Annotated in this window: 199 protein-coding genes, 2 tRNA genes and 5 pseudogenes (2 of these 206 running past the window's edge); 87 read left to right on the top strand and 119 right to left on the bottom strand. The window is 63.9% G+C overall.

The annotated features are described in order from the left end of the window. The 3 genes in view from IM784_RS11290 to IM784_RS11280 are tightly spaced (each overlapping or abutting the next) and all read left to right on the top strand, a layout consistent with a single transcriptional unit that may run on beyond the window. A protein-coding gene (locus IM784_RS11290) for a choice-of-anchor D domain-containing protein (protein ID WP_199555423.1) crosses the window boundary here: on the top strand, positions 1 to 2,555 show its 3' portion. 2,227 nt of this gene lie to the left of the window's left edge; only the last 2,555 of its 4,782 coding nucleotides appear in the window; the start codon falls outside the window, past its left edge; it ends in the stop codon at positions 2,553 to 2,555. Beyond that, positions 2,548 to 2,871, top strand: a complete 324-nt coding sequence (locus tag IM784_RS11285; protein WP_199555422.1) for a hypothetical protein — start codon at positions 2,548 to 2,550, stop codon at positions 2,869 to 2,871. Before IM784_RS11290 ends, IM784_RS11285 begins: the two co-directional genes overlap by 8 nt. Next, a complete protein-coding gene (locus IM784_RS11280) occupies positions 2,868 to 3,209 on the top strand; it encodes a hypothetical protein (RefSeq protein ID WP_199555421.1) in 342 nt (113 codons plus the stop codon). The genes IM784_RS11285 and IM784_RS11280 overlap by 4 nt, the downstream gene beginning before the upstream one ends. Here IM784_RS11280 and IM784_RS11275 read toward each other — a convergent pair. The 6 genes and pseudogenes from IM784_RS11275 to IM784_RS11250 all read right to left on the bottom strand — a co-directional run bounded on the left by IM784_RS11275 (position 3,172) and on the right by IM784_RS11250 (position 12,315). Next, a complete protein-coding gene (locus IM784_RS11275; protein WP_199555420.1) occupies positions 3,172 to 3,384 on the bottom strand; it encodes a hypothetical protein in 213 nt (70 codons plus the stop codon). The genes IM784_RS11280 and IM784_RS11275 overlap by 38 nt on opposite strands. 72 nt (positions 3,385 to 3,456) lie before the next feature. Beyond that, positions 3,457 to 8,946: an AAA family ATPase gene (locus tag IM784_RS11270; RefSeq protein WP_199555419.1), complete on the bottom strand. Its 5,490-nt coding sequence runs from the start codon at positions 8,944 to 8,946 to the stop codon at positions 3,457 to 3,459. An 80-nt stretch (positions 8,947 to 9,026) separates the two neighbouring features. Then, positions 9,027 to 10,253, bottom strand: coding sequence for a hypothetical protein (locus IM784_RS11265; protein ID WP_199555418.1), 1,227 nt, complete (start codon positions 10,251 to 10,253; stop codon positions 9,027 to 9,029). A gap of 182 nt (positions 10,254 to 10,435) precedes the next feature. Next, positions 10,436 to 10,642, bottom strand: a pseudogene (locus IM784_RS17235) (IS5 family transposase); the annotation flags it as partial. Between the two features lie 236 nt (positions 10,643 to 10,878). Continuing rightward, a complete protein-coding gene (locus IM784_RS11255; protein WP_199555416.1) occupies positions 10,879 to 12,069 on the bottom strand; it encodes a tyrosine-type recombinase/integrase in 1,191 nt (396 codons plus the stop codon). Positions 12,070 to 12,225: 156 nt separating this feature from the next. Then, a tRNA-Ser gene (locus tag IM784_RS11250) sits at positions 12,226 to 12,315 on the bottom strand. A gap of 189 nt (positions 12,316 to 12,504) precedes the next feature. Between IM784_RS11250 and hspQ the strand changes: the two genes are divergently transcribed. Beyond that, positions 12,505 to 12,918 (top strand): heat shock protein HspQ, encoded by a 414-nt coding sequence (gene hspQ, locus IM784_RS11245; RefSeq protein ID WP_199555415.1) that lies wholly within the window; start codon positions 12,505 to 12,507, stop codon positions 12,916 to 12,918. 146 nt (positions 12,919 to 13,064) lie between these two features. On the opposite strand, the gene IM784_RS11240 is transcribed toward hspQ, so the two are convergent. The 3 genes from IM784_RS11240 to hemE all read right to left on the bottom strand — a co-directional run bounded on the left by IM784_RS11240 (position 13,065) and on the right by hemE (position 15,116). After that, entirely contained in the window at positions 13,065 to 13,385 is a 321-nt protein-coding gene (locus tag IM784_RS11240) for a SadB/YajI family lipoprotein (protein ID WP_199555414.1), read from the bottom strand. A gap of 240 nt (positions 13,386 to 13,625) precedes the next feature. Next, on the bottom strand, positions 13,626 to 14,078 hold the full coding sequence (locus IM784_RS11235; protein WP_199555413.1) for a CopD family protein: 453 nt from the start codon (positions 14,076 to 14,078) through the stop codon (positions 13,626 to 13,628). A 3-nt stretch (positions 14,079 to 14,081) separates the two neighbouring features. Next, positions 14,082 to 15,116, bottom strand: a complete 1,035-nt coding sequence (gene hemE, locus IM784_RS11230; protein WP_408015292.1) for a uroporphyrinogen decarboxylase — start codon at positions 15,114 to 15,116, stop codon at positions 14,082 to 14,084. A gap of 370 nt (positions 15,117 to 15,486) precedes the next feature. Between hemE and IM784_RS11225 the strand changes: the two genes are divergently transcribed. The 5 genes from IM784_RS11225 to coaE all read left to right on the top strand — a co-directional run bounded on the left by IM784_RS11225 (position 15,487) and on the right by coaE (position 19,778). Continuing rightward, entirely contained in the window at positions 15,487 to 16,302 is an 816-nt protein-coding gene (locus tag IM784_RS11225; RefSeq protein ID WP_199555411.1) for a pyruvate, water dikinase regulatory protein, read from the top strand. Positions 16,303 to 16,665: 363 nt separating this feature from the next. Continuing rightward, entirely contained in the window at positions 16,666 to 17,421 is a 756-nt protein-coding gene (locus IM784_RS11220; protein WP_207791733.1) for a 2'-5' RNA ligase family protein, read from the top strand. Between the two features lie 292 nt (positions 17,422 to 17,713). After that, positions 17,714 to 18,301 carry a Maf family protein gene (locus tag IM784_RS11215; RefSeq protein WP_199555409.1) on the top strand — a complete coding sequence of 196 codons (588 nt, stop codon included), beginning with the start codon at positions 17,714 to 17,716 and terminating at the stop codon, positions 18,299 to 18,301. Then, complete coding sequence (locus IM784_RS11210) at positions 18,298 to 19,188, top strand: shikimate dehydrogenase family protein (protein ID WP_199555408.1); 891 nt, start codon at positions 18,298 to 18,300, stop codon at positions 19,186 to 19,188. The genes IM784_RS11215 and IM784_RS11210 overlap by 4 nt, the downstream gene beginning before the upstream one ends. Then, positions 19,185 to 19,778 carry a dephospho-CoA kinase gene (gene coaE / locus IM784_RS11205; RefSeq protein ID WP_199555407.1) on the top strand — a complete coding sequence of 198 codons (594 nt, stop codon included), beginning with the start codon at positions 19,185 to 19,187 and terminating at the stop codon, positions 19,776 to 19,778. Before IM784_RS11210 ends, coaE begins: the two co-directional genes overlap by 4 nt. A gap of 137 nt (positions 19,779 to 19,915) precedes the next feature. Here the strand turns inward: coaE and IM784_RS11200 are convergent, their stop codons facing one another. Further along, entirely contained in the window at positions 19,916 to 20,125 is a 210-nt protein-coding gene (locus tag IM784_RS11200; protein ID WP_199555406.1) for a hypothetical protein, read from the bottom strand. Between the two features lie 257 nt (positions 20,126 to 20,382). On the opposite strand from IM784_RS11200, the gene dnaQ reads away from it, so the two are divergent. The 6 genes from dnaQ to IM784_RS11170 all read left to right on the top strand — a co-directional run bounded on the left by dnaQ (position 20,383) and on the right by IM784_RS11170 (position 23,836). Continuing rightward, positions 20,383 to 21,060, top strand: a complete 678-nt coding sequence (gene dnaQ, locus IM784_RS11195; RefSeq protein WP_199555405.1) for a DNA polymerase III subunit epsilon — start codon at positions 20,383 to 20,385, stop codon at positions 21,058 to 21,060. 14 nt (positions 21,061 to 21,074) lie between these two features. After that, positions 21,075 to 21,653: a ribosome hibernation-promoting factor, HPF/YfiA family gene (gene hpf / locus IM784_RS11190; RefSeq protein ID WP_199555404.1), complete on the top strand. Its 579-nt coding sequence runs from the start codon at positions 21,075 to 21,077 to the stop codon at positions 21,651 to 21,653. A gap of 104 nt (positions 21,654 to 21,757) precedes the next feature. Further along, on the top strand, positions 21,758 to 22,219 hold the full coding sequence (locus IM784_RS11185; RefSeq protein ID WP_199555403.1) for a PTS sugar transporter subunit IIA: 462 nt from the start codon (positions 21,758 to 21,760) through the stop codon (positions 22,217 to 22,219). Further along, positions 22,216 to 22,665 (top strand): PaaI family thioesterase, encoded by a 450-nt coding sequence (locus tag IM784_RS11180; protein WP_199555402.1) that lies wholly within the window; start codon positions 22,216 to 22,218, stop codon positions 22,663 to 22,665. The genes IM784_RS11185 and IM784_RS11180 overlap by 4 nt, the downstream gene beginning before the upstream one ends. After that, entirely contained in the window at positions 22,652 to 22,987 is a 336-nt protein-coding gene (locus IM784_RS11175) for a DUF1491 family protein (RefSeq protein ID WP_199555401.1), read from the top strand. Before IM784_RS11180 ends, IM784_RS11175 begins: the two co-directional genes overlap by 14 nt. Positions 22,988 to 23,218: 231 nt before the next feature. Further along, entirely contained in the window at positions 23,219 to 23,836 is a 618-nt protein-coding gene (locus IM784_RS11170) for a cell wall hydrolase (RefSeq protein WP_199555400.1), read from the top strand. A gap of 420 nt (positions 23,837 to 24,256) precedes the next feature. Here IM784_RS11170 and IM784_RS11165 read toward each other — a convergent pair whose 3' ends face one another. Beyond that, positions 24,257 to 25,423 carry a 3-hydroxyacyl-CoA dehydrogenase gene (locus IM784_RS11165; RefSeq protein WP_199555399.1) on the bottom strand — a complete coding sequence of 389 codons (1,167 nt, stop codon included), beginning with the start codon at positions 25,421 to 25,423 and terminating at the stop codon, positions 24,257 to 24,259. A gap of 52 nt (positions 25,424 to 25,475) precedes the next feature. Between IM784_RS11165 and nadA the strand changes: the two genes are divergently transcribed. The 5 genes from nadA to nadC all read left to right on the top strand — a co-directional run bounded on the left by nadA (position 25,476) and on the right by nadC (position 31,055). Then, positions 25,476 to 26,486: a quinolinate synthase NadA gene (gene nadA / locus IM784_RS11160; protein ID WP_199555398.1), complete on the top strand. Its 1,011-nt coding sequence runs from the start codon at positions 25,476 to 25,478 to the stop codon at positions 26,484 to 26,486. Between the two features lie 144 nt (positions 26,487 to 26,630). Further along, complete coding sequence (locus IM784_RS11155) at positions 26,631 to 27,365, top strand: CPBP family intramembrane glutamic endopeptidase (protein ID WP_199555397.1); 735 nt, start codon at positions 26,631 to 26,633, stop codon at positions 27,363 to 27,365. Next, positions 27,362 to 28,033 carry a hypothetical protein gene (locus tag IM784_RS11150; protein ID WP_199555396.1) on the top strand — a complete coding sequence of 224 codons (672 nt, stop codon included), beginning with the start codon at positions 27,362 to 27,364 and terminating at the stop codon, positions 28,031 to 28,033. The genes IM784_RS11155 and IM784_RS11150 overlap by 4 nt, the downstream gene beginning before the upstream one ends. Before the next feature lie 56 nt (positions 28,034 to 28,089). After that, positions 28,090 to 30,204, top strand: a complete 2,115-nt coding sequence (locus tag IM784_RS11145; protein WP_199555395.1) for a prolyl oligopeptidase family serine peptidase — start codon at positions 28,090 to 28,092, stop codon at positions 30,202 to 30,204. Beyond that, positions 30,201 to 31,055, top strand: a complete 855-nt coding sequence (gene nadC / locus IM784_RS11140) for a carboxylating nicotinate-nucleotide diphosphorylase (protein WP_199555394.1) — start codon at positions 30,201 to 30,203, stop codon at positions 31,053 to 31,055. Before IM784_RS11145 ends, nadC begins: the two co-directional genes overlap by 4 nt. On the opposite strand, the gene IM784_RS11135 is transcribed toward nadC, so the two are convergent. Then, a complete protein-coding gene (locus IM784_RS11135) occupies positions 31,052 to 33,346 on the bottom strand; it encodes a serine/threonine-protein kinase (RefSeq protein WP_199555393.1) in 2,295 nt (764 codons plus the stop codon). The two genes, nadC and IM784_RS11135, sit on opposite strands and share 4 nt — an antisense overlap. Next, positions 33,339 to 33,896 (bottom strand): ECF-type sigma factor, encoded by a 558-nt coding sequence (locus IM784_RS11130; protein WP_199555392.1) that lies wholly within the window; start codon positions 33,894 to 33,896, stop codon positions 33,339 to 33,341. Before IM784_RS11130 ends, IM784_RS11135 begins: the two co-directional genes overlap by 8 nt. A 155-nt stretch (positions 33,897 to 34,051) precedes the next feature. Here IM784_RS11130 and IM784_RS11125 point away from each other — a divergent pair, with 155 nt between their 5' ends. Next, positions 34,052 to 34,816, top strand: a complete 765-nt coding sequence (locus IM784_RS11125) for a PEPxxWA-CTERM sorting domain-containing protein (protein WP_199555391.1) — start codon at positions 34,052 to 34,054, stop codon at positions 34,814 to 34,816. 203 nt (positions 34,817 to 35,019) lie between these two features. Here the strand turns inward: IM784_RS11125 and IM784_RS11120 are convergent, their stop codons facing one another. Both IM784_RS11120 and IM784_RS11115 read right to left on the bottom strand, forming a co-directional pair. Then, positions 35,020 to 35,259 (bottom strand): DUF6489 family protein, encoded by a 240-nt coding sequence (locus IM784_RS11120; protein WP_199555390.1) that lies wholly within the window; start codon positions 35,257 to 35,259, stop codon positions 35,020 to 35,022. Further along, on the bottom strand, positions 35,256 to 35,789 hold the full coding sequence (locus IM784_RS11115; protein WP_199555389.1) for a DUF2721 domain-containing protein: 534 nt from the start codon (positions 35,787 to 35,789) through the stop codon (positions 35,256 to 35,258). The genes IM784_RS11120 and IM784_RS11115 overlap by 4 nt, the downstream gene beginning before the upstream one ends. A gap of 233 nt (positions 35,790 to 36,022) precedes the next feature. Here IM784_RS11115 and IM784_RS11110 point away from each other — a divergent pair, with 233 nt between their 5' ends. The 5 genes and pseudogenes from IM784_RS11110 to IM784_RS11090 all read left to right on the top strand — a co-directional run bounded on the left by IM784_RS11110 (position 36,023) and on the right by IM784_RS11090 (position 40,177). Continuing rightward, positions 36,023 to 36,349: a UrcA family protein gene (locus IM784_RS11110; protein WP_199555388.1), complete on the top strand. Its 327-nt coding sequence runs from the start codon at positions 36,023 to 36,025 to the stop codon at positions 36,347 to 36,349. Between the two features lie 183 nt (positions 36,350 to 36,532). Continuing rightward, positions 36,533 to 36,829, top strand: a complete 297-nt coding sequence (locus tag IM784_RS11105; RefSeq protein WP_199555387.1) for a GNAT family N-acetyltransferase — start codon at positions 36,533 to 36,535, stop codon at positions 36,827 to 36,829. 574 nt (positions 36,830 to 37,403) lie between these two features. Then, positions 37,404 to 37,502 (top strand): annotated as a pseudogene (locus IM784_RS17755) (PEPxxWA-CTERM sorting domain-containing protein); the annotation flags it as partial. Positions 37,503 to 37,605: 103 nt separating this feature from the next. Next, entirely contained in the window at positions 37,606 to 38,526 is a 921-nt protein-coding gene (locus IM784_RS11095) for an HAD family hydrolase (RefSeq protein WP_199555385.1), read from the top strand. A gap of 817 nt (positions 38,527 to 39,343) precedes the next feature. After that, positions 39,344 to 40,177, top strand: a complete 834-nt coding sequence (locus IM784_RS11090; protein WP_199555384.1) for a DUF3800 domain-containing protein — start codon at positions 39,344 to 39,346, stop codon at positions 40,175 to 40,177. Here the strand turns inward: IM784_RS11090 and IM784_RS17750 are convergent. Both IM784_RS17750 and IM784_RS11085 read right to left on the bottom strand, forming a co-directional pair. Then, positions 40,125 to 40,334 (bottom strand): annotated as a pseudogene (locus IM784_RS17750) (hypothetical protein); the annotation flags it as partial. The gene IM784_RS11090 and the pseudogene IM784_RS17750 overlap by 53 nt on opposite strands. 29 nt (positions 40,335 to 40,363) lie before the next feature. After that, positions 40,364 to 40,558, bottom strand: coding sequence for a hypothetical protein (locus IM784_RS11085; protein WP_235977093.1), 195 nt, complete (start codon positions 40,556 to 40,558; stop codon positions 40,364 to 40,366). A 160-nt stretch (positions 40,559 to 40,718) separates the two neighbouring features. Between IM784_RS11085 and IM784_RS11080 the strand changes: the two genes are divergently transcribed. Continuing rightward, entirely contained in the window at positions 40,719 to 41,024 is a 306-nt protein-coding gene (locus IM784_RS11080) for a GIY-YIG nuclease family protein (protein WP_199555383.1), read from the top strand. A gap of 72 nt (positions 41,025 to 41,096) precedes the next feature. Here the strand turns inward: IM784_RS11080 and uvrA are convergent, their stop codons facing one another. Both uvrA and IM784_RS11070 read right to left on the bottom strand, forming a co-directional pair. Next, complete coding sequence (uvrA, locus tag IM784_RS11075) at positions 41,097 to 43,973, bottom strand: excinuclease ABC subunit UvrA (RefSeq protein WP_199555382.1); 2,877 nt, start codon at positions 43,971 to 43,973, stop codon at positions 41,097 to 41,099. 1,344 nt (positions 43,974 to 45,317) lie between these two features. After that, complete coding sequence (locus IM784_RS11070; RefSeq protein ID WP_199555381.1) at positions 45,318 to 45,581, bottom strand: transposase; 264 nt, start codon at positions 45,579 to 45,581, stop codon at positions 45,318 to 45,320. A 97-nt stretch (positions 45,582 to 45,678) separates the two neighbouring features. Here IM784_RS11070 and IM784_RS11065 point away from each other — a divergent pair, with 97 nt between their 5' ends. After that, entirely contained in the window at positions 45,679 to 46,023 is a 345-nt protein-coding gene (locus IM784_RS11065; protein ID WP_199555380.1) for a hypothetical protein, read from the top strand. 320 nt (positions 46,024 to 46,343) lie between these two features. Here the strand turns inward: IM784_RS11065 and IM784_RS11060 are convergent, their stop codons facing one another. Together IM784_RS11060 and amaB are read right to left on the bottom strand one after the other, a co-directional pair. Next, positions 46,344 to 46,838: a GAF domain-containing protein gene (locus IM784_RS11060; RefSeq protein ID WP_199555379.1), complete on the bottom strand. Its 495-nt coding sequence runs from the start codon at positions 46,836 to 46,838 to the stop codon at positions 46,344 to 46,346. 6 nt (positions 46,839 to 46,844) lie between these two features. Beyond that, entirely contained in the window at positions 46,845 to 48,341 is a 1,497-nt protein-coding gene (amaB, locus tag IM784_RS11055; RefSeq protein WP_199555378.1) for an L-piperidine-6-carboxylate dehydrogenase, read from the bottom strand. A 77-nt stretch (positions 48,342 to 48,418) separates the two neighbouring features. Here amaB and IM784_RS11050 point away from each other — a divergent pair, with 77 nt between their 5' ends. After that, complete coding sequence (locus tag IM784_RS11050; protein WP_199555377.1) at positions 48,419 to 49,723, top strand: alpha/beta hydrolase; 1,305 nt, start codon at positions 48,419 to 48,421, stop codon at positions 49,721 to 49,723. Here the strand turns inward: IM784_RS11050 and IM784_RS11045 are convergent. After that, positions 49,720 to 50,373, bottom strand: coding sequence for an alpha/beta fold hydrolase (locus IM784_RS11045; RefSeq protein ID WP_268920836.1), 654 nt, complete (start codon positions 50,371 to 50,373; stop codon positions 49,720 to 49,722). The genes IM784_RS11050 and IM784_RS11045 overlap by 4 nt on opposite strands. A 196-nt stretch (positions 50,374 to 50,569) precedes the next feature. Between IM784_RS11045 and IM784_RS11040 the strand changes: the two genes are divergently transcribed. Continuing rightward, on the top strand, positions 50,570 to 51,556 hold the full coding sequence (locus IM784_RS11040; protein WP_199555375.1) for a TerC family protein: 987 nt from the start codon (positions 50,570 to 50,572) through the stop codon (positions 51,554 to 51,556). 75 nt (positions 51,557 to 51,631) lie between these two features. On the opposite strand, the gene IM784_RS11035 is transcribed toward IM784_RS11040, so the two are convergent. Together IM784_RS11035 and IM784_RS11030 are read right to left on the bottom strand one after the other, a co-directional pair. Continuing rightward, positions 51,632 to 51,904: a hypothetical protein gene (locus IM784_RS11035; RefSeq protein WP_199555374.1), complete on the bottom strand. Its 273-nt coding sequence runs from the start codon at positions 51,902 to 51,904 to the stop codon at positions 51,632 to 51,634. Between the two features lie 72 nt (positions 51,905 to 51,976). Then, positions 51,977 to 52,201, bottom strand: coding sequence for a DUF2188 domain-containing protein (locus tag IM784_RS11030; RefSeq protein ID WP_199555373.1), 225 nt, complete (start codon positions 52,199 to 52,201; stop codon positions 51,977 to 51,979). 98 nt (positions 52,202 to 52,299) lie between these two features. On the opposite strand from IM784_RS11030, the gene IM784_RS11025 reads away from it, so the two are divergent. Together IM784_RS11025 and IM784_RS11020 are read left to right on the top strand one after the other, a co-directional pair. Beyond that, positions 52,300 to 52,650, top strand: a complete 351-nt coding sequence (locus IM784_RS11025; protein WP_199555372.1) for a helix-turn-helix domain-containing protein — start codon at positions 52,300 to 52,302, stop codon at positions 52,648 to 52,650. Next, the gene (locus tag IM784_RS11020) at positions 52,628 to 53,209 is read left to right on the top strand and encodes an ImmA/IrrE family metallo-endopeptidase (RefSeq protein ID WP_199555371.1); all 582 of its coding nucleotides are present in this window, start codon (positions 52,628 to 52,630) and stop codon (positions 53,207 to 53,209) included. The genes IM784_RS11025 and IM784_RS11020 overlap by 23 nt, the downstream gene beginning before the upstream one ends. Before the next feature lie 276 nt (positions 53,210 to 53,485). On the opposite strand, the gene IM784_RS11015 is transcribed toward IM784_RS11020, so the two are convergent. The 6 genes from IM784_RS11015 to IM784_RS10990 all read right to left on the bottom strand — a co-directional run bounded on the left by IM784_RS11015 (position 53,486) and on the right by IM784_RS10990 (position 59,993). Further along, complete coding sequence (locus IM784_RS11015) at positions 53,486 to 54,892, bottom strand: M20/M25/M40 family metallo-hydrolase (RefSeq protein WP_199555370.1); 1,407 nt, start codon at positions 54,890 to 54,892, stop codon at positions 53,486 to 53,488. Between the two features lie 94 nt (positions 54,893 to 54,986). Next, the gene (locus IM784_RS11010) at positions 54,987 to 55,775 is read right to left on the bottom strand and encodes a hypothetical protein (RefSeq protein ID WP_199555369.1); all 789 of its coding nucleotides are present in this window, start codon (positions 55,773 to 55,775) and stop codon (positions 54,987 to 54,989) included. Positions 55,776 to 55,865: 90 nt separating this feature from the next. Continuing rightward, entirely contained in the window at positions 55,866 to 57,587 is a 1,722-nt protein-coding gene (locus tag IM784_RS11005) for an amidohydrolase (RefSeq protein ID WP_199555368.1), read from the bottom strand. Between the two features lie 402 nt (positions 57,588 to 57,989). Further along, complete coding sequence (locus IM784_RS11000; protein ID WP_199555367.1) at positions 57,990 to 58,610, bottom strand: DUF6515 family protein; 621 nt, start codon at positions 58,608 to 58,610, stop codon at positions 57,990 to 57,992. A gap of 15 nt (positions 58,611 to 58,625) precedes the next feature. Next, the gene (locus tag IM784_RS10995; protein ID WP_199555366.1) at positions 58,626 to 59,423 is read right to left on the bottom strand and encodes a DUF2092 domain-containing protein; all 798 of its coding nucleotides are present in this window, start codon (positions 59,421 to 59,423) and stop codon (positions 58,626 to 58,628) included. A 144-nt stretch (positions 59,424 to 59,567) separates the two neighbouring features. Next, positions 59,568 to 59,993, bottom strand: coding sequence for a hypothetical protein (locus IM784_RS10990; protein ID WP_199555365.1), 426 nt, complete (start codon positions 59,991 to 59,993; stop codon positions 59,568 to 59,570). A 228-nt stretch (positions 59,994 to 60,221) separates the two neighbouring features. Here IM784_RS10990 and IM784_RS10985 point away from each other — a divergent pair, with 228 nt between their 5' ends. Both IM784_RS10985 and IM784_RS10980 read left to right on the top strand, forming a co-directional pair. Continuing rightward, positions 60,222 to 60,569, top strand: coding sequence for a hypothetical protein (locus IM784_RS10985; protein ID WP_199555364.1), 348 nt, complete (start codon positions 60,222 to 60,224; stop codon positions 60,567 to 60,569). 20 nt (positions 60,570 to 60,589) lie between these two features. Continuing rightward, positions 60,590 to 62,032, top strand: a complete 1,443-nt coding sequence (locus IM784_RS10980; protein ID WP_199555363.1) for a nucleoside phosphorylase-I family protein — start codon at positions 60,590 to 60,592, stop codon at positions 62,030 to 62,032. A 13-nt stretch (positions 62,033 to 62,045) separates the two neighbouring features. Here the strand turns inward: IM784_RS10980 and rho are convergent, their stop codons facing one another. Both rho and IM784_RS10970 read right to left on the bottom strand, forming a co-directional pair. Further along, a complete protein-coding gene (rho, locus tag IM784_RS10975) occupies positions 62,046 to 63,302 on the bottom strand; it encodes a transcription termination factor Rho (protein ID WP_199555362.1) in 1,257 nt (418 codons plus the stop codon). Between the two features lie 124 nt (positions 63,303 to 63,426). Beyond that, complete coding sequence (locus IM784_RS10970) at positions 63,427 to 64,293, bottom strand: hypothetical protein (RefSeq protein WP_199555361.1); 867 nt, start codon at positions 64,291 to 64,293, stop codon at positions 63,427 to 63,429. A gap of 278 nt (positions 64,294 to 64,571) precedes the next feature. Between IM784_RS10970 and IM784_RS10965 the strand changes: the two genes are divergently transcribed. After that, positions 64,572 to 65,096 carry a hypothetical protein gene (locus tag IM784_RS10965; protein ID WP_199555360.1) on the top strand — a complete coding sequence of 175 codons (525 nt, stop codon included), beginning with the start codon at positions 64,572 to 64,574 and terminating at the stop codon, positions 65,094 to 65,096. A gap of 110 nt (positions 65,097 to 65,206) precedes the next feature. Here the strand turns inward: IM784_RS10965 and IM784_RS10960 are convergent, their stop codons facing one another. Continuing rightward, complete coding sequence (locus IM784_RS10960; RefSeq protein ID WP_199555359.1) at positions 65,207 to 67,858, bottom strand: TonB-dependent receptor plug domain-containing protein; 2,652 nt, start codon at positions 67,856 to 67,858, stop codon at positions 65,207 to 65,209. A 309-nt stretch (positions 67,859 to 68,167) separates the two neighbouring features. Here IM784_RS10960 and maiA point away from each other — a divergent pair, with 309 nt between their 5' ends. From maiA to IM784_RS10945, 3 genes are read left to right on the top strand one after another with little or no spacing between them, the layout of a single operon-like run. Beyond that, positions 68,168 to 68,797, top strand: coding sequence for a maleylacetoacetate isomerase (gene maiA / locus IM784_RS10955; protein WP_199555358.1), 630 nt, complete (start codon positions 68,168 to 68,170; stop codon positions 68,795 to 68,797). Positions 68,798 to 68,848: 51 nt separating this feature from the next. Then, a complete protein-coding gene (locus tag IM784_RS10950; protein ID WP_199555357.1) occupies positions 68,849 to 69,091 on the top strand; it encodes a type II toxin-antitoxin system Phd/YefM family antitoxin in 243 nt (80 codons plus the stop codon). Beyond that, positions 69,088 to 69,474, top strand: coding sequence for a type II toxin-antitoxin system VapC family toxin (locus IM784_RS10945; RefSeq protein WP_328799517.1), 387 nt, complete (start codon positions 69,088 to 69,090; stop codon positions 69,472 to 69,474). The genes IM784_RS10950 and IM784_RS10945 overlap by 4 nt, the downstream gene beginning before the upstream one ends. A 57-nt stretch (positions 69,475 to 69,531) precedes the next feature. On the opposite strand, the gene ybaL is transcribed toward IM784_RS10945, so the two are convergent. After that, positions 69,532 to 71,259: a YbaL family putative K(+) efflux transporter gene (ybaL, locus tag IM784_RS10940; protein WP_199555356.1), complete on the bottom strand. Its 1,728-nt coding sequence runs from the start codon at positions 71,257 to 71,259 to the stop codon at positions 69,532 to 69,534. 104 nt (positions 71,260 to 71,363) lie between these two features. On the opposite strand from ybaL, the gene mnmE reads away from it, so the two are divergent. The 5 genes from mnmE to IM784_RS10915 all read left to right on the top strand — a co-directional run bounded on the left by mnmE (position 71,364) and on the right by IM784_RS10915 (position 77,498). Further along, the gene (gene mnmE, locus IM784_RS10935; protein WP_199555355.1) at positions 71,364 to 72,629 is read left to right on the top strand and encodes a tRNA uridine-5-carboxymethylaminomethyl(34) synthesis GTPase MnmE; all 1,266 of its coding nucleotides are present in this window, start codon (positions 71,364 to 71,366) and stop codon (positions 72,627 to 72,629) included. Between the two features lie 725 nt (positions 72,630 to 73,354). Continuing rightward, positions 73,355 to 75,190, top strand: a complete 1,836-nt coding sequence (mnmG, locus tag IM784_RS10930) for a tRNA uridine-5-carboxymethylaminomethyl(34) synthesis enzyme MnmG (RefSeq protein WP_199555354.1) — start codon at positions 73,355 to 73,357, stop codon at positions 75,188 to 75,190. A 67-nt stretch (positions 75,191 to 75,257) separates the two neighbouring features. Further along, on the top strand, positions 75,258 to 75,860 hold the full coding sequence (gene rsmG / locus IM784_RS10925) for a 16S rRNA (guanine(527)-N(7))-methyltransferase RsmG (protein WP_207791732.1): 603 nt from the start codon (positions 75,258 to 75,260) through the stop codon (positions 75,858 to 75,860). After that, positions 75,861 to 76,628 carry a ParA family protein gene (locus IM784_RS10920; protein WP_199555352.1) on the top strand — a complete coding sequence of 256 codons (768 nt, stop codon included), beginning with the start codon at positions 75,861 to 75,863 and terminating at the stop codon, positions 76,626 to 76,628. A gap of 9 nt (positions 76,629 to 76,637) precedes the next feature. Continuing rightward, entirely contained in the window at positions 76,638 to 77,498 is an 861-nt protein-coding gene (locus tag IM784_RS10915; protein WP_199555351.1) for a ParB/RepB/Spo0J family partition protein, read from the top strand. A gap of 24 nt (positions 77,499 to 77,522) precedes the next feature. Here the strand turns inward: IM784_RS10915 and IM784_RS10910 are convergent, their stop codons facing one another. Beyond that, positions 77,523 to 78,419, bottom strand: coding sequence for an SGNH/GDSL hydrolase family protein (locus IM784_RS10910; protein ID WP_199555350.1), 897 nt, complete (start codon positions 78,417 to 78,419; stop codon positions 77,523 to 77,525). Between the two features lie 222 nt (positions 78,420 to 78,641). Between IM784_RS10910 and IM784_RS10905 the strand changes: the two genes are divergently transcribed. Beyond that, entirely contained in the window at positions 78,642 to 81,533 is a 2,892-nt protein-coding gene (locus IM784_RS10905) for an ATP-binding protein (RefSeq protein ID WP_199555349.1), read from the top strand. On the opposite strand, the gene IM784_RS10900 is transcribed toward IM784_RS10905, so the two are convergent. Further along, entirely contained in the window at positions 81,520 to 85,074 is a 3,555-nt protein-coding gene (locus IM784_RS10900; protein ID WP_199555348.1) for a Dyp-type peroxidase, read from the bottom strand. The genes IM784_RS10905 and IM784_RS10900 overlap by 14 nt on opposite strands. Before the next feature lie 207 nt (positions 85,075 to 85,281). Continuing rightward, complete coding sequence (locus IM784_RS10895; protein WP_268920835.1) at positions 85,282 to 86,073, bottom strand: Crp/Fnr family transcriptional regulator; 792 nt, start codon at positions 86,071 to 86,073, stop codon at positions 85,282 to 85,284. A gap of 190 nt (positions 86,074 to 86,263) precedes the next feature. Between IM784_RS10895 and IM784_RS10890 the strand changes: the two genes are divergently transcribed. Genes IM784_RS10890 through IM784_RS10880 form a run of 3 tightly spaced genes read left to right on the top strand, consistent with a single transcriptional unit; the run spans position 86,264 to position 89,593 of the window. After that, positions 86,264 to 88,126, top strand: coding sequence for a hypothetical protein (locus tag IM784_RS10890; RefSeq protein WP_199555346.1), 1,863 nt, complete (start codon positions 86,264 to 86,266; stop codon positions 88,124 to 88,126). Position 88,127: 1 nt separating this feature from the next. Beyond that, positions 88,128 to 89,093 carry a PASTA domain-containing protein gene (locus tag IM784_RS10885; protein ID WP_199555345.1) on the top strand — a complete coding sequence of 322 codons (966 nt, stop codon included), beginning with the start codon at positions 88,128 to 88,130 and terminating at the stop codon, positions 89,091 to 89,093. Beyond that, the gene (locus IM784_RS10880) at positions 89,090 to 89,593 is read left to right on the top strand and encodes a hypothetical protein (protein ID WP_199555344.1); all 504 of its coding nucleotides are present in this window, start codon (positions 89,090 to 89,092) and stop codon (positions 89,591 to 89,593) included. The genes IM784_RS10885 and IM784_RS10880 overlap by 4 nt, the downstream gene beginning before the upstream one ends. A 9-nt stretch (positions 89,594 to 89,602) precedes the next feature. Here IM784_RS10880 and IM784_RS10875 read toward each other — a convergent pair whose 3' ends face one another. The 5 genes and pseudogenes from IM784_RS10875 to IM784_RS10860 form a co-directional block, all read right to left on the bottom strand. Further along, complete coding sequence (locus IM784_RS10875; RefSeq protein ID WP_199555343.1) at positions 89,603 to 90,331, bottom strand: class I SAM-dependent methyltransferase; 729 nt, start codon at positions 90,329 to 90,331, stop codon at positions 89,603 to 89,605. 274 nt (positions 90,332 to 90,605) lie between these two features. Beyond that, positions 90,606 to 91,847, bottom strand: a complete 1,242-nt coding sequence (locus IM784_RS10870; RefSeq protein WP_199555342.1) for a dipeptidase — start codon at positions 91,845 to 91,847, stop codon at positions 90,606 to 90,608. Between the two features lie 9 nt (positions 91,848 to 91,856). Continuing rightward, positions 91,857 to 91,952, bottom strand: a pseudogene (locus IM784_RS17745) (hypothetical protein); the annotation flags it as partial. Between the two features lie 9 nt (positions 91,953 to 91,961). After that, positions 91,962 to 92,351, bottom strand: coding sequence for a PEPxxWA-CTERM sorting domain-containing protein (locus tag IM784_RS10865; RefSeq protein ID WP_235976981.1), 390 nt, complete (start codon positions 92,349 to 92,351; stop codon positions 91,962 to 91,964). A gap of 164 nt (positions 92,352 to 92,515) precedes the next feature. Next, entirely contained in the window at positions 92,516 to 93,916 is a 1,401-nt protein-coding gene (locus IM784_RS10860; RefSeq protein WP_199555340.1) for a M24 family metallopeptidase, read from the bottom strand. 126 nt (positions 93,917 to 94,042) lie between these two features. Here IM784_RS10860 and IM784_RS10855 point away from each other — a divergent pair, with 126 nt between their 5' ends. The 3 genes and pseudogenes from IM784_RS10855 to IM784_RS17800 all read left to right on the top strand — a co-directional run. After that, a complete protein-coding gene (locus tag IM784_RS10855) occupies positions 94,043 to 95,596 on the top strand; it encodes a M28 family metallopeptidase (RefSeq protein WP_199555339.1) in 1,554 nt (517 codons plus the stop codon). Positions 95,597 to 95,739: 143 nt separating this feature from the next. Further along, the gene (locus tag IM784_RS10850; protein WP_328799511.1) at positions 95,740 to 96,141 is read left to right on the top strand and encodes a Dabb family protein; all 402 of its coding nucleotides are present in this window, start codon (positions 95,740 to 95,742) and stop codon (positions 96,139 to 96,141) included. Positions 96,142 to 96,338: 197 nt separating this feature from the next. Further along, positions 96,339 to 96,470: pseudogene (locus tag IM784_RS17800) on the top strand (DUF7684 family protein); the annotation flags it as partial. Between the two features lie 27 nt (positions 96,471 to 96,497). Here IM784_RS17800 and IM784_RS10845 read toward each other — a convergent pair. Continuing rightward, positions 96,498 to 97,298 carry a glycosyltransferase family 2 protein gene (locus IM784_RS10845; RefSeq protein WP_199555338.1) on the bottom strand — a complete coding sequence of 267 codons (801 nt, stop codon included), beginning with the start codon at positions 97,296 to 97,298 and terminating at the stop codon, positions 96,498 to 96,500. Positions 97,299 to 97,357: 59 nt separating this feature from the next. On the opposite strand from IM784_RS10845, the gene IM784_RS10840 reads away from it, so the two are divergent. Then, entirely contained in the window at positions 97,358 to 97,651 is a 294-nt protein-coding gene (locus IM784_RS10840; RefSeq protein WP_199555337.1) for a DUF952 domain-containing protein, read from the top strand. Between the two features lie 21 nt (positions 97,652 to 97,672). On the opposite strand, the gene IM784_RS10835 is transcribed toward IM784_RS10840, so the two are convergent. Then, positions 97,673 to 98,965: a right-handed parallel beta-helix repeat-containing protein gene (locus tag IM784_RS10835; protein ID WP_199555336.1), complete on the bottom strand. Its 1,293-nt coding sequence runs from the start codon at positions 98,963 to 98,965 to the stop codon at positions 97,673 to 97,675. Positions 98,966 to 99,171: 206 nt separating this feature from the next. Beyond that, positions 99,172 to 99,807, bottom strand: a complete 636-nt coding sequence (locus IM784_RS10830; RefSeq protein WP_207791731.1) for a glutathione S-transferase family protein — start codon at positions 99,805 to 99,807, stop codon at positions 99,172 to 99,174. Between the two features lie 75 nt (positions 99,808 to 99,882). Here IM784_RS10830 and murA point away from each other — a divergent pair, with 75 nt between their 5' ends. After that, positions 99,883 to 101,166, top strand: coding sequence for a UDP-N-acetylglucosamine 1-carboxyvinyltransferase (gene murA / locus IM784_RS10825; RefSeq protein WP_199555335.1), 1,284 nt, complete (start codon positions 99,883 to 99,885; stop codon positions 101,164 to 101,166). After that, positions 101,156 to 101,590 (top strand): DUF2948 family protein, encoded by a 435-nt coding sequence (locus IM784_RS10820; RefSeq protein ID WP_199555334.1) that lies wholly within the window; start codon positions 101,156 to 101,158, stop codon positions 101,588 to 101,590. The genes murA and IM784_RS10820 overlap by 11 nt, the downstream gene beginning before the upstream one ends. Before the next feature lie 363 nt (positions 101,591 to 101,953). Here IM784_RS10820 and IM784_RS10815 read toward each other — a convergent pair whose 3' ends face one another. After that, complete coding sequence (locus IM784_RS10815) at positions 101,954 to 102,415, bottom strand: hypothetical protein (protein WP_199555333.1); 462 nt, start codon at positions 102,413 to 102,415, stop codon at positions 101,954 to 101,956. Between the two features lie 268 nt (positions 102,416 to 102,683). On the opposite strand from IM784_RS10815, the gene IM784_RS17640 reads away from it, so the two are divergent. After that, positions 102,684 to 104,369 (top strand): right-handed parallel beta-helix repeat-containing protein, encoded by a 1,686-nt coding sequence (locus IM784_RS17640; RefSeq protein ID WP_199555332.1) that lies wholly within the window; start codon positions 102,684 to 102,686, stop codon positions 104,367 to 104,369. Positions 104,370 to 104,564: 195 nt separating this feature from the next. After that, positions 104,565 to 105,902, top strand: coding sequence for a right-handed parallel beta-helix repeat-containing protein (locus tag IM784_RS10805; RefSeq protein ID WP_199555331.1), 1,338 nt, complete (start codon positions 104,565 to 104,567; stop codon positions 105,900 to 105,902). Here IM784_RS10805 and IM784_RS10800 read toward each other — a convergent pair. Continuing rightward, positions 105,899 to 106,456: a VanZ family protein gene (locus tag IM784_RS10800; protein ID WP_199555330.1), complete on the bottom strand. Its 558-nt coding sequence runs from the start codon at positions 106,454 to 106,456 to the stop codon at positions 105,899 to 105,901. The two genes, IM784_RS10805 and IM784_RS10800, sit on opposite strands and share 4 nt — an antisense overlap. 9 nt (positions 106,457 to 106,465) lie before the next feature. Then, on the bottom strand, positions 106,466 to 107,524 hold the full coding sequence (locus IM784_RS10795; RefSeq protein WP_199555329.1) for a glycosyltransferase family 2 protein: 1,059 nt from the start codon (positions 107,522 to 107,524) through the stop codon (positions 106,466 to 106,468). A gap of 144 nt (positions 107,525 to 107,668) precedes the next feature. On the opposite strand from IM784_RS10795, the gene IM784_RS10790 reads away from it, so the two are divergent. Further along, the gene (locus IM784_RS10790; protein ID WP_199555328.1) at positions 107,669 to 109,258 is read left to right on the top strand and encodes an O-antigen ligase family protein; all 1,590 of its coding nucleotides are present in this window, start codon (positions 107,669 to 107,671) and stop codon (positions 109,256 to 109,258) included. A gap of 10 nt (positions 109,259 to 109,268) precedes the next feature. On the opposite strand, the gene IM784_RS10785 is transcribed toward IM784_RS10790, so the two are convergent. Both IM784_RS10785 and IM784_RS10780 read right to left on the bottom strand, forming a co-directional pair. Further along, positions 109,269 to 110,177, bottom strand: a complete 909-nt coding sequence (locus IM784_RS10785; RefSeq protein ID WP_199555327.1) for a glycosyltransferase family 2 protein — start codon at positions 110,175 to 110,177, stop codon at positions 109,269 to 109,271. Continuing rightward, on the bottom strand, positions 110,177 to 111,163 hold the full coding sequence (locus IM784_RS10780) for an NAD-dependent epimerase/dehydratase family protein (protein ID WP_199555326.1): 987 nt from the start codon (positions 111,161 to 111,163) through the stop codon (positions 110,177 to 110,179). Before IM784_RS10780 ends, IM784_RS10785 begins: the two co-directional genes overlap by 1 nt. Before the next feature lie 63 nt (positions 111,164 to 111,226). Here IM784_RS10780 and IM784_RS10775 point away from each other — a divergent pair, with 63 nt between their 5' ends. Together IM784_RS10775 and IM784_RS10770 are read left to right on the top strand one after the other, a co-directional pair. Next, positions 111,227 to 113,812 (top strand): AMP-binding protein, encoded by a 2,586-nt coding sequence (locus IM784_RS10775; RefSeq protein WP_199555325.1) that lies wholly within the window; start codon positions 111,227 to 111,229, stop codon positions 113,810 to 113,812. A 30-nt stretch (positions 113,813 to 113,842) separates the two neighbouring features. After that, positions 113,843 to 115,279 (top strand): SLC13 family permease, encoded by a 1,437-nt coding sequence (locus IM784_RS10770; RefSeq protein WP_199555324.1) that lies wholly within the window; start codon positions 113,843 to 113,845, stop codon positions 115,277 to 115,279. A 6-nt stretch (positions 115,280 to 115,285) separates the two neighbouring features. Here IM784_RS10770 and IM784_RS10765 read toward each other — a convergent pair whose 3' ends face one another. From IM784_RS10765 to IM784_RS10745, 5 genes are all read right to left on the bottom strand, one after another. Further along, complete coding sequence (locus tag IM784_RS10765; RefSeq protein WP_199555323.1) at positions 115,286 to 116,686, bottom strand: Coenzyme F420 hydrogenase/dehydrogenase, beta subunit C-terminal domain; 1,401 nt, start codon at positions 116,684 to 116,686, stop codon at positions 115,286 to 115,288. A gap of 9 nt (positions 116,687 to 116,695) precedes the next feature. Next, positions 116,696 to 117,946, bottom strand: coding sequence for a polysaccharide pyruvyl transferase family protein (locus IM784_RS10760; protein WP_199555322.1), 1,251 nt, complete (start codon positions 117,944 to 117,946; stop codon positions 116,696 to 116,698). A gap of 96 nt (positions 117,947 to 118,042) precedes the next feature. Beyond that, positions 118,043 to 119,503, bottom strand: a complete 1,461-nt coding sequence (locus IM784_RS10755) for a lipopolysaccharide biosynthesis protein (RefSeq protein WP_199555321.1) — start codon at positions 119,501 to 119,503, stop codon at positions 118,043 to 118,045. Between the two features lie 106 nt (positions 119,504 to 119,609). Then, the gene (locus IM784_RS10750; protein WP_199555320.1) at positions 119,610 to 120,782 is read right to left on the bottom strand and encodes a glycosyltransferase family 4 protein; all 1,173 of its coding nucleotides are present in this window, start codon (positions 120,780 to 120,782) and stop codon (positions 119,610 to 119,612) included. A 68-nt stretch (positions 120,783 to 120,850) separates the two neighbouring features. Then, positions 120,851 to 121,807 carry a glycosyltransferase gene (locus IM784_RS10745; protein ID WP_199555319.1) on the bottom strand — a complete coding sequence of 319 codons (957 nt, stop codon included), beginning with the start codon at positions 121,805 to 121,807 and terminating at the stop codon, positions 120,851 to 120,853. Between the two features lie 113 nt (positions 121,808 to 121,920). Here IM784_RS10745 and IM784_RS10740 point away from each other — a divergent pair, with 113 nt between their 5' ends. Then, on the top strand, positions 121,921 to 122,862 hold the full coding sequence (locus IM784_RS10740; protein ID WP_199555318.1) for a ribose-phosphate pyrophosphokinase: 942 nt from the start codon (positions 121,921 to 121,923) through the stop codon (positions 122,860 to 122,862). A gap of 45 nt (positions 122,863 to 122,907) precedes the next feature. On the opposite strand, the gene IM784_RS10735 is transcribed toward IM784_RS10740, so the two are convergent. The 9 genes from IM784_RS10735 to IM784_RS10695 all read right to left on the bottom strand — a co-directional run bounded on the left by IM784_RS10735 (position 122,908) and on the right by IM784_RS10695 (position 134,984). Beyond that, positions 122,908 to 123,921 (bottom strand): inorganic phosphate transporter, encoded by a 1,014-nt coding sequence (locus IM784_RS10735; RefSeq protein ID WP_199555317.1) that lies wholly within the window; start codon positions 123,919 to 123,921, stop codon positions 122,908 to 122,910. A 6-nt stretch (positions 123,922 to 123,927) separates the two neighbouring features. Then, complete coding sequence (locus IM784_RS10730; protein ID WP_207791743.1) at positions 123,928 to 125,028, bottom strand: DUF47 family protein; 1,101 nt, start codon at positions 125,026 to 125,028, stop codon at positions 123,928 to 123,930. 103 nt (positions 125,029 to 125,131) lie between these two features. After that, the gene (locus tag IM784_RS10725; RefSeq protein ID WP_199555316.1) at positions 125,132 to 125,860 is read right to left on the bottom strand and encodes a transporter; all 729 of its coding nucleotides are present in this window, start codon (positions 125,858 to 125,860) and stop codon (positions 125,132 to 125,134) included. Positions 125,861 to 125,986: 126 nt separating this feature from the next. Further along, positions 125,987 to 126,343 (bottom strand): MmcQ/YjbR family DNA-binding protein, encoded by a 357-nt coding sequence (locus tag IM784_RS10720; protein WP_199555315.1) that lies wholly within the window; start codon positions 126,341 to 126,343, stop codon positions 125,987 to 125,989. A 16-nt stretch (positions 126,344 to 126,359) separates the two neighbouring features. Next, entirely contained in the window at positions 126,360 to 130,931 is a 4,572-nt protein-coding gene (gene gltB, locus IM784_RS10715) for a glutamate synthase large subunit (RefSeq protein WP_199555314.1), read from the bottom strand. 21 nt (positions 130,932 to 130,952) lie between these two features. Then, complete coding sequence (locus IM784_RS10710; RefSeq protein ID WP_199555313.1) at positions 130,953 to 131,525, bottom strand: DUF2059 domain-containing protein; 573 nt, start codon at positions 131,523 to 131,525, stop codon at positions 130,953 to 130,955. Then, positions 131,525 to 133,039 (bottom strand): NAD(P)-dependent oxidoreductase, encoded by a 1,515-nt coding sequence (locus tag IM784_RS10705; RefSeq protein WP_328799510.1) that lies wholly within the window; start codon positions 133,037 to 133,039, stop codon positions 131,525 to 131,527. The genes IM784_RS10710 and IM784_RS10705 overlap by 1 nt, the downstream gene beginning before the upstream one ends. A 154-nt stretch (positions 133,040 to 133,193) precedes the next feature. Next, a complete protein-coding gene (locus IM784_RS10700; RefSeq protein ID WP_199555312.1) occupies positions 133,194 to 134,000 on the bottom strand; it encodes an undecaprenyl-diphosphate phosphatase in 807 nt (268 codons plus the stop codon). A gap of 3 nt (positions 134,001 to 134,003) precedes the next feature. Beyond that, a complete protein-coding gene (locus IM784_RS10695) occupies positions 134,004 to 134,984 on the bottom strand; it encodes a complex I NDUFA9 subunit family protein (protein WP_199555311.1) in 981 nt (326 codons plus the stop codon). Between the two features lie 135 nt (positions 134,985 to 135,119). Between IM784_RS10695 and IM784_RS10690 the strand changes: the two genes are divergently transcribed. Both IM784_RS10690 and IM784_RS10685 read left to right on the top strand, forming a co-directional pair. Next, a tRNA-Leu gene (locus IM784_RS10690) sits at positions 135,120 to 135,206 on the top strand. Positions 135,207 to 135,369: 163 nt separating this feature from the next. Beyond that, on the top strand, positions 135,370 to 136,587 hold the full coding sequence (locus tag IM784_RS10685) for a tyrosine-type recombinase/integrase (RefSeq protein WP_199555310.1): 1,218 nt from the start codon (positions 135,370 to 135,372) through the stop codon (positions 136,585 to 136,587). A gap of 75 nt (positions 136,588 to 136,662) precedes the next feature. On the opposite strand, the gene IM784_RS10680 is transcribed toward IM784_RS10685, so the two are convergent. The 4 genes from IM784_RS10680 to IM784_RS10665 form a co-directional block, all read right to left on the bottom strand. Beyond that, positions 136,663 to 136,872, bottom strand: coding sequence for a helix-turn-helix transcriptional regulator (locus tag IM784_RS10680; RefSeq protein ID WP_199555309.1), 210 nt, complete (start codon positions 136,870 to 136,872; stop codon positions 136,663 to 136,665). 375 nt (positions 136,873 to 137,247) lie between these two features. Further along, the gene (locus tag IM784_RS10675) at positions 137,248 to 138,519 is read right to left on the bottom strand and encodes a hypothetical protein (RefSeq protein WP_199555308.1); all 1,272 of its coding nucleotides are present in this window, start codon (positions 138,517 to 138,519) and stop codon (positions 137,248 to 137,250) included. Further along, on the bottom strand, positions 138,516 to 140,117 hold the full coding sequence (locus IM784_RS10670) for an AAA family ATPase (protein WP_199555307.1): 1,602 nt from the start codon (positions 140,115 to 140,117) through the stop codon (positions 138,516 to 138,518). The genes IM784_RS10675 and IM784_RS10670 overlap by 4 nt, the downstream gene beginning before the upstream one ends. Positions 140,118 to 140,231: 114 nt before the next feature. Beyond that, positions 140,232 to 141,575, bottom strand: coding sequence for a DNA cytosine methyltransferase (locus tag IM784_RS10665; protein WP_199555306.1), 1,344 nt, complete (start codon positions 141,573 to 141,575; stop codon positions 140,232 to 140,234). Between the two features lie 378 nt (positions 141,576 to 141,953). Here IM784_RS10665 and istA point away from each other — a divergent pair, with 378 nt between their 5' ends. After that, complete coding sequence (gene istA / locus IM784_RS10655) at positions 141,954 to 143,480, top strand: IS21 family transposase (protein ID WP_199555444.1); 1,527 nt, start codon at positions 141,954 to 141,956, stop codon at positions 143,478 to 143,480. Further along, on the top strand, positions 143,470 to 144,249 hold the full coding sequence (istB, locus tag IM784_RS10650) for an IS21-like element helper ATPase IstB (RefSeq protein WP_199555304.1): 780 nt from the start codon (positions 143,470 to 143,472) through the stop codon (positions 144,247 to 144,249). The genes istA and istB overlap by 11 nt, the downstream gene beginning before the upstream one ends. 300 nt (positions 144,250 to 144,549) lie before the next feature. Here istB and IM784_RS10645 read toward each other — a convergent pair whose 3' ends face one another. The 15 genes from IM784_RS10645 to IM784_RS10575 form a co-directional block, all read right to left on the bottom strand. Further along, complete coding sequence (locus tag IM784_RS10645; protein WP_199555303.1) at positions 144,550 to 144,768, bottom strand: DUF2274 domain-containing protein; 219 nt, start codon at positions 144,766 to 144,768, stop codon at positions 144,550 to 144,552. Beyond that, positions 144,756 to 146,000: a TrbI/VirB10 family protein gene (locus tag IM784_RS10640; protein ID WP_199555302.1), complete on the bottom strand. Its 1,245-nt coding sequence runs from the start codon at positions 145,998 to 146,000 to the stop codon at positions 144,756 to 144,758. Before IM784_RS10640 ends, IM784_RS10645 begins: the two co-directional genes overlap by 13 nt. After that, the gene (gene trbG, locus IM784_RS10635) at positions 145,997 to 146,848 is read right to left on the bottom strand and encodes a P-type conjugative transfer protein TrbG (protein WP_199555301.1); all 852 of its coding nucleotides are present in this window, start codon (positions 146,846 to 146,848) and stop codon (positions 145,997 to 145,999) included. Before trbG ends, IM784_RS10640 begins: the two co-directional genes overlap by 4 nt. Further along, a complete protein-coding gene (gene trbF, locus IM784_RS10630; protein ID WP_199555300.1) occupies positions 146,845 to 147,603 on the bottom strand; it encodes a conjugal transfer protein TrbF in 759 nt (252 codons plus the stop codon). The genes trbG and trbF overlap by 4 nt, the downstream gene beginning before the upstream one ends. Before the next feature lie 2 nt (positions 147,604 to 147,605). Further along, positions 147,606 to 148,907, bottom strand: coding sequence for a P-type conjugative transfer protein TrbL (trbL, locus tag IM784_RS10625; RefSeq protein WP_199555299.1), 1,302 nt, complete (start codon positions 148,905 to 148,907; stop codon positions 147,606 to 147,608). Between the two features lie 31 nt (positions 148,908 to 148,938). After that, positions 148,939 to 149,652 (bottom strand): P-type conjugative transfer protein TrbJ, encoded by a 714-nt coding sequence (gene trbJ, locus IM784_RS10620; protein WP_199555298.1) that lies wholly within the window; start codon positions 149,650 to 149,652, stop codon positions 148,939 to 148,941. 5 nt (positions 149,653 to 149,657) lie between these two features. Further along, positions 149,658 to 152,081 carry a conjugal transfer protein TrbE gene (gene trbE, locus IM784_RS10615; RefSeq protein WP_199555297.1) on the bottom strand — a complete coding sequence of 808 codons (2,424 nt, stop codon included), beginning with the start codon at positions 152,079 to 152,081 and terminating at the stop codon, positions 149,658 to 149,660. Further along, a complete protein-coding gene (locus IM784_RS10610) occupies positions 152,075 to 152,335 on the bottom strand; it encodes a VirB3 family type IV secretion system protein (RefSeq protein ID WP_199555296.1) in 261 nt (86 codons plus the stop codon). The genes trbE and IM784_RS10610 overlap by 7 nt, the downstream gene beginning before the upstream one ends. Continuing rightward, positions 152,335 to 152,661: a TrbC/VirB2 family protein gene (locus tag IM784_RS10605; protein ID WP_199555295.1), complete on the bottom strand. Its 327-nt coding sequence runs from the start codon at positions 152,659 to 152,661 to the stop codon at positions 152,335 to 152,337. The genes IM784_RS10610 and IM784_RS10605 overlap by 1 nt, the downstream gene beginning before the upstream one ends. Before the next feature lie 2 nt (positions 152,662 to 152,663). Continuing rightward, positions 152,664 to 153,617, bottom strand: coding sequence for a P-type conjugative transfer ATPase TrbB (gene trbB / locus IM784_RS10600; protein ID WP_199555443.1), 954 nt, complete (start codon positions 153,615 to 153,617; stop codon positions 152,664 to 152,666). Positions 153,618 to 153,661: 44 nt separating this feature from the next. Next, the gene (locus tag IM784_RS10595; protein ID WP_199555294.1) at positions 153,662 to 154,057 is read right to left on the bottom strand and encodes a CopG family transcriptional regulator; all 396 of its coding nucleotides are present in this window, start codon (positions 154,055 to 154,057) and stop codon (positions 153,662 to 153,664) included. Positions 154,058 to 154,061: 4 nt separating this feature from the next. Continuing rightward, the gene (locus IM784_RS10590; protein WP_199555293.1) at positions 154,062 to 156,077 is read right to left on the bottom strand and encodes a conjugal transfer protein TraG; all 2,016 of its coding nucleotides are present in this window, start codon (positions 156,075 to 156,077) and stop codon (positions 154,062 to 154,064) included. 117 nt (positions 156,078 to 156,194) lie between these two features. Further along, complete coding sequence (locus tag IM784_RS10585) at positions 156,195 to 157,061, bottom strand: HEPN domain-containing protein (protein ID WP_328799509.1); 867 nt, start codon at positions 157,059 to 157,061, stop codon at positions 156,195 to 156,197. A 457-nt stretch (positions 157,062 to 157,518) separates the two neighbouring features. Continuing rightward, on the bottom strand, positions 157,519 to 157,818 hold the full coding sequence (locus IM784_RS10580) for a hypothetical protein (protein ID WP_199555291.1): 300 nt from the start codon (positions 157,816 to 157,818) through the stop codon (positions 157,519 to 157,521). Then, a complete protein-coding gene (locus IM784_RS10575) occupies positions 157,815 to 158,012 on the bottom strand; it encodes a hypothetical protein (protein WP_199555290.1) in 198 nt (65 codons plus the stop codon). The genes IM784_RS10580 and IM784_RS10575 overlap by 4 nt, the downstream gene beginning before the upstream one ends. A gap of 126 nt (positions 158,013 to 158,138) precedes the next feature. On the opposite strand from IM784_RS10575, the gene IM784_RS10570 reads away from it, so the two are divergent. The 3 genes from IM784_RS10570 (at position 158,139) to IM784_RS10560 (ending at position 160,557) form a co-directional block, all read left to right on the top strand. Further along, on the top strand, positions 158,139 to 158,816 hold the full coding sequence (locus IM784_RS10570) for an SOS response-associated peptidase family protein (RefSeq protein ID WP_199555289.1): 678 nt from the start codon (positions 158,139 to 158,141) through the stop codon (positions 158,814 to 158,816). Positions 158,817 to 158,828: 12 nt separating this feature from the next. Continuing rightward, positions 158,829 to 159,446, top strand: a complete 618-nt coding sequence (locus tag IM784_RS10565; RefSeq protein WP_199555288.1) for an SOS response-associated peptidase — start codon at positions 158,829 to 158,831, stop codon at positions 159,444 to 159,446. Positions 159,447 to 159,540: 94 nt separating this feature from the next. After that, entirely contained in the window at positions 159,541 to 160,557 is a 1,017-nt protein-coding gene (locus tag IM784_RS10560) for an IS110 family RNA-guided transposase (protein ID WP_199555287.1), read from the top strand. A 111-nt stretch (positions 160,558 to 160,668) separates the two neighbouring features. Here IM784_RS10560 and IM784_RS10555 read toward each other — a convergent pair whose 3' ends face one another. Both IM784_RS10555 and IM784_RS10550 read right to left on the bottom strand, forming a co-directional pair. Continuing rightward, positions 160,669 to 161,025 carry a hypothetical protein gene (locus tag IM784_RS10555; RefSeq protein WP_199555286.1) on the bottom strand — a complete coding sequence of 119 codons (357 nt, stop codon included), beginning with the start codon at positions 161,023 to 161,025 and terminating at the stop codon, positions 160,669 to 160,671. 57 nt (positions 161,026 to 161,082) lie between these two features. Continuing rightward, a complete protein-coding gene (locus IM784_RS10550; RefSeq protein ID WP_199555285.1) occupies positions 161,083 to 161,991 on the bottom strand; it encodes a LysR family transcriptional regulator in 909 nt (302 codons plus the stop codon). 141 nt (positions 161,992 to 162,132) lie between these two features. On the opposite strand from IM784_RS10550, the gene IM784_RS10545 reads away from it, so the two are divergent. The 7 genes from IM784_RS10545 (at position 162,133) to IM784_RS10515 (ending at position 167,090) form a co-directional block, all read left to right on the top strand. Then, positions 162,133 to 162,618: a (R)-mandelonitrile lyase gene (locus IM784_RS10545; RefSeq protein ID WP_235976969.1), complete on the top strand. Its 486-nt coding sequence runs from the start codon at positions 162,133 to 162,135 to the stop codon at positions 162,616 to 162,618. A gap of 3 nt (positions 162,619 to 162,621) precedes the next feature. Continuing rightward, positions 162,622 to 162,861 carry a tautomerase family protein gene (locus IM784_RS10540; RefSeq protein ID WP_199555284.1) on the top strand — a complete coding sequence of 80 codons (240 nt, stop codon included), beginning with the start codon at positions 162,622 to 162,624 and terminating at the stop codon, positions 162,859 to 162,861. Between the two features lie 19 nt (positions 162,862 to 162,880). Continuing rightward, positions 162,881 to 163,021, top strand: a complete 141-nt coding sequence (locus IM784_RS10535; RefSeq protein WP_199555283.1) for a hypothetical protein — start codon at positions 162,881 to 162,883, stop codon at positions 163,019 to 163,021. A gap of 58 nt (positions 163,022 to 163,079) precedes the next feature. After that, on the top strand, positions 163,080 to 164,123 hold the full coding sequence (locus tag IM784_RS10530; RefSeq protein WP_235976967.1) for an alpha/beta hydrolase: 1,044 nt from the start codon (positions 163,080 to 163,082) through the stop codon (positions 164,121 to 164,123). A gap of 76 nt (positions 164,124 to 164,199) precedes the next feature. Further along, complete coding sequence (locus IM784_RS10525) at positions 164,200 to 165,099, top strand: aldo/keto reductase (protein ID WP_199555281.1); 900 nt, start codon at positions 164,200 to 164,202, stop codon at positions 165,097 to 165,099. 3 nt (positions 165,100 to 165,102) lie between these two features. Continuing rightward, entirely contained in the window at positions 165,103 to 165,870 is a 768-nt protein-coding gene (locus tag IM784_RS10520; protein ID WP_199555280.1) for an SDR family NAD(P)-dependent oxidoreductase, read from the top strand. Beyond that, positions 165,867 to 167,090 (top strand): arabinose transporter, encoded by a 1,224-nt coding sequence (locus tag IM784_RS10515; protein ID WP_207791730.1) that lies wholly within the window; start codon positions 165,867 to 165,869, stop codon positions 167,088 to 167,090. Before IM784_RS10520 ends, IM784_RS10515 begins: the two co-directional genes overlap by 4 nt. A 158-nt stretch (positions 167,091 to 167,248) precedes the next feature. Here IM784_RS10515 and IM784_RS10510 read toward each other — a convergent pair whose 3' ends face one another. From IM784_RS10510 to IM784_RS10445, 14 genes are all read right to left on the bottom strand, one after another. Continuing rightward, positions 167,249 to 167,881: a tyrosine-type recombinase/integrase gene (locus IM784_RS10510; RefSeq protein ID WP_199555278.1), complete on the bottom strand. Its 633-nt coding sequence runs from the start codon at positions 167,879 to 167,881 to the stop codon at positions 167,249 to 167,251. 470 nt (positions 167,882 to 168,351) lie between these two features. After that, positions 168,352 to 169,524 carry a heme-binding protein gene (locus IM784_RS10505; RefSeq protein ID WP_199555277.1) on the bottom strand — a complete coding sequence of 391 codons (1,173 nt, stop codon included), beginning with the start codon at positions 169,522 to 169,524 and terminating at the stop codon, positions 168,352 to 168,354. A gap of 304 nt (positions 169,525 to 169,828) precedes the next feature. Next, the gene (locus tag IM784_RS10500) at positions 169,829 to 172,105 is read right to left on the bottom strand and encodes an ABC transporter substrate-binding protein (RefSeq protein ID WP_199555276.1); all 2,277 of its coding nucleotides are present in this window, start codon (positions 172,103 to 172,105) and stop codon (positions 169,829 to 169,831) included. Between the two features lie 33 nt (positions 172,106 to 172,138). Then, on the bottom strand, positions 172,139 to 173,722 hold the full coding sequence (locus IM784_RS10495) for a flavin monoamine oxidase family protein (RefSeq protein WP_268920833.1): 1,584 nt from the start codon (positions 173,720 to 173,722) through the stop codon (positions 172,139 to 172,141). Between the two features lie 41 nt (positions 173,723 to 173,763). Then, entirely contained in the window at positions 173,764 to 176,055 is a 2,292-nt protein-coding gene (locus IM784_RS10490; RefSeq protein WP_199555274.1) for a tyrosinase family protein, read from the bottom strand. 9 nt (positions 176,056 to 176,064) lie between these two features. Continuing rightward, on the bottom strand, positions 176,065 to 176,883 hold the full coding sequence (locus IM784_RS10485; RefSeq protein WP_199555273.1) for a hypothetical protein: 819 nt from the start codon (positions 176,881 to 176,883) through the stop codon (positions 176,065 to 176,067). A 635-nt stretch (positions 176,884 to 177,518) separates the two neighbouring features. After that, the gene (locus IM784_RS10480) at positions 177,519 to 178,838 is read right to left on the bottom strand and encodes an MvaI/BcnI family restriction endonuclease (protein WP_199555272.1); all 1,320 of its coding nucleotides are present in this window, start codon (positions 178,836 to 178,838) and stop codon (positions 177,519 to 177,521) included. Further along, entirely contained in the window at positions 178,839 to 179,291 is a 453-nt protein-coding gene (locus IM784_RS10475; protein WP_199555271.1) for a very short patch repair endonuclease, read from the bottom strand. A gap of 3 nt (positions 179,292 to 179,294) precedes the next feature. Continuing rightward, a complete protein-coding gene (dcm, locus tag IM784_RS10470; RefSeq protein ID WP_199555270.1) occupies positions 179,295 to 180,515 on the bottom strand; it encodes a DNA (cytosine-5-)-methyltransferase in 1,221 nt (406 codons plus the stop codon). Between the two features lie 223 nt (positions 180,516 to 180,738). Then, positions 180,739 to 182,724 (bottom strand): relaxase/mobilization nuclease RlxS, encoded by a 1,986-nt coding sequence (gene rlxS, locus IM784_RS10465; RefSeq protein ID WP_199555269.1) that lies wholly within the window; start codon positions 182,722 to 182,724, stop codon positions 180,739 to 180,741. A 345-nt stretch (positions 182,725 to 183,069) separates the two neighbouring features. Then, positions 183,070 to 183,702 (bottom strand): lytic transglycosylase domain-containing protein, encoded by a 633-nt coding sequence (locus IM784_RS10460; protein WP_199555268.1) that lies wholly within the window; start codon positions 183,700 to 183,702, stop codon positions 183,070 to 183,072. After that, positions 183,690 to 184,262 (bottom strand): S26 family signal peptidase, encoded by a 573-nt coding sequence (locus IM784_RS10455; RefSeq protein WP_199555267.1) that lies wholly within the window; start codon positions 184,260 to 184,262, stop codon positions 183,690 to 183,692. The genes IM784_RS10460 and IM784_RS10455 overlap by 13 nt, the downstream gene beginning before the upstream one ends. Next, positions 184,255 to 184,479, bottom strand: coding sequence for a helix-turn-helix transcriptional regulator (locus IM784_RS10450; protein ID WP_199555266.1), 225 nt, complete (start codon positions 184,477 to 184,479; stop codon positions 184,255 to 184,257). The genes IM784_RS10455 and IM784_RS10450 overlap by 8 nt, the downstream gene beginning before the upstream one ends. Positions 184,480 to 184,652: 173 nt before the next feature. Beyond that, positions 184,653 to 184,970: a DUF736 domain-containing protein gene (locus tag IM784_RS10445; protein ID WP_199555265.1), complete on the bottom strand. Its 318-nt coding sequence runs from the start codon at positions 184,968 to 184,970 to the stop codon at positions 184,653 to 184,655. 813 nt (positions 184,971 to 185,783) lie between these two features. Between IM784_RS10445 and IM784_RS10440 the strand changes: the two genes are divergently transcribed. Beyond that, complete coding sequence (locus IM784_RS10440; RefSeq protein WP_199555264.1) at positions 185,784 to 186,137, top strand: hypothetical protein; 354 nt, start codon at positions 185,784 to 185,786, stop codon at positions 186,135 to 186,137. Positions 186,138 to 186,356: 219 nt separating this feature from the next. Here the strand turns inward: IM784_RS10440 and IM784_RS10435 are convergent, their stop codons facing one another. The 4 genes from IM784_RS10435 to IM784_RS17735 all read right to left on the bottom strand — a co-directional run bounded on the left by IM784_RS10435 (position 186,357) and on the right by IM784_RS17735 (position 189,347). Continuing rightward, complete coding sequence (locus IM784_RS10435) at positions 186,357 to 187,106, bottom strand: hypothetical protein (RefSeq protein ID WP_199555263.1); 750 nt, start codon at positions 187,104 to 187,106, stop codon at positions 186,357 to 186,359. A 328-nt stretch (positions 187,107 to 187,434) separates the two neighbouring features. Then, positions 187,435 to 188,331 carry an ArdC family protein gene (locus IM784_RS10430; RefSeq protein ID WP_199555262.1) on the bottom strand — a complete coding sequence of 299 codons (897 nt, stop codon included), beginning with the start codon at positions 188,329 to 188,331 and terminating at the stop codon, positions 187,435 to 187,437. Between the two features lie 232 nt (positions 188,332 to 188,563). After that, positions 188,564 to 188,854, bottom strand: coding sequence for a DUF2285 domain-containing protein (locus IM784_RS17740; RefSeq protein WP_140927477.1), 291 nt, complete (start codon positions 188,852 to 188,854; stop codon positions 188,564 to 188,566). A gap of 268 nt (positions 188,855 to 189,122) precedes the next feature. Beyond that, a complete protein-coding gene (locus tag IM784_RS17735; RefSeq protein ID WP_408015290.1) occupies positions 189,123 to 189,347 on the bottom strand; it encodes a transcriptional regulator domain-containing protein in 225 nt (74 codons plus the stop codon). Positions 189,348 to 189,592: 245 nt separating this feature from the next. Here IM784_RS17735 and IM784_RS10420 point away from each other — a divergent pair, with 245 nt between their 5' ends. The 7 genes from IM784_RS10420 (at position 189,593) to IM784_RS10390 (ending at position 195,260) form a co-directional block, all read left to right on the top strand. Beyond that, entirely contained in the window at positions 189,593 to 190,345 is a 753-nt protein-coding gene (locus IM784_RS10420; protein ID WP_235976965.1) for a LuxR family transcriptional regulator, read from the top strand. Between the two features lie 77 nt (positions 190,346 to 190,422). Further along, positions 190,423 to 191,037, top strand: a complete 615-nt coding sequence (locus tag IM784_RS10415; protein ID WP_199555261.1) for an acyl-homoserine-lactone synthase — start codon at positions 190,423 to 190,425, stop codon at positions 191,035 to 191,037. 19 nt (positions 191,038 to 191,056) lie between these two features. Next, a complete protein-coding gene (locus IM784_RS10410) occupies positions 191,057 to 191,938 on the top strand; it encodes a phytanoyl-CoA dioxygenase family protein (RefSeq protein WP_199555260.1) in 882 nt (293 codons plus the stop codon). Beyond that, a complete protein-coding gene (locus tag IM784_RS10405; RefSeq protein ID WP_199555259.1) occupies positions 191,935 to 192,552 on the top strand; it encodes a GntR family transcriptional regulator in 618 nt (205 codons plus the stop codon). The genes IM784_RS10410 and IM784_RS10405 overlap by 4 nt, the downstream gene beginning before the upstream one ends. A 116-nt stretch (positions 192,553 to 192,668) precedes the next feature. After that, positions 192,669 to 192,788, top strand: coding sequence for a benenodin family lasso peptide (locus tag IM784_RS10400; RefSeq protein ID WP_140927373.1), 120 nt, complete (start codon positions 192,669 to 192,671; stop codon positions 192,786 to 192,788). A gap of 103 nt (positions 192,789 to 192,891) precedes the next feature. Then, a complete protein-coding gene (locus IM784_RS10395; RefSeq protein ID WP_235977056.1) occupies positions 192,892 to 193,503 on the top strand; it encodes a lasso peptide biosynthesis B2 protein in 612 nt (203 codons plus the stop codon). After that, positions 193,500 to 195,260, top strand: a complete 1,761-nt coding sequence (locus IM784_RS10390; protein WP_199555257.1) for an asparagine synthase-related protein — start codon at positions 193,500 to 193,502, stop codon at positions 195,258 to 195,260. Before IM784_RS10395 ends, IM784_RS10390 begins: the two co-directional genes overlap by 4 nt. A gap of 16 nt (positions 195,261 to 195,276) precedes the next feature. Here IM784_RS10390 and IM784_RS10385 read toward each other — a convergent pair whose 3' ends face one another. The 10 genes from IM784_RS10385 to IM784_RS10340 all read right to left on the bottom strand — a co-directional run bounded on the left by IM784_RS10385 (position 195,277) and on the right by IM784_RS10340 (position 212,736). Next, complete coding sequence (locus IM784_RS10385; RefSeq protein ID WP_199555440.1) at positions 195,277 to 195,966, bottom strand: RES family NAD+ phosphorylase; 690 nt, start codon at positions 195,964 to 195,966, stop codon at positions 195,277 to 195,279. A 2-nt stretch (positions 195,967 to 195,968) separates the two neighbouring features. Next, positions 195,969 to 196,355 (bottom strand): antitoxin Xre-like helix-turn-helix domain-containing protein, encoded by a 387-nt coding sequence (locus tag IM784_RS10380; RefSeq protein ID WP_199555256.1) that lies wholly within the window; start codon positions 196,353 to 196,355, stop codon positions 195,969 to 195,971. An 81-nt stretch (positions 196,356 to 196,436) separates the two neighbouring features. Then, positions 196,437 to 198,587, bottom strand: a complete 2,151-nt coding sequence (locus tag IM784_RS10375; protein ID WP_199555255.1) for an Atxe2 family lasso peptide isopeptidase — start codon at positions 198,585 to 198,587, stop codon at positions 196,437 to 196,439. Further along, positions 198,581 to 201,145 carry a TonB-dependent receptor gene (locus IM784_RS10370; protein ID WP_199555254.1) on the bottom strand — a complete coding sequence of 855 codons (2,565 nt, stop codon included), beginning with the start codon at positions 201,143 to 201,145 and terminating at the stop codon, positions 198,581 to 198,583. The genes IM784_RS10375 and IM784_RS10370 overlap by 7 nt, the downstream gene beginning before the upstream one ends. 75 nt (positions 201,146 to 201,220) lie before the next feature. Continuing rightward, positions 201,221 to 202,225 (bottom strand): FecR family protein, encoded by a 1,005-nt coding sequence (locus IM784_RS10365; protein ID WP_199555253.1) that lies wholly within the window; start codon positions 202,223 to 202,225, stop codon positions 201,221 to 201,223. Further along, positions 202,225 to 202,812: an RNA polymerase sigma factor gene (locus IM784_RS10360; RefSeq protein WP_199555252.1), complete on the bottom strand. Its 588-nt coding sequence runs from the start codon at positions 202,810 to 202,812 to the stop codon at positions 202,225 to 202,227. Before IM784_RS10360 ends, IM784_RS10365 begins: the two co-directional genes overlap by 1 nt. A gap of 564 nt (positions 202,813 to 203,376) precedes the next feature. After that, positions 203,377 to 205,047: an NERD domain-containing protein gene (locus tag IM784_RS10355; RefSeq protein ID WP_199555251.1), complete on the bottom strand. Its 1,671-nt coding sequence runs from the start codon at positions 205,045 to 205,047 to the stop codon at positions 203,377 to 203,379. Positions 205,048 to 205,050: 3 nt separating this feature from the next. Next, the gene (drmB, locus tag IM784_RS10350) at positions 205,051 to 206,916 is read right to left on the bottom strand and encodes a DUF1998 domain-containing protein (protein WP_199555250.1); all 1,866 of its coding nucleotides are present in this window, start codon (positions 206,914 to 206,916) and stop codon (positions 205,051 to 205,053) included. After that, positions 206,916 to 210,071, bottom strand: coding sequence for a helicase-related protein (locus tag IM784_RS17635; RefSeq protein ID WP_199555249.1), 3,156 nt, complete (start codon positions 210,069 to 210,071; stop codon positions 206,916 to 206,918). Before IM784_RS17635 ends, drmB begins: the two co-directional genes overlap by 1 nt. Next, positions 210,058 to 212,736 (bottom strand): UvrD-helicase domain-containing protein, encoded by a 2,679-nt coding sequence (locus IM784_RS10340; protein WP_199555248.1) that lies wholly within the window; start codon positions 212,734 to 212,736, stop codon positions 210,058 to 210,060. Before IM784_RS10340 ends, IM784_RS17635 begins: the two co-directional genes overlap by 14 nt. Before the next feature lie 92 nt (positions 212,737 to 212,828). Between IM784_RS10340 and IM784_RS10335 the strand changes: the two genes are divergently transcribed. The 5 genes from IM784_RS10335 to IM784_RS10315 all read left to right on the top strand — a co-directional run bounded on the left by IM784_RS10335 (position 212,829) and on the right by IM784_RS10315 (position 222,272). Beyond that, the gene (locus tag IM784_RS10335) at positions 212,829 to 215,942 is read left to right on the top strand and encodes a hypothetical protein (RefSeq protein WP_199555247.1); all 3,114 of its coding nucleotides are present in this window, start codon (positions 212,829 to 212,831) and stop codon (positions 215,940 to 215,942) included. Then, positions 215,939 to 218,887, top strand: a complete 2,949-nt coding sequence (locus tag IM784_RS10330; protein ID WP_199555246.1) for an SNF2-related protein — start codon at positions 215,939 to 215,941, stop codon at positions 218,885 to 218,887. Before IM784_RS10335 ends, IM784_RS10330 begins: the two co-directional genes overlap by 4 nt. Positions 218,888 to 219,066: 179 nt before the next feature. Further along, the gene (locus IM784_RS10325; protein WP_199555245.1) at positions 219,067 to 220,203 is read left to right on the top strand and encodes a DUF262 domain-containing protein; all 1,137 of its coding nucleotides are present in this window, start codon (positions 219,067 to 219,069) and stop codon (positions 220,201 to 220,203) included. Next, positions 220,200 to 221,309, top strand: a complete 1,110-nt coding sequence (locus tag IM784_RS10320; RefSeq protein ID WP_199555244.1) for an AAA family ATPase — start codon at positions 220,200 to 220,202, stop codon at positions 221,307 to 221,309. Before IM784_RS10325 ends, IM784_RS10320 begins: the two co-directional genes overlap by 4 nt. A 219-nt stretch (positions 221,310 to 221,528) precedes the next feature. Further along, positions 221,529 to 222,272 (top strand): hypothetical protein, encoded by a 744-nt coding sequence (locus IM784_RS10315; protein ID WP_199555243.1) that lies wholly within the window; start codon positions 221,529 to 221,531, stop codon positions 222,270 to 222,272. A 662-nt stretch (positions 222,273 to 222,934) separates the two neighbouring features. On the opposite strand, the gene IM784_RS10310 is transcribed toward IM784_RS10315, so the two are convergent. After that, on the bottom strand, positions 222,935 to 223,291 hold the full coding sequence (locus IM784_RS10310) for a TA system antitoxin ParD family protein (protein ID WP_199555242.1): 357 nt from the start codon (positions 223,289 to 223,291) through the stop codon (positions 222,935 to 222,937). Between the two features lie 571 nt (positions 223,292 to 223,862). Between IM784_RS10310 and IM784_RS10305 the strand changes: the two genes are divergently transcribed. Continuing rightward, entirely contained in the window at positions 223,863 to 225,011 is a 1,149-nt protein-coding gene (locus tag IM784_RS10305; protein WP_199555241.1) for an acyltransferase family protein, read from the top strand. Positions 225,012 to 225,261: 250 nt separating this feature from the next. Here the strand turns inward: IM784_RS10305 and mnmH are convergent, their stop codons facing one another. The 5 genes from mnmH to IM784_RS10280 form a co-directional block, all read right to left on the bottom strand. Next, positions 225,262 to 226,332 (bottom strand): tRNA 2-selenouridine(34) synthase MnmH, encoded by a 1,071-nt coding sequence (mnmH, locus tag IM784_RS10300; RefSeq protein WP_199555240.1) that lies wholly within the window; start codon positions 226,330 to 226,332, stop codon positions 225,262 to 225,264. After that, positions 226,329 to 227,372: a selenide, water dikinase SelD gene (selD, locus tag IM784_RS10295; protein WP_199555239.1), complete on the bottom strand. Its 1,044-nt coding sequence runs from the start codon at positions 227,370 to 227,372 to the stop codon at positions 226,329 to 226,331. The genes mnmH and selD overlap by 4 nt, the downstream gene beginning before the upstream one ends. Then, positions 227,369 to 228,670, bottom strand: a complete 1,302-nt coding sequence (locus IM784_RS10290; protein WP_199555238.1) for a M20/M25/M40 family metallo-hydrolase — start codon at positions 228,668 to 228,670, stop codon at positions 227,369 to 227,371. Before IM784_RS10290 ends, selD begins: the two co-directional genes overlap by 4 nt. Positions 228,671 to 228,769: 99 nt before the next feature. Next, positions 228,770 to 230,074, bottom strand: coding sequence for an OmpP1/FadL family transporter (locus tag IM784_RS10285; RefSeq protein WP_199555237.1), 1,305 nt, complete (start codon positions 230,072 to 230,074; stop codon positions 228,770 to 228,772). Positions 230,075 to 230,150: 76 nt separating this feature from the next. After that, a protein-coding gene (locus IM784_RS10280) for a cytochrome d ubiquinol oxidase subunit II (protein WP_199555236.1) crosses the window boundary here: on the bottom strand, positions 230,151 to 230,686 show its 3' portion. The gene runs 472 nt beyond the window's last position; 536 of the gene's 1,008 nt are visible here — the last part of the coding sequence; the start codon falls outside the window, past its right edge; its stop codon occupies positions 230,151 to 230,153.

Genomic DNA, 230,686 nt, shown 5'->3' with positions numbered 1-230,686 from the left:
ACGACGGCTTCAGCGAAGGACTGCGAGTGATGGGCGCCACCGCTTCCGGCGCAGCGACTGCTGGCAGCCACAGCGTCGGCGTGATTGCGGCAGGCGCCGCCGGTAACGCCACGGTCGGCCTTTCCACTACGCAGGCGGGCGCGAAATCCGGCTCGGTCAGCTTTGCCCTTGCAACCGATGGAGAGGGAACCAGCGGCCTCGGCCAACAGGCGCTCTCCAGTCAGAGCGTAACGATTCAGGGCAGCGTGTTTGCGGCTGCCAACCCCACGCTGCCCGCAAGCATCCATGTCGGCAACCACCGGATCGGCGATGTGGTCTCCACCAGCATCCAGCTGACCAACAGTCTCGTCGGCGGCGTGCCGGCGGGTTATCAGGAAGGACTGGACGCGGCGGCCGCGATTTCCGGAAACTTTGGCGGCAGCGGCGCGGTCAGCAATCTCGCGGCGGGCAGCAGTTCCATGATCGTGGCGACGCTGAACACCGCAACAGCCGGTGCCAAGAGCGGAACCGCGAGCTTCAGCTTCGCCACCAATGGCAGCGGCACATCAGGGCTCGCGACGGAATCGCTGGGCAACGGTAGCGTCACCCTGACGGGTGGCGTCTTTGCACTGGCCAATCCAACCCTTCTGGCCGATCTCGATTTCGGCAATGTTCAGCAGGGAACGGTCCAGACGCGGACGATTTCGGTCTCCAACCTGCTGATCGGCGGGGTTTCGGCAGCCTTTCAGGAAGGGTTGAACGCCAGCTTCGGAACCGTCTCAGGCGGGTTCAGCGGATCCGGGTCCGTCACCAATCTCGCAGCGGGTGGCGTCAACAGCTATTCGCTCATCGTAACGCTCGATACCACGCTGGCCGGAGCGAAGGCCGGGCAGGTTCAGGTGGTGCTTGCCTCAAACGGCGCCACCACGTCCGGGCTGGGCATCGTAGATCTGACACCGCAGTTTCTTGAAGCCACCGCCTCCGTTCAGGGCGGGGTCTACCGTCTTGCGGAAGCGACGGTCGTGCCGATGACAATCGATATGGGCAACCGCCGCGTCGGCGATGCCGCCCCTGCGGCCGTCACGATCACCGTCAGCAACAGCGCCATAGACGATGGCTATTCGGAAAAGCTCAACGGGAGCATTGGGTCTACCAGCGGCCGTGCCACTGCAAGCGGCAGCTTCACCTTGCTTGATGCGCAAGCCTCCAGCACCGCGATCCAGGTCGGGATCAATACCAGCACAGCCGGTGCAAACGGCAGTGTGACCATCGCGCTCGCCTCGAACGGCGAAGGCACAAGCGGTGCCGGCCTCACGCCCCTGTCATCCAAGACTGTTGCTCTGGGCGGTGGTGTCTACCGGCTCGCCGACCATGATGTTGACGGGCCGACTTCCACCATCGTTGCACGTGTTGGAGACGCGACATCCACATCGGTTACCGTGCGCAATACAGCGATTGCAGACGGTTACTCGGAAGGCCTTGGAATCACCAGCAGCACGGAAACCGCCGGAGTAAGTTTTGGCAGCGTCGATGGTCTGCTCGCTGCCGGTGGAACAAGGGTCGTCACCGCCACGATCGACACGACCAGCGCTGGCACGAAGAGCGGAACGATCGGTTTCGAATTCACCTCGGATGGAACAGGCACGTCCGGCTTTGCAGCGCTTGGAATCGGCAGCGAATCCGTGACAGTTCAGGCACAGGTCTATGCGGCAGCTCAGGCCGCCGTGACGCCGACAACGCTGGATTTCGGGACTGTCCGGGTCGGGGAAGCGGTTTCGTCCAAGGTGATCGCCATATCTAACGTCGCCAGCGGCGCATTCGCCGATTCGCTGGTGACGGGGGTTGGCACTGCGCCTGAAGGCTTTTCGGTCGGCTCGGGGCCGGACGCGCTCGCGGCTGGCGCATCCGGGGAGGTTGTAGTGTCGCTTGACAGCTCGGCTGCCGGACAGTGGTCCGGCGTAGTCGACCTCGGCTTCGTATCTCGCAACCCGGTGCTGGCCGATCTCGCACTGGATGGGCAGAGCGTGGCCGTGACGGCGACCGTCAACAACCATGCTGCCCCGGTCTTCACCTACAGCGGCACGGCACTCACCTATGATGCCGGCCTTGGCGGTTATGTCTATGATTTCGGGACGCTCAGTGAAGGTTCGTCCGTATCGCTCGCAGGCTTTGGCCTGGGCAATCTGGTATTCGGGCCAGCCGATGATCTGTCCGGCCTGGTGGGCGATGGTTTGGGGGGTGTTTTCTCGCTCGGCAGCGCCTTTGATATCGGCCTGCTGCAGGCTGGGGACGTCTCGGACCCGTTCACCATTTTCGTCCGAACCTCAACGGAAGGTTTTTTCAGCGGGCAACTGACATTCGCTGGGCTGGGAACGAATGCCAGCGACCACATCGGAGAGGCGCGAACGGCCAAGCTGTTCCTGAGTGCGAAAGTTGTTGGCGGGACACCGCCTCCGCCGCCGGGCGCAATTCCTGAACCTTCGAGCTGGCTGATGATGATCATGGGCTTTGGCGCAGTCGGGGTGGGCATTCGTGTTCGTCGCAGAAAAATGGAAAGGGACAGGCTCGATGCATGAAGGCCGGCATCCGTTTGAAATTGCCGCGTTCAGCCTCGCGGTAGTCGCTCTCCTGTCCTTCGGAGCCCGCGTCTATCTAGCCAACGATGTAGGAAAGAGCCGGGCGCTGGCGGCTGAACAGCAGCAGCGGATCGCCTCAGCCAACGTGCTGGGACAGGTGAACAACCGCCTGATCCAGATGCTGGCGAGCTCTGCTGCGACGACAGGCGACACACAGATTTCAACGCTGCTTGCCCGAAACGGGGTCCAGTTTTCGATTAGCCCCAACGAGGGCGGGACCTCAGGTGGGCCCCAAACGCAGGGAGCCGCTCAATGAAACTGGATACGGAGTACCGGGCGGTGGCAGTGACGGATAGGCCCAGTCGTCTGCTGTATTACACTATCCTGATAGCCCTCACCGTAGTGGCGGCGGATCAGATTGCCGGGGTTGTCGAACTCTGGAAAAACAAGGGCGAAATTGCCCGACTTCTGGACTCTCAAGCGACATCGTTAGAGCAGGCTGGCAGAGTTGAACAACAGCTTGATTCTCTGGCAACAGGCGTTGCGCACTTGGCGGCGACCGGGAATAAACACGCACAGGGGATTGTGTCCCAGATGCAGGCCCAAGGAGTCGCAATCAAAGCGCCTTCCGGATCCCTTCAGCAAAAGGACTGATCGCGTGTTCAAGCTTTGCTGGGTTGAACTCTACCAACGGGTCAGGCTGCGCCGGATCGAGGACGACATAAACGACATGGGTTGCACCGTCGGCCTGCCGATCGGCGTACTCTGCCATATCCTCGATGATCGTATGAAATCCGGGCCTCGTGTGTTTCCTGCGCATTCCGGCCATGGTGAGCCTCCTTCCGACTGATGTTGATCAGCCGCGAAGCTCCCTCTCTCCTCTCGGCCTGCTGGTAGGCCGCTAGCGCCCGATATCCCGCTCAATCGTTCGGGCAGCTGCGGGTTCGAGCGTTATATCACGCTCTGGTGGTTTCCGGACGACAGAGCTGTTGGCCACCTCGATTGCCGAAGTCTTGTCACCAGCGTTGCCGGCCACCGATCGCTCCAGCCCTCTGGCACTGTCGACCACCAGCGTCGCATGTTCGGCGATCCGGGTGATAGCAACGAGGAACGAGCGGGTGGAGTTCAGCATCTTCTCCCGTTCGCTCATCAGGATGATGCCGTTGGTGGCGGTCATGCCCTGTGCGACGTGGACGTTCACCGCATAGGCCAGATCAAGCCGCTCCAGCATGGGGTCGGTGCTGGCAAGAGTATGGCGGTCGCCATTGGCGGTGCGAATGGACGCCATGTTCCGGTCCAGCTTCTCGATGTTCGCGATATCGCCGTTCAGCAATCCACGCTCGCGGTCATTGTCGGTCCAGCGGATACGGTCGCCCTCGAACAGGGTGATGGCCTTCGGCTCGAAGATCGAGACCGCATCATGGGCAAGGTTGCGCGGCAGCCGGTCGGGCTGGAACGGGCGAACGGTTCCATCGGCCATGCGGAGCTGGACCTTGCCATCGTCCGCCCCACGCACCTCGCCGCGATCCCCGCGCGCGAACCTTTGGCTCGGCAGGCTGGTGCGGAACTCGACGATCCGGCCCGGCTGATAGCCCTTCATCTGCCGGGCTCCCTCCTTCGTGATGGTCACGCGGTCGAGCGTGTCGAACCGCTGGCCTTGCCCCGTCAGTTCCCCACGCGCGATGCGTTCTTGCTGGACCGCCACATTGGCTGCCGTTCGCATAGCCCGGCCAGACGCGAGCAACAGTGTTCCGGCCCGCTCATCTGTCGACAGACCCGCCCACAGCCTCGCGGCTGTCTCCGGCCCCTTGGTGAACGGTACTTCACGGGTGTCGGGTTTCAGCACCTCGAACGCCCGCGCCATATCCGCGTTCTCCAGCGCGGCGTTTAGCGCCTGCATCTGCGGCGAGCGGGCACGCAGGTTCTCGGTGATGGTAGAGGTGGATACTGCATGCGTCTGCAACAGCTCGAACGGCTTGCCCGCCTCAATGGCTGGCAACTGCTTCACGTCGCCGGCCAGGATCAACCGTGCAACCCCCATCCGGTTGGACAGATCGATCAGCCGGGCAAGGCGCTCGCTGCCGATCTGCGAGGCCTCGTCGACCATGATGACCGAACCGGACAGCGTATCGCGAGCTCTGGCCATCTGCTCGGTGCTTGCAGAGCCATCGAGCACGCGTCCGAACCGGCCAAGGAAGCTATCCACCGTGGAGGCTGGAGCATCCAACCTCGCACCAAAATCCCGCGCGGTGCGACCGGCATGGGCCAGTGCGAACACGCTTCGCCCTTCCGCCTTCAGCAGATGCGCGACCGGCATCAGTGCGGCGGATTTTCCGACGCCAGCACCTCCCTGCACCAATATCACGCGGTCGGTGGACTGCAGGATATCCACCCCCGCCTGCTCCTGCCCCGGGTTGAGCCGACGTAGGGCCAGATCGCGCGCCGCCTGCTGCAGGCGCGGCGCGGTCTCAACACCCATCGCCAGCGGTGAAACAGCATCGCGCCCGTCGTGCGCCAGCGCGACTACCCGGTGTTCCAGCGCCAGCGCGGACTCGGTAGTCATGAGCCGCTCACCGCCCAACAGCAGCCCGCGCCCGGCCAGGTGCGCAATGCGTGCTTCTACATCCGCCACGGTCACTGGCCCGCCACGTTCGAGGGCAGCTCGGATGAGATCACTCCGATCGAACGCCGCTTCCCGCTCGCCCAGGTCGCGCGCGGCGGCTGCGACCGCCTGCGCTGCGGCAAAGGCGCGAGGGTCAAGCCGGCCCAACCGTTCCGGCACCAACGGATCGCCGTCGCGCGGGGTCAGGCCCATGGCGGAAGCGATCGCCAAGCCTCGCTCTCCGATCCCGCGCGCACTTTCCAATGCCTTCGACCAGATGGTTTGCTGCTGTGCATTTCGGGCAATGGCGCTGGCGATCAGATCGCGGCCGTCGAACCCGACGCGCTCCGCCGTCTCCAGCCATTGCGCCTGCCGCTGCTCCGGGCTGAACTCCGGATTCTTGGCCTGCCGGGTCGCGAGGGCCGCCAGTTCCCGTTCGCGCGGGCTTCCGCGGTCGCCCTTCGCAAGAGCCTCGAGGATTTCCGTGCGCCGGGTGGAGACGCGAGCAACAATCGCTTCCCCCTCCTTGCGGTTGTCGCGCTTGCCGCCCTTATCGTAGACGCCCGCGACCTGCGTGAAGCAGAGGCCGAACTCCGGGTCGGCTTGGAGCGGCGATGGCGGCAGGATCAGGCCGTCGTCGTAGAATTCGCGGTTCGAAACCTTGATCAGCGAAGGATCGCGGGAGCGATAATGCCACTCAAGCATGCGGGAGCCGAGACCGCGCGCCTCGCATAGCGTCAGCACACTCTCCATGGCGGCCACCTTTGCGGCGCCCGCCAGCAGCTCGGGCTCATCTTCGTCGGCATCGTCATTGGCCGCGAGTCTGTCGAAGAAGGAGGACGGCGGCAACTGCTTCTGGTCGCCCACCACGACGATTTGGTTGGCACGAGCAATGGCGCCCAAGGCGTCTTCGGGCCGCACTTGGCTGGCCTCGTCGATGACAAGCAGGTCGAAGGACAGGGCGTTTGGTGGAAGGTATTGGGCGACCGATATCGGGCTCATCAGAAGCACCGGCTTGATTCGCTGGATCGCCGTTCCGGCCCGCTCAAACAGGCGACGGATTGCGAGATGCCGCGCCTTCTTGCCAATTTCGCTTCGGATTACCCCCATCTCGCCTTGGGCGCCTTGCGGGACCTGGGCCAGATGACCTGCAAGAATTTCTGTGACGTTGTCTTTCAGGCGTTCGCGCTCAAGTTGGCCGAATGTGGTGACGAGTTCGTGGCGCTTTTCCATCGGCAACTCGCGGAGGACAGGCGATTGCTCGAGCGCGTGACGCCATAGTCCCTCGGCGCGCGCGAACCGTAGCTCAACGATGGCGTCAGGACCAGAGACGGAGCCATTGCGCATCCGTTCCGCAAGGTCTGTGAGCCCAGCGGCGGTCATCCGGTCGTACATCCTCGCCAACTGAACCCATCCCGCGTAGCGATCCGTCGCCACGGCCATGTTCTCGATACGAAGGACGAGGGACCAAACCTCGGCTTGCTCGAACTTCTCGACCTTCACCGCGGCCGGATCGAGGTGCAGGAAATCCGTAGCAGCGTCGAGCTTTGCTCGCGCGATTCCCGTCGCCTCGATCAGCCGGCGAAGCATGGGTGTTATCTGGCTCGAGGCGGCCATATCGCACGCGGCCAACGGCGCTACCTTAAGCGTCGCGTGGCTAAGCTTGTCGCACCAGCCAGCGATCGAGATCAGCAATGGGAAATCGCTGCGCTCGCCCCGCCAGACATCGCCGAGGATGCGCTCGCCATAGGCCTGATCGGTCTCCCAAATAGTGCGTTTGCTTCTGACGTTGCTGAGGGCATCGACAAGCGCGAGCCTATCCAGAGCCGCCTTTGGCAGCGGGCTGCGGAGCAGGCCGGCAAGCTCGCGCGATGCGCTGCGGTAGGCGCCGCCTAGTCTGGCGAAGAACGAGTTGCAGCCCGCAACCAGGGGCCCGCGCAGGCCTGCGACCGGGTGTGTAAAGGCCGCGTCGGTGAAGTTCGGCGCCTGCGCGTCGAATTCGGTGCGCCATTCCGAGCCCGCATGGAGAAGCTCGCGCAGCCTAGCAGGATCCGACGCGTCAAGCATGCACACAGCGATGGAACCAGTGCCCTGCGGCAGGCCTTCGAGCCTCGACAGCAGATCGACCAGCGAATCGCCCATCTCGAGCGTGACGGGAAGGGATAAGCCTAAGGCGGCCATTGGCTGTTCCACGGCTGCGGCCAGTTCTTCCAGTGCCGACTTGGCATTCGTCAGCACCGTGGCCAGACGAGCCAGTTCGACTGGCTGGAGATCAAGGTTTTTCGCTCCCTCGAATGGGTGCGGGGCGTCGACGCCTTCGTCAGCGAGCAATTCCCCATAGCGCTCGATCGTATCGACCAGCGCGACCTCCTCAGTCCGCGTCAATTTGAGAAGAGCACCAGCATCTATCACCGGCGGTGTAGCATTCATTCCGATGTAGCGGACCTGTCGGCCGAGGACTGAGAATGCGGTTTCGCCGGTCGATCCGATCGGCTCGTGCAGCGCCTCCGCAATGCTGTTCAGCCGATCGCGAATGCTGGTAAGGGAATGTGGGGAATCGGGCATCTGCGGGATCGCCGCGGCCTGCGAGATCGTGCGGGCCAACTCGGCGAGGACAAGCTTTTTATTGGCCGTGCGCGAATGGAGTTCGAGGCAGATATCGCGCAGCCCGACCTTGACGAGGCGGTCATGCACGACGGATAGGGCCGCCATCTTCTCAGCGACGAAAAGTACGCGCTTTCCGTCCTTCGCCGCGGCCGCAATGATGTTTGTAATCGTCTGTGACTTGCCGGTTCCGGGCGGGCCCTGCACCACTAGATTGCGGCCAGACCGCACCTCCTCAACAACTTTCGCCTGCGAGGCGTCTGCGTCAACAACATGGAATATCCGCTCCGGCGGAAGCAAGTCGTCGAGTCTATCTTCTGGGCCAAACATGGGCTGTTCGCGGGCGAAGCCCTCATAGAGCAGACCTCGCGTAAGAGGATGGTCGGCCAATGCCTCGTCGGGCCAGGATTCGATATCGAGATCCCGGTACATCAGTAGCTTGCTGAAGCTGAAGAAGCCGAGCTGGATCGCGTCTCGGTCGACCTGCCAGCGATCATGTGACGAGATGACAGCCTCGACGCGCTCGAAATAGCTCGAGGGCTTCCAATCCTCCTCACCGTCAATCTCAGGCAGATCGATACCAAAGTCTTCCTTGAGCCGTTGCTGTAGTGGCAAGTTGGTCAGGATATCTTCGTCACGCGCGCGGATGTCGTATGTTGAGGTCCGAGGGTTGCGCACCAGTTCGACGGGCAGGAGCACCAGCGGGGCCTCACGCTTGATCCCCGAGTTCCGATCCTCGAACCAGGTCAGGAACCCTAGGGCCAAGTAGAGAATGTTGACGCCGCTCTCCTCCTCCGCTGTCTGGGCCTCGCGGGCAATCTTCAGCAGTTTCTTTTGGAGAGCATCGGGGCCGAGCCGGGTCTCGAGGTGTACGTCTGTATATCGGTCGGCAGCTGGCTCATCCGCCGCCGTCACGAGATGGACCTCGTCGTCGTCCGACTCGTCACGACCAAGGGCGAGGAACCGCATCGCCTTCGAGCCTCTCAGGATCTCATGAATTTCATCCGAACGCTCGTTGACAACGTTGATCACATTGCCGCGCGTATTGGCGCGGTTCACGTGGACGAGACGGTTCCTGGTTCCAGTCTCGACGAGGCGGCGGCGGGTTTCGTCAAAAAGTCTCGCGACCTCCCCGCGCCTTGCCTGTGAGAGATCCGTTCCGACATTTTGCACTGTAGTCATCATCAACCCCGAGGCCGCCTTGGTGACGGCGATTTCTTGTTAAAAAATAGCGCCAATACGGCGCGCTCTTGCCGGCTAGGAGATTAACCGGCGCGTTCCAACGCCTCGCGCTCGGCCTCGTCGCGCAAAGCCTCAGTGCTCACCGATTCCGGTTCGAGCTTACCCTCTGCGATCTTAGCCGGCTTCGGCTGCCATGCCGTTAGCCGTCCCCCTACGCTGGCGTGGAAATGGCTGGCGGACTTAACCAGCTCAGCGACGATGATCTTGCGCTGGGTGAACTTCGCGCCGAGCTCACGCACCAGCAGGACCTCGAAGGACGAGACGACCATACCCGACCGATCATCGCTTGCGATCTCAGGTCTGTCAGTCAAGGTCGCCAAAGAGTACTGCGTCTCCTTGGCCCGACCGGGCCAGAATAGCCTGACGTGTAGGTCCTTAGGCTCTGTGCCGGCGAGCTGCTTCAACAACCAACTCACCCGCGCCTTCGTGGACTTTCGATCGGCCGGTGCGCGCAGTCGCATTGAGACGCTCACCACTCGCTTCCTGAAATCGACGCTGATGTGCATCGGAGCAGCGGCGTTGGGCACGACAATGTCGGCGGCGAGCAGCGCATTGGCGGCAAGCGCGACCGAAGCATTCTTGAGCCGTTCCATTGGATCGGTCGCCTCTGCGCGGCCCATTGCGATCTGGACATGGTTGTTGACTTGACGGCTCATAACCGTGGTGATGCGGTCTAGCAGTTGGTGCCAAGAGCCCACGACGTCCTGGCATTGTTGATTCTTGGGGTTAACGACGCCGCCCGTCGCAACGCTCTCGCATAGTTCCGACCATGCCGCAGGCATCTGATCGAATTCCTTCACCCCGGAGCTGGGATGAAGAAGAAACCGACGCAGTTCCGCCAGCAGGATCACCTGCTCGCGATCGTAAACTTCGCCGAGTTCCTGCAGCAGGTGCGCTTGTGTGATCACGTTCCCCCAAGACCAGTGGAAAAGTTTTACTTTGCGAGTGAGCGCTGGGCTAACAGTAAGCGGATGGTGAGTTGGCAACGGTGTGAACTGGTTCGAGAGAGTAATAACGGCGTCGATGCCGTTGAGCTTTGCAAGGTTTAGGTAGCCCTCGATCTGAACGTTCGTAAGTTCGGCCGCGCCGACCTTTGCCTCAACGAGAGCCTTCCAGATGGTCCTACCGGTGTTGACCACGATCAGACCGTCGGGACGGTGCTTGGCATCGCCGGCACTCTTTGCGAGGACGACCTCAGTGAAGGTGTCGATGCGCCCGCGCGCGCCAATTTTTAGGCCGAGCCCGCTCAATAGCGCGCGACCAAAGCCTCCGACACTCTCTACGCAGGCTAGAAAGATCGAAAGAGTCCGCCCTTCCTTCGAAGTGTCGGCCAGTACAGGGAATAGTCGTGCCGGCTCACCCGATTTAATACAATCTGGAAGTTGCGCCATGATTCCATCCCCCGCTTTTCCAGAGAAGTCGCACGCCAATGCTTTTGGGGCAATACGTCGCTGAACCAGTCGGCATCGTAGCCCCGGTCGCCGAACAGCCATTGGGCGTTGGGTACCCCGTTCAGAAGCACGGCAACACCGATGTAATCACTGAACTGGTCGGCGGTCATCAGGAAGCTCAAGGTGCGGCGGTTGGCATCGGTTACGACGTAGAACGTGGAATTCATGCCGCCTTTGGTGCGGACGATAGGCTGAATGGTAAGGATGGATCGCTCGTGTTCGAAGCGATCCTCCCGAAGAACATCCGCTCTCGCCTAAAGCGAGCCTAGAAGCTGCTTGTCGGGACCATCCGACATGGACGCGGCCATAGCGATGCCTAACTGAACCGAGGGCAGTTTCGCTTCATGGCCGCCCGTAAGCGGACCTTCCGGATCGTCCCCCAGGAGCCACCCTTCGAGCATGACGGCTGAGCCCAAACCCACACCTACGCCGCCATCGGAACCTGCTCATGCTTCGGCATCGGAACACGCCCCGCCAGAGTGTTCGCCCAATGCTCCATCATCTCGCGGCGAAGCGCCAGTTGGCCGTCGCGGCCATAGGCCTTTCGCGTCTCGTTCTCATCGATATGCGCCAGCTGAAACTCGCTCAGCATGTCCGGATATTGCGCCGCCCTCGACCAGTCCTTGAACGTCGAACGAAAGCCGTGCGCAGTCGCTTTGTACCCCATGTCGCGGATCGCCTGGCACAAGGTGTTCTCAGACATCGGCTGCTGCGGCTTGTCGCCCGGAAAAACCCAGTCTGCGTCCGGAGAGCGGAACGCCTTCATCGCGCGTAGAATCTTGACTGCCCGCGGCGGCAACGGAACCGGATGGCTCTCGTCCATCTTCATCTTCTCCGCCGACACGTTCCAGACCGCCTCCTCGATAAACACATCCGACCATTCCATAAAGCGGATGTTGCCCGGCCGCGCGGAAGTCAGGATCATGAACTCGAGCGCGCTTCGGACAACCGGCCCGGCCTTGGCAAACGCAAGGGCATCCATGAACGCCCGGGCGTCGGTGAAGTGAACCGCAGCCATATGTTTGACCTTACGGCGCTGGCGGGGAAGCGTTTGGCGGACAAGTTCGAAGTCGATACCATGTTGGCGGATATTCTTCGCCTCCGCCCGCCTAATCACCGTCCGCATCCGTTGCAGCACGCGCCGCGCCGTTTCTTGATGCAACAGCCAGATGGGGTCGAGAACCTTTACCATATCCGCCCGGGTGAGCGCAGCAACCGGCTCGTCGCCGATCAGGGGGAATGCGTGGTTCTCCAGCGTCGCCAGCCATTGCTCGCAATGCTTCCCGTTCCTCCAGCCTTTTCTCAGGCTGGCGTGAACCTCCCGGGCCAGCTCGGCGAAGGTGATTGCCGAAGTGATCACAGCCTTACGCTTCGCTATGGGATCAATGCCTTTGCGGATATCGGCCCGGGCATCGCTCGCTGCCTCTCTGGCTTCGCGGAGTGACATCGTGCGCTCCGGCCCCAGCGACAGATCGCGCCGCTTGTCGTCGAATCGATATCGCAGTTCCCAGTATCGCCGGCCCTGCGCGTCCACGCGCAGCATCAGTCCATCGCCGTCGGTGTAACGCCCGGGCTCCGTCAGGCCTTCAACCTGCTTTGCGGTCAGTTTTCCCACCAGCCGATCCTTTCCCACCATACTGCCCACCAAAAGCCCGAGGCTTGGCAAGACATGCGTGGACAGGATGAGGCAGCAATCGGACAAGAAACTCAAGCCCCGCCAATGGGTTCGAGGCGATGTGAGGCGGCGTGAGACGGGACGAGACATGCCCGGTGGCGGAGAGGGAGGGATTCGAACCCTCGATGAGCTTACACCCATAACGGTTTTCGAGACCGCCGCATTCGACCACTCTGCCACCTCTCCGTTTCGGTGCCCAAGCTGATGGTCGCAGCAAGGCGCGGGCCATAGCCGCCACACCCGCCAAACACAAGGCCCGGGCAAGCACGCAACGCGGCTTTTTCCCGCCCGGGCGCCCCACACTTCGGCCAGCTGCCGCCCGATGCCCCTTTGCACCGGCGCACATGCTCCTATATCCTTCCTGTGAAAGAGGTCATGCCACAGATGAGCCGCACCGAACCCCCGCCACAGGCCAGGGAGTCGCTGCCCCCGCAGCCGGAAACGCCGCGCCCGGAATCGCCGCGCTATGCCGAAGCCCGCTTTGGCATCGGCGACGTCGTGCGCCACCGCGTCTTCCCCTTCCGCGGCGTCATCTTCGATGTCGACCCCGAATTCGCCAACACCGAAGAATGGTGGGAAGCCATCCCCGAGGAAATCCGCCCGCGCAAGGACCAACCCTTCTACCACCTCCTCGCCGAAAACGAGGAATCCGCCTACGTCGCCTATGTCAGCCAGCAAAACCTGCTGCTCGACGACGAAGACGAACCCGTGCGACACCCGGCGGTAAGCCAGATCTTCGACGGCTACGCCGACGGGCGGTATATCCTGAAACCCGCCAGCCGGAATTAGGGGGGTGATTTGCCTCCGGCGGCCGGGCTCTGCCCGGACCCGGCAGGGAAATGATTTCCCTGCACCCTCAACGTTGGAACGCTGTCGCCGAGCCTTGGGGATGTGTTAAGATTGAATGCCTGCGGCGCTTGTCAGCTTTTGGGTGGCTAGCGCACCTTGGAGTATCCAAACTTCAGGATCATCCCGGCAACGAAACCCAATGTGCTTGGGGGCACACCCATCAGGAACAATGGCAAGACTACGTCCTGAATCGACAGTAGGCTACCGACGCCAAACTCATACTTGATCAGGTTGATTGCCGCGATACTGAGCCACGGCCCAATCAGTGCAGTAAATATTGCGAGCGGCCAAGCTGACCGCCCTTTAAAGAATGACAAAAGCGCAGACGGGAGGATCGTGGAAGCTGCTATTGCGAGCAACGCCAGATCATGGTCGGGCGAGCTGACTGTATATGTCGAAATCGTCACCTTTGCATACTACCCTCGCAGCTAATGTCCGCAAGTGAGGCGGAGACCGACCAAGCGCCGCAGGCAATCAAACCTCTGTTGCGTTGCCGAGCTGGCCTGCAATTCTCCAACTTTGAGGGTGCAGGGAAATCATTTCCCTGCCGGGTTTGTAAGGGCAGAGCCCTTACGCTCTTGTTTCCCATCGCCTGACGGCGCTGGGCGCAGAGCCCTGCCCGCCGGAGGCGAAAACGCTCACCCCTCTCAAAACGGCCTCAGTACCGCCAGCAGCACAATGCCCACCACAAACAGCGCGGGCACCTCGTTCCACATCCGAAACGCCCGTTCCGCCATAGGCCGTTCGCCGCGGGCCATCCGCTTCGACAGCGACACCATCCAGCCATGATATCCCGTCAGCAGCAGCACCAGCGCCAGCTTCGCGTGCAGCCAGCCCGAACCCGCAAATCCCACGTTGAATGCCAGCGCCAGCCCCAGCACCCACGTCACCACCAGGCTCGGCGTCAGGATCATCCGCCGCAGCCGGGCAATGCGCTCGATCCACTTGGCGTCTTCCGCGTTGCCCGGCGGTTCGCCGGCCTGGTGCACCAGATAGCGCGGCAGGATGAACAGCCCCGCCATCCAGAAGATGACGAAGATGATGTGGAGCGCCTTCACCAGCGGATAGGCCGGCCCCAGCCAGCCCAGCAGATCGTCCATCGCCTACCTCCTGTGCAGTTCCAGCAGCCGCTCGACATGCGAAATCGGCGTGAAGCGGTCGATACCGTGGCCCAGGTTCAGGATATGCGGCCGCCCGGCCATCGCCTCGCGGATTCGCGCAAGGCCGGCCTCCAGCGCCGCACCGCCCGCCTTCAACGCCATCGGGTCCAGGTTGCCCTGCAGCGGCAGCGTATCGGGGGTATTCGCCACCACAAACTCCAGATCCGCCGCTTCATCGAGCGCCAGTGCCGAAACCTGCGTCTCGCGCGCATAGGCGGGCGCCTTCGATCCGGCCCCGCGCGGAAAGCCGATGATCGGCGTTGCCGGATGCCGCGCCCGCAGCTCGGCCACCAGCCAGGCGGTGGGCGCGATCACCCAGCGCTCGAACTCGCTGACCGAGAGACTGCCCGACCAGCTGTCGAACAGCATCAGCGCATCCGCCCCCGCCGCCACCTGCCCGGAGAGATATTCCAGCGTATCGGCGGAAATCGCCCGGATCAGTTCCTCGAAACGGCCCGGATCGGCATAGGCCATCAGCCGCGCCGCGGCCTGCTCCTTCGAGCCTTCGCCAGCCACCATATAGGTCGCAACCGTATAGGGAGAGCCGGCAAAGCCGAACAACGCCTTTTCCGGCGCCAGCTGCGCCCGCACCCGCCGCACGGTTTCCCAGATCGGCGCATAATGCTGCCGCGCCGGGGTCAGCTCCTCCAGCCGGGCGGCTTCCAGCGGCGGCTTCAGCCGTGGCCCCTCACCCTCGGTAAAGGTCAGATCCTGCCCCATCGCGTGCGGCACGATCAGGATATCGGAGAACAGGATTGCCACGTCGAAGCCGAAGCGCCGGATCGGCTGCAGCGTGATCTCGGCGGCGGCCTCCGGATCATAGGCCAGCCCCAGGAAGCTGCCCTTTTCCGCCCGCAGCGCCCGATATTCCGGCAGATACCGCCCCGCCTGGCGCATCAGCCACACCGGAGCCGGCGAAACGGTCTGGCCCGAAAGCACTCTTATCGCATCGATCATGAAAACCGGCATATCGGCCAGCGGTCGCGCACGCAAACCGTCGGGCCAATACAGTTTCTTTTCATTTCTATTTCCGGATAGTTTCAGTTGTGGGGCGGTGAATCATGGGGATGGAATCTTTTCCACAGGGCAATTCACAGCCCGCCCACCGTGCAAAAGCCTGTGGCAGCTAACGGAATCGAAATTGCCCAGAGGCTGTGGAAAGCCGCAACCTGCTTCTCCACAAGCGGATAATTCGCCCTGAACCCCGCGAACCGACTCCCCGATTTTCCCCACACCCCCGTTCCAACCCCCCCGTTCGTCGATTCGTGCAGCGGAATCCGGGACTTTTCCGGTGGATTGTCCACAGGCGCACGGGCAAGAAGCAATTGCCGCCTTTCGAGGAGCTTTTGTGACACGCCTGCACCTGCACCTCGTCTCGGATTCCACCGGCGAAACGCTCGACAGCCTCGTCAAGGCCGGCCTCGCCCAGTTCGAAGCCGTCGACGCGGTCAAACATTATTGGCCCATGGTCCGCTCCGAAGGCCACCTCGACCGCGTCCTCGAAGAAGTCGCCAAGGTCCCCGGCCTCATCCTCTACACCCTCGTCGCCCGCAACATCCGCGCCCGCCTCGAACTCAAATGCACCGCCCTCGGCCTCCCCGTCATCGCCGTGATGGACCCGATGATCGCCGCGCTTGAACGGATGATCGGCACCGAAGCCGGCGCCCGCCCCGGCAACCAGCACCGCATGGACGCCGCCTATTTCGGCCGTATCGAAGCCATAGACTGGACCATGGACCATGACGACGGCCTGCTCCCCCAGGAATGGGACCAGGCCGACATGGTCCTCGTCGGAGTCTCCCGCACCTCCAAAACCCCCACCTCCATCTACCTCGCCAACCGCGGCTACCGCGTCGCCAACATGCCCTTCGTCCCCAGCCGACCCCTGCCACCCCAACTCTTCGAACTGAAATCCCCGCTGGTGGTGGGCCTGACGGTCAGCGCCGAACGCCTCACCGCCGTCCGCCGGGCACGCATCATGGCGCAGGACGCATCCGGCGTGGCGGCGAGCTACGCCGACCCGACCGAAGTCGCCGCCGAACTCGCCGCCGCCCGAAGACTGTTCGCCGATCGCGGCTGGCCGGTGATCGACGTTACACGGCGCAGCATCGAGGAAACGGCGGCCGAGCTGATGAACCTGCTGAACAAGCGGAAGGAAGAGTAGGTTTTGCCTCCGGCGGGCAGGGTTTCACCCTGCACCCAGCAGGGAAATGATTTCCCTGCACCCTCTGTGTTTGGTGGCAGATCGGATGGGTTGGGGCGAGGGGAATTTTATTGCCTGCGGCGCTGAGCCCGCTTCGCGCGACCTTTCAGCCATCAACGCCGACCAAACCCCAGCTCAACGCCCGCTCAGGCTGAGCTTGTCGAAGCCCCACCCAGGTCAAGAATACTGCCCCCCGAACTACCAGAGCTCCTGCCATTCCATAGCTGTTGGCGTTTCCCATTTGGCACATCTCCTGTAAGAATAAACACTATGCTGACTGCGCTACTATTGGCGCAACAAGGCAGTTCCAGCAGGAGTTGCACGATGAGGGCAATGCACGTGATCCGGCGCCTGCTCCTGGGCATTGCTGTGGCGATCGCAGCGGCGACGGTTGCCGGATATGGAACCGCCAACGCGCAGGTTCGCGTTGAAGATCAAACACGGAATGCAGTGACTGCAATCGACATTCTGCTTGAGCCCGACGCCGTCATGCTCAAACGCGCAGAAGCCGACAATGCGCGTCTTTTGAAGGCGTTCCCGCAAGGCTTCGCGCTGGATGCGGCGCACCGGCCGCACATCACCCTGTTGCAGACCTTTGTGCGCACGGCGGACCTCGACAAGGTTGAGGCCGCGGCGCGGCAGGTGATTGCGCGCAGCAACATCCACGCGATGCAGCTGGAGGCTTACAAGCGGTACTATATTGCGATGAACGACACCGGCGTCGCCGGCATCGTTGCCAGACCCACCCCTGAGCTGGTGAAGCTGCAAGCCGATATCATCGCCGCAGTTGCACCTTATGCAGTGGCGACTGGCGGATCGAACGCCTTCGTCACCACATCGGACGATCCGATCATCGATCCGGCTTTGATCGACTATGTTTCGAAATTCACAACCCAGTCCGCGGGCGCCAAATTCAATCCGCATGTCTCCACCGGTGTCGCGCCCCGGACATATCTGGACCCCATGGTTGCCGAGGCTTTTGAGCCCTTTACCTTCTCGCCTGCCGGGGCGGCTATCTATCAGCTGGGCCAGTTCGGGACCGCAGCAAAGCAGCTCAGCAGGCTGGACAACGTGCAATAGCATCCTGAATCTGCAACGTCCCGGGACAGTATACTTGACCTGGGCGGGGCTTCGACAAGCTCAGCCTGAGCGGGCGTTGAGCTGGGGTTTGGTCGGCGTTGATGGCTGAAAGGTCGCGCGAAGCGGGCTCAGCGCCGCAGGCAATCCAAGATTCCCCCTCGCCCCAACCGATCCGATCTGCCACCAAACATAGAGGGTGCAGGGAAATCATTTCCCTGCCGGGTTTGTAAGGGCAGAGCCCTTACATTCTTGTTTTCCGTCACCTAACGGTGTCGGGCGGAGGCAGAAACCGTTGATAATCCTCGCATCCCAAAGCGCATCCCGCCAATCCATGTTGAAGGCGGCGGGGGTCGGCTTCGAAGCCCACCCGGCCCGGATAGACGAGGAAGCGGTCACCGACTCGCTGCGCGGCGCCCCGGTGCGCGACGTGGCCGACAAGCTGGCCGAGCTGAAGGCGATCAAGGTCAGCCTCGGCCACCGCGACGCCTATGTCCTTGGCAGCGATTCCATGCTGGAGATCGAGCGCGGCGAGTGGCTGGAGAAGCCCGGCTCGCTCGACGGTCTCAGGGTCCAGCTGAAGCAGCTGCGCGGCAAAACCCACAGCCTCATCTCCGCCGCCGTCATCGCCAGAAACGGCCAGCCCCTCTGGCGCCATGTCGAGACGGCGAAGCTGACGGTGCGCCAGTTCAGCGACGCATGGCTGGAGCAATATGTCGCCGCCTGCGGCCATGAGGTGCTCTCCAGCGTCGGGGGCTATCATGTGGAGGGGCTGGGCGCGCAGCTGTTCACGCGGATAGAGGGCGATCAGTTCGTGGTAAGGGGCCTGCCGTTGCTGGCGGTTCTGGGCTGGCTGCGGGAGGCCGGGGAGTTGACGGTTTGAGCTATGCGGAGGTGATCGGCGACCCGATTTCGCATTCGAAATCGCCGTTGATCCACAATTTCTGGGCGTCTGCGCTTGGCCTCAAGGTCGAATACCGCGCCGCGCATGTCACGGCAGACGGCCTCGCCGACTATGTCGCCGCACGCCGCGCAGACCCGGATTGGGCCGGCTGCAACGTCACCATGCCGCACAAGGAGGCCGTGCTGGCGCATGTGGACGAGGTGGACGCGCTGGCGGCGAAGCTGAACGCGGCGAACACGATTGTGCGGCGGGCAGATGGCACGCTGGTGGCGGGCAACACCGATGTCGACGGCGTGGCGGAGCCTTTGCGCCGGCATGCGATCGGCGGTTATCCCGCGCATGTCGCCACCTATGTGCAGATCGTGGGCGCGGGCGGCGCGGCGCGGGCGGCTGTGCTGGGGGCAGTCGCTGCGGGTTTTTCCGATTTCGACATTTTCAACCGATCGCCGGGGCGGGCGGATGCGCTGGCAGAGCTGGCGGGTCTGCCGTTCGGAACCGGGAATCCGCTGGATGCGCTGGGGCCGATCCGCAATCCAAGAGAGGGCCGCAATCCCAACGAGCCCGGCGCAGTCCAGCGCTATAGCCATATCCTCATCAACGCGACCAGCATGGGCATGCACGGCGAAAACCCGGTGCAGGTCGATCTCGGCCAATATTACCCCGACACCATCGTCTTCGACATGGTCTACGCCCCGCTCGAAACGCCGCTGCTCGCGCAGGCCCGTGGCGCGGGCCTGCGCACGATAGACGGCCTCGAAATGCTCGTGGGCCAGGCCGCAACCGCCTTCGAGCGCTTCTTCGGCGTCAAACCGCCCCGCGAACGGGACGCGGACTTGCGAAACCTGCTGCTGGAGGCGTCGACGTGAAGCATGCCCGCCCGTTCGTGATCGGCCTCACCGGCTCCATCGGCATGGGAAAATCCAAGGTCGCGTCCAAGTTTCGCTACCTGCACGCGCCGGTGTTCGATGCAGACGCAGCCGTCCGCGAAGTGCAGGGGCCCAATGGCGTCGCGCTGGCCGAGATAGAAAAGGCCTTCCCCGGCACCACCGGCCCGAACGGCGTCGACCGCCCGAAGCTCGGCGCCGCCGTCTTCGGCAAGCCCGCCGAGCTGAAGAAGCTCGAACGCATCGTCCACCCCGCAGTCGGCAAGCTGCAGCAGCGTTTCCGCCAGAAATACCGCAGCCGCCGCGTGATCGTGCTGGATATCCCGCTGCTGCTGGAGGGTCAGGGCTGGAAGGGCGTCGACATGGTGATGGTGGTCAGCGCCCCCTATCATGTCCAGCGCGCCCGCGTGCTGGCGCGGCCCGGAATGACGCCGGAAAAGTTTGCCGCGGTCCTGAAACACCAGATGCCGGATGCAACGAAACGGGCGCTCGCCGATATCGTGGTTGAGACGGGGCGGGGTCGCCTGCTCACCTTCCGCACGGTGCGATCGGTGATGAGGGTGGTGAGCTAGCCTCCGGCGGGCAGGGCTCTGCCCTGCACCCGGCAGGGAAATGATTTCCCTGCACCCTCGGGGTTGGATCTTTATCGGCATGCTCCGGGCAGGTTCCAGGAACTGACTGCCTGCGGCGCTTGTCTGCTTTTAGGTGGCTAGCGACCGTTCCGGCCACGGCTGAAAATACCAATTTCAATGAGCACCATAACCCAATAAGCCACGATCACAATGAAGAGCAGTTTGCGATAGTCTGGTTCACAAAGGCCAAATGCTTCCCCCACCATTGCGCCCATTCCCATCCAAACTGCAATCAGCAGAACGGAAACGTGATTCCAGCTCACAAGAGCATCCACGAGCCTCTTCATCGTTGCGTTCTATCAGATTGTCGAACGTCCGCTATTGCGGCGAAACCTGACAAGCGTCGCAGGCAATCAAACTCGTTGCTTCCCCAATCTAGTCAGCAGAGTTCCAACTTTGAGGGTGCAGGGAAATCATTTCCCTGCCGGGTTCCAAGGGCAGAGCCCTTGGCCGCCGGAGGCACGAACCGCGCGGAATGTGGGCAGCAACGTCGGTGCCTTCAAGCCTTGCGGGACTCGTTTTTCGGGCGGATAGTAACCTCGATATGCGCGAGATCGTGTTTGATACCGAGACGACCGGGTTCGACCCAAAGGACGGCCACCGCCTCGTCGAATTCGCCGGTGTCGAGCTCTACGAACGGGTGCCGACGGGGCGCCATCTGCACTTCCACGTAAACCCCGGCCGCCCGATGCCGGCAGAGGCAGAGGCGATCCACGGCCTTTCCGACGCCTTCCTGGCAGACAAGCCGCCGTTCGCCGAAAAGGCTGCCGAGCTCACCGCCTTCCTGGCGGATGCGGTGATCATCGCCCACAACGCCGCCTTTGACATGCGCTTCCTCAACTACGAGCTGGAGCGCTGCGGTTATCCCCGGCTGGACGATGGCCGCGTCGTCGATACGCTGGAGCTCGCCCGCAAGCGCTTTCCCGGCGCCAAGCACACGCTCGACGCGCTCTGCACCCGCTTCGGCATCGATCGCTCCGCCCGCGTCCTGCACGGCGCCCTGATCGACAGCCAGCTGCTCGCCGACGTCTATGTGGAGCTGACGGGAGGCCGGCAGATCGGCTTCGATCTCACCGTTGCCGCCGCCATCGAAGCAACCGGGGAAAAAACCGTCTGGCCGGTCCGCAGCTTTCCGATACCGGAGCAGGATCTCGCCGCTCACCAGCAGTTCACCGCAGGCATGAAGGAGTCGATCTGGGCGCGACTTGCCCAGCCGGCATAAGAAGGAGAAGGAATATGGACATCCGGGTAGCTGGCCACCAGGTCGAGACAGGTCAGGCGTTCCGGGTTCATGTCGACGATCGGCTGAAGCAGATCGCCGAAACCTATTTCAAGCGCGTGATCGGCGCGACGGTGACCCTGGGGCCGGGCCCGCACGACAGTTTCCAGTGCGATATCGTGATGCATGTGATGCAGGGCGTGGTGCTGAAGGGTTCCAACCGCGCGGGCATCGCCAACACCGCTTTCGATGGCGCGGCAGACAAGATCGAAAAGCAGCTGCGCCGCTATATGCGCCGCCTGAAGGACAAGTCCGGCGGTGCCACACTGAACGGCCTGCCGCTGGCGGAAATCCCCGACAATGCCGAATACCGCATCTTCGAAGCCGACATGGATTCAGAGGAAGCGGCAGACGCCCCCCTCACCATCGCCGAAACCCGCGTCGACATCCCCGAGGCGAGCGTATCCGACGCGGTGATGATGCTGGATCTGCGAAACACCACCGCCCTGCTGTTCAAGAATAGCGGGACAGGCGCCCTCAACATGGTCTATCGGCGCGAGGATGGAAATATCGGCTGGGTGGAACCCCGTGCCTGATACGTTCCGGCCCGTTCGCAGTTGAGGGACTGCGGCACGGGCCAGGCTCCGGAAGCAGGGTTCCGTGCCGCATCTTCCCACTGTTTCCCCGTTGGACTTTTGTAATGGATTTGAATGACCTGCTTGAACCTTCGGTGGTGGCCTTCGATTCAACGGCCACCAGCCCGAAGGCTGTGCTCGAACGTGCCGCCGAACTGCTTGCCCCCATCTGCGGCGTTTCCGCGGAAGAGATCGTCGAGGCGCTGGACGCCCGCGAGCGCGACGGGACGACCGGATTCGGCAATGGCACCGCGATCCCGCACGGCCGGCTGCCGGGCGTGGATACCCTGCATGGCGCTGTCCTGCGGCTGGCGCACCCTATCGAGTGGAACGCCGTGGATGGCCTGCCTGTCGATATCTTCTTCGTGCTCGTGGGGCCCGAAGCCGGCAGCGCCCAGCATCTGAAGACGCTTGCCCGCGTCAGCCGGGTGCTGCGCGATACGGCCTTTGTGGAAAAGCTGCGTGGGGCCGGCGATGCCGGCGCCCTGTGGGCCTTGCTGTCGGCGGACTGGCGCAAGGCAGCATGAGCGGCGATCCCCACCTGCAGGGCCTCGAACGCCTCTATGCCCAGGCGCCGGTAAACGGCGTCTTCGCCTCCCGCCTCGTCCTTCCGGCGCGCGGCCGCGCCGAAATCCGCTTCGAAGTGAAGCCCGACATGTTCCACGCCGCCGGCGCCGCCCACGGCACCATCTATTTCAAGATGCTGGACGACGCCGCCTTCTATGCCGCCAACTCGATGGTGGAGGATAATTTCGTCCTCACCACCCAGTTCAACCTCTTCCTCACCCGCCCGGTAAAGTCCGAACGCCTGCTCGCCATCGGCCAGTGGGTGTCGGGCGCCCGCCGCGTCCTCATCGCCGAAAGCCGCCTGCTGGACGAAGCCGGCGAGGAAGTCGCCCGCGGCCAGGGCACTTTCATGCGCTCGCGCATCCGCCTCGCGGATCTGCCCGGATACAGCGATGGATCTGCCTGAACACGTCCTTCCGGCCAGCACCCAGGTGGCCGCTCTCAGCCGCCAGGTGCAGTCCGCAGGCGGCTTCGCCACTGTTCTGCACAAAGGGAACAATTGGGGCTCTGCCTTGCTGTTGGTGCACCGGTCGGGGCCGAATCTGAAGGCTTATGAAAAGGTTCCGTCCTTCGATGGTCAGGCACAATGGCGGCTGGCAGCGGAAGGCGATTCGGCGGTGGAGAAGTTTGTTGCAGCGCAGCAAAGGTTCGATACGGACCTTTGGGTGCTGGAACTGGATATCGCTGATGTGGCACGCTTCGTCCCGGGATTGAGCGCCCAAGCTTGACCCTTTCCGCCGGATGAACAATTGGCCGGCCGTGCATTGTGTCGGACATATGACACCCACCATGAAGGGTTCGTCCGTCAGGAGCTGGAAACGGTTCCCCAGTGCACCGGCTGTTCTGGGCGGAACAGCTGGAGCTGAAGGCGCGGTTCGCGCGTGATGCAGCCCCGGTGGCAATTTCCCGCCGCCGGCCCTGCATCCGCAGCCCCAGGAACCGCGAGTGATGAGTTTTCGATGCGAAATCCTGTGCGGCTTGCGGCCATTCTGGCAGCGGCGATTGTGCTGCTGGCAGCCGGTAAAGCCCCCAACGGCGACCTCGAGTTCCTGAACGAGATCGCCGCTGCTCCCACCGAAGAGCAGATTGCCCCCATCTACGATGACGGAGCCAGCGCTCCCGTAGTGGCCGAGCCCGATCTCGGCCTGGTCCTGCCCGAAGCCGGCTCCCTGACCCAACTGGTGCAGGAAGTGCGCAGCTCCGAGCCGCAAACCCTCGATCCCGAGATGAAGTGCCTCGCCTCGGCCGTCTATTATGAATCCAAGGGCGAACCGCTCGACGGCCAGCTCGCCGTCGCCCAGGTCATCCTGAACCGCGTCGAAAAAGGCCGCTTCGGCCGCGACGTCTGCGCCGTGGTCACCGCGCCGAAGCAATTCAGCTTCGTCTCCGGCGGTCAGATCCGCACCCCCGCCCAATCCGCAAACTGGGAAACGGCCAAGGCCGTAGCCCTGATCGCCATCGGCGGCGGCTGGCGCGAAATCGTCCCCGACGCGACGCACTTCCACGCCACCCGCGTGAACCCGGGCTGGAAACTCACCCGCGTCGCAACCGTCGGGCAGCACGTCTTCTATCGCTGATCGGCGCTGAGCCTCCGGCGGCCGGGCTCTGCCCGGACCCGGCAGGGAAATGATTTCCCTGCACCCTCAAAGCTGGAACTTCGTCGGCAGGCCTTGCGCGCGTGACATTGATTTGATTGCGCCTTCGGCACGGGTTCGCTCGCGCCGAAGGCGCAATCAATCATCTGGAGCAACCTGAACGACTTGAACCCTAATAAAGGGGTGAAGGGGTCAAAACCCCTTCCGGGGTGCAGGGGCAGAGCCCCTGCGTTCCAAAAGAAATGATCGCGACAAAGAGCGGGAAACGGCCTTTCGGCATACACACGGCGTGCACGGACGTTCCCAGATCAGAAAAAGCTCGCCCGGCGTATCAGTACATCGCTGGACAGCGGCAGATGCAAGGCGCCGTATTCCTTGCCCCATAAACGAGTCCAGAACCGATCACCGCACCCCCGCCCACCACATCACCCCCCCGGTCGCCCGCGGCCAGCCATAGCCATTCACCCAAACCGCATCGATGTCCCCCGGCCGCTGCGCAATCCCTTCGGCGAGGATCTTCTTTCCTTCCTCCACCATAGGCTCCAGCAGCCGTTGCAATATCTCGTCCTGCGTATGCTCGCGCGGTGTCCCGCCCTTCTCCGCCACATAGTCGCGGATCATCTTTTCCACGATCGGGCTCGGCGTCCGGCTGCGATCCGGCCCATAATCATAGAACCCCGCCGACGTCTTCTGCCCCCGCCGGTCCATCTCGCACAGCCGGTCGCGCAGCGTTTCCCCCTTCGACGTCTCCTTCGACCAGCCGATATCCAGCCCGGCCAGATCGCTCATCTGGAACGGCCCCATCGGGAAGCCGAAATCGGTCAGCGCCCGGTCCACTTCCCACGGCATCGCCCCTTCCAGCAGCAGCGCGTTCGCCGCCTGCTGCCGGCGGGACAGCATCCGGTTGCCGATAAAGCCGTCGCAGACGCCGGAAACCACCGGCACCTTGCCGATCTTCACGCCCACTTCCATCGCCGTCTTCAGCACATCGGGCGCGGTCTGGCGCCCTCGCACCACTTCCAGCAGCTTCATCACGTTCGCCGGCGAGAAGAAGTGCATCCCCAGCACATCGGCCGGCCGCGACGTGGCCGAAGCAATCTCGTCCACATTCAGATAGCTGGTATTGCTGGCCAATATCGCCCCGGGCCTGGCAATCGCATCCAGCTTCGCAAACGTCTCCTTCTTCACGGCCATATTCTCGAAGATCGCCTCGATCACCAGATCGGCGTCCTTCAGATCTGGGAGCTCCAGGCTCCCCGTCAGCAGTGCCATCCGCTGCTCGACCTGCTCCGCCGTCAGCTTCCCCCGCTGTGCCGAGCGGTCGTAATTCCCCCGGATCACCTTCAGCCCCCGATCCAGCGCCGCCTGCTCGCGCTCGACGATGGTCACCGGAATGCCGACATTGGCAAAGTTCATGGCAATGCCGCCGCCCATCGTCCCCGCCCCGATCACGCCGACCCTGTTAACCGGCCGCACCGCCACCTCCGCTCCGATGCCTTCCACCTCGGCCGCCTTCTTCTCGGCAGCTGCGATATGCGCCAGTGCGTCCGCCTGTTGGTCGACACTCATCTTTCACTCCCCGTCGCTATTCCCTACATGACGCAGTCTAGGAGACCGGACGATGGACGCAAGAATTCGTGAGACGCTGGCGGGGCTGGACATCCGCGCCGAGATCGAACGCCTCCGCAAGGAGCGGAATGCCGTCATCCTCGCCCATTATTACCAGACGCCCGAGCTGCAGGATCTCGCCGATTTCGTCGGCGATTCGCTGGAGTTGAGCCGCAAGGCCGCCGAAACCGACGCCGATGTGATCGCCTTCTGCGGCGTCCGCTTCATGGCCGAGGTCGCCAAGATCCTGTCCCCGCAGAAAACCGTGATCCTGCCCGACATGGACGCCGGCTGCTCGCTGGAAGACAGCTGCCCCCCCGACGAGTTCGGCGCCTTCCGTGCGGCACACCCCGATCATATCAGCCTCACCTACATCAACTGCTCGGCAGCGGTGAAGGCGCACTCCGACATCATCGTCACCTCCAGCAGCGCCGAAAAGATCATCAACGCGCTGCCGAAAGACCAGAAGATCCTCTTCGCACCAGACAAGCATCTGGGCGCCTGGCTGAACAAGAAGACCGGCCGCGACATGCTGCTGTGGGACGGCACCTGCATCGTCCACGAAGCCTTTTCGGAAACCGAGCTGCTGAAGCTGAAGGCGCTGCACCCCGATGCCCCGGTCGCAGCCCACCCGGAATGCCCGGCCTATATCCTGGACCACGCCCACATGATCGGCAGCACCAGCGCCATCCTGAAGTTCGCGCTGGAAAGCCCGGCCAGCACGATCATCGTCGCCACGGAACCGCACATCATCCACCAGATGGAAAAGGCTGCGCCCAACAAGATATTCATCGGCGCGCCGGGCGCAGACGGCAACTGCAGCTGCAACATGTGCCCCTACATGGCCCTCAACACGCTGGAAAAACTCTACCTCTCCCTGCGCGACCTGCAGCCGAGGATCGAAGTTCCCGAACCGCTCCGCCTGCGCGCCCTGCTGCCGCTGAACCGGATGCTGGCGATCGCCAGCGGCGCTGCGACCGACCTCACCCCGGCGCAAACCTTTCCGGCAGTAACGGGGGACTGATCCGGCAGGCAGCGATGTCGGCAGCGCACCGAAACAGACCGGTTTCCATCGACTTTCCCGACGACAAATGCTCAAAAAGCCTGCGCAGACAGGAGGCCGCTATTGGAACGGGGCGAACGACCTTTCAGGATCCAGCCGAACTGGTTGCCTGCCCTGCTCGTCTATATCGTCTATAACGGCATCATCTTCACGACCTGGTGGCTTTCGGGCGCGCGATATGGCGATATGGTTTCCGAGAAGGTCGCCTTTACCAGCCTCGTCCTGCCGCTTGGTCTGGGCGCCCTATTCTGCCTGGGCGCCGTCACCTGGCTCGGCTGGTGGAGGCCGGCAACGCAAGAGGCAGGCCGCGCCGGGCCCTGGTGGGCAGCGGCGCTGGTCCTCATCGGCATGGTCGGCATGGTCGTCGTCAACGGTGCCGCGGTAAGCTGGTCGGCCTTTTCTCCGGCGCATCTGGCCATGCTTGTCGCCGCCGGCATCCTCGTCGGCTTCAACGAGGAGCTGGTTACGCGCGGGGTGCTGGTAACGGGGCTGCGCGGATCGACCCGAAGCGAGGTTCATGTCTGGTTCTGGTCTTCGGCGCTGTTCGGGGCGATGCATATTCCCAATGCGCTGTTCGGCATCCCGCTGTACGCCAGCCTGATTCAGGCGGTTTTCGCCTTTCTGATGGGCGGCGCTTTCTATGTGCTTCGGCGTGTCAGCGGCGGGATCTGGCCGGCGATGCTGCTGCACGGCGCCTGGGATTTCACATCCTTCAGCGCCCAGGCCTCGGGCGTGCATCCGCCCCTTTCCCCGCTGTTCCAGTTCGGCACCTACGCGCTCGCCATCATCGCCCTGGCGGCGCTGTTTGCACACGGGCGCGCACGGAATCCTCTGCCATGAACATCATGCTGTTCCTGCGCTCGTTGAGCGAGCTGCTGTACGAGGTGATGAGCTGGTTCATCTTCTGGCCGATCAGCCTGTGGCGGGCGATCGTGCATCCGGTCCGCACCATGCACCAGACCGAGGCGCAGCTGCAGCTGCCCGACGACGAGCAGTTTGTCGAGACGGTGAGCCCGCCGGTATTCCTGATCCTGGCGCTGCTGGTGGCGCAGGGCATTTCCACCGATGTCCTGGGTGTCGACTCCATCGTCGCCAGCCAGAGGGGCCTTGCGGCCCTCGTGTCAGACAACACCACCCTGCTGATCCTGCATGTGGTGGTATTCGGACTGTTCCCCGCGCTGCTGGCAACGCGCAGCGTGCGGCTCTCCGGGGAAACGCTTACCCGCAAGAACCTGCGTCCGTTCTTCTTTGCGCAATGCTGCCCGGCCACGCCGTTCGCGCTTGCGCTGAGCCTTGGCGGCACGGCTTCCCGGCATCCCGACACCCGGGTGCAGACGGTCGGGCAAGTGCTGATGTCCCTGGCGCTGCTCTATTATCTGGTGGTGCAAACGCAGTGGTTTGCCGGGCGGTTCGCGCGGTCGATCCCCCGGGCGTTCGGCGATGCCTGCCTGTGCCTGGTGTCCAGCTTCTCGTCCCTCATCGTGGCCGGCCTGCTGTTTTCGATCTAAGGCACAGCTGGCAAATTTTCTTGCCGTCAGGCGGCCGTCCCCGCTAGCAACAGGGGATGAAACAGATTGCCATTGCCGCCGTGCTTGCCGCCGCCACCCCCGCCCTCGCCCAGACTGCTGCTCCGGCCCCCGCCGATCCGCACCAGTGGCTGGAGGACATCACCGGCACGAAGCAGCTGGAATGGGTCCGCGCCCACAACGCGAAATATCTGCCCGAACTGGAATCGACGCCGGGCTTTGCGGAATGGCGGGCGAAGGCCGAAACCATCCTCCAGGATCCGCGCCGGATCGCCTACCCGACGGGCGCCAACCCCTCGGGCGTGACGAAAACGCAGGTCTTCAACTTCTGGCGCGACAAGGACCATGTCCGCGGCATCTGGCGTGTAAGCCCGCGCGCCGCCTTCGACGCCGGCAAGCCGGAATGGACGACCCTCCTCGACATGGATGCGCTGGAGGCATCCGAGAAGAAGAACTTCCAGTTCGGCGGCGCCACCTGCCTTGCGCCGGATTACAGCCGCTGCCTCGTCGGCCTCTCCGTAGGCGGCAAGGACGCCGAGGAAGTGCGCGAGTTCGACACCGTCGCCCGGCGCTTCATCCCCGCGTCGGAAGGCGGCTTCTTCAGCCCCGATGCCAAGCAGACGCTGGCCTGGCTCGACAAGGATCGCCTCCTCGTCACCACCGCGTCCGGCCCCGTGACCACCTCGGGCTATGGCCGCGAAGCCCGCCTCTGGCAGCGCGGCACGCCCTTCTCCGCCTCGAAGCTGCTGCTCACCGCCGGCGAAACCGAAATGGCGACCTTCCCCGCCAGCTTCGGCGAGGGCGAAGGCCGCCGCGCCACCATCACCCGCGCGCTCACCTTCTGGACCGGCAAGGTCAACCACCTGATGGCCGACGGCACGCTCGTCGCCAGCCCGCTGCCGGATGATGCCGATTTCCGCTTCATCGCCAACATCGGCGGCGACGGAAACAGGGGCGGCCCGCGCGCCTATGCCCTGCTCCGCACCGACTTCAACGGTATCCCCGCCGGCAGCCTCGTCTCCTACGCCGTGCCCAATGTCGGCAAGCTCGGCCCGGTCGAGCGCGTCTTCACCCCCGGCCCGACGCAGGCGATCAACAATGTCGATGCCTCGGGCAAGGCGGTCTATGTCTCGCTGCTGGACAATGTCTCTGCCAAGCTGCTGCGCTTCTCCGCCGGCCCGGAAACCCGCAATGGCCCCGGCCTGCTGGTCGCCGAAGTCGCCATTCCAGCCAACTCGGCGCTCGGCCTTGTCGCCACCGACGACGCCGACACCCTCTACGCGAATGTCGTCGGCTTCACCGAGCCGTCGCGGCTGATGAAGTCGGAAAACGGCGGCGCGGCGGTCACCCTCGCCTCGGCGCCCGCCTTCTTCGACGGCTCCAGGTTCGAAGTCTCGCAGCGCTTCGCCACCTCGAAGGACGGCACGAAGGTTCCCTATTTCATCGTCCGCCCCAAGGGCGCCAAGGGCCCGCTGAAGACGCTCTACTGGAGCTATGGCGGCTTCGAGATCGCGCTCACGCCCGCCTATCTGTCGCCGGAAAACCAGATGTGGGTGGAGGCCGGTAACCAGTATGTCGTCGGCAACATCCGCGGCGGCGGCGAATATGGCCCGCGCTGGCACCAGGCGGCGCTGCTGGAAAAGCGCCAGAACAGCTACGACGATCTGCACGCCGTCGCCGAGACGCTGAAGAAGGAAGGCCTCGCCTCGAAGATCGCCGTGCACGGCCGCTCCAACGGCGGGCTGATGTCGTCGGTCGCCTACACCCAGCGCCCCGACCTCTATGACGCGGCGCTGGTGGGTGTGCCGCTCGCCGACATGAAGCGCTATCACCTGCTGCTGGCAGGCGCCTCGTGGATGGCCGAATATGGCAATCCCGACACCAGCGACTGGGAGTTCATCCGCAAGTACAGCCCGTATCAAAACATCCGCAAGGACGCCAAATACCCCCGCGTCTTCTTCTACACCTCCACCAAGGACGATCGCGTCCACCCCGCCCACGCCCGCAAGATGGCGGCCGAAATGGAGGCGCAGGGCCACCCGATCTATTACTACGAGAATATCGACGGCGGCCACGCCGGCGTCGCCAACCTGAAGGAAAGCGCCTACCGCTCCGCGCTGATGCTTGCCTATCTGAACCGCGAACTGAAATGAGCGATTTCGATCTGGCCGCCTTCGTCGAGGCGACGCTGGCCGAAGATCTCGGGATTGAGGGCGGCGGCGTCCCCGACGCCGCCCGCGATATCACCGCCACCGCCTGCCTGCCGGCAGACGCACGCCTGAAGGCCGTGCTCGACAGCCGCGATGCCGTCACCGTCGCCGGCCTCGAAATCGCTGCCGCCTTCTTCCGCCGCCTCGATCCCGGCTGCCGGATCGAGCTTCTGGCAAAGGACGGCGACAGCGTCCCCGCCGGCACCGACCTGCTGCTGGTGGAGGGCAACGCCCGCGCGCTGCTCGCCGCCGAACGCTCGGCGCTCAACACGCTGCAGCACCTCACCGGCATTGCCACCCTCACCCGCAGCTATGTCGACGCCATCGCCGGCACCACCGCCACCCTGCTCGACACCCGCAAGACCCTGCCGGGCCTGCGCAGGCTCGAGAAATACGCCGTCACCCAGGGCGGCGGCAGCAACCACCGCATGGGCCTGTGGGACGCGCCGATGGTAAAGGACAACCACATCGCCGCCGCCGGAGGCGTCACCGAAGCCGTGCAGGCCTGCAAGGCCGCCGGCCTCTCCAACATCACCGTCGAAGTCGATCATATCGACCAGATCGAACCGGCCCTCGCCGCCGGCGCGGACCGCCTGCTGCTGGACAACTTCACCGTTCCGGACCTGCACGCAGCCGTCGCCCTCGTCGCCGGCCGCGTCCCCACCGAGGCCTCGGGCGGAGTCAACCTGACCACGATCCGCGCCATCGCGCAGACCGGCGTCGACTATATCAGCGTCGGCCGCATAACCCAGTCCGCCCCCGCCGCCGACGTCGGCATGGACTATCGCGACTAAAGCTCAGCCGGCCATGCCGCCCGGGGCTTGCCGCCCTCGCACACGTCGCGCACCAGCCCCTGCGTCTCCGGCAGCCCGTTCTCGCGGTCGAACGCGCTCAGCTCGCCGCTCGCCTGCAGCGCCGCATAGGCCCCCAGCAGCTCGCGCCAGCTCGCGCAGGCAGCCGGAATGTCGCGCAGATTATACAGAATCCCGCCCTGCGTGCGCAGCGCCGAGTTGCGCGACCGGCGCGCCCCCGGCGCCTCTCCCGCCAGCAGCACCAGCCGGTCGTGCGCGCGCATCACCCGCGCCATCGCCGCCTTGCTCGCCGCCACATCGCCCCGGTCTGCCATCACCTGCGCCTGCACTTCGCCGGCAATCGCCTGCATCTGCAGCGCGCCGGCATCGTCCGGGTCCAGCGCCGCCATCCGGTCGGCGAGCCGCACACTCTCCTCGATCGCAGCCTTCGCCTCCGGGTCACGCTCGTTGGTGCGGTGAACCACGGCCGCATACCAGAGCGACACCGCAAGCTTGCGCATAGCCGCCGGATCGTCCGGCGTTTCCGCCAGCAGCCCCCGATTGATCTCCACCGCCCGGTCCAGCGTCGCCCGCGCCTCGGCCGTCTTCTTCAGCTTGTGCTGCGCTTCCCCCAGCAAGCGCAGGTTCGCGCTCCGCGCAGCCCGTATCTCCTTCGCTCCCCTCAACGAAGTCGGCAGCCCGGCGAGGAACTCTTCCGCCTTCCGGTGCAGCGGCTCCGCCCCCGCATAGTCGTTGTTCCAGCCGAAACTGTCGCCTTGCGTCTGCAACGCCGTCGCCATCAGCCGCGCGGCGTCCGCATCGCGCGCGGCAAACGGCGCAAGGGCCTTCTCCGCCGCCTCCGCCTGCGCCCGCGCCGCATCGGCGTCATTGTTGTTATAGAGATTGGTCCCCGCCTGCTCCAGCCGCAGCGCCGCAAAGGCCCGCGCCACTGCCTCGTCGCCGGGATTGCGCGCAAAGGCGGGCGCCAGCAACGCATCCGCCTTCGCCAGCAGTGCATTGGCATCGGCATATCGCCCCAGCGACTGCTGCTGCCCGCCGCCGGTCACCTCCGCCAGCCGCACAAAGCCCCGTCCCGCCTCGGCCCGCACATCGGCCGGCGCATCCTCCATCGCCGCCAGCGCCTCCAGATAGGCAAGCGCCGTCTTCGCCAATGTCTCCCGCGCCCTGGTGGCGCCGGGCACCCGGCTCACCTCGTCATACACATCGAACAACAGCGCCCCGGCGATGCTGCGTGTCTGCTCAAAGCGCGCCTCCGCCTCCGCCTCCGCCTGCCGCGCCCGGGCATTGGCAATGCTGACGGCGATCAGCCCCCCCACCAGCGCCGCCAGCGCCAGCCCGGCCGCCGCCACCGCCACCCGGTTCCGCCCGGCAAACTTCCGCAGCCGATACAGTTCGCCGCCGTGCACCGCGGCCACCGGCTGCCCCGACCGCAGCGCCGCGATATCCGCCGCCAGCGCATCCGCACTCGGATAGCCCGGCGGCTCGGCCGTCGCCGCCCCGATCACGGCCGCCAGCTCCACGCCCGGCTCCGGCACCAGCCGCTTCAGCAGCCGCCCCAGCGCCGCGATATCCGTCGCCGTGCTCACCCCCTCGACATCGGTCGCCCGGGCAATGCCGAAGTCGATCAGCTTCAGCGTCCCATCGCCCTGCACCAGCACGTTCAGCGGCGTGATGTCCCGGTGCACCACCAGCCGCTGGTGCGCATAGGCCACCGCCCGCGCCGCCGTCTCCACCAGCGCCAGCCGGCCGTCCTCGCCCATCCCGCGCGCGTTTGCCCAGCGGTCGATCGGCTCGCCCTCGATCAGCTCCATCACGATATAGGGCGAACCGTCGGCCGTCTCGCCCCCATCATAGAGCCGCGCGATATTCGGGTGCTGCAGCCCCGCCAGCGTCTGCCGTTCCGCCCGGAACCGCTCCGCCAGCACATCCGACAGCAGCCCCGGCTTGATCAGCTTGATCGCCGCCTCGTGCGCGAAGTCGCCTGCATCGCGCACCCCGCGATAGACGGCGCCCATCCCGCCCCGCCCGATCAGCGCCGTGATCCGATACTGGCCGATCCGCTCCGGCAACGGCGCCGGCCCCGACAGCCCCAGCGCCGCCGCCCCCGTCCGCAGCGAGGCGATGCGATCCGCCTCCAGCATCGCTTCCAGCCGCGCCTTCACGGCGCTGTCCTGCGTCCGCTCGGCAATCCAGCGCGCACGGCTCGTCTCCGGCACATCCAGCAGATCGTCGAACAGCGCCAGGGCGACGCGTTCGGTCTCCAGATCAGCCATCGATGCGGTTTTCGATTGCATCCTGCAGCCAGGCGCGCGCCGTCCGCCAGCGCCGCTTCAGCGTCGCCTCCGACAAGCCCGTCACCTCGGCGATATCCCCCATCGCCATGCCCCCGAAATACCGCATCTCCACCAGCTCCGCGAGTTGGGCGTCGATCGCCCCCAACCGTGTCAGCGCGCTTTCCAGCGAAATCAGGTCAATCCGTTGCCCGCCGTCGATATCGGCGTTCAGCTCCACCTTGTGGTGGTGCCGCTTGTCGGTGCCTTTCTGTCGGGCATGGTCCACCAATATGTTCCGCATCAGCCGCGCCGCCAGCGCGATCACATGGTTGCGGTCGGCGATATCGATCCGCCCCATCCGCACCAGCTTCAGGATCGCATCGTTGATAAGGTCGCCCGACGAGAACGACACATGCCGTTCCCGCCGCATCTGTGCCGAGGCGATGGTGCGCAGCTCCGGATAGAGCAGCTCCACCAGCCGGTCGCGCGCGGCATCGTCCCCGCCCCGCCAGCGAAGGATCAGTTCATCAATGCGCAGCGATGCGTTCATGCCGGCCCCCGATGGCAAGGCTAGGTGATGGGTTCGCGACACGCAAGAAAAGTACGGCTGCGCCAAATGTCGCTGACCCGAAATGCCGCAAAACCCCGCTTGATGGGATGAGGGGCGCGATGGTGGGCATCGCTCCCCGCAACAGGGAGCTCATCATGCTTACATCAGGGTTGAAACTGTCCGCCGCACTTCTGCTGGCGGCGCCGGCCATCGCAGCGCCGGTCGATCTGTCGGGTTGGACGGCCGAGGGCACGTCGAAAAACTGGGTGGTGCAGCCCGGGAACAACAGCGTGCTGCAAACGGTGAATGGCAATCCGACCGTATTCTATGGAACGTCGAACGCCATCGGCAACAAGCTTTCGGGCACCATCCGCGTCGGCGCCGATGGCGACGACGATTATATCGGCTTCGTGCTCGGCTTTGATCCGGGCGAGCTGTCCGCCGCCACGCCCGACTATATGCTGATCGACTGGAAGCAGAACAACCAGGATGTCGCCAAGCGCGGCCTCTCCATCTCCCGCGTGACCGGCGCCATCCAGAACGGCCAGAACAACGCCCCCTGGGCGCACACCGGCGTCGTGCAGGAGCTGCAGCGCGGCGCGACGCTGGGCGATACCGGCTGGGTCGATAACGTCACCTACAGCTTCGACCTCTACTTCTACGCCAGCAACATCCAGGTCTGGGTGGATGGCGTGAAGCAGATCGACCTCGACGGCAGCTTCAGCGATGGCCGCTTCGGCTTCTACAACTATTCGCAGTCGAGCGCGCTCTACGCCGGCATCATGGAAGACGTGCTGCCCCCGATCGACCCGCCGGTCGGCGGTATCCCCGAACCCACCACCTGGGCGATGCTGATCGCCGGCTTCGGCCTGGTCGGCGGAGCGGCTCGGCGGCGGCGGGGCAATCTTGTAGCAGCCTAAGCGGCTGCCACGCGGCGGAAAGGGCGGCGGGGGGGGAAGGGCCCCGCCGCCTTTTTTGATTGGGATGCTCTGCATCCTGTTCCGCGCAATAAGCGCGGGCGGCCGTTTTTGTTGGCGCTTCGCGCTGGTTCCGCGCACTTGCGCGGGCGCGCATTCGCGCTTGCGGCCTTTGGCCGTTGTGTTGTGCTTTGGGGGCGCTGCCGTCAGTCCTTCTTCGCCCCACCCGTCATCGCGCTGGTCATCAGCTTCTGCCACGCCTCAAAGCCCGGCACGCCGTTCGTCCAGGTCGACATCAGCTTCTGCCAGTCGTCCGGGGTCGGCCCGTCCATCGTGAAATGCTTCATCCGCTCCACCCACGCCTCGTGCAGCGGCGTCAGGTCGGGCAGCCCCAGGAACGCCCGCGCTTCCGCCGGGGTCGCCTCTATCTCGAACTCGAATTTCATGGCTCATTCTCCTCGAAAGACGGGAAGCGGCGCGGAAACCTGATGTCCCCGGGCGCCCGCGGGGCATTCTGGATCAGCTCGGCCCGCACCCGTACCGTACGGATCGAAATACGGACCTCGATCGAAAAGGCGATCAGCGCTGCCATCAGCAGCAGCAGCGCCAGCATGAACAGCGCCGGCACCAGCTTGTCGGGGTGCAGTGGCGACACCGCGGAAATGAACAGCAGCGTGATCAGCACGCAGACGATGATGGCAGACGCCACCGCCAGCCCCACCGCCCGGTTCGCCAGCAGCATCCGCCGGTCCAGCGTCGCCAGCTCCTGCCGCGCAATCGCCTGCCGCGTCAGGTCCAGCTCCGGCCCATCCAGCAGCGTCGCCTCCAGCTTCCGCGCCCGGTCGATCACCCGCCCCAGCCGCGTTGTGATCACCGAAAGAAAGGCCCCGATCGCTGTCAGCAGGAACACCGGGGCAATGGCCAGCTGGATGGTCTGCGCCAGCAGCGAGATCTCCGGATTGGACAATGGAACCATGGGCAACAGGGGTAGTTGGCACGGGCTGCAAGTCAAGCCGCAGGGCGTTGCGCGGAATTTCCCAACCCTTGGGAAAATTAACGGAGGATTTGCATTACATTCATCCTGCGGCAAGCTGATGGTCGCCACGCTATGGCTTAACTATTTGAAAATAAACAAAACATAAAATCATGCCAAGGTTGGCACGCTACCTGCAATGCATATGGCATCAACCCGATAACAGGAGCGGAACGATGACCACGATGACGAACAACCCGATGTTTAGCCTGGTTCTGGCAGTTGTGGCGAGCGCCACGATGCTGAGCTTCACCGCAGTCCCGGCCGAAGCCAAGAGCGTGAAGGTGGAAGTGTCGAGCTACGATCTCAACACCCCCGCCGGCCGCGCCACCGTCGAACGCCGTGTCCACACCGCTGCCAGGAGCGCCTGCTCGGCCGGTGGTGTCGACTTCAAGAGCTTCACCGAGCGCAAGAGCTACACCGACTGTGTCGACGCCGCCGTCGCCAATGCCCGGCTGCAGATGGCCCAGTTCGCCAGCAAGACCCAGCTGGCCTCGCGCTGATTGATCGGTCGAGCGGCGGATACCCCTCTCTCCCGCCGCAAGATCTTCCCGGTGGCCGGCCCCAACTGGTCACCGGGAGCTGAATAGCGAGTTTCGGCGGGGATTATCCCCTCTCTCTCCCCGCCGAAAGAAAAGGATGGCCCGGTGGATCCCCTCATCCGCCGGGCCGTCTGATTCCGCGGCATGGGAACCGGCGGCGATCTGTGCCATGAAAGCCGCATGGCCACCACCGTCACCAACAACGAAGCCCGCAGCCGCTACGAACTGGAAGCCGATGGCGTGCTGTCCATCTGCGAATACCTGCTCGATGGGAACCGCATCATCTTCCACCACACGCTGGTGCCGTCCGAACTGGAAGGCCGCGGCATCGGCGCCAGACTGGTGACGGCGGCGCTCGACGACGCGGAGTCAAAGGGCCTCGAAATCGTGCCGCAATGCTGGTTCGTCGCCAAGGTGCTGGAGCGTCGGGCCGCCAGATAACGGCCAACTGCGCCCTGCCTGAATCTGTTAACTATTTATCCACAGGCGCCGAGAGTTGAATTCCGGCGCATTTTGCTGCATTGCACACTTCAATCAGGGTCAACAGGAGTTGGGCATGCGTTTGCGTCATCTTGCAGCCTTTGCGGCTGCATCGCTGCTTTCCGTCGCCGCTCAGGCCGGCGTCTTCATCACTGCCGGCAACACCTCGGGCGAACCGACCTGGAATCGCACAACCGCCGGCAACCCGCCGACGACACTGTCTCCCGTCGGCACCGCCGTTCCCTATGAAGTGACGGCCATCACCGTCGATTTCACCGGCATCTACGGCTTCTCGTCGGTCGCCCTTTATGATAATTTCCTGCATCTCTATGTGGGCAGCTTCGATCCGTCGAACCAGTTCGCCAATCTGCTGGTCGCCAACGACGACGCGCCGGTCATCGGCACTTCGGGCTTCTTTCAGTCGCTGACCGCCGGCCTCACCTATTATGTCGTCGCCTCCGGCTTCGCCAACTACGATGCCGGCGGCTATCTGCTGACGGTGGCCGGCCGCGGCAACATCAGCGAAGTGGTCCCGGGCGTGGTGCCGGAACCCGCCGCCTGGGCGATGCTGATCGTCGGCTTCGGCGCCGTGGGCTTGGCTGCCCGCCGCCGGCGCGAGGCTGCCACCGCCTGAGGCGAAGACTTGCAAGGATCCGAGGGCCGGCGGCCGACCGGGGAAGCACTTCCCCGCCGGCCGATCCGGCCCTAACCTTGTCTCCCACCCAGGAGACACAGGCATGACGGACGCGCTTCCCAGCTGGAACGAAACCGCGGTAAAGGCGGCGATTGTCGCCTTTGTGGAGAAGGTGACGCGGGACGGATCGCCCGATTATCTGCCGCCGGCCGAACGCATCGCCACCTTTGACAATGACGGCACGCTCTGGTGCGAGCAGCCGGTGCAGGTGCAGGTGCTGTTCGCGGGTGACCGGCTGCAGCAGCTGGCGGAGCAGCGGCCGGAACTGAAGGCGCAGGAGCCCTATCGGTCCTATCTGGCGCGCGACATTGCGAGCATGAAGGCGCTGGGGAAGAAGGGGTTGATGGAGATCGCCGCCGCCACCCACGCCGGGCTGAGCGCGTCGGAGATGCGGGCGGCGGTGCGCGCGTGGCTGAAGACGGCGGTGCATCCGGTGCTGAAGCGGCCGCACACGGAGGTTGTCTATCAGCCGATGCTGGAGCTGCTGGACTATCTGCGCGCCAACGGGTTCCTGGTGTTCATCGTGACGGGCGGCGGGGCGGATGTGGTGCGGACGCTTTCCGAGCAGGTCTATGGCGTGCCGCGCCACATGGTCGTCGGATCGGCGATGAAGGTGCAGATGGAGGAGCGCGACGGGCGGATGGAGATCCAGAAGCTGCCCGAGCTGCTGACCTTCGACGACCGCGAGGTGAAGCCGGAGAATATCGAGATCCACATCGGCCGGCGGCCGGTGCTGGCGTTCGGCAACAGCGACGGCGACCTGGCGATGCTGCGCTATACGCTGACGGGCGAGGGGCCACGGCTGGGGCTGCTGCTGCACCATGACGATGCGGAGCGGGAGTTTGCCTATGACCGGGATTTCAAGCTGAGCCCGTTGGCGGAGGCGTTGGATCAGGCGGGGGCGTATGGGATCAGCCTTGTCAGCATGGCGCGGGATTGGCGGAAGGTATTTCCCCAAGCATAGGCGGCCGCGATTAGCGCGCAGCGCTAACTCGCGGACTCGCCGCCGCGCCCGGCCGGCGGGGCGTGGGCGACCGCCCACGAACCCGTCCGACGAGCGGGCGTTCCGCCGGAGGCGGACAAACAAGATTCCCGCAACCTTTCTTCTCTTCCGTCCAACCAAACGGACTCGGCGGCTGCGCCGCCGGCCGTGCACCGCCGCACACCCCTGTTGGGGATTTACCCAGGCAAAGTTCCCAAACTTCACACCTGCTCCTGCACACGCGCGCCGGCGCCTGCGAGCGCGCGCGTAGCGAAACGGACCTGTGTAGGACAGAAGAAGTTTTCGCCTTCAAGCACCGGTGCATTGGCTCGTTTTGGCAGGAATGCCGCTTGTAGGACAGAGCTGGTCAGCGCGGATTGAAGCGGAAGATGCCGATCTTGTTAATGGTAGGATCGGGCAGTTCGGTCTGACCATATCAATGAGAATATGGATGGCCGTGCCCATGCGTCCAGCTTGACAACCTGAATGTTATCCACAGAAATCTGTCAGCACAAACTGACGTCGTTATCACGAGGCGCTTTCATTCGGGGACATGTCGAGGGCTGCTAATAGTCCCGTATATGATTGTTATTAATGAAAAATATAGAGTCCATGTGGCATTGCGGAGAACTGTTGATCCGCCCACGGACTCGATTCCGATCGGGAGTCAAGCCCTTTGCTGCTTGCAAATGTGGAAAAGTTTCCCTAGATATTGATTCGGCCACGCAGAAGCGCGTGTCCAGTTCCGGAGCCCGCACAAGTCCTTGTGCGGGCTTCCGCGTTTCTATACTGTATTTAGATGCAAATCGCGTTCCTGGACGAATTCGGCCATATCGGCCCGTATGTGAGTCGCAAGGATCCAAAATACAACAGCAGTCCGGTTTTCGGATTGGCGGGTTACGTGATTCCACATGATCGCGCCCGCGATTTTTCTACATTCTTTCTCAAGCTGAAACAAAACTTGCTTGAAAACGAGATAAAATCAAGCGGTTCCCATCCTGCAACGTGGGAGAAAAAAGGCTCAGAGTTGATAACAACTCGAAATATTGTACGTTATCCTGCAGTCAGAGATGCACTATTTAGATTGCTGAGAGAGCTGCAACGCAGGCAGGGGCACATTATATATTACGGTAGAGTAAAATATTTAGCACCCGATGAGTGCAAATCGCACGGCCTATACACCACAGTTCTTAGTCATACCATAAGATCTGTGGATTCCTACTGTTGTCGCAGGAAAGAATTGTTCATGATGATTCTCGATCAGCATTCTGATCGGATTAGACTCCTCGAAGCAGCTACAAAAACGATGTTTGGAGCAGAGTCGCCGGCGCGCTGCCTGATAGAGCCTCCATTTCAAGTCGAATCTCACCTGTATCAAACAATACAGGCTGCCGATTGGATCGCTACGCTCGTAGGGCGAATTCAAGCATTCCGAGCAAAACCAGAAGAGTATGCAGCTTGGGAATGGGCAGAAAAATACTATGGTGAAGCCGTCGATAGACTGGCAACTGATTCACGAATGTGGCGACCTAAAGAGGTCCAAGCAAGCTTGCCGCTCGAGAAGCCACCAATCAAAATATTCACTCCGCCGCATTTGCCTGTTGCAAAAGCGGCCCCAAATACCCCCCAGTAAACCCCTTGCCCGACGCCACAACATCCTCAGGCGTCCCGGCCACCACCACGCTTCCACCACCAGGCCCACCCTCAGGCCCCATATCAATCACCCACTCGGCGGTCTGGATGACCTCCAGATTGTGCTCGATCACCACCACGGTATTACCCTGATCGACTGCGCCTGCAATCCGGTCGCCCGGCGCGGCTACCAGCGTCCGCCGGCAGCCTCGATTGCCCGAAGCAGGGCCCGCTTCGAATCCGTGCGACGAGTTCCGCTGTTGCGGGGTAGGATGGGTTCACCGGCTTCGGCCCGGCGCTGCAGCAGCCAGGCACCGAACGCGGCGAGATCGGTTCGTTGCATCCCGGTATCGGGATCAGCCGTCCAGGGCGGCGGCACCATATTCACCCGAGGTCTCCTCGCCTATTCTGCGGTTCAGATACAGGGAAACGTGAGATTTGCCTATCGCTGTGCGTTTGGTGCTTGGGCCCCGGCTCAAGGCCGGGGTGACGGGTAGGGGGGCGGGTGTACGGCGTGTGTTTGCCAGCAGTGGGAGTTGCGTATGACCAAGGGTGGCTGGGTTTACTTGATGGCGAACCGGCCGCGTGGGGTTTTGTATGTTGGGGTGACCGCTGATCTGGCGGCTCGGGTGCTGGCGCATCGGGAGGGGCGGGGGTCTGCGTTTGCTGCGAAGTGGCGGTGCCGGACGTTGGTTTGGGTTGAGTGGCACGACGAGATTGTCGTCGCGATTGCGCGGGAGAAGACGGTGAAGCGCTGGCGTCGGGATTGGAAGATTGCTTTGGTGGAGGTGGGGAATTTGGAGTGGGTAGATTTGCTGGACGTGTCTTGCGGGTCGGTTCGGGGATAGGTCCCGGGTCAAGCCCGGGATGACGGGGGGGTGGGTGTTGGCGTTGAGAGGTTTGGCGGGGCGTGCGGTTGATTACTCCGCCGCCTTGGCCTGCTGCAGCAGGGGGCCGAGATAACCGCCCGTGAAGCCCTTGCCGCTGGCGACTACCTGTTCAGGCGTCCCGGCCACCACAACCCGCCCGCCGCCGGCCCCACCCTCAGGCCCCATGTCGATCACCCAATCCGCGGTCTTGATGACCTCCAGATTATGTTCGATCACCACCACCGTATTCCCCTGATCGACGAGGGCTTGCAGCACTTCCAGCAGCTTGCGGACATCCTCGAAGTGCAGGCCCGTTGTCGGCTCGTCCAGGATGTACAGGGTCTGGCCGGTGGCTCGGCGGCTGAGTTCCTTGGCGAGTTTCACGCGCTGGGCTTCGCCGCCGGACAGCGTTGTCGCCTGCTGGCCTACATGGACATAGCCGAGGCCCACTTCCTCCAGCATGCGCAGCCGGTCGCGGATGGGGGGCACCGCTTCGAACAGCTTCACCGCGTCGCTGACGGTCATGTCCAGCACGTCGGCGATGCTGTGGCCCTTGTGCAGCACCTCCAGCGTCTCGCGGTTGTAGCGTTTGCCGTGGCAGACGTCGCACTGGACATAGACGTCGGGCAGGAAGTGCATTTCGATCTTCAGCACGCCGTCGCCCTGGCAGGCCTCGCAGCGGCCGCCCTTCACGTTGAAGCTGAAGCGGCCGGGCTTGTAGCCGCGGGCGAGGCTTTCGGGGAGGCCGGCGAACCAGTCGCGGATGTGGGTGAAGGCGCCGGTATAGGTGGCGGGGTTCGACCTTGGCGTGCGGCCGATGGGCGACTGGTCGATGTCGATCACCTTGTCGAGGAATTCGAGGCCGGTGATGCTGTCGTGCGGGGCGGTGTGCATGCGCGCGCCGTTGAGGGCGCGGGCGGCCGCCGGATAGAGCGTGTCGATGACGAAGCTGGACTTGCCGCTGCCGGAGACTCCGGTGACGCAGGTGAAGGTGCCGAGCGGGATCGAGGCGCTGACATCGTGCAGGTTGTTGGCGCGGGCGCCCGTCACCGTCAGCATCTTGCCATTGCCCTTGCGGCGCTGGGCCGGCACGGGGACGTTGCGGCGGCCGGAGAGGTAATCGCCGGTCAGGCTGTCCGGCGCGTTCAATATGTCCTGCAGCTTGCCCTCGGCGATGACCTTGCCGCCCAGCTTGCCGGCGCCGGGGCCCATGTCCACGATATGGTCGGCGGTGCGGATGGCGTCCTCGTCATGCTCCACCACCAGCACCGTGTTGCCCAGATCGCGGAGGCGCTTCAGCGTTTCCAGCAGGCGGTCGTTGTCGCGCTGGTGCAGGCCGATGCTTGGCTCGTCGAGGACGTAGAGCACGCCGGAGAGGCCGGAGCCGATCTGCGAGGCGAGGCGGATGCGCTGGCTTTCGCCGCCGGACAGCGTGCCGGAGGCGCGATCGAGGCTGAGATAGCCAAGGCCGACATTGACGAGGAAGCCCAGCCGCTCGTTGATTTCCTTGAGGATGCGGGTGGCGATTTCCTGCTGCTTCGGGCCCAGATGCCGGGGCAGGTCGAGGAACCAGTTGGCCGCATCGGTGACGGAGCGGGCGGTGGACTGGCTGATATTCTCGCCGGCGATCTTCACGCTGAGCGCCTCGGGCTTGAGCCGGGCGCCGCCGCAGGCCTCGCACGGGGCGCTCGCCTGATAGCGGCCCAGCTCTTCGCGCATCCAGGCGCTTTCGGTTTCGCGGAAGCGCTTGTCGAGGTTGGCGATGACGCCTTCGAAGGGCTTCTGCACTTCATAGCGCTTGCGGCCGTCCTCGAAGACGAGGGGGATGGGCTTGCCCTTTGTGCCGCTGAGGATGGCGCTGCGGGTTTCCTCGGGAAGCTTCGCCCAGGGCTGATCCAGCGTGCCGCCCAGCGCGCGGACGACCGAGCCGAGCACCTGCATGTAATAGGGGCTGGGGGGAGAGGATTTCGCCCACGGCACCACGGCGCCTTCCTTCAGCGAGAGATTCTCGTTGGGAACGATGAGGTCGGGCGAGAAAAACAGCTTTTCGCCCAGCCCGTTGCAGGTGGGGCAGGCGCCCTGCGGGGCGTTGAAGGAGAACAGGCGGGGTTCGATTTCGGGCAGGGTGAAGCCGCTGACGGGGCAGGCGAATTTCTCGGAGAAGGTGATGGTCTCAGGAGTCTTCTCTTTGTCGGCATCCGCCGACGGGCCGTCCACCAGCTCCACCGTCGCCAGCCCCTCCGCCAGCTTCAGCGCGGTCTCGAAGCTCTCCGCCAGCCGCCCGGCAATGTCCGCGCGGACGACGAGCCGGTCCACGACGACGTCGATGTCGTGCTTGTACTTCTTGTCGAGCGCCGGGGCTTCCTCGATGTCATGGACTTCGCCGTTCACCCGCAGCCGCTGGAAACCGGACTTTTTCCACTCGGCGATTTCCTTGCGATATTCGCCCTTGCGGCCGCGTACCACGGGGGCGAGCAGCATCAGGCGGGTGCCCTCGGGCAGGGCCAGCACGCGGTCGACCATCTGGCTGACGGTCTGCGCGGTGATGGGGAGGCCGGTGGCGGGGCTGTAGGGGACGCCGACGCGCGCCCACAGCAGGCGCATGTAATCATAGATTTCGGTGACGGTGCCGACGGTGGAGCGCGGGTTGCGGCTGGTGGTCTTCTGCTCGATGCTGATCGCCGGCGACAGGCCCTCGATATGGTCGACGTCGGGCTTCTGCATCAGCTCCAGAAACTGGCGGGCATAGGCAGAGAGGCTCTCCACATAGCGGCGCTGGCCCTCGGCATAGATGGTATCGAAGGCGAGGCTGGATTTACCGGAGCCGGAGAGGCCGGTGATCACGATCAGCTGATCGCGCGGCAGGTCGATATCGACCGACTTCAGGTTGTGCTCTCTGGCGCCGCGGACGCTGATGTGTGTAAGCATGCTTTGTTCTATCTCTGTTCCGGGCTGAAGGGAAGCGCACAGACGGAGGGAAAATGGGGCCTGTGCGGGTGGATTCCAAGCGGCGCCGGCCTCACTGTCGGCAGAGTTTACAGATTCGATTGTCGCGAACTGGGCGATAATGGTTAACGGTCGGTAATCTTTGACTCCGCCCGAATGGGACGGAGCTTGCTCCACATACCTTACCACCGTCCAACGGTGACAAAACTTCAGCGACCATCCTCGGGTTTTCAGCCTCGGTTGAAACGTGAAACAACATCTTCGGTACACTCCTTGCGAGTTGTGTACCCCTCTCGGCGACGGCCTCCAGCGAGCGACGGAGCGAGAGGACTTGGATGGATTCGACGGAAGTGAATCGCGGTTCAGGTTGTGGTCTTTGGTGAGCAGTTTGAGGGAGCCTCCGGCGGGCAGGGCTTTGCCCTGCACCCAGCATGGAAATGATTTCCCTGCACCCTCGAAGTTGGAGCTTGGTCAGGAAGGGTTGGTTTTTCCGTGGGGTCGATTGCCTGCGGCGCTGGGTCGAGTCTGCGCTACCTTTCAGCCATAAACGCTGACCAAACCCCACCTCAGAACCCGCTCAGGCTGAGCTTGTCGAAGCCCGACCCTAGTTAAGTATACTGTCCCCGGAATTCCTGTCCCCGGAATTCAAGTATAATGTCCCCGGAATTCCCGAGGGCAGTATTCCGGGATTAGCGATAGCAGGAGCAGGCGTTCGCGCGTATCAGAGCGCCGAACTTGTTACATTTATCGGGTACGCGTTAATGTATGCGTCGGGTGATCAATCAGGATGGGCGGGGATGGCGCAAGCTGTTCCTGACATAGTTCTAGGCTCCCTAGCGGACTTGTCGATTTTGGGCTCCGGCGCCACACCAATGATATCAGATATCGTAATAAATAGAACGACGACTAATGGGGTGAAAAAGAGAAGAATTCAAACTCATCCAATGACAGTAAAATAATGGATCGGCTTGTTAATATGCAAGGTATTAGATTTTCTATTAATGGAATCTTTTTTTCAAACATCATTAGTGCGATTTTTATCGTATTTTCAAATGCATACAGAGCATCGCTAATCCTATCTTCAATGATGTGGATTGTATTGTTCATTTTGTATATTTATTCTAAATTCTTGAAAATCTCTTCGGGGAAGTTTACTACCTTTTATTTATTTGTGTCGATACTTTATTGGCTAATTTTAAACTACACTTTCTATTTTAAACTTGGTAAAGTTGACGATATTTTGCAATATGTCCTTATATTTTCAACTATTATTTTTTTAACCGTAACCTTGGTCGCAACTATATATAGAATTATTAGTGTCAGAGACTATTTTAAATAGTATGGGGAATTCCTGTCCCCGGAATTCCCTGTCCTGTCCCCGGAATTCCCCGGCGGAAGATCCTTGGGCAGCATGCGCCAGCCTCCGCCCGAGCGAGCCAGATACCGCAAAGCGTTCAATACCTCGCGCAGGTCCGTCGTGGGATTGCGCCCGCGCTTCGGCGGCGTGGGCAAGAACGGACGGACGATCTCCCACTCCGCATCCGTCAGATCGGTCGGGTAGCGCTTGGCTCGCTTCTCATGTTCAGCCATCCTGTCACGGCTCGCTCGGGTCCACATCCCAAGCTTGAATCACGTCAGCAGCGGCCACTCAACCCATTATCAAACGGGCTCTCAGGAGGGGCCGATTATGCAATTACATACCCTTAAAATTTGCGCTTTGGTTGCAATTGCCCTCATGCCTCTTATGCAGGGTTGCGCCTCACGTAATGCAGTTATTCTCAGTCAGCAGGCAGGTATTACCGCTTCCGATGAAAAAATTAGAGTGATGCCGAAAGAATTCGGCGATTATACAGTTTATCTTATTCGAATCCGAAATGAGAACGATGAAGTCGTCAAATCACTATTTAAGGCTTCGCAAGGGGAATGTGAAAAAATGATTCCTCGGACCGGAGAGTGTTTTTATGTTTATCGAGGAGGGCACCCTGTGTATGCAAAGCTAAGTCGTGATTCATTGGAGATAAAAATCCAATAGATCATAAACTTCTGCATAGTAGTCAAAGGAAAGTCGACTGGGAATTCCGGGGACAGGGGAATTCCGGGGACAGTATACTTAATTCGGGTCGGGCTTCGACAAGCTCAGCCTGAGCGGGTTTTGAGGTGGGGTTTGGTCGGCGTTTATGGCTGAAATTTCGCGCAAATCCGACTCAGCGCCGCAGGCCATCAAGCTTTCCGTTCGCTCCATTCCACCCGATCTGCCACCAATATTGAGGGTGCAGGGAAATCATTGGATGCCTGCCCCGGACTCGATCCGGGGGCCGGGGTGCAGGGGCAGAGCCCCTGCGTTGTTGTTTGCTAAAAGTCGCTGGACGACAGCAACATGTCCAGCAGGCGTTCGAGGCCGGCTTGGTCTTCGGGGGTGAAGCGCGACGGTAGTGGGCTGTCGAGATCGAGGACTCCGATGACCGTGCCGTCGCGCATCAGTGGGATGACCAGTTCGGAGCGGGAGGCGGCGTCGCAGGCTATGTGGCCGGGGAAGGCGTGGACGTCGGGGACCAGTTGGGCTCGGTTTTCGCTGAGGGCTGTGCCGCAGACGCCGCGGCCTGGGGCTATGCGGGCGCAGGCGGGTTTGCCCTGGAAGGGGCCTACTACGAGGTCTCCGGTGGCGGGTTCCACGAGGTAGAAGCCGGCCCAGTTGAGGTCCGGCATCTGGTCCCACAGCAGCGCGGCGAAGTTGGCGCTGTTGGCCAGCCAGTTGCGTTCGCCGAACAGCAGCCCTTCGAGTTGCTGGGCGAGTTCCGCGTAGAATTCGGTGGGGTTGGCGGCGGAGAGTTTGGGGGCCTGATACATGTCGGTTCAGCCTTCGATATCGAAGCGGACGCCCTGGGCGAGGGGCAGGGCGTTGGAGTAGTTCAGCGTGTTGGTGGTGCGGCGCATATAGGCGCGCCAGCTGTCTGAGCCGGATTCGCGGCCGCCGCCGGTTTCCTTTTCGCCGCCGAAGGCGCCGCCGATTTCCGCGCCGGAGGTGGCGATGTTGACGTTGGCGATGCCGCAGTCGGAGCCGGTGGCGGAGACGAAGAGTTCGGCTTCCTGCATGTCGCGGGTGAAGATGGCGGAGGAGAGGCCGGCGCTGACGTCGTTGTTGAGGGCGATGGCGTCTTCGAGGGTGACGTAAGGCACGATGTAGAGGATGGGGGCGAAGGTTTCGCGGAGCATCGGGCCGGTTTGCGCGGGCATTTCGACGAGGGCGGGGCGGCGGTAGCTGCCGGCGCGGTTTACCGGTTCGCCGCCATGGACGGTGCCGCCGGCCTCCCCGGCGGCAGCGAGCGCGGCGGTCATGGCTTCGCTCGCGGCTTCGTCGATCAGCGGTCCGACGAGGGTGCCCGGTTCGCGCGGATCGCCGACTACGGCGCTGGCCCATACGGCTTTCAGGCGCGGCACCAGCGTTTCCATCAGGCTTTCGTGGACGATCAGGCGGCGCAGCGTGGTGCAGCGCTGGCCGGCGGTGCCCATGGCGGCGAAGGCGATGGCGGGGATGGCGAGCGTGAGGTCTGCCGAGGGGGCGACGATGAGGGCGTTGTTGCCGCCCAGCTCCAGGATGGCGCGGGCGAAGCGTTCGGCCAGTTTCGGCGCCACCTTGCGGCCCATGGCGGTGGAGCCGGTGGCCGAGACAAGGGCGATGCGCCTGTCCTCGACAAGGGCGTTGCCGGCCTCGGGCCCGCCGATGATTACCTGCGAGAGATCGGGAATGGCGCCTGCGAACTTGGCGTGGGCGCGGTCGAACAAGGCCTGCACGGCCAGCGCGGTTAGCGGCGTTTTCTCGGACGGTTTCCAGATCACCGGATTGCCGCAGACGAGGGCGAGGGCGGCGTTCCAGCACCAGACGGCGACCGGGAAATTGAAGGCGGAGATGACGGCGACGGGGCCCAGCGGGTGCCATTGTTCCATCATGCGGTGGCCGGGGCGTTCGCTGGCGATGGTGAGGCCGTAGAGCTGGCGGGAGAGGCCGACGGCGAAATCGCAGATGTCGATCATCTCCTGCACCTCGCCCTCGCCTTCGGAGAGGATCTTGCCGCATTCGATGGTGACAAGGCGGCCCAGCGCGGATTTCTCGCGGCGCAGTTCCTCGCCCAGCAGGCGGACGAGCTCGCCGCGCTGGGGGGCGGGGACGCTGCGCCAGCGCCGGAAGGCGATTTCGGCGCGGGCGATGGCGGCGCCCACATCCGCCGTGGGGGCGACGTGGCCGATCAGCCCGCCGTCGATGGGCGAGCTGGCGGCAAGTCCGGTGGCGGCCAGCGGCACGCCGAAGCCGGAGAGAAGGGTTAGCGCTTCGGTGGAGGCTGTTTCAGGCATCCGCCGCCCATGCCGCTTTCGCGCGCCTTTTGCCACAGGCTTGCGGCGCTGCCGAACCTGCGGCTAGGGTCTGGCACATGGGGCGCCGCATTGGAAGATGGCTGGGTTTTCTGGCGCTTGTCGGCGTCATCGTCACCATCCTGCTGTCGTTCCACCAGCCGCCGATGCGGCTGATGCCGACGCCGCTGGCGTTCCGGAAATCGGGCTCGGCGCTGTTTGCCGCCAATCCGTACCTGCGGCAGGACAACCGGATCGAGCTTTTCTATGCTACCAACCGGCTGCCGGTGGGGCCGCGCAACGATCGCCTCTATGCCGTCACGCCAGGGCGCAACCTGAACCTGGGCGTCACCACCGTGCGCATCGGCGGCGCGGGTACGACGTGGGACAAGGTCTATGAATGGTCGATGGGGCTGGCGCAGGACGAGCGCCGCCCGCAGCTGATCCTGGAGGCGATGACCGAGCTGGGCGTGCTGGACGACGCGGAGCGCCCGGAGGACGGGCCGCCGCTGCCCGCGGGCATGCGCGCCTGGCTGGGGCTGGTGGACGAGGCCGTGGCGCGCAGCCCCGATCACGACATCATCATCTATGTCCATGGCGCCAATTCCACGGTGGAGCGGGCGGCCGGGCAGGCCGCGCAGCTCCGGCACTTCACCGGGCAGAATTCGGTGGTGCTGCTGTTCGCCTGGCCGACGGCGGAGAATTTCCTCGTCTATCCGCGCGACATCGAAACGGCCTTTGGCGCCGCGCCGCAGCTCGCGCGGCTGGTGGAGCTGCTGGCGGCGCACACCAGGGTGCGCAGGATCGACGTGCTCAGCTATTCGGCCGGCGGCACGGTGGCGAGCGACGGGCTGGCGCAGGTGGGCCGCTGGGCGAAGGACACGGGGCGCGACCCGAGGCTGGGCGAAGTCTATCACGCGGCGCCCGACGCCGATTTCCGCGGCTTCGTCGACGACCTGCGCGACTATAAGGCGGTGGCCGGCCGGGTGAGCGTGGCGGTGAACATGGGCGATTCCGCGCTGCGCCTTTCCGAAGTGGTGAACCGCGCCTCCCGCGCGGGGCGGCCCGACATGGAGGAGCTTTCCCCGGGGCAGGCGCGCTTCCTGCTGGGGGCTTCGCGCGACGGCCTGGAAGTGGTGCGGGTGCGGCCCGAAAATATCCCCGGCCTCAGCCCCCGCTCGCACGGCTTCTGGTACACCGACCCCTGGGTTTCCAGCGACGTGCTGCTGCTGCTGCTGTTCGGGCTGCCCCCGGAACAGCGCGGGCTGGAGCGGGCGACGGCGGACGGCGGGCTGACCTATTGGACCTTTCCGCCCGATTACGACGCCCGGCTGGAGACGGTGCTGGCGACAGCAAGGAAGACCGGGGCGGCGCCAGCGCCCTAGCGGTCGAACCTGCCGTCGCGCAGGAAGGCTTCCACCTGCGCAATGCTTTGCGGGTGCACCGGCATCATCGTGTGCGGCACCGGCACGCTGATGTGATCGGCCATCCCCGGCAGGATGGTGGAAGCAACGGAAACCGTGCCGTCGTTCGGCTTTGGCAGGAAGCGATCGGTGATCGGCGTAAAGCTGCGCGTGCCGGCGATGATCCCCAGCGGATAGTCCACCTTGCCCAGCAGCTCCTCGTCGCGCTGCAGCCGCCTGGTGCACAGATGGCTGGAGATCGGCCCCAGCACCGCCCCCGAGAGCTTCAGGTCGGTCAGCAGATCGGCCAGCTCCGAACCGCAGTTCGGCGGCGCCAGCATCACCACCCGGCCAAGGTTGGGCGGGCGATGGGCGTGGATCAGCGCCCGCGACACCAGCCCGCCCAGCGAGTGGGTGACGATATGCATCTGCCCCGGCACCGCCCGGGCAAACGCCTCCACCTGCGGGCCCAGCACATCGAGAATGCGCGGCAACGACCGGCGAAACCCATAGCTGGGCGCAAAGGTGCGATAGCCCTGCGCGCGAAGGGCAGTTCCAAGAAAGCCCATCGACATGCCGGTACGCCCATGTCCATGCAAAAGAAGAACGGCATCGGCCGAAGGGGAAACCATTCCCTGACATTGGTCGCGCAAAGGCCACGCTTCAAGGTCTGCGACATTCCACCCGCTTGAAGTTACAATCCTGTAACCTACTTCCCGCCGCAGGAGTTCCGGGCCCCTCTGGCCGTGCGGGCGCGCACGGCGATGTCGGAACCGCGCGATCTATCGGCGCGGACGCGGCGTCATTTTTGCGAACCTGTGAGGGGTTATGGACATTTTTCTGAACGACTGGCTGGGCACGCCCATCTGGATGTGGACGGCGTTCTTCGGCGCCGTCGCCCTGCTGCTGACGCTCGATCTCGGCGTCCTCCACCGCGAGGAAAAGGAAATCGGTGTCAAGGAAAGCCTCTGGCTCTCCGCCGGCTACATCACGCTCGGTCTCGGCTTCGGCGGCTTCGTCTGGTGGCAACTGGGCCAGCAGGCCGCCACCGAATATGTCACCGGCTTCGTCGTCGAGAAAAGCCTGGCGATGGACAATGTCTTCGTCATCGCCATGATCTTCTCGACGCTCGCAATTCCCCGCCTCTACCAGCACCGGGTGCTGTTCTGGGGCATCCTCGGCGTCATCGTGCTGCGCGGCCTGATGATCGGCGCCGGCGCTGCCCTCGTCAGCGAGCTCCACTGGGTGCTCTATGTCTTCGCCGCCTTCCTCATCTACACCGGGATCCAGATGTGGCGCATGGCCGAAACCGAGCCCGACATCGCCAACTCCCCGGTGCTGAAATGGGTGCGCCGCCACCTGAACGTGACCAGCGAGCTGCACGGCAACCGCTTCTTCGTGAAACAGGCCGATGCCACGGGGAAGGTCGTAACCTGGGTAACCCCCCTTTTCCTCGCCCTCGTCATGGTCGAGTTCATGGACCTTGTCTTCGCGGTGGATTCGGTGCCGGCGATCTTTGCCATCACCACCGATCCGTTCATCGTCTACACCTCCAACATCTTCGCCATCCTCGGCCTGCGCGCCTTGTATTTCGCGCTGGCGGCGATGGTGCACCGCTTCCACTATCTGAAATACGCCCTCTCGCTGCTGCTGGTCTTCATCGGCTCCAAGATCTTCCTGGGCGACCTTCTCGCCTTCGAAGGCGGCAAGTTCCCGGCGGTGTGGAGCCTCTCCATCAGCTTCGCCATCCTGGCCGGCGGCGTGGGGTGGTCGCTGTGGAAAACGCGCGGCGAGGGGGAGTTGTCAAAGGGGTAGGGCTTAGCCTCCGGCGGGGCGGGCTCTGCCCGCCACCCGGCAGGGAAATGATTTCCCTGCACCCTCGAAGACTATTCAACTGGCGCGCACGTTCGCCTCGCGAGCCTTCCTTCTTATGGCCTCTCGGAACTGCGCTTTGGCCTGCTTCACCATGTCGGCGACAAGCGGGTTGTTGCGATAGCGGCCAACTTTAGCGTCGACCGCGCGCTCCATATGGTGGATGGCCTTTTGTATGCTTCGTGCGTCCGCTGGATCGAAGTTCAACGACACTATGTTGCCATCAAGTACGGCCGCCGCTTTACCTGCCTCGGCCAGTTGGCGAGTGAAGGCATCCAACCCCTTAATCATTCTATTGCTCCCTATTATTGTTCCCCTATCGACAAGTAGGCCGCGCCGTCACCGAACGCGGCCCGCCCTGATTTACCCCTTCGGCGGGAAGGGGTCGTTACCATAGCTGTCACGTTCGCGAATTTGACCGTTCCGACCGTGGATCAGAACCTCGCTGTGCTGACGTTGCGCACTGTCACGTGCCGCCTGCGCCGCTTCGGCCTGAGTCGAATGGATCGACGATACCCGGCTATTGCCGGCACCACGAACTGCCCAGCCTTCCGAGTGGGGTACAACATGTTGATTTTTGCCTGCCATTGGCTGGGCTTCCTTGTTCTGTTAGTGACGAGGCGTTGCGAGTCTGCAACGCAAAAAGGGAGATCGCGCATGTCGAACGGAATTGCAAGAGTCAAACGGTGACAATCGTTCAGTTTGATGGGGAAAAGTTTGTGGCTGCTCTGGATAGCACCCGACGGGCTCGAGGTATGACGTGGCGCAAGGTAGCCGACGAAGCACAGGTCAGTGCGTCAACTTTGACCCGCCTGTCACAAGGCAAGCGGCCTGATGTAGACAGCTTAGGGGCATTATCGCATTGGGCAGGCCTTGATACCGACGCCTTCTATACGAGTAATGCTCCAGCCGCTCCCACCGAATCCCTTGCCAAGGTGACAGCCTTTCTACGGGCCGATCCAAACCTCAGTGACGAAGGAGCCAAAGCCTTGGAAGCAATTCTCTACGTCACCTATGAACAGTTCCGGAAGAAGTAGGATGACATTGCGGCGAGGCTTCAAGACCGAAGCGAACACCACGTCCCGCGAAATTCGCGCGGAACTTGGCCTCGCCGCTGATGCAGCCTTGTGTCCATTTCTGACCGCAAGCCACCTAGGAGTTCTAGTTGTAAAGCTGTCAGCATTTCAAGAACAGCACCCTAACGCAGTACGTTACCTTACCAGCGAGGCGGGGAAGAGCGAGTTTTCGGCCATCACTGTCTGTGTTGGCTTACAGCGTGTCATCGTCTATAACGACGGGCATTCGCTTGGGCGGTGTGCTGCGAACATCATGCATGAATTGAGCCATCTTTTGCTTATGCATCCCTCTCATCCATTGTGTGGCGAGAATGGCAAACGCCATTTCGACGCGACAATGGAAGAAGAGGCTAATTGGTTCGGCCCAGCCTTGCTAGTTTCAGACGAAGCAGCCGTATCAATTGCTAAACGCCGCCTTCCTCTGAGTAGCGCCGCTAGCGAGTATGGTGTTAGCACTCAATTGATTCGGATGCGGCTCAACGTAACTGGCGCACGGCGCCGCACTCTAAAGGCAGCATGATAACTGAATCAGCACCGTGAATTGATGTATCGGCCGTTAAGAAATTTTCAATTTGTCCTTATTCGGCCGCCACAATTGCTATAACTGGTGACTACTTTTGAGCTATGCCTCCGAGCTTCAACATAACAGCATTTCAGCGAAATGCGGCCCAGCGCGATCGAAATTATGCCGAGACCCCGCCTGACCGCATAAACATAAGTCAACTATAGAGGGTGCAGGGAAATCATTTCCCTGCCGGGTGGCGGGCAGAGCCCGCCCCGCCGAAGGCAAAACCCACTACTCGTTCGCGTAAGCCTTCAGCAAATTGTACAGATAGGCCCGGCCTTTCATGACTGACGCCACCGGGATATTCTCGTTCAGTCCGTGCGCGCGGCTGCCTTCGGCATAGTGCAGCATGCCCGGCACGCCATAGACCGGGATGCCTGCGGCGGCGAGGAAGGGGCCGTCGGTGGCGCCGGTGCTCATGGTGGGGATGAAGGGCACCTTGCCGAAGTGTTTCACCCCCAGCTCGCGCGCCGGTTTCATCACGCGTTCGGTCATCGGCGGTTGTTTGGCGACGCTGTTGCGGGTGGGCAGGGCCGTGACCGTCACGGCCGGGTCGTTGATCGCCGCCACCAGCGCGGCCTTCGTGCCTTCCACCGTTTCGCCCGGGATGATGCGGCAGTTGATGTTGGCGGCGGCGCGTTGCGGCAGGGCGTTGGGGGCGTGGCCGGCATTTGCCATGGTGGCGACGCAGGTGGTGCGCAGCATCGCGGACCAGGAGGGATCGGTGGAGAGTTTCGCGGCGGCGGCGGCATCGGCCGGGTTGGCGGCGATGGCTTTCATCGCGGCGGCCATGCCGGGGTCCGGCGTGGTCGCGGCCATCTGCTGGAAGAAGCCCCTGGTGGTGTCGTTCAGCACCACCGGGAAGCTATGGCCCTGCACCGATTTCAGCGCGGAGGCGAGGCTGTAGATGGCGTTCGCCGGTTCCGGGCGGCTGGAGTGGCCGCCGGGGTTTATCGTCTGGATGATGAAGTCCTGATAATGTTTCTCGCCCACCTGCATGGAAAGCGATTCAGGCGTGCCGTCGGGCTTGAGGCGACCGCCGCCGCCTTCGTTCATGGCGAATTCGGCGTCGATGAGGGCGCGGTGGTTTTTCGCCAGCCATTCGGCGCCGTTCAGCGCGCCGGCGGATTCCTCGCCGCAGGTGAGCGCCAGCTTCACCGTGCGCTTCAGCTGCGGCTGCGATTTCAGCCGGATCATCGTGTCGGAATAGATCGCGGCCTGCGCCTTGTCGTCGGAAACGCCGCGCCCGTAGAAGACGCCGTTTTCCTCGATCAGGGTGAAGGGATCGCGCGTCCAGTCCTCGCGCTTTGCCTCCACCACGTCGATATGCGCCAGCATCAGGATCGGCTTCAGCTTCGGGTTTTTGCCGGGCAGGACGGCGACAAGATTGCCTTCGCGCGGATGCTCGGGGGCAACCAGCACATGCAGGTCGCTGTCGGGAAAGCCGGCGGCCTTCAGCCGGGCGGCGACCTGCGTGGCGGCCTTGGTGCAATCCCCGACGCTGAGCGTCGTGTTGGTCTCCACCAGCTCCTTGTAGAGCGCGCGGAAGGCGGCCTCGCCCGGGTCGGCCTGGGTGGCGACCGGGGCGGCTATGGCAGTGGAGACCAGAAGGGCGGCGGTTGCGACGATTTTCTGCATGGGCGCGACTGTGGCGGGGCCGTGATGGCCGTGCAACCGCAATGTGGAGAGGCGCGCCTCCGCCTGTTCAGCCCGGCGGCAGCGGTGCCGCGTCCTATTCCGGGAACACCAGCGTCACTACCAGCCGCACGCCCCAGTCCGGGCCGCCCGTCGGGCTTTCCAGATAATATTTGACCCCGCCGCCGACAGAGATCGGCTGCTTGCCCACCTTGGTCAGCTGGCTCACCATCAGGTTTACCGGCACCACCCAGTTGCCGCCCTTCCAGTCATAGCTGGTCTCGCTGTTGATCGTGTAGGTCGTCGCCTTTGCCGTCGTGTGGCTGAAGAAGGGCTGGATGAACAGCGAGGACACATCGCTGCGGCTGTCCGAGCCGGCGAACGACCAGATCTGGTTGGTGAGGAAGCCATAGCTGTTCTGCCCGGCCATCTTCAGCACCAGCGCCGTGGGGCCAGCGCCCCATTTGCCGGTGCCCAGCGCGCGATCGGTGCCGGTGGGGATCAGGAAGGCCGGGCCGACGGCCCAGATCAGCCCGTTCTTCGGCTCGGCCGGGGTGAAGAACAGGCTCTGCGTGATATCGCCCAGCCCGGTCTGGCCGATGCCCTTGCCCGTCACATTGCGCTGCGAGATGATGGGCAGGATGGTGCGCGAGATCATGTTCCAGTTGGCGCTGAGCTTGATCGGCACCACCGGTTGCACATTCAGCTGGTAGCGATGGCCCGAACCGTCGGCGCCATAGCCCCAGTCGAAGTTATTCTGCAGCGGCACCGAAATCATGCTGGCCACCGGGTTGGTCAGCTTCTTGGCGATGTCTTCATCGCTTTCCTGCGCGGCAGCAGGCGCAGCCGCCGCCCCGAGGAGCATGAAAAAGGCTGTGATGCGCATCAGTCCTGGCCTTCCCTGCTGGCCCGCCTGGCTTCCGACTGGCGGACGCTATACCATTGCTGCGGCACGAACAATCAGCGGCTTGCTGCTTCAGCTGGCCGGGAAGATCGTCTTTCCGTCCTTGATGGTCTCCACCACCTTGATATCCTTGATGTCTTCACGCGCGACCTTGTTCGGATCCGCCGACAGGACCACCAGATCGGCGCGCTTGCCGCGGCGGATGCTGCCCTTGGAATCTTCCTCCCGATACTGGTGCGCCGCGTTGACGGTGATCGCCTGCAGCGCCTGATAGGGGGTGATGCGCTCGTCCGGGCCGATCGCCACGCCCTTGCGCGAGGTGCGGTTGACGGCGGTCCACACGGTCATCATCTGGTCGATCGGGACGACAAAGGCGTCGGTGTGGTTGGTGGGGCGCAGGCCCAGCGCGATGGCGCTCTTCATCGGGCTGATGAAGCTGGTCTGCTTCAGGCCGCGATTGAGGATGTGGGTATCGGCAAAGAAGAAGCTGTGATCGGTGAAGAGCGCCGGGATGATATTATATGCCTTCAGCTTCTGCAGCTGATCGGGGCGGACGAACTGGCAGTGGATGCACACCGTGCGGCGGTCGGCTGAGAGGTCGCCGGGGGCGGCCGCCTCATGCGCCTGCAGCAGGAAATCGATCGCCGCGTCGCCATTGCCGTGGATCAGCACCTGCAGCTTGTTGTCATAGCATTTCTTCGTCGCGGCCAGCATCGCCGGGACCGGCAGGCCCGGCTCGCCCTTCCAGTCCTTCTCTCCCGAGGGGCCGCCCGTCAGATAGGGGGTGGTGAACCAGGCGGTCTTGCCCTGCGGCGAACCGTCGGCGGTGATCTTGCAGCCGCCGATCTTCAGATGATCGCGATAGCTGCCCCAGCTGGCGGCGGGATTGGCTTCCAGCACCTTGTCGATATCGGTCAGGAAGGGATAGGCGATGACGTCGATATAGAGGCCGCCGGCCTTGGCGATGCGTTGCAGCTGCGCGATCTGCGCGGCGTGGGTCGCGCCTTCCTGGGCGGTGGTGATGCCGGCCTCGGCATAGAGCATCTGCCCGGCCTTCGCGGCCGCCACTTCGGTTTCCGGCGTCGGAAGCGGCAAGGCCGAGAAGGCCTGCAGATAGGCGGCTTCCATCACCAGCCCTTCCAGATCCTGCGTGTCGCCCTTGCGCAGGATCACACCGCCCGGAGGTGTCGGCATCCCGTCCTTGTAGCCGAACTGGCTGAAGGCGGCGGAATTCAGCACCGCCCCGTGCATGGAGACATGGATGACGACGACGGGGTTGTTGGGGAAGGCCTCGTCCAGCAGATCGCGGGAAAGCGAGGTGCCGGCGGGCATCAGGTTTTCGTCATAGCCATAGCCGACGAACAGCTCGCCCGGCTTCAGGCCGCGGGCCTTGGCGGCAGCCGTCAGCGTGGCGACGATCTCGTCCGGACTGGAGGCCGGCCCGACCGGCGGCGCAGACACATTCACCCGATCGGCAAGCGACAGGCTGTCGATGAAATGGCTGTGCGGATCGATGAATCCGGGCATCATCAGCTTGCCGCCCAGATCCTTCACCTCGGTGCCGCCGGCCTTCAGCTGCATCGCCTCTGCCTCGGTACCGGCAAAGACGATCTTGCCGTCATCCACCACCACCGCCTCGACATAGGCGGGCGCGTCCCCTTCCATCGTCAGGATCGGGCCGCCGTGGATGATAAGGTCGGCGCCTTCGGCTGCGGTCCCGTCGGCCGGTGCGCAGGCGGCGAGCGCGCCCAGGGCAAGAAGAGCGGCGAGCGCTGTGGTGGTCCGGAACTGCATCGCGTAGATTCCCCCCTGACTTGGCTGCTCCTGTACCACAATCCGGGGTCGCTCATTGCCCCATTCGGCACAATCGGACGGATGGGCGATGCGGCGGGCCGCGTTCGCAGGATTGGCGATGGGGAGCCCTGGCATACGGTGTTCGCGCGGCGCGGCTGGCTATCCCGGTTTTTCGGAGGATTATCGCCGCGCGACCTATGGCGACGATCGAGGAACGCAGCGCCCCGGCCTCTCGCCTCAGCGGCCGTCGCGCACGCTGTATTCGATGACAGTGCTGGCGGTTGCCCGGCACGACCACCCGCTGCTGGGCAGCGGGTGGAGGCGGCGGAGGTGGGGGCGGAGCCGCTGCCAGCGCCGGCGCGGCGAGCGCGCCGGCGATCAGCAGCAGCTTCGCCCGGCTGCTCATTGCGGCGGCGCCACCACCGTGTAGGTCGGCTGCGAGGTCGGCCCCGACTGCTGGTAATAGGTGCCGTTGCAATACATGTAGCTGGTGCCGTTGGCGTTCACCGGCTGGCAGCCGTCGGGCTTCTGGTTGGTGCTCGATCCGATCACGGCCGCGACGACCGAGGCGCCGGCGGTGATGGCCGCCGTCTTGCCGACGAACTCCAGGAAATCATTGTCGTCGTCGTCATAATGGCCGTCGTAGTACCGGCCATTGTCGTAATAGCCGCGGCCGCCGTTGCCGTTCACCACCACCGTGTTGCCGGCGACGACATTGTTGCCGCCCTTCCTGTTAACATTGTTGCGGTTGGGGTTGTTGCCGGGATTGCGGTTGGAAGAGGCCTGGCCGGCCTTGTAGGCATTCTTGTTGGAAACGCCGCCGCCGCGATTGCCGGCATAGTTGCCCGCGGGAGCCCGGTTGGCGCTGGTCTTGGCATGGCCGGTGGGCTTGCCCGCCTTGGCGTGACCGCCGCCACCATGGCTTCCCTTGTCGCCGCTGCGGTTCTGGGCGTCTGCCGGCATGGAGGGCATCGCCAGCGCGAAGGCGCCGAGGGCGAGGGCCATGATCTTCAGATTTCGCATGATCTGTCCTTTCCCTTACTTCACGGTCTGCTTGGCGGTGCCGAAATCGACGAGCTGGTCGCCCGCGCGCGGCGTGAAGGTGAACGTGTCCGCCGAAATGGTCGGCGCCTGATTCCAGGTGAAATAGGCGACATATTGCGGCTGCGCCGGCTCATCGGTGTTGGTGATCACCATCTTGCGCGGCAGCGCCTGCGTGCCGTCCTCCAGCCAGACCTGGAAATCGACGCCCGGCTGGCGGAAGAAATACTGGCTCAACTTGGTGTCGCCGATCATCGCATCGCCCACGCGGAAGCCGGCAACGGGCGGCACCACGGTAGAGGAAGGATCGCCCCAGCGGAACAGGTCCTGCAACGGGAAGTCGATGCCGAACTCGTCATACGCGCGGCCAAGCACTTCGGCGATGGTGCCGGAAACCGGGAACTTCACATATTTCCCGATCTTCATGCCGACGACGGTCATCGTCTTGCCGTCATAATAGAAGCGGCGGTGCGTGGTGTCGCCCTTGATGTCCACCACCATCTTGTCGGGCCGCTGCACGGTGTAGGTCGTGCGCGACAGGCTCTGCAGCTTGTGGTTGCCTTCATACACCGTCTCGACCGTTGCGTCCGACCGCACTTCGAAGGTGTTGAGCGCCCGCAGCGCCGCGCCCATGCGGTTCAGCGCATCGGCTGCATCGGGATCCAGCACGTCTGCGGGTGCGGCGGCCGGCGCGGCGGGCGCCGCCGGCGCGGTCTGGGCGGCTGCCGGCAGCGCCAGCAAAAGCAATGCCGCGGTCGCCACTTGCGCAAGCGCGGCTGACTTCGGAATGGTCATGGAGACTCCCCTTCGAACTTGCCCACCGGAAGCATAGGCCAGCACCGGCGCGCTTCAAGCCTGCCAGAGACTTAGGCGAAGGGCGTCAGGGCAATTGTCCCGGATTGGACAATTACCCTGTACGCGGCGTCAGCGAAGGCTTTTTCAGCCCGGCCGGGTAACGGTGAACTCCACGATCTGCGCCGGGGTTGCCCGGCAGAAGGCCGAATACTGCCGCTGGCCGTTGGGCCAGGTGCCGGTCGCCCGGAAGCGGAAGCGCCAGCCGCCGCTGCCCTGCTCGATGAAGTCGACACTGTCGAGCCGGATGGCGGTGCCGCCGGTCAGCCCGGTCTGCCGCGCCGCTTCGAACAGGCAGGTCTGCATCGTCCGCTGCTGGTCGGCCGTCAGCATCTGGATATTGGCGTCGATGGTGGCCGGCGGCAGCGCCGCAAACGGCGGCTGCGGTAGCGCATTGGAGTCACCGCTGCTCGCTTGCGGGCGGACATTGCCAAAGCCATAGGCAAAGGTAGCGCGGCAGCCGTCGGAAACGGTTATCCGGTTGTTATCATAGGCGGTGGTTCTGCGATTCACAGCGCAACGTGTCGGCAACTGACAACGGCAGTTTGTGCAAAATATCACCAACCTTGCGTGATTCTAGCCTCTGACGTTCGGTGCTGCGAACTTCATTCTGCAACCGAACCAACAGGCAGGGATACGCAAATGTTGATACACATATGGCGTGTAATGGTCGGTGCCCAAGTTACCCTTAGTTTCAGGTCGACCGCACCAAACTATGTCGAGTTTGACGTAGTTCTCAGGGTGAAGAGCCAGCGGCAGGTGCTCGCCAGATTCACCAGCGCGCAGGTGCCCGCCAGCGGCATCTGGATGTTCAATATTCCACAATGGGTCGTTGACCAGATATTGTCCGCCTTTCCCAATTTCGACCAGACACTTCTGACCATCGAAACATTACATCGGCATATTCCTGGCTCACCGGCTACAACCTGGGGGTGGGAATATCAGATATCGAATGTCGGCGCCGGGCGTGATGAAGATGGCAATGCGCTTGTCGTGACTGGCGGATGGGTCAAGACCGCAGCCACCCGCAAGCCATTTTCGCAGGCTTCTGCCGAGCTCGACATGCTGCCGCTGGACCTGGAGCAATGAGGCCCGCCCGCTCCCGCCGGTTGCTGCTGGTGGCAACCCTGGTCGCCAGCGCCCCGGCACTGGGTCAGCAGGATCCGCCGGCCGAAGCGGACCTGCACGAGCTCAACCTGATAGAAGAAAAGGCCAAGGATCCCAGCCTGTTCAACTTTTCCTACAGCAGCCCCGAAACGATACCTTTTGCGCTGATCGGCCGCTCCAGCAACGACATCCCGCGCGCTGCGGACCCGAAGGCGTTCGCCGCCTCGATCCTGGGCGGCGCCTTGGGCGACAACTCGACATCCCAGGGTCTTGCCATCGAATTCTCTCCCTTCTGGGGTCTGGGGTCGCGAAATCTCAGCCTGGAAAGCTATCGAGGAGGGGCAAATAGGCCCGGTCCAGGATTCCTGGACGCCGCGCTCATGCGCAGCACCGTTGGGATTGCCTTCACGAGTGGAACGGGCATGGCGCAGCCGTCGGCCGACAAGGCGGAAGCCGAAACAGAAGCCACCGAATCCGCAACCGATACGGGTTCAACAAACAGCAGTCCCTCCGGCATCGTGCTCGGTATTTCCACCAAGCTGCTCAGGACGTCCGATCCGCTACTGGACAGTGATTACGACGTTTGCGTGAAGGCGGCGTTCGACGCCGCTAGAGAGGATATGGAGGCAGCAGGCAGTGCGTCCGCAGCGCCGGTGCTGAAACTCGAAGAGCGGCAGCTCCGCGCGCTGGGCGTAGACACCAGCAAGCCCTTGGCCGGCGAATTCACCCGGTTGGGCATTACCCCTGCCCAGCTTCAGGCCCTGAACAAATCCGGCAAGCTGGTTTCAAGCGCCGATGTGGAAGCTGCGCGCCTGCAGGGCAAGCGGGCCTGGCTCGGCTCCATCCGGGCAAGTTCCTTGAACGCGGCGTTGGCCACTTGCGATGACGAGATGTCGGGGCGGCTGGCATCGGCCGCAAGCCTGGACGTCGGCTTCGGCCAGCGCTGGACGGGCGACCCCGGACGCCTGCACAATCTACGTGGCTCCGGAACGATATTATGGGCTACCTATTCCTCCGGAGTGCTGAACCGGAAGAGCGAGTTCTTCAGGGCCCGACTGATCTTCCACGGACGCTATGTGATAGGGGAGACGGCCTACGACGATCTGTTCATCCGGCAGGGCAGAAGCGACAGCGTCACCGTAGCCCTCGGCATTGAAAGCGCGCCGGAAGAACCCTCGCTTGAGCGCTTCCGGTGGAGCATCCAGACCGGCTATACCGACAAGGGAGCAGCAGGGCCCGATACCCAGGACCAGCGCTATTGGAGGACCCTGGGAACCGCTGCCGTCAAGGTGACCGACGAATTCTGGCTGACCGGAACCTATGGCAAGGTAGCCGGCAAGGGCATCGAGAACGACGATTACTTTCTGTTCGGCGTCACGTTCAGCCCGCCCGCCAAGAAGAAAGGGCTGGACGCGGCATTGGCCGCGTCCGCAGGCGCCAGATAGGAGATTTCGTTGCCTATTGGTTCATGGAACCGAAGAAGTCCTCGTTGGTCTTGGAATCTTTCATCTTGTCCAGCAGGAACTCCATCGCATCCACGGTGCCCATCTGCATCAGGATACGCCGCAGCACCCACATCTTGCTGAGCGTGGCCTTGTCGACCAGCAGTTCTTCCTTGCGCGTGCCGCTCTTGCCCACGTCCATCGCCGGGAAGATGCGCTTGTCCGCCACCTTGCGGTCCAGCACGATTTCGCTGTTGCCCGTGCCCTTGAACTCTTCGAAGATCAGCTCGTCCATCCGGCTGCCGGTATCGATGAGGGCAGTGGCGATGATGGAGAGGCTTCCGCCCTCCTCGATGTTGCGCGCCGCACCGAAGAAACGCTTCGGCCGCTGCAGGGCGTTGGCGTCGACCCCGCCCGACAGCACCTTGCCCGAAGACGGCACCACCGAGTTGTAGGCGCGCGCCAGACGCGTGATCGAATCGAGCAGGATCACCACGTCGCGCTTGTGCTCGACCAGGCGCTTGGCCTTCTCGATCACCATTTCCGCCACCTGCACGTGCCGCGCGGCGGGCTCGTCGAAGGTCGAGGAAATCACCTCGCCCTGCACCGAGCGCTGCATGTCGGTCACTTCCTCGGGACGTTCGTCGATGAGGAGGACGATCAGATACACTTCCGGATGGTTCGCCGAAATCGCCTTGGCGATGTTCTGCAAAAGCACGGTCTTGCCGACCCGCGGCGGCGCCACGATCAGCGCCCGCTGGCCCTTGCCCTGCGGGCTGATGATGTCGATGACGCGGCTCGACTTGTCCTTGTTCGTCGGGTCGGCGTTGTCGAGGTTCAGCTTCTCGTTCGGATAGAGCGGCGTCAGGTTATCGAAGTTCACCCGGTGCCGCAGCACTTCCGGATCGTCGAAGTTGATCTTCGTCAGCTTCGTCATCGAGAAATAGCGCTCGCCGTCCTTCGGCGCGCGGATCTCGCCCTCGATCGTGTCGCCGGTGCGAATGCCATAGCGGCGCACCATGCCGGGCTGCAGATAGATGTCGTCGGGCCCGGCGAGATAGTTCGCCTCGGCCGAGCGGAGGAATCCGAAGCCGTCGGAGAGCACCTCGATGGTGCCGCTGCCGATGATTTCCTCGCCGGCCTCGGCCTTCGCCTTCAGGATGCCGAACAGCAGGTCCTGCTTGCGCAGCGTGGAGGCCTGCTCGACACCCAGTTCTTCGGCCATGGCGACCAGTTCGGCGGGGGTCTTCTTCTTCAGTTCAAGGAGATGCATGCGTGCTTTCTGGGATATATGTCTACGCCGGGGCGGTATCTAAGACGCTGGCGGAAAGCTGGGGCCGCCGGACGGGGCCCTGTCCCGCGCGGTAAGCCCGCCCGGGCGTTGAATCAAGCGGATTCTAAAACCCGAAGCGCGCCGAAAGCGCCGGGCCGATCACGACATTGGTAATCCGGAAGCGGTCCACCGTGGACCAGTGTCGCTGCACATCCGCCGTCAGCACCAGATCCACCGCCGGATCCAGCGCCACGAACAGCCGCGTCCGCAGCCGGGCGCGGATATCCCGCCGCCGCTGGCTTTCGCCGTCCTCGACGTAATGGTCTTCGAAGGTTCGATATTCCGCATCCCCGCGCAGGTTCAGCCGCACCCCCTCGCCAAGCGGCTGCGTGAACTGCCCGTGCGCCGCGAACTGCATCCGGTCGCCCACCCGTCCGTCGCTCTCCCGCCGGCGCACAAAGGCGTTCAGCGCCCACGGCCCCCCATTGCGCCGGACCCCCAGGGTCAGATCCTGAAACGTCATCAGATGCGCCCCGAACGTCCCCGCATAATGGCCGCGCGGCTCATAGGAGAGATAGGGCGACCACTGCTCGCGCGGATTGCCCACACCCAGCTCGGCGGTAATCCACCAGCCCGACATGTCCAGCCGCGCATCCGGCAACATCGCCGACTGGAACATCCCCGCCTCGCCAAAGAACACCAGCTTCCCCTCGCCCCAGCGCCGCGCCAGCGTCAGCTCCGGCTCCAGCGCCACGCCATTCTCGACGGTGTTGGAAACCAGCCGCCGGTTCGACCGCCAGTTCGCCGGCGCCCAGGCCGCCAGAGTCCACGGCCGCGAAGGCACCGCCTCGGGCGGGCCAAACTCCTGGTCATCCTCCAGCTCCGGCCGCTCATCCTCCAGCGCCAGCAACTCCGCCTCCACATCCTGCGCCCGCACCGAATACGCCGCGGAAGCCGCCAGCAAGCCGAGTACCCACACCACACGCACCATGCCCACTCCCCCAATTGCGCGGAGCCTAATCCATGTGCGCGTCGGTGGGAACGTAGCTTGGGGCGCCTCCGGCGGGCAGGGCTTTGCCCTGCACCCAGCCCCCGGATCAGGTCCGGGGCAGGCATCCAATGATTTCCCTGCACCCTCCAACTTAAGTGGACTCTACGAACTGGAAAGGATTTAGTGCGCCAAGTGGTAGTTCGAAAGGGGGCGCTGTGCCGGGAGAAACGCAGTCAGCTGATGCTGCGCATGGAATTGGAAATCTTGCATTTTATAGAATGTGCGATGAATTCCCTCTTCACGACGATGTGAGGATCGTCAAAGACAAACTCGTTTTCATATCCCGAGTCTATTCTGTGTCTCGCGGATTGGGTGGAAGATGGGGCGAGCTTTCGACATCCTTGTATAATTGTAGGCATCAGATTGACGAGGAGATTGCTGAACGTAGGAGGCATCAATTTATTAATGATGTGGCCTCTGTTGTAAAGGTTCATGGAATGTTGAATCAGATTGTCTGCAAGACTCTTGGCGTCCACGGTCATGTGGCACACGGAAGAGCATCTTTTTCTTCTAAATATCTACATTTTCACGCTCCAGATGCCTTTCCGATATTCGATACTTTGTCATGGGCGGGATTGAGAGCTTTGACGCCGGGATTTCGCTCTGAAGTTCCGCAACCTGCTCCCTATCACCGTTTCTGCGAGCGGTTGTCCCACTATATCGGGCAGGGGCGAGCGGAACAGATGAGTTTGCGGGAGATCGATACGATTCTCGTGCAACAGGGTCGCGAAGGCATGGCTTAGCTGTCCGGACCTGCGTATCTTCGTTCCGGCCGCAACCCCGAGGGTGCAGGGAAATCATTTCCCTGCCGGGTGGCGGGCAGAGCCCGCCCCGCCGGAGGCAAACCTCACCCCTAGAACCGATAACTCACCCGCCCATACACGAACCGCCCGTTGAACCCGAACGGGGAGTAGGGCGAGAAGGGGAAGAAGTAGTTGTTCGCCGAATAGTTGCGGGGCTGGCCGTTTGCCGGATCGACGCCTCGCCCGGTGGGCAGCGCGGTGGGATATTTATCGAACAGGTTGTTGGCGCCGATGGCGAATTCGATGCCTTCCAGCTTGCCAGAGGGCCGCGCGCGGATTTCGGCGTCCATCACGAACGCCGGCTTGATCTCCAGATCGGTGAACGCATCGGCGCCGGCGGCCGTCAGGCTGCCATAGCGGTTGCCGCGCAGGGTAACCCCCAGCCATTCCCAATCATAGTCGAGGCCCAGGTTGATCTTGTTGCTGGGCGTGCCGTCGGTGATGCGCAGCGATTCCTGCCGCCCGAAGAGGACGATGCCCGGCACCTGGTTCAGCGCGCCGGGGGTGGCTTCGTATCCGGTGATATCGGTCTTGTTCCAGTTATAGCCGATGGTCCATTGCAGGTTGCCCATGCCGGCGAGATCGTGGCGGAAGGTGAGGATGGCATCGAAGCCGCTGGTCTTGGTGTCGATGCCGTTGATGAAGAAGCGGGCGGCCGAGATGCTGTTGAAGCCGGCATTGTTCAGGATCTGGGCGATGCCGAAGCCGGGGTTGCTGCCCGTCGGCTGGCCGGCGGCATTGCGCGAGGCGACGAGGTTTTCCGTCAGCACGATGCGGTCGTCGATCTTGATCTGATAATAGTCGAAGGTGAAGTTCAGCCCCTGAAACGGGTTGGCGGTAAAGCCGGCCGACCAGTTGACTGCGGTTTCCGCCTTCAGCGGCGTGGAGCCGAGCGCCTGCGCCACGGGGTTGTCGACCGGCAGTGTCACCGTATCCAGCAGCACGCCGTTCACATTGTTGGTGGCGGCGGCGGCAAAGAATTGCTGGGCGATCCCCGGCGCACGGAAGCCGGTGGAGATGGAGCCGCGGGCGGCAAGCCAGCTCAGGATTTCAAGGCGGGTGGCCGCCTTCCAGTTCCAGTCGCTGCCGAAGTCGGAATAGTTCTCATAGCGGCCGGCCAGCTGCAGGTTCCAGAGCGGCAGCAGGTCGGCATCGAGCTCGGCATAGAGCGAGACGTTTTCGCGCGCGTTGGTGCCGGTCACCGAAACGCCGCCGATGCTCGGCTGGAAGCCGGGGAACACCTGGCTGCCCGGTGCCGCGCCGGCGTTGGCCGAGGCAGTCGCGCACCATTGCGCATTGTTCTGGCACAGCGTCGATCCGCCCGAGCGATAGCTGTCCGGCTCGCCCGCGCTCACCTGGAAGGTCTCGCGCCGGTACTCCGCGCCGAAGCTCAGCGTCGTGCGCTCGAACCAGCCCAGTTCGCGGCTGATGTCCAGGTTGGTGATCCACTGGGTATAGGTAAGGCCGCCGGCGTCGAATTCGGTCTTGCTGCCGGGCCCGATCGAGGCGTTCAGCGTGTTCCTGATGGTATAATCCAGCTTGTTGCGGCCGAAGCCCATCGAAAGATCCCAGCTCCAGCCGGAGAAATCGCCCTTCAGCCCGCCGGTGACGGCAAGATCCTTCGATCTGGAGCCGATCAGCGGCAGGAAGCCATCAGGATAGATGGAAAGGACGTTCCGGTTGTCGCGGCTGGTGCGATAGAATCCGGCGGACTCGCCCTCGCGCTGGCCATAGGTGCCAAAGGCATAGGCTTCCACCCGGTCATCCAGCGGCACGCCGGCGTTGAAGGCGATCATCCAGTCTTCGGTCTTCGGATCGCCGATCTGGTGCGAGCGGCGATCGAAGGCCTGCTCCTTTGGCACATCCCAGTTGTTGGCGACGACGTTATACTGCTGGCGCCGGTCATAGCCGGTGCGCTTGGTCGCCTCGCGCTTCCGATACTCGCCCGTCAGGTTGAGGAAGCCGTCGGCGGCAATCGGCAGGCCGATATTGCCGGTAAGCGTAAGGGTTTCGCCATCGGTCTGGTGCAGCTTCCTGCCCGAATCCTCCAGCGTCAGCACCCCATCGGGCGTGAGGACGGGCAGCCCGTTGGATCCCAGCACCACGTCGCCCATCCGGTTCACGCCGGAGATATCGGTGACATTGGCGCCATAGGTCGCCGAAATCCGCCCGCCCTCGCGCGCGTCGTTCATCTGGAAGTTGATGACCCCGGCTATCGCGTCCGAGCCATATTGCGCCGCCGCACCGTCGCGCAGCACCTCCACGCGGCTCAGCGCCGAGGAGGGGATGAAGTTCACGTCCACCGCCTGGCTGCCGCGCCCCAGCGAGCCGTTCAGGTTGAGGAGCGCCGACAGGTGCCGCCGCTTGCCGTTCAGCAGCACCAGCGTCTGGTCGGGGCCAAGTCCGCGCAGCGAGGCGGGACGGATCACATCGGTGCCGTCGGTGATGGTCGGCTGCGGGAAGCTGAAACTGGGCACCAGATCGCGCAGCGCCCGGCCGGTTTCGGTGGTGCCGCTGTTCTGGATCGCGGTCAGGCTGACGACATCCACCGGCACCGGCGAATCCGCCACTGTTCGGTCCACCCGGCGGGTGCCGGTGACGATGATGGTGTCGGCCTCTGCAACGGCGGCGGCCGTCTCCTGTGCCAGCGCAGGCGCGGCGGGAAGGGCGATACCGGCGAGAAGAAGAGCATGGAGACGCATGGGAACGGACCTCTTTTCTGCTGCAATGCAACAGAGTTTCCCGTTGACCACATTAGGGCAACCACCGTTCGATCAATGAACTCTGAATTTCGGTCAATGTTGCAGGATAGTTACAGTTTTGCCTGCGGCGCTCCGCGCCGGTTCCGCGCAATAAGCGCGGGCGGCCAGTCGGCCTTGCGGCCTTCGGCCGGTTTTGCCTTCGGCGCTCCGCGCCGGTTCCTCGCATTGGCTCGGGCGGCCGGTTGGCCTTGCGGGCCTTCGGCCGTTTTCTGTTGCCCGGCTCGTGGGGGTGGGTGCTAACCTCTCGTCATGAAACTCTACACCTACTTCCGCTCGGGCGCTGCTTGGCGCGTGCGTATCGGCCTCAACTGGAAGGGTGTGCCTTATGAAGCCGTCCCGATGGACCTGCGCACCGGCGCGCAGGCGTCCCCCGAATGGAAGGCCGTGAACCCGCAGGGGCTGGTCCCCGCCCTCGAGCTCGATGACGGCACCGTCCTCACCCAGTCGCTCGCCATTCTGGAATGGCTGGAGGAAACCCATCCCCAGCCCGCCTTCCTGCCCGCAGATCCGCTCATCCGCGCGAAGATCCGTGCCGTCTCCCTCGCCATCGCCGCCGACACGCATCCGATCCAGAACCTCGGCACGCTGAAGCGCATCGAAACCCTCACAAACGCCGACACCGCGCGGCAATGGGCACACGACACCATCGCCCACGGCCTGGCCGCCGTCGAAACATGGATCGCGCGCAACCCCGGCCCCTACGCCTTCGGCGCCCAGCCGACGCTCGCCGATATCCTCATCGTCCCGCAGCTCACCAACGCCGCCCGCTTCAAGGTGGACCTCACCGCCCTGCCGCGCATCCGCGAGGTCAACGCCGCCTGTGCCGAGCTACCCGCCTTCCAGAACGCCCGCCCCGAGGTGCAGCCAGACGCGGATTGACCGCGACCTTAAGGTATGGACTAATTTGATCGGACTAACTATGGTCCGCGCATGTCCGGCGTGAATGTCCATGACGCAAAAACACACTTCTCCCGCCTGCTCGCCCGCGTTGCAGAAGGGGAATCGGTGGTCATTTCCAAGGCGGGAAAGCCGGTCGCAAGACTGGTGCCAATCGATCCGCGGGCCGCCGCCCCGCGCCGCATCGGTTTCCTGAAGGGGCAGATCCGCGTGCCCGACGATTTCGACCGCATGGGCGCCGCCGAGATTGAGCAGTTGTTCGGGACGAAGCCCTGAAACTCCTGCTCGACACCCACCTGCTGCTATGGACTGCCGGCGCCCCCGACCGGCTGTCCGCCCAAGCCCGAGAGCGCATCGGTGCCCCGGAATCCATCCTGCATTTCAGCGCCGCCAGCCTCTGGGAAATCGCCATAAAATCCAGCCTCGGCCGCGAGGATTTCGCCGTGGACCCATCCATCCTGCGCCGCGCCCTGCTAGACAATGGCTACACCGAGTTGCCCATAACCAGCGCCCATGCAGCAGGCGTGACCAGCCTGCCCCCAATCCACCGCGACCCGTTCGACCGCCTGCTGGTAGCGCAGGCCATGATCGAAGGCATGCTACTGCTGACGGCGGATGCGACAGTCGCCGAATATCCGGGGCCGGTACATTTGGTTTGAATGTTATCAACACGATAGGAGGGCGCAGAATGCGCTCTCAGGCAAACTGGAGGGACACTAGCCCTCCACCCCAACCCCCACCGAAGCCCGTGGCCCCATCCGTTCGCCGCTCCCGGCCGCTCCGGCCGCTGCCTCGTGGAAGATCTCCGGCGTCAGCGCATGGTCCAGCATGCCCCGCGCCAGCTCGCGCTCGCCCATCACGATTCCGTTGGCGCCATGCTTCTGCAAATACAGCACTTCCTCGTCGGAATGCGCCCGCGCCACGATGTCCAGATCGGCGTTCGCCGCCCGCGCCTGCTCCACCACCTGCCCCGCTTCAAAGCTGTTGGGAATGGCGACAAACAAATGCCGCGCCCGCCCGATCCCCGCCGCCTGCAGCACGGCCGGGTCCGAGGCGATACCCACCAGCCCCTCCGTCCCATCCGCCAGCACCTCGCGAATCCGGTCGGCCGAGGTATCCACCACCAGCACCGCCTCGCCCGCAGCCGTCAGCCCGGCGGCCAGCGCCTTCCCAACGCGCCCATGCCCCACCACGATCGAATGCGCGGATTTCGCCGTGGGCACCAGGTCGGTATCCGGCTGCGTTTCCTCCACCTGCGGCACCGAAACGGCTGGCGTTGCAATGAACGGCCCCAGCGCCCCGAACACCAGCGGATTCAGCATGATGGAGATGATGCTGGCGGCCAGGATCAGATCACGGCCTTCCGGCGGCAAGATTGCCAGAGAAACGCCAAGTGCCGCCAGAATAAAGGAAAATTCACCGATCTGCGCCAGGCTCGCCGAAACCGTCAGCGCCGTCTTCGTGGTGTGCCCGAAGGCCCGGATCAGCACGAAGGCAATGATCGATTTCCCCACGACGATGACGGCAACCGTCCCCAGCAGCTGCAGCGGCTGCTCCGTCACCACCAACGGATCGAACAGCATGCCCACCGAGACAAAGAACAGCACGGCAAAGGCATCGCGCAGCGGCAGCGTCTCCGCAGCCGCCCGCTGGCTCAGCTGCGATTCCGCCAGGATCATGCCGGCGAAAAACGCCCCCAGCGCAAAGGAGACGCCAAACAGCGAGGCGGCTGAAAACGCCACCCCCAGCGCAATTGCCAGCACCGCCAGCCGGAACAGCTCGCGCGAACCCGTGTGCGCCACATAGTGCAGCACCATCGGGATCACCCGCTTGCCCACCACCAGCATGAAGACGACAAAGCCGACCATCTTCGCCAGCGTCAGACCCAGCGCCTGCCCCGCGCCCGATGCCGCATTCGCGCCGGTAGCCGCCAGCACCGGAAGCAACACCAGTGCCAGCACCATCGCCAGATCCTCGACGATCAGCCAGCCAACGGCGATCCGCCCGCGCTCCGTCTCCATGATGCGCCGATCCTGCAGCGCCCGCAGCAGCACCACCGTGCTCGCCACCGAAAGCGCCAGCCCGAACACCAGCGACGCCTTCCAGTCCCAGCCGAACACATGCCCAAGCCCGAAGCCCATCGCCGTCGCCGTCGCCATCTGCACAAGGGCACCGGGGATGGCGATATGGCGCACAGACAACAGATCCTTCAGCGAGAAGTGCAGCCCCACGCCAAACATCAGCAGGATCACGCCGATCTCGGAAAGCTGGTTCGCCATCCCCTGATCGGCGACGAACCCGGGCGTGAACGGCCCCACCGCAATCCCCGCCAGCAGATAGCCCACCAGCGGCGACACCTTCAGCCGATGCGCGATCAGACCCAACAGGAAAGCAAGGCCGAGACCGGCGGCAATGGTAGCAATCAGGGGCGTGTCGTGCGGCATATGAGGTTTTTGACACACTCGCCCCGCCAGCGCGACCCGCACGGGTAAAAATCCGATCCACGGCGGTGCTTCCGCCCCCCACCCGCCGCCGCTAAACGAAGCGGATGTCGCGCACCATCTTCGCCCTCTCCTCCGGCCCGCCGCCCAGCGGCGTCGCCGTCATCCGCCTGTCCGGGCCAGAGAGCCTCGAAATCGTCCGCCAGCTGACCGGCGCCCGCCTGCCGGCCCCGCGCGAAGCCCGGCTTCGCAACCTCCACCGCCCCTCCGACGGCCAGCTTCTCGACAGCGCCCTCGTCCTCACCTTCCCCGGCCCCAGCAGCTTCACCGGCGAAGACAGCGCCGAACTCCACTGCCACGGCAGCCCCTCGGTCGTCGCAGGCGTCCAGCAGGCCCTTGCCGAGCTTGGCGCCCACCCGGCGGAAGCCGGCGAATTCACCCGCCGCGCCTTCGAAACCGGCCGCCTCGATCTCACCCAGGCCGAAGCCCTCTCGGACCTCATCGCCGCCGAAACCGAAGCCCAGCGCGATCAGGCCCTGAGCGGCGCCGGCGGCCGCCTGCGCCATCGCGCCGACCTCTGGCGCGAGCAGCTGATCGGCCTGATGGCCCTCAGCGAAGCCGAACTGGACTTCGCCGATGAAGGCGATGTGGGCGAAATCTCCCCATCCGTCCGCGCCGGCATGTCCGGCCTCGCCGCCCACATGGCGGCCGCCCTGGCCACTGCACCACTGGCCGAACGCATCCGCTCCGGCCTCACCATCGCCATCGTCGGCCCGCCCAATGCCGGGAAATCCAGCCTGCTCAATGCGCTGGCCCGCCGAGACGTCGCCATCGTCACCCCCCACGCCGGCACCACCCGCGACGTGCTGGAGGTGCATCTGGACCTGGCCGGCCGCCCAGCCGTGCTGCTGGACACCGCGGGCCTGCGCGAAACAACCGACCCCATCGAAGCGGAAGGCATAGCCCGCGCCCGCGCCCGCGCCGACAGCGCCGACCTGGTGCTGAACCTGGGGCCCGGCGGCAATCTCGTGAACAAGATCGACGAAAGCGGCGACCGCCCCGGCTGGCGCGACGGCAAGCTCTACCTCTCCGCCCAGACAGGCGCCGGCCTGCCTGAACTCGAAAGCTGGCTCGCCGACTGGGCCCAAGCCCAGATCCCCAAAGGCGAAGCCGCAGTCGTCACCACCGCCCGTCAACAGGCGCTGGTCGCCGAAGCCCTGGCAAGAGTGGAAGAAGCCGCCGCCCAGCAGGACCCGGTGCTGACAGCCGAATCCCTCCGCTCCGCAGCCCACGCGCTGGGCCGCCTGACCGGACAGATCGACCCGGAAGCGATTCTGGGCGCCATATTTTTGCGCTTTTGCATAGGTAAGTGACTGATATTATAGTATAATAGGTTGATTGTTCCACGTGGAACAATTGGCCATTTTTGCCTCCGGCGGGCAGGGCTTTGCCCTGCAGCGAGCAGGGAAATGATTGGCGATTGCATCCTTTGCAAACCAGCGACGCGTTCCCGCTGTTGGTTCCCGCTCTTGGTTCCCGCCCCCGGACCCCGCTCAGGCTGAGCTTGTCGAAGCCTCGTGGTTCCCGCCCCAGGCCCCGCTCAGGCTGAGCTTGTCGAAGCCCTTGGTTCAAGCCACCCGCGCGGCGACTATCCTGTGGCGTCCGGGGCTTCGACAGGCTCAGCCTGAGCGGGGTGCGGGCGTGATTTCAAGGCCGACAGGTTTGCAAGGACCATGATCGCCAAGTGATTTCCCTGCACCCTCAAACATTCTTGTCGTCAACATCCTTATCGTCCCGACCGCAAGCTGGCCCATCCGCGACCCATTTTAGCGCCCGCAACGCAACGCCGCAGGCAATAGGAGAAAGTGCGGCGCACCCCACCTCCCCGCTCGCCCCGACAAAATCCAAAGGGGTGCAGGGGATAAATTCCCCTGCCGGGGTGAAGGGGCAGAGCCCCTTCGTCTTCGCATTTGCCGCACTCCGGCGGCAGCGGGCAGAGCCCCTTCGTTTTCGCATTTGCCGCACTCCGGCGGCACCGGGCAGAGCCCCTTTCGTTTCTCCTTCCGGCCCCAAATTGTTCCACGTGGAACAATCTGCTATGGCCCAGCGCGTGACCCAGAGAGGCGTGATCATCATAGGCGGCGGCCATGCCGGCGCGGAGGCAGCTTGCGCGGCGGCGCGCACTGGCGCGCGCGTGGCGCTTGTGACGTTCAGCGCCGACAATATTGGCCAGATGAGTTGCAACCCGGCGATTGGCGGTTTGGGCAAGGGTCATCTGGTGCGCGAGATCGATGCGCTGGACGGCATCATGGGCCGGGCGGCGGATGTGGCGGGTATCCAGTTCCGCCTGCTGAACCGCAGTCGTGGCCCGGCAGTGCAGGGGCCACGGGCGCAGGCGGATCGGCGCATCTATGCCAAGGCAATCCGTCAGCTGGTTGAAGCCGCCGGCGTCGAGGTTGTCGAGGCGGAAGTGACCGATCTGATCGTCGAGGATGGCCGTTGCGTCGGGGTAGTTACGAGCACGGGCGAGATGCGCGCAGAAGGCGTCGTGCTGACGACGGGCACCTTCCTTGGCGGCGTGATGCATATTGGCGAGCGGCAGCTGGCCGGCGGCCGGGTGGGCGAGTCGGGTGCAACTGCGCTGGCGAAGCGGCTGCGGGCGCTGGGCTTGCCGATGGGTCGGTTGAAGACGGGGACGCCGCCGCGCCTGGATGCGCGGTCGATCGACTGGTCGGGGCTGGAAGTCCAGGCGGGCGATGCCGAGCCTGCCTGGTTCTCGTCGCTGACGACCGGGTCTGCTACGCCGCAGGTCGATTGCTATATCACCCGCACGACGGCGCGGACGCATGCCATCATCCGCGAGAATATCGGCCGTTCGCCGATGTATGCAGGGCGGATCGAGGGCGTGGGGCCGCGCTATTGTCCGTCCATCGAGGACAAGGTGATGCGGTTTGGCGACCGCGACGGGCATCAGATTTTTCTGGAGCCGGAGGGGCTGGATGACCGGCTGATCTATCCCAACGGCATTTCGACCAGTTTGCCGGAGGAGGTGCAGCTGCAGATCGTGCGCTCGATTCCGGGGCTGGAGCGGGCCGAGATCGTGCAGCCCGGCTATGCGGTGGAATATGATCATATCGATCCGCGCGCGCTGGATTCGACCCTGCAGTTGCAGGCGATGCCGGGGCTGTGGCTGGCGGGGCAGGTGAACGGCACCACCGGCTATGAGGAAGCGGCGGCGCAGGGGCTGGTTGCCGGGTTGAATGCGGCCGGGGCGCGCTGGGTTCCGGATCGGGCTTCGAGCTATATCGGGGTGATGGTCGATGATCTGGTGACGCACGGCGTTTCCGAGCCGTACCGGATGTTCACCTCGCGCGCCGAGTTCCGGTTGCGGTTGCGGGCGGACAACAGCGATTTGCGGCTGACGGGACAAGGACTCGAGCTGGGCTGCATCGGCGCCGAGCGGGCAGCGCATTTCGCGCGGCGCAGGGCGGAAGTCGAGCGGCTGACGGCGGAACTGAAATCGCGGAAAGTGGCGGCTTCGCTGCTGCCGGAAGTGAAGGGCGACGGGCTGGCCCGGACGCTGTGGGACTGGGCGCGCTTTCCCGGCGTGGACTGGGCGGTGATCCAGCGGGTTGCGCCGGATCTGGTGGCCGCGGCCGACATTGCCGAAACGGTGATGACCGATGCCGAATATGCCGTCTATCTGGAGCGGCAGGAGGCGGAGGTTGCGCGGATGCGGAGTGACGAGGGTGTGATTGTTCCACGTGGAACAATTTTCCGCGACATTCCGGGTCTCTCGAACGAAATGGCCGAACGGCTGAGTGCGGCGCAGCCGGAGACGCTGGGGCAGGCGGCGCGGGTGCGCGGTGTGACGCCGGCGGCGGTTACTGCCCTGCTGGCGCATCTCCGGAAGGCGCAATTGAAGGCCGCCTGATCGCTTAGCTGTGGATGAAATGCGCTTCGCGCTTCCATCCGCGACGATATTGTTCCACGTGGAACATATGACCCCCGAGCAGTTCGACTCCGAGTTCAATGTTCCACGTGGAACAATTGACTCTCTCACGGGCTACGAAGCGCTGCTGTTGGACTGGCAGACGCGCATGAACCTCGTTGGGCCAGCTACGCTTTCGGATGTCTGGGGCCGGCATTTCGCCGATTCCGCGCAGCTGTCGCGGCTGATTCCGCAGGGCAGAAGCTGGCTGGATATTGGCGCTGGTGGCGGATTTCCGGGGCTGGTGCTGTCGGCGATGGGCTGGGGGCAGTTCACGCTGGTCGATTCCATCGCCAAGAAATGCCGCTTCCTGGAGGCGGTTCGGGATGAGCTGAAGCTGGACGCCAGGATCATCTGCGCGCGGGTGGAATCGCTGCCGACGCTGGGCGTGGAGGTGGCGACCGCGCGGGCGGCGGCGCCGCTGGCGACCTTGTTCGAATGGGCGATCCGGCATGTCCGTCCGGGCGGGACCTTCGTCTTTCCCAAAGGACGTCGCTGGGCCGAGGAAGTGGAAGATGCTCGCAAGCTGTTCAATTTTGACCTGGAGACCCACCCCAGCATCACCGATGCCGAGGCACGGATTCTGGTTGCCACCCATGTCGGGAGACGCTGAATGCGTGTAATTTCCGTTGCAAATCAAAAGGGTGGTGTCGGGAAAACGACGACGGCCGTCAATCTGGCGACGGCGCTCGCAGCAACCGGCAAGCGGGCGCTGATCATCGATTTCGATCCGCAGGGAAATGCCTCGACCGGGTTCGGTATCCCCCGCGATAAGCGCCAGCCCTCCAGCTATGACATGCTGTTCGACGCCTCGCTGGCGGCGACTGCGGCGCAGGAAACGCTGGTGCCGGGGCTGTCGATCGTGCCCGCAGTCGATGCGCTGGCCGGCGCCGAAGTGGAACTGGTGGGCGAGGAGAACAGCGCCGGGCGGCTGAAGGCGGCGATCCGCAACCTGCCGCCGGTGGACTATGTGTTCATCGATTGCCCGCCGTCCCTGTCTTTGCTGACGCTCAACGCGCTGGTGGCGTCGGACGGGGTGCTGATCCCGTTGCAGACCGAATTCTATGCGATGGAAGGGCTGTCGCAGCTGCTGAAGACGGTGGAGCAGGTGCGGGCGCGGCAGAATCCGCGGCTGGATATCGAGGGTGTGGTGCTGACCATGCACGACAAGCGCAATCGGCTGTCCGATCTGGTGGCCGCCGATGTGCGGGCGGCGCTGGGGGCGCGGGTCTTCCAGACGATGATCCCGCGGAATGTGCGCCTTTCGGAGGCGCCAAGCCACGGAATTCCGGCACTTTTATACGATATGCGCTGCCCGGGTTCGGAAGCCTATATGGCGCTGGCGCGCGAAATGATGGGAACCGCTGCAAAGGCGGCATAAGGAGACGAGATGGCTGCGAAAAGGGCTGGGCTGGGGCGCGGATTGAGCGCCCTGATGGACGAAATGCAGACGGTGGCGCCGGACGGGACCGAGCTGAAATCCGCCGGGACGCTGCCGTTGGCGATGATCGATCCGAACCCGCGCCAGCCGCGCCGGCAGTTCGACGAGGCTGCGCTGAACGAGCTGGCGGATTCGATCCGCATCAAGGGCATTCTGCAGCCGATCCTGGTGCGGCCGGTCGATGGCGGCCGCTATGAAATCGTCGCCGGGGAGCGGCGCTGGCGGGCGAGCCAGCTGGCCGGGCTGCACGAGATTCCGGTGGTGATCCGCGCCTTCTCCGATGCCGACGGCTATGAAGTGGCGATCATCGAGAATGTGCAGCGGGCTGACCTGAACCCGCTGGAAGAAGCCATGGGATATCATAGACTTGCGAATGATTTTGGGCATACGCAGGAGATGGTCGCGGCGGTGACCGGCAAGGGCCGCAGCCATGTGGCGAACATGATGCGGATGCTGGAACTGCCCGAGGATGCGCAGAGCCTGCTGCGGATGGGGCTGCTGTCGGTAGGGCATGCGAAGGCGGTGCTGCAGGCGCGCGATCCCGGCGGACTGGCGAAGGAAATCGCCGCGCGCGGGCTGACGGTGCGGCAGGCGGAGGAAGCGGCACGGAAGAGCCATGTGGTGCGCACGGCGCGCGGCCGGGCGACGGCCGAGAAGCGCGACGCCGATCTGGCGGCGCTGGAAATTCAGCTGAGCGAAGCACTGGGGATGCAGGTGAAGATCGATGCGAAGGGCCGGCGCGGCAGCGTGACGGTGAAATATTCCGATCTGGATCAACTGGATAGCATCATCGAGAAGCTGCAGGGCTGAGCTTGGGCGGCCGATCGCCCCGGCTCAACGGAGCCCGGCGATCGCCAACCGGAAGCATTGGGCGACCTGTTCGAAGCCCTGATGATTGGGGTGCAACTCGTCGAACCAGTTGCCGCCGACGACGGCGCGGCAATCGACCAGGTGCAGATACTCGAGCCCCGAGGTGGCGATGCAGGCCTGCAGCTGCGCGTGGAAATGATCGATCAGCGCCCGGATCAGGCTGCCCTGCTGCTGCCGATCTGAAATCCCCACGTCTTCCAATGGCCTGCTGAGCCAGATTCCGCGCGGGATCGGATAGGCATAGCTGTGCAGCAGGATCGGCACCTGCGCGTCTATCGCGCGGACGCGGCGGAACAGCTCCAGGAAGCGGGGCATCAGGTCGCGGAGCAGGAAGTGATCGAGATAGGCGCTGAAGCCGCCGGGGGCTGCCGAGGTTGGATCGGCCAGCGCCTTCAGCCGGGAGCTGCCGAACAGGTCGCTTCCGCCGGCGCTGATCAGCACGGCGTCTGGCCGGATTTCCGGAATGGCACTGAGCAGCGCTGCCTGCGCGGCGGGGTTGTGCACCGGATCGGCGGCCGACAGGCAATATACGGCGTGGTCGCGATCGAGCTGGCGGATGGTGTCGCGCACGAGCGGGAACTGGAACCAGCTGTCGCCCTGGGCGATGACGCGGGCGCCCGACCAGCCGCGGGCGATGCGCGTGAAGAAGCGGCGCTGGCGCAGCCGGCGCAGATGATCCGAGACACTTTCAAAGGCCAGCGGATCGTCGACCGCCGGGTGGAAGCGCGGGTTCAGGCGGAGGATCGGCGAGAGTGGTCCGGACTGGCCGGAATCGAATACCAGCGTTTCCGCCAGCAGCTCGGGATCGCCATCCGGGTCGGCGATCTGCTGCAGGAGCTGGGCAAACGTCGCCGGGGTCATGCCGGATTCTGCCCCACTCTCGACTGCAGCGTCGAAGAAGTGCGGGGAGCGGGCAGGAGAATTGCACTTGCCATGCGCCAACGTCCCACGTTGACCTGAGGTGGACTGTGGCAAAGGTCACACGCAGGCCGGCCAGGCAGTTGCCGGGCTGCCGAATATCGTGACCTTTGCCGATGACTATGTAATGGTTAACACGGCAAGGCATTGTTGCAGGGGGTGACGATGGATGCTTCTGCTCCCGCTGTCGGGGAGAAATCGCCTTCGAATTTCGATGTCCGTGCCTATGTGGCTGTGCTGTTCAGTGACATTTGCGGATCAACGACCATCGCCGCGCAGGTGGATGCAGACAGCTATGGCGAAATGCTGGAATCTGTTCGGCGCGACGCTGCGCCCATCATTTCCGCCTTCGACGGCACTATTGCACAGGTCTATGGCGACGGCATTCTCTCGGTGTTTCGCGGCGCCGGGGCGGCGGCGCGGGCGGTCGAAGCCGCCATCCGACTGCATGCAGCGGCAAATGCAATCCCGCCGCCCGCCGGCACGTCGGTCTCCCGGCTGCAGCTGCACAGCGGGGTGCATTACGGGCTGGCGCTGATCCGTCCGGGAGACCGGGTACGTGGATCGGTGGAGATCGTCGGTCGGACCACGGCGGTGGCGCAGCGGCTTTCGGCGGCTGCCGGCGCCGGGGAAATCCTCGTTTCGCAGGGGAGCATCGGGCCGGGCCGCGACAGCATGGTATCGGGCTCGCTGCGGTTGATCGACATCGGCGACGGCACGGCGCCGATGCCGGCGCTGCCGCTGCTGTCCGGCGATGGACAGGTGCGGCCGCGACGCGCCGTCCCGCTTGTCGGGCGCGACAGCCTTTTGGCGCAGTTCACCCGGCTGGTAGGCGGGCTGCATGAGGGAGCGTTTCCGCGGTTGATGGTGATCGGCTCGCCGGGGATGGGAAAATCGAGGCTTTCCCATGAGATAGCGCAACTGGGCAGCCGACAGGGGGTCGCCACATGGAGCGGTAGCTGCTCGGCCTCCACCGATTCCGGGCCGCTGCAGGCGTTCCGACAGATACTGGAGCAGCAGCAGCCGGGGGCCGCAACCGATGTCGGGCTGGCCGCGCAGCTGCTGGCGGCGGTGGGCGCCGCCATCGTCGAGCGGCCGCTGTTGCTGATGCTGGACGACTGGCAGTGGGCAGACAGCGCCAGCCGGGCGCTGCTGGTCGAGCTTTCCGCGCTGCCGGGGGCGCTTGGCATCCTGCTGTTTTCGCGCGAGCGGGATATCGCGGATATCCCGGTCGAGGGATTTGCCACGCTGCAGGTGCCGCCGCTGACCCCGGCCGAGACGGCGCAGCTGGTGCGGTTTCTGCGGCCCGAATTCGACCCTCTGGATGCCAGCCGGGTGCATGTGCGGGCAGGCGGCAACCCGCTGTTCGTCGAGGAACTGTGCCTGCTGGACGCCTATACGGCGCGGACTCTGCTGCCCGGCACGGCGGAGCCCGGCGGTGTCGGCTGGCTGGCGTCGCTGGCCAGCGCCCGCATGCAGCACTTGCCGCCCGAGGCGCGCAGCGTGCTGGAGATCGCGGCGGTGATCGGCATGCGGCCGCAGCGCTGGTTGCTGGAAGAGATCGCCGGCGAAAGAGTTGAGACCGCCATCTCGTTGCTGGTGCAGCGCGATTTCCTGATCCGGCAGGAGCCGGATGAGCTGCAGTTCCGCCACGGCGTGAACTGGGAGATCGTCTATTCGCTGATACCGCTTGCCGAGCGGCGGCGCCTGCATGCGGAAATCGCCCGGCTGATGCTGGCGCATGGCGAGCTGGAGGAGCCCGGCTTTCATGCGGCGCTGGCCTGGCATTTCTTTTGCAGCGACCAGCCGTGGAAGTGCCTGCCGCATGCGGAGACGGCGGGCGACCGGGCGCTGGCGATGGGATCGCTGGATGCCGCGCGCACCCAGTATCGGCTGGCGCTCGACGCGGCGGCGCAGGTTTCAAGTGCGGCGATCGACCCGCAGTGGCTGCGCACGATCGTGGGGAAGTTCGGCTATGTCTGCATCTATGATGCGGACAGCGGGCAGATTCCGGTGTTCGAAAAGGTAGCGGCCTGGGCAGTGCAGCGTGGCGACCGACAGGCCGAGGCGGAAGTGGAATATTGGCTGGGCTTCATCGCCCATGGCGCGGGCGACAGCCGACGGGCGATCCGCCATTGCCGGCATGCGCTGGAGCTGTGGGAGGGGGATGGGGCTTCGCCGTTTGCCGTGCAGGTGCGGGCAACGCTGGGGCAGTCGCTGGTGATGACGGCCAACTATGCCGATGCGGCGCCGCTGCTGGCGGAAGCGCTGGATGTGAAGCGGAAGCATCGTTCGGGCCGGCATGTATCGCCGGGGACGGCCTATGCGATGGCGCTGCAGGCGGCTTTGCTGGCGGACATGGGACGCTTTGCCGAAGGCTGCGCGATGATTGCCGAGGCAGAGGAGCTGACGCGCGGCGAAATCCATCCGGTTGCCGGATCGGTGTTGTCGTGGAGCTCGGCGATCCATGCCTGGCGCGGCGATTGGCGGCGGCTGGTGGAGACGGCGGAGCGCGGCTCGGCGGTCGCGCGGCGGGTGGAGGCGGTCTATATCCATGCCATCTGCCGGGCGTTCGAAAGCTATGGCCGCTGGCGGCTGGACGGCAGCGAGGCGGCGGCGGCGGAATTGCAGGCGGCTGTTGCGTGCATGGTGGGGCGGGGCAAGGCGCTGGCGCTGTCCATCCCGTTGGGATTCCTGGCGGAAGTGCATGCGGCGAAGGGCGATGTCGCCGGCTGCCGGCAGGCGGTGACGGGCGCCGTGCATCGGGCGCGGATCGGCGAGCCGGTGGGGCTGGCAAGCGCGGCGCGCAGCTGGGCCGAAACGCTGGCGCCGCGCAATCCGGAGCGGGCGCGCGTGTGGCTGGAGCGGGCGCGCGCCAGTGGCCGGGCGCGCTCCTCTCCGCATGAGCTGGCGCGTTGCGACCTGGCGGAAGTGCGGATGGGGCTGGCGCCGGAAGGGCAGCGCGGGGCGATACTGGCGCGCGCGGCGGCGGCCTTTTCGCAGATGGGCATGGCGAACCTGCAGTACGAGGCCGAGGCGGCGATCAGCGCGGGCTGATATCGGCGAGCAGGCGGCCGTCTCCGTAGCGGATGTTCACCGTTTCCGACATCGCCGCCAGCATACCGAACAGCATCCCCAGCGCCAGGCTTCGGGCGGGGCAGCCATGCGGCGGGCGGGCTCCGGCATTGGCGAGGCCGAAATAGATGTGGCTGTCGGTGACGTTGTTTTCCGCCTGCTCGGCGCAGGCGGATTCGAGGCCGAGGATGACCAGCCTGCCCTTCTTCAGCCAGCGTCCGTTGAGGCATGTGAAGTGGCCGGCGACGACACGGTGCTTGTTTTCCGGGACCGGCTGGAGGCCGATGCTTTTCAGCATAGCGTCCTCGAAATGGCTGCGGGCTGTGTCGAAATTCCCCGTGGCGCCGACCCAGCTGAGCTGCTGGCGGGCGAATTCGCCGGTGGAGATCCAGTCGTCGAGCAGGCGGGAGCCGGTGCCGAGCGTGGTGGAGATCCAGCCGAGCATGGCGCCGGCGAGGACGCGGCCGACATCGGCATCGGTCGGGTAGCTGGCCATGTCGTTGCCGATTGCCTGCGCGACGGTGCCGGAAAGCTTGTGCCGGCCGATGGCGGATACATGTTTGGTGACGGCTGCGACGATGGCCTGGCCGTCGATTGCCGAGAGCCGCTCTGTCTCGGCGGAGGTGAACGGATTGAAGGCGTAGCGGGAGGAGTTCCAGAAATGGCCCGGGAAGGCGGCCGGTTCGGCGGGGGCATTCCAATGGGAGACGCGGGTGACGACATATGTTTCGTCGGGGAGGCCGAACCATTTGGGCGCCATGCGCGCGGCGACTGGTTCGAGCAGGTCTTTCAGCACGTCGATGCGGACCGGCGGTTGCCCTCTCTGCAGGGCTTCGAGGAGGATGTCGCTGGTGTGCTGGCGGGCGAGATCGAAGGATCCCGGTTCGGAGATGGCCTCCAGCGCCTTGTTGCAGGTGGGGGCTTCGCGCCGGTAGGCCTCGGTGTAGCTGTCCAGGCCGAGGTGGAACTGGCCGAGGGATGGCTTGATCCGTTTGCCTGCCTCGCGGACGGAGAATTTCCGTCCGTCGTCGCGCAGGACCTTCAGCACCAGCGCGTGCGTGCCGACGAGATAGCCCGCCGGAGTTTCCAGCAGGCCGCCATGATCGGCGCGGATTGCGGCCCAGACGGCGCGTTGCCAGCCTTTTTCGCGGGCGCCTGGTTCGTCGAGATATGTTCGCCATTCCTTCTTGCCGGCGCCGGTCTGCTGAAGCCAGCGGAGGATGCGGCGGCCGGTTTCCAGCGAGCTGTCGGCGGCGGCATCCGGGCCGAATGAAAGCGCTTTGGCGGAAGCATGGGGGCAGCCGGGACGGGCCGGGGGGAGGGATTCGGGTTTCTGCGGCTGCTCTTCGATTGCCATGGAAGGTAACGCCTGCACGAACTGCAGCGGCGGCGCGAAAAGGTAGAGCGACCAGCTGAGGCCGATATAGGATTCCGCGAGCCTAGGCGTCTTCAACCGCATCGGGCCGGTGGCTGGCGGCTGGCGGAGCACGCGCATGGTGCGCGGGTCGTGTTCGGGCGGAGGGCCGCAGAGCGGATCGGGGAGGAAGCTGCCGATGCGGCTGCTGTTGCCACCGTTCACCCAGCCCAGGAGGACTTCATATTGCTCGGCGAGGTCGGCGCAATAGGCCATGAAGAGGGTGCCATATTCGCCACTGCCGGCCTTTCCGAACCCCATGCCGCGGCGACTGATGCGGGGGATGCGATCGTCCCTTGATTGGTCGGACCTTGGGTTTACGCGGCGGACATGGCTTTGGCGCGGGCATTCGGCCTCTGCCGAACCGCCTGCATAGTTGAAGTCATTGTCGCTGGCGGCGTTGCTGACCGTTGGCTTGCCGCCGGCATGGCGGCCGAGGATGCGCGTGACGATCTCGCTTTGGGTGGTGCCGGGGTTGGCCGCAACCTGGGCGGCCAGCATCTGCTCGAACCGCGGCCGATCCACCGGCATGCGGCGGATTGCCAGGAAGCTGCCGCCGCGGAAGCGGGGGTCCTGGAGGGGCGGGTCGTTGGCGTCGTTCGGGTAGCCGAGCAGCAGTTCGCCCGGTTCGACATGGTCCGACCAATGGGTGTGGGCAGGTTTCCCCAGCACCGGCTGGCTGATGCCGTCGCGCATGCCGAGATGGTTTTCGTTGGGTTTTGCCGGATTGGCCGGGGCCATTGCCTGAACCGAGACCAGCAGCAGGCCGGGAAGCCTGGCGATGTCGCTGATCCGGGCATGCAGCGGGTGATCGGTGTTGTGGATGTCATCGATGCTGCTGTCGCTGGCGATGCGCAGCTGCATCACGGCATCGATGGTGGAGATGGGGGCAGTGAGGGTGGTGTCGGCGGGCCAGTTCCGGGGCAGCGGCTTCCAGCGATCGGGGTGGAAGGCCCGCTGGTCGCCGAGCTGCGGCGCGCGGGCCTCGGCACCCTCCCGGAATGCGGCGGGCATCTGCCGCAGGATGCTGTCCGGCAGCTTCAGCCGCTTCATGCCCGAATAGGTGAGGGCGAAGTTGCGGTAGATCTGGTCGGTCGGACCGGTGTCTGCCTCGCTGGTGGGGAGAAGGGTCGCCAGCGAGTTGCGCGCTTCCTGTTCCTTGCCGGGCAGGACTGCGAGAAAGAGCGCCGCGCCGTGGGTGATGCCGGCGGCGTCGAAGCCGTTGATGACGCCGCGCTGGACTTCGGTGAGGTCGGGCGTGGGCGGCGCAGGCGGCGTGGCGGCGGCGGCCGAGCTCTGCCGGTACCAGCTGAGTTCCCGCTCGTAGAGGGCAGGGAGGCCCACAGGCAGTGGTTGAAACGGAAAATCCTCCAGCAGGCTGTGGGTAGCGCGCAGCAGCGTGAGCGCATCCGCGCCAAGCGGGCCGGCGATATCGGCGCCGAAATAGCGCGACAGCCGGTACATGGCGGGGAGGATGCCGAACGCCTGCGTCAGCATCAACGGGCGATTGCGGGGGTCCTTGCGCACCTCCGCCGCGCGTTCGGTGGGGCTCTTGCTGGAGAACGCGGCCAGTTCCGCATCGCTCTTCACCGCGTCTGGAATGTCGCGCTGTATCTTCTCGGCCTGCGACAGCGCGGCGAGATCGCCGACGGTGAGTGGCGTGGCACTGTAGAAATAGTCGGACACCAGCTCGCGCGAGCGGATCCATTCAGACCAGGTCTCGAGCGGGGTTTCGCGGGCGAGCGGATAGTCGGCGCAGTGGCAGCAGAGCAGGTCGAGGAACGGGCCGGCGCCTGTGTCGCGCCAGAGATCGCGGACGTAGGAATCCCAGCCGAAATCGAAGGTGACGGACAGCAGCATGCCTTCGGGCGTCGCCTTCAGGCGAAAGCTATGCACCTGCTCGATGCGTTCCACCGGATCGCTGAAGGCGGCCAGTTCCACCGATTCCCGCGCCGTGCGGCGGATCTGCTGCAGCGTGCGGAAGGTGAGCGCCAGACGGCTGGCGGGAAGAATGGCCTCGTCCGCGCCGATGATACCGGGCTTCCACGGCGCCAGCACCACGAGATCCGACGTCGAACCCAGCCTGCGGCCTGCTTGCCTTTCCATCATGCCCCCCGTTTCCACCCTGCCCCCTTTTCACCCTGCCCCCTTTTCACCCTGCCCCCTTTTCACCCTGCCCCCTTTTCACCCTGCCCCCTTTTCACCCTGCTCTGAAGATGAACGCCTGCGTTGGCCGTCAGGGTGCCCTTGGCCGGGGGACGCCGCCGTGCGGCCTGCCACCGTCCGCCTGTGCGGTTCGCCACATGCGGGCGGATTTCACGCCGGCGGCAGCATCGGATCTGCCGCTTGCCGACCGCGCACCAGCCCGGCCAGCTTTTCGACATTGACCACCCTGAGCTGTCGCCTGCCCTGCTCGACGAGGCCGGTGGAGGCGAGCCAGGAAAGCTCCCGGGTGACGGCCTCGCGGTGGGTGCCGATCATCGTGGCGAGCAGCTCGTGCGTGGGAAACGGCGTGATGAGCGCGGCGTTTTCCTGCACGCCGGCGACCGCGGCCAGGCGCAGCAGCTGGCAGTGCAGGCGGCTGCGCACATTGAGCGTGGAAAGTTCCAGCACGCGCTCTGTGAGCAGGCGGACCTGGCAGCTGAGGTGGGCGGCGAACCATTCCGCCGCTTCCGGGGTGCCGAAGACGCAGGCGCGGAAATCGGACGCACGGACGACCAGCATCTCGCCGTCCTCTACGACGATGGCGCTGGTGGAGCGGCGGCCGCCGTCGATCGCGGCGAGATCGCCGAAGAAGCTGCCGACCGGCTGGTCGCGGAAGGTGACCTCCTTGCCGTCGGCGGAGAAGATGGTGATGCGGACGGCGCCGGAGAGGATGAAGAACACGTCCTCCGAACGGGCGCCCTCGGAAATCAGCATGTGGCCGCTTCGGACTCGAATCCGGTCTCCGGCAGCGGAAAGCGCGGCGACCAGCGGTTCCGGGGCGTTCCGGCCGCAGGACGAGCTGACAACAGACAGGCGTGTGGACGCAGTGGCCACCTTACCCCCCTTCCTTGCGCCCGACCCCGACACGACCCCGACCCGGCGACGTGATGTAAATATGAACATCCTGCGCGCGCCGACGCAAGTGGCGGAATGAAGCAGGCAGCCGGGTGCGAAGACGCGGGGCGAGTATTCCTGTGCGAAAACGCACGGGTGGCCGGTGAAAAGTGCAACATCGGCCGGTTTCAGGCGCCGCTAGCCTGCTGCTGCCGAAACAGCTCTTCGCGATTTCGGCCGTGGACAGGGGGCCGCAGGCATGGGCATCGATTCGATTGGAGCGGGATTCAACAGTTTCATCGAGGGGGCGGCGGCGCTTTTCGTCCTCTATTGGCTGTTGTCTACGCTGAGTTCCTTCCTCGTCGAATCCATCAGCTCCATGTGCAACACGCGGGGCAATGCGCTCCGGTTGTTTGCGATCGACATGGTGCAGGGCGAGCTGAACCGCTTTGCCGTGCCGGGCGCGGAGGAGGCCAAGCCCGGATTGTTCCAGAACCGCTATCCCCGGAAAGTCTGGTGGAACTGGTTTTCCAGCAAGGTCGACATGTCGGATCCGTCGATCACGGACTTTTCCCGGGCGCTGTTCGCGCACCCGCTGATGCGGGCGCTGGAGCAGACGAAGGTCGATCGGGGCAGCCCGAATACGGCGCCGGCCTATGTGCCGAGCGAGGTTTTCGCGAAGACGGTTCTGGACCTGCTGCGGAACGCCGGAAGCGTGAAGGGCATGGTGACCGAGGCCGATATCGCGGCACTGGCGGCAACCGCGGAGCGCGCGGCGCCGGCGCTGACGGGGAAGATCTCGGCTCTGGTGCCGCCGTTGGTGCAGCAGCTGGCGGCGGTGAGCTTCACGCCGACGATGAACGGCTATGAAGCGGCGCGGGCTGCGCTTGAGGCCGTGTTTGCCACGCCGGCCGGGGCCTCGCTTGCGAACGATATCGAGGCGGCGGCACCTGGGACATTTCCGGCGGCATCCACGCCGGCGCAGAAGGCTGCCGTGGCGGCAGACAGCTGGTTTGGCGGGGCTGCGGGGCCGCTGGCCGTGGTGCAGGCGCCGCTGCCGGCGACCGTGCAGGGGGTGATTACCGCGCTCTATCACGATAATGTGCCGGACGCGCTGCGGCGGTCGCTGCGGCCTCTGATGGATGCCGCCAACCACGACATGGACCGGCTGAGCAACGAGATTGCGGTCTGGTACGATGCCTCGATGCAGCGCGCCACGGGGTGGTACAAGCGCTACTCGATGGTCTGGCTGGGGGTCGTCGGGCTGGTTTTCGCGGTGCTGTTCAATGTCGATTCGCCGCGGATCGTGGGGGCGCTGATCGAGAGCCCGGCACTGCGCAGCGCCGGCTATGCGGCGGCGGTGCAGGTGGTGGAATCGGAGGGGAAGCCGGAGGGTGGCGGCAGGATTGTGCCGCAGGTGGCCTATTCGCAGGCGTTCGATCGGCTGTGCGGGAGGTCGGGGCCGGTTGCCACCGACTTTTCCACAATGCCGGACTGCAGCGAAGCGGGCAAGAAGGCGCTGGCTGGGCGCAAGACCTACCTGCGGCTGCTGCCGCTGACCATGGCCTCTCCGGATTCGGCGCAGCTTACCGGCTTCGTTGCGATGCGGATGGCCGGTGGGACGGACATGACGCTGGTGCGGCAGTTGCAGGCCTTTTGTGACAAGGGCGCGCGCTGCGGAAACGCGTTGAAGACGGAAGTCACCACCTATTTGGCGAATGCGGCGACGGCGACGGATGGCAAGGTTCTGCCGCTGACTCCGGTGGCTGACGCGCTGGCGAACGATCCGGGGCTGTTCTGGCATCCGGGGATCGTGCAGGGCTTGCTTGCCGACAAGTTCGAGCCGGAGACGTTGAAATCTGCGCGGATCGTCGCGGAGGCTTCTGGGGGTGCGGTGTCGGGATATGTGAGCGGGTTGCCGGGCCTTGGGCTGGTGTGGGAGGTGGCGAAGCAGGAGCAATGGGCCGGCTGGGACTGGCTGCGGCTGGCGCTGGGCTGGGCGTTGACGGCGGCGCTGGTGAGCCTGGGTGCGCCCTTCTGGTTTGACCTGCTGCAATCGATCGTGAACCGTCGCGGCGCCGGGCCGAAGCCCGAGGAAGCTGCGCGGACGCCGTTGAACTGACATGCGCGCGGGATTTTCCCTGGCCGTGCTGTCGCTGCTGTGGGTTTCCGCGGCCGCGGCGCAGGTGCCCGAGAAACGCCGCTGCATCGCGCGTTCGGGTGAGGTGGTGTTCGAATTGACGGGGAAGGAACCCACGCTGGACGCGATGCAGTATAAGGGCGCCGAGGGGCTGCCGCGCAGGGGCGGGGCTGTCTTGCCGCTGTGCAACGGCACGCGCTATCGGATCGTTCCGGCCGGTGGGCGGGGCTGCCTTGTGACGGTGCCGGCGCAGGGGTCGGCGGAGGACATCGAGCGGCGGCTGCGGAAGCTTGCAAAATCGCTTGGCTGCCCGATGCCGAAGCTGACGCTGGTTTCCTTGGAGGATGGGACCGGTTCTACGACGCAGCCGGTGCTGCGGACCATGCCGTCGCGGCAGATCGACTTGAGCTATCACCGCGAGATTGCGCTGCTGGTGGGGCGGGATGTGCCTCCCACGGTGGATAGCCCGCCTCCGCCGCCTGTGGTCGATGATGTGTCGGGCGTCGAGGCGCCGGACCTGATCGGAAGGCCGATGGCGGATGCGCGGGATATTGTGCGCGGTCAGGGCCTTCCAACGGTGCTGGTCGCGACGGCCGGCCGGCTGCGGGAGGATATGGGGGAAGCCGATCTGGCGGAGCTGGTAATCTTGGCACAGAACCCGGCGCCCGGGACGGCAATGGCGGCTGGCGAACGGCTGGTTGTGACGGCGGAGGGCGTGGAGGTGCTTGCGGAGCCGACCAGCTTGGAATCGCAACCGGGCACGCTACTGGCCTCGGGTCTGCTCGCGGGGGTGACTGGAACGCAGTTGGTGCGGGGGGTGCGGCGTCGTCGGAAGACGGGCGAGGATGGAGGCAAGGCGGCGCCGACGCCAACTGGGGGTGCGGTGCCGGCGGGCGGCTGGCGGGTGCGGGCTCGGCCGGATCTTCCGCCGCGGATGGGCGTGACATGACGGCGCTCGCAAGGCTGCTGCCGATCACCGCCGTTTCCCCCGGGTGGCTGCTGTCGCGACTGGAGCAGGCGCACCCGGAGCTGCTGGCCTGGAGCCGGTCGGAAGGGGCCGCGTGGCTGCCGCCCGGCAGGCTGGCGCAGGCGGTGCTGGCGGCGATGCCTGCGGCGTTTGCGACGGAGGTGGAGGAGTTGCTGGCGCGGGATCATGGGGTGACGGAGGGTGAGCCGGTGCGCGTGGTGAACAGCCCGGCGGCCGAGATCCTGTCGCCGGGCGGCACGCTGCGCTGGTCGATCGGACTGCGCGGCGAGGTGCTGCTGAGGGCGGGGGCGCCGGGCATCCGGGGCGAGCCGGCTTGTCTTTGCGAGGCGCAGGGTTCGCTGGGGCTGATGGCGGGTGATTCCGTACTGCCGCTGGCGATCGGCGTTGCGAGCGTTTCGATTTCAGAATGGCCGGGGAACAGGACGGGCCATGCGAAGCGGCTGAGGGTGGAGCTGGCGTAGCGGTGCGCGTTACGCCTTGCAGGGCTCGATCATCTGCGGGGTTGGGCGGGTGGTTGGTTCGAATACCGAGATGTAGCTGCCGCCGGCCAGGCGTTCGGTTTTGAGCAGCCTGTAGCCTGTGGCCTCCAGTTCGCACTGGAGGAGAGCGGGCGGGGTGCCGTGGCGTTCGGTGGGGCGGTCGGCATCTATGATGGCGAGACGGGCGCCGGGTTTCAGGCTGTCGTGCAGATTCCAGAGCAGGCTGAAGGGGTCTGCGATCTCGTGGTACATGTGGACCATCAGCGCGAGGTCTGTGCTGTTGGGCGGCAGGTTGGCGGAGCCGGCGTCGCCGAGGATGAAATCGAGGTTGGCGAGATTCTCGGACGCCGCGCGGCGCTTTAGCCGGGCGAGATAATCCGGAATGATATCATTCACATAGACCTTGCCATTGGGGCCGACGACGGGGGAGAGGCGGACGCTGTAATAGCCGCTGCCGGCACCGATGTCGGCAACCGTCTGGCCCGGGGAGACGCCGAGCAGCCTGATGACACGGGCGAACTCGCCGTTGTTGTCGCGGCTCTGCTCATCCGACCAGGTGGGGACGGCGACGGCGGCGACGGGGCGATCCGGTTCGGGGAACTGGGCTTCGGCGGCCGGAGCGGAGATGGGGGTTGCGGGGGTTCTGGTTTCGGGCGCGGGGGTGGCCGGGGCCTGCGAGCAGGCGGCCAGAAGGATCGTCAGAGGCAGAAGTGCGCGCATTTGCGGGAGGGTTGGCGTGCCGGGCGGTGGGGTCAAGGGGGTATTCGACGAATGGCGGTTGTGGGTTGGCGGGGAGGTGGGTGCGTGCGGAGAGATGGGCCCCCGCCTGCGCGGGGGCGACGTCGTGTTTCTTGTGACGGCAGGTTTGCCTGCGGGCGACGTGGTTCTGCCGGAGGCCTTGTGTTTTGGCGGCCTGAGGTGCCGGCTTTCGCTGGGGCGACGAGCCAAGTATGGAGGGTGCAGGGACATCATGTCCCTGCCCGCCGGCGGCCCCTTACTTCTGCCTGGCGGCCTGCTTCTCGTTGGCCTTCAGCACGCGGAGGAAGTTTTCGCCGGCGAGCTTGCGCAGGTTTTCGTCGGTCCAGCCGCGGCGGGCGAGTTCGGCGAAGAGGGCCGGGTAGGTGCCGACATTCTCAAGGCCTTTGGGGGTGTCGGGGATGCCGTCGAAATCGCCGCCGATGCCGACATGGTCGTGGCCGGCGACTTTGGCGACATGGTCGATATGGTCTGCGACCATGGCGAGCGTGCTGACCGGGCGGGGGTTGGCTGCGTCCCACGCCTCGAGACGGGCGACGGCGGCGGCGTCCTGGCCGCCGACGAGGCGCTGGGCGTCGCGGCGCATCTGCCAGTCGGTGCGGGCCTGGTCGATGAAGGCGGGGACGAAGGTGACCATGACGATGCCGCCGTTCTTCGGCATCCGTTTCAGCACATCGTCTGGGACGTTGCGCGGGTGGTTGGTGACCGCCTTGGCGCTGCTGTGCGAGAAGATGACCGGGGATTTCGTGACATCGAGGACGGCGTTCATCGTGGCGGGGGAGACGTGCGAGAGATCGACGAGCATGCCGAGCCGGTTCATTTCGGCGATCATCGCCGCGCCTTCGGGGGCCATGCCCCCCTTGTGGACGGAGGTGTCGGTGGCGCTGTCGAACAGGCGTGTCGACTTGCTGTGGGCTAGCGTCATCGAGCGGGCGCCGGCGGCGTAGGCGCGGCGCAGCGTTTCGATGTCGTCGGCGATCTGGTGGGCGCCTTCCATGGCGATGAAGCCGGCGAGGCGGCCGGATTTCCAGGCCTTTTCCGCCTCTGCGGCGGTGGTAACGGTGGCGAATTCTTGCGGGTAGCGGGTGGCGAAGCTTTTTGCGATGTCGATCTGCTCGAAGGTCTGCTTCACCGCTTCTTCGGGGGGGAGGTTGGCGGGGACATAGACCGACCAGAGCTGGATGGAGAGCTGGCCCTTGCGGATGAGCGGGATGGAGGTGTGGCCGGTGGTGACGGCGCCGGTGGCGAACTGGCTGGTGGACTTCACGGTTGCCGGCTGGTTGAGATCGGCGGTTTTCGCGCCTTCGACGCCGTAGGCGCTGCGCAGCGCGTAGGGCCAGTCGTTGTGGCCGTCTGAAAGCGGCACTTCGGTGAGGATGCGGGTGGCGCGGGCTTCCGGCGATTCAGCGGGTTTGGCCGGCTGGGCCTGGGTGCAGGCAGCGGAAACAAGGAAGGCGGCAGGGAGGATGAGCTTCAGCATGCACCCCGGTTAGCGGGGCGCGGCTGCAGTGAAAAGGGGACTGGCCGCCCGAAACCTGGCCGCCCGAAACCTGGCCCCCTGAAACCTGGCCCCCTGAAACCTGGTCCCGTGAAATCAGCGCTGTGGAAGCCGGGCGGTGCGGCGGCGGCGGGCGGCGAAGCCGATGAAGCCGAAGCCGACGATGAAGGTGGCCCAGGTTCCCGGTTCGGGCAGGACCTCGATATTGCCGGGTTCCAGCGCGACCGGCTTTGCGGCCTCGAAGCCGGGGCTGGTGCCTTGCCGTTGCAGGCCGGCGATCGCGCTTTCGAAGCCCTTTGCCGGCCGGAAGCTGGCGAGGTTGCCGCCGGAGAAGGCGGGATTGCTGAGGAAGGCGGGCTGCTGGAAGGCGTCCACGCGGGCCGGCATGTTGGCGGCCTGATAGATGAAGACGACCCGCGCGGTGGCGGGGGTGGTGGCGAGGGCGGCAATCAGCGCCGCTGAGGCCGCGAGATGAACGATACGCATGTGTTCGATCCCCCAAATTGCATTGCCGGCCCGGCGCCCCTCCGGTTCGGCCCGCAGGTAGAACAACATGCTTCTGACGTCTGGTCAACGAATATGGTTAACAGCGTGCGATGGCGCGGGGATTTGCCGCGGCGGATGGAGCCTGCTGCGGTGCGACTCGGAACCTATTGCGGGCGGATGAGCCGGAAGCGGGTCTGGCGGCCGTCCATGTAGCGGAACGTGCGGCCGTCGAAATAGCCGTCTTCCTCGGTGCGGAACTGGACCTGCTGGTTGTTCCACTCGGGGACGGGCTGGGTCTGGCTGAGCTCGATCGACCAGGCGGTTTGCGGGTGGGTGGGATGGTCTCCGCGTGGGGAGGGCTTCTGATCGTCCCAGAAGCCGATCGCGGCGCCGGCGGCGTGGCCGTGGGTGCCGATGGGGTGGCTGTAGATGGTGGGGTTGAGGCCCTGCGCGAGGGCCTTTTTGCGGGCTTCGAGGAGGATGTCGTTGCCGGTGGCGCCGGTCCTGAAGCTGCCGGTGACGGCGTCCTGAATCCTGTTGGCGTTGGCGAGGCCGGCCTTCAGGCCTGCGGGCGCGTCGGTTTCGCCGGGCTTCAGGATATAGGCGAGGTGCTGGGTATCGGTGTTGAGGCCGAGCGCGGTGATGCCGAAATCGAGCCAGACCATGTCGCCGGGCTGGAAGATGGTGTCTCCGCTGAGGTCGGTGGCGCTGCCCTGGCGGAAGATGGCGATGCCGGGGTGGAACCAGGTGCCGAGCTTGAGCTCGGAGATGCGTTCGCGCAGCCACCATTCGAGATCGGCGACGCTGGTCTTGCCGGGGGTGATGGCCTTGTTGGAGAGGCCTTCGGCCATGATCGCGTGGGCGGTGCGGACGAGCATCGGATACCAGGCCATTTCGGATGGCGTGCGGGTTTCGAGCCAGCGGATGGCGAGCGGGTCTGCGGAGACGAGGCGGCGGGAGAGATCCGGGCCGAGGGCCTGCGTGAGGGCGTCGTGCTGGGACTTGGTGAGGCCGTCGGCGAAGGCGCTGGCGGGGGAGACGTTGATGGCGATGCGCTTCGGGTCGCGTTCGCGGATGAGTTCGGCGAGGCGTTTCCACTGATCTGGCTGCCGGGCCGGGTTCCACGCGGGTTCGAACAGGCCGCCGAGGCCGTAGCGAGAGACCGTCAGGCGTTCCGGTTGGTTCGCCTGCGGCGAGCCTTCCTCGCACTTGCTCGGGCCCGCGCTTGCGGCCGCTTTCGCGGCCGGGGGGCAAGGATCGGTGAGGACGAGGATGGTGGTACGGCGGGCGGTGAAACTCTCCGCGTCGAGCATGGTCTGCAGGACCGGGTCGTCGTTGTATTCGCGTGCCGTCAGGATCCACATGTCGACCTTTGCCTCGCGCATGAGCGGCAGGGCGAGGGTTTCGAGGCGCTCGCGGGTCCAGGCGTCCTGCAGCTTCGCGCGTTCGCGCAACGGCGGGATGGCGGGGACTTCGGGGTTGAGCTGCTCGGTCTGTTGCAGCGGCCAGCTCTCGGCGTTGGCGGAGGCGGCGAGGAGGAGGGCGGCGAGCAGGCGTTTGTACATTCGGCCTTGGTATCTGCGTTTTGGTGTCGCCCCAACCCCTTGCGGGCAGGAGAGGGGCTTTTTGTTGCGCGCGGGTGACGCTATCCGGGGTGAGTCGGGGGTGTGACGGGGGCGTAGGAGATCTTGATGCGTTACCTGTTGCTGCTGTCTGCCCTTGTTGTTGCACAACCCTCCTTTGCCGATGCGGCGGGCGATCGCTGGTTTTCGCATGTGAAGGTGCTGGCGGACGACAATATGGAAGGCCGGCTGACCGGGTCGCCGGGCTATGATCGGGCGGCCGCCTATGTGTCTGGGCAGTTCCAGAAGCTGGGGCTGAAGCCGGCGGGCGTGAACGGGTATCTGCAGCCGGTGGCGCTGAAGGAACAGCGGATCGATATCGCGCAATCGAAACTGGCGCTGGACGGCGTGCCGCTGGTGATCGGCGAGCAGGTGCTGCTGGGGACGCGGGTGCCGCAGCTGCCGACTGCCTTTGACGCGCCGCTGGTATTTCTGGGCTATGGCCTGCACCTGCCGGACTCCGGGCATGACGATTTCGCGGGACAGGATCTGAAGGGCAAGATCGTCGTCACGCTGGCGGGCAAGCCGAACAGCATTTCCGGGGCGCTGGCGAGCCATGCGCGCTCTGCCGAGCTGTGGCCTGCGATGCAGAAGGCGGGCGCCATCGGACTGGTGACGATCGCCAACCCCAGCCAGATGGACGTGCCCTGGGCGCGGCAGAAGCTGAGCGTGGCGACGCCCGGCATGCGGCTGGCCGATCCGGCGCTGAACGATGCGAAGCAGCCGTTCCTGACCGCCGCCTTTTCGCCTGCCGAGGCCGAAATGCTGTTTGCCGGCAGCGGCACCAGCTTTGCCGAGATCCTGAAGAAGGCGGATGCCGGCGAGAATCTGCCGGCGATCAACCTGAACAAGAAGCTGTCGGGCGAGGTGTTCGCACTGGACCGCGAGCTGAGCTCGCCGAACGTCGTCGGTCTGCTGCCGGGCAGCGATCCGAAGCTGGCCGGGGAATATGTGGTGCTGAGCGCGCACCTGGACCATGTGGGCGTGGACAAGCCGGTGAACGGCGACAGCATCTATAATGGCGCGATGGACAATGCCTCTGGCATTGCCACGATGATCGAGGTGGGCCGCGAGCTGGTGAAGGCGAAGCCGAAGCGCTCGGTGCTGTTCGTGGCGGTGACGGGCGAGGAGCGCGGGCTGCTGGGCAGCCGCTTCAACGCCAACAAGCCGACCGTCGACCCGAAGGCCGTTGTCGCCAACATCAACATGGACATGTACCTGCCGCTGTGGCCGTTCACGACGGTGACGGCGCTTGGATCGGAGGATTCCTCGCTGGGGCCGGTTTCCGCACAGGTGGCGGCTTCGCTGGGGGTGAAGCAGATCCCCGACCAGGAACCGCAGCGCAACCTGTTCGTGCGATCGGACCAGTATAGCTGGGTGCGGGTGGGCGTGCCGGCGCTGGCACTGAAGTTCGCCGCGGTGACGCCGGAGGAAAAGGCGATCCAGAAGGCCTGGCTGACGGAACGCTACCATGCGCCGTCGGACGATCTGAACCAGCCGATCAACCCGGATTATGCCGTGGCGTTCAACCGCTATCTGGAAAAGCTGATCGTGGCGGTGGCGGATGCGCCGGTCAGGCCGAGCTGGAATGCGGATAGCTTTTTCCGGCGGTTTGCGAAGTAGGGGAAGGAACGAAGGGGCTCTGCCCCTTCACCCCGGCAGGGAAATGATTTCCCTGCACCCTCGATGATCGGTGTGAAGGCGGCTTGATCGGTTTTGTGCTGGCTTGTTTGATTGCGCCTTTGGCGCGGGAGCGGGAGACTGGTGTGTCCAATGACGTTGACCGGCGGGTGTTTCTGGGGGCTGCAGCGGTTGGAGCGGCTGTGATGGGGGCTTCGGGCGCTGAGGCGAAGGCGGGGTTCACGCTGCGGCACCAGGTGTATTTCTGGCTGAAACGGCCGGGGAATGAAGCGGATCGGGCGCAGCTGATCGCGGGGCTGCAGAAGCTGAAGGCGATCCCTGAGGTGCGCGAACTGTTTATCGGCGTGGCGGCGAATACCGAGGCGCGGGACGTGGTGGACAACAGCTTCGACGTTTCCGAGCATATGGTGTTCGGGTCTGTGGCGGACCAGAAGATCTATCAGGATCATCCGCGGCACAAGGCGTTCGTGGCGGAGAATTCGGGGCTTTGGGCTCGGGTTGTGGTGCGGGATGCTGTGGACATTTAGCAGGGGTTGTTGCCTCCGGCGGCCGGGCTCTGCCCGGACCCGGCAGGGAAATGATTTCCCTGCACCCTCGAAGTTGGAGCGCTACCGCTGAAGTCGGTGCAGGGCCTGGATTGATTGCCTGCGGCGCTCGTCAGCTTTGAGGTAGGATGCGGTCATTGGCGGATTGCTGGTTTCAGCAAATATCGTGAGCTGGGTGCATGGCACTGGAATGTTTGCATCTGCAGCCGAAAAACGCGCCAGCGAGCCTGACCAGCGGTCCGTTTCGGGCGGTGATTGTTTCCGAGGTAGCCGTCACCGACGACTGGCGCAATAGCATTGCCAAATGGCTGGTAGATGCTGGCCTTTGCGCAAGCCTTTCAGGTTTTTGGGTTCCAGTTCTGCTGGCGGAGCACGATGTCCTTCTGGCCTCGGGCGATGAAGCGGGGGCGGAGGAAATCGTAGAAGAACCAGTCTTTCTGGAACGGCAGGGTGGCGTGGTAGAGGATGCGTTCGGGGAGCGTCCAGCGGACGCCCTTGCGGTCCTCGCGGCGGGGCGAGGGCTGCATCCACAGCTCTTGCGAATAGGTGATCCTGCCCTGCTTGCGCAGGCGGTTCACCAGCTCGTGATCCTTCAGCACATAGGGCCAGAGCCTGGCGCTGTAGCCGCCGGACGCCTTGTAGGGCGCTGTTCGGAACAGGTGGGCATAGCCGCCGCCGTGCGCCTGCCCGGGGAGCAGCCTGGGGATGATGTGGGTGTAGAGGAAGCGGCCGGTGCGCTCGGCCAGGCTGTCCGGGTTGGGGCCGGTATCGTGGGCGATGAAGCCGATGGTGGATTTCGGCGCGGCGTCCAGCAGGCGGGTGGCGGTTTCCAGATATGCCGGCGGATAGAGGGTGTCGGCGTCGGCGATGGCGATGAATTCGGTCGAGACTTCGCGGATGCCGCGTTCGAGCGCGTGTACCTGTCCGGGGGTGGTTTCGGTGACGAGGCTGACCTCTATGCCCTGCTGGCGGTCGGCCCATTCGCGGGCGCGTTGGGGGGTGCTGTCGGTAGAGCCATTGTCGACGAGGACGACGCGGAAGGGGCGCAGGTTTTGCGCGGTGAGGCTTTCGAGGGTGGCGGGGAGCCAGTTTTCCTCGTTGAAATAGGGGAGGACGACAGTCCAGCGCGGAGCTTGCATGGGGCTTGCGTAGCGGCTGGGGGCTTGCGTGGGAAGCGGCTGTTCAGCAGGGGGCGGTGATGGCGATCTTCAAGATATTGCGGGCCGACGAGTGGGCGGCGTTCGAAGCGGCTGGCGAATTTGCCGGTTCGGCGGATGATGTGCGCGATGGCTTCATCCATCTTTCCACCGAGGCGCAGCTGGCGGGGACGCTGGCGAAACATTTTGCCGGGGAAGCCGGGCTGGTGGTGGCGGAGGTGGCGGTGGCGGGCGATGCGGCGCTGAAGTGGGAGGTTTCGCGCGGCGGGGCGGCGTTTCCGCACCTGTATCGGGCGCTCCGGATGGCGGAGGTGGTGGCGGTGCGGGGCGGCTGAAGCGCCGCCCCTTTCGATGCATCAGGGTTTGGCGGGCATGGCGCCGAGGGTGACGTCCCCGCGGCGGAGCGGGCTGGCGGCCGGCGCGACATGGCCGGCCTGGAAGGTGGAGAGGAGGCCGATGCCGCGGCTGTGCGCCGCCGTGCCGGGGAGGCTGAGGAAGGCCGAGAGCGGCGGCACCTCTGCCGTGGGGCGGGCGGCGAAGACGCTGGTCCAGGGCTCGCCCGTCTTGCGGACCGGATCGTAGATCTTGATGTGGTCGGTTGAGGTGACGCCTGTGCCTGCGGGCTGCGGACTGGTGGCGACATTGTTGCGGGCGCGGATGTCGGTGCCGTTGACGAGGCGGATCTGCGGCAGGAGGCCGCCGCCGGACGAGCGGCCGCCATCCGGGGATTTCAGGTTGCTGTTGTTGATGTCGGCTGTGGGGGAGGCGACGACGACGTTGTTGGAGACTTCGGCGCCGTTTACCGAACTGAGGGTGATGCCGTGCAGGGCCGAGCCGTAATAGACGTTGCCGGTGATGGTGAGGCGCGCGAAATAGACCGGGCGGCCATAGCTTTCCGCCTCTTCCGAACGGCCGAAGATACCGTGCACCATGCGCGGGCCGCCGAGGGCGAAATAATTGTTGCGGATCGAGAGGTCGTGCGAGCCCCAGCTTTCGCCGCGAGTCCAGAGCTGGATGGCGTCGGGATGCTCGCTCTTGTCGTAGCGCGGGTAGAAGCTGTGGAACAGGTTGCCGACGATGTCGCCGCGCCCGAGCGAGGCGATGTTGAGCCCCTCGCGCAGGTAGGTGAAGCTGTTTTGCGAGATAATGACGTCGAAGCTGTTCTGCACGTACATTGCCGTCTTCAGATCGCGGAACTGGTTCTGGGTGAAGGTGACGGTATTGGCGCCGCGGATATAGACGGCGGTGTTGTTGTCGTCCCACGGATCGAGGTTGGCGTTGGCGCCCTGGATCAGATTGTCGTGGAAGGCGATGTTGCGCGGGGCGCCGGTGATGTTGACGAGCGGCGTGGTGGAACCCTGCACGACGAGGCGGCTGACGAGGAAGCCCTCCGAACCTTCGAGGTTGATGGTGGAAACGCGGGCGCGGTTGGCGCCGTCGGCCGAGGTGATGTGGACCCGCCCGTCGGTGATGCGGCGGCGGAAGATGCGCATGGTGCCATAATCGCCGGGGGCAAGCAGGATGGTGTCTCCGGCGCGGACCGCCTTGATGGCGGCGGCGAGCTCGGCAGGGTTGGCGACCGTGTAGGTTGCAGCGGTGGCAGGGCCGGCGGTGGCGAGAAGCAGGGCGAAAAGGGCGGTTCTGGGCATGCGGCGTCTCCTGGAGGGGCGGGGTTCGCCAGTGGAGAGACGGGCAGGCGGGAGGGCGGGTTGAAGCTGTGAATCGGTGAACGGGCGTTAGCGCCTAGGGGCGTTGGCGTGTGGTTAACGGGCCGCCGGTGGCGGCGGTTTGCGCCGGGTTAGCGGCGGTTCAGCAAGGTGCCGGGAATCCGTGAATCGGCGTTTGGGACGCCGGGCTAGCCGGATTGGGCGGCGCGGGCGCGCCGGTAACCATCCCGTTCCTTGCAGCGGCCCCACCAGTCGCGGGTGGCGGGGCCGAGATCGGCGAACAGGCCCAGTGTTTCCGCCAGCAGGCAGGCATAGCCGACGGCGATGTCGGCAGCGGTGAAGCGGCCGGCGACAAGCCATTCGCGGCCACCCTGATGTTGGGTGCCGCCCAGATGCGTTTCCACCCAGGTCATGCGGGCGAGGAACCATTTGGCATAGGCGTCGGCGACCTGGGGGAGGCGCTTTTCCGGCGCCTCCAGCACGCGGTAGCGGAGCACCAGTGTCTGCGGGAAGGTGAAGGTGGCGTCGGACTGGAAGAGATAGTTGGTGTAGAGGGCGAAGTCCGGCTCGGCGGGGGTGACGGCGAGATCGGTGGGGCCGTGCGCCTGCGTGAGATAGTGGAGGATGCCGCTGCTTTCGGTGAGGACGGCCTCGCCTTCGGTCAGATAGGGGATGGTGCCGAGCGGGTTGATTTCCAGCCAGCCGGGATGGCGGTAGCGCGGCGGAAAAGGCAGCAGGTGCAGCTGATAGGGGAGCTGCATTTCCTCCAGCATCCACAGCGGGCGGAAGGAGCGGGCGTTGGCGCAGTGCCAGAGCTGGATCATGGCCCTTGGGTGACGGAGTGGCGGGCTTTGCGCCAGCCCTCTTTCGGGGGAGGATTTTGCTGCTAAGGATCGGCGATGGACCAGATACGGATTTCGGGCGGCAAGACGCTGAAGGGGCGGCTGCCGATTTCGGGGGCGAAGAATGCGGCGCTGACGCTGCTGCCGGCTGCCCTGCTGACGGATGAGCCGCTGACGCTGCGCAACCTGCCGCGGCTGGCGGATGTGGATACCTTTGGGCATCTGCTGAACGTGCTGGGGGCATCGACCCATACGCAGGGGAGCCGGCCGGAGGATTTCGGCCGGGTGATGACCATTTCGGCGAGCCGGATGACGTCGACCACGGCGCCCTATGACATCGTGCGGAAGATGCGGGCCTCCATCCTGGTGCTGGGGCCGCTGCTGGCGCGCGAGGGGGTGGCGACGGTGAGCCAGCCGGGCGGCTGCGCGATCGGCAACCGGCCCATCGACCTGCATCTGAAGGGGCTGGAAGCGCTGGGGGCGGAGATCGAGCTGACCGCCGGCTATGTGCGGGCCAAGGCGCCGAAGGGCGGGCTGACGGGCGGCAGGATCATCTTTCCGGTGGTGAGCGTCGGGGCGACCGAGAATGTGCTGATGGCAGCGGTGCTGGCCAGGGGCGAGACGGTGATCGAGAACGCCGCGCGCGAGCCGGAGATTGTCGACCTTGCCACCTGTCTGGTGGCGATGGGCGCGAAGATTTCCGGCATCGGCACCGAGCGGCTGGTGGTGCAGGGCGTGAGCCGCCTGCATGGGGCGACCTATGCGGTGATGCCCGACCGGATCGAGGCCGGGAGCTATGCCTGTGCGGCGGCGATCACCGGCGGCGAAGTGGTGCTGGTGGGGGCGAGCCGCGAGCTGATGGGGTCGACCTTGCCGGTGCTGGAAGCCGCGGGCGTGGCCTTCGAGGATGTGGCCGACGGGCTGAAGGTGAGCCGGCCGAACGGGCTGCACGGGGTGACGGCGACGACGGCGCCCTGGCCGGGACTGGCGACAGACATGCAGGCGCAGCTGATGGCGCTGGTGACGCTGGCCGACGGCGCATCCATGCTGACCGAGACGATCTTCGAGAACCGCTATATGCACGTGCCCGAGCTGGCGCGGATGGGGGCGGACATCACCGTGACCGGGCGTTCGGCGATGGTGCGCGGGGTGCCGAAGCTGAACGGGGCGCCGGTGATGGCGACCGACCTGCGCGCTTCTATGAGCCTGGTGATCGCCGGACTGGCGGCCGAGGGCGAGACGATCGTGCGCCGGGTCTATCATCTGGACCGGGGGTATGAACGGCTGGAAGAGAAGCTGCAGGCGGTCGGCGCCGATGTGGAGCGGCAAAGTGGGGACTGAGCGGGCGGTGACGGAGCTGTTGCTGCTGCGGGCGGAGGATGAACAGGATTTGCGGATCCTGTCGGCCTGCGTGCAGGACATGGCGGTGAAGGCCGGCGACATCAGCTGGAGTGCGCGGCATCGGCAGCTGGTGCTGGTGGGGAACCGGCTGCGCTGGGAAGCCGTGAGCGAGGGCAAGCCGGCGACGCGGGTTCGGTCTGCGCTGCGCTTCGATTTCATTTCGCGCGTCCAGCGCAAGGAATGGCCGGACGAGCGGGAGATGGTGCTGCCGCTGATGGCGATCGAGCCGGTCGACGGGGCGCTGGAGCTGATTTTCGGCGGCGGGGCGCGATTGCGACTCGAGGCTGAAGTTATTGACATCACGTTGGAAGATATGTCGGGGCCTTGGGGGGCTATTTCGCTCCCGCAGCATGATTTGCCCTGAGTCATCGCGCCTGCAGCACCGTTTATCGTTAACAGGTCTTAAGGTTCTTGCCCGCGCGGCGCGCGGTCGGCAGGTCGTGTTAACTATTTCACGGATGTCGGCTGCAGGAGGTCGTTTCATCCGCGGCGGCGGAGTGAGAAATGATCTGTGGGACGCACGTGAAGCCTCGGAAAACAGGCATATTTGCTGAACACTTCGACTCGGAGTCGAATCGTAACGCATCGTTAAAACGTTACCGACCAGAAATCATTTTGCAGGCCGAAAACTCGATTCACCGATGATTTCGCACGGCTCGTCGGCCGATCTGCGGGTTAAGCTTGTGCCCGACGTGGTTAAGCGAAACTCTGCGGATAATCACAATAATTATAAAACAAAGGGTTGCTTCATGTTGTGTAACAAAAGTCTCGCCTTGGGCGGGGCGCTGCTGATGATTGCAGCGCCGGCGAATGCGCGCTCACTTTTCTTCATAGATTTTGATAAAATACTGGAAACATTCGATTTCCTTATAGGAAGTTCGACAGCGCCCAAGGCTGTCCAGACGCATGCTGTGGTTGCTACCGAGTCCGCGCCTGTAAACAAGCCTGCCGTTCCGCCCGTTCCGCAGGCGGCGCCGAGCGGTGGCACTTCGGTTGCAGCCGTGCAAACGCCGGTTGCCGCATCTGCACCGGCGGTGGCTGCGCCGGTCGTCCTTCCGACCCTGGTGCAATCGGCTGCGCCGAAGGTGGTATCGACTGCTGCAGCGACTTCTGCTCCTGCAGCCGCTTCCGCTCCTGCAGCCAGGGTTTCGAGCAGCAAGACGGCGGCAACCACCTCTTTCGCGATCACGCTCGGCCGGATCCTGCGGCTGATCCCCGGCGAGCCCGGCGGATTTGAGCCGTATCTGGCTTCGAACCCGATGGCGCCAGTTGTACCTACACCTACACCTACACCTGCAGCATCGGCGGCGACGGTTCCGGCGGTTCCCGTTCCGGTGGTCACGCCTCCGGCCGTTACCACTCCGCCCATTACCCCGGCGCCGGTTAGCACTCCGCCCGTTACCACTGCGCCCGTTGGCACGCCGCCGGCTACCACGCCGCCTGCAACCACTCCGGCGGTGACTGAGCCGGTTGCCACCACGCCTGCTGTTTCCACGCCTGTTGTCTCGACCCCCGCTGCCTCCACGCCCGCTGCTCCAGCCTCTACGCCCTCTGCTCCGGCTACCGAGCCGGAGACGGCGGCGCCGACCGCGCCGGCAGATGGCTCGGTTGTCGATACCGTGATCGATGCGGTGGTCGATGTCGTCGGCGGTGTGGTGGACGCCGTTTCCAACGCGGCTTCGTCGGCGGCTGACGCCGTGGCTGACGCTGTCAAGACCGTGGTGGATATGGTGACCGGCGTTGACCGGGCGGAACTGCAGGCGCCGCTGATTGCGGTTTCGCAACCGGCTTCGACAAGCAGCGTCCCTTCGCCTGCGGAACCCACTGCTCCGTCTGCCGTCCCGCCGGCCGTCGAGACCCTGACCCAACCGACTTCGCCTGCCGATGGCCTGACGCCCGAAGTGGGCGAGATGGCGACCAACCCCGGCGTGCGCCAGTTCAGCGTATCGAACCTCACCGAGCTGAGGGCTGCGCTTTCGACGGCGCTGACCGTTCCCGGAGGCGCCGAAATCCGCCTGCAGCCGGGCAATTACGGCAGCCTGGTGTGGACTTCCAAGGCCTATAAGCTGGGTCGGGTGAAGCTGCTGGCGGCGACGTCCGTGCGGCCGGTGTTCACCCACATGAACCTGTCGAGCTCGAGCGGCATGGCGATTTCGGGGATGCAGATTTCCAGCTCCGAGCGGGCGGCAGTCTATCTGAACAGCACGCGCGACATCATATTTGCCGGCAATGTGGTCACCAGCGTGAACCGCAACAGCGATCCGTGGGATGACGGCAATTCGGGCATCCATGTCCGCTTTGCGGAGCGCGTGACGCTGACCGGCAACCTGCTGGAAGACCTGCGCGGCGGCGTCTATTTCCAGCAATCGTCGAAGGTGACCTTCGAATACAACACGCTGCGGCATATCCGCGAAGGCATCAATGTTGCGGCGACCGACGACCTCGATCTCTATCGCAACTATTTCCACAGCTTCTCGCCCAAGGTCGCGGCCGGTGAGCATCCGGACTCGATCCAGTTCTGGACCTCGCGCGAGAAGGTCGGATCGAGCCATGTGAAGATCATCGAGAATGTGATGGCGCACGGCGGCTGCGCGGCGGTACAGGGCATCTTCATCCGCTCGGAAACCGAGGGCAAGAACATCCCGCAGATCCGTCACACCGACTTCACCATTCGCGGCAACGTCTATTTTGGCGCGTCGAAGAACGGACTTTCGATGTCTTCGATCGACGGGGCGGTGGCCGAGAACAATGTCGTGATCGCCTCGCCCTATTCCGAAACCGGCGTCAGCCGCGCCGATGCCCAGAAGAAGGACCCGCGCTGCAGCGGCGCGCTGAAGCCGGCGCTTCTCTCGCGCTTTGGCACGACCTCGCACATGATCCGCAACAACATCGTCAGCCAGCTGGGGACCAGCGACGGCAGCCAATCCAACAACATCACCGTCTCCACGACGGGCACGACCGTCTGGACCGAGGTGTTCCGGACCCGGCCCACCGGTGCGACCCCGGCCCTGAGCGTGTTCCTGACGAAGAACCCGTCGGCGGCGCGGACGCAGGGGGTCGGCGTGCTGGCCAGCTACGCCTATGGCGCGACGCTGACCGCACGGCAGGCACTGGAACGTGCGCTGGAGGTGCACAAGTCGTAGCAGCGTAGCGCCCGGACATCCCCCTGGAGGGGCCGGGGCGACAAACCCCGGCCCCTTTTGGCGGATGGCCCTTCCTATCTGACAGACGGAGCGGCGGGCGGGGCGGGACGAGCGCCTTATCTGCCGCAGCGCCTCGACTCCGGGGCGGAGAGGCGGCAGGTTTCCGAAAGGTGTGGCGTCAGCGGGTGGATCGGCATGACAGCAATGACAGTACGAACTGGCCGGAGCAGCGGGCGCGCGGTGTGCAGATGGACTGCGGCGGCGCTGCTGCCGTTGCTGGCAACGGCCTGCGATGCGGCGGCCCCGGCTGCTTCGGGTGCCGTGAAGACGGTTTCCGGGCCGGTGCAGCTGCAGGCGGCGCTGCTGACGGCAAAGGGCGGGACCGAGATCCGGCTGCAGCCCGGCGACTATGGCGAGCTGAGCCTGAGGGGCAAGAAGTTCGAGGGACAGCCGCTGACCCTGATCGCGGCGACCGACAAGCGCCCGGTCTTTACCAAGCTGACACTGGACGGGGCGAGCGGCATCGTCGTTGCCGGCGTGCAGGTGAGCGGTCTGGGCCGGCCGCTGGTGGGCATGAGCAATGCCAGCAACATCGTGTTTGCCGGCAATCTGGTGACGGGCGCCAATCACAACCAGGATCCGTGGGACGATAATGGCGTGGCGGCGTGGATCCGCTTTTCCCGACACATGACGATCGCCGGGAACATCTTCGAGGATTTCCGCGGCACCGCCTATTTCCAGCAGACCGATCGCGCGACCTTTGCCGACAATACGGTGCGCCATGTGCGCGAAGGGCTGAACGTGGCGGCGTCGACCAACCTGGACCTGATGCGCAACTATTTCCACAGTTTCTCGCCGAAGTTCATGGACCGGGAGCATCCGGATTCAATCCAGTTCTGGACGGCGCGGGAGAAGATCGGCTCCTCAAATGTGCGGATTGTGGAGAATGTGATGATGCACGGCCTGTGCGGGGCGATACAGGGCATCTTCATCCGCTCGGAAACGACGGGGAATCCGAAGGCTCCGCAAATCTACCACGACAATTTTCTGGTGCAGCGCAACGTCTATTATGGCGCCTCCAAGCACGGAGTGACGGTTACGTCGGTGCATGGATCGGTGGTGGAGAATAACGTGGTCGTCGCCTCACCCTGGTCGCTTTCCGGGATCAAGCGGGCCGATGCGCAGGCCAAGGACCCGCGCTGCAGCGGGGCGCTGCAGCCGGCGATCCTGACGCGGTTCGGGGTGCCGGAGAATGTGGTGCGCAAGAATATCGCGCCGCTGTTCGGGCAGAGCGAGGCGCAGTTCAGCGATAATGTGACGGTGAGCTCGAAGGGGGAGCGCATCACCTCGGTGCTGCCGGCGCAGCCGACCGGCGAGGTGCCGGAGCTGTCGGCCTTCATCACCAAGCAGGGATCGAAGGCGCGGGCCAGGGGGATCGGCGTGCTGGAGCCGTTCAGCCATGGCGCGCCGGACGATTTCCGGGTGGCGCTGGCCAATGCGTTGAAGATTCACGCGGAGCGGGCGGAACCCTAGGCTTTGGTCGCGCGTGCGCGCAGGAAGGCGCGGGCGGCGAGGAAGCCGCTGAGGATGCCGGCGAAGTTGAGGATCAGGTCGTCGACGTCGAACAGGCGGTAGGCACAGGGATAGATACCGAAGAGTCCGGTGAGCTGGCTGAGCTCGACGAGGAGCGGCAGGCCGAGGCCGAAGAGGATTGCGGTGAAAAGGCTGCGGCTGTGGCGGGCCAGCAGTGCGCCGATCATCGCGCAGATGGCGAAGTTCATGCCGATGGCGGCCGCCTGCTTGCCGAGCCAGGGGCTGGGCGAGGCGAGACCTTCCCCGAGGATGTGCAGGAAATCGAAAGGCTGCAGCTTTGGTTGCATGTAGGGGACGGGGCAGTGGAGGCTGCCGGGCGCCGGAAACGGGTGCTGGGTGAGGAAGATGAAGAAGAAGGTGGCGATAAGGAAAGGCAGCCAGCGCCAGGCGGCGCGGCCGGCGAGCAGCGAGGCGGCGCCGGTGGCCGGGAGGGCGACGGCCAGGGCGAGGAGGAAGGCGCCGCCAAGATAGACGGCGAGGAAGGGAGCGGTCATCCGGGACTTCTATTCGAGGGCGAGGATTTCCCGGCGTAGTCCGAGATAGGTTTCATCCAGCGCGGGGCCGGCTGCGAGCAGGCGCGGAAGGCGCTCTACCGCGGCGCTCGCGCCTTCGTAGCGCTGCCGTTCATAGCTGTTGCGGCCGGACAGCATGCGGAACTGGAACAGGCGGAAGCGGGAGTAGTTGCGGATAGTGCGGTCGCGCTCGCTGTCGGCCGGACTGTGGCGGCAGGTGATATAGGCGCGGTTGAGAATCTGGATGGCGCCCATGGTGCGGCCATTGCTGCGGTTTTCCGGCGAGCGGTGGTGATAGATGTGGGCGCGGTGGGTGCCGACGAGGAGGCGGCCGTTGCCCAGCACGCCGAGGCCGGCGTCGACATCCTCGAACAGCGAATAGCGGCCGAGCAGCTCGTTGAAGCCGACCGCCTTCAGACATTGGGTGCGGAACGACATGCGGAAGCCGGGCATCCATTCCACCGGCACCGCCTGTTCCTGCGCCAGCCAGGCGGGAATGGCGAGCGGCTGCTGCAGCCGACGGGCAGCGTGCTTCATCGGATCGGGGAAATGCCGGTTCTCGAAGCGGTTCACATGCGGGGTGACGCGCGACTTCAGCCGGTCCGCACGGCGCTTGTGATAGACAGGGCGGGCCGGATCGATGTCGGCGGAGCCGAGCGTGCCGGGTGGGGGTGTGCGGCTTTCGAGGCTGCAGACGCCGCCGATCCGCTGCTCTGTATCGAGATCGTAGATATGCAGCATCTGGGCGACGGCATCGGCGTGCAGGAGGCTGTCGTCATCGGGCATGAAGATGACGTCGCTGCTTACCTGCGAGACGCCGATGTTGCGCTGCACGCTGATTCCCGGGCTGGAGACCTGGTGCTGGATCGGGAAGGGGGCGGCCAGGGCCAGGCGTTCTGCAAGCTGGCGATTGGGTTCGGGGTTGTCGCTGCTGTCGACGATCAGCAGTTTTTCCGGCAGTCGCGACTGGGCGATGTGCAGCGGCAGCGCCAACGCGAGAACGTCGGGCCGGTTTCGGGTAACGACAACCGTTGAGAAACTTGTCTGCATGTGAGGACCGACCCCGCTGTTCCCCCGGGGCGGAAGATAGGGATTCAGTGTGCGAATGCAACATGGGCGGATTGCGGTGCGGCGTTTCAGCCTTTACCCTGAATCCGGCTGGAGCAGCGGCTGGTGTTTGGGTAAGGGGCGGCGATGTCGAAAGCGCGCGAGCGGATACTGCCGCCCTACACGCGGCAAGTGAATGACTGGAAGCATCTGGCGCTGAAGACGCTGGGTGTGGCCGCTCTGATCATGTTCGCTATGTTCATGGGCTTCTGGCTGGCGGTGTTCGGGCAGCTGGTGGTGCAGGGCTTTGTCGCCGTGCTGGGCGTGCTGCTGCTGGTGCTGCTGTGGATGGCGCCCGACGGCAATGTCGATTTCAGGCGATCGATCGGCTGGTATTTCATGGCCTATCTGGCCTCGATGCTGTTGTGGCCGGGTTATCTGGCGCTGAACGTGCAGGGTCTGCCGTGGATCACCCCTTCGCGGCTGATGTTCGCGCTGATGGTGTTGATGTTCCTGATGCAATTCTCCCAGTCGGCGGAATCGCGCAGGGAGCTGGCGGGTGTTGTCAGCACGTCCAAGCTGCTGTTCGGGCTGTATGCCCTGTTCATCATACTGCAGTTGCTGACGGTGGGTCTTTCCAGGAAGATGCCAGATTCTGCCATCTCCGCCATAAACTTTATCGTGCTGTGGAACCTGCCGATGCTGGTTGGCCTGTGGGTGCTGATGGACGACGCGATGATCAAGCGCCTGTACCGGCTGGTGCTGTGGTGCATGGCGATCCTGTTTGTGGTCTGCCTGATAGAATATCATCTGGAGCAGCCCTTCTGGGCGAACCATATCCCGCGCTTCCTGAAGGTGGATCCCAATCTGATCGAAAAGATCCTCTATTCGGCTCGGCGCGACGACGGCCGCTATCGCCTGCGCGGCATCTATCCGGTGGCGCTCTATTTCGGGCAGCTGGTGGTGTTGCTGACGCCGTTTGCCATGCACGCGGCCTTTACCGCGAAGGACAGGGTGAAGCCGTGGGCGTGGGCGCTGCTGGTGCTGACCATCTTCATCGCCTGGGCGACGAATACCCGGACGGCCTTTACCGGCATGATCCTGGGCGTGGTGATGTATGTCGCCGTGTTTGCGCTGCGCCGTTATCTGAAGCCCACGCACGGGTCTGACGTGATCGGCCCGGCGGCGATGCTGGCGGCCCCCACTTTCATCCTGATCATGGGGGTGCTGATCGCCTCCAGCCGGCGGATGCGGATGTGGACCGTGGGTGGCCAGCAACATGCCGGCAGCGACGATGTGCGGCAGATGCAGTGGACACGGGCGATCAATTCGCTGACCTCCAATCCGCTGGGCAATGGAGCGGGTCGCGCGGCGGAAATCGCCGGCAAGCCCACCGCCGACGGGACCTGGATCATCGACAGCTATTGGATCAACCTGCTGCTGGACTATGGGGTGGTGGGCTTCCTCTGCTTCATTGCCTTCTTTGGCATGTTTGCCTTCCACGGAATCCGCGATTCGCTGCGCCACGATGACGAATCCTCACAGCTGTGCAGCGTGTTTGCGCAATCGATCATCCTGTTCCTGCTGACGATGTATTCGCTGAGCTTCGAGGGGAACTTCTATTTCCCCATGATCCTTGCGGCCGGGATCGCCGCCAATCGCTATCGGTTGGCGCAGCTGGAGAAGCAGGCGGCGCCGGCGGGCGCAATGGACCTGAAGGGCCGGGCGCTGGCCTGAACGTAGGGCGCTATAACCGGGTTGAGGCGGCGAGGGCCCTGAGACGGGCTTTCAGCGGCAGCGGGCCGGCGTTGCGGGCTATCCGGAAGTAGCGCGAGGCTGTTTCCCTGTCTCCCATGCGGCGGCTGGCTCCGGCTATGCGCAGGGCGTGGTTGGCGAGCGCGGCGGGGCTGCTTTCGAACAGGGCGCGGTGCTTTTCGTGGATGTGTATCCAGCTCTGCACGCGCTTGGCGCTGTCGCGGGTGATGCTGTTGGGGGTGAAGCGTTGCAGCACCAGCGGCTCGTCGACGAAATCGATGCTGCCGGCGGTGGCGAGGCGGATGGCGATGTCCCAGTCGACGAGCGATTTCAGCTGCTCGTCGAAGAGGCCGACAGCGAGCAGCGTCTCGCGGCGGGCGACGAGGGTCTGCGTGCTGATCGGATTGGTCATCAGCAGGGTTTCGAGGATGTGGCCGGCTACGGGCATGAGCGAGGGATCGGGGTGGTAGGTGAAGCTCTGGCGTCTTGCCGGGCCGTAGCTGTCGAGGTCTGCGGGCGAGCCGGTGATGAGGAGGCCGCAATAGGAGGCGACGAAATCGCCTGCAGTGAGGCGGGGCATCTGCAGCTCCAGCTTGCGCGGGAGCCATTCGTCGTCGCTGTCCTGGAAGGCGACCCATTCGCTGCCGGCGGCGCGGATGCCGGCGTTGCGGGCGGCGGAAATGCCGCCGTTGGGCTGGCGGATCAGCTTGACGAGGGGGTGGTTCATCGCCTGCACGACGGCGGCGGTATTGTCGGTGGAGCCATCGTCGACGACCAGGATCTCGGCGGCGGGAAGGGTTTGCCAGAGCACGCTGCGGATGGCGGTCTCGACCGTTTTCTCGCGGTTGTAGGCGGGGATGACGACGGAGACGCCGGGCGTTGCGCTGGAGCTTGCAGGCATCAGTTGGCGGTCCATTTCCTGTACCAGTCGACGAAGCGGGGGACGCCGGTGTCGATGGGGGTGGTCGGGGCGAATCCGTGGGTTTCGGCGATGGCCGAGATATCGGCATAGGTATCGGGCACGTCGCCCGGCTGCATCGGCTGATCGTCGAGGTGCAGCGGTTTGCCGCAGGCGCTTTCGATGACCTGCACGAGGCGCATCAGCGGCTCGGAGCGGTGGTTGCCGATGTTGAAGAGGGCGTGCGGGGCGACGCTGCCGCCGGGCTTTACCCGGCCGTCGTCTGCCGGCGGGGTGTCGGCGCAGGCGAGGATGCCGCTGACGATATCGCCGATATAGGTGAAATCGCGGCGCATGTTGCCGGCGTTGAAGAGCGCCACCTTTTCGCCCTTCAGACAAGCCTCGGTGAATTTCCAGACTGCCATGTCGGGGCGGCCCCAGGGGCCGTAGACGGTGAAGAAGCGAAGGCCGGTGAGCGGGATGCGGTAGAGGTGGGCATAGGTTTCCGCCATCAGCTCGGCCGATTTCTTGGTGGCGGCATAGAGCGAGATGGGGTGATCGACGCGGTCCTCGACGGCGAACGGCAGTTTGGTGTTGGCGCCATAGACCGAAGAGGAGGAGGCATAGACCATCGGCACCTGCAGCCGGCGGGCGAGCTCCAGCAGGTTCAGCTGCCCGGCGAGGTTGGAATGGGCATAATCGTGCGGGTGGTCGATCGACCAGCGGACGCCGGGCTGGGCACCCAGGTGGACAATGCGGCTGATCGGGTGCGGGGCCAGCGCCGATGCGAGATCGGCCATGTGCGCGAAATCGACGCGGTGGAAAGTGAAATCCGGATGCTGCAAGGCAGCCAGACGCGATTCCTTCAGATCGAGCCGGTAATAGGGGACGAAGCTGTCGATCCCGATCACCTGTTCGCCGCGATCGAGGAGGGAGCGGGCGACGTGGTAGCCGATGAAGCCCGCGGCGCCGGTGACGAGAGTTGCCATGGCGCTGGTGATGCGCTGGAATTTTGGGTGGAGCAAGGGCGGCATGCGCGGTAGTGGAGCCTTATGAGCCTGAGCAATGTGGCGGAACTGGCTGGCTGGGCTTCGGGGCTGGACCGCTTCGGCGAGGCGGTGGCGCTGCTGCCGGAAGATGGGCCCCAGGTTTCCTATGCGGAGCTGATGCGGCTGGCCGATGGCTTCGCGGCGCGGCTGGGTGGCGAGCGGCGGCTGGTGCTGCTGGGCGTTCGGAACGACGTGGCGAGCGTCGCTGCCTATCTGGGGTGTCTGCGCGGCGGGCATCCGGTGCTGCTGCTGGCGGCGGGCGAGGACCATCGGCGGATTTCGGACGCGTTCCGGCCGGATGCGGTGTGGGACGCGGCAAGCGATGTGCTGGAGCTGGCAGAACCGGGCGGCGGGCTGCACCCGGCGCTGGCAGTGCTGCTGTCGACATCGGGGTCGACGGGAAGCCCGAAGCTGGTGCGGCTGTCGGGCGGGGCGGTGGCGGCGAATGCGGCCTCCATCTGCGCGTATCTGGATATCGGGCCGGGCGAGCGGGCGGTGACGACCCTGCCCTTCCACTATTCCTATGGGCTGTCGGTGCTGAACTCGCACCTGATGGCGGGGGCTTCGATCGCCTTGACCGAGCTGTCGGTGGCGCATCCGGATTTTGCCGCGCTGCTGGAGCGGGTGCAGCCGACCTCGATGGCGGGCGTCCCCTATACGCATGAGCTGCTGGCGAAGACCGGGCTGGTGGCGCGGCTGCCGGCGAGCGTGCGGACGCTGACGCAGGCGGGCGGGCGGCTGGCGCCGGAAAAGGTGCGGGCGGTGGCGCAGCTGGGCGGCGCCAGGGGTTTCCGCTTTGTGCCGATGTACGGGCAGACCGAGGCGACAGCGCGGATGGCCTATCTGCCGCCGGAGCTGGCGGAACTGCATCCGGACTGCATCGGCCGGGCGATTCCGGGCGGCGAGCTGCGTCTGGTGGACGAGGACGGCGCCGAGATCGAGGCGGCGCATGTGGCGGGCGAGCTGGTCTATCGCGGGCCGAACGTGATGATGGGCTATGCGCTGGAGCGGGCGGATCTGGCCGGCGGCGCCGAGCTGGACGAGCTGCGCACCGGCGACATCGCCGAGCGGGTGGCGGCGCAGGGGTCTGGCGAGGCATTGTTCCGGATTGTCGGGCGGGCGAGCCGCTTCGCCAAGATCGCGGGCCTGCGCATCGGGTTCGACGATGTGGAGGCGATGCTGCGGGCCGAGGGCGTGGAGGCGGTGGTGACCGGTTCCGACGCGCTGCTGGCGCTGCACCTGCCAGGCGACGCCGGCGCGGCGCAGCGGGAGGCAGCGGTGGCGCTGGTCGCTGCCCGCGCACATGTGCCCGAGGCGGTGGTGGCGGCGGTTTCGGGCGAGGTGCCGCGCCTGCCCACGGGCAAGGTGGACTATGGCGCGATCCGCCGGGCGGCGGAGGCCGAGGCGGCGACGCGCGAGGCGGCGCTGGCGGTGGGCATTCACCCGATCCTGGCCGGGTTCCGGCGGGCATTCAATTCGCCGAAGCTGGGAATGGAGGCGAGTTTTCAGAGCCTTGGCGGCGACAGCCTTGCCTATGTGAACGCGGCGATTGCGGTTGAGAAATCCCTGGGGAGCCTGCCGGCCGGCTGGGAGGAAATGCCGATCTCGGCGCTGGTGGCGCTGGATGCGGGCGGCGCCGAAGCGGCGCCGAAGCGGCGGGGCTGGACCGAGGTGGGCACCGATACGCTGGTGCGCGTGTGGGCGCTGGTGCTGGTGATACTGGGCCATGGCGCGCCGGATTCGACAGGCTGGCTGCGCGGCGGGGCGACCGTGCTGATGCTGCTGGCTGGATACAGCTTCGCGCGGTTCCAGCGGACGGCGTTCGAGCGGGGGCATCCCGGGCCGGTGCTGAAGGGTAGCGTGGAGCGGATGATCCTGCCCTATTTCCTGTTCATGATCCCGATGCTGCTGTTTTCCAACGCGCAGTGGAGCTGGGGCTGGTTCCTGATGCTGAGCACCTGGACCGTGGAAGTGCGCGGGCCGCTGTTTGCCTTCTGGTTCCTGGAGACGGTGTTTCATGCGTTGCTGCTGATGGCGCTGCTGTATCTGCTGCCGCCGGTGCGGCGGCTTTCAAAGGTGCGGCCATTCGAGACGGGGCTGCTGTTCCTGCTGTTTGCGGTGCTGCTGAAGATGTTCGTGCCGCATACGTTGTTTGGCGTGCCCGATACGTTCGGGCATCGGGTGAATCTGCATTTCTATCTGTATGTGCTGGGATTCCTGGTGGCGGTTTCGCGGGGCACGCGGCAGCGGCTGATCGTGCTGGCGCTGGCGATCGGGCTGGGCGCGTGGGATTTCGGGCTGCAGGCTTCGCGCGAATACTGGCTGGCGCTGGGGGCGGCGGCATTGCTGTTCGTGGCAGCCGCGCCGGTGCCGGCGCGACTGGCGGGGCCGCTGTTGCGGATCGCGGCGGCGAGCTATTTCATCTATGTGATCCATGTGCCGCTGCACCATGTCGTCCACTTTGTGCTGAAGCTGCCGGAGCCTTGGGTGAGCGTGCCGGTGCTGCTGGTTTCGAGTGCGGTGGCGGGGCTTGCCTTCGATGCGGCCTGGTCGCGCGGGATGAGCTGGGTGAAGGAACGGTTCGCCTGAACGGCGTTCATTCGGAGGAACGGGGGGGACTTGGGCGAGATTGACAGGCGGCGGATGCTGCTGGTGCCGATTGCGGCGCTGCTGTTCCTGGCGATGCGGCTGCTGCCGCCGCCCGAGGGGCTGGATGCGGAGGGCTGGGCGGTGGCCGCCGTTGCCGCGACCATGGCGCTGTTGTGGCTGACCGAGGCGTTGCCATTGCCGGTGACGGCGATGCTGCCGTTCGTGGCGCTGCCGTTGATGGGGACGATGAAGGCGGGCGAGGTGGCCGGGCTTTACTGGTCGCCGGTGATATTCCTGGTGCTGGGGGGCGCCATACTTGCCGTTGCGGTGGAAACTCACGGGCTGCACCGGCGGCTGGCGCTGGCGATCGTCAGGCGGGCGCCGGGGTCTGCGCGGGGGCTGCTGCTGGCGTTCATGGCGGCGACGGCGCTGATTTCGATGCTGGTTTCCAATACCGCGACGGCGCTGATCATGATGCCGGTGGCGCTGGCGATCGTGATGGCGCTGGGTGAGCCCCAAGCATTGGACGGAAGCGGCCCTGCGGAGGAGCGGCTGGGCACGGCGATGGTGCTGGGGGTGGCCTGGGCTGCGAACATCGGCGGTGCCGGGACGCTGGTGGGAACGCCGACCAACGCGATTTCGGCCGGTATCGTCGAGCGGTCGCTGGGGCTGAAGATCGATTTCCTGACCTGGATGGCGTTCGGCATTCCGCTGGTGGTGCTGGCGATTCCGCTGGCCGGGCTGGTGCTGGTGGTGATGTTCCGGGTGCCGGGCGAGCGGCTGGATCGGGCGCAGGTGCTGGGCGTGCTGGGCGATGCCGGGCCGCTGACAGCTGACCAGAAGCGGTTGCTGCCGATCCTGGCGCTGCTGCTGCTGGGGTGGGTGCTGTGGCCGCTGGCGGCGGCGGCGCTGGGGCTGCCGGCGCCGGACGACGGGGTGGTGGCGATCATGGTTTCGCTGCTGCTGTTCCTGGTGCCTGCGGCCGGCGGCGGGACGCTGCTGCACTGGAAGGACGCGCGCGAGCGGGTGCCATGGGATATCCTGCTGCTGTTTGGCGGCGGGCTGGCGCTGGCGGGTGCCATCACCCAATCGGGGCTGGCCGGCTGGATCGGCGGACAGATGGCGGCGCTGGGCGGGCTGCATGCGGTGCTGCTGGCCCTGATCGTTGTCGCGGTGGTGGTGCTGGTGACGGAATTTGCCAGCAACGTGGCGGCGGCATCCGCCTTCATGCCGGTGGTGGCGGCGGTGGCGCTGCAGACCGGGGTGGCTCCGCTGCCGCTGGTGATGGGGGCCGCCTTTGCCGCGAGCTGGGGCTATATGATGCCGGCGGGGACTCCGCCGAACGCGATTGCCTATGCGACCGGGCGGGTGACGATCGGGCAGATGGTGCGATCAGGGGTGTGGGTGAACCTGATCGGCATCGTGCTGATGGTGGGGGTGAGCTTTGTGGTGGGGGGGCTGCTCTAGGCGAGCCTAGAGCCTGAACCACTTCCACAGTTTCTCGCGGATGCGATCGGCGAAGCTGTAGTGCATCGATCGGTTGTAGCGGTGAACGAGTGGCTGCATGCGGCGGCGGAAGAGGGCGATTTCGCCGGTGCGGCGGGCGTCGGCGAAGGCCGCATGGCTTTCGGCTGCAAGCTCCACCCGCAAGTCGAGCTGCTGACGGCGTTTCGGATTCACGAGGACAGCCGGCTGCACGCGCCGGGGCGGAGCCCATATGCCCGCTCGGGTGGCCTTGCGAAGGCGCCAGGCCAGGCCTTCGCGGCGATGGCGCAGGCCGGCATCCTGCGATTGGGCGACCTCATCGGGGCTGATCCTGTTCAGCTGGAGACTGCCGTCGTCGATGCCGGACTGCAACAGGCGCTGCATCTGGGGCGAGCGGGCGACGATGACGTTGGTGCCGCGCCAATCGTCGATATATTGCGGCAGCCAGGCGTCGCCTATGGAGATGTCGGCTGTTTCGCCGACGACATCGTCGCAATAGTCGCAGGCCTTCAGCTTGAAATAGCCGAGTCCCCAGTTGCCGCCATCGGTTTCCGACATCGGGCGGACGACTTCGGTGCCGTCGCGCGCCTCTGCCCGGAAGGCGTAGGCCGAGGCCTTGCGGTCGGGCAGCTTGTGCCGGAAGTCGATGGTGGAGAGTTCTTCGGGCCGGATACCACCCTGCCAGCCGAGATACTGCGCGAAGCCGGCCGACTTCATGTGGCCGCAGACGATGCTGATGGTGGCCCGGATGGATTGTGCAATGACCGGATCCTGTGCGGCGACGAGGTGCAGCGCCTTGATCATGCAGGGTACGCCGACATAGGCGAGGCGCTGTGGCGGGGCGTGGGCGACCTCTTGCAGGACTTCCGAGATTTCCACCGGGTAATAGCGGGATTTCCGCCCGCGGCGCAGCTCCTCGCCGGTGCGCGAGATCGCGTAGCGGAAGATCGGCTCGCCGGGATTCGCTTCGACGGGATTCGCTTCGACGGGGAGGACGTGGACGACGCCGTCCACTTCGCCGGAGTCGAGGAGGCGGGTGGCAAGCCATGTACCGAGGCCGCCGGAGCTTCTTTCCTCTCGGCTGCGGTCGTCGGTTACATGGCCGGCGAAGGTGGCTGCGTGCCGGCCGATTGCCGGATGGGCCGAGAGCTGCGGATAGAGCCGCTCGGCGATGCTGTCCTCGCTGGCGCTGGTGAAGGGGCAGACACTGGCTGCCCGCGCGGCGGCATCGGCAGCGACAGGCCCCTGCTGCCGCGGCAGATACCAGCCTTCCGGGCGAAATTCCTGCCTGTAGCTGTCGGGCGTCGCGAAGGCGCAGGCGCCGCAGCCGACACAATAGCCACCCTGGATGACGGCTCCGACGGTTCCTTCAATGGGTACGCTGGACATGGGCGGACATTAACTCCGGGCGGGCAGGAGTTGATAGACGCGGCGGAAACAGGCCTCGATCACCTGTTTCTGTTCCGCGATGCGCTCCCGGATGTCGGTGCACAGTGCGCTGTGGTTTGCGAGCACGAGATCCACCCGCTCCATCGTCAGGTCGGCGATGCGGCGGCTGGCCCAGAGTTCGGCGTGATCGGCATCGACAATGAGGTCGCTGCGGCCGAGCATGGTGCCGATCACGCCCTCATATTTGGAGCCATAGGCAAGCGAAATGGCGGGCTTGCCCATCTGGAAGGTGGAAACCGCCGGGTGCATGCGGCCGGTGATGGTGAAAAGGCCGTTGCCCAGAATGAAGCGCGCGCGCGCCTGCAGCACCTTTTCGGTGACCGGCGTGATGCGGTCCTTCAGGTCTTCGGGCAGGCGGGCCATCAGGTCGTTGATGAAATCCGGCTCGTTGCCATAGACCGAGCTGAAGGTGTGGGCGAGCAGGCAAAGCTTGCGGCCGGCCATGCCGGGATGGGCGAGCAACCGGCGGATGATCTCGATCCAGCTGCTGCGATAATCCTCGGGATTGTCGGTGTAGTAGCCGTTCTGCTGCAGCCCGGAGATGACGAGGGTGGCATAGGTATCCGGCGCGAGGCCGTAGCGGGCGAGGATGTCCTGCTCGATGTCGGTGCGACCCTGCAGGGGCAGGTCCATATAGGCGAGGTCCGAGCCCTGGTAGAGCCGATCCTTCAGGCCGAACTGCGTGGTGAGATAGTTCATCGTCCACTTGTCGCGGGCGAAGATGTGGAGATGGGGGAAATCCTCCTTCGCGCTCTGGCGGTTGCGCGGGGTATTGAACGGCCCGATCGTCTGCCCCAGCAGCACCACGGGGCGCTTTTCCGACCAGCGGCGCATGAGGCCGATTCGGCGCCAGATATCCGGGACATAATATTCGGAGAGATCGTCGCCGCCGAGGACGACGACGAGATCGGCGCCCGCCGCCTCGGTTCCGAGGAAGTGGCGGCGCAGCCGTTCGACGCGGCGGCCGATCTGGCCCATTTCGCCCAGCGGCCGGGGAACATGGCGGACGACCTCTGCGCGGGTTCCGGATTCGCCCAGCTCGGACATGATCTGTGCGATATCGGTGGTCGGCTTGAAGTCGCACAGGAAGCGGACCGGGCCGTCGATCAGGCGCGTGAGGCGATCGATGGCGATCAGGCCCATCATCCCGGTGCCGTAATTGTCGAGGCTGGGAAATCCGCGGATCAGGATGTTGATCAATTTCTGCTCTTTCGGGTTCCGGCTGCGATCAGGCTCTAGCGCGCGCGAGATTATGCTGCAACGCACAATGACGGATCGCGGCTCGTCGGCGACCGGTCAGCGGCGGCGAAGCTTTCCCACCATCTCCAGGCTGCGCTTGCGATCGATGGCGAACATCAGCCCGACGTAAAGGAAGACCCCGGTCGCGGCGCCGATTGCAAGACGCGGGATCGGCGGCAGCCCTTCCGTGGCGAGCCGGCCATCGAGGAGGTAGACGAGCAGGGCCATTATCGCGGCCGCAAGCGACTGTTTCCACACGGCGCCGAGGACCGGCCAGGGCTTTTGTTCGAGCAGGCGGACGAGGAAATAGGTGTGCAGTGGCACGAGCACGAAGTTCACGGCCATCTTGCCGATGACCACCGCGACCACGCCGAACGGCACTGCCAGCAGCAGCACGGCGATGTTCATCACGGCGGATAAGATGTTCCAGCGAAACAGGAATCGCGCGCGGCCCTTTGAGGCGAAAATCGCCGAGTTCACCTCTGCCACGGTGGTGAGGAGGGCGGCGATGGTGAGATAGCCGAGCAATTCGGATACCGGCAGCCAGGCCTTGCCCAGCAGCAGTTCGGTGATCGGCAGGGCAAGCGCCCAGATGCCGAGGCAGATCGGCGCCATCACCAGCACCAGCCCCCTGACCGTGGTGAGATAGGCGCGCCACAGCCGCTCCTTGTCGTCCTGGATGGTGGACATGATCGGAAAGGAGACGCGGCGGATGTTCGCCGCGATCGTGCGGATGGGCGCCATGACGATCTGCTGGCTGATGGTGAGAAAGCCGAGATCGGTTGGGGAGATGCGGGTGCCGACGATGGGCCTGTCGGCGCTGGAGCCGATCGTCTGCACGGCGCCGGCGGCGGTGACATAGACGCCGTAGCTGATCAGGGGCTTCAATGCCTCCATGCTGAAGGTGAAGCGGGGGATCCAGCGGGCGTAGAAGAAGGTCATCGCTGCAACGACGGTGGTGATGACGATCTGCTGCATGACCAGCGCCAGCACCGAATGGCCCGCCAGCGCCAGCCCGACGGCGGTCAGCGCCCCGAGGATCGAGGCCGTCAGCTCGCACGAGGCCATCTGCGGGAACTTGAAGCCGCGCTCGAGGATCGACATCGAGACGCCCTGCGCGCTGATCAGCAGGAACAGCGGGCTGATCATCCGCAGGTAGATCGCCAGGCCGGGCTCCTTGAACAGCCCGGCAATGATGTCGGCGCCAAGCAAGACCACCAGCATCATCACCACGCCGAGGCTGAACGAGGCCCAGAAGACGCTGTTCATTTCGAGATCGGTGACATTCTTGCGCTGAACGAGCGAGACGCGCAGGCCGAAATCGGCGAAGACCTGCGAGAACACCATGACGAAGAAGATGAGCGAGAAGAGGCCGAACTCTGCCGGCGAGATGTAGCGCGACAGCACGCTGATGGTGACGATGCCGACCAGCGAGCGCATCAGCCGGCTGAAGATGGTGGCGCCGTAGCCAATCATGGCCGAGCGGGAGAGGCTCTTGCCTTGGGCGGGTTTGTCCATCCGGTCCTGCTTGCACCCTGCAATGGAGTTACGGCTGCGCCGCGCTGCGGTCGCTGGAAAAAGTTGCTAACGGCCGCTTGCCGGCCTGTCCACCTTGGATCGGCGCTCAGCCGCTGCGGGCGAGCTGGGCGAGCAGGATATCCTCGATCCGGATCGCCATCAGATCGGCATCATAGCCTTGTGCGACCTCGCGCGCGGCGGCGCCCATGCGAAGACGCAGCGGCTCGTCGGTTGCGAGCCTTGCCATGGCCCCGGCCTGCGATTCGATGTCGCCCGGCTGGAAGAGGAAGCCGTTGACGCCGTCGTGCACCTGATCGGGGATGCCGCCGCTGCTGGAAGCGACGAGCGGCAGTCCGGCAGCGCCGCCCTCGGTAAGGGTGACGCCGAAGCCTTCGATCCAGCCGCCGATTTCGCGGCTGTGCTGGAGCAGGACGTGGCAGCTTGCAAGGAGGGCGGCCAGTTGCTCGGGAGACATGTAGCCGGTGCGGCGGACAGCGCCGGCGGCGGGGCTGGCGGCAATGGCGGCAGCGAGTTCGGCTTCGGCAGGGCCGTGGCCGACGAAGACCAGCTCGGAGGCGGGGTGCTGCGCGTGCAGCAGCTCGAAGGCGCGCAGCGATTCCAGTACACCCTTTTCGTGGCTGACGCGGCCGACCGAAATGAAGCGGATCGGCTGGCCGGGGAGACGCTGCGGCAGGGGGTTGCGGCCGAAGAGCGCAGTGGGCGCTCCGCAGGGTATCAGGCTGTGTTCCGGGCGCAGGCCGAGCGACTGCAGGCGACGGAGCTGGAAGCTGCCGACGGCGACGAGGTGGTCGATTCGCGGCAGCGTGCGCCGGAGCGCGGCGCGGTAGGCGGGTTGTTCGAGCAGGGCGGAGACATCGCGGCCATGCACCTGTGCCACAATCGGCAGCGCGCCATCGAGGGCGCCGGCCACCGGAATTGCGTTCCAGGCGAAATGGCAGAGGACAGCGTCGATCCGGGCCTCTGCAAGCTCGCCGGGGATCGCCCGGCGGGTGGCGGCATCGGGCAGATAGCCGGCAGCGAGGCCGAGGCGGCGGCAGAGGCGCTGCAGGCGGCCAGGCTTGCGGGTGTTGCCCTGGGAGAAGCGGCGCACCTCGAGGCCGGAGGGCATCGGCAGGGGGTTTTCCGCGTCGGCCCAGCCGAACAGCACCGGCTGGACGCGGGTGAAGGCCGCGAGCTGGCGGAGAATCCAGACTTCGGAGCGGACGCCGAGCTCGGTGGTGATGACCGCGACGCGCGGAAGGCTCTGTGGTGTCGGCACGGGGGTTATCTGGCTTGGCAGGACGGGATGGTCAATGCGGCGGATCAGACGGGCCGCGGCGGCGGCTTTCAAACTCTGCCGCGGTGGCCGCCGAGCTTGGCAAGCGCGATGCGGGCGAGTTCGGGGCCGTTGGCGGGGTCGGCGGCGAGCCAGCGGCGCAGGCGCTTCCATTCGCGCTTGCGCAGGACCGTCCAGCCGTAGGCGCGGTTGGCGGCCAGCGCACGGTCGGCGCGTTCGCCCAGCAGTGTGGCAATTTCTGCGCCGGCCGCCGTGCCGGCATAGCGGGCGGCGAGCGCGCGGCTGCTGCCGGCGATGGCGCGGTAGTCGACGTCGGTGACGCTGCCGGGGGAGAAGCGGCCGCTGACTTCGCCGACGCGGGCGGAGAAGATGTAGTGCGCCTCGTGCAGCAGGGCGAAGCGCTGCCCGGCGACAAGCAGATCCAGATAGAGGGTGAAATCCTCGCCGTGGCGGATATCGGCATACTTCCAGAGGCCGGAGTCGGCGAGGCTGTGGTGGAAGATGGGCTTCAGCAGGCCGAGATCGAGGCCGGATACCGGATCGGGGTTGAGGAGATCTGTGGGGGCGAGCAGGCGCCAGCCGCCGCTGGTGGGGAGCTGGGTGGGGGCAGTGACATTGGCGCCGAGATCGTAGAGGATGGGAAGGTCGGCGACGATCTGCGCGCCGCTTTCACGGGCGATTTTTGCGAGGCGGGCGAGGCGGCCTTCGGCGAAGGCGTCGTCTGCGTCCAGAAGGGCGATCCATTCGCCGGTGGCGGCGGCGATGGCGGCGTTGCGGGTGCCGCCCGGGCCCATGTTGACGGCGTTGCGGACGACGCGGATGCGCGGATCGGCGGCGGCCAGCGCCTTTGCTTCGGCCAGGCTGCCGTCGGTCGAGACGTCATCGGCGATGATGACCTCCAGCTCTCCGGCGCCCGGCTGCGACAGGGTGGAGCGGACGGCGCGGGCGAGATAGGGGCCGGCGTTGTAGCAGGGTACAACGACGGAAAAGGCGGGGCGCGCGGGCATCGCAACTTGGTAGGAGAGGGCTGTTGCAGGTGCAAGCGGAGCGGGGCTTGCGGCAGCCGTTGCGACAAGAGGGCTGTTGGGCTAGTCGGCGCCCACGGAAAAGGAATGCGCGCATGAAATTGATGGCCGGCAACAGCAACCCGACGCTTGCAGAGGAAGTTGCGCGCTATCTGGAGCTGCCGCTGACGGCTGCCTCTGTGCGGCGTTTTGCCGACGAGGAGATTTTCGTCGAGATCCACGAGAATGTGCGCGGGCAGGATGTGTTCGTGCTGCAATCGACCAGCGGCCCGGCGAACGACAATCTGATGGAGCTGCTGATCTGCATCGACGCGCTGCGGCGGGCGAGTGCAAAGCGGATCACCGCTGTGGTGCCCTATTTCGGCTATGCCCGACAGGACCGGAAGCCGGGACCGCGGACGCCGATTTCGGCGAAGCTGGTGGCGAACCTGATTACCGTGGCCGGGGCTTCGCGGGTGCTTTCGGTGGATTTGCACGCCGGGCAGATTCAGGGCTTCTTCGATATCCCGACCGACAATCTTTATGGCGCGCCGGTGATGTCGGCCGATATCCAGGCGCGCTATCCGAGCTATGCGGGGAAGATGATGGTGGTGTCGCCGGACGTCGGCGGCGTGGTCAGGGCCCGCGCGCTGGCGCGGCGGCTGGACAATGCGCCGCTGGCCATCGTCGACAAGCGGCGCGAGCGGCCCGGCGAATCCGAAGTGATGAACATCATCGGCGACGTGAAGGGGCGCTTTTGCGTGCTGGTCGACGATATCGTCGATTCGGCGGGCACGTTGTGCAACGCGGCGCAGGCGCTGATGGACGCCGGCGCCTCGGGCGTGATTGCCTATGTGACGCATGGGGTGCTTTCCGGCGGCGCGGTGGCGCGGGTGGAAGGCTCGGCGCTGACCGAGCTGGTGATCACCGATTCGATCGGCGCGACGCCGGCAGTGACGGCGGCGAAGAAGATCCGCGTGCTGTCGATCGCGCCGCTGCTGGGCGAGGCGATCCGGCGGATTTCGGACGAGAGCTCGGTCTCCAGCCTGTTCGACTGAGCCCGGAGGCGGCGGGCGGCTTTGCCGTCGGCCTCGGTTCTCGCCCTAGAAAAGAGTTGTGAGCCAGTAGAAGATTGCGCCCACGGTTGCCGAGGCCGGAATCGTGATGACCCACGCCACCATGACGTTGCGGGCGACGCCCCAGCGCACGGCCGATGCCCGCCGGGCCGTGCCGGCGCCGATGATGGCGCCGGTGATGGTGTGCGTGGTGGAGACGGGGATGCCCAGCCACGAGGCGGTGAAGATGACGATCGAGCCGGCCGCCGAGGCACTGAAGCCCTGGTGCTGCGACAGCTTGGTGATGCGCGAGCCCATCGTCTCGATGATCTTCCAGCCGCCGGTCAGCGTTCCCAGTGCGATGGCGATGTAGCAGGAGATCGCCACCCAGTGCGGCACGTGGAACTCGCCGGTGAGATGGCCTGTCGAGAAGAGCAGCACGGTGATGATCCCCATCGTCTTTTGCGCGTCGTTCAGGCCGTGGCTGAGGGAATAGGCGGCCGAGGAGACGAGGTGGAGCGCGCGGAAGCGCTTCTCGGCCTTGCGCGAGCCGGTGCGGGCGAACATCCAGCTCGTCACCAGCATCACCGTCATGGCGAGGATCATGCCGATGGTCGGCGACAGGATGATGGCGATCAGCGTCTTGTTGAGGCCCGACCATTGCACGCCGGTGAGGCCTGCGTGCGCGACGCCCGCCCCCACCAGCCCGCCCACCAGCGCATGGCTGGACGACGACGGGATGCCCTTCAGCCAGGTCACGACATTCCAGAACATGGCGCCGATCAGCGCCCCGAAGACGACGGCCGGTGTCACCAGTTCCTTGGCAATCAGCCCCTGCCCTATGGTTTCCGCCACCTTGTGCAGCTGGGGGAAGGCGAGGGTCAGGAAATAGGCGGCGAAGTTGAACGCGGCGGCGAAGACCACGGCATGCACCGGCTTCAGCAGCCGGGTCGCGACCACGGTGGCGATGGAATTTGCGGCGTCGTGCAGGCCGTTCAGGAAATCGAACGCAAGGGCGACGAGGATGAGGCCGACGAGCAGGGGGAAGGCGAGTTCGTGCACGGCGGATCAGGCGTGATCGATGACGAGACCGTCAATCTCGTTCGCGACATCCTCGAAGGCGTCGACGATCCGCTCCAGATGCTTGTACACCTCGCGCTGTACCGAGAAGGTCAGCGGGTCCTTCGGCCCCAGCTCGATGAAGGATCGCTTCAGCCCGGCCTGGTGGATTTCGTCGGCATGGCTTTCCATCCGCACCAGCCGGCCGGTGAGCTCGTGCAGGCGACCGCCATTGCGCCCGATGTCGCGCAGCAGCGGCATGGCTTCGGCACAGAGCCGCGCGGCGTCCACGATGATCGCCGTCATGTCCTTCATTTCCTGCTCGAATTGCCGCACGTCATAGAGGGCGATTGCCTGCACGGCGGCCTGCATTTCGTCGATCGCATCGTCGAGCGAACCGATCAGCGAGGTGATCGCGCCGCGGTCGAAGGGCGTCAGGAAGGTTTCACGCACGGTGCGCAGCACGTCGCGGATGATCTCGTCGGCGTCATGCTCGCGCTCGATCACTTCGCGGATATGGTCGTGGTTGCCATCCTGCATCAGCCGCGCAAGCGCATCGGCTGCTGCGACCACGGTCATCGAATGCGCCTCGAACATCTCGAAGAAGTTTCCGGTCTTGGGCAGCAGACGCTGGAACCAGGCAAACATGGGCATCACTCTCGATTTCTGTGCCACGGCCGTCAGCAGGCCGGTGCGCTGGGTTGCTGCCAGGAACTCGGATTGGCCAAAGGAGCGGATGAGGTCTCTCAGATCCTCTTCCTCGACCGCTTCTGCCGCCTCGACCAGGCTGAACCAGCGGCGCTCGCGTTCGGCCTGTTCCTTCCAGGCAGGCAGTTCGGTGTTCACCGCCAGCGGGAAGACGTCGACGTCGAACATCAGCGAGGAACCGTTGCGCCGCCGCTTTCGATAGCGGTAGGAGCCGAGCGCCGTCGGGCAGACGAGGCCGACCACGCCGGCCTCTTCCCGCGCCTCCAGCGCGGCGGCGGCGTGCGGCGACAGGTTCGGATCCTGGTTTCCCTTCGGGATCACCCAGCGCCCGCTCTCCCGCGAGGTGACGAGGAGAATGCGGACCGGCGCGCCGATGCTGAGCCCTTCAGCACGGTAGGGCAGTGCGGCAATCTGACGAATTGTGGCGGCTCCTCGCTTCGCAAGAAGCGGCGTTACAATTTTATGACAGCCACCCGCAAGCAGAAGCTGTTCGCAAGCCCGGACATCAGAAGCGGTGGGCAAAGCCTATGGCGATGCGGAAATCCTCGGCGGGGCCGTTCAGGCCGATGTCGCTGCTGATATCGATCTGGGTTTCGCTGTTGACGAGGTGGGTGAGGCCGAAGCTGAAGCTGGTGGGGGTTTCGCCTTCTGCATGTTCGGCGAAGACCTCCAGGAACGCGGCGCTGCTTTCGGAGAGTTCATGGTCGAGCGAGAGGGCGCCGGCAAACTGGGCCTGGGTGCCGCTGTCGCTGTGGAGCGTGCCGATGGTGCCGGTGGCGGTGAGGCCGAAGCCTTCGGAGAATTTGGTGCTGCCGGTGGCGGTGAGGCCGCCATCCACCTTGTCTGCGCCGAGGCCGTTGCTGCTGGTTGGGATGGTGAGATAGCCGATGAGGGCAAAGGCGGGGCCGTCGTCGAAGCCGGTGAATTGCTTGCGGACGCGGATCATGGTGTCGCCGAAGCCCTGCACGCGGCCTTCGAAGAGGAAGGGGGAGACGCCGACTTCGGCATCGAAGCCGCCGCCGAGGCCGTAGCGGAAGACGGTGCTGAGGACGGAGAAGCTGCGCTCGCCCTGTTCGGAGCCGAAGCCGGCGAGCTCGGTTTCGAGCTGGAAGCGGCCGGGGGCGACGGCGACGGGGCTGTCGGTGGCGCCGGGGCGGCCGGGGGTGAAGTCCTGCGCGGCGGCGGGCATGGCGAGCGTGAGGGCGATTGCTGTCCGGACTGCACCTTTTGCCATCGTGCGCTCTCCTGCACTTGCCGGGCCGGGATAGGCCTGAATGCAGGGCGGCTCAATGGCTTTTGGCTATCCGATCCCCCGGCACGACACGCCGATCCCCCGGCACGACACTTGGCGCCGGCCGCATCAGGGGAGGGATTTGACCAGCGTCCTTGGGGCTATAGTGCGATAGGATTCATCGAGCCAGTCTTCGAGAAGGCCGGGGTCGAAGTCTGTTGCGGGGGTGAGGCGGGTGGTGATCCAGCCGGATTTGCCGAGACCGTAGCCGGTGGGGGTGCAGGCGTCGAACATCCTTGCGAATTCGTGCGAGACGGGGAGCTTCGTGCCGGCGGTGAGGGCTTCGTCGGTGCGGTAGAGGAAGAGGAAGATCTTCTTGCGGACTTTCACGACGCGTTCGCCCCAGGGGAAGTCTTCCCAGGCCTCCGGGTAGGCGAGGGCTCTGGCGCGGAGGCGGGATTCGAGGGCGGCGAGATCGTTGGGCATGGGCCGACGCGTCGGGCTATTCCGCTGCTTCCAGTGTGGCTTCGTCGTTCAGGGGGTGGCTGATGCGGTTGACCATCTCCTTCGGGCAGACCTGCCAGATCCGGGTGCGGGTGCGGGCCCAGTCTTCGAGCAGGGATTGCGCCCAGACGCTGCCGGTGAGTTCGACGTGGCGCTCTATGAGGTCGCGGCAGCGGGCTTCCCAATGCGCCGAGCCGAAGCGTTGCCAGACGACCGATTCCGGGTTCACCTTGGCGCTGAAGCGGTCCTCCGGGTCGTGGATGAAGGCCATGCCGCCGGTCATCCCGGCGCCGAAATTGTCGCCCACGGGGCCGAGGATGACGGCGGTGCCGCCGGTCATATACTCGCAGCCGTTGGCGCCGCAGCCCTCGATCACGGTGGTGGCGCCTGAGTTGCGGACGGCGAAGCGTTCGCCGGCCTGGCCTGCGGCGAACAGTTCGCCGGAGGTGGCGCCATAGAGGCAGGTGTTGCCGATGATGGCGTTTTCCTGCGTGACGAGCGGCGAGGAGACCATCGGGCGGACGGAGATCGTCGCGCCGGAGAGGCCCTTGCCGACATAGTCGTTGGAATCGCCGAAGACTTCGAGGCGGACGCCCTGCACGGCGAAGGCGCCGAGCGACTGGCCGGCCGAGCCGCGCAGGCGGACATGGACATGGCCGGGTTGCAGGCCGTTCATCCCATATTGGCGGGTGATGACGCCCGAGAGCCGCGTGCCGACCGCCCGGTGCGTGTTGCGGACCGAGTAGGTGAGCTGCATCTTTTCGCCGTGCGAGAAGACGGCGGCGGCATCGCGCAGGATTTCCGCGTCGAGGCTGTCGGGGACTTCGTTGCGCGGGGCGCCGGGGGCGGACTTGCGCATATGGTCGGGCGCGTCGACCTTGGCGAGAATCGGGTTCAGGTCGAGGTCGTCGAGATGCTCGGCGCCGCGGCTGACCTGGCGGAGCAGCTCGGTGCGGCCGATCACTTCATCGAGCGAGCGGACGCCGAGGCGGGCGAGCAGGTCGCGGACTTCCTCGGCGACGAAGCTCATCAGGTTGATGACCTTTTCGGGTGAGCCGGTGAACTTTTCGCGCAGCGCGGAATCCTGCGTGCAGACGCCGACCGGGCAGGTGTTGGAGTGGCACTGGCGTACCATGATGCAGCCCATGGCGACGAGGCTCATGGTGCCGATGCCATATTCCTCGGCGCCGAGGATGGCGGCGATGACGACGTCGCGGCCGGTCTTCAGGCCGCCGTCGGTGCGCAGCTTCACCTTTTGCCGGAGGCCATTGAGGGTGAGGACCTGGTTGACTTCGGAGAGGCCCATTTCCCACGGCGTGCCGGCGAACTTGATGCTGGTCTGCGGGGAGGCGCCGGTGCCGCCGACATTGCCGGCGACGAGGATGGCGTCTGCATGGGCCTTGGCGACGCCTGCCGCCACCGTGCCGATGCCGGCCGAGGAGACGAGCTTCACGCAGACCTTGGCGATGGGGTTGATCTGCTTCAGGTCGTAGATGAGCTGGGCGAGATCCTCGATCGAGTAGATGTCGTGGTGCGGCGGCGGCGAGATGAGGGTGACGCCGGGCGTGGAGTGCCGGAGGCGGGCGATCATCTCGGTCACCTTGAAGCCGGGGAGCTGGCCGCCTTCGCCGGGCTTTGCACCCTGTGCGACCTTGATTTCGACTTCGGTGCAGGCGTTGAGATACTCGGCCGTCACGCCGAAGCGGCCGCTGGCGATCTGCTTGATCGTGGAGTTGGCGTTGTCGCCATTGGCGTAGGGCTTGTAGCGGATGCTGTCTTCGCCGCCTTCGCCGCTGACGGCCTTGGCGCCGATGCGGTTCATGGCGATGGCCAGCGTCTCGTGCGCTTCGGGGCTGAGGGCGCCGAGCGACATGCCGGGCGTCACGAAGCGCTTGCGGATCTCCGAAATGCTCTCGACGGCATCGAGGGGCAGCGGCGCTGCCGCATAGTTGAACTCCAGCAGGTCGCGCAGATAGACCGGCGGCAGCTTGCGGACGCCTTCGGAGAACTTCTTGTACTGGCTGTAGCTGTCGTTGGAGACGGCCTCTTGCAAGGTGTGGATGAGGGCGGCGTCCCACGCGTGCGGCTCGCCGCCGAAGCGGTAGCGGTAGAGGCCGCCGACGGGGAGTGCGGTGGCGGCCCCCATCTGATTGTCCGGGTCGAAGGCGCGTTCGTGCCGTTCGGAGGCGGACTGGAACAGCGACTTGTAGCCTTCGCCGGAGATGCGCGACGGCATGCCGGGGAAGAAATCGGCGACGATGGCGCGCGACAGGCCGACGGCTTCGAAGTTGTAGCCGCCGCGATAGCTGGAGATGACGGCGATCCCCATCTTCGACATGATCTTGAGCAGGCCATCGTCCACCGCCTTGCGGTAGCGGGCGAAGCAGTCCTCGAAGCTGCGGGCGCCGAACAGGTTGCGCGCCTGCCGGTCGGCGATGGCGGCCTCTGCCAGCCAGGGGTTTACCGTGGTGGCGCCGGCGCCGACGAGGACGGCGACATAATGGGTGTCGAGGCACTCGGCCGAGCGGACGTTGATCGAGGCGAAGGTGCGAAGGCCCTTGCGGACGAGGTGGGTGTGCACGCCGGCGGCGGCGAGGATCATGGTGACGGCGCAGCGGCTGGCGGACTGGTGCTCGTCGGTGAGGAAGAGCTGCGACTTGCCGGAGCGGACGGCCTCTTCGGCTTCGGCGCGGATGCGGGTGATGGCGGCGCGCAGGCCCTCGGCGCCTTCGGCATATTCGAAGGTACAGTCGATCTCGGCGGCGGCGCCGGCGAAATGTGCCTGCAGGCGGAGCCAGTCTGCCGAGGAAAGCAGCGGGCTTTCCAGCACCATGACACCGCGCTGGCGATCCTCGGAATCGAGGATGTTGCCGTGGTTGCCGAAGCGGGTCTTGAGGCTCATCACGCGGGATTCGCGCAAGGAGTCGATCGGCGGGTTGGTGACCTGGCTGAAGTTCTGGCGGAAGAAGTGGCTCATCGAGCGCGAGTTGCCCGAAATGACGGCGAGCGGGGTGTCGTCGCCCATCGAGCCGACCGCTTCCTTGGCGTCGTCCACCATCGGCGCGAGGATCAGCTCCATGTCTTCCATGCTGTGGCCGGCGGCGAGCTGCAGCTGGCGCAGCGTCTTGCCCGACGGCTGCTGCACGGCGGGCGGCACGGGCAGATCGTCGATCTGGATGAAGTCGCCGACCCATTCCTCATAGGGGTGGGCGCCGGAGATGGCGTCCTTCAGCTCGCGGTCGCGGAACAGGCGGCCTTCGGCGAGGTCGATGCCGATCATTTCGCCCGGCCCGAGGCGGCCCTTGGAGACGATCTGCTGCTCGTCGAGGAAGACCATGCCGGCCTCGGAGCCGACGACGAGCAGGCCGTCTGCGGTGAGCGTGGTGCGCATGGGCCTCAGCGCGTTGCGGTCGAGGCCGGCGACGGCCCAGCGGCCGTCGGTCATGGCGAGCGCGGCGGGGCCGTCCCACGGCTCCATCACGGAGGCGAAATAGGCGTACATGCTCTTGTGCGCCGGGGGCATGTCGGCGTCTTTCGCCCAGGCTTCGGGGACGAGCATGGTTTTCGCGGTGGGGGCATCGCGGCCGGAGCGGACGATGGCCTCGAACACGGCATCCAGCGCTGCGGTATCGGAGGAGCCGGCGGGGATCAGCGGCTTGATGTCTTCGGAGTGGTCTCCGAAGGCGGTCGCCGCCATCTTGATCTCGTGGCTCTTCATCCAGTTGCTGTTGCCGCGGATGGTGTTGATTTCACCGTTGTGGGCGAGGCAGCGGAATGGCTGCGCCAGCCACCATTGCGGGAAGGTGTTGGTGGAATAGCGCTGGTGATAGATGGCGACGCGGCTCTCGAAGCGCTTGTCGGTGAGGTCCGGGTAGAAGACCGACAGGCTCTCGGCGAGGAAGAGGCCCTTGTAGACGATGGAGCGGCACGACAGCGAGCAGATGTAGAAGCCCTGGATCTGCGCCTCGATCACCTTGCGCTCGATGCGGCGGCGCAGGATGTAGAGCTGCTTTTCGAAGGCTTCGTGTGCAGCCCGGGAGGTGTCGGCCGGGCCGGCGATCATGATCTGCTCGATCTCGGGGCGCAGGCGCGCGGCCTTTTCGCCGATGACCGAGACATCGACGGGCACCTGCCGCCAGCCATAGATGAAGTGACCGAAGGCGATGATCTCGCTTTCGACGATGGCGCGGCAGGACTCCTGCGCGGCGAGATCGGTGCGCGGCAGGAAGATCATGCCGACGGCGAGCAGGTTGGCGCGCGGCGCCTGCCCGGCGCGATCGACATGCTCCAGGAAGAAGTTGACCGGAAGGTCGAGGTGGATGCCGGCGCCGTCGCCGGTCTTGCCGTCGGCATCCACCGCGCCCCGGTGCCAGACCGCCTTCAGCGCCTCGATCCCCGCCTCTACCACACGACGGCTCGGCTTGCCGTCGACCGAGGCCACCATGCCGACGCCGCAGGCATCGGATTCCATGGCGGGGCGGTACATGCCGATGTCGGCGAGGCGCTGGCGCTCGCCGTCGTGGCTGTCGGGGATGTTGGCCCAATGAAGGGGGGATTGGTGCTGGTGCATCTGGGCGGCTTCCGGTCTGGGCTACTTCGCGGGTGGGGCTTGTGGCGGGAAGAGCTTCTTCAGCTCGGCCTCGATCTTGGGGGCGACGGCCTTTTCGGCGGCCTGCACGCGGGGGGCGAATTTCGTCGCCATCGCCTTGGAGACCTGCATGTTGATCTGCCCCTGGCTCGCCAGCATCTTCTGCCCGGTGGGCGACTTGTAGAAGGCGATGAGGTCGTTCAGCTCGCCGACGTTGAAGGTGCTGGCATAGGCGGCGATGGCTTCCTGCCGGCTTGCTGCCAGCATTTCCGCACGGATCGGCCCGAGCGCGTCGGCCTGCATGGCGCCGATGCGGGCGATGGCCGAGTTGAAGGCGGGCTGGTTCTTCGCCGCTTCCTGCTTGAAGCGCGGGGCCTGGCTGAGCTGGGCGCGGATGGCGTTGCCGTTGCGGACTTCCTTCATCTGCGCATCGAGCTGCGCCTTGGCCTGCGCGGGCGGGCTCATCAGATCCACCACCTGGGTGGCGAGCGCAGTCGCGTCCTGCGCGATGGCCGGTGCGGAAATGGCGATTGCGGTGGCGGCAATCGCGCCGGAAACAAAAGAGTGGCGAAGCATCAGGCAAGCTCCCGTTCGGCCGATCGGCCGGTTTCAACAGCGCCTGATAGCGGTGCCGCGGCGCCCTGCTGGGCGGCCTCGGACTTCAGCCAGGCGTGCATGGCTGCTGCCACGTCGCGGCCTTCCCGGATAGCCCATACGACGAGACTTGCGCCGCGCACGATGTCTCCTGCGGCGAAAACCCCGGGAATGCTGGTGGAAAGCCGCTGGTTTTCGGCGCGGACGGTGCCCCAGCGGGTGACAGCGAGGTCGGGGGCCTGAAAGGCGGATTGCAGGTCTTCGGGATCAAAGCCGAGCGCCTCGATGACGAGATCGGCCGGAAGGGTGAATTCCTGACCCGGATCGGGTTCCGGCGCGCGGCGGCCGCTGGCGTCGGGAAGGCCGAGGCGCATCCGGGCGGCCTGCACCTGCCGGACATGGCCTTCGCTGTCTGCTGTGAAGGCGGTGGGGCCGGCCAGCCATTCGAAGACCACGCCCTCTTCCTCGGCGTTGGCGACTTCGCGGGCGGAGCCGGGCATGTTGGCGCGGTCGCGGCGGTACATGCAGGTGACGGATGCCGCCCCCTGGCGGACGGCGGTGCGGACGCAGTCCATCGCCGTGTCGCCGCCGCCGATGACGACGACATTCCTGCCCTCGGCGCTGAGCGCCCCGGAATCGAAGGCGGGGACGGCATCGCCGAAGCCCTTGCGGTTGGAAGCGATCAGATAGTCGAGCGCCTTCACCACGCCCCGATGCCCGCTGCCGTCGAGGCCGAGCGGGCGCGGCTTGTAGACGCCGGTGGCGATGAGGATGGCCTGGTGGCGCTGGCGCAGGGTGTCGAAGCTGAGGTCGCCTTCCCCGCTGCCGCCGATTTCGACGCCCAGGTGGAAGTGGATGCCGCCCGCCTGCAGCCGCTCGACCCGGCGGGTGACAATGGGCTTTTCCAGCTTGAAGCCGGGGATGCCGTAGGTGAGGAGGCCGCCGGCGCGGTCGTGGCGATCATAGACGTGCACGTCGTAGCCGCGCACGCGCAACAGTTCGGCCGCGGTGAGGCCCGCCGGACCGGCGCCGATGATTCCGACCGACTGGGTGCTGCGATCGGCGACCGGGGTGAGCGGTTCGACCCAGCCTTCCTTCCAGGCGGTGTCGGTGATGAACTTTTCCACCGAGCCGATGGTGACCGAGCCGTGGCCGGACTGCTCGATGACGCAATTGCCTTCGCACAGGCGATCCTGCGGGCAGATGCGGCCGCAGATCTCGGGCATGGTGGAGGTGGAGTTGGAAAGCTCATAGGCTTCCCTGAGGCGGCCCTCGGCGGCGAGCTTCAGCCAATCGGGGATGTGGTTCTGCAGCGGGCAGTGGACCTGGCAGAAGGGAACGCCGCATTGCGAGCAGCGCGAGGCCTGTTCCTCTGCCTTGGCGAGCAGGAAGCTGGGGGAGATTTCCTGGAAGTCGCCGGCGCGGTCGGCCGGGTTGCGCTTGGCCGGATAGGCCTGCGACTTGTGGGTGAAACTGAGCATGCGCGTGTCGGCCACGGAAACCCCCGAGTCATGAGTCGGGAGGCGCCTTAGCAGGGGATTTCAGGCTTGGCGAGTAGATAGGTAAGCAATACTGACCTGTTTTATTGTCGCACCTTGTTGCAAATGGTTCGCAGCGTCGGTTTGGGCAGAATTTAGTTCCGATGCGGGACTATCGACTGAGAAGCCAGATCAGGGCGATGCCGCCCAGCGCGATGCGATACCAGGCAAAGGGTGCGAAGCCGTGGCGGGCGACGAAGCCCACCAGCCAGCGCACGACGAGCAGCGCCGAGACAAAGGCGGTGACGAAGCCGATGGCGATGAGGCCGAGATCGTCGGCATGGAGGAATTCGCGCTCCTTGTAGAGCGCATAGACGGTGGCGGCGGCCATCGTGGGGACGGCGAGGAAGAAGCTGAACTCGGCGGCGGTCTTGCGGTCGAGGCCCATCAGCAGGCCGCCCATGATGGTGGCGCCGGAGCGGGAGACGCCGGGGATCATGGCAAGACACTGGACGACGCCGATCTTTGCAGCGGTCGGCGCCGGCATCGCTTCCACGCTTGTTTCGGCGCGCGGCTTGATCATGCGTTCGATGACCAGGATGGCGATGCCGCCGAGGATGAGGGCGATGGCGACCGTCAACGGGCTTTCGATCAGCTGGCGGATGGCGGAATAGGCAAAGACGCCGACCACCATCGCCGGCAGGAAGCCGAGGACGATGTTGCGGGTGAAGGCGATGGCGCCGGGATCGCGGGCGAGAAGGCCGGTGGCGATGCCGGTGAAGCGCTGCCGATAGGCGACGAGCACGGCGAGGATGGCGCCGAGCTGGATCGCGATCTTGAAGGCGACCGAGCCTTCGCCGGTGAAGCCCAGCAGCTCGGAGGCGAGGATCAGGTGGCCGGTCGACGAGACGGGGATGAACTCGGTCAGCCCCTCGACCAGTCCCAGGATCAGGGCGTGGACGATTGCGGTGAGATCCATGGCCTAGCCGCGGGCTGCAAAGCGGCCGCCGGGGCGGTGGCGCGAGAGCCATTGCGGGGCGACGCCGGCCAGCGGCGTCGGCTCTATGCCGAGATCGGCGAGGCCGGGGGCGTCGGGGCTGGCGATATTGTCGCGCTTCAGCATCAGATACTGGTCCCGGGTGAGGGGGGCGCCCGGCAGGAAATCCAGGCCGGCGAGCAGGCGGGCGCCGATGTCGGGTGTATCCAGCAGCGGCGTATCGAGGCCGGAGGCGGCGGCGATCGATTCGAGGATGCTGCGCATGGTGAGGATTTCGGGGCCGCCGATTTCCCAGATGCGGCCCAGTTCACCGGCCAGGAGGCGCTGGGTGATGGCGAGGATGGCGTTGGCGAGATCGACGACGAACACCGGCTGGAAGCGGGTGTCTGGCGCGATCACCGGCACCGCGGGGGAAGCGGCGAGGAGGCCGGCGAAGCGGTTGGTGAAGCTGTCCTCCGGGCCAAACACCAGGCTGGAGCGGACGATGGCGGCGTTGGGGAAGGCAGAGCGCACGGCCGATTCGCCGGCGGCCTTGGACTTGCCGTAGGCGGAGGGGCTGTTGGGGTCTGCGCCGATCGCCGAGAGGTGGATCAGGGCGCGGGCCGAGACATGCGCCGCTGCGCGGGCAACGGCTTCGGCGCCGCGGGCGTGGATTTCGGAGAAGCCCTGGCCGCCCTTTTCGTCGAGGATGCCGACGAGGTTGATGGCGGCGTCTGCCCCGGCCAGCGCCGGCAGCAGCGTGCGGGGACTGCGGATATCGGCGCGGGCGGCGCCGATCTGGCCGAGATCGCCCAGCGGCTTCAGGTGCATGGCGTGTGCCGGGTTGCGGCAGACGATGCGGACGCGCCAGCCGGCGGCGGCAAACGCCTCGGTCAGGGCGGAGCCGATGAAGCCGGCGCCGCCGACGATGGCGACGAGGCCCGGGCCGGAAAGGCCGGACAGCGGGGGAAAAGAGGGGTTTGGCATGCACCGCCTCTAGCCGCTGCGGCCGGTGATTGACAATGCGGCCAACGGCCCACTTCGGCGCGGAATTTATGCCAAAGAGTCAACTACACGTTGACAAGCTGCGGACGCCCTCATAACGACGCCCGCCTACCCCGTGCCCAGATGGCGGAATTGGTAGACGCACCAGCTTCAGGTGCTGGCGATCGCAAGGTCGTGGAGGTTCGAGTCCTCTTCTGGGCACCAGGTACCCCTTTTCACGGGGTGCCAAAGCATCCCCCAAGCATTGAAAAAACAAGGGTTTTCTGGCATAAGATGCCAAGGAAGACCCACCTTGTGCCATGCCGTTTCAACCCAAAGTTGGCCCAAATGTTGGTACTTCCTGATACCAACAACGGGAGATACCAACATGGCCCTCACCGCGGTGGAAGTTCGCTCTCTCAAGCCCAGGGATCGCGCCTACAAGGTCAGTGATTCTGGCGGTCTCCAGGTGCACGTGCAACCGACGGGCCAACGCTACTGGCGCTATGCCTTCCGCTGGGCCGGCAGACAGCAAACCATGGCACTGGGAGTTTTCCCAGCCGTCAGCCTTTCAGAGGCACGGGCCAAGCGAGATGCTGCCAAGAAGGTGCTGGCGAGCGGAACGAACCCTGCAACCGTGGCGCGAGAGGAGAAGCGAGCGGCGCTTCTCGCGGAACAGGTCACGTTCAAGGTCGTCGCCGAGGAATGGGTGGCGAAGAGCGCGCGGGAGGGTCGCGCCGAGGTGACGCTCAGCAAGAAGCGCTGGATGCTGGCCTTTGCCTACCCTCAGCTCGGCAGCCGGCCGATCAACCGGATTACCGCCCACGAGGTCTATGAAGTTCTGCGCAAGGTCGAAGCGAGAGGGCTGCATGAAACCGCCCGCCGGCTACGCGGAACCTGCGGACAGGTGTTTCGCTATGCCGTCGCCACCGCACGGGCGGAGCGTGACGTGACCGCAGATTTGCGCGGAGCGCTGACCACACCCAAGGTGAAGCATCTAGCGGCCATCACGAGGCCGGATGAAGTGGGCGACCTGATGTGCGCAATCGATCGGTTCGATGGCTATCGCGTGACCCATATCGCGCTTCGGCTGGCGCCTCACCTCTTCGCCCGGCCGGGAGAGCTTCGGCAAGCCGAGTGGTCGGAGATCGACCTCGAGCAGCGTGTCTGGATCATCCAGGCGGAGAAGATGAAGATGCGCCGCCCGCACAGTGTTCCACTGTCCCGGCAGGCAGTCGCAATCCTCGAAGAGATCAGGCCGCTGAGCGGAGACCAGCGCTACGTGTTTCCGTGTCAGGGCAAGCGCAATCGGCCGATGTGCGAGAATACTCTGAACCTCGCCCTTCAGCGGCTGGGCTATGGAGGCAGCCGAATGACGACCCACGGCTTTCGAGCAATGGCCTGCACGCTGCTCAACGAATCCGGCAAGTGGAACCCGGACGCCATTGAGCGTCAGCTTGCGCACGTAGACGCAAACTCCGTGCGACGCATCTATGCCCGCGGGGAATACTGGGCTGAGCGGGTCACTATGATGCAGGCATGGTCTGACGAGCTGGACAGCTTGCGGGCGGTGGCTGCGGAGCGTGCCAGAAAGCGAGCTGCCTAGGGCCCCCGCCGACAGGCATTGTCGATCGACCGAATCGGGATCGGTGAAGCTCGTCCGTGAGGCGAGATCCGCAGATTATTGGTGATCGCCAACGTCATAGAACATCGGGTTGCGCATCCAGTCCCTGATCGCGGACTCGCGCCACCCGACGCAGCGCTCGGCGATACGGATCTGGCGAGGGAACTTCCCCGCATCAACCTTGCGGTACAGCGTCGAACGGCAGAGTCCGGTGAGCTGGAGCACGGTGGGGAGACGCAGAATGCGGTCGGGCGTATCGGGGGACATGGGAGCCTCATTGCTGCTGCATTGATCTGGTGGTTTGAGGATTGGAGATGCTCCGTGCGCGCGCAATAGAACGAGGTCCGTTCTGACCCCACAAGCGTCGCTGAGCACCCAACAGCGCCTTCAGCAGGATGACGGACGGGGCTCAGGTGTTCTCCGCGCTGCAAACTGCCGAGCTCAAAGGTGATGTCGCCGGGCCGCCATTTGACTTCCCGTGCGCTCGGATTGCATCGGAATATCCCATTTTTCGCTTGATCTCGAAGAGATCATTTTCGCGGATTAAATGGTGGAAGTCTGCGGCTCCGGCGGAGACTAGACGACATCGATTTTCTAGAAATAAGGTGATCGACCTCACCGCCGATAGGATGGACGCACGCCCTAGAGAATGGCGGACCGGAGAGCCGCTGCAAGGCCCGCTCTGTCGCTGCCGGAGACGATGGCGGCTTCCACAAAGGTATGATCGGAAGCGCGGCTGACGCCGTCCGGGACGAGAAGTATCGACCTCGGATTGGGGTGGTCGTCAGTCCAAAGCGCTGCGAAATCGTAAAGGTAGCCGAATAACTTGTAGATGCTGTCGCTGATGTAACGTTCATTCGCCGTTCTTTTGGCCTCGACGACAACGAAACGCTGTACCTGCGGTCCCTCGTAGATGATCGAAATGTCGGGACGGCGAGCATTACCCGTAACTCCGTGATGCCCGGCAACGATATTCCGATATCTGTCCTTGGCTCGCAGCTTACCGGACGGGCTTTGGTCGAAAATTACGCGCAGCTTACCGGCGCTATTTCGGAACGCCGCCACATGGCCCCTACTGGATGAGACGAGACCATATTCCTCAGGCTCGCCGAAGCCCAGCTCTTGAGCAATCACGTCAACGACCAGCGTCAAAGCATATAGTTCGAACATGTCGTCATCCGACACCGGCTCAAGCCAACCTACCGCAAGGAGCATCAACGTGGCGAACCACCGAGCATCTTCGGATGGACTCTTGAGGCGGGCCCTAGCCTCTGCCAGTTCTGCAGCGACACGATACTCAGGTCGGCGGCTGCGGTTTGCCGCCTCGATCATGTTCGGACTCAGATAAGCAGGAACCGATAGCTGCGAGAGCCAATGGTGGCCGACAGCTTCCTCGCAATGCTTGAGGATCGTCACCAGCGAAGTATGCGGTGTCGCGCTAGCCGAACGCCGCGTAAGATTCCGAACCGAAGTGAGAAGCTCATCGATGAGCCACCTTAGAAGCTGGTTCTCGGGCAGCTCGAAAGACCTGTGAGCGGTGCGAGAATAATACCGGCCGACCGGCAGAACACCGGCCATCCGAGCAACCACTGTTCTATCCCACCGCGGATTTCCTCGTAGACCGGGGCCGACGATTTCATCTCGACTTTCCATCTCATTCGCCAAGGCGTCGAGCAGCCGAAGGAGCTGGTCCGCGACGAATGACACATATGGCCCGGACACAAGGTCCACCATGTCGGCTAGCAATGTGACGTCGTGCTCGCCTCGCAGCTTGTGCAAAAAATCGTCGAGACCGGCCAAGTCGAGCGAATCCGAATTAGCTCCTCTGACCGATGCGCCGAGACTAGCAAGATGCCTGTAAGGATGGTCTGGAGCGCAGATGAAATCACGCCATGTGGCGCGATCGGCTGTCACGTCGAAACGCCCGTCCAAACACCTAGAACGGAAGCCAGTCCATCAGAATCCGCGACATGTTCGGAGAGAACTGAAAGAATCTCCGAATGCTTGTCCGGTCGACCCTGGAATTGCGGGATCAGATAGGATTCGATTGCAGACCTGACGATCTCCCCACCGGTCCGGTGAGGCCAAGAGACTGCTTCGGAGACCCCGTGCCGGATCATCGTGAGCGGAATGCCCGGCCCTAATGGCAATCCGATCGATCCCAAGCCCGCCGTTCGATCTGGGAACAATGCGAGAAGGCATGTCTCTAACTCGGTGAGACGAGCACGAATCGGCTCATCGGCCAATTCCAACTCCCGTTTCAGGATCGCGACGTAAGTGTTGAACTCCGGCAAGTCGATCGGAATGAAAGCGAAACGACGGATGAAAGCCAGCGATAGCCGCTTGAGGCTTGCCTTATCGGCATCGTTCATAGCGCCTATCAAGCGCCACCAGTGCGGCACCTGGATCGCATCAATGTCAGCCTCAACCAAGCCGGGATTGGTTTGCAAGCGTACGCGTCGAAAGCCGAGTTCCGACCGGCGACGGTAAGGAAGCGTCACGGACTTGCCCGTCAGCAGCGTGAACAATTCGCCGAAGGCCTTGTCGATGTCGGCGCGATTAATCTCATCGATAATCAGACAGCGTTGTTGTTCGATCGCTGCAACGACGGCGCCCGGGAGGAAATCGAGACGGTCCTCAGACGAACCTTCCGCAGGCACGGGGAAATATCCTCCAATGGTCTCGAACGTCGTCCATTGGTCCGTTGCAGGAACTGTCCAAAATGGGAAACCTGCAAGTTTACAGACCGCTTCTGCCAAGCTCGTCTTCCCTGTGCCTGGAGGCCCGGTAAAGATGATGTGCATACCGGAATGAAGCGCAGAGATCGCCCTCATCACCGGCTCTCTCACGCCCTGCAGACCGGCGAAATCGTCGAGGTCGCCTTCTCCGAGCTCCCAGCTGCCCGGCGCTATAACTTCGTGCAGGATGCCGGAAGCGCTATTCGCCTCCTCGCTGTCGGTTGCATCCGCCTTCGATTTCGGCGGCGGCGAAAACTTCCCTAGCAGCTCTAGCAGCGCCTCGGGTTCGATCGGTTCATCGGCGAATGGCAGTTCACCGACCTTGGCAACATCACTTTCCGTGAAGACTGCACCGTCGCCGATAAGGTTATCCCTGTCGAGTTTAAGAGCAGCGACCGCCTTTTGCGTCGCATCCTGTAGATCGGTGATTTCGGCCCGTCGCAATAACCATGCTGCTAACGCCGGAAGAGATATTGACGCCTTACCGGCCGTGTTGGCGCTTGCGACGATTTGAGCGACATAGTCCGGCCGGAGAAACCACCTCTTCTTGTCGCCAGGCGGCTGCGCGAAGATCGCGGAGCGATCTTTACGCTGACGCTGGAGGCTGCTGCCTGCATAGCTAGTATCATGCCAGCGCGTCTTGCCTCCGGCATCACCGAAAGGAACATAGAATGGTTTGTCGTCCGGTCCGAGGTCCGGACGGAAGAACTGCTCTAGCAAAGCATTTTCCTGCTGTGACCCGAATTTCACAGCAAGCGCAGCGTCGCCGCTCATCGGAACCTCAGACTGCAACATAGCCAACAGGCTTACGAGTGACTGATGCCCTGTCTCGATGAGGTGAGACAGCCCGCGCTCGATCTGATCAGATGAAAAGTACGGCATCGCCCCTCATGCAGCTAACGCTTCGACCGGTTGCCCTTTCGGCTTCTTCCGCGCACCATGAAGCTTGAGGATTTCGGCCTCAGATACGCCGTGGTCCACGACCACCGAATCTCTTACGGGTTCGATCGCCACTCCGAAAGCGTCCTTCACTACTGCTGGAAGGATCGCTTCGGCTATTGCTCGGGCGAGAAGGGGAGGAACTGCGTTTCCGATTTGCTGTCGCACCTGCGCAGCGCTCCCGGAAAATATAAAAGTATCCGGAAAGGACTGCAGCCGAGCAGCCTCTCGCAAGGTGATCGTTCGCGCCTGCCTCGGATGAATGAACGCCCCCGTCGTCGCCTCATTGAATTTGGTCGTGATAGTGTAAGCGGGCAAATCGGCGCGCAGCCGCTTCAAAAGTGTTGTTGCATCGTAGCGACGGATCTTTTTGAACCGATCGGGCAAAACGTCATCCGAGAGATCTCGCCAATTCTGGCCTTGCTTTAGAGTTTCAGCCGCGATGCGATCAAGGGTGGCCAGGTCAGCCGCAGCGTGCTGCCTAACGGCGCTTGAGCCGGAGCGTATCGCTATCTGGTAAGGAGACGCAGGTTCGATCGCATACGGCTTGCCGTCGATCGCTTTCCCTTCTGCAACCCGAGGAAGATCCGAGCAAGCCTCATCGAACGTTACGTGCGGCAGAAGTCCCTCTTCCTTACCATGGCCAATCCGAGACAGATGAGCAAAGGGCAGTGAAAAGCCCTTCCAAAGGTTGACATCGCCGTGTGTGGGCGCGGGCAGCGAAATATCGGAATTGGTCCGGTTTCCAACAAATACGAGCCGTCGCCGCAATTGTGGCACGCCGTAGTCAGCGGCCAGAAGGATCATCGGCACCAGTTCATACCCTATCTCCCGGAACGCCCGCACGATCTGGAGTGCGACGTTACCGTTCTCGTAGAGCAGCAAACCTGGTACATTCTCGAAGACGATCCAGCTCGGCTGCAGCCGTTCGACGATGTTCGTGTAATTTATGAATAGGCGGTTGCGAGGGTCGCTTTGATCCCGACCGTCAGATTTGCTCAGCCCGCCCGAGGTGCTGAAGCCCTGGCAGGACGGGCCTCCGACAATAACGTCAACCCCAGCAAAACGAGCCTCAAAGTCGTCTAGGTCAGGATCGCGGAGATCGCCTAGTACACCGACAGCTCCTGGAATGTTGGCTTCAAAAGTCTCGATAGCAGCCGGAAAATAATCGACGCCGCCGAGTATTTCATATCCCGCCTGACGAAACCCTTCTGCGAGGCCACCTGCGCCGCAGAACAAATCAAGAACTTTAGGTCGCAGAACTTCTGCTTGCCCCGATCCAGTTTTAGTCATACTCATCATCCCCAACCTTGGCGTGGAATACAGCTTCGAGGCTGGTGCCAACCTCCAAACATCGTCACGCTCATCAGTAGCTCTGGCTATGTTCGCCTTTTGTTCCACACGCAAGCGCTATCTTCGCTTTGCCGACGGTTTGCCCCGTTTCAGCGACGAAACGAGGAGCTTAGGGCACTTCGCCGAGCAACGATTGAATCAAATCTCCAATGCGCTGTGCTGTTTGCACGACATCTGCATCGTCGAGATGCGCGTAGCGAGTAATGTGTTGATTTCCGCTGAGAGTTGACCCGGGAGGCGCATAATTTCCACTGAGAAGTGACCCATGTTCTGACCTTCTCCCTGGCTGTCAGGTCGGGGGACATCGAAGTGATCGACATGGCTTTATTGAGCGTTATCCGGCGCTGGCATTTTCGTGATGGGATGCCGATCCGGGAGATCGAGCGTCGCACTGGATTGTCGCGCAACACGATCCGCAAGTATCTGCGTGGCGGGGCGGTTGAGCCCCGTTTCAAGGTTCCCGAGCGGCCGAGCAAGCTCGATCCCTTTGCCGAGAAGTTGTCGGGCTGGCTGCGGGCCGAGGTGGCCAAGTCGCGCAAACAGCGACGCACGGCCAAGCAGATGCACGCCGACCTCGTGGTGCTGGGCTACGACGGCTCTTACGGACGTGTCGCCGCCTTCGTCAGGGTCTGGAAGGCCGAGCGGCAGCGCGAGGCGCAGACCAGCGGGCGGGGGACGTTCGTGCCGCTGGCGTTCGCTGCGGGCGAGGCTTTCCAGTTCGACTGGAGCGAGGACTGGGCGATGCTGGGCGGCCGGCAGACCAAGCTGCAGGTGGCGCATACCAAGCTCTCGCACAGTCGCGCCTTCGCGGTTCGGGCTTATCCGCTCCAGACCCACGAGATGCTGTTTGACGCGCTGACCCAAGCGTTCCGCGTGCTGGGCGGCGTACCTCGGCGGGGGATCTTCGACAACATGCGCACTGCGGTCGATCGGATCGGTGCGGGCAAGGCTCGACAGATTAACGCGCGGTTTGCGGCGATGGCGAGCCACTATCTGTTCGAGCCCGAGTTCTGCAACCAGGCGTCAGGGTGGGAGAAAGGGCAGGTTGAGAAGAACGTCCAGGATGCGCGGCGTCGGTTGTGGCAACCCATGCCGAGCTTCTCCGACCTCGACGCGCTCAACGCCTGGCTTGAAGCGCAATGCATCGCGCAATGGGCGCAGATCGAGCACGGGGTGCTGCCCGGCACCGTTGCCGATGTCCACGCCGTCGAGGTTGCCAGTCTGATGCCGCCCGGTCGGCCGTTCGATGGCTTCGTCGAACACACCAAGCGGGTATCACCTACCTGTCTCGTGAGCTTTGAGCGCATGCGCTACAGCGTACCGGCATCGTTCGCCAACCGTCCGGTCAGCTTGCGGATTTACCCCGATCGGATTGTGATCGCCGCCGAGGGCCAGATCTTGTGCGAGCATGGCCGGATCATCGACCGATCGCATCATAACGGCGGGCGAACGGTCTATGACTGGCGGCATTATCTGGCGGTGATCCAGCGCAAGCCCGGAGCCTTGCGCAATGGTGCTCCCTTCAACGAGATGCCTGATGCCTTCCGGCAGCTTCAAAGCCAGCTCCTACGCCGCCCGGGCGGAGACAGGGAGATGGCCGAGATCCTCGCCCTTGTTCTCCAGCACGACGAACAGGCCGTGCTGTGCGCGGTCGAACTGGCGTTGGAAGCCGGCGTTGCCACCAAGACTCATGTCCTCAACGTCCTGCACCGCCTGATCGACGGCAAGGCTCCTCCGGCTTCTCCGATCGATGCGCCCCAGGCGCTTCGTCTTGCCCAGGAACCGCTCGCCAATGTCGGGCGCTATGATGCCCTGCGCGATGGAGGGCTGCGCCATGCGTCATGATCCCGCCAGCGCCGCCGTGGTCGTCATGCTTAAGGCGCTGAAGATGTACGGCATGGCCCACGCCGTCGACGATCTCATCGAGCAAGGCGCGCCCGCTTTCGAGGCGGCTGTGCCGATTCTGTCCCAGCTCCTCAAGGCCGAGATGGCCGAACGAGAAGTCCGATCGATCGCCTACCAGATCAAGGCTGCCCGGTTCCCTGCCTACAAGGACCTGGCCGGGTTCGACTTCGCCGCCAGCGAGGTCAACGAAGCCATGATCCGGCAACTCCACCGCGGCGAGTTCGTCGATGGCGCCGATAATGTCGTACTGATCGGCGGTCCCGGCACGGGCAAGACGCACATTGCCACCGCGCTCGGTATCCAGGCCGTTGAACATCATCGCAAGAAGGTGCGGTTCTTCGCCACCGTGGATCTGGTCAATGCGCTTGAGCAGGAAAAGGCCGCGAACAGGGCCGGCCAGCTTGCCGAGCGGCTGTTGCGCCTCGATCTCATCATCCTCGATGAGCTCGGCTACCTGCCGTTCAGCCCATCAGGTGGCGCGCTGCTGTTCCATCTGCTGAGCAAACTTTACGAGCGCACCAGCGTCGTCATCACAACCAATCTCAGCTTCAGCGAATGGGCCGATGTGTTCGGCGATGCCAAGATGACCACTGCGCTGCTCGACCGGCTCACACACCATTGCCACATCCTGGAAACCGGCAACGACAGCTTCCGGTTCAGAGCCAGCGCAGCAGCGCCCAAACCACGAAAGGAAAAATCACCAGCTTGACGCATCACCCGCATCGCGGGACATATCTTCACCGGGTCACTTCTCAATGAAAATCCCGGGTCAACTCTCAGCGGAAATCAACAAGTAATGCTCAGAATGCTGCTATGGCCGAGCAGCTTACCGACCATGTGCGGCATTTCGGACATGGCCGCCGCCTAGCTCGAAAAGCTATGGCGCAGCGTTCCTGCCCCGGGGGCGCCGCCTATCTGGAGAGGCGGGTCTGTCAATCCGCTCCTGCCTCCCACCCGCCATTCTGGTGCCGGTTGCAGTTGCGGTTGATTTGTGCCGGACGAAGGTGGCTCATGGCCGCGGTCCCCGGGACCGTAGGAATCCCCGATCGCTCTCGATGAAGCTGGCCAGCATAGCCGGTATCAGTTCTGCGATCTGCACTTCGGCGCCATAGGCCCGCGCGTAATGTGCCGCATAGTCGACGAGATCCTGGTGCAGATCAGGCATGACATTGATACCAAGCTTCAGCGGCGTGCGGTCGGGCAGCCGCGCGAGTTTCAGTTCGGCCATTGCCTTGCCTCCTGCTGGTTCCATGGGGTGAGGATGAGGTCGCGGTGCACGACAAGCCGCACCTCGGCGCCAGGCCGGATGGTAATCGTCGGCTGGATGCTGAGGTTGCGCGAGGTCAGCTGATCGCCTGCCCGCGCAACATTCTGCTGTGTGGATTCCCGGATGGCACGGACGAGGTCGCTTTGACCCGAGAAGGTAAGATTGCTGCCGACACCGAGCAGCGTGGAGATGACCGCGCCCTGCAGCAGCTGCCAGCTGTGGAAGTCGACCTTGTCGGCAAGGCCTGCATAGCCGGAGGGGTCTGTTGCCGGTACATTCTCGAGCCGGAGCGAGCTGCCGTCGGGCCATAGAATTCGCTGCCAGACGATGAGGGCCCTGCGCTGGCCGAAGGCGACGACATGGTCGTAGCGACCAATGAGCCGCGCTCCTTGCGGGATGAGTAATCGCCTGCCGGTCGGGCTATCGAACACCTGTTCCGTGACTTGGGCAATGACGAGACCGGGACTGTCTGAGTTGATCCCGGTAATGAGGCTGCCGGCAATCACACTCCCGGCAGCAACGAGATCGGGCGAAGCGGCTGGCAGAAGCGGATGGGCATTGATGTCGTCGCCCGCATCCTGGGTCGCGACAAACCCTGCCTTTCCATCTCCGGATCTCGTTTCCTGCACCGAAGAATCCTCGCACTGAGAAGCCCGCCGGATTTCTGGCGCTGCGCCGGGAGACGCCGTTTCCGCGCGGTCACGGAGCGGCACCAGCAGCACCGCCTCACGAACCGCTTTGCGCTCGGCAATCAGACGCTCCCGATCAGCAGCCTGCCGACTGGCGCCAGCCTGAGTATTGCCGCCCGCCTGTTCGATCTCCGCCACTTCCATATCGATCGCCTTGGCGCGCTGATGCTCCAGGATCGGGCGGCCGAGGTCACCCGGAAGCGGCGGTCCGAGCTTCGGAACATCCTCATAGGTGGCAGGCAAGGACTGCAGCGTGTCGGCCGGCGGGCGTGGCGGCGGCGCCTTCTCCGGCGCCCCCGAGATCAGGTCGAACTTTGGCGGTCTGAGCGCAATCCAGGCCGTTGCCATCAGCGCCAGCGAAGACCCCGCCGCAAGGCCGATGATGACGCTGCGGCGGAACCGGATCGCCCGTGGTGGCTGCGCCCTGAGCGCAAGCGTCTCCGGATCTTCCTTTGCCGGAGGCGTCGGGAGCTCCTGCTGCACCGTATCGGGATCGTCGCTCATGACCCGCTCCGCGAACGCACGGTTTCACCGACCCGCTGGATGCGCACGATCTGCTGCTTCCTTGTGCCGAGCCGGAGTTCCGCGATGTCGATGATTCGGTCGACCACATAGAAGCGGCCACGGACGCGATAGTTGACGAGTTGCGGCTCGCCATCCGCCCCGATCAGGAACAGGGGCGGCGCCTCGCCGACCGCAAGCGTCGGCGGGAACTCGAGATAGGTCTGGCGGCCATCATCGAACGCCCGCAGCGGTCGCCAGGCCGGTTTGTCGCCCGACAGCAGATAGTTGAACCTCAGCTGCTCGACCTCAAGGCCGGGCGCCACAGCCGGCGTCGTCACAGCCTCCACAGCCGGAACCGGACGTGAGACCGCCAGCAGCGCGTCCTGCGGATAGGTCCAGGACAGGGCCGTCATCGCGGTGCGCGCCACACTGGTGAGCGCCACATGGTAGCTGCGGCGATCGGTGGTGATAACGAGGTTGGTCGCAAGTCCCGCGCCGACCGGCTTCACCAGAACATGGGTGCGCTTCGAAAGGCCGGCGCCGCTGGTGGTATCGCCGATCACCCAGCGCACGGTATCCCCGCTTGCAACCGACACGAGCGTCTCACCCGCCTGCAGGGCAATATCCGTCACCCGTTCGGGCGCCGTCACCGCCCGGTAGATTGCGCCTTCCACATATGGGTAGACGTGGACCGCGTTCACAAAATCCTGCGCAGCGGGTCCATAGGTCGCCTGGCGGTTGGCGGCTTCGATGACCCGGCCCGGATCAGCCGGTGCGGACGCTGCTCCGTGGACGGGCGCGAGCAGAATCGCCGACAGAAGCGGCGCGGCAAACGGGATGCGCATCATGGCTGAAGCTCCTCAATGGCGGGGGATTGGCTGGCGGCATTTCGGCGCGGTGCCGGGGCTCGGGCGGAAGCCGGCTCAAGCTCGCGGCTCCAGGCGATGGCGTCGACATAGATGCCAAGCGGGTTCTTCCGCAGTGTGTCGGCGGTTTCCGGCACACGCGTCTCGATGGCGAGGATGGCCGTCCATTGCGATGTGTCGGCAAGGCTGCCGCGGGCGTAGACACTTTCCGTCCACTTGACCTGGAACGAGCGGTCAGAGGCACGCACGACGCTTGTCACCTGCACCGATACGCTCTCTTCGCCGACACGGGCGAACGGGTCGGAAGCGCGGGCATATTCACCAATGAACAGCGCCCCCTTCGGCGTCACGAAATCATAGGCCGACAGCCAGTCGCGTCGCATCAGCACCGGGTCCATCGAGACCGAGCGGACGTTGCCGATGAACGCGGCGAGATGCCAGGCGATCTGCGGGTCGGTCGGCCGGTGCGCCTTCTCGGCTTCGCTGAGCGCCCGCGGCTCGCCCAGCCGGTCGACCTCGATCACATAGGGGACGACCCGGCTCTCGCGCGACTGCCAGACAAAGGCGCCCGCCATGCCGATCGCGAGGCCGAGCGAACAGAAGGCCATCAGCCGCCAGTTGCGCGCCTGCACACGGGCCGATCCGATACGATCATCCCAGACCTGCCCGGCGCGGGCATAGGGCGTGACGGGCAGCGGCGTATGTCCGTATCGCTGGACAGCGCGGCGGAAGACCATGGTCAATCGTTCCTTTCTTTGATGTCAGGGGAAGCGGCGGCGCCGCCGCGGTCGCCCTGCTGCAGGCTGTGCATGGCGAGCTGACGCCGGTGACGGCTGTCTTGCTGGCGGCGCAGCGACTGCGCCCAGGCCGGGGCGGCATCGCCCGAAGCTTCGGCACCGGCTGCGGCAACTCTGCCGCCGTTCATCGCTGCCCAGGCACCATCGCGGCCCCGGCGTGCAGCGTCGGAAAGACCAAGGCCGGACGCGGCTTTCTCGCGCATTGCGCCGCCTGCGGCCTGCGCCATGCCGCCTATGCCGGCGCCGATGGTTGAGGCACCTGCGTTGGTTTGACCAAGTTGATAGGAAGCCGATGCCGCAGACCCCATGGTGGTGCCGGCGCGGACCGATCCGAGCGCTGCACCGCCCGCAAGGCGCGCAGCGCCGATGGTGGCGCCGCCAGCAAGGGCTGCGAGCCCGGCCGCGCCGGCTACAGTCCCGACAGCGGCGCCTGCTCCAAGCTGCGGTGCGCCCGAAACGAGACCGGCGGCGAGGGCAGGACCGAAGATGCCGAGGCCGAACAGGGTGAGCGAGGCAAGAACGAGGCTCATCGCCTGCGCGATGTCGGGCTCCTGGCCTTTGATGGCGGCGGTGAACTCCGCGAAATAGCCCGAGCCGATGCCGACGATGACGGCGAGCACCATCACCTTGATACCCGACGAGACGACGGCGCCCAGCACGCGCTCGGCGAGGAAGCTGGTCCGGTTCCAGAGCGCGAAGGGGACGAGGATGAACCCTGCAAGCGCGGTCAGCTTGAACTCGAGAATGGTGACGAACATCTGGACGGCGAGGATGAAGAAGGCGGCAATGACGATCGCCCAGGCGAAGAGCAGCACGGCGATGGTCAGGAAATTGTCGAAGAAGGTCGTGAACCCCATCAGCTGGGCGACCTGATCGAGAAGCGGCCAGGCGGCAGCGAAGCCGGTGCCGGCGAGCTTGCCGGGTTTCAGGAGGTCGTCTGCGGTGATCATGCCGCCGCCTGCGGTGAGGCCGGCGGCCGCGAACGAATGGAAGACAATGTCGGCCAGCAGCGCGAAGCTGTTCAGGATGAAGGCGAAAGCGCCGACGAAGAGAATCTTGCGCAGGAAGCGGCCGATCACATTGTCTTCGCCGCCCATCGCCCAGAAGAGACCGGCGAGCGTGATGTCGATGCCGATGAGGACGGTGGTCAGGAAGGCGACGTCCGGCCCCAGCAGGCCGAAGCCGCTGTCGATATACTGGATAAAGTCAGCCAGAAATCCGTCGATGACGCTCAGGTCTTGCATGGGGCTGTCCTGCGAGGGCCAGGTCGAGGGGCTATTTCGGGGTGTAGGCCTCGCCTGTTCCCAGAAACTTCACAACCGCCGCGCGGGCGTCGGCCTCGGCCTGCAGACGCCGGGCCTGTTCGAAAGCTTCGGCGCGGTAGTGGGCGGCTAGCAGGCTCTGGATCTGCAGCTGCTGCTTGGTGGAGAAGGCCAGCAGCTGGTTGGTCGCCTGCCCCACCTGCAGCGCGCCCTCGGCGCCCTGGCTGCGAGCCGACAGATCATTGAGCACCGCCATGTCGGCCTGCACATTCTCGATGACATTGGCCTGCACCGTCATGCTGTGGCGATAGGCGGCGAGCTCGGTGTCGAGGCGGGTCCGGGCTGCGAGCACCTGCTCGTCGAGCTTGAGCGCCGACTTGAAGTCGTTCGGGAAGAGCTTCGCGAACTGGGCGTCGAGCTTGTCGATGCGGAACTCGATGCCTTCCGCTTTCGCCATCAGCTGGTCGATCTGCTGCAGCCGGGTGGTGATGGCCCCGATCTCGGGGAAACCGACCTTGCTGAGGTTCTTCGCCTGATTGAGGAGGGTCTGCGCCTCGTTCTGCAGCGACTTCACCTGGTTGTTGATCTGCTGCAGCGTGCGCGCCGCCGTCAGCACGTTCTGGCTGTAGTTGGTGGGATCGAACACGACGATTGCCTGTGCGGGCGTGGCCGATAAGGTGGCGAACAGAACAGCAGCGGCAAGGCCGCGCGAAACATGGTTCGGCATCTCAATTACTCCTTCAACTGGTGGTCGGGGAACTCGCGCAGCAGCAACGCAGCCCAGTCGAGGCCGGCGGCCGACAGCAAATGTTCGGCAAAATCCGTCAAACCATGCTGGCCGAGGATCGCGTCGATACGGGCCTGGGAGGCGGGATCGGACGCCCCGGCAAGCGCCAGCGCGATCGGTCCGAGCCCAAGCTCGAACAGGCGATTGCCGCGCGCGGACTGGAGGTAATAGTGCCGCTTGGGTGTCGCCCGCGCGATCAGCTCGATCTGCCGGGCGTTGAGCCCCAACCGCTGGTAGGCGACCGCGGACTGCGGCTCCAGCGCCCGCTCGTTCGGCAGCAGGATGCGCTGCGGGCAGCTTTCGATGATGGACGGCGCGATCGCGCTGTCCGCGATGTCGGCAAGGCTCTGGGTCGCGAACAGGACTGCGACATTCTTCTTCCGCAGCGTCTTCAGCCATTCGCGGATGCGGGCGGCGAACAGCGGATGGTCAAGGAAGATCCAGGCTTCATCGAGGATCAGGAGTGTCGGTCGGCCATCGAACCGCTGTTCGAGGCGGTGGAAGAGATAGGTGAGCACCGGCGCGACAACCGACGCCTGATCCAGCAACGCCTCGGTCTCAAAACATTGCAGGCTGTCGAGGCTGAACTCCGGCTCGACGGCATCCAGCAGCCGGCCATGTGGACCTTCGAGCGTGAAGGGCGAGAGAGCCATGCGGAGCGCCGAGGTCGGCAACAGCATGGAGAGACCGGTCAACGTCCGCTCGTCGGGGGGCGCGGAGGCGAGGCTGCCCAGCGCCGACCAGATCGCCTCCTTGACCTCGGGCGTGACCGCCAGCTGCTCGCCGGCGAGGAGGGCTGCAACCCAGTCGGCCGCCCAGCTGCGCTCGTCCGGATGGTCGATATGGCGGAGCGGCTGGAACGCGAGCCCTTCAGTCCCCAGCTGGTGGTGGGCACCACCCATCGCCAGCACGGCAGCGCGGGCGGACAGTCCCTTGTCGAACAGGAAGATCTGAGCGTCGGGGTAGCGGCGAAACTGCAGTGCGATAAGCGCCAGCAGCACGGATTTGCCGGCACCCGTGGGTCCGACCACCAGCATATGGCCGACATCGCCGACATGCGTCGAGAAACGGAACGGCGTGGTGCCGCTGGTCTGCGCCTGAAACAGTGGCGGGCCGTCGAGATGCCAGTTGCGTGCCTGCCCGGCCCAGACGGCGGAGAGTGGCATCAGGTGCGCGAGATTGAGGGTATGGACGAGGGGCTGGCGAACGTTGGCATAGACCTGCCCCGGCAGCGAGGAGAGCCAGGCTTCGACCGCGTTCAGCGTCTCGCGCTTCGAGGTGAACCCGAGCCCGTTCACCACGCGCTCGACGGCGCGCAGTTTCTCTTCGACACGGGTGCGGTCGCTGTCGGCAAGCGTGATGGTCGTGGTGAGATAGCCAAACGCGACATGGTCGCCGCCCAATGCCTGGAGGGCGAGGTCTGCATCGACCACCTTGTTGTCAGCGTCACTGTCGAGGAGTTGGGTCGGCTGGTTGTAGAGGACCTCGCGCAGCAGCGCGGTCACGGACTTGCGCTTGTTGAACCATTGCCTGCGGATGCGAGTCAGTGCTTTCGTGGCATCGCTCTTGTCGAGGGCGATGAAGCGGGTGACCCAGCGGTAGCCGAAGGACTGGTGGTTGAGCGCGTCGAGAAGGCCGGGCCGGCTCAGGTTGGGAAAGCCGAGCAGCGTGAGGGTGCGAAGGTGGAGATCGCCCAGACGGGGCTCGAGACCGCCCGTCAACATGGTGTCGGGAAGCAGCGCGTCGAGATAGGCGGGTGTCTCGGGCACAGCCACATCATGCGGTCGATCCGAGATGGTGCGATGGAGGTAGGTGAGTGTCTCGCCGTCCGTGAGCGCCTGCACCTCGGGCATGAAACCGGACAGGAGGTCGAGGAGGCGGTCGGTTTCTGCGAGGAAGCCGGACAGGGCGGTGTTCCAGTCACGTCCCTTGTCTTGGCGGGGTCGTTCTACCAGCGCCCGGCCAGCGGCTTCCTGGTTGTCGGCCGGCGGCAGCCACAGCAGCGTTCCGGTGAAGTGGCTCTCGAAATGCTGGCCTTGCGTTTCGAAGCCGGCGCGCCGTTCGGCGTCTACCAGCCATGAGGCGGCGTCCGGAAACCGGCCTTCCGGATAGCCAGGGGCCGGACGCCGATCCGCCTCGAAGAACAGCGCCCATCCTGTTCCCAGCCGCTTCAGGGCATTGTTGGCCCGAGCACAGACCGAGACCAGCTCGGCTTCGGTTGCGCTTTCGAGATCGGGCCCACGAAAGGCGAAGCTGCGCTGGAAACTCCCGTCCTTGTTGAGGATGACGCCGGGTGCAACCAGCGCCGCCCAGGGTAGATGGTCCGCCAGCCGGTCCGTCCGCGTGCGGTATTCGGCGAGGTTCAGCACGAGAGATGCCCCTTCTGACGCAGATGCCGGACGAGCACGGTCGCGAAGTCCGGATCCTGCCGGCCGGCGAATACGGCGAGGCTGTGGCCGATTGCCCAGAGCGCGATCCCGACCAGCCACTGTTGCAGCCCGAGGCCTACGGCGGCGGCCAGCGTACCGATCAGGATCGCGATCCCGCGCGGCGCACCGCCGAGCAGGATCGGCGAACCGAGGGATGCGTGGATGGGGGTTTCGAACCCTTCGACGTGGGTCATCAGACCAGCGCCCCGCCGCCGAAGCTGAAGAAGGACAGGAAGAAGGACGAGGCGGCAAAGGCGATTGAGAGTCCAAAGACGATCTGGATCAGACGCCGGAACCCGCCGGATGACTCCCCGAACGCCAGCGTCAACCCGGTGACGATGATGATGATCACCGCGATGATCTTGGCGACCGGCCCCTGCACGGATTCCAGCACCTGCTGCAGCGGCTCTTCCCATGGCATGCCGGAGCCGCCGGCGATGGCGCTTCCGGCAAGGGCAAAGGAAAGGCCGAGCCCGATCAGATGGGCCTGGCGACGAACGAGAGATTGAATATGCTGCATGGTCAGTCTCCTTCAGGGTTGAGGGGGTTTGGCGGCCGAGGCGCCGTGAAGCGGTAGCTGCCATCCGGGCTGAGCCCGGCGATCGATGCGATGGTCTGAAGCCGACGGCCGGTGCCCCGCCCCGCCAGGAACAGGACCATGTCGATGGCATCGGCGATGAGGGAGCGGGGCACCTGGACGACGGCTTCCTGGATCAGCTGCTCCAGTCGCATCAGGGCTGATTCCGCGCTGTTGGCGTGGATGGTGGCGACCCCGCCGGGATGGCCGGTGTTCCAGGCTTTCAGCATGTCGAGTGCTTCGGGGCCGCGCACTTCGCCGACGATGATGCGATCGGGCCTCAGGCGCAGCGTCGAGCGCACGAGGTCGCCCATCGTGACCGAACTCCCACGCGTCCGCAGCGCGACGGTATCGGGGGCTGGCGATTGCAGTTCGCGGGTGTCCTCGATCAGGATCACCCGTTCGTCACGATCGGCGAGTTCGGCCAGCAGCGCATTCGCAAGCGTGGTCTTGCCGGAGCTGGTGCCGCCCGCGACGAGGATGTTGCAACGCTCGGCAACGGCCGTCCGCAGCACCATGGCCTGCGTCTCCGACATCACCCCGTCCGCCACGTAGTCATGAAGCGTGTAGAGCCGGACGGCGGGCTTTCGGATCGAGAAGCAGGGTCCGAGCGAGACCGGCGGCAGCAGTCCCTCGAACCGCTCACCGGCGCTGGCGCCGTGGGACGGAAGTTCGGCCGAGACGATGGGGCGAGCCGATGCGATCTCGCCGCCGATGTTGGAGGCAACCAGCCGGATGATGCGCTCGACCTCGGCTGCCTCAATCCGGATATCGGTATCGACCCGCCCTTCACCCAGGATATCCAGCCGCAGGGCGCCGTCAGGATTGACCATGATTTCGGTGACAAGGTGATTGGCGAGCGCGGCTGCGATGGCCGGGCCGAAGGCGGTCTGCAACATGGTGCGGCGGCGGCCGCTGGCCACGCTTTCTGGGTACAATGTAGTCACGATGACCCTCCGTCTCCGGGAAGGCTGCGTCTGCCGGCAGCAATCTGCCGTCCGACCTGCGAGACAAAGGCTTCAAAGCGCTCCCGGCCAACCGCCCGGCCGACGGCGTCCGCCTCCGGCAGCGGCGCGGTCACCATCAGTTGGTAGCGGACGAAGAGCGCCAGGCTCTCCATCAGCACGTCGATGTCGCGCCGGGTTCCCGACAGCTCGCGGGTGATGCGGTCGAGCCGGGGCCGCAGCAGGTCATCGACCTCCTTCGCGCCTTTGCGGCCAAGCCAGTCCCGAAGTGCATCGTTCACCAGCCGGCTCTTGTTGCCGCGCCGCGCTGCCGCGAGCGTGTCGAGCGCCATGCTGAGCTCGCGGTCGAGGTAGAGGTTCTGCCGGACCTTCATGATGTCAGTCCTCCACCAGGTTGCGCTCAACGGACCGGTTGAACGCGAACCCCTGCTGGGCTGGGTTCGGTCCTTTCGCGCGGGCCATCGCGCGCGTTGCGACCGCGACATCCTCCTCTTCGCGAACAGGGCGAGGTTCGACCTCTTTCGCAACGGCAGTGGCATGCCCCGGCAGCTCCAGCTGGAGCTGCTGCTGACGGCCACCATCGTCCGCAGCCACGGTCTGCTGAACAACAGGTGGCGCTGCAGGCGGCCGCGGTAGTGAGACCCGATCGGACCAGTCGTCGGGCCGACGGGCGGGCCGGTCCGCATAGCGCCCCGCCGCCGGCAATGGAGGGCGCGACACCCGTTCGGCAAAATTGGGATCGAGATAGTAGCGCAGCTTCTTCGCGCGGATCGGCGACAGGCCGGCGACGAGAACCAGCTCGTCATCGGGCGGCAGTTGCATCACCTCGCCGGGCGTCAGCAGCTGGCGGGCGGTTTCCTGCCGGCTGACCATGACATGGGCAAGCCAGGGCGCCAGCCGGTGGCCGGCATAGTTGCGCATGGCGCGCTGCTCCGTGGCGGTTCCGAGCGCGTCGGAGATGCGTTTGGCGGTGCGCTCGTCGTTGGTCGCGAACGCGACGCGGACATGGCAGTTGTCCAGGATCGAGTTGTACTCGCCGTAGGCCTTCTCGATCTGGTTGAGGCTCTGGGCGATCAGGAAGGCGCGGATGCCGTACCCGGCCATGAAGGCGAGGCTGGTTTCGAAGAAATCGAGCCGCCCGAGTGCAGGAAACTCATCCAGCATCATCAGCAACTGGTGGCGGCGCACCGACAATCCGGAATGTTCCAGCCGCTCGGTGAGACGCCGGCCGATCTGGTTGAGGATGAGGCGCACGAGCGGCTTGGTGCGGCTGATGTCGGAAGGGGGAATGACGAGGTAGAGCGAACAGGGCCGCTCGGCCTCCATCAGATCCGCAATCCGCCAGTCGCAGGCAGACGTGACCTCGGCGACCGTCGGATCCCGGTAGAGCCCGAGGAATGACATGGCGGTGGAGAGCACGCCGGAGCGTTCATTCTCACTCTTGTTCAGTAGCTCGCGGGCGGCCGATGCCACGACCGGATGGGCGACTGTCTCACCCAGAACTCCGAGGTGATTTGTCCGTAGCATGGCTTTGAGCGTGGACTCGAAGCTGCGATCGGGATCGGAGAGGAGACTCGCTACCCGGGCAAGGGTCTTCTCCTCTTCTGCGTACAGAACGTGCAGGATAGCGCCGACGAGCAGCGAATGGCTGGTCTTCTCCCAGTGGTTACGTCGCTCCAGCGCGCCTTCGGGATCGACAAGGATGTCGGCGATATTCTGGACGTCGCGCACCTCGTACGCGCCGCGGCGGACTTCCAGCAGCGGGTTGTAGCGGGCAGACGCCGGATCAGTCGGATCGAACAGCAGGCAGTGCGAGAAGCGCGCTCGCCAGCCGGCGGTCAGGGCCCAGTTCTCGCCCTTTATGTCGTGGATGACCGCGGAGCCTGTCCAGGACAGGAGCGTCGGCACCACGAGCCCGACGCCCTTCCCGGAGCGGGTCGGGGCAAATGCCATGACATGCTCCGGACCATCATGGCGCAGGTAATTGCCGTGAAGCGTCCCGAGCATAACCCCGGCCGGACCATGCAGGCCTGCACCAAAAACCTCGCGCGGCGTCGCCCAGCGCGCGGAGCCATAGGTCGTGACATGGCGGGATTGGCGCGCGCGCCACAGCGAACCCGAGATGGCGGCCGCACAGCCCATGAATCCGCTGCCGCCAGCCAGCAGTCCGGCACGGTCGAACACATGCGGGGCATAGGCCTCATAGTGATACCACCAGATGAAGAGGGCCCAGGGCCGGTAGATCGGAACGCCGGAGAGCCGAAACCAGGCTCGGCCAAGCTCGGGCTGATGCCCCAGCATCGAGGCTGCCCATTGGGTGGCTGCCCAGACGCCCAGCACGACGATCGCGAATACGATGAGGATCTGGCCGATGAGCAGCTTTGTGGGTGTCACAACGAGCCTCCCGTCCGCCGAATCCTGTCAGGCGGGCAAGGCTCAGACTCTGTGACGGAGGCTCAAAATGGAACGGTGCTGCCGGGCCGCTCAGGGCGCGGAAGGGATCAGTCGGACCTAGAGCCCGGCCGCCTCACGCAGGTCGGCGATCCGCTCGAGCGACACTGCCTCGACAAGATCCCGCAGCCGGCGGACGGATTGCGACAGGGCGAGAAGGTCTTCCGGCGCGATCTCGTAGTTCGGCGAATAGCGCGCTTCGACATAGGCGCGCTTCAGAAGCTCGAAGCGCCGGCGATCCAGCCGACCGGCACGCGGCCAAGCCTCGATCAGTCGCGGCTCGCTGGCTTCCGCCAAAGAGCGCAGGAACTTGATGTTGTGGGAGCGAGGGAAATACAGCGTCCGTACCAGCAGGAAGCAAGCATACGAAGTTTCGGTCGCCTGATGCAGATTAAATGCTGCCAGCTTCCTGAATCCAGTGTCGGAAGACGCATTGGAAATATGGAACTCAACCGTAGCTAGCCAGCGATCGACGTCAGCCAGCTTCGCCGAAAAATACGTCGCGGCCATTTCATAGGCGTCCGCAGCTGTGAGCGGCTTGGGTGCGGCAAGCGCACTCCCCTGCCCCTCGTGCAGGGCAATCCCGTCGCGAGCGATATCGACCCAGAAATACTCCCCCCGGCTCAGCGCCCCGTTTACCTCATCAAGCGTGTGGACGATGATGTTGACCGGCCGCGCGATGGCAGGATCGTTCAGGATCCGCTCTTCCGCAACATACCAGTAGTCGGCAACATCGGTCAGATCCGGATGGCTGACGATGACGAGCAGGTCATAGTCCGACTGGTAACCATTCTCCGGCTCATCCACCCAGTCGTTCCGGGCGTAGCTGCCGAACAGGATGATCTTCAGAATCCGCCCGTTTTTCTTCCAGGGTTGGCTGGCACGCTCCGTTGCCTGCGTGAACTCCGTCATCAACAGCTGCGTCACCCGCTCCAGCTCGGCCTGTTGAACCGAGGGCAAATGATCCACATCGCGGCGCATGGCGGAGATTCTCGCGCCACCGCAGGTGGTTGGCAAGGCAAATATGCATTGAGCGGATCGCTGTGAACTGGACCCGATCCGAAAGTCAGCCTAACTCCGAAACCGACTAATTGCCCGCTTCCATTCCCGCTCGTCGGGCCAAGGCAGCGAGATAGTGGCCTTCTGCCCGCGCTCGAAACTCACTTGTCCCCGCCCGCCACATTGTGAACATTTCAGCCGTCGCCCGACGCGACCGAGCGAGTCATCCCAGTGCTTGCGCTCGAAGAGCCACCAGAGTTGATGAGGATCGAACACGGCTTCCCGGTTGCAGGGATAGCAGGTGGCGACGACAGATCGCTGCCACGCCGCCGCCTCGAATAGATTTGTCGGGACGCGGTTCCCCTCCTTGTCGAACTTCGCCACGTCATTCGACGATCAACGCCGGGTTGGGGAGCGTGCTGATAAGGTCGGATGTGCTGACACACCATGCCCGTGCCAGTGCATCAATCTCCGCCCGCGACACTGCCCCGCCGTAAGGCAGCGTTTGCAAGCGACGGGTCGGAATGCCGGTCAGCTTCGACAGTTGGTGGAGGGGCGTACATTCCTGGCCTTGCCACGCCTGGAACCAATCGGAGCCGCTGGCGATGGAACGGCGCATGAGGTTCACCAGATGCGCGTCTGCCAGCCGCTTCTGCACGGGGCGCTCGCCCTTACGCCGGCTCATATGGCGAGCGGCAACTGTTCACCCTGGCCGACGAAGGTTGCGCGCGCGTTCTGCGCGGCTTCAACCGCCTGCCGATAGTGGATGGTGGTGCAGCGTTCCGCCTCGTCAAAGCCGGTTGGTGCCCAATCATCCGTTGGATAGCAGGCGTCATAGATCGCGCGTGCAGCCGCACGCAGCTTGGGGTCATGCTGCATGATGGTATCTCTTTGCTGTTGCCGTGCCACGCTCCAAACGCGGGCAAACAGGATAGAACAAAAGTGGAACATGTCTCAACTGATTCGTGCTAGATTGCGATCCGCAGTGAGTCGGTCGAGGTGGCTATGGCGAGGATTTATACGGTCCAGAGCAGTGCAGCGGAGATAGCGGAACGGTTTGCGGCAGATGCCCCGCCGGGTCTGTCGGTGCCCCGCGAATGCACGGAGGGGGAGCCGGGCCTCGTTGTGTTTGAGCGGGGCGGCGTGCGGCATCTGCGAAGCATGACATGGGGGTTCCCCCGGCTAACGCGAGAGATGGACCTGCGAGGCGAAATGCCGGACCGCGTCGGCATGGTGTCCGACCTCACCAACCCCATGTGGGATAAGTTGGTGGTGGAACCGCGCTATCGCTGCCTCATCCCCATCACGAGCTTCGCCAACCCCGATGGCGTGGAAGGCAAGAAAATCCGCACCTGGTTCTCCGTGAAGGACACGCCCTTGATGGCCTGGGCGGGGTTCTGCCGCACAACGAATGAGTTCGGGCCAGTGTTTGCGGGGATGACTATGGAAGCGAACGCCGCCGTCATGCCCTACAATGAACGAATGCCAGTGCTGCTAGGCCGTGAGGAATGGGAGCGCTGGCTGCATGGCACCATTCAGGATGTCATCGGGTTCCAGTTCCGCGCTCCTATCGCCGCGGACCGGATGGAGATTACTCCCACCAAGCATGGCTGGCGGAGCGGCGTGGTGCCCGACATGCGCGCGGGAGAGTTGATCCAGGCTAGCGCCCCGCTGCGGCTCTGATAGCCTCCACCCATGTGCAATCTCTATACGGTCCGAAAGTCGATGGCTGAGGTGGCGGCGCACTTCGGCGTCTCAGCCCCAGTTTCAAGCAACGCACCGGAGGAGGTTTATCCCGGCTATCCCGGCATGGTGGTACGGGAGGCGGAAGGTGAGCGGATCATGCAGTCTATGGTGTGGGGGTTCCCGCTACGGCTGCAGGGGATGAAGCCGGAGTCCAAGCCAAAGCCGGTGAACAACATTGCCGACCTCAACAAGCCTATGTGGAAGGGTTTGGCAGCGAAACCGCAATGGCGCTGCCTGATCCCCGTCACCGGCTTTGCGGAAGCCGAGGGGCCGAAGGGCAGCAAGACGCGAACCTGGTTCAGCGTGAAGGACCAACCGGTGTTCGCCTGGGCGGGGCTCTGGCGTGACAGCGCAGAATGGGGGCCGGTGTATTCCGGGATGATGACGGAGTGCAACGAAGCAATTCGACCTGTGCATGATCGAATGCCGGTGCTGTTGATGCCGGACGAATATGACCTATGGCTCCAGGGTAGCTTCGACGACGCCCAAGGTTTTCAGGAGCGGCGCTTCCCCGACGACCTCATCCGGATGGAGCGAACGATTGAGCCTTGGCGCCGGGCAATATAGGATTGTCAGAGAAGTTAGACACCGCGTAATTGATTTAGCCACCCTCCTGGATGGTACGAAGTCGCGTTGACGCTTCAATGCAGGAGGGTGACCGATGTCGATCTTTGCTGGTTTGGATGTGAGCGACAAGAGCACGCATATCTGTGTGGTCGATGCCGAGGGTGGTGTGCTCCGGCGAGATGTGGTGGCGAGCGATCCCGAAGCGTTGGCCAGCTGGCTAAACCGTCATTGTCCCGACTTGGTGCGGGTGGTTCTGGAGACCGGCCCTCTGTCGACGTTTCTGTATCATGGTCTGGTCGAGCGGGGCATCCCGGTCGAGTGCATCTGCGCCCGTCATGCCAAAGGAGTATTGGCGGCTCGCGTGAACAAGAGTGACGTGCATGACGCCGAGGGGCTGGCGCAACTTGCCCGTACGGGTTGGTTCAAGCGCGTGCATATGAAGGCGTCAGCAACGCATATCGATCGCGCTGCGTTGCGCATCCGGGCACAGCTGATCACAACGCGGGTGGCTATGGGTAACCAACTGCGCGGACTCCTGAAGTTGTTCGGCCTTCGTCTCGGCGCCGCTCGCACGCCAGGAAAGCGACGCGAGCGGCTCATCGCCTTGTACGGGCAGCGGCCAGATCTAGAGCCGTTGTTTGCGCCCCTCGTGGCATCCATCGAGGTCATTGAAGAGCAGCTTCGCGCGTCCAACCGACTACTGGAAAGCCGGGCTGCCGATGATGCTGTATGCAGCCGGCTGATGAGCGTTCCGGGTGTCGGCCCGATCACTGCGCTGACCTTTACCGCTAGCATCGAGGACCCGCGTCGTTTTGCGCGCAGCGAAGATGTCGGCGCCTATGCCGGGCTGGTACCACGACGTAGCCAGTCAGGCGAACGCGATGTACGCGGCAACATTTCCAAGGCGGGCGATCCGATGCTCCGGCGATCACTCTACGAGGCCGCGAACATCATGCTGTGCCGCGTGCAGCGCCCATTTGCACTTCAGCAATGGGGGCAGCGCATCGCAGAATCGAAAGGCAACAAGCGCGCCAGGATCGCGGTTGCCCGCAAACTGGCCGTGCTGCTCCATTCGTTATGGCTGAACGAGACGGAGTTCCGCTGGACATGAAGCCAGCGCCCTTCTTCCCGGTAAGCCATGCCAGGGTGATCTCGCCCGGACTGTAGAGGCCATAACCTCGAGTTGGACCCAGAGACACCCACCCTTTTCGCCCGGCCGCGATCATGAAGGCTCGGACACAACGCCCTCACAGGCCGCCCGATGACCTCGAAGACAACCATTGGCACCGGGAAAAGGAATGCCCATGCGAAAATCAATTAGACAACTGTCCGGATAGGCGGCTTCTGGACCGAGACCAATAGGAAAGCGGACATTGATGTTGCGCCTGTGCCGGGGGCAGCTTCCGACCAGTTCACGTCGTTCCCGAAGCGCTCTCCGTATGTCGGCTTCCGACTGCAGCGGCCAGTCGCCGATCTCGGCCCAAACAATCGCCAGTGCACCATCAAAATATTCTGCCGATCGCTTGATCGTCCAAGTGCCGCCAACACGCCGCACCGCTTGGCAGTCCAGTATCTTCATCTCCAGTGGGAAATTTTTTAAAAGAGGAAATCGGGAAGGCACGGGCGCGCGGCTAAATCATCCTTGCAAAGGCTGCACCTCGCGGATGAGGTCGATGAGCAGGCGCAATCCGGTCGGTAGATGCCGACGCCCGGAATAGTAGACGTGGAAGCCGCTGCCCATGCTCGCCCAGTCCTCCAAGACGGGTTGCAGGGCACCAATCCGAAGATGCGGGCGAAGGGCCGCTTCCGTCGCGTACACGATGCCGGCACCACTCAGCCCGAAGGCGATGGCCGCGTGGCTGGCATCGACGGTCAGCGGGCCTGGCGTCGCGACGGCGCACTCGGTGCCGTCGCGCTCGAACTCCCACTGATAGACCTGATCGGTCCCCAGGCGGATGCCGATGCAACGATGCTTCTGCAGATCCTGCGGATCGGCCGGCGGGCCGAACCGAGCAAGATAGGCCGGTGATGCCGCCGCGATCCAGCGCAGGTCCGGGGACAGTCGCTGCGCGATCATGTCCTCGGGCACCGTGCCGCCGTAGCGGATGCCTGCGTCGAACCCACTGCCGATGACGTCGATCATGCGGTTGCTCACGCTGATGTCGATCGCGACCTCGGGATAGCGGTCGACGAAGACCGGCATGACTGGCTTGAGGATCAGGTCGACCGCGTCCTCAAGGACGTTGAGCCTGACGCGGCCTGCCGGCGCATCGCGGTAGCGGTCGAGCGCATCACCCGCAGTAGCGATGACCTGCATGGGGTCTTCGATGGTTGCGCGGAGTTCCTCACCTGCAGCGGTCAGCGTGACGCTGCGCGTCGTCCTGTTCAACAGTCGAACCCCGCGCCGCCCTTCAAGCGCCGTGATGGCGTGGCTGAGCGCCGAAGTGGTGACACCCATCGACGCGGCAGCCTTGCGGAAGCTGCCGTGCTTCGCGATGGCAAGGAAATAGGCGAAGTCCGCCAGGTCTGCGCGACTGAGTTGCATAATGAGCCTCTACACCATTGTTGAGCTTTGTTCACGAGCTCGTTGCGGATGAGACGGCTAATTTCGGCGGCGCCAACTTCCTAAATCGTACTTTGCAGCGATCGTCGTCGTGACGATCGGCATATGGAAAGGACGGCAGCCATGATGAGGATCGGCATTTGCCTCGCCACGCTGCTGCTGCCCGCAGGCGCGCACGCACAGCAAGGAGAAAGCGGTATGAGCATCGAACGCAAGGCGGACATGAAGACGGTCGAGGGACCGGCCGACTATTTCACCGGCAAGGCGACGATCACCGGCCAGTTCCAGCGCGAGGCGCCGTCCCGCGTCTCCGGCGCGATCGTCCATTTCGAGCCCGGTGCCCGCACCGCCTGGCACACGCACCCCGCCGGCCAGACGCTGATCGTGACCGAGGGCGTGGGCTGGACGCAGATCGACGGCGGGCCGAAGCTGGAGTTCCACGCCGGCGACATCGTGGCGTGCCCGGCGGACAAGCGGCACTGGCACGGCGCGACCGACACGCAGGCGATGACCCATGTCGCGATCCAGGAGGTGGTAGACGGCACGCCGGTGACGTGGCTGGAGAAAGTGACGGACGAGGAATATCTCGCGCCGCTCGGCGGGCGCTGAGCCATGCCGCACGTCGTCGTGAAGCTGTGGCCCGGAAAGTCCGCGGACCAGAAGCAGGCGGTTTCGGACGCGATCGTCGCGGCCGTGACGAGGACACTCGGATACGGCGGCGACTCCGTGTCGGTCGGCTTCGAGGAGGTCGCGCCCGGCGAATGGCAGGCGCGCGTCTACGACCCCGACATTCGCGATCGCTGGAACACATTGACCAAGGAGCCGGGCTACGGCCCCGGTCCCCGGCGCTGACATGACATCGGAGAATCCCATGACCCTGAACGAAACATCGACGCTGGCGAATGCGGTGGCGATCCCGCGCCTCGGCTTAGGCACCTGGATCATCCCGAACGATGACGCGGCACGCGCCGTCGGTGAGGCGACCCCCGCGTCGCATCTGCAAACGCCCTGACGAAGCGAGGGAGGCCAATCACATGTCGCATCGCGATCGTAATTTCACCCGCCGCGCGATGCTGAAAGCCGGGGGCACGGGCACCGCCCTGCTGCTCGCCGGCACCGCATCAGCCACCGGCCAAATGAGGAGCATCACCATGTCGCAATCTGACACTGTTTTCCCCAAGAGCGACCGCGTCGACACGCGCCAGGTCCGCTTCACCAACCGCTATGGCATCACGCTGGTCGGCAACCTGTATCTGCCGAAGGATGCCGCGGGCCGGCGCCTGCCGGCACTCGCCGTTTGCGGACCGTTCGGCGCGGTGAAGGAACAGTCGTCGGGCCTTTATGCGCAGAAGATGGCCGAGCGCGGCTTCGCAGCGCTGGCGTTCGACGCATCCTACACCGGCGAGAGCGGGGGCACGCCGCGCAACATCGCCTCGCCCGACATCAATACCGAGGATTTCAGCGCGGCGGTGGATTTCCTGGGGCTCCAGGGCGGGATCGATCGCGAACGGATCGGGATCATCGGGATCTGCGGCTTCGGCGGCATGGGCCTGAGCGCGGCGGCGATCGACAAGCGCGTCAAGGCGGTCGTCGCCAGCACGATGTATGACATGAGCCGCGTGATGTCGAAGGGCTATAACGACAGCGTCACCCCGGAACAGCGGCACGCCACGCTGGAGAAGCTGAGTCGTCAGCGCTGGGACGATGCCATGAAGGGGTCCCCAGCCTATGGCCCGCCCGCGAATACGCTGAATGGCGGCGAGGCGCAGTTCCTGGTCGATTATCACGATTATTACATGACTCCGCGCGGCTATCACGAGCGGGCGGTCAATTCGGGCAAATCGTGGTCGCAGACAACACCGCTTTCCTTCATGAACTTCCCGCTGCTCACGAACATCGCCGAGATCGCGCCGCGCCCGGTGATGATCGTCCACGGCGAGAAGGCGCACTCGCGCTATTTCGGCGAAACTGCCTTCGCGGCCGCCGCCCAGCCCAAGGAACTGGTGATCGTCCCCGGCGCCAGTCACGTCGATCTCTACGACCGGATGGACAAGATCCCGTTCGACCGGATGACCGAGTTCTTCCGCAAGGGCCTGGCAGGCGCGCGTCTGTGACCCTGACATCCAGGACCACTGGAACGCGCTCACCAAGCAGCCGGCCTACGGCCCCGGCCCGAACCGATAAAAGAAATTGGAGACCATCATGATTCTAAACCAAACATCGACGCTGGCGAACGGGGTGGCGATTCCGCGCCTGGGCTTCGGCACCTGGATGATCCCGAACGACGACGCGGCGCGCGCCGTCGGCGAGGCGATCGGCGTCGGCTATCGCCACATCGACACCGCGCAGGCCTATGACAATGAAGCAGGTGTGGGCGAAGGCCTTCGCGCCAGCGGGGTCGCGCGTGACCAGTTGTTCGTGACGACCAAGCTCGTCGCGGAGAGCAAGTCCCATGCCGATGCGGCAGCGCGCATCGACGGCTCGCTGCAGGCACTTGGGCTGGATCAAATCGATCTGATGCTCATCCACAGCCCGCAGCCCTGGGCCGAGTTTCGCGAGGGCGACCGCCATTTCGAGGGCAATCTCGAGGCGTGGCGCGCGCTGGAGGACGCCTACCGGGCGGGCAAACTGCGCGCGATCGGGGTGTCCAACTTCGAACGCGTCGACCTCGAAAACCTAAGCCGCAATGGCAGCATCGCTCCGATGGTCGACCAAGTGATGGCTCATGTCGGCGACACGCCGTTCGATCTGATAGACTATGCCCAGTCGCAGGACATTCTCGTCCAGGCGTATTCGCCGGTGGCGCATGGCGCGGTGCTGAAGGACGCGCGCCTTGCCGAGATGGCGGGCCGTTACGGCGTCAGCGTGGCTCAGCTCTGCATCCGCTACTGCCTGCAACTCGGCCTCGCGCCTTTGCCCAAGACGTCCAACGTCGCGCACATGCGCGAGAACGCCGCGGTCGATTTCACGATCACCGACGCCGACATGGCCACGCTCCGGCAGACCCGCGACGCCGATTATGGCGAGGCAAGCGCGTTCCCGGTCTTCGGCAAGAAGCGCCAAGCCGATACTAATGACGCGGAGGGCTGAGTCATGAACCCAATCTATGATTATGCCGGCAAGGTCGCCTTCGTCACCGGTGCGGCGTCGGGCATGGGCCTCGCCACGGCGAAAGCGTTCGCCGCAGCCGGAGCCGCAGTCGCGCTGGTCGATGCGAAAGGCGACGCGGTCGCCAAGGCGGCAAGCGAACTGGAGGCATCGGGCGCACGGGTTCTCGCCATCACCTGCGACGTGTCCGACGAGGCGCAGGTCAAGGCTGCGGTCGAGCGCACTGTCGCCGACCTCGGTGGGCTGGACATGGCGTTCAACAACGCCGGCATCCAGAGCGGCGCGACCGAGCTCGCCGATGTCGCGATGGCGGACTACGACCGGATGCTCGGCATCAACCTGCGCGGTGTGTTCGCCTGCATGAAGTTTCAGCTCGTGCAGATGAAGCGCCAGGGCTCGGGCGCGATCGTCAACTGCTCGTCGCTCGGCGGCTTCGTCGGCGTGCCGGGACGTTCGGCCTATCACGCCGCCAAACACGGCATCCACGGCGCCAGCAAAAGCGCGGCGCTGGAATATGCCGCACAAGGCATCCGCATCAACGTCGTGGCACCGGGCATCATGGACACGCCGATGGTCGCGGACATGAAGAAGGCGGAAGCCGGCGTCATCGAGGACATGATGCGCGACGTGCCCATCAAGCGCCTCGGCGAGGCCGACGAGGTCGCTGCCGCTGTGCTGTGGCTGTGCAGCCCCGGCGCGAGCTTTGTCGTCGGCCATATGCTCGCCGTCGACGGCGGCTACGTCGCGCGGTGAACCGGGCACCCCTGATCGATCCGGTCGATCCGCCCCATACTAGTCCGGATCGACCGGATCGGGGCCTCGCCCCCGCCGTATCGGTGATGGCTGCGGTCTTCCTCGCCTTCCTGATGATCGGCATGGCGATGCCAGTCTTGCCGCTTCACGTCCATGACGTCCTGGGGTTCGGGCCGTTCGTCGTCGGCCTCGTCGCGGGCGGTCAGTTCCTCGCTTCGCTCTTGTCGCGGCTGTGGGCGGGGCGGCTCACCGATACTCGTGGGCCGAAGCGCGCGATGATCCTGGGGCTGATCGCCGGCGCACTTGGCGGCGGCTGCTATCTCGCCTCGCTCGTCTTCCTCGCCACGCCGGTCTGGTCGGTCGCATTGCTGCTGGTCGGCCGCACCCTGCTCGGCGGGGCGGAAAGCCTCATCATCACCAGCGGCATGCTCTGGGGCCTCGCCCTTGTCGCGGCCGACCGGTCGGCGAAGGTGATCGCTTGGGTAGGAATGGCGATGTTCGCGGCGATGGCGGTCGGCGCGCCGATCGGCAGCGCGATCTACGAGCATTTCGCGTTCGCCGGCATCGCGGTCGCGAGTACGATCATCCCGCTCGCCGCGCTCACCGTCATCATGCCGCTCCGTGCGCTGATTCCCGCGACGGCGCCGAAGGGGAACGTCCGCACGGTCCTGTCCGCCGTCCTGCTTCCCGGACTGGGCTTCGCGCTCAGCGGTGTCACCTTCGGATCGATGACAGCGTTCCTCACGCTCTATTTCTCGGTCGAGGGATGGGCACACGGTGCGCTTGCCTTCTCGTTGTTCGCCGTGGCACTGATCGTCGCGCGGATCGTCGGCGGGCATCTGCCCGATCGTCATGGCGGTGCGCGCGTCGCCGGCATCTGCTTGTTCGGACAGGCGGCGGGACTGCTCGTGATCGCAACGGCGCCATCCGCGACCGTCGCCATGCTGGGCGCGGTCATTGCCGGCGCGGGCTTCTCACTCGTCTTCCCGAGCCTGGGTCTGGAGGCGGTGCGGCGCGCACCCGCAGCCAACCGCGGCATGGCGATGGGCTTGTACAACGCGTTCCTCGACCTGACGCTGGGGCTGGGCAGTCCCGCGCTCGGTCTGCTCGCCGGTCAGGCCGGCCTGGGCTCGGTCTTCCTGGCAAGCGCGGTCGCTGCCATCGTCGCGGTCCCGATCGCGTGGCGGCTGCTGCCTCGTGGTGGCAGGCCGCTACTCTGAGCCAGGATCGCGCTCACTCAAGTTATCATGCTTTTCGGAACGCCGGCAAACGGCAGTTCTTTCATCCGAACCCGCCATTCGAAAGGTTTGCTATGGAATGACCGCAATGTCCCAGGTGCCCGTGTCCGGCTGACTACCGGACACGGGCACCCAAGGGTTCAGATCTCAGTGTTTTCGGCAAGGGCAAGCGCGTCTTCCACGTCGATCCCGAGATAGCGCACCGTATTCTCTATCTTGCTGTGGCCGAGAAGGATCTGGACGGCTCGCAGATTGCCGGTTGCCCTGTAGATGATCGATGCCTTCGTTCGCCGAAGTGAGTGGGTGCCATACTCGCTTCGCATCAAACCGACCCCTGTCACCCATTCATCGACAAGTCGAGCATACTGGCGAGTGCTGAGATGCCCATTATGATCGACTCGGCTCGGGAACACGTAATCGTCTACGGTGCCACCACGGCGTTCGAGCCATGCCAGCAAACTCGCTCGAGCATCTGGCAGTAGTTCGAACTGGACGGGCCGGCCTGTTTTCTGCTGCATAACGGTTGCCCGCGTTCGGATTTGCCCTCCGCTGACGAGGTCGCCGATCTTCATCTGCACCAGATCGCAGCCCCGTAGTTTGCTGTCGATCGCGAGATCGAACAGCGCCCGGTCTCGCAGGCGGCGGCGCTGATTGAGGTAAAAACGGATTTCCCAGATCTGTTTCGGTTTCAGGGCCCGCTTTGCACCCACGGTCCTTCCGGCATTCCAGACCGGGCGCTTGGCGGCGGTGAGTTCGGTTTCAGGCATCTCCATGATAGTTCTCCTATGGCCACATTGGCCATCTGCAGAACGCTTGCCGGCGACGATGCGCAGGACTTGGCGCGGGGCTCGTGCCGACCAGCTCACGCCGATCCGAGGCGGTATTGGTTAGGTCGGCTTACGCCAACACCGGCCATTCCGAGCGCCTCGCTCCGTCTATCGATGCCGCCATCGCGACCTCGGCTCCCTTGGCTGACATCGGCCCCTGTTTGCTGGCGGGAGCATCTCGGAGGTTAGGCGCGGGCGATGTGGTGAAGTTTTAAACCACACTTTTCGCGAACTACGCGGCGGTACAGGGTGCGATGTCGCAGGTCGGAGCAAACGTCGTGATCACTTATAACGCAAACAACGCGCTGACGATTAACAACGCTCTGATCTCTGGATTGGCTGCGGATGACTTCCTCTTCTACTAGACCACACGAAGGTGGCGCAGCTCTGCTGCGTCACAAACCCTTTCTACGGAGTCAGCGTGCGGGCAACCCGTCGAACAGCGCCTCAGGCTTTGCGACCGATACGCGTTCCAACGTGTTGATGGAGACGTGCGGCCACCTTGCTCGACCCGGGTGACCATCTGGCCGATTGATGAAGTCTAGGATCACGTTCTGCGCGTACTGCATGAAGTACCGAGGCTGGCCGGATGCCGCATCCTCGATTTCGTAGAGGGTAAAAGTCGAGTTCATGGCCGTTGTATCGGCCTGCCTCGTAATGAATGGGGTATTCCCAATACTGGGATTACCTACCCTGTGAATTCCTGCATGGTCTTTCGTCGAGTCAACGCTCAAGCGGATCACGTTCTTTATCGTCCCGATGCGCTTTAGTGTGCTTTCAAGCGTGACTGCGAGCAGTCGAGTCGGATCAACAGGATCCATGCCGTCGAAGCCTTGGATTGCGACCGTCCCTTTGAATGGATTCTGATGAAAGTACCTGAATGGCCCGAAGTAGTCGATGCGAATTGTGTTGGTGCCAGCTACTAGGATCGGATCCAAGGCTCGCTCGTCTGGATCATGGCCACCTCCGATAACAACGCCATTGATGCGCGGAACTAACCCGCTGCTATTCGGCTCCAGTTGTTCAGCGGATCCCACAGCGATAAAGCTATTTCCGTGAGGGATGCTGCCCATGCGAGCAATGTCGATCTCCTGACCACTAAATTCGTCTTGGATAGTCAGGTTGGTCATATACATCCAAAGGCCGGGCTCATGATGTATGCCCTTACCGTCAAACTTCTCTGAAATTTTACTATTTCCGAATATAGTTTCCGTTTTTCCTCGCGCACTCACAACGTAAGCGTCTTCAGAACTAATCTGAGTAATTTTTTGTATATAACTTAACGCAACTGCGATTTGGTCTGCCACAGCACCGTTGGCGTCGACCCCTCTATTCGGAACACCTTCGTCGGCGATGATGAAGCTCAGAGTCTCGTCATACTGGTTCATCAACAGCCTGTAGCCGTTCTCTCCTGCGTCACCGAAGGGCAGGGCCATCATGTTGAACCCTTGGCCCTTCAGTTCTTCCGTGTTCACCCAATTGCCCGGCAACCACTGTAGCGGGCCAAGTTTCGGATCGTCCGGCTGCGCGACGAATATCTTGCGGCCCTCAGCCGCCATCTCCGCAACCAATGCAGCGCTCATCACCATGTTGATGCCCCCAGATCGTGGCGCGCCCCTCTGCAATCACCACAAAACTTAGCTTTTAATACGCACCGCAGTTCTCGCAACAGTGTTTTTCCGAGCGCGCAGCGGCCTCTGGGTTGAGCGCCAGCGGCAACGGACGAAGCACGCTCACATCATTTGGTTGAGAACCAACACAGGTTACTACAGAGAAGCCCGCTAACGCAATTTTCCTCGCCGCCAAGCCCTTCAAAATCGATTCCGTTGCGATCGCCAGATGGTATCAACCTGCGTGGCTATTGGCTTTTCATTCACCGATCTGCGTCACCGATCATGTATTCCAGCCAGCGAACGGCCATGTGAAGTCGCCGCCGCTAGCAAGGTTGGCGGGCCACAGCGCAATCTGATTCATCTGGTCGCCGTTTTTCTGCAACTGGATAGTGACCAGCGGCCTCCCCTCGTTCAAACCGTCCGCATTGAAGGCTATATTCGAATAAAAGCTTCGCATGCTGAAGGATGGATCGGCCAAGGCGGCGATGACGTCAGCCGGGTCCACGCTACCGGCGCGGCGGAAGGCCTCCTGATAGACGAGACCACAGGCCATCGCCCCGGCCGACAGATACGACGCTTCCTTGCTGAAGCGCTCGTAAAATTCACGCGCGAAGGCGGCCGGTGTCACGAAGCGGTCGTGGCCATGAGTCCGCTGCGCGGCCGACCACATTGATGCGCCGGACATATGCTCGGCAAGCTTGCCCAATTGAGCGGAAAATTGCGGAAAGGCGGGCCCCACACTGAATATGACAGCTTTGGGCGCCCAGCGCCCGGCCGACAGCGCGCGCACCGCAGCCATGCTTTCGGGCAGGTGGCCGGTGATCGCCAGCACGTCGGGCGCGAGTTCCTCGGTCAGTCCGACAAGCCGTTCGAAGTCGCTTGCGAGATGCTCGTAGAGAAGTACCCCCTGATCAGCCGAGGCCGGATCTCCCCCCGTGAGCACGCGCATGCCCAGATCGGCCTCGATGAAGGTGGCGGTCGTCTTGGCATCCTGAAGCGCAGCCGGGTCCTTGCAGGACCAGAAAACCGCCGTGGCCGGCGGCGTGGAGAGCCGCGAAAGAAAGACGAACGTCTCGTTGAGAAATCCCTTGGCGCTCGACATGATACCGAAGATGTTGGGCAACTGCTGCTCGTAGATCATTCCCGCCGCGCCGCTGGCGGTGACCAGCGGCAGGCCGCGGTCGGCGGCCATCCGCGCCGCATGCAGGTTGGGCGGGGAGGGATAACTGCCGAACAGATAACGGGCCCCATCTTCGTCGATCAACGCCTCGGTCACCTCTTCGACGCTGTTCTTGCGGGTGGGGGTTCGTTCGGTCCAGGGCTTTTGCCACGGTTGCGGATCCCGCTTGGGATCGAGGCCGGTGTGCGATTGTGTGTCGCGATAGACTATCTCGACATCATAAACCTCGTTGCCGACCAGCATGCCGCCCGCGTCGTTAACCAATTCCTGCCAGAACTGGTGCCCGAGCCTCATGTCCTGGCCCTCTTCGAAGCTGCCGCCCGACGATGGCAATGCGGCGCCGAAGACAAGGCGCTTGCGCGCGGGGCGGTCCGAAAACGGGGCCAATATCAGTCCGTTAGGACCACCGCGCGTCGGGATGCGGTCGACCTCTTCCCAGCGCTCCCAATCGACCTTGGACAGATAGCGCGAGCGACCATGCGAGACATAGGCGACCGAACTGCCCGGCACGGTCTTCACATGGATCGGGTCGGATCCGACGATCATCCGCCGCACCTCGTTGGTCGCCAGGTCGATCCGGATCAACTGACCTTCCCATACGGCGGGGCAGAGCAGATAGAGCCCGTCGGGTGTCTGGCACGAATAGAGGAACTGGCGGACGCCCGGCACTTCCTGGCGCCAGGGAGAGGTCAGCGAAGCGGGATCGACCAGCCGTACCTCGCCCGATGCTGAGGCGATAAGTTGCGAGCCGTCAACCGTATAGCTCAGGCCGCGGATCGCTCCCTTCGCGTGGAAGCTGCGCAACCGCGTCCGCGTGCGAACATCGAATTCGGATACCCCGCCAGGTCCCGATGTCACCCACAATCGCTCGCCGTCGGGACTGAACAGCAGGTTATGCGTCCCTTCGGGCAGGGCAAAGCTTGCGTCTGGCAGCGCATCGCCAGCCACCGGGGCGCCGAGCGTCCATGCGGCCAGAGGATGGCGCGGTTTCGCCGCATCCGCGAGATCGTAGATGAGCAGGGCGTCGTCGGTTTCGACATTGACATAGAGTTGCCTGCCGTCGGGCGTTAGCTGCAGGCCATGCGGACCGCGAAACCGGCCAAATTCGGCAGGCGTGCGAAAGGTGTAGAGGCGATCGACCTCGACCTTGCGCCGGACGTCGATGATCGAGATGCTGGCGCCGGGCTCGCCGATGCGCTCGTCATAATCCTTGACCCCGAAATTCGAGACATAGAGATGTTCGCCATCGGGAGAGAGGCACAGCTCGTGCGGCCAATGGCCGACGCGAACGCGCGCGACCTCCGCGCCCGTCGCCGAGTCATAAAAGCCGACCGAGGAATCGCTTTCCTCGGCACAAATGATGAGCATCCTGTCCATCGCCACGCTCCTGCTTTGAGGTCGCCCGATTCGTCAGTCCTTGCGCGACACGATATTCTGCACCGCGGTCAGCGCGGAGACGACGGCGCCCTCGATCCAGCCCTGTTCCATCGCGCAATGTTCGCCGGCGAAATAGAGGCGTCCCTCGGGCCGCGTGACAACCGCATATTGACGCAGGTCACCCGGACGCATGAAGGAGAAAGCGCCGGCCGACCAGCGAAAGCGGCTCCAGTCGATCGACGCCGTTTCAAGAACCATGTCCTTCCGCATGATCTCGGGATGGATCTCTGCGACACATTTCCTGACGACGATCGCTCGATCGGCCTCCGACAGGCTGCCCAGCCGGCGGGAATCGGCGCCCCACACATAGCTGCCGACGAGCGCGCCGGGGCCTTTGGTGGCGACCTCGGGCTTGGGACGGCCGAAGTCGATCTGGTCGGCGAAGTGGACCATGCCCGCCTGCCGCGGCGCGTCCTTCGAGACTTTTTCGGAAGAGTCTGATGGATAGTAGATCTGCCGATTGATCAGGTCCATCTGCGATCCCCCGCCGAAGATGTTATATTCGGTCTCCCAGAAGCGTTCCGCGCAAGAGAAGAGAACCTTGGCCGAATCAGCATAGCCATAGGTGCGGATGGCGCGCTGCTTGTCGGCGGGGATGCCGCTCACGACCATCTGGCGCATCGTCGAGAAGGGAAGGGTGCAGATCACGAAATCGGCATCGACGCGCTCGATTTCACGGTCACGGTCGGCCTTGCCGCCGGCGGGCGTGCCGAGGGTCAGCTGGACGCCGCCGCGCTGGTTGTGGATCGCCAGCACCTCGGTCTTCAGCTTCACCTCAACGTTGCCCCGGCTGCGAACGGCTCCGAAGATCGCCGTCGGCAACAAATCGGTACCTCCCTTGATTTCGTGCAGCTTCGAACCCTCCTGCGCGATTTCCTCGCGCATGAACATCGTCGCGGCCATGTCGCCGAACATCTCAAGGCCCGTTGCGACCCCGACCAGTTCGACCGCGTCGTTCGTCTCGAGCTGACGCCCCCAAAACTCGCGCAACGACATCCGGTCGTATCGCGCGACGAGGTCGGTCATTGGCCCCTCGCCGAACAGCGCCTTGCGGCTCGCCGGGTCTTCCCTGATCTGCTCTGCCGCCTTCGACACCACGGCCATCAGCGCCGCGGCCGGCGCATCGCCGTCGGCGAGCAGCGCGAGGTCGTTTTTGCCGAGCGTGAAACCTGGCAGAAGGCGGCTCTTATATTGGCTGTGCGGCGCCGAAATGCCGCGGAAATGATAGAAGCTGTCCGGGTCGTCATGGTGACTGAGGAACGGCCGGGTCTTCAGGTCGAACAGCTTGATGTAATAGAAGATATTGTGATGGACCTCGTGGATGCGCATCGCGCCCAGCTCATGATATTGGCCGTTGTCGAAGCGCTTGGTCCATACGCGTCCGCCGACGCGATCCTGCGCTTCGATCAGCGTGATTTCATGACCTAGCCGCGACAGTTCATAGGCAGCGACGATGCCGGCCATGCCTGCACCGAGAATGGTGATGCGCTTGCGGGGCGCCCCGGCATCACTTGCGTCGATCCGGTCGATCTGCGCTCCGACATCCGCCACTGACATGTTTCTTCCCTCCTTTGTCGCCGCTCAAGGGGCGGCCTCGTTCAGTCGCGCCGCCGGATCATGATCCGTCGGCCTGCCGCATTCGGCTGGCGTTCGAGGACCGATTCGATCGCGCCGTCGAACGGGCGATCGAAGGGGTATCCCATGGCGCGCATGTCGGGGTAACGGTCCTTGGCACCGCAAAAGCTCATCGAGGCGCAGCGATGCTCTTCCTCGACCCGGTCTTTCTCCCAGTCGGTCACCAATACCCAGAGGTGAAACGCCATGCCCGCCTCGGTCCCGCGCGGGAAGAGCAGGCTGTAGGGATAGCCGCAGCCGCAATAGGCGCGATCAAAGTTGAAGTCGGTTAGCTCTTCGTAATATCGATCAAGAAGCTTGCGATAGGCTGCAATCTCGACCTCTTTGGCCGGCGTTCCGAGTTGCTGTCTCGCGACGATCAACTGGGCTTCGATCGCATCGAAGTTGCCTTCCTCGCCGAAACGTTCGATGCGGAAACCCACCGCGCTGTCATGATAGCCAATCAGCGCTTTTGCCATCTGCTCCAGGTCGCCCGCCGGCACTTCGCGGACGTAGACCTGCACTGCGGCCAGCAACCAGCCGCCGAAAGACGGATCATAGGTCCGGTTGTAGGAACCGGGGTCCTTGATCACGGGCTTACGTACGATCGACGACTGCTCGTCATGTCGCCAGACGATGTTCCGGCGATCGTCGCGCGCGTTCAGCCGCGTCCGGAATTTGTCCATCTCGATATATTTGCGGCGGTCATCCTCTTGTCCCTCGGGCACCATGAACAGCCGGACGGTCACGTCTCGCGGCTCGGGATGATGATTCTCGATCCGCAGGAAAAAGGTCACCGCATTATGGTTCAGATAGGGATAACCAAAGGGCTCGCCCTCATAGACGATTTCGTCTTGCGCCATAAAGGTCCGCACCTCGCCGGTCGTGGCCAGCGCATACGGCGCACCCGTTTCCGGGTCCGACCAGCGGGCTTCGCTGCCGGCGAAGTCGCCGCGCCAGTTCGCGCCGCCGAACGCACCCGCAGCGATGGCATCCATCGACAGGCCCCGTTGGCGGAGCGTCTCGACCGCCGCGCGATCGCAGAGGATCAGGTCCGGCGACCACGGACCGCCATCGGACGCGCGGCCGGACCGCAGCGCAACGTTCGGTGCGTCCGACAGGTCGTTGACCGGCTGTGTTTCCTGCCAGTCGAACGACAGGTCGTCGATCGCCTTGTGCCACTGGAAGAAAATCGGGTCACGGAACGAAGTTTCCGGGCGTGCCATCACGCCGAGGGGCTGGTCCTTGCCGTTGTCGGGGTCGTGACAGGCGGCGATGAAGCGATGTCCGTTATTGTGGAAGCTGCCATAATAGCTCGAGTCCACGTTCTCGAGGTTGCTCGCCTCGATCGTGTGACCGAGCAGGTCCGGCGTGATCCGCAGCAGGTTGCCATCCTTGTTGCGCAAATAGCCGCGCCGGACCGCGTCGCGCAGCCGCGAATAATGGCTGTCCTGCGCAGCGACGGTCAGCTTGAATCTGCCGGGGAAGCCGTACATCGGCCGGTCGAGATCGGCGATCCGCAAACCGGCAGGACGGGGCGCACAATAGGGAAAGGACGCGGCGACGAAGGGGCCGGGATCATAGCCCGAGGCCATCGGACTGGTCATGTCGTCGAACGGACTGGTCGGCGGCATGCCGAGCGCGAGCCGCTCCGCGTCGTAGCGCGCCAGCATCTGCTGGTGCATGTAAAGGAACATTTCGCCCTGGCGATCGCGCACCTTGTTGCGGATGCCCGCAAAGGGGTAGACGATATGCCAATGTTCATGATGTTCGTTGAAGATCGGATCCTCGCGGAACCAGTCGAGTTGGTTGTCCGGCGCGGTGCTGCCCGCGCCCGCGCGCGACGGCAGCACCCAATAGGGTGAGCGCACTGCCAGCGGCGGCACGCTGAAGCCCTGCACGTCGGCGAAATGGGTGAGGAACATCATCAACACGACCGAGGCGAGTTCGGGGTTGCGCGTCGCGGCGAGCTCGCGGCAGGCTTCAACCGCCTGATCCACAAGTTCGGCCCGATTGGCGGCTTGATCCTTACGTTCCCCACGCATCTCCGCCAAACGCGCGCTGGCGCCTGCCATCAAGCTGCTCGCCAATGTCGCAGCTTCGCGCGCATGCGCCTCGACGAAGAGCGAAAACTCCTCTGCCTGCTCGACAGGTGCGACCTTCTCCACCGAGGCGAAGGTTCGGGCCCGGGCCGCCCGGACGGGCGACGGCTCGACCTCCTTCAGGAAATTCCAGATCCGCGACTGGGCGGATGCTTCGCGTTCGTCCATCGCCATCGAACCGCTTCAGGACGCAAGGGCGCGGTGCAGCGCCTCAACCAGATGGGGGTGGCGGGCGCCCGTTTCGCCACTCATCAGCATCTCGAAATGATCCGCCGACACCTCTTCCTGATGAATCGTGTAAGCCGTGTTGCGCCCGATCTGGTCGTATAGATCGATTGCGACGCGATGATCGTACATGAGCGGGGCGCCGTCGACCGTGCGCACCACCTTAGCGTCGTCGGGACCTTCGACCGCGACGATCTTCTTGCCGACATAACCGAAAAAGCCGCCCCCCGCGTAAGCGCGTGTCGCAACCAGTGCCAGCACCGCCTCGATCGGCTCGCCGTTCACGCGAAGCGAGATATAGTGGCGCAGAAAGGGTGCGTCGGGATTGGTGATCTTCGTATCAAGGTCGAAGGCGACCTCGTTGCAGCGACGAAAACCCAGCGTCGCATAGATTTTATCGATCTTGGCCGCATTGTAGCGCGAGATGACATGGAAGAACTCGTGCAGCAGGAGCTTCTCGGACAGAGAATTGCGATTGAGATAAATCGCGTTGGCGCGCGTATAACCGTTGGCGCCGCCTTCCTCCCAGCCGTCGGTCTTAACGATCACGATCGTTTCGGGGAGTTCGACCGCGAGCTTCAGATCCTGCATGCGTTGATTCGCCACGGCGATCACCCGAGTGAGATAGGCGACCTCGTCCAGTGTCCAGCCGTGCACGTGGCGGGCGGCATTCTCCAGATAGCCTTTTTCGCTGACCGCACCCAATGTCATCGTCTTCGCCGACCTGTCGAACAGCGACTGATTCTGGCTGTAAGAATCGGATTTGGCGATCTCCACGCGGCCTTCCTCCCGCGTCGTGAAAGCCACACGGGCTTGACAGAGGTCGGGGGTTTTTATTGGCATCGATATGCCTCCGTCCGCGAGTCGCGTCAGCACGCCTCTACGTACAATGATACGCGTACCTTAGTTGAGCAAGCGGAAGTAGAATTTTGTACGCCACGCGATCTATATTGGCTGTATCACCTTCGGTGAACTCGACATTATTGTTGTGATGCGCTTGCTTGTTGCTGTGATCGATGAGATAGTCCTACATTTGCTCACCACGCGCCGGGACAAGGTGACCCGAGCAAATGAAAATTGTTGCCGGTCATCGCAAACAGCGCCGGACGGTCCGCTGTCGTCGTGCGGAATGTTCGAAATCAAATATCTGTTTTCCCGATTAATGCTCACAAGCGGCCAAGTTTTCAATCGGCCAAGTTCGCTGGTTCGGGGCAACATCAGAAAGATTCGAACGTCCGCTTCTGCTGGAGGCTGACTTTCTTCGCCGAGCCCTTAAACGACGGGTATGTCCCAATGCCAGTCGGTCGGCCTGCCCTGAGAGCCGTTAATGAACCAACGGAAGGATTCGAGGAGTAGATTTGAGGTGCCGAACGTCGGCCTTGTTGGCGATAGCAGGCCTACCGCAGCGTCATTCACAAACGCACAGATTCATGCCGCTCATAAAGCCCGGTCAAATCTGCATGCGCGACCCGAAACTGACTGCGCCGCTTGATCTGCGGTGCCGGGGATGAGGCATTCTCCACCTTGATCGCCGGATCATAGTAGACCGTGCCTGACGCAAAGGCCTTCAGAAACAGGAGGAAGTCAGTCTGCTCGCAAAGCAGGACCTGCGCGCCATAGCTGTATTCGGGCGGCGGCGTGCGGAACAGCGAAGGGACATAGGCAGCCTGCGCATGTTTTCGGTTCCAGTGCGCCATCAGCCCTTTGAACGTCCATGAAGCTGCCACAGCATCGTTGGCATTGATGAGGCTCATGCCGCCATTCAGGTCAGTTATCTTGCCCGAAGCTTCGTCATAACCCGTCAGCACCATGCGCAGGCCGGTCAGATGATTGGCTTCTCGCCGACAATCATAGCGCCCGCCGAAATTGAACCGGTCCGGGACCCCGGCCTGATCGGGATAGCCGAACAACTTCAGAAACTCCGCGATGCCTTCGTCGCGATAGATCCCGCCGGTCGGCTCGGGTGTCATCAGGGTCACCGGCGACTTCGTCCGGAAGGCCATGAAGTCAGTGACGCCATACTGCTTCACCTCCCAGCCCATAAAATCCGGCTCGGCATAGCCGTTGGGCGTGATGCCCAGCTCTGCTTCGAGCGTGTAGCCGCCCCCATTGCGCGCGGCATAGGGTGCCTTCGTTCCGTCCCGCGCCAGCTTCTGCGACGCGATCCACTGCAACCCACAGATCCGGCGCAATTCGCTCAACAGTCGGTCTCTGGGGCTCTCCGCACGGTCGAGCGTCAGCGGCAGTTCCAGGAAGACGCCGATTGTCGGCCAGTCACGGGCGTTCAGTTCCCGGGCAACCGGATGCTCCGCCCCTGCCGCATAGCCCTGTACTTCGCCTTCCGCTGTAATGCCCAGGATGAGTACCCGGCCTGCATCCCGGACGCGCATGATCTCATTTGGTGCACCCCTGCTGCCGAGCAGGAAGCCCGATAAACGAACTTCGGGGTATTTGGGGTAGAGGATGAGGCCTGTGTTGGGGGCCAGGTGCCGCCCGTCTGCATCTATCCAGCTAAACCTGACAGGCGCCTTTGCCCGATCCCGGACAGCGCCGGCGATGCCGGTATCATCCGTATAGATTTCGCCGTGCGGGATGATGTTGAGTGCCGAAAAGTCACGGCCAAGGAAGACCTGATTTTTGGAATTGTCGTTCGGGGCAAGTTTCTTGGCATAGATTCGGGAGGCGCCGTGATGGCGCATCTGATCCAGCAGCTGTCCAAGTGACGCGACCAACTATCCGCCCCTGATCGTGATTGACTGTTCGCCTGTCTGTATCCAGGCTGCCAGCCGCTGCATAGCATCCCCGAAGTCGGGTCTGGTCCGGCCCTTCAGGGCACATTCCCAGACTGTCGCAACACGCCAGCCCGCATCCAGCAGCGCTCTTGCCGCCCTTTCGTCATTCACGACATTGCGGCCGATCTTTTCGCGCCAGAACTCCTGCCGCGTGGCCGGCCATCGGAACAGATGGCAGTCATGCCGATGCCAGAAGCAACCGTGAACGAAGACAACCGCCCGGTGTTGGGGAAAGACCAGGTCGGGCTTTCCGGGGAGCCCCTTCGCATGCAGCCGGTAGCGCAGCCCGGCCGCATGGAGAGCCTTGCGGATCAGCAGTTCAGGTCTGGTATCCCGGCCTTTGACAGCCGCCATATTCCGGCTGCGGGTCGCTGCGTCGTGAACGTCCGCCACACCTCAGGCGGCTTCACGCCGGCGCGTCGTCTCTGTCAGTGCCTGGATATGCGGCTGCATGATCCGGGCGACCGCTTCGAAGACCGGGACGGCGACCGAGTTTCCGAACTGCTTGTAGGCCTGCGTATCTGACACGGGGATGCGGAAATCATCGCCATAACCCATGAGGCGCGCGCATTCGCGCGGCGTGAGCCTGCGGGGGTTGTTTCGCTTACCCTGGCTGACGAGGATCTCTGATCCATCCTTGTAGTAGCGGGCAGAAAGCGTGCGCGCGACGTCATTTGGAGTCACGAGGCCGAAGCCGAAGCCGTTCCCAGCCGCCTTATGCTTGTCGGCATAGCCCTGCAGATACTGCCAGAGCTTGTCAGTGAGGGTGTATTTGCCATTCACTGCGGCATCCGGGCCAAGCGTGTAGGGCGCTTCGGCTTTCTCGGAGCCATTCTCCGGGTGAAGGATCGTCTTCAGGCGGATGCTGCCTTTGGGCGGCAATTGCAGATCGTCCCAGCTGAACGGGACCTCCTCGCGGAAGCCAACAATAACGATCCGTTCGCGATGCTGCGGCACAAAATGCTGGGCATCGATCACCTTGTGCCAGACCTTGTAGCCAAGCTCGTCGGTCAGGGTTTTCAGGATCACCTGAAAGGTCCGTCCCTTGTCATGGCTGGTGAGGTTTTTGACGTTCTCCAGCAGGAAGGCCGCCGGACGCCGTGCCTTCAGGATGCGTGCGACATCGAAGAACAGCGTGCCCTGGGTTTCATCCAGGAAGCCGTGCAGGCGCCCGAGCGAGTTCTTCTTGGAGACGCCGGCAATCGAAAAGGGCTGACAGGGAAAGCCCGCCAGCAGGACATCGTGCTCCGGGATCTCATCGGTTCCGATCGTCGTGATGTCGCCGTGCGGGGGGTGATTGTCCCGGAAATTGGCGGCGTAGGTTTGCTGCGCATATTTGTTCCACTCGGACGTGAACACGCAGTGCCCGCCGATCGCATCGAAGCCGCGGCGAATGCCACCTATCCCGGCGAACAGGTCAATGAAGTTGAACCGGCCGCCACCGTCACCCTGCGCGTGGGCTGCCATGGAGCGTAACAGGCCGATTGCCGCTTCCCGCGGCTTTCCATCGCCCGCTTCCCAGCGCTGCACCTGCCGCACGCTGTAACCGGTCAGCTGCGCGAGATCATCGACAGAAAGCCCGGCACGGACGCGAAGAGCGGCAAGTTCGTTGAGCATATATCCCCTGGGACGATTTTCGACATGGTGTCGCTATGGAGCCCAGTTGGCAAGCCCTGCAGGCAATTTTGTTCGTATTTTGTTCCTGGTGGCACCACGTCATCCACAGGAGATTTCTGAAGCCGGACGCTTTGCGCCGCGGCCATCAGTAGAAGGGAGGAATCCGGATGCCGACGGAAGTGGTATGCGACAGGCTCGGACGGCGGAACTGAGGCACAGCCTGTCAGCTGATTGACGGCCCTTCCCGTCGCCGTCCGATCGACCAGCTGATCCCGTCCTCCCGCATAATGCCGGCAACCGATTTTCCGAGCTGACGCTCCAGCACCGGCCGCCAGGGAACGAGCGCAAAATCCCGAGCTCTTTCCACCAGTGTGAACCGGCCACTCACCATCTCGACTGATCGACGACAGATCCCTTCCACGGGCTCGCCATCTGCGATCTCAACGAATGGCAGATTGAGCTCGGCCGAAAACTGCGCCGCAACGCGCAACAGCTCTCTCCGCTGAAGGGCCGCCAGCATCCCGCGCGGAAAGGCCGGGCCATCGGCGCCGTCTTCCGCATATCCCTGCGCCACCAGCCACTGTCGTCGTTGCGCCTGCGCAGCACCGACCTCCCGCCCGAACCCGGCTGCGCGAAGCGGCTCAGGCGAGCCAGAGACCAGCTCCCGATCAATCCAGGTGGCAGCTTCTGTATGGACCAGTTTCTCGAGTGGCTGCGTAGACAGGATGACCACCGAGACCGGTCGGTCGCGCAGTTGCGCCGTCTCAAAGGCCTCAACCCGCTCCAGATGATCGACCGGAATGGTCCAGCTTCCCGATGCGTCCCGCTCGACAAGACCCGCTTTCCGCCGCAGCGCCTCCAGCCGCCGGACATGCGCTTCGGCGAACGCTTCGGTTGCACGAGGGTCCTGGCACAGATGCGCTTCGATATCGTAGCGGCCGTCATTGGCGGCAGCGATCCGGGCGATCGTGCGGTCGACGTCGCGGACTTCGGCACGCGCGGGCTCGACCCGAACAATGGCGCCCGTCGCCAGACCGCTCGCAATATCCTCGCCGCGGCCGATCGCGACATAATGGCTGCGGCCGTCGACAGCATCGACGATCAGATAATGGCGGTCGGCATGTTCGTCAGCGAGGCCATGCTCCGCCACCCGACCGACGAGCGAACGCGCCTCGGGAAGCGCCGGATCGTAGATGGCCTGCTCTGCGGCGGCAGGGGGCGTGTCCCGGCCTGAGAACTCGCGCTGCATGGTACGGATGATGTCGCCTCGCTCTCCCATGCGCTGCAGGGTGTCGGCAAGTTCAGGCGCCAGCCGGAACCGGCCTGCACCAATCGGCGTTGCAAGTCCCATCCGCTCAAGCTTTCCGAGGCGCCCGGCACGGAGCGACTGGTCGACGGCCCTGGCCTGATCGCTGCTGACGATCCGGTTGATGTCGGCCGATCTCAGCAGCATGCGGTCGATAGAGGTGAGGCGCTCCTGGCCAATTTCTGCGCGGAGCGTCTGCGCGATTTCCCGGTCCGTGCGGGGGCCAAGATCGAGTTCGACAAGTTCGGCAGCCCGCTCACGAATACCGACCGTCAGATAATCGCGCGCGATCACCAGATCAGCGCCCGCCGCGTCCTTGCCCCGTACGACAATATGGGTGTGCGGATGTGCCGTGTTGAAATGGTCGACCGCGACCCAGTCGAGCCCGGTCCCGAGATCCTCCTCCATCCGCGCCATCAGTCGCCGGGCGAGCGGCTTCAAATCCTCATATTGGTGGCCATCCTCGGGCGAGACGATGAAGCGGAACTGGTGACGGTCGCCGGCCAGCCGCCTGTTGAACGCGGGCCCGTCAATCGCATCGCTGTCGCGACCGTAGAGGGCACCTCGCTCGCCCACGCGCGTCGTGCCGTCGCGTTGCAGATATCGGAGGTGCGCGGCAGCAGCCGAAGACCCCTTGCCGGCGAGACGGACAATACTGGCCTTGATGATCACCCGGCGCCGCCCAACGCCACGAAATCCGTCGCGGCTGGCAAGCAGGCGCCCGATCCCGGCGCCGCGACCGATCCGGCTTCCGGTGAAGCGGCTCTTTCGCGCTGCCTTTCCGGCTCCTCCTCGAGCCAGATTGGCGGCGGCAAGCACCCGGCTAAGGTAGCACTTTGCAGGCCTGATCCGCTGCTGGCGCTGGCGCCCGAGACGTGGGGTCAGGCTTTCGTCATCGGTCATGGGACAAGCTCCCGGAGAAATGGAACGCCTTAAGCCACCTCGCCGGTGCAACCGGAGCGGGGGTGCCCTCCAGACAATTCAGATCGCAGTGCAAACGGCGCGACCGGCACTGCCCGGAATGACCCAGTGCCATCCCTGAACCCAAAAAGAGATGTGCAGACAACAGCTTGAGGCAGCGTGGTGCCGGAGCTTTATCTTGCCTTCCGCCGACCTCACCTCCCCGCGATTCTGTGTTCTCTCCCCGACGCTCCTTGATGACAGCTCGCGCTGCCCCCTGGAGCCAGTTCACCGGCCTGCCTGACTGTCCGGCATATCGAGCCTGGAAGAGGCCGCACAGCATACCCATCATGGGCGTCTGCGAACCGCGAACATCGGGTCGACTGAAGGCGAAGCTGGAAGCTGACCGACCTTATCTGCGGCATCGGGCGGCTGCTGAAAGCGCACCACAAACAGCGCCGGCTTTTCAGGCTTTCGCCCTATCGGCTTCGCAGCGACATGCCCGCCCGCCACTCGCTGCAGGTAGATTCTGGTCTCTGCAGGCAGCGGCTTTCCGCTCTTCAGATGCGCAGAATAGCGACCCGGTCCGGCATTGTAGGCGGCATAGAGACCGGGGTATCCGAACCGCTCATACATCAGTCGGAGATAGGCTGCGCCGGCCAGAATATTGTCGCGCGGCGCATGGGGATCGGGCCCCAGCGCGTATCGGGTGCGCATCTCGCCCCAGGTCTCCGGCATCAGTTGCATCAGCCCCATCGCACCCGCGGGACTGACAATCGGCTGCCCGTTGAGACGGGTGCGGCCGCAGCTTTCCGCGCGCACTACCCTCTCAATCCAGCTGACCGGAACACCGGTGCGGGCGGAGGCGTCAGCGATCTCGCGGTGCCACAGATACACCTGGTCCACGGGCCCGCACCAGGCAAAGGCCAGCTGAGATACCAGCGCCAGCAGGGCTGCGCACGCGAGCTTCAGGGCAGCCACAGCGCTGTCGCCCGGCCGACAATCTGCTGCCGTTCGCTCACCCCAAAATAGCGTCCGTCGAACGAATCCGGACTGTCGGTCATGAGCAGGAACAGGTCGTTCCGGCCGAGCCTGACACAGCCCTGCCAGGCCGGAAGCGGGCGCCCGAGCCGGTCCGTTTCGCGGCGGACAGCGACCGGTCTGCCATTGATGCTGACGCCGAGATCACGGGCGCAAATCTCATCGCCCTCCATCGCCGCCACCCGCTTCAGCAGCGGCACATTGCGCGGCAGATAGTGACGACTAGCGGCCAGTTCGCGGGCCGGCGGCGGCGCAAAGGCGAACGCCATGTCGCCGCGCCGAAGCCGGGCTGGCGGCGACACCGCATAGAGCCCGACCGGTGCACTGGCGCTGGCATTCCAGATCAGACGCGGGGTCGGCGGGGAGGCTGCCGGGACTGCGAGACCGGCGAGCCCGATGGCCATGAGGATGGCTGGCCACCAGTTCGCGCGGCGGGCTTCCGGCTGCGATACCGGTGACAAAACATGGTCGCACACAGGCAGCGGACGGGCCTTACGCATCCTCGCCTCCCCGCGCTCTCGCGGCCGACCAGGCCTCGATGTCGTCGATATGGTAGCGGCACATCCGGCCATGCATCCGGCATTTCGGACCGGTGCCGGTCTGCCGCATTCGCTTCAGCGTCGAGCAGGCAAGACCCAGATGAAAGGCGGTCTGTTTGGCGTTGAGGAAGGGACAGGTCTTTCGCGCAGCCTGGGCGCGCGAGGCGGTGTCGGTCATCGGTCAGCTCCCCGTTCTGTGGCGCGTGAGGCGCGCCACGCGGGGTCAGGCCTGGACGTCCGTGGACCTCAATTGCAGGGTCGGATCTTCATGCACGGGAATGCGACCACCCCTTCACCGGGCGAGCAAAAAGGAAAAGCCCCGCGCCCGGATCGAAGCGCGGGGCCAGACCTTTAGTCGGCCGGATTCCAGATGATGGCGAAGCTGTCTTCATCCTGTCCGGCGGCCCGGCCGAGGTTGGCGTAGAGGCGACGGGGGCCGAACTCGGGGGCCGCCAGCGACAGCGAGACATAGTCCCGGCCGCTGGTTTCGCCCTTCCGAAGCCAGCCGGCTCCGACCTCCACGCCACCCGCCGTCACGCGGTAATCGGGCTGGGTGTCGCCGGTCTTGCGTGCGTTGGGCAGGATCTCGATGTCGGTGCGGATCGAGAGGGTTTTCAGCTGGCCCTTAAAGCCCTGGCCGTCGCGGCTGACATGTCCGATTGCAGGCATTGGTCGTCTCCTTGTCTGTCGCCCCGAACCGTTCGGGGTCGATGGGCTGACCGGGAGGACCGGTGTGAGCGGCTCGCGCAACCGACAGGCCGGAGCGGCAGCGGAGGACCGGAGCGCGGGGCTGATTTGCAGGCGCAGCCGGGCGCGAGGAGACCGCGCATGCGGTCGGGGAAATCAGTTCTGCGGGATGGTTTGGGCGGACTGCGACCGGTCCAGGTCACGGCCCCTGAAGTCCCTGAAACGGTCGGGCGCCGACGCGGAGTTGACCTCATCCTGTCCCGGAGATCCTCCCGTAGTCGGCATGAAAGAAAAGCTGTTTCCCTCCCGAACCTGCACCGCGATTTTCTGAACTGCGGCAAATAGACGTGCGGACGCGAACGACGACTTGCAGAGCGCTGGCAGTCAGTGACGCCGGAATGCGAGCGATTGCACAGGCGCAACGGGACATGTCCTCAGCCGCAATACGCCGGCTGTTCTGCCCGGGCTATATGTGAGTCGAGTGCGGAAAGGACACGGTAGGACAGGCTCCGAAGGGCGTCCTCCCGGAACGGTGCGGAGGCTGCAATTAATCGCGCCGAAACCATGAGCCAGGCACTCCGGAGACCAGCATGGACTATATCCGCTCCGGATCAATAATCGACTGAATTTTCGTCATTTTATTGACTTTTCAGCCGACCGGAAAGATACTCACTTTATGAAATCCGCAGTTTATGCAGTCCGGAATTTTGAATATCGGGGATCAGAAAATCTGCCTGCATCGGGCGGTTTTGGTCTCCGGCAGCCGCGAAGTGCTGTGGCATGGGGGGCAGGTGTATGAGCCAGGAAACGCAGGCTATCCTTGCGGGCCATCTGACGGTGGATGACGTCGCGCAGCTCATGGTGGCGGCCGGCAAGACCGCCGTTTCCGTCCGCGACATGCAGCGCCCGGAATACAAAATTGTGGAATTCCGGCAGGCCGACGGGACCTGGAGCGCAATTAACCTCTTTCTCGATTCCTGGGCAGCGGACGACTATGCCCATGTCTTCACCGGCCCCGGCACGCTTGTCACTGCCGAATACAGCCCGGACAATCTTGGCGTGCTTCGATCCCTCGTTTCAGCGACCGGCGGCATGCTCCGTAGCGACGAGGGTCAGCCATGGATTCAGATTTCGGCGACCGCATCCTGAGCTGAGGTGCGCAGCGCGCGCCTTCAGACCTCTTCGCATTTTCCTCCGGCCGCCGCGATTGCGGTCCGCCGCTTCAGGAAATGGCAGCCCCGAATATTGCCCTCCAAGGCCATCGGGCCGGGCAGTCGATATGCGTGACAACTACGGCTCGACCCTCAGTCCGGATCGCGCGAAGCGACTGAGAGCGGGGAGCCCGAAGGCTCCCCGCCCGGGCGGCTCTCACCACCAGCTGTCGTAGAAGACGGTCTTGCCGTCCGCGATGGCCCCGCGCGCCTTGGCGATGAACTCCAGATCATCGTTGGTTTCGCTGCCATCGGTTTCGCCGAAAAAGAAACCGCTGGTCGGTGGCAGATTGCCAGCCCGGACATCGGCTTCGAGCCGGTCGAGGTCGGCGATAGTCAGAAGAACCGGCGTGCAATTGAAGTTCTGCGTGCCGCCTTTCTCGCTGTAGAGGCCCTGCATCCAGCCGTGGAGGTTCGGATGTTTGCGCCAGTAATGCAGTTCGGCTGCATCGCGCGCTTCAAAATCCACCGGCCCCTCAGGCACGCGGTCAATCGTCATTGCAAACATATCGAGTCCCATTGTTCGCTCCATCTCAAGAGGTTGTCCGTCCCGAAGGACGAGCGGCGAACGGGCATCGGGCCAGAGCTCACGGGCTTCATGGCCAACCCGGCCCGAAGGGGTGGTGCGGGCGGGCCATTGAAGGCCGTGGCGCCCGATGCCAGGGCCGGTGAAGTCTGAAGGGCGGCTTACCTCATGGGGAACGAGCCTGTGGGCTGCAGGTGTCGGGCAGATGATCGCGGGCACATGATAAGGTGAGAGAGAATCCCTGTAACGCAGGAGGCTGGACAGCCAGAAATGGCCGATCCCCAGCGCGATGCAGCTATTGTGGCATGACGGACAGGCCGCATATCCAGCGGCCGGACCGCTCTCTTTTAGTGAATAGTCGGGATCGGCCGGCCCGATCAAGGCACAGGAATTTGCGCCAACTGCCTGAAGACCTGACCGGGGGTCATGTTCGGCGGACCAACTGGCCGATGCGACTGGCCTGACTGTTCCGGAGCATCCGTCGCCTGCGTGGACGGTATGTTAGACTGGCTGGCAAGGGCTCCCGCCAGACAGGAGCGGACCCAGAATTGCCGCTTCTCATGCCGGCTCAGTCGTTGCGTAACAGCGTGAATTTGTGCCGCAAACCCGTACGCGGCGCGAAAACGATGCCGCGAATTTTGCCGCCAACTCACGGTGCGATAGACAATCGGCCAGATTCATCCGTGCCAGTGTCTGTGATCGCAGCCACTCAGCCCGGCTGAAGCCGGTGCAGCCAGTCCGCAGCGCGTTGCGCTTGGGCCGCAGCGGTAAACACCGCGTTGGTATCGCCCTTCAGGACCTTCAGCCAGCTTGCGATATAGCTTGCATGATCGTCGCGAACCGTGAGCGTCAGCTCCAGATCGGCGCAGAGGAACGCTGCCCCCAGTTCAGCGACCAGCTCCTCCATGGCATAGCCTGCGTCGCCGAACCGTTCGCGGCCGAAGCTCCGTTCCAGCCGGGCGGAATGTCCGGTCCAGTGGGTCATCTCATGCGCCAGTGTCGCATAATAGCCTTCAGCATCCCGGAAGTCCGTGAACTGCGGCATGTGGATGCGATCGAGTGCGGGAATGTAGCAGGCCGAACTGCCGCAGTGGCGGATGTCAGCGCCGGTGGCGGCGAAGAAGGCGTCAGCAGTGCCGATGCGTGTGTCGGGGTTCGCTGCAGGCCGGACAGGTGCGAGAAACCGGTCCGGCAAACCCTCGATCTGTTCCACGTTGAACACCGTGTAGGCCTTCAGGAACGGGATACTGTGCTCGTCCGACTCGCCGGTTTCCGGATCAGTTTCCGTGCGTATGCAGCTGTTGGCGTAGACGACCGGGGAGCCAGTCTCGCCCTTGCGGACATGACCGCCGAGCTCGAGCGCCTGACGGAAGGTCATCCAGACCGGTGCTGCAAACCCCTGGCTCATGGCGGAACCCCACAGCGTGAGAATGTTGATTCCGAAATAGGGCTCGAGGTTGAACCGAAGCGGGCGCGATACCGGCCCTGCCGCATGTGTGGTTTGCCATGGCTGGATCCAGGGGCGGGTGCCGGCCTCCAGGAGGGCGATGATCTGTGCCGTGACCCGGGTGTAGATGTCGGGCTTTCTGTCGAATGTGCGGGACATGTGCGTCTTCCTTCGCGCTGCCGTTTGAGGATGCGGAAGAAGGGGTCGGGCAGGATCGATCGGCCGGTCAGTGAGGGCCCGAAGAGGCCGAACAGGACAGGCAACACGGGAGCGCCAGCGAAGGAGCGGGCGGCCTGTTGACCGGGCGGCGGGCCCGGCCATTTCCGCATCCGTCCTCAGATGGCAGCGGCGAGTTAGCGGAATGCGCCCTGCATCGGCGCCAGTCCGGCGATCAGCGCCGGCGCAAAAGATTTCGGTAGCCACCTGCGGCCATTGCTCTTGCATCTCTCGCCAGCCGCCGAACGCGCGAGCGGAGTGAGTCAGAGTTGCCGTTCCAGTCGCTGTCGACCCGCGCTTCTCCGAACAGGGCGCCCGCGATCTCCCGGTGACTGGCACCATCCTGCACAGCGTCATGGACCCGCAGCATCTCGAGCCATCGGAGTGTTTGTGGCTCGCGCGGGAACAGCGACGGACCGAAGCGGCGATGCTGGCAAAGCCCGAGAAAGCGCCGGAGCGGCAGCATGCGGCTGCGGGCGGAGGAGAGCCCGTGCAACCGGTAGTGGAGATGAACAGCCTGCTGCCCGGACAGTCGCCCACCGGTCACATCCAGCCGGATATGATGCCATCCGTCCGAGAGGACTGCGTGCTCGAACCCGTCTGCACCTTCAACGCAGGTGAGCCAGGGCGCAATATGCGCGAGGAGCAGGCTGTCCGGGTCGCCCGGATCCGCGGGCCTGGCCGTGATCGTCAGTGTGCCGGGGTCGAGAGCCGCGCTCCAGAGGATCCGGGCGTCAGGTGCAGCAAGGCCCGGATGTTCCGCGAAAGAGAAGCCCCCATGCGACAGGTGCCGGGATGGCGCCGCGCGTGGAAGTGCTCGCCTGTATGTGCCAGGCAACGTAGTTTGGGTCCCGGCGCAGCCACTCCCACATGATGCCTGCGCGATCGATCCGCTGCATACGGGCGTACGGGGCAGCATCCCGCCAGCAGAGCAGGGGCGGTCGGCCTTCCGGCGTCACGACTGCAATATCCCGGACGGGGGAAACAGGCGCCTGACTGCAGAGGCGGAGTGCGAAACGTTACCAACTGTTGACGCTCTTGGCCTGCCACTTTCGCTAGGACAATTGTCATGATACGCCATGTGCGTGGTCAGAACCGCCGGTCGGCGACCTGAGAATTCGCTGTCCGGCCTGTATTGAGGGGAAAGGGCCATCGTCGGGCGTTTGGCGGCTTGAGACGCCTCCGGCGGTAGCAAGGTAACCGGATGCCTATTCCGGCCGTGGTGATGCAGCTCATCAGCATTGCCCAGCAGGTGGAGACAGAACAGGATCTCGAGACCGCCATGGTGGCGGTTACGCGGGAGCTTGGGTTCCAGTATTTTGCGCTCAGCCATCATGTGGATTTCGCGGCTGCCCCGGACAAAGCTGCCCGCCTTCACAACTATCCCGAACGCTGGCGGGACTATTATGATCGCCACGGGCTTGGGGTCAGTGATCCCGTCCACCGGGCGAGTCATGTGACCAGCGTCGGCTTCTGCTGGACCCGGATCCCGGCGATGATCGCGCTGACGCCGGCGGATCGCGCCATCCTGGCACTTGGGCAGGAACAGGGGATAGGTAATGGCTTTACCGTGCCCGCGCATGTGCCGGGTGAAGCCCGCGGCTCCTGCTCCTTTGCCAGTGATGCCGGTCGCGCGACCCCTGCGCACATCTTCCCGATCGCTCAGCTGGCGGGCAATTTCGCTTTCGAGGCAGCGCGACGTCTTTGGAGCGGGCGCGGCTACCGCACCACTGTCGATGCGGCGCAGCTGACGGACAGGCAGCGCGACTGCACGCTTTGGGTAGCGCGTGGCAAGGGTGACTGGGAGATCGCCCGCATTCTCGGAGTCAGCGAGGAGACGGTGGCCCAGCATGTCAGGCAGGCCTGCGGACGCTACGGGGTAAACAAGCGCACATTACTGTTGGTCCAGACGCTGTTCGACGGAACGCTTACCCTCACCGACATCTTCCGGCGCTGATATCCCCCTTTTCCGGGATGGCGGCGGACGGGCTCCCCGACTGATCCTTGGCGCGTCAAAGCCAGGGAAAGTCCGACATGCTTCATATCCTGCGAACGTCTGCCCCACCGAACGAGGATCACGTCCTTCGCTCCATGTTTGCCGCGCGCAAGTCGGTGTTCGTCGATCTCCTGAAATGGGATGTGCCGGTGATCGATGGCACCTACGAGGTCGACCAGTTCGACGATGCGCACGCGACCTACCTGGTGCTGGCCGACCATGAAGGCACACACCTGGGCTCCACCCGGCTGTTGCCGACGGTCCGGCCGCATATTCTCGACAGCTTCTACGGCGCGCTGTGCGACGGAGCGCCGCCGCGCGGACCGGCAATCCGCGAAATCACCCGCTTCTGCCTCGATCGACGGTTGACGGCGCGCCAGCGCCGGTCCGTGCGCAACACGCTGGTGGGCGCGATCGCCGACCATGCGCTCGCAAATGGCATCTCACTTTACACCGCAATCGCAGAGGTCGGCTGGATGCAGCAGATCCTTGCCTTTGGCTGGCGCTGCCAGCCGCTCGGCCTGCCACGCCAGATCGGCGGCGAAATGCTCGGCGCCCTCAGGATCGAGATTTCCGGCGAGACACCGGCGCTGCTGGCAGCCGCCGGGATCCTTGCCGATCCGCAACTGGCGCAGATCCGGCTTGCCGCCTGAACTCACGGGAAGGAAAACCATGACGATCGCAGCTGATCTTGAGGCCGATATTGCGGCCCGCACCAATGAACTTTCGCGCACCGGATTTTGCATCATTCCGAACGCCCTGCCAGCTCAGACCATCGGCGAGCTGGACAGCGACCTCGAGGTTGCCTTCAGCGAGACGCCCTTTGGTGAGGGCGGCTTTTACGGCACCACAACCATCCGCTTCGGCAGGTTGCTGGCGCGCTCGGCGCATGCGGCGTCTCTGGTGCAGCACCGTCTGATCCTGGGCATCGTCGAGCGCATATTGTCGCCCTGGTGCGACTGCATCCAGCTCAACACGACACAGGCAATTGCCGTGCATCCGGGCGCTCCGGCGCAACTCCCGCATCGCGATCAGGACATGTGGCGAGGCCCGGTCGGCGAGATCGAGTATCTTGTCAACGTCATGTGGCCGCTGACGCAGTTTACGCCGGAGAATGGCGCGACCCGGGTCTGGCCGGGCTCGCACGGCGAAGCGGCGCTGCTGCCATCGCCGGAGGACGCGCCAGTCGCGGCCGCGATGCAGCCGGGCGACGCGCTTATATTCCTGGGGTCAGCCCTCCATGGGGCCGGCTCCAACCTCACGCAGGAGGTGCGGCGCGGCATCGTGATCGGATATGCTCTGGGCTGGCTCAAGCCCTACGAGAACCAATGGCTCGCCTATCCCCCGGACGTTGCGCGGAAGTTCCCGCCCGAGCTCGCAGCGCTCGTCGGCTATCGTCAGCACCGCCCCAATCTTGGCAACTATGAAGGTCAGTGTCCTTCGGTCCTGCTCGCCGGCGAGCCTGAGCGGCCGCGGGGTGCAATGGACGCCCTGCGGCCTGATCAGAAGGCGCTGGTCGATGCGTTCGTCGCGGGACAGCTTCCGGCGTCATGAATTCGGGGCATACAGCGGAGCGGGTATTCGAGGTTCTGAAGGCCCGCATCCTGGACCGCGAGTTCCGACCGGGCGAACGGCTGGATCCGGCCCACCTTGCCTCAACGCTGGCGGCAAGCGTCACGCCGGTCCGCGATGCCCTGCATCTCCTGACCGGTGAAGGTCTGGTGGAAAGCCGTCCCGGCGGCGGCTTCCATCTGCCGCCGCTGGATGAGCCAGCGCTCCGGGATCGGTATGAATGGGCGTCGGAGCTCCTGACACTGGCGCTTCGCAACGGTAGCCATACAACGAAGCCATACAGCTCTGTCGAGGTCGCCAGCGGGTCGATTGCCAGCCGCATCGCCGATCTCTTCCTGCTGATCGCGAGAAGCTCCCGCAACGGCGAACACTGGCGTGCAGTCGAACGACTGAACGCACGACTACATGCGGTGCGACTGGTTGAGCCAAAGGTGCTCACCGACGCTCAGGAGGAGCTCGCGGAACTGGAGGACGCGATACTTTCAGGCACCCGTGACCGGATGCGCCGGTTGCTGCAGATCTATCACCGCAGACGCGTCCGGGCGGCAGCCGAGATCGTGCGCGCTCTCTATCGCGCGGCGCCCGCCGGCCACTAGGCGAGCCGGGGCCGCAAACATTCGGCGTACAGAATCCGTATAAAGTTCGGATAGATTTCGCCTCTTCCTACACTCCCGGAGCTGCGAATTCCCGCAGCACTGTTGAGGAGTGCGTTATGGAACGCGAGGACGACATCATCGAGCTCGCCGTGGCGAGCACCGAAACCCTCGGCGTCGGGGAATTCCCGACCGACGAGATCAGGGGCAACCCGCTCAGCGGCCTCTCGGACGACTGACAACCGGCGCGCGGCCCTGTGCCGCGCGCCAACAGCCCCGGAGTTTGCGATGGGCCTTATGTTGCGCCCCGGCGTTTCCTATTGCGAGGTTGCCGGCCGGTTGATGTTCCTCGACCTTGAGGCTGATCGCTATTTCTGTCTCAGCCAACGCGCGGAAGCGGCATTTCGCGCCTCTGCCGGGCTGGCGGCGGCCGGCGAACAGGATGAAGCTCTGCTGTCACTCAGGCAGTGCGGCCTCCTCATTTCCACATCTGACGACAGCCGCCCGGCGGCCTGTCGCTCTGTGGCAGTACCTGCCAAAAGTCATCTCGATGGCATCGAGACCGGAGCGCCTGTGCGTCTCAAAATGGCAGCCCTGAGAGATCTTGCGGCAACACGTTTGGCTTTGCGATGGCTGTCGCTCAATGCCGTGCTTTGCCGACTTGCGCAGCAAAAATCCCGGGCAGCGACCGGGCTCTCTACCGAACATGTAACCGCGCCGGATGTGGCGGCCGCGTTCGACTGGTCGTCAGCAATCGTTCGATCACATGACCGCTGCCTGCCGCGCTCGATAGCCGTCGCGCACCGCCTCGCGCGGTGCGGCATATCGGCCGATCTGGTGGTGGGGGTCAGCCTGAACCCGTTTGCGGCGCACAGCTGGGTCCAGTGCGGCAGCGCGCTCGTGAACGACCGTCCGGACGGCGTGCGGCATTTCACGCCGATCCTCGTCATATGAAGCCCGTTCGTTTCATTGTGCTGGCGAGGCAACCCGGATCCATCGCCGACGAACGCTGGCAGGAGCTCACACGGAGCGTATCGGGCATCGAGGGCCTGCGTCTCGCGGACAGCAACGATCTGCTGCATCTTGCCACGAGTGAGGAAAAGCCGCTCCGCATAGGTGATCATGGGGTTGTTCTGGGCCGCCTGTTCGAGCGCGGCGGTCGTGAAGTAGCGCAACCGGGACGGCATGCCTGCGACCGAATTGTCAGGAGTGCCGGCCAGTCCCTCTGTGAGGACTATTGGGGCCCTTATGTCTGCATTCTCCGTCAGAAGGATGGCGACAGGATTTCGGTGCTTCGGGCGCCCCTCGGCGCACTGCCCTGTTACCTGGTGGCGTTCGAAGGTGGCGTGGCCATCGCTTCTGACGTCGACCTGCTCGTGGCCTGCGGTCTGCTGCGGCCCGTCATCGATTGGGATGAAGTCCTTCGCCATCTGATGGTGCGCGACCTCGTCTGGCCGGCAACTTGTCTTTCGGTCCTTCGGGAGTTGCGAGGCGGGCAGCAACTGTTGCTGTCAGAGGAAGGGCTGGCCATTCAAGATGTCTGGTCGCCGACCGCCTTTGCAAGGCCCGATCACCAGATGCGCGACCCCGTCGCGGCGGCCCGGATAGTAAGGGAGACTGTTTGCAGCAGTGTTGCCTCGCTCGCGTCAGGCGAGGCAGGCATAGTGCTGATGCTGTCGGGCGGTCTTGATTCCTCCGTGCTCGCTGCAGCCCTTGCAAGTCAGGATGTGCCGGTCACGTGCATAACGCTCGTCAGCGGTGATGCGACGGGGGACGAGCGCAGCTACGCCCGGCAGGTCTGTGCGGCCCTCGGCATGCCGCTGATCGAGGGCTGGCGGGATCTTGCAGGGATTGATGTTGGCCGGTCGGATGCACGAGGCCTGCCACGCCCGATGGAGCGCATGTTCTTCCAGGAGTCGCGACGCCTGTGTGATCTGGCGGCAGCAGAAGCAGGCGCGACGGCGATCTTCAACGGTGGCGGCGGAGACAATATCTTCTGCTCGCTCCGATCCGGCGCGCCTGCCGCAGACCGGCTGCTGACGGGCGGCGCCGGCTTCTTTTCAACCGTGCAGGATCTGAGCCAGCTTACCCAGGAGAGCCGCCAGACAGTGATGATGGATGCGGTCAGGCGGGCCTGGTTCGCGAAGCCGGCCTTTCGCCTGTCCCAGGATACGTCACTCTTGTCGCCGGATGCGGTCGAGGCTGCTCTCCCGCCGAGACCACACTCCTGGCTTGAGAGTACAGCGGAGCTGCTTCCGGGCAGCGCACAGCATTTGCGGCTGCTGGCCTGTGCGCAGGACATCGTGGAAGGCGGGCGACTCCGGGACAGGTTGCCGATGGTATCGCCGCTGCTGGCGCAGCCGCTGGTCGAGGCCTGCCTGTCGATCGCAAGCTGGCTGTGGTTCGACGCAGGTCACAACCGGGCAGTCGCAAGACACGCGTTCGCAGACGCGCTTCCGGCAGAGGTTGCATGGCGGCGGTCAAAAGGGACGCCAGATGCCTTCACAGCGCGCATTTTCGATACGAACCGAAAGAAACTGCGCGAGATTCTCTCAGATGGCGAACTCGTCCGACGCGGACTGGTTGATCTGCCGGCAATCCTAGAGGTGATTGACGATCCGAGGCCCGTCCATGGTCATCTGTTCCGACGCGTGCTGCAATTCGCGGATGTTGAGGCCTGGGCGGCGGGATGGAATGCATCTGACCGCTGACAGCCGCAATCCCAGACTATCCTTCTGTTGAGAAAAGCTTTTTCTCGTACACGGTAGCGACTCTGTGGCCATCCCAGATGTAGCAAAGGTGGCGCTCCTGTCGACAGTTTGACAGGAGCCGGGGTCGGAAAATGGCGGCACATTCGCCGCTCACATCCCTCACGCTCTGATACAGGATTCCATCGGAGCCTGCGTCGCGCAGGAGGCGCGCAAACGCTTGCGATGCCGTATAGCTGTCAGGGTTGTAGAGATCTGCGTGCGTGGTCTGAAGCCCGCGAATATCATGGAGTGCGGCCACCAGATCGACGGCATAGACGCGCATATCAATTTCCTGGGCAGGCTCACCGGTTGCGTTCAGAAACAGCGCTCTGTGATAGCTGGTTTCCGCAATGGCTGTTTCCAGTGTGCTGGCAGCATAGAAGGCGCCATAACTCCCATCTGTAAAGCGGTCGCCTGCCGGGTTGGGGTGGGTGAACGCCGCCATGACGGGCGTCGTGCCCGGCCCTGACACCCTCTCTTCCATCGGGACAAGTGATATCTCCCCGGTCTCCTGACGCAAACGATCATTGGTCATTGCTTCAATCTGGAAGACGGCTTCCAGGTCTGCCGGGTCTGCGACCCGATCAAAGAGACCAACCGGCGGAAAGCGGCTCGGAATGATCCGGAAGCAGGGAGCCCAGCTGATGGTTGATACAGGGGCAGACAAGCTCAACCGCGCTGCCCGTCCACATATTGCCGCACGACATACAGATCAGCGACATTCCCGGACGTCATGCGCTCGATCGCGGCTTGCCCCCCGAACGGCTTTGCCATGTTAGGTTTGCGGACCCAGTCATCAGCCGTTTGTGGCACGAGGATTTGCAGCCCCTTGTAGATGCCCAGCACGTAGGAAATCCGCTCGAGGGCATCCTTGGGAATGGCGGATACAGCGCCCCGCTTCCAGTTTTGCAGCGTCGACCGACTGTCCACACCCAACAGCCGCATCTGCTCCATCTCGTTGAGCTTCCAGGCCTCGGCAATCCGGAAAAACGTCCGAAGCGCGGGGCCGGTCAAACCCTTGCGATCAACTGACACAAGCGGAATGGACGCAGCCATGAGTATCTCCCGCCTTCCAATCTATCCATATAGGCACATTTACCACACATTGTTCCAATTTGGAACAGCTCTGCATCAGGATTATGGATTTGGGGTCGGGGCAGGCTCTGCGCGCGCCATCATGGCGGTCCATCGTCGATACTGGTCTGATTTCGCCAGGTCAGGATCGATGCGATTTTGCAACCAGAACCTGAACCAGTCGATGTTGCGCTGATAAATGGCGCGCCGGTGCACGGGTTGCCATTTGATATGGAGTTCGCGGGGAAAAACGAACATTTCGACGGGCTGGCCCGCCGCCTTCAGGGCGGTGAAGGTTTCGAGCGCAATGAGCGATTCACTGTCGGCAAGTTGCATGAGAAGCGGCCGCGTCATGCGCGCAGCATTGCGGGCCATCGAGAAGGGTTGCCAGAATTCCGGCGCGTCGTCGCCGTGCTCCGGAAAACCTACCGAACGCATCTGTCTGGCAACGGCAGGACCGGCGTAGATCGCCACTGATTGCGGATCGAGGCAGCAGCTGCTGATCGACGCGGCTGCAAAGCGATCGCTATTGATGAGGGCAAAACGAACGGTGGTCGCCCCGTTGCTGAGCCCGGTCAGGCCTATTCGCGCCGGATCGGCGACGCCTGCGGCAATGGCCTTGTCGACGCCCGTTTCGAGTGAGGACAGCAGGCTGCGACGCTCGGCCCAGTCCTTGTTGCCCGCCGCGATCAGCTGCTCAACCGTCCGGATACCGGGAAGCGTTTTCGCGAACAGGTCGGGCTGCTGCAGACTGAGGACCGCGAATCCTTCGGAGGCGAGCGGAAAGATCGGGTATTCGTCTCCGGTGCCCCCGCGCAGGAAGCCGAGGCTGGTGTATTGCACGACAATGAGCGGCAGCCGGCTACGCCCGTCATATCCGGGCGGCAGCACAAGGTCGCCCCAGGCTTCGAGGCCGCGGTCATTCTTCCAGAACAGGCGCCGGACCTCGCCCAGCCGGATGGCGCGGAATTCCGGATTGGGGTCAAAGACTGGGGTGGTTTGTCCCGTCGCCGGATCAAGCCGCACCAGATGTCTGGGCGTATTGGGATTCTCTGACGTGCAGATCAGATCATGCGCCGCCGGAACACAGCCGTGCAGGACATCGCTGGTCAGGCGGAGGCGCTCCGGATCACCCTTACCGGGCGTCCATCGATAGAATCCGAGGTCCCCGTTTGCCTGGCCTTCCCGGCGCAGGAAGCGCAGCTCTTCGCCAGTCTCATCCCACCAAACTCCCGTGAAGCCGCCGTTGCAGGCTTCATTTTCGCACCGGATCGGACGCCCGTCTTTTCCATCCACTGACAGGCTGAGTGCGCCGAAAAGGGCGCCCTCCGCGCGACTGGTCCAGGCTTTGCGACCGGTTGCGGTGATCGCTGACGGAAGCGCGGCATTCCGCAGTTCGTCGCGGGCCTTCCAGTACCTCCGCTCCCTGTCGGTAGGTTCCCGGACAGCCCCGGTGGCGGGGTCAGCTGACAACAACTGGTTGGGCAGCGGGCCGGGCAATTGCGGCAAAAGCCCATCGGTTGGAGCGAAGCGGTCGTCGTACAGCCAGCCTGACTGCCCTTCCAGGGCGATCTTCTGGCGGACCGCTTCAAGGTCGGGCTGGGTGAGAAAGAGGATGCGCGAGCCATCCTCGTTCCACGCAACATCGGTGATATCGGTGGCGGAGCGGGTCACCGCCTCCCCGCGTGTACCATTCGCCCGGGCGCGCCAGACCTGCGTTATGCCATTGTCGCGACGCAGCCAGACAACCTGGTTGCCGTCCGGAGACCAGGCCGGGGTCACAGGCGCCGGAAAGCCACTGTCCGATCGGATGCCACGGAGGTTCACGATGCTGGTGATCAGCTCGCCGCCCTGGTCGAGAATGCGAGGATTTGCGGGACGATCAAGGTCGATGACGATCAGAGCCCGGCAGTAGCTGTTCGAAGCCGGATCTGCGCGGCTCAGGATGAAGGCCGCATGCTTTCCGTCGGGCGAGATCCCGAGCGAGCCTGGCTGTCCGAACATGGATCCATCCGGCTGACCGATATCTCGCAATCGCAGGATGTCATCCGGTTTGACGTCCCGGGCTGCACCGGCAGGAGGCGGACCGGATGCGGGCAGGATATCGGCGCAGCCGGCATGTACCCGGTGCGATACCAGGGCAAGAAGCCCGCCCGCGAGCAGCAGGCAGCCCTTTTTCAGGGTTGCCCGCTGTCTACGGCCCGGGCTCACCATGATTTCGAGATCCCGAAGCTGATGAGGCGCCCCACGGCCGAATAGTTCGTGGAATCAAAGCCCGCGTCATAGGGAAGCGAGGTTGCGATTGTACCGGGCTTGTCGTTGAAGATGTTCCAGGCCGAGAGGCTGAGTTCCAGACCTGCGAGTGCCCCTTTATCGGGTGCAAAGCGATATCGGGCTGTCAGGTCCAGTGTCGTCATTCCGGAGACCGGCACGGGCGCAGCGGTCCGCGCATCGATAACGCCGCCAATCAGGCTGAAGGTGCTGTTGAGCGTGAGCTCGCTCCGGCTCCAGGTCAGCCCGCCTCTCGCGCGCCAGTGTGGCGGGTTGAAGAGTGTCCCGGCTTTCTGGACGACCCGGGCATCGGCCGACGTCTGCTGGTCGCTGGTGAGATAGCTCGCGTTCACCATTGCGGCGAGCGAACCCCGATCATTGCCAAGGTCCGTGCTGTAGTTGATCAGCATGTCCAGCCCCTGGACGGTCTGCCGGCCGGCATTCACATTTGCCCCGTCGACGATCGCGACGACCGTTGCCGAGTCGAGCGGGCGACCGGTCGCGTTGAAGAACTGGGCGGCACTTGCAACGGCTGCTGCAACAGCCGCAGCGTCGGGCGACCGCTGTACCTGCGGGGCGTAGAGCGGGTCGCTCAGCGCCTGGGAGAAATAGGAAATCGGCTGGACGATCCGGTCCTTGTAGCGGACCGAGAAGTAGCCAAACTGGGCACTGAGCCCGGGAACTGAGGCCGGCGCATATTCGAAGGTCGCCATCCAGGTTTCGGCATGTTCGGGCTTCAGGTCCGGATTGCCGCCGGTGAGGGCAAGCGCCGTCGACCCGGCCGGATAGCCCGTTCCACCAAGACTGGTGGCCGGATATAGAATGGCGGACAGCACCTGATATTGCTGGAAGAGTGTGGGGGCGCGGAAGGAACGCCCCCAGCTGCCCTTCAACGCCACATCCGCGACCGGCGCGTAAATGATCCCGAGCTTCGGGGTCACCACCGAGTCAATTCCGGGATAACGCTCGTGTCGCAGCGCACCCGACAGATTCAGGCGATGAACACCGCCGATCGCTTGTTCCGGGGAAACGAGGGGCAGGCTGATCTCGCCGTAGAGATAATAGCTGTCCTGCGAGGCCTGAACGTTGCCCGGGTCGCCCGGGCCGCTGTCGGCGACAAAGACATTGTCGCGATAGCCCGCCCCGACCGCCAGCTTTGCAGGCCCGCCAGGCAGGCTGAAGATGTTTCCGTCGGCGGATAGTTCGACGGAGCGCCCGTTGTTGCAATAGCAGACCGGCACGATCCCGGTTTGCACGTTGTTGGTATAGGTATAGCGCGCCAGGTTGACGGTCTCTTCCCCGTAGACGCCGGAGAGCGAAACCCGCCAGCTCTCGCCGATATCAAGCCGGAGCCGCGGGGCGATGGCGAGGGACTCGCTGGTGGTATGATATTCGTAGCGGCTGACATTGAGGTTGCCTGCGGCATTGAGCGGTATCATCGAGACGCTCCACCGCTTGTTGAAAATGCCGTCGACCGAGAATTCCAGACGATCCGTCAGGGCCTGATGGGCGGACAGGGCAACCGCATGCCGGCGGGATGCGGGATAGAGGGTGAGTCCGGGTCGAGACGCGGTGAACGACCGGTCATCCGACAGGATCTGCGTGTTGTGCGCATATTCGTAAGCCGCAATCACCCCGCCACTCGACCAGCGCTGGCCTGCGGTGGCGCTGTAGCGCTGATCGAGATAGCCGCCATCGGTCGCAGCGCCGATATTGGCGCGCAGCTGCAGCCCGTCAAAATCCCGTTTCAGGATGATGTTGGCAACACCTGCGACGGCGTCCGACCCGTAGAGCGCAGAGGCTCCGTCGGCGACCACTTCGACGCGGTCGACCATGTCCATTGGAATAGACGACACGTCGATACCCTGGCGCGTGCCGTTGTAGGCGAGACGGTTGCCGTTGAGCAGGGTCAGGGTGGCGTCACTTCCAAGGCCCCGAAGATTGATGGTGGAGGCGCCGCCGACATTGACCCCGCTGGTCGCGGGCACGTTGAAACCGACGCCGGGATTCTGCCCGCCGCCGAAGTTCTGGGGAATGGTTTTCAACGCTTCGGCGAGCCCGGCCTGCCCGGCATCGCGCATGGCCTGCTGGTCGAGGCGGATGACAGGCGACGAAATCGGCGCTCCGCGAATGCGGCTGCCGGTCACGATGATGTCCGAGCCCTCGAGAACAGTGACTGGCGTCGGAGATTCGATCACCAGCCCGCCGCCCACGGCCCGATAGCCAAGTCCGCTTCCCTGTAGCAGGATCGTCACGGCCTCTTCGGGCGCATACTCGCCCTGAAGGGCAGGCGCCTGACGCCCTTGCAGCAATTCGGCAGGCGCCACGATGTTCCGTCCGGAGGTCAGTGCGACCGCGCGGAGCGAATCCGACAGCGGCTGGGCCGGCAGTTGATAGCTGTGCCGCTGTGCCTGGCTGATCTCACCAGCCGCTGCGGTTGCAGCCGGCGCCAGAGTGACAGAAATGGCGGCGGCCAGAACCGCCCCTTGCAATAGTACCATTGTCATCTCCCTCCCGGCGCGTCGTTGCGGCGCCGTTCGGAGGGTTTGACAATCGAGGCGGGCGTTACCCTGGGACTATTTTTCCGTGGCTGCCGATGGCTGGAGATAGATCATCCCGTCAGAGTCGCGATCCAGCCGGAGGTTGAAGATGCGGGCCAGCGACTGCGCCAAATCGTCGGGTTCGCGCGGGTCGAAGGTACCGCTGAACCGCAGCCGGCCGATCGCAGGATCGGAAATCAGGATCTTCACCTCGCTATAGCGGTTGGCGGCTGAGACCACGTCACTCAGTTCGGCATCCTCGAAGGACAGCATGCCTGAAGTCCAGCGCGGCTCCTCCGTCTTCAGCGGCTGCGGCACCTGGCCTTGCGCGACCAAAAGATGCTGACCCGGCTTGAGGACCGTGGATGCAGAAGGTCTCGATGCCACAGCTGCCGACTGTGGCCGGACTTCGACTGACCCTTCAAGCAGCGAGACAGCAACCTTACTACCCGCGACATCCACGTCGAAAACGGTGCCGTGCGCGATCACCTCGGTCGAGCCGGCCTCGACGAGAAACGCGCGCGAGTCGCCATGTACCACGCGGAAACGGGCGCGTCCGCTCTCGAGGCGAAGCCGCCGCTCGCTGTCCGTATAGAGGATGGTCAGCCGGCTGTCGGTATCGAGCGTGACCTGAGACCCGTCAGGCAGGTCGACGTTGCGGATTTCGCCGACATGGCTTGCAAGCAATGTCTGCGCTTCGGAACTCGAAGGTCCTGACAGGTTCAGGGGACTTCCCGGTACGAGAAGCAGCGCGGCCGCCACTGCAGCTGCCACCGCGGTCCACGCTATCAGCCGGGATGACGGGGGACGGGACGGCTTTTGACGAGCCTGCGCTGCCGGCGTCTCGCCAGCGACCGCCATCGCCTCCCAGTTCTTAAGGACGTCGTCATAGATGTCGGCATGCCGCGGATCTGCAGCATACCAGTCCTCAAAGGCCTGGTGGTCGGTGCCACCATCAGGCGCGCGGAGTCGGGCAAGCCAGGCAATTGCCTCCTGCCGCACCGCTTCATCCGTGCGGCGCCCTGCCCCGGATGGCGCCATCAGCGCCGCCTCATCACGCGATCGACATGGGCTATTGCCTTCGTCATGTGCCACTCGACGCCCTTGACGCTCAGCCCCATGCTGGTCGCGATCTCCCTGTAGCTGAGACCATCCACCCTGTGCGCCAGAAAAATGTCGCGTGTCCTGGGGCTCAGCTTCAGGAGCGCCGACTGGATGCGGTTGAGCAGATCCCGGGCTTCAAGAGCTGCCACCAGGTCAGGGGCTCTGAGATTTGCTTCTTCGACGGGAATATGATGACCGAGCGAGCGTTGCAGGGCGGACTTTGCGCGGTTGCGGAGCAGGTTTGTCGCGATCCGGTTCAGATAGGCTTCCGGTTCCTCGATCACTTTGCCCGGCTCCGCTGCCGTTCCTGCAAGACGCGAGAAGCTCTCCTGCAGAAGGTCGCCCGCCTCCTGCCCGTCAGTCCGGCGCGTAAAATAGCGCAGCAGCCGCGGCTTTTGCGAGTGGTACAGGTCTTCGAGTGCCAGCACCGACCCGGCAGCCAGGCGGTCATCGGGCGGGATCGGGTCCCCTTCGGCAAGGCGCGGTGTCAGCAGCGCCTCCATCTCATCCGGGATCAGGCGCATGCGCCGGCATCCCTTGCGGCATGGTCGGGCAAAGAAGTGTGCTGGAAAGTGGTCAGCCTGTCGCCCATGCCTGCCCCGTTCGAAGGTTCGAAGCGGAGCCGGCGGGAGCCGGGTGTTGAGAACATGCTTGAGACATGCGCCGACGCCTTTAGCCGCAAGCGGCCTGGACATACGCATCGGCCACCCGGCCGGATGCCATGGCGTCGATTCTCCCAAGCGAGGTTCTCACGCCTCGGTGGCGCCCAAAGCACCACCCGAACAGACTATATCGGGAGACGTGAAATGCAAGCGCAGCCTGGGGGTCTTGCTCCTATCGCTCCGGAAATGAGGCCTCTGCGGCCGATCAGATCTGGTCAACGCAAAGGTAAAGCGACTGACATCTTATAGCTTCCGGTCCAGGAGTGGTCGGCATGATCGGGAATAGGACTGACGCCATCCGAAACATTCAGCTCTCGCGAGACGAGCTTTACGAATTGGTCTGGAGCCGGCATCGCCGCCTATGTCCGGCGTTACCGGTGCTCCGAACGCCGACTGAATTGCATATTTTGTTGCGTCCTGTCCTGCTCAGCGTTCGGCGCGAAGCCGCAACAGATCTGAAGATGGTCCCAGCACAGCCAGGTAAATGCTGGCACGACTAAGCCCGACGTAGGTCAGTTCAGCATCAATAAGTTCATCTGCGTCGATGAGAATTATGGCTGGACGCTCCAGGCCTTTGAACCGTCGCACTGTGTCAAAAATCAGACGGTCACTATGCGGCTCGTTCGCGTCAGTCACCTCAATTCCGGCGATCCTTCCGCCATGAATTATCGGATGACCGCGCGTTGATTCTGCTGTCAGGACGGCGATGGAACCCGGCGCCAGTCCATGTCTGTTCAGCAGATTTTGAAGCAGTTCCTCCAGAGCGGTGGCACCACCTTTGCCCTTATCCGTGGCTATCCATTCAACCGGCGTCCCCTCCGGACCTATCGCCCGTGTCATCCTTCCCGCGTACCAGTTCTTTGCGACGCCATGTATGGAGCGCGTGTTCCGGAAATTCCGTATGAGGTGCAACGGGCTTGTGGGAATACCTGCGATGGCGCGGCCGCGCCGGTCATAGAGTCGCTGGTTGTCGTCATAGAATACGTAAAAGCAGCCTGTTTCGGGATTGTTGAGGCACCGCTCGAGAAGTTCAATCCACTCTTCTTTGAAATCCTGTCCCTCGTCGACAATTATCGCGTCGAAGCGCAGCTCAGGGCGTTTGGCGACTGCCGCCTCCAGTGCGGCTGGCAGCTGATCCAGAAAATGCTGGCCCTCTCCGGAGATGGCAATTCCTGCCTCGCGCCTTAAACGGTCGCAGAATGCGTGGAAGCTACCAGTCTGAAGCAAGGGAACTTCTGCAGTGATGCGTTCGAGATAACGCCCCAGCGGGGCATTGTAGCAGGTCAGCAGTGTCCGGTGTCCGGCTTCTGACAGCCGGGCGGCCTTCTCCATGGCCAGTATCGTCTTACCTGTCCCGGCGCCGCCTGCGATTGCCATGCGATTGGTGCCATCAAACATGTCGAGAATGTCGACCTGGTCTGCTGTCAGGCGCTCAATCTGTCGGTGATCGTTACGGAAACCCCGGGCCAGGCTCGGCCGGAGCTCAATGCGTCCTGCAAGCATTTCATGAAGTGCACGCATGCCGTCTTCGCCAAGCCCCAGACCGGGCGTATCGCTTGCGTCACCAGGTGCAGCCAATCGGGCATCTACCCATTCGCGGAGATATTTGAGCTGCTCACCAAAAAGAAAGAGCCGCAGCGGCATTCCCGGCCCCAGATCGCTATCCGGCTTTGCGCTGTCGGTCAGGATCACGCCATAGCGTGCAGTTACGAACCGCTTGTTCCAGCCCGGTTGCTGCTTGAACTTCTTCAGCAGTTCGTACTTGCTTTCGCGTGCCTGCCTGACCGGATCTTTTATCACGTTGGTAATGCGAAGACGGTTCGTTGACGTCCAGCGTTCGGTGACCTCTTCGCGCCGAACCGTGCCGCCCTTAACCTCGATCGTCAGGAATCCGCGGGCCGGGTGCGCAACGACAAAATCAGCCTCTCCATCCTTCTCTTCGCCATTCGGATGGAGCCCAAGCCAGGGACGCGAGTAGTAACAGACATAGTCGTCAGGCAACTGAGTTCGAAGGCGTTCATAGACTTCGATCTCCGCTTCTCGATACGGGTTATCAAGTACATCCGCCGGAAGCGGCTGCGGATACATCCTGGCCATGCGTCAGCTGTCACCTCGTGTAAGAAGGCTCGAAAAGAAACCAAGCTGTGGGTCATCAGGCGTTCCCACCAGCATCGCACGATCAAGAAACCGATTAAAATGCTCGCAGGCAGTTTCGGGTGCCAGAATACAGGAATGACAAGCGGCCAGATTGCTGCCCTCAGAGAGCGAACTGAACCCCTTCACGCACAACGGATCCGAAGAGCACCATTCCATTGACCGGATGGCATCAATCACGAGCCGTTCCATGCGCTGCGGCTTCCCCTGTCTGACAAGCCCGCCAAGGGTTCCGTCAGCGTCAGCAGTCGATGTGTAGATCAGCACTCCGCACATGCCCGGCAGCGTCGTGTCCGCATATAATCTCTCTCGCAGAGACGAAGTCGAATAGCCGCATTCGAGTGAGAGCTGACGCATCAGTGCGTGTGAGAAACTGTGAATGAGCATGAGACGCGGCTGGATTACTGACGGAGGTTCGGCCTCGTCGCCCATGCGCTCCTTCCATGCTTGCCGCCACTGCGCGTTTACGATCGCTGCCCGCGCGGCGGCCGGCCCATCCTCCCGTTCCCATTCCCGCAGCATCTTCTCGTTCAGGGTAAGAAAAATGCCTTCACCGCGGACCTCGATAGCGGGCAGCCACTTTTTGGCGGCGGCGCTCAACGGAGCGCAGCCGCTGTCAGTGCCAAATTCGCCAGAGGGCGGATAGATCCGCGTGAAGCCATAGCAGGCGCGCACCTCGCGAAGTCGCACAACACGCACGATCCGATCCAGTACACCGGAAAGACTGGTGGGTACGATTTCCGGCCTGATCGAGAATTCAGCCTCCTCTCCGCGAGTTGCTTCGCCCATCGCAAGCTGGCGGTATTCCTCGCTGCGAATATCCTGACGGTCGGGCGCCCTAAGCAGTTCAAGGCGTTCCCAAATCCGCGCTTTCATATGTTCGAGCGACATCGGTTCGCCATCCCAGACCGGATATACAACAAGCTCGATGATCAAATTCACGTTCTCGGGCGTCGTCGCTGAAACAAGCGCATGCCAATGGTGACCGAGTGACGTCTGAAATTCATCATTCCAGGGCGGTATTGAGATCGCCGATGCAATGGCCGGAAAATAGAGGTTGGATGCGCCCCGTTGAACAACAACAGGTGGGTTCGACTGTTGGCAGGTTTCGGGCGGGCCGGGTAACCAGGGTCGTTTTCCTGAGCAGGTAACCTTCAGACGTTTCATGGAGGCAGAGGAGAAAGCGCCGTCCATGGATTTGGAAGCGCCGCATCCGGTGCAGGAAACGATGAGCCCCCTAAGGCCGGCCCCGTTGCTCTGAAGCTTCAACGGCTTTTTACGTCCACAACCGGCGTTGTGCTGGACCCATGCATGCCAGGGAAATTCGTCCAGATGGCCTGATTCGCAGGCAAGTACGAACCTGACCGGAACGACGTGAACAGGACGACCGGATTCTGACCTCGATGAACACGAGCCGCAATACAGCGCCGGATCGCCGGGCTCTTCTCGCCACTCACGCGCTGGCTGCAGGAGCTCGCAACGGGGGCATTGCAGCCAGGCGGGGAAGCGGATGCCCGAGAGGCGTCGCCCCTGCTTCTTTTCGTTCGGTTTTTTGCCTGTGATCTCGCTTCCGACGGGCGGCAGCCTGAAGCCCGCGACATTCAACTGCTTCTGAAGACGCGGCTCTTCGATACACTGGTCGTTATTGAGGCCGGGTGTGAGCGAGAGATTGTCCCATTCGTCCAGGCCTGCGGCAACCACAGAGATCGGCGCACCCCCGTGGCCTCCGGCACGGAAATCGATAATTGCCCCCGGGCCATAGGTCGATACGACCTGGCTGCGGCGGATCTTCCCGAGCTTATCACGGGCCATCAGGCGTCTCCCAGCCGATTGCGCAAAATGAAGTCGACGGATGCCTCGACACTTCTCAACGAGTTCGGCGTAGGCCAGGCTTTGCTCTTGCGCTTGCCTGAAGCTGTCCGTTCGGCGGCCGTTTCAGCCGAAACCAGAAGACTGCCGTCCTTAAAATCAGACCAGTAGTAAGGCAGCGTACCGCGACTGATCCACTCCCGCACACGTTGCTCGAGATAGGTTTGGACTGCAGCCGCCTCCTCGCTGTCAATACTCTCTGCCCGCCTTGCAATGTAACTTGCGATGCGATCGAGCGCTTCGGAAGCACTGGCTGCATCGATCGGCTCATTGAGAAGGCTTTTCACATGATGCCGTGCGATGGCGACGAGCGGCGCATGGAGAGCCCTGTCACGTGCGCGCGCTGCAAACGGGGTTACGCTCGTCGCTTCCACCTCGCGATAGAGTGTCTGGTGCCATGTCCTGAAGGTTTCGAAGTGACTGCGATCCCGTGCCTTATTGGCATTATATACCCCAACGACGAGTCCTGGCACTTTGGAGCGCCCGACGCGACTGGTTGACTGTATGTACTCGGCAATCCCCTTAGGCTGCCCGTTGACGACCATGACACCGAGCCGCGAAACATCGACCCCGACGGAGATCATGTTGGAGGCGAGCACAACATCGATGGCCTCCGGGTCGCCTGCCCGGCGCTCCAGTTGCTTCAGAATTTCCGGAATGCGTGAGGACTCAACCCGGCTTGTCAGTTCGGTAACAGCAGAGACCGCGCGTGGGACTTCTCTCTCCCTCCGTCTTGCATAATCTTCGACCGATTTTGCGGTATCGTCCTGCATCAGAACAAGTGCACCGCCCAGTTCGCGAAGCGAATTGAAATATGTGACGAGTGTCCAGTATTTGTCGCGCGCATCATTGGACAGACCATCAGCTGCGCTGGATTGTAACAGTGAGGCCGTGACTGCCTGCAAGGTGAACTTAGCCGATCGTCCTGCCGTAGTGACGCCGGCATATAACCTGCCAGGAACGGTGTCCGGATCTGCGGCAACCGCAAAACCTGAATCCCTGTGATCAAGACCGGGGGGTGGAAACTGGAAAGTGTCACGATCAAAAAGCGCGCGGATCTGATCTTCGGCGCGCCGAATAGTCGCTGTCGAGCCGATCACCTTGGGTCGTTTCCCGGCCGAAGTGCAAAGGGCGTCGATGGCAATTTCGTAGATGCCTGCCATCGTTCCAAGTGGCCCGGAGATGAGATGGAGCTCGTCCTGGATGATCAGGTCGGGCCTGCGGTTTGGCGTTCCAAGACCAAACAGGCGGCCGGTATTACTGTTTCGAACAATCTGCGCAAACTTGTCAGCGGTCCCGATCAACAGCGAGGGCATCTCGCGGTAGACATCCTCGTCGACGGTCCAGATCGGAAGGTGATCTCCCGCGGCCGCGATCTCACAGCCATCGCTTTTGCATCTGGCCCAGATCTGATGAAGGTGGGGCGCTCGTCCCCAATGCAGCGGACCGTGGCAGCCTGGGCAATCCCGAACCTGCGCAGGCGTGCTGGCAGCGCCTGTCTTCAGTGCTTCGATTGCATCGACGACGTGATTGGGGGACGATGGCTCACCGACCCAGAGCCCCAGGGAAATAGGTGGTCCGGCAACAAGTTTCGCTGCCGCGATTGGATCACAGTGTTTCTCTGCCGCCACGCGGACTACCTCACACGCGCATATTAGCGCTGCTGCCCGCTCGTATTGTTGCACTGTAAGCAGCCGCAGGGTGTAGCGCATCATCACTGTCACGCCGGCAGAGGCGGACGGCTCGTTGCGCAGCCTCCGAAGTATGATCGTAAATGCCGTGAGCAGAAGATATGCTTCGGTTTTGCCACCGCCTGTCGGGAACCAGATCAGGTCCATGGTGTCGCGATCCGGATCTTCCGGCTCTGAGGTAGACCTTAGTGCCAGAAGACAGAATGCGAGCTGAAACGGTCGCCAGATAAGCTCCTCGCCATCCTTCCATTTTTTCTGCAATTGCATCGCGCGATTGGCGAGGCGAAAAGCCAGCTGCACGTTGATATCGTCATCGAGCAGCCTTATTCCGCCGTGCATCCGATCAAGTGCCATCCTGCACTGATCGAGATGAAGACGTCCCTGTGCCCTGAAGATATGGGGCAGGCAGAGCAGTTCCGCTTCTTTCTCGTCTATCCAGCGGGCGTAGGCGGCGGCAAGATGCCGGAGACCATCAGTCAGGCCCGACGCCTCCTGCTCGGCCAGCCAGGTTGCAGACAGTGGGCGAACATCCCCAAGGGATCTCAATTGCCGGAATACCACATGTCCATCGGGACTGGTTGCCTGTACCACGGCAGTCGGAATCCACGTCGTGCTTACGCTTCTGACTTTGCCATGCCGTTCATACCAGCGGGCAGAACAAACATGCCCGACAGCGTACTCAGCCGCGTCACGATAGATCAGTGCCGCCGACGCGCTGTCGGCATCTTCGACAATCGCCCGGATGGGTCGCGGACGAAACACGGAGTCCGCCGCCGGGCCGATCTTCATCGACACCTGAAAAAAACATTTCTCCTCGATTTCGCGACGGTCGGGTTTTGATGAGAGGCTGTTTTCGTTGACGAGAACGGCAGTTACCAGAAGGCCGCCCTTCCATGGTGTCGACCGAAGATGAAGCGACAGGCCAGGTATCCCATAAGGCGTCAGGTCAACGGGTTCCGGGGACCCTTCGCTCAGAATATGCTCCTGCAGATGCGCGCGTTTATCGATCCGCCGCCATGTCTGGGAGCCAGAGCTGCGACCGTCACCGTCGGTCTGTTGGTCGACGCCCACATAAATCCCGCAGCTTATCCGGAAATCGACTGCCGGAATCTCGCTTGACCCGAAGTCCAGTGCAAATGACACGCCCGCCGTTGACGGGCGGAGTGCGCTTGCGCTTGCAACCGCATCATTCGCGGTCGAGGAATCAGAGACGCCCTGCTCCGCCGTATCCGCGTCGTCATCCTCTTCTGCGCCGACCGGTGTACGTGGCGGGAAAAGAATGCCGGTCAGATACCTGTCTGTAGGCCGGTCGGCGATTGTCTCTGACAGTCGCGAGGGGCCAATCAGGTCGATTGCCAGCCGATTCAACACTCCGGATCTGGTTTGCGGCATGTCAGGAATCTCCACTCTGACGGCCGCCATTGAGATACACGACGGGCAGCCCGGCAATCACCGGAGAAAGCCAGAACCGCGGTTCATCCGTGCCGTTCAACAGGGAAACAGTTCGCGCAGAAACCATATGGAAGCCGCGGATGTGCCTTGGCAGGTATGTGCCAGCCCCGTTCGCTTCCCCGGCGAGGTTTCGCAATGATCTGGAGAAGGCAGTTGTCAGCACACCAACGCTCCGACCTTCGTCCGAGCCCTCATCTGCCTTCAGAATATATGTTCCTTCCTGCCGTTCGGCCCGAAGCGCCAGAGGGCGCCAGGAATGGCGCCAGAGGAGGTTTTGGATATCGTTGGTACCATCCTCGGACATTGAAGGTGGCGATGACTCCACATCGCCATCCAGGCCAATCTCGATGCGGGCGTCGTTGCGCCCCCCTCGTGCCCACCTTTGCCAGCGGCGCCCGGTACCCTCCTGACGACGCAGAAAGGCACCGGATGACCCGATAACAAGTCTGGAGCGGGCACGCGTCGCCCCTACAAACAGGATCCGAGCCTCTTCGTCCCATCCTCCGCTCGGCTCATTCTCCGGATGTCGGCTGAGCATCAGGCGAACTTCTTCTGCCTCTCTCCCTTTCGCACCATGTATCGTGGTGAGGAGCGGACCTGTCGGCGGGCCCAGATCGGTTTGCTGAACCTCGATTGGTGGGGGCTGCGTCGAGAGTCGTGCAGCCAGTCTGCGCAGATCAATCGCAGCATTTCCGGCTGCGGCCATACGGCGAAGCAGCGACCATGCTTCATCACGCGGCAATAAGGGAGCGGGCCGCAACTGCATCCACAGATTGTCGAAATGCTTCCGCTCAAGATTACTCGAACGGCACGACACGAGAAGGGCGCCGACCCACGGCTGCACAATCTCCTGCCTCGCCGTGAAGCGCACACGAAATTCGCTCCGTGAAGCCCAGAGCTCTGATGACGCGACGAGCATTTCGGCACGTGAACGAAAAAGAATGAGCGTGTCTGAGCCGCCCTTTCCATTGGTCGGGGACAGGTCGGCCATTTCGTCTATTGCTGCCCGGATGGCTTTGTACCGCTCTGCGGGCTCGATGTCGGTGCGGGTTGCAAAGCTGCGCGTCCGGGAAAACAGGTCGCTGAGCGCCGGGTCCTTGGTTCGATGGTCTGTTCCCAGAGAACGAACGACAAACCGGAGGCTCGGATCATCGGCAAGTCTGTTCGCAAGCGGCAGGCTGGCAGGCACGTCACTGAATCCGTAAATTGCCTGCGCCGGATCTCCGAATACGGTAACGCCACAGCCTGATGACAGCATCGTCACCAGCTCGGCGATGAGCCGACATCTGTCGCCGACCAGATCCTGCGCCTCGTCCACAATGACATGCTCGATTCCATGTATGAAATCGAGAAGCTGCACATCTCCATTGCGAAGCATGGAAAGCGTTTCTTGAATGCCGACGTCATGTCCGGCCGTCGATGTATCGTCGGGCTCGGTGAAACCTTTCGTCAGACGCCACGCAAGCGAATCGATCGTGACAATCCGGACATCCTGAGCGCGCGATGGGTCGTTGAGGAAGGCTGCGATACGCGATCGCATTTCAGCAACGGCCGTACGTGTGAAGCTGACCATCCAGATCCGCGCCGGGGAAACGCCTTGCTCGACCAGCGAACTGACTCTTCGACAAGCCACCCAGGTCTTTCCTGAACCTGGTGGAGCCTCAACGAGGATCCTTGCCTCCGGCGTCGCATTGACGATAGCATCCTGATCGGGATCCGGACGTGGTCGGGCGTCCTCCCAGGCAGGGATCCCGGCCCAGGCGGAAATGCGTTCGCACGCATCTTCGTCGATTTTCCATTGCAGTAGCCTATCATCGACCGGTTGCCCGAGCGCGGCAAGCGCGCGGAGTAGTTGGCGGGGCATCGGCCGCGGCAATGACCAGCCGGAAATAAGATCGATGCCGTGAATACAGACAGCCATCCAGCAGGCTATATCGTCGCCGATGATTGCCTTTGCGCTACCATCTTCTGCGAATGCGAATACCGCTTCCCGGCCGTCCGCAATCGCGCCAAATGCTATATCATCCTGAAGTCGCCCCCAAACGGTGGTTGCACTGCCTTCTACAGGATTCCCTGCCGTCCGCGCTGCGACCGCGAGGAGACTGGCTGCCAGACCGAGGTCGACATGGTCGGGTAATCCGGCATTTCGCAAAACAGTGCGGTATCCTGGCGGTCCCAGATAGTCATCGAAGTTACGGGCGCCGGAAATGTCAGCCGCGGTTCTGAGGATCGACCCGTCGGCACCATCCTCAGAGACTATCCATTCAGACTCCGCCCCGCCGATGGTGAAACCGGAAGATTCTGAGAGACGGATGGTCTGCTCGGGAGGTGAAACAACCATTCTGGCTTCTGCTGAGCGGATTACTGCCAGATCTCCCGCAGCCTCCAGGACCGACAAAGTCGCAAGTGCTCGGGCCTTCGCTGCAGCGGGTTTGATCCCAACCATTTCCGCTTCTGTAACCGCTCGATCAAGCAGATCATCGATACGCAGGCCCCCTTTGAGTGCAATTGTGGCCCGCAGGAACCTCGCTATTCCACGGAAAGAGGGTTCAAGGCCACCGGTCGCAGCAAGGCCGGATTCGAACGCCGCCTCTGCAGCGGTCAGAACCAGTAATCGCACTCCACCCCCGATCAGCTATTGAGTAGCTCTTAGCGCAAGACTAGGCTTTGCCCGCTGGTGACGTCAATCAGTCGGGGGGAAGAAAAAGCCGAATGCACAATGCCTTGGAGGCAAGCGTCGCGCGCGGGAATGGCTTATCTGGCGACCACAATCTGGTGGCTTTTCACAGGCGCATTGAGGAGCGGCTTGCCGGGCTTAGACGGTCTCGCGGGGGGCGCCCCGTTTACGGGCTTGAGCATGGCCTTGGTCCGGCAGAGATTACCAGGCTCAGCCAGCTCGTCGGACATGAAATTCGGAACAAGGGGATCGGTAATAACTTCAACGGCAGCTATCTGGCTCTCATCGCAGCGGCCTCTGAAGTCGGATACGAGTACAGAGGGACCGGCACGGATTTCTGGCCGAAGTTCGAGGCATCGCTCGGTGCAAGGGTCGCTTCGCAAGAGCGCGAGCGCATAACGGAATTTTTTGACGCGGCTCATCGCCTTCAAGGCATTCGCAAGCCAGCGGAGACCCCCTGGACGCGTGCGTTTCGCCACATTGCATGGCCCATCGTAAATGCGGTGGCTCCGAAAGAGATCCACCGCGCGCTCGCCCGCACACTGCGGGAATCTTACCGATTGACCAGCGATGTGCCGGATGAGGAAGTGCTGGTTGGCCGGTTGCGGTCAATCGCCGGGAGGGCATCATCGCCCCGCCTTGTTCAGTGGCTTGAGAACGGGGATCTCGCCGCAGCTGTGGCGTGGCGCCTGCTCGAACAAACGGACCCCCTGGCGCGCGTAGCAGACGACACACTAGGCCGCGTTTTTGGTGACCTTGTCACAGACACCGTCTCCCGGCGGGCCGTTTCCAGTGCAGCGGAGCTCCACCGTCGCCGTGTGCTGACTACCCCGCGAAGATCTGTAGCTCCCGGAACCGCCCGCCTTGTGATGAATGACCGCGGCGACGGGAAAGCGGAGCTCGGCATTCGTTTCCCCTATCTTGCAGATACTGACAGGCGTGCAATCCGAAGCGCAATGGCCAGTGCGAGCGGCAAGATTCGGCTCTGGGGCATGTCAGATCCGGTTGACGCAGAACGACTGCTTTCCGGCTACAATTCGCCGCTCGGCGACATTGATCTGAAGGCTGTCACCGATTCTACAACTTCGTTTATTTCTCTGCTGCCGGATGCGCCCGACGAGCTGGTACAAACCGCTTTGCAGATCGCGCCCAGTCTTTCGATCCCCATAGTTTTGGCCAGGACCGGCCATTCGGAGCAATTCACTCAAACTGCGCTGAGGACGATCCCTCGTGGTGCATTTCGTATTTTGCTTGCCGGAAGTCTGGTGCCGCCAGTGTCGGCAATCCCAAAAGGGCTCGTCGGCGGACTAAGGTGTTTCGAGTTTGAGCAATCCACTCCCGAAGTTGCATCATGGCTTGAGGCCAACGGGCTTGGTCAGGCACGTTCGGCATCGATCGAGTTTGCGGGTCCCGTTCTCCTTGGGCATGATCTTCTCGGACCTGTGTTCGCGGAGGGGCGCCCTGTTCTGGTGAAGCTCAGCGGAGGAAACAGCCGAAAACCCGCCACCTTCACGATGCGAAGTCTGCCGCCGGCCGTTGTTCCAGGCGGATCGCTGCTTGCTATCTGCGATGCATCGGTGGGCGCTCACGTCATAGAGGTTGAAATTGACGGAGAGCAGATCAGGGCAGGGTTCACAATTGTCAGAACCGATCCGGCCGATGCCGTTTTGGCGGTATCTTTGAATCCGCCGGCTCCCACTGCCGATGACCTGGTCGACGGACGACTGGGGCTGCATGTCAGGTCAGCACTCCAGCTTGGCAGTGCAGAGATTGAAATTGTCGCGAGTGATAGCGGCACAGAAGTCGCCAGGGTGTCTCAGCGCGTGGCGGGGTGGCCGGTATCCATCGGGCCGTCTTCTCCATTGATGCTGGCTTTTACGGAACAGGTTCGCCGTTCCGGAATGAGCCGATCGTCAAAGCCGGAGCTGAGCATAGTTGTCGGCAAGGCCTGGCATCAACGCTGGCCGCTCGCCTGGGAACTCCGGCACTGCGAATGGGAACGCATCGATGGCGAATGGCGCGCCCTGACTGAAGCGCAGGATTTGCCGCTTGCAACTTCAAAGGGTTTTGATCCCTTCGACACGACTGATGACATCTGGCGCGATGATGCCTCTCCTTTGCTCCAAACCCCGCTTCTGGACGGGGCTCCACTTTTTGGCGAGGCATTGTGCACGGCGCCCGCGACGATGCAGTTGGGCACGTTCCCGATAAATGTCCCCGAACGATTGCTACGCGAGCCGGGTTCGCGCGGGAGCGCACTCGGCATTGTCCCATGCGTCGAAGCCTGGCTTGGCTGGTCTTCAGCAAAATCCGAACATGTGATTGCCGAATATGGACGCCGGCAAGTTGCCGGCCGGATCGAGCAACTTGCGGTTTCTCAAATTTGCGGAGAACGCTGGAGCGCCATTGAGGCATCGGGATCCATAATTATTCCAAACCGATGGATGACGTTGACGCGCGTTGCGATGGCTCGGAGCCTTGCTGCGGGGGGAATGCTTCCCGAGATTCCCGTTTCCGAACAACCGAGGCTGGAACAGTTTGTTGCAGAGGCATTGGAAGAAGCCAGACCTGATCTTTGGGAATTGCCGATCCTGCAAGATACGAAAGCGGATCCCGACCTGCCCGATCCGACGACTGTCGAGCAATGGGAGGCGCTTGCGAGTGAGCTGGATCTGGCGGTGATTGATGCTTACGAAAAATTTGCCATGCTGCTTGTTTCAGAAGGTCAACCTTCAATTGAAGATCCGGATGCAAACAATGATGCAGAGTTGTGGATGAGTGCAATTCGACAGGCCCGTGACTTGCAGCGCACTGTTTCTTTTCGTGCACAGAGAATCGAAGCACTCATTTTGCCGGGCAAGCGCGCTCACGCGCTCATTACCGCGGACTATAGTCGACTGGCGGAAAGTGATGTCGTTTCAGTGCTTATCGACAACCATGTCGATCTCATCGTGAGGCAACCATACTGGCTCGGTCCGGACGCTCTGGCTACGGCCGTAAACATCTGGATTGATCCCCGAAGCGTAGCTTCCCGCCCCGACTGGAAGGATCATATCCAACGCCTGCTGGCCGACAGGCAAACTGCGCGAGCTGCTCGCTATGTTGCGCTTCGCTATCGTGCCGCGCGAAATATGGACAGCAATACGTGAGTGCCACCTTTGATGTCGATGCCTATCTGGCGTTCGCTTGCGGGGCACAGGCGCAGCGACGACGCGTAGAGGCCGCTGATCTGGCGATAGGAGGGGCGCTGGGTGTCGCAGCGGAACCTTACCCACATCAGATTGCAGCTGTGAAACGGGTGTTGGCAGATACCCGTATTCGCCACCTCATTGCCGATGAAGTGGGGCTTGGAAAGACGGTTCAGGCATTGATGATCCTCAATGCGCTTCGCTGGCAAAATCCGAACCATAAAGCTGTTATCCTCATGCCCAATCGTCTGATCGATCAATGGCGGAAGGAGTGCTGGACCCGGGGTCATTGCCGGGTATCAGTTGAAGGCGATGATGTGGCTGAAACTACCGATCCATGGGTTCGGCTGGTCAGACCTGAAAGTTTGAGGTCGGGCGCATTCCGCCTGCAACCTGAGAAGTACAATCTGTTGATGGTTGATGAGCCCCAGCTCATTCCCAACGATGTATTGGAGATGGTCGAACGAACTGCGCCGGATTTCAGACAGCTCCTGATCCTGTCTGCTACCCCAGGACTCAGCGACCCTGCCAGGCGCGCCAGTCTGATGGCAATGCTGGAGCCGGATCGGGCGGCCATTGCTTACGCAAATTTGCGGGACCTGAACCTCTTTCTGGATGACGTGGAGAGAAATGCTGCTGCCGGACAAGGCAGGGCGGCCAGGATGCGCCCGGAGTCGATATACCGCGGGTTCAGCACAGAGCGGCGGGTCATGCGTGCGACGCGCAGCGACTGGGGGCGGTATCTTCCAAAGCGCCAATACGAACAACTGAGCATTGAGCCACTGTGTAGTGAACGCCGGCGCATCGAGACAGGTATGAAGTGGCTCGAAACCGTAGCACAGAAAGAATCCCGAACTGACACCTGGAGTGCTGCTCAGCTTCTGCATCGGGGAACGCCTTCGGTCAGGAGATTTGCCTCAGGACAGAGCGATTCCACGGGCCTGCTTATGAAGGCAGTCGAGTATTCTGCAGAAACACCAGGCGATTCCCGCCTGGATGCCCTCCTCGATGTTCTGACCGGTCTATGGGCGAAGGATCCGGCAGAACAGGTGATAATCGTTGCCGGCGACAATCCTACAATCGATTTTCTGAAGTCGCGGCTCGCGCGCTATTTCGAGTTCGACGGGGAGCCTGTCGGGATTGCAGAACTGCGCCGTGAGGGTGAAAAATCCGAAAATGAGGAAGCAGACGTTCGTGCCATGGCCGATCAGTTGTCGCCATTCACGACGGGAGAATCAAAGCTGCTGCTGCTTGGCGATTGGGTGCAGGCCGGGCTCAACCTTCACTATTTCGCCCGCAATATTGTCTTCTACACCACGCCATGGAACTCCATGGCGGTTGACCAGCTCATCGGGCGCCTCGATCGGCTTCGACCAAATGGTCTGTGGCAGGGAGATCGGGGCTATAGCGCCGGCCAGGTTAGAATCTGGTCTATCACGCAAAGGGAAACGAGCGAAGAGAGGGCAATTTCCGGGCTTGAAGCTTTGAAAGTGTTTGAATGCCCGGTACCACCACTAAGGCCCGAAGATTCAGAGCGCATTGATCACGAACTGAAGTCGCTCGTATTCTCGTACGACAAAGGCGCATTGTCGCGCCTCGCGACAATGGCTTTGAACTGGGCCGATAAAGGTGGGCAAAGCTGCCTGAGCTACCTGTCGCCGTTTACTCCGTCCGCCGCACAGTCCCAGTATGAAGCCCTCCAGTCCCGCGCAATTCCTGGCCCCTCCCTGATAATGCGCAGAGACCAGGACACATTGACGTCTGCCTCAGAGCGCGCGCTGCGCAGGTGGCTCGACTTCATAGGTAAGTCGGAAATTCTTGATGTCAGGTTCCGTTCCGACAGGGTTGATCAGAAGATCAAGTTTGCCACGCTGTGGTACAAATCAAAAAAGGATCACTTTCATCCATTTCAGCTTGCCGGAGTTGACGGCAGGAATTGGATGGAAGGGCATATTCCTTACATCCTTTCACGGCAACATTTGCGACAGCCACCGCTTATGACGGTCCGGACTGACGACGGAGAAGTAGGCGGTCGCCCCCTTCGGTTTCTGGACCATGGTGATGAGGTTCATGACTCGCTGGTGGCAGGGTTCATTTCGCTTGCAGGGGAAATCTGCAAAGCTGATCAGCCGCAGGTGGCCCAGGTCGCATTCGATCCCAGGCATCCGCTCCTCGAAACCTGCTCCGGTAAAATTCTGGCCCTGGCTATTGCCTATGTAGACCCTGGCGAACTGGCAATGCCGGAGTTTGACCGGGAAACGCTCCTGAATCTGGTGAGTGACGCTCCTACAGAGGCCCAGCAGGCTACACTTTCAGCCGACGTCGACCAGGCTTTTGACTGGTGGCTTGCAGACCAGCGATGGCTGCGAACGATTGTTTGTTCCCAAAGCTATTTTTCGGCTCTCGAGCTCGATGGGGCGAAATGGATACCATTGCCCCATGAAATCGCCCGCCTGGCGTTCATGCCCGTGACAGAAGACAAAGACAGTCGATGTGCACGCGTACGCGCAAACTCACCCAGGCTATCACTGGAAACAGCGCAGCGTGGGTGCCGCTCTGCATTCGCCAGCATCGGAACGGCCTTTAGATCTGAAAATCCTACCTGGCTGTCCGACGCGTCCGAGCAGTTCGAGCAACGCCATGAGGTAGTAGATTGCGAAAATGAGGACCTCATTTCTGCGAGAATGATGATGGTTGAAAAGTGGCGTGCAGAGGGGTCTGCGGTTCAGGAATGGGCTCGAGAGGGGCAGATTGCCGCCGCAGAGCGCAGGTTGAAGATGGCAAGAACCATAGGTGCCATGCGGCAGAAATGGCTCGACGAAATGCTCTCCCGGCTGTCTGAAATGCAGCCCCGAAACGTCGGTGCGATGATCATCAGGCCGGCGCCTTTTGCCGATGACTATTAGGGCTCCGACCTGCTCCCGGCTGTCGTCTTTTGGTTCGTCACCTTGTTGGTCTGATGCAATGACGTTACGAGATCCATCAAGGGCCTGGCATCTGTGGGATGAGCGGTTAGACGAAAGACGTCTGACGCACCGCGCACGCCGGCAGATGAGCGCCAAAAGGGATGAATGGAACCACATTGATGTCGATTACGCCTGAATGGGCTCAGGACGCTCCCGGCCAGACGGAGGAAATCGAAGGCATCGACCCCGAGACTGGAGATGGCTGGGGCGACTACCCGCTTGATGCCGTCTTCGTCCGAACCGAGCAACGGACCGTTGGGGAGGTCGTCGCTCGCATTCAGAAGAATCGGTATATTCTCGATCCCGACTTTCAACGCGATTTCGTCTGGCCCAACCAGAAACAGTCGAAGCTCATTGAGAGCTGCGTCATGCGCATCCCGTTGCCTGTCTTTTACGTCGCAGAGGCGCCCGATGGGCGGATCATAGTCGTTGATGGGCTTCAGCGGTTGACGACGTTCGCACGGTTTCTCGGCAATGAACTGAGACTGACCGGGTTGGTTAGTGGGGAGAGGGCGGGCTCTCATGAACTTGAGGGCAAAACGTTCGACATGCTGCCCCTGAATCTCCAGGAGCGCGTTTCCGATACTCAACTGACCATGTATATTCTCGATGCGAAGGCGCCTGAACGGGCACGGCTCGACATCTTCGAGCGGGTCAACAGTGGCGCGCAGCTAACGCGACAGCAGATGCGTAACGCGCTGTACAATGGCCCGGCCACGCAATGGCTTAAGCATGCCTCAGAAGGCAAGCCTTTCAAAACGGCGACGGCAGGGTCTCTTGATAGCAAAGCGATGCGCGACAGGGAGGCGATCAACCGCTTCTGCGCCTTCTCACTGCTGGGCTGGGAGAGTTACAAGACCGGCGATATGGACAGTTTCCTCGCGCAAGGTCTGAAGCGTCTGGCTGAACTAAGTGACGAGGCGCGCGCCGAGCTTCGTACTAATTTCGATGCGGCGATGACACTGAGCTTTCAACTGTTCGGTCAACATGCGTTCCGTAAGTCGTTGGCGTCGGAGTATGAAAACGCATCTCGCAGCGTGATCAACATCTCTCTGTTCGAGGTAAGTGCGGTTATCCTTGCCCGCTTTGCGGCGGACGTAGAAGAGTATTCGCATAGGGAGATCACAGAAATCATCGAAGAGCTGGTTCGAAACGATGACTTTGCCAGATCCATCACGTATTCCACCAATAGCACGCAAGCAGTGAAGATGCGTTTCTTCATGCTGGAGAAGGCGCTGGAGGTTTTTGCGGCATGACGCCTCCGATCGACCTTCTCGAGCTCGAAGGATACAAGTGCTTCGAACAACTTCGGGTACCTCTGGCACCTCTCACCCTGTTCACTGGCTTCAACGGAGCGGGCAAGTCCACGGCTTTGCAGCCACTTCTGCTACTCGCCCAAGCTGCTCGCCTCCGCATTTGGGGCGGAGTCAGCTTGAATGGCGAGCTTCCGCTAAACGGGGATATTGTACGCCTGGGCTCCGCGGGCGACGTCATACGCGCTGGTCACACAGGTCCGACGCGGTTCGCGATCGGCGCCGGTGACGAGATGCTTGCTCTCGAGGTCTTCGCGAGAGCGGGTGATCGCGTGCTCCAGGCCAGATCCTTTGCGGACGCGGCGGTGCCCGGTTCGCTGGTGTACCGCCTGGATAGGCTGGTGCACCTCAGTGCAGTCCGCAGCGGACCTTCGGACGCATTTCCTCTCCCTGACCGCAGCGCGGGACAGGTCGCAGACGTCGGCGTCGACGGGCGCTTCGCCAGTCACTGGTATCACGAGTTGGCCGATACTGACGTGCCGCCCGAACGATGCTTCGATGTGGAGCGCGGGACAACATTCCGAAGACAGGTTGACGCCTGGCTTGATCGCCTTGCGCCGGGCGCTAACGCTAACGTGCAGGCGGTGACTGTAGCGTCTATGCTCGCTTTGCAGTTCCGCCTCTCGGAAACGGGCGAATGGCGCCGACCAGCGAATGTCGGCTACGGACTCACCTATGCATTCCCCATTCTCGTCGCGCTGCTCGCGGCCCAGCCGGGGGACATTCTCGTCATTGACAGTCCCGAAGCCCACCTGCACCCCCAGGCGCAGTCGCGGATGGGCAGGATGCTTGCGACGTTCGCCGCAGCCGGTGTGCAACTGCTCGTTGAAACCCATAGCGACCATGTGCTGAACGGCGCTCGGCTCGCGGTCAAGGACGGGGTCATCAGAGCCGAAGACCTCAGTCTCCTGTTCTTCGCCGGCGCCTCTGCTCGCGGGCACGGTGTGACGTCGCCGCGAATTGATAGCGAGGGTCGAATTGACGAATGGCCTGACGGGTTCTTCGATCAGGGCGACAAGGACGTGTCTCGCTTGGCGGGGTGGGATTGAGTGCGTTGGTATCTCAATGACGCGTCGTTGCAGGCTCAGTTCGCCGATTCAGCCAGCTTCGAGGCCGCGCTTCGAGAACTTCTGAGCGCGAGGGCACGCGTGCCGGCGATCAAGCAGAACTTGCGTTCAACGCGATCCTTTCCTGACGCGCTGGCAGGTCCGGCTTTTTCGGTACGGCAGCTTCTGCAGAGGTGCGCTGACCGAGACCTACGTTCTGCGATGTTCAACTGGCTCGATAGAGCTGGGCCGTTCGTGGACGACGACAAACTGCACGAAGAGGATGACTATTTCGAGTTCGCTGATTTGGAGGTAACCGCCACTGGATTAGGAGAGGCCGCCCGGCGGACAAAGGCCAGCGAGGATTGCGCCTCCTACAGCTTTGAAGGCGGCGAAATCGACTTTGCCGTAGACCCACTGGAAGTGGATCACGGACTGCGAGAGGAGCGGTATGGGCGCTATCCGGTGCGGAATCACTGGAGGCCGGAAGCACTCATTCAGCATGCTATTTCGAGTGGTCCGCCGGTTAACTCCTGGCCGGTGCTTGTCGAGGTGGCGCGCACGCGCTTTCCGCACCTAGACATAGCTGACCTACACGCCAATGCCACGCTGGCGCGGGAACCTTTCGAGGCTTCTGTCCGCGACAAAGCCCTTACGCTTATGGGACTGCTAAACACTTACATGGCCGGGCGTCGGGACGATGGTGCCGAAGGGCCGGTCTCCAAAGAGGTGATCGAAGCCCACTTCAAGGGCGAGCGTGCCTATTTCACCGGTGAGTCAACAAGCAACGAGAATAAGTTCAGGCGCGAAATGACCTTCGTTGGACGGGATGGACGCGAGATTTTCGCGCCTTGGCACGGGAAGATCAGTCATCGCTTCTTCCGCATCCACTTCGAATGGCCGCTGGCTCCGGAGCACCGCAGATTGCCGATCCTTTACCTGGGACCGAAGATTACCAAGGGTTGACGATGTGAATGGCCCGGAGAACAGCCTCGCGAATGAACGGTGCGCTGTGGCCATAGCGGGCACGTATTTTGTCCTTCGGCAATGTATGCCTGCCTTCTTCAACCTTCGCGCCAGCACGCTTCACGGAGAGCTCGGGTGTATTGACCCCGACATTCATCACAATGGCGGTGAAACCCTTGGCCCGAGCATCGTCGAATAATTAAAGCTGGGCGGATGCGAAGTCCGTCTGTGTGACAAGATCCCGGCCTATCGTAGCAAAACGCTCAGCAGGTTGCCAGGTGTAACCGTGGTGTGAAGGCCGCCTTGCACTAGCGCATGGTGGCGGATTGATGGCTGCTTCTGATGGGAGCGGCGATGGGCATTGATATCGGTGGTGAGCGGGCGAGTGGTCATACGAGCAGTCATATGAGTGCTCGGATCGAGGTTGTGGCGGGCCGTCGTCGGTGGACGGTGGAGCGTGGCCGCGGTCGTCAGACCACGCTTACTGCCAGGTTACGATGCGCTCAGCTCCCATGGCGCCTCTGGCCACGGATCGCACAGTCCGTCTCGCCAAATTGTATCAGCGTTGATGAAGGGTCTTGCGAAGGCGGGAGCGAGGCGAGTTGCATAGAGCATGGACTTGCAGGCGCCGTTCGCCCCGGCAGAGATAATCATTGTCGGGCTCACGCCTTGCCAGCAGTCTTCTCGCTCACAAGGTTGCCGGCGGCATCGAGACCGACACCGACACCAAGCTGTCGTCGGCGGGCAAAACAGGCTTCCTCATCAGGACCGGGCTGCCCCATCCTGCCGACGAAGCGGTGAAGCCAGAGTTCCTTGTCCTCGGTGGTGAGTTCGTTGGTCTCGCTTTGCCCGGAAAGGGCCGCCGTGATCCGGGCATGATCGAAATTTCCGGATTTCTCGATAGCGCGGCCGATCCGTATCCAATGGGCGACCTGTTCCGCAACCGAGCGGCTCTGCAGTTCGGCTTCCCGCCGCACGACCGTCATAATGTCGTCGGCGAGCTTGACGGATTGGACCATGTGTCACCTGTGCATTGCGAGGTAAGCATTTTGTCACCCGCGCTTCAAGCGCTACGAAATTCCAGAATTTCTGCTTCCTCGTGACGGCGGCGCTTTTCGAGTAGAATTGGTCGCTAAAGTCAGAAGTCCCAAGGTACGATATCCGGGGATTATCGGTGGAGTCGGACGTCGTCTGACTCGCAACGCTCCGTCCCAAAAACGTCAACTGGGACCAAAAAATTCCCACGGAACATTGTTGCCTTGGGCGTTGGTATCAAAAAATCATCGATCACTTTGTCTATTTATATCAGATATATATTAGTCGTTTCAGGTTCCTCTTCTGGCACCAATTCCTTTTACGGGCTGCGCCCGCGTTTCGCGCCGATGGGGCGCGGCGGCCGGTCGGTCTTGCGGCGCGTTGCGCCGGGTTTTGTTGGCGGGCGGGGCCCGCTGGCCCTGTATTGGCTTGGGCGATCGTTGCCGGATGGGGCTGATTCTTCCTTGCTGACGGCTTGCGCGGCGTCTTGGCATTTGCGCGGGTGGGCCGGGCTGCTCTAAGCAGCGGCACCTTCGGCTGAAGAGATTGGCGCACATGAACATTCTTCCACCTGGCGCAGCGACTGTTGGCGTGCCGGCGCGTGCCGGACGCCGGTTCGAGGCGCTGGACAGCCTGCGTGGGGTCTGTGCGCTGATCGTCGTGCTCTATCACTACCCGGTGGCGAGCCATGTGGGGCATATGGCCTTTGTGCGCGGCGGCTATCTGTTCGTGGATTTCTTCTTCGTGCTGTCGGGCTTCGTGATTGCCTGGAACTATGGTTCCCGGATCACCGACGGGGTGCGGCTGGGCGAATTCCTGATCCGTCGCTTCTTCCGGCTCGTGCCGCTGCACTGGTTCATCCTGTCGCTGTATCTTGCCGTGGAGCTGTGGGGGTTGCGCGGTCAGCCGCCGGGTACACCGATGGGCGCAGAAACGGGAAAGACGCTGGAAGGGCTGATCCGCGCGGCGACGATGACCAACAGCTTTGGCATGGACTCGCAGAGCAAGTGGAACATGCCGAGCTGGTCGATCTCGGCGGAATGGTGGACCTATGTCGCCTTTGGGCTGGTGGCGCTGGTGACGGGACGGGCGCTGAAGCTGGGGATGGCCGGCATGGCGTTGCTGGGGGCGGCCGTCTGTGTCGGCTATCACGCGACCATGCATATCGTGCCGGATCACGGCTTGCTGCGCTGCTTCTTCGGTTTTGGCCTGGGCGGCTTGCTGGCGTTGCTGTACCCGGCGGTGGAGCCGCATGTGCGGCGGCTGGGGCCGACTCTGCTGAGCGTGCTGGAGGTGGCGGCGATCCTGGGGGTGGGCGTGTTCGTGGCGCTTTCCTATGACAATGCCGCGTCGTTCCTGGCGCCGGTGGTGTTCACGATCGCCGTACTGGTGTTCGCCGCCGAGGGCGGCGTGGTGGCACGCCGGCTGCACGGGCGCTTCTGGCTGCGGGCCGGGGTGCTGTCCTATTCCATCTATCTTGTGCACCAGTTCGTGATGGCGCGGTATCATGGCGTGCTGGGGTGGCTGGACAGACGGGATATCTTCCGGCTGGATCCGACCAACCCCTGGCACATGGACCTGCAGACCCTGGTGGTGCTGGGACTGGTGTGGGTGGCGGCGGAATGCACCTGGCGGATCGCCGAGAAGCCGGGGCAGCAGCTGGGAGCGAGGCTGGCGAAGCGCTGGCGGGAAGCGTTTGCCTAGGACGTGAACCCCTAAATGGAAGGCGTTTTGATGGGTCAGGCAGGCGAAATCGGCGTTGGCGGCGGCCGAAAGCGGGGCTTTGCCCCCCGGTGAGGACGGCGACGGCGTTGATTTCGCCTGCCTGACCCACCGAAGGCGCGGTTTTCAGACCCGATCCAGCGCTCGCTGCGCTTGCCAGCTACCTTCAGGTAGCCGGTCTGCGCTTGCTCACTCGTCTCGGGGCTGAAAACCGCGTCAAAATGCCTTCCATTTAGGGGTTCACGTCCTGGACAGCGAGTGTGGCAATGCGGGTGGCGGCCTGGGCGAGGCCTTCCGGGGTGAGCGTCAGCGGGATTTCGGCCAGCGGTGCACCGGGGCGGCGGGCCATGCTGCGGGCGTAGGCCGGATCGTAGTGGATGCGCATCAGGTCTGCGGCGAGGGGGAGGAGGTCTCCGGCTTCGGCGAGCGACTGCCAGCGGGCGCGGGCTTCGCGGCTGTGGTTACGGGGCAGGCGGGAGACGGCTTCGAGGAGGGCGGCGCGGTCTGCGGCGATTTCCGTGTAGGTTTCGACGGTGTGGCGGGCGCGGTCTTCGAGGAGGGCGTTGACGGTAATGCGTTGAGCTTGCTGCATCGCGGCCCAGAGGCGTGGGGGGACGGCAAGGTTGCCGATGCGGCTGGATTCGGCCTCGAGGAAGAGCGGGCGGCTGGGGTCGAGCGGTTCGAGCGCGGCGAGGAGGCGGCTTTCCCATAGTTTCTGCGACGGCTGCGGGGCGTTTGTGGCGCCGAACAGGGAACCGCGATGACCGGCCAGCGCTTCGAGGTCCACCGTCTGCTGGCCAATGGCGGCGAGAGCGGACAGGAGGGCGGTCTTGCCGCTGCCGGTGGGGCCTTCGATCAGCATCACCGGCGGAAGCGCCAGCGGTGAATCGGCGGTGTGCAGCGCGGTGACGACGTGGCGGCGCCATGTCTTGTAGCCGCCTGTCAGCAGAGTGACCGGCCAGCCGACCTGGGCGAGCACCGTTGCCATGGCGTTGGAGCGTTGGCCGCCGCGCCAGCAATAGATGAGCGGCTGGAAGCCCGCTTGCTGTTCGCAGAGCGGTGGGGTTTCGAGGTGGGTGGCGATGTTGCGGGCGACCCTGGCGGCACCCAGGCGGCGGGCGAGGAATTTGGAGGTCTGGACGTAGAGGGTGCCGACTTCGGCGCGCTCGGCATTGTCGAGGACGGGGAGATTGATGGCGCCGGGGAGGTGGTCTTCGGCAAATTCGGCCGGGCTTCGGACGTCGAGGATGGCGTGGTGGCGGGCGCGGGCGGCCGGAGAGACGTCGATTGTGGTGCGGATCATGCGCGGACGGTTACGCCTGCCGGGCCGTGCGCTACGCGGCCGACGATGCGGGTTTCGGCGAAGCCTTCGCCCCTGGCGCGGGCGGTGAGGGCTTCGGCCTGCTCGGGGGCAACCGCGATCAGCAGGCCACCGCTGGTTTGCGGATCGGTGAGGAGGTCGCGCCGCCAGAGGGGGAAATCTGCCGGCAGGGTGACGTCGGCGCCATAGCTTTCCCAGTTGCGGGTGGAGGCGCCGGTGCGGATGCCGGCCTGTGCGTGGGCTTCGGCAGAGGGGAGGAAGGCAGGGGCGGCGGCGTCGAGCTCGATGCGGAGGTTGGCGCCGCGGGCCATTTCCAGCGCGTGACCCAGGAGGCCGAAGCCGGTGACGTCGGTGAGCGCGTGGACGCCGGGGGTGTCGGCGAGGTTGGCGCCGAAGCGGTTGAGGCGGGTGGTGGAGGCGATCATCGCGGCATAGGCTTGCGTGTCGAGCAGATCGCGCTTGAAGGCGGCGGAGAGGATGCCGACGCCGAGCGGCTTGGTGAGGATCAGCGTGTCGCCGGGCTGCGCATTGCGATTGGCGAGCAGCTTTTCGGGGTGGACGAGGCCGAGGGCGACGAGGCCGTAGATCGGTTCCACGCTGTCGATCGAGTGGCCGCCGGCGAGCGGAATTCCGGCTTCGGCGCAGATCGAGGCGCCACCTTCGAGGATGGCGCGGATGCTTTCCACCGGGAGCTGGTTCACCGGCATGCCGACGATGGCGAGCGCCAGGATGGGGGTGCCGCTCATCGCGTAGATGTCGGAGAGGGCGTTGGTGGCGGCGATGCGGCCGAAATCGCGCGGATCGTCGACCATCGGCATGAAGAAATCGGTGGTGGCGACCAGGGCCTGCGTGTCGTTCAGGCGCCAGACGGCGGCGTCGTCGGAGGTTTCGGTGCCGACCAGCAGGTTGGCAAACGGCTGGGCGGCGGGCATTCCGGCGAGAATGTCCTGCAGGACCGCAGGCGCCAGCTTGCAGCCGCAGCCGCCGCCGTGGGAGAGGCTGGTGAGGCGGGGTGCCGTCACTTCGCTTTCTCTGTGGAGAGCCTGCTCATGAGGATGGCGGCGCGCTTCGCCTGCTTCGAGATGCTGTCGAGATCGACGGTTTCACCGGGCGCGTGGCTGCCGCTGCCCGACGGGCCGAGGCCGACCAGGCCGTCGACATCGCGGGCGACGAAGCCGATGTCGCCGGCGCCGCGCTTCAGCGGGTCGAGCTCGGGCATTTGCGGCAGGCCCATATCGGCGTTGACGGCATTGAGGCGGGCGAGCAGGGCGCGGTTGCCCTCGGTCGGGGCCATTGGCGGATAGCCTTCCTGGAACTTGATCGCCGCAGTGGTGCCGGGGCTGTTCCTCGCGACGATGGCCTGCATTTTAGCCCGCACCCGCTGGGTCTGCTCGTCGGAGAGGGTGCGGAAATCGCCGATGGCGTAGGCGATTTGCGGGATGATGTTGGATTTGCCGGTGGCCGTGCCGCGGGTGCCTTCGTCTGCGAGCACGGCGGTGTCTCCGCCGGAGACGAGGCCAACGTTGAAGGTGAGGCTGGGCTCGGGGAGCTCGGTGCGGAAGGCGGTGAGGATGCGGCTCAATTCGAAGATGGCGCCGTCGCCCGTGCGCTGGGTGAAGATGCCGCTGCTGTGGCCGGCGCGGCCGGTGGTGGAAAGTTCCCAGGTGTTGGACGAGCGGCGGGCGATGGAGCCCATGTCCTGGCCATTTTCGCGGGAGAGATTTTCGAAGTCGAGCGCGGCGTCGGCGCGCTTGCCGGCGGCGATCAGCTGGGCGCGGGCGGCGCTGCGCGGGGTGCCGGCGTCTTCCTCGTCTCCGGTCAGGGCGATTTCGATATTGGCGTTCTTCAGCGTGCCGGCGGCGTGCATCGCCTGCAGCGCGGCGAGGATGACGGAGATGCCGCCCTTGTCGTCGCCGACGCCGGGGCCCGTGGCGATATTGCCCGCGCGGCTCCATGTCTGAAACGGGTGATCGGGCTCGAACACGGTGTCGAGGTGGGCAATCAGCAGGAGGTTCTTCGTGCCCTTCCTGCCTTTGTGAACCGCCGTCAGATGGCCGGCGCGGGCAGTTTCGGGGGTGGGGGTCCAGGTGACGGTGAAGCCCAGCTTCTCAAGCTCCGGGCGGACCATGTCGGCGACTTTCTTCACGCCTTCCAGGTTCAGCGTGCCGCTGTTCTGGTTCACCATTTTTTCGAGGAAGGCGATCTGCGCTTCGGCGTTGGCGTCGACCGTTTCGATCATCTTCTGCTCGGCCGGGCTGAGCGCGGCGGCGGCCGGCGTAGCAAGCGCAAGGAGGGAAACGGCGAGCAGGTGGCGGATCATGATTGCCCTTTTTCAGGATGCGGAAGGCCCGGTTTTCTGCGCATGGCGGCCCCGGATCAAGTGCGGGGCGACCTGTTCGGCGGGGGTGGCGCCCTGCGCCTAGAAGTGGAAGGTGACGTCGGCGCCGATCATGTTGACGTTGCCGGTGTTGCGCGAGCGGATGTGGCTTTCGATAGCCGCCGGGGTGCCTTCGAAGAAGCCGTCGGCGCGGTCGAGATTTTCGGCGGTGACGAAGACATGCGCGTAGGAGGCGCGGACTTCGATGCTGTCGCTGGCGTGCCAGCTGAGACCGGTGGTGAGCCAGGTGCGGTCGCCATCCGGCACGCGCGTGCTGCGGAACATGTCGGTGGTGGGGGTGGCGTCCATCGCGATGCCGACGCGGGCGGTGACCTTGTCGGAGAAATCATGCGCGCCGCCGAGGCTGAAGCTCCAGCTGTCCTTGTAGTTCTGCGGCGAGGTGACGGCCGTCTGGCCGTCGACGTTGACGCGGATGGCGTCGAACACCGACCAGTTCACCCATTCGGCACTGCCCAGGATGCGCCAGCCCTCTGCGGGCGACACCATCGCCGAGAAGGTGAGGCTGTCGGGCATGGTGATGGGGGCCTTGCCGTCGCGGTCGCTGTTTTGCGCGGCGAGCGGGCCGAGCAGGCCGGAGATCTGCAGCGAACCATCAAGCGTGTGCTTCACGCGGCTGCGGTAGTGGATGCCGAAGCGCATGGTTTCCAGGTCTGCGAGCACGCCGAGGTTCCAGCCGACGGAGACATCGTCGCCCTTGATGCGCAGGAAACCGTCGGGCTGCAGCGGCGACAGGTTGGGGAGCGCGTTGCTGAGATCCGCCTCGATATACTGGATGTCGAGACCGGCGCCGACGGACAGGAAATCGTTGATGCGGTAGGCGACCGAGGGCTGGACATTGTAGGTTACCAGTTCGGACCTGAGGCTGTCGTAGCGGCCGAACCAGCCGTCGTCATATTCGACCTTCAGACCGAAGGGGGCGTTGATGCCCATGCCGAGCGACAGCCGATCCGAAACGGGCATCACCGCATAGAGGGTGGGGATGAGGATCACCGGATCGAAGGGGTTGCCGCCGTTGCCGCCGCCGGTAGGGACGGCCGTGGGGACACCGGGGATGGTGCGGGTGGTGCCGGTGTCTGTCTGGCCGGAATTCACGAACAGCAGGTGGGCGCCGCCGGTGACGGTGAACTTGTCCAGCCGTGTCATGCCGGCCGGGTTCGCCCAGACGATGGAGGCGGAATCGGCCATCGCCGCATCGCCTGCAAAGGCGCGGCCAAGCGCGCCGGGCGAGGTTTCGCGCAGGGCAAAGCCGCTGGCGTGGGCGGGGGCGACGATGAGGACGGATGCGACAATCGCGGCGGCAAACGCGCCCTTGAATGGACGATACATTGCAGAAACTCCTGTGGCCCGCCCCTGTGCTCCGGTTATGCCCCGGTTGCGACCGTTAACGGCTTTCGTCAAGCATTCAGTGGTAGGTCAGCTCCGTTGCCTTGCCCCGGAACACCCAGTGCGCGAGCACCGAATAGGCGAGGATTACCGGCAGCACGAAGAGCGTGCCGATGAGGATGATGGAGAGGGCTTCAGGCGCGGAGGCGGCCTGGGCGAGGGTCAGTCTATCCGGCACGATATAGGGGAAGAAGCTGTAGGCGAGACCGAGGAAGGCGAGCGTGAAGAGCAGCGCGGCTGCCGCCAGCGGCAGCCAGTTCAGACGGTCTTGCGGGAGCGGCAGCTTGCGCAGGAAGCTCCAGAGCCAGAGGAAGATGCCGCCGGCGAGGACAGGCAACGGCGCCAGCCAGAGCAGCTGCGGCAGCTCGAACCAGCGTTCGAAGACGCGGGGGGACGCGAGCGGCGAGGCAATCGAGATGGCGGCAAAGCCGACGCCGACCGCCAGCAGGGTGATTTCCGCCCAGTGGATCGCCTTGCGCTGCAGGACTCCGGTGCTTTTGTGGATCAGCCAGCAGGCGCCCATGAAGGCGTAGCCGGCGGTGAGGCAGATGGCTG

This window comes from Sandaracinobacteroides hominis (assembly GCF_016464365.1).
GTDB classification, from domain to species: Bacteria; Pseudomonadota; Alphaproteobacteria; order Sphingomonadales; family Sphingomonadaceae; genus Sandaracinobacteroides; species Sandaracinobacteroides hominis.
Note: the sequence above shows the minus strand (reverse complement) of the source record. Positions and strands in the feature narration are given on the sequence as shown.

Coding starts and splice junctions, on each gene's coding strand:
- IM784_RS11285 (WP_199555422.1), top strand. CDS start 2,548: ATGCATGAAGGCCGGCATCCGTTTGAAATTGCCGCGTTCAGCCTCGCG.
- IM784_RS11280 (WP_199555421.1), top strand. CDS start 2,868: ATGAAACTGGATACGGAGTACCGGGCGGTGGCAGTGACGGATAGGCCC.
- IM784_RS11275 (WP_199555420.1), bottom strand. CDS start 3,384: ATGGCCGGAATGCGCAGGAAACACACGAGGCCCGGATTTCATACGATC.
- IM784_RS11270 (WP_199555419.1), bottom strand. CDS start 8,946: ATGATGACTACAGTGCAAAATGTCGGAACGGATCTCTCACAGGCAAGG.
- hspQ (WP_199555415.1), top strand. CDS start 12,505: ATGCCACAGATGAGCCGCACCGAACCCCCGCCACAGGCCAGGGAGTCG.
- IM784_RS11235 (WP_199555413.1), bottom strand. CDS start 14,078: ATGGACGATCTGCTGGGCTGGCTGGGGCCGGCCTATCCGCTGGTGAAG.
- IM784_RS11220 (WP_207791733.1), top strand. CDS start 16,666: ATGAGGGCAATGCACGTGATCCGGCGCCTGCTCCTGGGCATTGCTGTG.
- IM784_RS11200 (WP_199555406.1), bottom strand. CDS start 20,125: ATGAAGAGGCTCGTGGATGCTCTTGTGAGCTGGAATCACGTTTCCGTT.
- dnaQ (WP_199555405.1), top strand. CDS start 20,383: ATGCGCGAGATCGTGTTTGATACCGAGACGACCGGGTTCGACCCAAAG.
- hpf (WP_199555404.1), top strand. CDS start 21,075: ATGGACATCCGGGTAGCTGGCCACCAGGTCGAGACAGGTCAGGCGTTC.
- IM784_RS11185 (WP_199555403.1), top strand. CDS start 21,758: ATGGATTTGAATGACCTGCTTGAACCTTCGGTGGTGGCCTTCGATTCA.
- IM784_RS11180 (WP_199555402.1), top strand. CDS start 22,216: ATGAGCGGCGATCCCCACCTGCAGGGCCTCGAACGCCTCTATGCCCAG.
- IM784_RS11175 (WP_199555401.1), top strand. CDS start 22,652: ATGGATCTGCCTGAACACGTCCTTCCGGCCAGCACCCAGGTGGCCGCT.
- IM784_RS11170 (WP_199555400.1), top strand. CDS start 23,219: ATGCGAAATCCTGTGCGGCTTGCGGCCATTCTGGCAGCGGCGATTGTG.
- IM784_RS11165 (WP_199555399.1), bottom strand. CDS start 25,423: ATGAGTGTCGACCAACAGGCGGACGCACTGGCGCATATCGCAGCTGCC.
- nadA (WP_199555398.1), top strand. CDS start 25,476: ATGGACGCAAGAATTCGTGAGACGCTGGCGGGGCTGGACATCCGCGCC.
- IM784_RS11150 (WP_199555396.1), top strand. CDS start 27,362: ATGAACATCATGCTGTTCCTGCGCTCGTTGAGCGAGCTGCTGTACGAG.
- IM784_RS11145 (WP_199555395.1), top strand. CDS start 28,090: ATGAAACAGATTGCCATTGCCGCCGTGCTTGCCGCCGCCACCCCCGCC.
- nadC (WP_199555394.1), top strand. CDS start 30,201: ATGAGCGATTTCGATCTGGCCGCCTTCGTCGAGGCGACGCTGGCCGAA.
- IM784_RS11135 (WP_199555393.1), bottom strand. CDS start 33,346: ATGGCTGATCTGGAGACCGAACGCGTCGCCCTGGCGCTGTTCGACGAT.
- IM784_RS11130 (WP_199555392.1), bottom strand. CDS start 33,896: ATGAACGCATCGCTGCGCATTGATGAACTGATCCTTCGCTGGCGGGGC.
- IM784_RS11125 (WP_199555391.1), top strand. CDS start 34,052: ATGCTTACATCAGGGTTGAAACTGTCCGCCGCACTTCTGCTGGCGGCG.
- IM784_RS11120 (WP_199555390.1), bottom strand. CDS start 35,259: ATGAAATTCGAGTTCGAGATAGAGGCGACCCCGGCGGAAGCGCGGGCG.
- IM784_RS11115 (WP_199555389.1), bottom strand. CDS start 35,789: ATGGTTCCATTGTCCAATCCGGAGATCTCGCTGCTGGCGCAGACCATC.
- IM784_RS11110 (WP_199555388.1), top strand. CDS start 36,023: ATGACCACGATGACGAACAACCCGATGTTTAGCCTGGTTCTGGCAGTT.
- IM784_RS11105 (WP_199555387.1), top strand. CDS start 36,533: ATGGGAACCGGCGGCGATCTGTGCCATGAAAGCCGCATGGCCACCACC.
- IM784_RS11095 (WP_199555385.1), top strand. CDS start 37,606: ATGACGGACGCGCTTCCCAGCTGGAACGAAACCGCGGTAAAGGCGGCG.
- IM784_RS11090 (WP_199555384.1), top strand. CDS start 39,344: ATGCAAATCGCGTTCCTGGACGAATTCGGCCATATCGGCCCGTATGTG.
- IM784_RS11085 (WP_235977093.1), bottom strand. CDS start 40,558: ATGGTGCCGCCGCCCTGGACGGCTGATCCCGATACCGGGATGCAACGA.
- IM784_RS11080 (WP_199555383.1), top strand. CDS start 40,719: ATGACCAAGGGTGGCTGGGTTTACTTGATGGCGAACCGGCCGCGTGGG.
- uvrA (WP_199555382.1), bottom strand. CDS start 43,973: ATGCTTACACACATCAGCGTCCGCGGCGCCAGAGAGCACAACCTGAAG.
- IM784_RS11070 (WP_199555381.1), bottom strand. CDS start 45,581: ATGGCTGAACATGAGAAGCGAGCCAAGCGCTACCCGACCGATCTGACG.
- IM784_RS11065 (WP_199555380.1), top strand. CDS start 45,679: ATGCAATTACATACCCTTAAAATTTGCGCTTTGGTTGCAATTGCCCTC.
- IM784_RS11060 (WP_199555379.1), bottom strand. CDS start 46,838: ATGTATCAGGCCCCCAAACTCTCCGCCGCCAACCCCACCGAATTCTAC.
- amaB (WP_199555378.1), bottom strand. CDS start 48,341: ATGCCTGAAACAGCCTCCACCGAAGCGCTAACCCTTCTCTCCGGCTTC.
- IM784_RS11050 (WP_199555377.1), top strand. CDS start 48,419: ATGGGGCGCCGCATTGGAAGATGGCTGGGTTTTCTGGCGCTTGTCGGC.
- IM784_RS11045 (WP_268920836.1), bottom strand. CDS start 50,373: ATGGTTTCCCCTTCGGCCGATGCCGTTCTTCTTTTGCATGGACATGGG.
- IM784_RS11040 (WP_199555375.1), top strand. CDS start 50,570: ATGGACATTTTTCTGAACGACTGGCTGGGCACGCCCATCTGGATGTGG.
- IM784_RS11035 (WP_199555374.1), bottom strand. CDS start 51,904: ATGATTAAGGGGTTGGATGCCTTCACTCGCCAACTGGCCGAGGCAGGT.
- IM784_RS11030 (WP_199555373.1), bottom strand. CDS start 52,201: ATGGCAGGCAAAAATCAACATGTTGTACCCCACTCGGAAGGCTGGGCA.
- IM784_RS11020 (WP_199555371.1), top strand. CDS start 52,628: ATGAACAGTTCCGGAAGAAGTAGGATGACATTGCGGCGAGGCTTCAAG.
- IM784_RS11015 (WP_199555370.1), bottom strand. CDS start 54,892: ATGCAGAAAATCGTCGCAACCGCCGCCCTTCTGGTCTCCACTGCCATA.
- IM784_RS11010 (WP_199555369.1), bottom strand. CDS start 55,775: ATGCGCATCACAGCCTTTTTCATGCTCCTCGGGGCGGCGGCTGCGCCT.
- IM784_RS11005 (WP_199555368.1), bottom strand. CDS start 57,587: ATGCAGTTCCGGACCACCACAGCGCTCGCCGCTCTTCTTGCCCTGGGC.
- IM784_RS11000 (WP_199555367.1), bottom strand. CDS start 58,610: ATGCGAAATCTGAAGATCATGGCCCTCGCCCTCGGCGCCTTCGCGCTG.
- IM784_RS10995 (WP_199555366.1), bottom strand. CDS start 59,423: ATGACCATTCCGAAGTCAGCCGCGCTTGCGCAAGTGGCGACCGCGGCA.
- rho (WP_199555362.1), bottom strand. CDS start 63,302: ATGCATCTCCTTGAACTGAAGAAGAAGACCCCCGCCGAACTGGTCGCC.
- IM784_RS10970 (WP_199555361.1), bottom strand. CDS start 64,293: ATGGTGCGTGTGGTGTGGGTACTCGGCTTGCTGGCGGCTTCCGCGGCG.
- IM784_RS10965 (WP_199555360.1), top strand. CDS start 64,572: ATGTGCGATGAATTCCCTCTTCACGACGATGTGAGGATCGTCAAAGAC.
- IM784_RS10960 (WP_199555359.1), bottom strand. CDS start 67,858: ATGCGTCTCCATGCTCTTCTTCTCGCCGGTATCGCCCTTCCCGCCGCG.
- maiA (WP_199555358.1), top strand. CDS start 68,168: ATGAAACTCTACACCTACTTCCGCTCGGGCGCTGCTTGGCGCGTGCGT.
- IM784_RS10950 (WP_199555357.1), top strand. CDS start 68,849: ATGTCCGGCGTGAATGTCCATGACGCAAAAACACACTTCTCCCGCCTG.
- ybaL (WP_199555356.1), bottom strand. CDS start 71,259: ATGCCGCACGACACGCCCCTGATTGCTACCATTGCCGCCGGTCTCGGC.
- mnmE (WP_199555355.1), top strand. CDS start 71,364: ATGTCGCGCACCATCTTCGCCCTCTCCTCCGGCCCGCCGCCCAGCGGC.
- mnmG (WP_199555354.1), top strand. CDS start 73,355: ATGGCCCAGCGCGTGACCCAGAGAGGCGTGATCATCATAGGCGGCGGC.
- rsmG (WP_207791732.1), top strand. CDS start 75,258: ATGACCCCCGAGCAGTTCGACTCCGAGTTCAATGTTCCACGTGGAACA.
- IM784_RS10920 (WP_199555352.1), top strand. CDS start 75,861: ATGCGTGTAATTTCCGTTGCAAATCAAAAGGGTGGTGTCGGGAAAACG.
- IM784_RS10915 (WP_199555351.1), top strand. CDS start 76,638: ATGGCTGCGAAAAGGGCTGGGCTGGGGCGCGGATTGAGCGCCCTGATG.
- IM784_RS10910 (WP_199555350.1), bottom strand. CDS start 78,419: ATGACCCCGGCGACGTTTGCCCAGCTCCTGCAGCAGATCGCCGACCCG.
- IM784_RS10905 (WP_199555349.1), top strand. CDS start 78,642: ATGGATGCTTCTGCTCCCGCTGTCGGGGAGAAATCGCCTTCGAATTTC.
- IM784_RS10900 (WP_199555348.1), bottom strand. CDS start 85,074: ATGATGGAAAGGCAAGCAGGCCGCAGGCTGGGTTCGACGTCGGATCTC.
- IM784_RS10895 (WP_268920835.1), bottom strand. CDS start 86,073: ATGTTCATATTTACATCACGTCGCCGGGTCGGGGTCGTGTCGGGGTCG.
- IM784_RS10890 (WP_199555346.1), top strand. CDS start 86,264: ATGGGCATCGATTCGATTGGAGCGGGATTCAACAGTTTCATCGAGGGG.
- IM784_RS10885 (WP_199555345.1), top strand. CDS start 88,128: ATGCGCGCGGGATTTTCCCTGGCCGTGCTGTCGCTGCTGTGGGTTTCC.
- IM784_RS10880 (WP_199555344.1), top strand. CDS start 89,090: ATGACGGCGCTCGCAAGGCTGCTGCCGATCACCGCCGTTTCCCCCGGG.
- IM784_RS10875 (WP_199555343.1), bottom strand. CDS start 90,331: ATGCGCGCACTTCTGCCTCTGACGATCCTTCTGGCCGCCTGCTCGCAG.
- IM784_RS10870 (WP_199555342.1), bottom strand. CDS start 91,847: ATGCTGAAGCTCATCCTCCCTGCCGCCTTCCTTGTTTCCGCTGCCTGC.
- IM784_RS10865 (WP_235976981.1), bottom strand. CDS start 92,351: ATGCGTATCGTTCATCTCGCGGCCTCAGCGGCGCTGATTGCCGCCCTC.
- IM784_RS10860 (WP_199555340.1), bottom strand. CDS start 93,916: ATGTACAAACGCCTGCTCGCCGCCCTCCTCCTCGCCGCCTCCGCCAAC.
- IM784_RS10855 (WP_199555339.1), top strand. CDS start 94,043: ATGCGTTACCTGTTGCTGCTGTCTGCCCTTGTTGTTGCACAACCCTCC.
- IM784_RS10845 (WP_199555338.1), bottom strand. CDS start 97,298: ATGCAAGCTCCGCGCTGGACTGTCGTCCTCCCCTATTTCAACGAGGAA.
- IM784_RS10840 (WP_199555337.1), top strand. CDS start 97,358: ATGGCGATCTTCAAGATATTGCGGGCCGACGAGTGGGCGGCGTTCGAA.
- IM784_RS10835 (WP_199555336.1), bottom strand. CDS start 98,965: ATGCCCAGAACCGCCCTTTTCGCCCTGCTTCTCGCCACCGCCGGCCCT.
- IM784_RS10830 (WP_207791731.1), bottom strand. CDS start 99,807: ATGATCCAGCTCTGGCACTGCGCCAACGCCCGCTCCTTCCGCCCGCTG.
- murA (WP_199555335.1), top strand. CDS start 99,883: ATGGACCAGATACGGATTTCGGGCGGCAAGACGCTGAAGGGGCGGCTG.
- IM784_RS10805 (WP_199555331.1), top strand. CDS start 104,565: ATGACAGCAATGACAGTACGAACTGGCCGGAGCAGCGGGCGCGCGGTG.
- IM784_RS10800 (WP_199555330.1), bottom strand. CDS start 106,456: ATGACCGCTCCCTTCCTCGCCGTCTATCTTGGCGGCGCCTTCCTCCTC.
- IM784_RS10795 (WP_199555329.1), bottom strand. CDS start 107,524: ATGCAGACAAGTTTCTCAACGGTTGTCGTTACCCGAAACCGGCCCGAC.
- IM784_RS10790 (WP_199555328.1), top strand. CDS start 107,669: ATGTCGAAAGCGCGCGAGCGGATACTGCCGCCCTACACGCGGCAAGTG.
- IM784_RS10785 (WP_199555327.1), bottom strand. CDS start 110,177: ATGCCTGCAAGCTCCAGCGCAACGCCCGGCGTCTCCGTCGTCATCCCC.
- IM784_RS10780 (WP_199555326.1), bottom strand. CDS start 111,163: ATGGCAACTCTCGTCACCGGCGCCGCGGGCTTCATCGGCTACCACGTC.
- IM784_RS10775 (WP_199555325.1), top strand. CDS start 111,227: ATGAGCCTGAGCAATGTGGCGGAACTGGCTGGCTGGGCTTCGGGGCTG.
- IM784_RS10765 (WP_199555323.1), bottom strand. CDS start 116,686: ATGTCCAGCGTACCCATTGAAGGAACCGTCGGAGCCGTCATCCAGGGT.
- IM784_RS10755 (WP_199555321.1), bottom strand. CDS start 119,503: ATGGACAAACCCGCCCAAGGCAAGAGCCTCTCCCGCTCGGCCATGATT.
- IM784_RS10745 (WP_199555319.1), bottom strand. CDS start 121,807: ATGCCCGCGCGCCCCGCCTTTTCCGTCGTTGTACCCTGCTACAACGCC.
- IM784_RS10740 (WP_199555318.1), top strand. CDS start 121,921: ATGAAATTGATGGCCGGCAACAGCAACCCGACGCTTGCAGAGGAAGTT.
- IM784_RS10725 (WP_199555316.1), bottom strand. CDS start 125,860: ATGGCAAAAGGTGCAGTCCGGACAGCAATCGCCCTCACGCTCGCCATG.
- IM784_RS10720 (WP_199555315.1), bottom strand. CDS start 126,343: ATGCCCAACGATCTCGCCGCCCTCGAATCCCGCCTCCGCGCCAGAGCC.
- gltB (WP_199555314.1), bottom strand. CDS start 130,931: ATGCACCAGCACCAATCCCCCCTTCATTGGGCCAACATCCCCGACAGC.
- IM784_RS10710 (WP_199555313.1), bottom strand. CDS start 131,525: ATGCTTCGCCACTCTTTTGTTTCCGGCGCGATTGCCGCCACCGCAATC.
- IM784_RS10700 (WP_199555312.1), bottom strand. CDS start 134,000: ATGGATCTCACCGCAATCGTCCACGCCCTGATCCTGGGACTGGTCGAG.
- IM784_RS10695 (WP_199555311.1), bottom strand. CDS start 134,984: ATGCCAAACCCCTCTTTTCCCCCGCTGTCCGGCCTTTCCGGCCCGGGC.
- IM784_RS10685 (WP_199555310.1), top strand. CDS start 135,370: ATGGCCCTCACCGCGGTGGAAGTTCGCTCTCTCAAGCCCAGGGATCGC.
- IM784_RS10680 (WP_199555309.1), bottom strand. CDS start 136,872: ATGTCCCCCGATACGCCCGACCGCATTCTGCGTCTCCCCACCGTGCTC.
- IM784_RS10670 (WP_199555307.1), bottom strand. CDS start 140,117: ATGAGCGGCGACGCTGCGCTTGCTGTGAAATTCGGGTCACAGCAGGAA.
- IM784_RS10665 (WP_199555306.1), bottom strand. CDS start 141,575: ATGACTAAAACTGGATCGGGGCAAGCAGAAGTTCTGCGACCTAAAGTT.
- istA (WP_199555444.1), top strand. CDS start 141,954: ATGGCTTTATTGAGCGTTATCCGGCGCTGGCATTTTCGTGATGGGATG.
- istB (WP_199555304.1), top strand. CDS start 143,470: ATGCGTCATGATCCCGCCAGCGCCGCCGTGGTCGTCATGCTTAAGGCG.
- IM784_RS10645 (WP_199555303.1), bottom strand. CDS start 144,768: ATGGCCGAACTGAAACTCGCGCGGCTGCCCGACCGCACGCCGCTGAAG.
- IM784_RS10640 (WP_199555302.1), bottom strand. CDS start 146,000: ATGAGCGACGATCCCGATACGGTGCAGCAGGAGCTCCCGACGCCTCCG.
- trbG (WP_199555301.1), bottom strand. CDS start 146,848: ATGATGCGCATCCCGTTTGCCGCGCCGCTTCTGTCGGCGATTCTGCTC.
- trbF (WP_199555300.1), bottom strand. CDS start 147,603: ATGGTCTTCCGCCGCGCTGTCCAGCGATACGGACATACGCCGCTGCCC.
- trbL (WP_199555299.1), bottom strand. CDS start 148,907: ATGCAAGACCTGAGCGTCATCGACGGATTTCTGGCTGACTTTATCCAG.
- trbJ (WP_199555298.1), bottom strand. CDS start 149,652: ATGCCGAACCATGTTTCGCGCGGCCTTGCCGCTGCTGTTCTGTTCGCC.
- IM784_RS10610 (WP_199555296.1), bottom strand. CDS start 152,335: ATGACCCACGTCGAAGGGTTCGAAACCCCCATCCACGCATCCCTCGGT.
- IM784_RS10605 (WP_199555295.1), bottom strand. CDS start 152,661: ATGCAGCATATTCAATCTCTCGTTCGTCGCCAGGCCCATCTGATCGGG.
- trbB (WP_199555443.1), bottom strand. CDS start 153,617: ATGTTGCAGACCGCCTTCGGCCCGGCCATCGCAGCCGCGCTCGCCAAT.
- IM784_RS10595 (WP_199555294.1), bottom strand. CDS start 154,057: ATGAAGGTCCGGCAGAACCTCTACCTCGACCGCGAGCTCAGCATGGCG.
- IM784_RS10580 (WP_199555291.1), bottom strand. CDS start 157,818: ATGAGCCGGCGTAAGGGCGAGCGCCCCGTGCAGAAGCGGCTGGCAGAC.
- IM784_RS10575 (WP_199555290.1), bottom strand. CDS start 158,012: ATGCAGCATGACCCCAAGCTGCGTGCGGCTGCACGCGCGATCTATGAC.
- IM784_RS10570 (WP_199555289.1), top strand. CDS start 158,139: ATGGCGAGGATTTATACGGTCCAGAGCAGTGCAGCGGAGATAGCGGAA.
- IM784_RS10565 (WP_199555288.1), top strand. CDS start 158,829: ATGTGCAATCTCTATACGGTCCGAAAGTCGATGGCTGAGGTGGCGGCG.
- IM784_RS10560 (WP_199555287.1), top strand. CDS start 159,541: ATGTCGATCTTTGCTGGTTTGGATGTGAGCGACAAGAGCACGCATATC.
- IM784_RS10555 (WP_199555286.1), bottom strand. CDS start 161,025: ATGAAGATACTGGACTGCCAAGCGGTGCGGCGTGTTGGCGGCACTTGG.
- IM784_RS10550 (WP_199555285.1), bottom strand. CDS start 161,991: ATGCAACTCAGTCGCGCAGACCTGGCGGACTTCGCCTATTTCCTTGCC.
- IM784_RS10545 (WP_235976969.1), top strand. CDS start 162,133: ATGATGAGGATCGGCATTTGCCTCGCCACGCTGCTGCTGCCCGCAGGC.
- IM784_RS10540 (WP_199555284.1), top strand. CDS start 162,622: ATGCCGCACGTCGTCGTGAAGCTGTGGCCCGGAAAGTCCGCGGACCAG.
- IM784_RS10535 (WP_199555283.1), top strand. CDS start 162,881: ATGACCCTGAACGAAACATCGACGCTGGCGAATGCGGTGGCGATCCCG.
- IM784_RS10530 (WP_235976967.1), top strand. CDS start 163,080: ATGCTGAAAGCCGGGGGCACGGGCACCGCCCTGCTGCTCGCCGGCACC.
- IM784_RS10520 (WP_199555280.1), top strand. CDS start 165,103: ATGAACCCAATCTATGATTATGCCGGCAAGGTCGCCTTCGTCACCGGT.
- IM784_RS10510 (WP_199555278.1), bottom strand. CDS start 167,881: ATGGAGATGCCTGAAACCGAACTCACCGCCGCCAAGCGCCCGGTCTGG.
- IM784_RS10505 (WP_199555277.1), bottom strand. CDS start 169,524: ATGGTGATGAGCGCTGCATTGGTTGCGGAGATGGCGGCTGAGGGCCGC.
- IM784_RS10500 (WP_199555276.1), bottom strand. CDS start 172,105: ATGGACAGGATGCTCATCATTTGTGCCGAGGAAAGCGATTCCTCGGTC.
- IM784_RS10495 (WP_268920833.1), bottom strand. CDS start 173,722: ATGTCAGTGGCGGATGTCGGAGCGCAGATCGACCGGATCGACGCAAGT.
- IM784_RS10490 (WP_199555274.1), bottom strand. CDS start 176,055: ATGGCGATGGACGAACGCGAAGCATCCGCCCAGTCGCGGATCTGGAAT.
- dcm (WP_199555270.1), bottom strand. CDS start 180,515: ATGCTCAACGAACTTGCCGCTCTTCGCGTCCGTGCCGGGCTTTCTGTC.
- rlxS (WP_199555269.1), bottom strand. CDS start 182,724: ATGACCGATGACGAAAGCCTGACCCCACGTCTCGGGCGCCAGCGCCAG.
- IM784_RS10455 (WP_199555267.1), bottom strand. CDS start 184,262: ATGCGTAAGGCCCGTCCGCTGCCTGTGTGCGACCATGTTTTGTCACCG.
- IM784_RS10450 (WP_199555266.1), bottom strand. CDS start 184,479: ATGACCGACACCGCCTCGCGCGCCCAGGCTGCGCGAAAGACCTGTCCC.
- IM784_RS10445 (WP_199555265.1), bottom strand. CDS start 184,970: ATGCCTGCAATCGGACATGTCAGCCGCGACGGCCAGGGCTTTAAGGGC.
- IM784_RS10440 (WP_199555264.1), top strand. CDS start 185,784: ATGAGCCAGGAAACGCAGGCTATCCTTGCGGGCCATCTGACGGTGGAT.
- IM784_RS10430 (WP_199555262.1), bottom strand. CDS start 188,331: ATGTCCCGCACATTCGACAGAAAGCCCGACATCTACACCCGGGTCACG.
- IM784_RS17740 (WP_140927477.1), bottom strand. CDS start 188,854: ATGCTGCCGCTCCGGCGCTTTCTCGGGCTTTGCCAGCATCGCCGCTTC.
- IM784_RS10420 (WP_235976965.1), top strand. CDS start 189,593: ATGCCTATTCCGGCCGTGGTGATGCAGCTCATCAGCATTGCCCAGCAG.
- IM784_RS10415 (WP_199555261.1), top strand. CDS start 190,423: ATGCTTCATATCCTGCGAACGTCTGCCCCACCGAACGAGGATCACGTC.
- IM784_RS10410 (WP_199555260.1), top strand. CDS start 191,057: ATGACGATCGCAGCTGATCTTGAGGCCGATATTGCGGCCCGCACCAAT.
- IM784_RS10405 (WP_199555259.1), top strand. CDS start 191,935: ATGAATTCGGGGCATACAGCGGAGCGGGTATTCGAGGTTCTGAAGGCC.
- IM784_RS10400 (WP_140927373.1), top strand. CDS start 192,669: ATGGAACGCGAGGACGACATCATCGAGCTCGCCGTGGCGAGCACCGAA.
- IM784_RS10395 (WP_235977056.1), top strand. CDS start 192,892: ATGTTCCTCGACCTTGAGGCTGATCGCTATTTCTGTCTCAGCCAACGC.
- IM784_RS10390 (WP_199555257.1), top strand. CDS start 193,500: ATGAAGCCCGTTCGTTTCATTGTGCTGGCGAGGCAACCCGGATCCATC.
- IM784_RS10380 (WP_199555256.1), bottom strand. CDS start 196,355: ATGGCTGCGTCCATTCCGCTTGTGTCAGTTGATCGCAAGGGTTTGACC.
- IM784_RS10375 (WP_199555255.1), bottom strand. CDS start 198,587: ATGGTGAGCCCGGGCCGTAGACAGCGGGCAACCCTGAAAAAGGGCTGC.
- IM784_RS10370 (WP_199555254.1), bottom strand. CDS start 201,145: ATGGTACTATTGCAAGGGGCGGTTCTGGCCGCCGCCATTTCTGTCACT.
- IM784_RS10365 (WP_199555253.1), bottom strand. CDS start 202,225: ATGGCGCCATCCGGGGCAGGGCGCCGCACGGATGAAGCGGTGCGGCAG.
- IM784_RS10360 (WP_199555252.1), bottom strand. CDS start 202,812: ATGCGCCTGATCCCGGATGAGATGGAGGCGCTGCTGACACCGCGCCTT.
- IM784_RS10355 (WP_199555251.1), bottom strand. CDS start 205,047: ATGGCCAGGATGTATCCGCAGCCGCTTCCGGCGGATGTACTTGATAAC.
- drmB (WP_199555250.1), bottom strand. CDS start 206,916: ATGGCCCGTGATAAGCTCGGGAAGATCCGCCGCAGCCAGGTCGTATCG.
- IM784_RS10335 (WP_199555247.1), top strand. CDS start 212,829: ATGCACAATGCCTTGGAGGCAAGCGTCGCGCGCGGGAATGGCTTATCT.
- IM784_RS10325 (WP_199555245.1), top strand. CDS start 219,067: ATGTCGATTACGCCTGAATGGGCTCAGGACGCTCCCGGCCAGACGGAG.
- IM784_RS10320 (WP_199555244.1), top strand. CDS start 220,200: ATGACGCCTCCGATCGACCTTCTCGAGCTCGAAGGATACAAGTGCTTC.
- IM784_RS10315 (WP_199555243.1), top strand. CDS start 221,529: ATGTTCAACTGGCTCGATAGAGCTGGGCCGTTCGTGGACGACGACAAA.
- IM784_RS10310 (WP_199555242.1), bottom strand. CDS start 223,291: ATGGTCCAATCCGTCAAGCTCGCCGACGACATTATGACGGTCGTGCGG.
- IM784_RS10305 (WP_199555241.1), top strand. CDS start 223,863: ATGAACATTCTTCCACCTGGCGCAGCGACTGTTGGCGTGCCGGCGCGT.
- mnmH (WP_199555240.1), bottom strand. CDS start 226,332: ATGATCCGCACCACAATCGACGTCTCTCCGGCCGCCCGCGCCCGCCAC.
- IM784_RS10290 (WP_199555238.1), bottom strand. CDS start 228,670: ATGATCCGCCACCTGCTCGCCGTTTCCCTCCTTGCGCTTGCTACGCCG.
- IM784_RS10285 (WP_199555237.1), bottom strand. CDS start 230,074: ATGTATCGTCCATTCAAGGGCGCGTTTGCCGCCGCGATTGTCGCATCC.